Origin of the sequence: Sphingomonas astaxanthinifaciens DSM 22298, assembly GCF_000711715.1 — a bacterium.
Classification (GTDB): domain Bacteria; phylum Pseudomonadota; class Alphaproteobacteria; order Sphingomonadales; family Sphingomonadaceae; genus Sphingomicrobium; species Sphingomicrobium astaxanthinifaciens_A.
Window position 1 is genome coordinate 1658783 of record NZ_JONN01000001.1, and the last position, 220537, is coordinate 1879319.

Here is a 220537-nt window from a genome sequence, read left to right on the forward strand (position 1 = left end):
GCGTGACGCGGGCCGACCAGACCGAAGGTCGCACCTTGGGGATCGAGGCCGATCAGGCTGTATTCGCCGCCCGGGATCTGGTGCGGGCCCCACAGGACCTTGCCCCCGCCCTCGTTCACCGCCGCGATCGCCCGGTCGATGTCGTCGACGCCGATGTAGTAGGTCCAAGCGACCGGCGCCTCGAGCTGCATCCGGGGCGAGATCGCGCCGATCCCCACGCCGCCATGCTGGACGAAGAGATAGTCGCCGGCCGGGCCCATCGGCATCGAGCCTTGCTGGGTCCAGCCGAAGTGGCGCTTGTAGAACTCGGTGGCGCGCGCCGGGTCCGAACTGGTCAGCTCGTTCCAGCGAATGTGCTGGGGCCGGTCGACCGAGAAGACGTCACTGGTGGCGTCTTCCTGCCCTGCCGGTGGCTCGGGCTTCATCAGGTAGACGATGCCGCCGGTCGGATCGGCGATCATCGCCATCCGGCCGACCCCGGGAACCGACCAGGGCGGCATGATGACCTTGGCGCCGTCGACCTTGCCGGCCTCGACCGAAGCATCGACGTCGTCGACGTTGAGATAGCCGAGCCACATCGGACGCGCGCCATTGGCCTGCATCGCGGGATCGAGCCGGAGGACGCCGCCGGCATTGCCGCCAGGGGCGCGGCGGATCATGCGATAGTCGAGCTCGCCCGCGGGTTTCGGCTCGATGTCCCAGCCGACCACCGCGTCATAAAAGGCTTTCGAGCCGTCGGGATCGGGGCTCATCAGCTCATACCAGATGAAGCTGCCCGGGGGATTAGCCATGCTTCTTCTCCAGGACGACGACGGGCTCGAAGCCGCCGAAGATCATGCGCTTGCCGTCGAATGGCATCGGCGTGTTCATCATCTCCTCGTTCTCCATCATCCGCGCGAAGGCGGCGTCGCGGGTGGCCTTGTCGGGCCATTCGATCCACGAGAAGCAGACCGTCTCGCCCTCCTGTCGGTCGACCGAGCGGTAGAAGTCGGTCTGCTTGCCCTCGGAGACGTCATCGGCCCAGCATTCGACGATCCGGAGGGCCCCCTCCTCGATCATGACCGCGTCCATGTGGCGCGCATGGTCGATGAAGGCCTGGCGGTCGGTGAGCTTCACCGGAATGACGAAGCCGTCGACATAGCTCATGGCTCAGGCCTCCACCTTGTGCGCGGCGAGCAAGGCGTCGAGCGCGTCGTGTCCGACCAGGGGATTGAAGCCGCCCCAGAACATGCGCTTGCCGTCGAACGGCATTTCGCCCTGCGGCTGAAGCTCCGGCATGCCCATGATCTTCTCCCAGCCGGCATCGCGGGTCGCCTTGTCGGGCCAGATGACGAAGGAGAAGACGACATTCTCGCCTTCCTCGGCATGGACCGATTGGGGGAAGCTGGTGAGCTTGCCGGGTTCGAGGCCGTCACCGAGCGTCTCGATCGAGATCCCGCCGAGCCGGGCGGCCTCACGCGCGAAGGTTTCGGCCATCGCCTTGTAGGCGTCGTGCTTGTCGGGGTGCAGGGGCAGGACGAATCCATCGATGTAGCTCATGCGGCTTCTCCCTTGGGCTTGTCGGCATAGAGCGCGAGCTGGTCGGCCAGCGCGCGCTGGAAGGCCGGGCGCGCGATGCCGCGGGCACGATAGGCGTCGAGGGTCGGGTGCTCGGCGACCGGACCGCCTTCGTCGCCCGTGATCCGCAGCACGGCGACCATCATCAGGTCGCCGATGGTGAAGCGATCGCCTTCGAGCCACTGGCGGTCGCCGAGCCAGTCGGCCACCCGGTCGAGCCGCTTGGACAGTTCCGCGCGGGCGGAGGGCTTGCGGAGCTTCGCCCATTCCTCATCGGGGTAGAAGGCGCCCAGGGCCGCATAGCCCATGACATAGGGCTCGACGCTGTTGAGCGCGGCATAGGTCCACTGGATGGCGCGGGCGCGGGGCGCAGGGTCGCGCGGCAGCAGCCGCTCGTCCTTCTCGCCGACGTGCTGGACGATCGCCCCGCTCTCGAACAGCTGGAGGTCGCCCTCGCGATAGGCGGGGACCTGGCCGAACGGCTGCTCGCGGAAATATTCGGGCGGGACCGGGCCGACCGTTCTGACGCAATAGTCGGCTCCGATCTCCTCCAGCGCCCAGCGGACGCGGAGGTCGCGGACCTGGCCGCGGGCGAAGGGCGGGACCCATCCGAAGGTGGTGAGCTCGATCGGGGCGGTATCGACGAGGGCCATGGCTCAGGCCCCCGCCGCTTCTTCGACCGGATGCGCGCCCTGTTCGGCGAAGGCGGGGTCCATCCACATCGGCTCCCACTGGTGGCCGTCGGGGTCCTCGAAATCGCGGCCGTACATCGGCCCGCCCGGCTCGGCCTCGCTCTTGGGCGACTGGTCGATCTTGCCGCCATTGGCCGCGACGGTCTCGACGATCCGGTCCACCTCCTCGCGGCTGTCGCAGGAGAAGCAGAGGAGCACCCGGCTTTCCTTGTGCGTGTCGCCGATCGGACGGGTGTGGAAGCTCGAGTAGAAGTCGTGGGTCAGGAGCATGACCGAGATGGTGTCGCTCAGCACCATCATCGCCCCGGATTCGTTGCTGAACTTGGGCTCGTTGCGAAAACCGATGGCCTCGTAAAAGGCCTTGGACCGCTCGAGGTCCTTCACTGGCAGGTTGATGAAGATCATTCGCGCCATGGGCTTCCCTCCTTCCGGCGACTCGGAACGCTTGAAGGCTGCGCCCTTCCGTCATATATTGCAACCGTGCAGTTAGAAAAAGTGACCAGCCGGGCAGGATCCGAGACCAAACGGGTCTATGACGATGCCTGCGGAACCGCCCACGGGCTCGAGCTCGTCGGCGATCGCTGGACGTTGCTGATCATGCGCGAGCTCATCTACGGGCCGCGCCGCTTCTCCGACCTGCGCCGCGATCTTGCCGGGATCAGCGCCAACGTGCTGAGCCAGCGGCTCGAGGAGCTCGAGCGGCGCGGGCTGCTGGCCAAGGTCCGCCTGCCCCCGCCCGCCGCGCGCGACGCCTACCAGGCGACCGACTGGGGCCTCGAGGTCAAGACGGTGATCATGGAGCTCGGCCGCTTCGCCGCGCGCTCGCCCGGTCACGACCCCACGCTGCCGCTCAGCCCGGCCTCGATCATGATGAGCTTCGAGACGATGATCGACGAGAAGAAGGCGCGCGGGTTCGAGGCGAGGGTCGGGTTCGTCCTCAACGGCGAGCCCTTCACCGCCCGCGTCCGCAAGGGGCGGGTCCGGGTTGTCCGCGGCCTGTCGGACGAGCGCGCGGCGCTGGTCACCGCCCCGCCCGAGTCGGTCGCCGCCGTCGTCTATGGCGGGGCACCGGCCGAAATGCTGGGTATCGCGGGAGACGAAGCGGTGGCACGGCGTTTCCTCACCCTGTTCACCTTGCCGCCCAAGGCTGACACGCGCGCCAGTTGAGGCCGCGGGCGGCGCCAGCTAGAGCGCGCGCATGGCCGACCTATCCAACGACACCCCGCTGCCCACCGGCGAAACGCTGCTGAGCACGCCCGACAAGATGGTGAAGGTGCGCGATGCCTTCGGGATCGACAGCGACATGGAGGTCCCGGCCTTCTCCGAGGCCGACGAGCGCGTCCCCGACCTCGACCCCGCTTATGTCTTCGATCCCGACACCACGCTGGCGATCTGCGCCGGCTTCGCCCGCAACCGCCGGGTGATGGTCCAGGGCTATCACGGGACCGGCAAGTCGACCCACATCGAGCAGGTCGCGGCGCGGCTGAAGTGGCCGTGCATCCGGATCAACCTTGACGCGCACATCAGCCGCATCGACCTCATCGGCCGCGACGCCATCGTGCTTCGCAACGGCCAGCAGGTGACCGAATTCCGCGAGGGCCTGCTGCCGTGGGCGCTGCAGCATCCGGTCGCCTTGGTGTTCGACGAATATGATGCCGGCCGTCCCGACGTCATGTTCGTGATCCAGCGCGTGCTCGAGGTCGAGGGCAAGCTGACCCTCCTCGACCAGAACCGCGTGATCCGGCCCAACCCATTCTTCCGGATGTTCGCCACCACCAACACCATTGGCCTCGGCGACACCACCGGGCTCTATCACGGCACGCAGGCGCTCAATCAGGGCCAGCTCGACCGCTGGAACATCGTCACGACGCTGAACTACCTGCCGGCCGCGACCGAGGCGCAGATCGTGCTCGCCAAGTCGGGCGAATATGACAAGCCCGACGGCCGCAAGACGGTCGAGCAGATGGTCAAGGTCGCCGATCTCTCGCGCCAGGCCTTCATCAACGGCGACATCTCGACCGTGATGAGCCCGCGTACGGTCATCAGCTGGGCGCAGAACGCGCTCATCTTCGGCGACGTCGGCTTCGCCTTCCGCGTGTCGTTCCTCAACAAGTGCGACGAAAGCGAACGCTCGCTGATCGCCGAAATGTACCAGCGGGTGTTCGGGAAGGATCTCCCCGAGAGCGTGGCCGGCAAGGCCTGATGGCCGAGACGACGCCGCTCGACCGCTTCCGCCAGGTGCTGGCCGGCACCGCGCGGGCGATCGCGCGCGACCCGGACGTCGAGGTCGCCTTCGCTTCGGAAAGCGGGGCGCAGGGCGGCAAGCTCGCGCGGGTGGTGTCGCCGGGCGCGGGGCTGGCGCCCAGGCTGGTGGCCGAAGCGCGCGGCGCGGCGGATGCGGTGGCGCTCCGGCTGCGTCATCACGATTCGAAGCTGCATCTCGGTCTCGCCCCGGCCGATGCCGAGGCGCGCGCCGTGTTCGACGCGCTCGAAGGCGCACGGGTCGAGGCGCTCGGTGCCCGGACCATGGCGGGCGTGCGCGACAATCTCGCCGAACTGGCCGAGGCGCGGGTGCGCAGCGATGCGATCACCCGGGCGCGCACCGCCGAGGAAGTGCCGCTGGCGACCGCGCTCGGGCTGCTGGCCCGCGAGCGGCTGACCGGCGCCCCGCCCCCCGACGCCGCGGCGCGCGGGCTCGACCTCGTCCGCGAGTGGATCGAAGAGAAGGGCGGCAGCGACCTCGACAGCCTCGCGCTCGCGCTCGACGACCAGCAGGCCTTCGCCGCGCTTGCCCGAAAGCTGCTCGAGGACCTCGACCTCGCCGCCGCCGAGGACCGTCCCGACGACGAGCCCGACGAGGGCGGCGACGACGAGGACGGCGAGGAGCTGGGCGAGGACGAGAGCGAGGACCAGGACCAGGACGCCGGCTCGAGCGGCGGCGACATGGAACAGCGCGCCCAGGAAGAAGAGCAGGACGAAGACGAGCAGGACTTCGACAGCGAGGAGCAGGAGGACGAGCCCGCCGAGGCCGGCGAGCAGGGCGAGACGAGCGCCGCCGCCCGGCCCAATCGCCGGCCCAACGAGCCCGAGCTCAGCGGCGACTATCGCGCCTTCACCACGCGATTCGACGAAGTGGTCGAGGCCTCCGACCTGACCGACGAGGAGGAGCTCAATCGCCTCCGCGCCTATCTCGACACCCAGATGGGCGCCTTGGGCGGGGTCGTGACCCGGCTCGCCAACCGGCTGCAGCGGCGATTGATGGCGCAGCAGGCGCGTTCATGGGACTTCGACCAGGAGGAAGGCCTGCTCGATGCCGCCCGGCTGGCCCGCGTGATCGTCTCGCCGGGCCATTCGCTCAGCTACAAGGTCGAGCGCGAGACCGAGTTCAAGGACACGGTCGTCAGCCTGCTGATCGATAATTCGGGCTCGATGCGCGGGCGACCGATCAGCATCGCCGCCATCTGCGCCGACATCCTTGCCCGCACGCTCGAGCGCTGCGGAGTCGCGACCGAGATTCTCGGTTTCACCACCCGTGCGTGGAAGGGCGGGCAGAGCCGTGAGGCGTGGCTGAGCGAGGGTCGTCCTCCCTCGCCCGGCCGCCTCAACGACCTGCGCCACATTATCTACAAGCGCGCGGACGAGCCTTATCGCCACGCGCGGCGCAACCTCGGGCTGATGATGCGCGAGGGGCTCTTGAAGGAGAATATCGACGGAGAGGCGCTGCTGTGGGCGCATAACCGGCTGGTCGCGCGGCCCGAGGAAAGGCGGATCCTGATGGTGATCAGCGACGGCGCGCCGGTCGACGATTCGACCGCCAGCGCCAATGGCGGCGCCTATCTCGAGAAGCATCTGCGGCAGGTGATCGGCTGGATCGAGAGCAAGTCGCCAGTCGAGCTCGCCGCCATCGGCATCGGCCACGACGTGACCCGCTATTACGAGCGGGCCGTGACGATCATGGATGCGGAGCAACTGGGCGGCGCGCTGGTGGAGCAGCTCGCGGGGCTGTTCGACGTCAACGCCTGATGCGCGAGGGATGGGCCCGGCGACACAACGCGACTGGTCGCCGGGCCCCCCTCAGTACGCGACTGGAGGGAACTGGGCGGACGGGCCGACAGGGGGAAAAAGCCCGTCCGTTGAAAGGCTTATGCGCGATTCGCGCTTGAACGAGGCTGAACGGGTCAAGCAGCCCCTGTTCATGTTCAAGCTATTGATCCTGTTTGTTTTTCTGCTCGGTTTCCTTGCGCTCCTGAGCGGCGACCGGTTCGAGCGCCGACCCGACCGGGAACCGGCGCCCCGACACCCTGCCAGCCTGCGTTTCGAGCCGCTCGCACTCGGCTCATGGCAGGAAGCCGGCTGGCGGCTCGACGGTGCTTGGGTCGTCCGCGCCGATGATTCGCTGATTGCCGGCCTGTCGGCTTTGGTCCTGCCCGGCCGCGACGACCTTCTCGCGCTGACCGATTCGGGGCGGCTCGTCACGCTGCCGCGGCCGGGCTCGGGCGGCCACGCAATGGTCGAGGACCTGCCGGACGGCCCGGGCGATCCGCACTACCGGCGCTATCGCGATTCGGAGGCGCTGCTCCTCCACGGTGGCGAGCGCTGGGTGACCTTCGAGAACCGGCACAGCCTGTGGCGCTACGGTGCCGGAGGTGCGCGGTGGACCGACCTTCCCGACCTTGGATGGAGCATCAACGCCGGGGTCGAGGCGATGGTGATGACGCCGGAAGGGCTGCTCATGCTGCCCGAAGAAAGCGGCATCGCGCTGCTGCTCGGCCCCGACGGCCGCTTCCGGACCGTCGCCGTCGAAGGCCGTTCGGGCGGCCTCGCCGATGCGACCCGGTTGCCCGACGGGCGCGTGCTGGTGGCCGAGCGCGTGCTTGGATGGCGCGGAATCCGCAACCGGCTGGCCTGGCTCGAGCCCGATGGCGCCGGCTATCGCCTGCGGGCCTTCGCCACCCTGCCGCTGGGGCCGTTCGACAATGTCGAGGGACTGGCCGCCGAGCCGCTGGCGGACGGGCGCACGCGCCTCTGGGCGATCACCGACAATGACGGCTGGCGACGGACGCTGCTGCTAGCCCTGACGCTGGACACAGCAAAGCGGCCCGGCGAGCGCCGAGCCGCTTCATCAAATCGCTAGAAGCCCCGGCGGACCGGGGCGCCCGATTCAGGCCGCGGCCTTCGCCTTCTTGGCGAGCTCGCGCTTCAGCTTGCGGGCTTCGGTGCCGAGCTTGTCCTCGCTGGTCTTCGCCAGCCAGTTGTCGAGACCGCCGACATGCTCGACCGAGCGCAGGCCGTGGGTCGAGACGCGCAGCTTGACGCTCTTGCCCAGCGAATCGCTGATCAGGGTCACGTTCTGCAGGTTCGGCAGAAACGTACGCTTGGTCTTGTTGTTCGCGTGGGAAACATTGTTACCCACCTGCCGGCCCTTGCCGGTCAGCTCGCAGACGCGCGCCATTGGTTCTATCCCGTGATTGATCGAGGGTGCACCCGCATTGAGCGCTCCCGGAAAGCGCCGCCCCCTAACCGCTTCGCCTTCAGCCGTCAACCGCAACCCTCCCCCGCGTGGCGCGTTACCGAGGCGAAACGAACAGGAGTATCACGTCGATGCGGGGCCTCATTCTGATCCTCATCCTGCTGGTTGTCGCGGCCATTGCCGCGGTCTCGACCGGTCTCATCAACGTCAACCAGACCCGCTCGGCGCAGCTGCCGGCAGTCGACGCCACGCACAATGGCGTGGTCGCCAAGGGCGGCCAGACGCCGGCCTTCGACGTCAGCACCGGCAAGGTCGAGATCGGCACCGGCGAGCGGACGGTGAAGGTTCCCGAGATCCGCATCGCGCCGAGCGGCAACGCCGCCGCCCCGGCGACTGCGCCGGCGCCGGCCCCGGCCCAGCCGCAGGGCCAGACCACCGACTCGACGCAGCGCTAGGCGACAGGGTAGCGGGGAGCATGGGCTTCCCGCTTCCCCCGCCGATGCGCCGCGCGCTCGACCTTGCCGCCGAGGCGGCCGAGGCGGGTGAAGTGCCGGTGGGCGCGGTGATCACGCGGGCCGGCGCAATCGTCGCCGAGGGCCGCAACGCGATGCGCGCGGGCCACGACCCCACCGCCCATGCCGAGATGGTCGCGCTGCGCGCGGCGGCGGCGGCACTCGGCACCAGCCGGCTCGACGATTGCACCTTGTGGGTCAGCCTCGAGCCCTGCGCCATGTGCGCGGGGGCGATCGCGCTCGCCCGGATCGAAGCGCTGCGCTTCGCAGCCGAAGATGTGAAGGGGGGCGCGGTGGTGAACGGGCCGCGCCTGTTCGGCCAGCCCACCTGTCACCACCGGCCCGATGTGCTCGGCGGAATCGGGGAGGAAGAAGCGGCCGAGCAGCTCCGCCGCTTCTTCCTCGATCGGCGTTAGTTCGCGCGGAACGGAACGACCTTGATCTCGACCCGGCGGTTGGCCGCACGGTCGGCTTCGGTCCGCTCGGGGTTCACCAGCAGCTGGGTCTCGCCGAAGCCGCGGGTGGCCATGCGGGCCCGCGCGACGCCGCGCGCCGAGAGATAGCCGGCGACCGATTCGGCCCGGCGCTCCGACAGCGTCTGGTTATAGGCGTCCGACCCGCTCGAATCGGTGTGCCCGTAGATGTCGATGTAGGTCTGGTTGTACTGCGACAGCGTGTTCGCGACCTCGTTCAGGGTCGACTGGAACTGCGGCTGGATGTCGTAGCGGTTGTACGCAAAGGTGATCCCGCTCGGCATGCGCAGGATGAGATCGTCACCCTGGCGGATGACGTCGACGCCAGTACCGGCCGTCTCGCGGCGAAGCTCGGCTTCCTGCTGGTCCATGTAGCGGCCGACCGCGGCGCCCGCGAGGCCGCCGATGCCGGCGCCGATGATCTGCTCGGTGCGGCTGTTGCGGCCACCGATGATGTCGCCGAGGATATAGCCCGCGCCGGTGCCGAGGATGGCGCCGAGCCCGGTGTTGCTGAGACGGCGGTTGCCGGTCTCGGGGTTGGTGGTGCAGGCCGCGGTGGCCAGCAGCGACGCGGCCATCGCGCCGACGGTCAGCTTCTTGGCAAAGTTCATCTTGTCACTCCATTCGTTGAAATCTTGCAGGCAGGAAACCGGCGGGCCTCATCGATGGTTCCGCGTGCATAACGATCGGCGACTTGCCGCTCCACTCCAATGAAGGCTAGAAGCTGACCCCTCGATGAGCGGCACCCTGCTCCCCTTTCCCTGGCTCGACCTGGTCCTCATTCTGGCGCTGATCGCGCTGAACGGGGTGCTGTCGATGAGCGAACTCGCGATCGTCTCGGCGCGCGAGGCGCGGCTGAAGGCGATGGCCAAGTCGGGCAGCAGCAGCGCCAAGGTCGCGCTGACCCTCGCCGCCGACCCCGGCCGCTTCCTCTCGACCGTGCAGACCGGGATCACGCTGATCGGGATCCTCGCCGGCGCCTTCTCGGGCTCGCGGCTGGGAACCCCGGTGTCGCAGCGGATCGAACTTCTCGGAGTCGACGCCGAGACCGCCACCACCGTCGGCTTCGGCCTCGTCATCGTGCTGACGACCTTCGCCAGCCTCGTCATCGGCGAGCTCGTCCCCAAGCAGTTCGCGCTGCGCAGCCCCGAACCCATTGCCGTGGTGATGGCCCGGCCGATGCTGTGGCTGAGCAAGGCGACCGCGCCCTTCGTCTGGCTGCTCGACAAGACTTCGGGGCTCATCTTCCGCCTGCTGGGCATGAGCCGCGAGAGCCAGAACCAGGTCACCGCCGAGGAACTGCACCTGGTGGTCGCGGAGGCCCAGACCGCGGGCGTCCTCGAGGAATCCGAGCGCGCGATCATCTCGGGCATCGTGCGACTGGCCGACCGGCCGGTGCGCGAGGTGATGACCCCGCGGACCGAGGTCGACTGGATCGACGTCTCCTCGACCACCGAGGAGATCAAGGCGGCGCTGGCCGAGACCCCGCACAGCCGGATCCCGGTCGCCGAGGGTTCGGTGGAGAAGATCGTCGGCGTGGTGAAGACCCGCGACATGCTCGACGCCCTGCTCGACGGGCGCGGGCTCGACCTGCGCGCGCTGGCCCGCAAGGCGCCGGTCATCCCCGACGTGATGGACGCGATGGACGCGCTGACCGTGCTCCGCTCGGCCGAGGTGCCGCTGGCGCTGGTCCATGACGAATATGGCCATCTCGACGGGATCGTGACCCCGGGCTCGATCCTCGCGGCACTGGCGGGGACCTTCGCCAATGACGCCGAGGACGACGATCCACCGCTGGTCGAGCGCGAGGACGGCAGCTGGCTCGTGTCAGGCTCGGCCAATGCCGACCTCCTCGAGGACAAGCTCGGGATCAACCTTGGCGCCGACCGCGACTATTCGACCGTCGCCGGCTTCGCGCTGTCGGTGCTCAAGCACCTGCCCGAGACCGGCGAATGCTTCGACTTCGACAACTGGCGGTTCGAGGTGGTCGACCTCGACGGCCGCAAGATCGACAAGCTGCTCGCCCGCCGCCGTTCGAAGCGCGAGAAAGTCGAAGCCTAGGCGCATCACTGTTGCGCCGCTGCACTTTCCTCCTGTTTCCGGGAAGTTATCGTCCGCTTCACTGATTCGTGGAGGGGACGAGATAATGCGCGTGAAGTCGGTGATGGCAGCGATGCTGCTGGGTGGAGCGGCGGTGTCGCTGGTGGGGACCGGGTCGGCGGCGCTGGCGCAGGCGGCGGCCAAGGCCCCGCTGCCGCAGCAGCCGCTGTCGGTCTTCGCCAAGCTGCCGCAGATCGAGCGGCCGCGCCTCAACCAGGATGCGACCGCGATCGCCGCCAAGATGCGCAAGGGCGACGAGCAGATCCTGACCATCATCCCGCTCGACCAGCCGGGCGCCAAGCCCGAGGTGATCGCCCGCGACGGCGAGTTCGACAAGCTCGACAACGTCCGGGTCAACAACTGGCAGTGGATCGACGCCGACAACCTGCTGATCTGGATCAGCGCGCCGACCGACCTCGACGGGCAGCGGGTCGAGAGCTCGCGCGTGCTCGCCTACAATCGCAAGACCAGGCAGCGGACCCTGCTCGGCTGGGACGGTACCTTCGTCCGCGGCAGCGAGGTCTTGTGGGTTTCGCGCGAGGGTCGCCCGCGGATCCTCCTCGCGCGCCTCGCTGCCGGTCGCGGAACCGAGCGCATCTCCAACCCCGAAGTGGTCGAGATCGACGTCCAGACGGGCGAGCAGAAGGTCATCCTGCGCCCGCAGCGCTCGGTCACCTCGTGGTTCGCCGACGGCGACGGCAATGTCCGCCTTGGCCTGTCGAACGACAATGAAACGGGCAAGATCACCGCGCTCTACCGCCCCGACGGCGAGGGCAATTTCAAGACCATCATCAAGCAGAAGCAGGAACGCTATTCGACCATGCCGATCCCCCGCATCTTCCTGCCGGGGGGCAAGGCGCTGGTGATGAGCCGGCACGAGGGCACCGACGCGGTCTACGAGATGGACCTCAACACGATGGAGTTCGGCCGCAAGGTCTATTCGGATCCCAAATATGACGTGTCGGGAATGGTCGCGAACCGCGAGGGCAACGGCATCGGCCGGATCACCATCACCCGCAATCGCGCCGAGAACATCTGGTTCGATCCAGAGATGAAGGAGATCCAGGCCGTCCTCGACGAGAGCTTCGGCAAGGGCACGGCGGATATCGTCTCGGCCGACAAGAGCCGCAAAAACATCCTGTTCCACGTCGCCCAGCCCAACCAGCAGGGCGGCTATTTCATGTTCAACACCGCGACCGGCGAGACGAAGATGGTCGGCTGGATGAACGAGACGCTCAAGGATGCGTCGATGAATCCGGTCAGGACCATCACCTACAAGGCGCGCGACGGGAAGAGCATCGACGCGGTGCTGACCCTGCCGCGCCTCAAGCCCGCCAAGGCCCTGCCGCTGATCGTGCTTCCCCACGGCGGCCCTTGGGCGCGCGACGAGGAGAGCTGGGACATCTGGGCGCAGCCGCTGGCCGAGCTCGGCTATGCGGTGGTCCAGCCCAACTACCGCGGCTCGTCGGGCTTCGGAAAGGCCTGGGAGGCGATGAGCGACGGCAACTGGGGCATGGCGATGCAGGACGACCTCGACGACAGCGTCGCCTATCTCGCCGCGCAGGGCATCGCCGACGCCAAGCGTGTCTGCGTCATGGGCTGGAGCTACGGCGGCTATGCCGCGGCCCGCGCCGCCCAGCGCAACCCCGAGCTCTACCGCTGCGCGATCGCCGGGGCGGGGGTCTACGACATTCCCAAGATGACCGCCTACGATCGCAACTACCTCGGCGAATATGGCTCGAAATATATCGGCTCGGCGGCCTCGCGGCTGGCCGACGTCTCGCCCGCCCGCAACACCGACAAGAAGTGGGCGCCGATCCTGATCGTCCACGGCGCCAAGGACCAGCGCGTGCCCATCGCGCAGGCCCGCTTCCTGGTCGAGCGGCTCAAGGCCTCGGGCAAGGTCGAGGGCGTCGACTATCGTTATGTCGAGCAGCCCCGCAACACCCACCAGCTTCCGTTCGAGTCCGATCGCCTGCAATGGCTGGAGGAAGCGGCCAAGTGGCTCGCCAAGTATAACCCCGCCTGAGGGGCCCGCCTTTCCTTTTGGTCGCGCTCCCGCTAAGGGCGCGCGACCAAAAGCACGCTTCACGAAGGATTTGCATGGCCAAGGAAGAACTTCTCGAGATGCGCGGGCGGGTGGTCGAACTGCTCCCCAACGCGATGTTTCGCGTCGAGCTCGAGAATGGCCACGAGATCCTGGGACACACGGCGGGCAAGATGCGCAAGAACCGCATCCGCGTGCTCACCGGCGACGAGGTGCTGGTCGAACTGACCCCCTACGACCTCACCAAGGGTCGCATCACCTACCGCTTCATGCCCGGCCGCGGGGGCCCGCCCGGCTACAACGGCTAGGCCGTCCCCATGCGCCTGGTCCTCGCCTCGGCGAGCCCGCGCCGTCTCGACCTGCTCGCCCGGATCGGCGTCACGCCCGACGCGGTGATCCCCGCCGACATCGACGAGGAACCGGCCAGGGGCGAGCTGCCGCGCCCGCACGCGCTTCGGCTGGCGGCGGAAAAGGCCGCCGCGGTCTCCGCCCGCGAGCCCAGCGCACTCGTCCTGTCGGCCGACACCGTGGTCGCGGTCGGACGCCGGATCTTGCCCAAGGTCGAGGACGAAGCGACGCTCCGCCAGTGCATGGCGCTGCTTTCGGGCCGCCGCCACAAGGTGCTGACCGGGGTCGCGCTGGCCGAGCCCGGTGGCCGCGTGCGAACCCGGATCGTCGAGACGGTGATCGCGATGAAGCGGCTCTCCGACGAGGAAATCGACTATTATGCCGGGCACGGCGAGTGGCGCGGCAAGGCCGGCGGCTATGCGCTCCAGGGTTATGGCGAGGTCTATGTCCGGTTCATGGCCGGGAGCTGGTCGAACGTGGTCGGCCTGCCGCTGGCCGAAACCCGCCACCTCCTGAAGAGCGCGGGCTACGCGCTTGCCTGAGTGGGTCCGCGAGCGCGGGATCGGCGAGACCCGGCTGGCCCTCCTCGACGACGAGACGATCCTCGCCGCCCGAATCCTCCCCGACGACATGCTCCTCGCCGGCACGCGGCTGTCCGCCCGTCTGGCCGCCGTGGCGCCGCGCCCGCTTGCCCGGCTCGACGACGGGAGCGAGGTGCTGCTTCGTTCGCGGCCCGCGGGCGTGACCGAGGGCGGCCGCTTCGACCTCGAGATCGTCCGGCCGAAATTTCCCGGGCTCGAACCGTGGAAGCGGGCGCTGGGCAGGCCGGCCACCGACACGAGCCCCACATCGGATGCGCCGGCGGCCCGCGACCTCGTCTTCCCCGGCGGCAGCGACGTGCTGGGCCGGGCGGGATGGGACGAGCTCCTCGAGCAAGCGGCAAGCGGGCGGGTCGCCTTCGACGGCGGTGAATTGCTGATCGCGCTCACCCCGGCGATGACCGTGATCGACGTCGATGGCTGGCTGCCCGGTGCCGAGCTTGCCGTGCGCGCCGCCGCCGCCGCGGGGGCGGCGATAAGGCGGCTCGACCTCCAGGGGAGCATCGGGATCGATTTCCCCTCGACCCCGGGCAAGGAGATCCGCCAGCGGGTCGCCGAGACCCTCGACCACGCGCTTGGGAACGAGGCGTTCGAGCGGACCGCGGTCAACGGCTTCGGCTTCCTCCAGCTGGTCCGACCGCGCCGCCGGGCCTCGCTGATCGAGCTTGCCCACGATCGCGCCGGCTTCGCCGCCCGCGCCGCCCTCCGCCGCGCCGCGCGCGAGGGCCACGGGCCTGCGACCCTCGTGGTCCATCCCCGGGTCGAGGCGCTGCTCGCCGCCCGGCCCGACTGGCTCGAGGCGCTCGCCCGGCAGCGCGGTGGCGCGATTGCCTTGCGGGCGAAGCCGGGCGTCGCCATCTCCGACCTCGATGTCGAACCAGCCTAAGCCCTGCCCCCTGTGCGGCAAACCGCCCGCACCCGACCACGCCCCCTTCTGCAGCCGCGGCTGCAAGGATCGCGACCTCCTTCAATGGCTGGGGGAAGGATATCGGATTCCGGGCCCGCCGGCCGATCCCGGGCTGGACAGCGCATCAGACGACCGTTAGGGGAGCCGCTCGCAAGGCCATTCGGCCTGCCCGCGGACCCGTGGGCCCAGATAGCTCAGTTGGTAGAGCATGCGACTGAAAATCGCAGTGTCGCTGGTTCGATCCCGGCTCTGGGCACCACTCCTTCCCTAGCCGCGCCAATGCTTGCGTAGTCCCGCAAGTTCGGTTGCAAGAAGGGTTTTCATGGACGCGTCACCCGAGCAGGCTTCCGATTACCGGCTGGCCGCATTGCGGTCCTTCAACATCCTCGACACCCCACGCGAACAGGACTTCGACGAAATCGTCGCCCTGGCGGCGCGGCTGTGCGACGTCCCCGTGGCCCTGGTCTCGCTGGTCGACGCAGACCGCCAGTGGTTCAAGGCCGAGGTCGGCCTGGCCTGCAGCGAAACCCCGATCGAGCAGTCGATCTGCGCGCACGTCATCCGCGAGAACAGCTTCGTCGAGATCCCCGACACCCATGCCGACGAGCGCACCCGCGACAATCCGCTCTGCCAGGGCGAGGATGGCCTGCGTTTCTATGCCGGTGCCCTCCTCCGCACCGCTGCCGGCGTCCCGCTCGGCACCTTGTGCGTCCTCGACCGCAGGCCGCGGACGCTCGAGCCGCACCAGCGCGAGGCGCTCGAGGTGCTCGCCCGGCAGGTGATGACCCAGATCGACCTGCGCCAGGCGATCGCGACCGAGCAGGTCATCCGCAACGAGATCGACCACCGGATCAAGAATTCGCTGAGCACCGTCGCGGCGTTCGTCCGGCTCGAGCGACGGACCGCTGCCGACAAGGCGGCGCTCCAGTTGCTCGACCGGGTGGCGCAGCAGATCGACACCGTCTCGCTGCTCCATCGTCATCTCAGCGACGGCGGGCGGCAGCGGCTCGACCTTGCCACCTACCTTGGCGAGGTGGTCGCGCTGATCGACCAGTCGCAGCCGCCCGCGATCCACGTCAGCGGCGAGTTCGCGCCGTTCGACGTCGAAGCGCGCGAGGCCGCCAACCTCGGCACCGTGGTCAACGAACTCGCCGCCAATGCGGTCAAGCATTCGGTCGGCGAGGCGGGCGGGGAAATCCGGTTCCGCGGCGAGGCGCTCACCGGCGGCCGCTACCGCCTGACCAGCGAAGCCACGGGCGCGCGCACCGGTGACGAGACCGAGACCGAAGCCGCGCCGGGGAGCCGCACCGGCCTCGGCCTGCGCCTGATCGCGCATTCGGTTCAGCAGCTCGGCGGGACGATGACGCGCGGGACCGAGAACGGCCGCTACCGTACCGAGATCGTGGTCACTCCCTCACCGGCCTAGGCCACGGCCGCCTCGGGCGCGGCCGGCTGCCCGCCCTCGTCGACATCGGGCTCGGCCTCGGCGCTGACGCCCTGTTCGAGCGCCTTGTCCTGCGCCGCCAGTTCCGCAGCATCCTCGGGATAGATGCCGAAGCGCGCGGCGACGTCGGGCGCGAAACGGAGAAGGTCGGGACGAAGCTTGAGGATCGAGACGTCCTTGGCCTTGCCCTCCATCATCACGTCGAACTCGAGCCCCTCGGCATCGCGCATGAAGGTCGCGAATTCGAACGGGTTGGTGAAGTCGCTGTGGCCAGTCCAGATCGGCGGCAGGAGCACGGTCTTGACCCGGGCGGTGGCCTTGACCGGGGCACGGGTCAGTTCGTTCGACTTCCTCCCCTTGCCGGCCTTCGCGGCCTCGCGCTGCTTCGGGGTCACCTTGCGCTTCACCTCGCGAAGCTCGGTCCGCGGCGAGGAGAAATGGATCTTGGGCCGCACGCCCGCGGGCCAGGTCGCGAGGAATTTCTCGAGCGTGTCGCGCAGGTCGAGCCGTTCGGGATTGAGGCACCAGAAATGCTGGTAGTCGAACACGCACCGCACGCCGCAGCGCTCGTGAATCCAGAGCACGTCGGCAGCCGAGAAGCGGATGTCGTCATTCTCGAGGACCAGGCGGCGGCGCACATGTTCGGGGCATAAAGCATAGCCCTCGAGCCAGCGGGCCCGCGCGGCCTCGCGATCGTCATAGACCCCGCCGACATGGGTCACGAGCACCGCCTCGGGTCCGCAACCCATCCGGTCGAGCATCTCGGCCTGGCTCGACAGGTCCCAGATCGACTTGGCGGTGAGCTCGGGATTGGGGCTGTTGAGGAGCACATATTGCGAGGGGTGGAAGGAAAGGCGGATGTCGAGTTCGCGCGCCTTCTTCCCGAACGCCGCCAGCTCGGCATCGCTCTCGGCGACCATGTTGTGGAACTGCGGCAGGTCGGGGTGGTTCGCATAGGGCGCGATGTCCGAACTCAGCCGGTACATGTCGATCTCGACTTTCTGGAGATAGTCGAGGACCTGGTCGAGCAGCTCGAGGCTGCATTTGAGGTGCGGGTTCTTCTGCCAGCGGCGGCTGTCCCCCGACTTGAGGCCGGGCACGCCCATCACCTTGACCGGAAATCCCAGGCGAAGCGGACGGGGGGCGGCATTGGTCATGCCGGGTGAACGGCCGCCCGCCTCATCCGTTGCAGCTGGGCCAGGACACCCTACCTGTCCCTTGGACCACCAGCGAAGGAGCCCCACCCATGATCACCCGCACCGCCACCGCCCGCTACGAGGGCCTCGGCAAAACCGGCAAGGGCTGGATCTCGACCCAGTCGAAGGTGCTCGACCAGAGCCGCTACGGCTTCAACACGCGCTTCGAGGGCGAGCCCGGGACCAATCCCGAGGAACTGATCGCCGCCGCGCACGCGGGCTGCTTCACCATGGCGCTGAGCTTCGGCCTCGCCAATGCCGGGGCGACCGAGGGCAGCCTCGAGACCGAGGCGCGGGTCAAGCTCGACCAGGATGGCGCGGGCTTCAAGATCAGCCGCTCGGACCTCCGCCTCGTCGCCAGCGTGCCGGGGATCGAGGAAAGCGAGCTTCGCCGGCTGGCCGAGGAGGCCAAGGCCAATTGCCCGATCAGCAAGGCGCTGAACGTCGAAATGACCCTCGAGGTCGAGGTGCGCGCGCCCGCCGACGCCTGACCCGCTTTCGGTTGCATGAGCCAAGGGTGGCGGGCATGTCGTCGGCATGTCCGCCGCCCCCGCCGCCAATCACGACCGGACCGCCGGCCTGCTGCTGATGGCGGCCGCCGCCGCCGCGCTGGTGGTCGCCAACAGCCCGCTTGAGCATGGCTATCATGCGCTGCTCGAGGCGAAGCTCGGGCCGCTGTCGGTCCATTACTGGATCGCCGATGCGCTGATGGCGCTGTTCTTCCTGCTCGTCGGGTTGGAAGTGAAGCGCGAATGGTATGACGGCCAGCTCGCCACGCCCGAGGCCCGGCGGCTGCCGATCGTCGCGGCGGCGGTGGGCATGGCGGTGCCGGCGCTGGTATTCCTCCTCGTCAGCGGCTTCGATCCGGCGCTGAAGCCCGGCTGGGCCATTCCCGCCGCGACCGACATCGCCTTCGCGCTCGGCCTGCTCGCCTTGCTCGGGACCCGGGCGCCGGCGGGGATCAAGCTCCTCCTCGTCACCATCGCGATCATCGACGACATCGGCGCGGTCGCGATCATCGCCTTCTTCTACACCGCCAAGATCAGCATGACCGCGCTCGCACTGGCGGCGCTGACCACCGGCGTTATGGCGCTGCTCAACCTGTTCGGCGTGCGGCGGCTGTGGCCTTACCTGCTGCTGTTCCCGGTGCTGTGGATCGCGGTGTTCCAGTCGGGGGTCCATGCCACCATCGCCGGGGTGGTCGCCGCGCTCACCATCCCGCTCGGCCGCGGCGAGGCGGTCTCGCCCCTGAAGCGGCTCGAGCATCGGCTGCATCCGCTGGTCATGTTCGGGATCGTGCCCCTGTTCGGCTTTGCCAGTGCGGGCGTGACCGTCGGCGGACTCGACGCCGTGCTGGCGCCCCTGCCGCTGGCGATCGCCGCCGGCCTGTTCATCGGCAAGCAGGCGGGCGTGTTCGGCGCGATCTGGCTCTCCGACCGCGTCGGCCTCGCGCGTAAGCCCGAGGGGCTGCGCTGGACCCACGTCTACGGCGCGGCGCTGCTGTGCGGGGTCGGCTTCACCATGAGCCTGTTCATCGGCGAACTGGCCTTCGCCGACCGAATGCTGGTCGACGAGGCGAAGATCGGCACCCTGCTCGGTTCGCTCCTCGCGGGCATCGCCGGCACCGCCCTGCTCCTGCTGACCAAGCCCACCCCCGACCTTCCGCGCGACCGCGAGGAATGCGACGAAATTTTCGGCGAGGATGCCGACGAGGACCCCACCGTATGCAACGATCCCTATTCATCGCCGCCGCTGCGCTGAGCCTCGCGGCCTGCGCCACCGTCTCCACCGGGACCTCCGGCTGGAACGACGTCGCGCGCGACTACGTCGTGCTTCAGCTCGCCATCGGCGAGAAGGAAGACGGCTTTATCGACGCTTATTACGGCGATCCGGCGCTCAAGGCCGAAGGACAGAAGCTGGCTGCCGCGAGCGACCTTCCCGCCCTCGCCGGCCGGGTCTCGGCGCTCAAGGCCCGGGTCGACCAGCTGTCCGCCAGCGAGCCGCGCCGCGCCGCCTTCCTCTCCGCGCAGCTCACTGCCGCCGCGACCCGGCTGCGGATGCTGCAGGGCGAGAAATTGCCGTTCGTCGAGGAAGCGCAGGGCCTGTTCGGCGTTCGCCCCGAGATCAAACCACTGGCGAGCTATGACCCGGTCCTGTCGCGGATCGAGGCCCTCGTCCCCGGGAGCGGCACGCTCGCCGACCGGGTCGAGGCCTATCAGAACCGCTTCACCATCCCGCGCGAGAAGCTCGAACCCGTCTTCCGTCAGGCGATCTCCGCCTGCCGCCAGGCCACGGTCGAGAATATCGCCTTGCCCTCGCGCGAGCGCTTCGACCTCGCCTTCGTCACCGGCAAGAGCTGGTCGGGCTACAATTACTATCTCGGCAACGACCACAGCCGGATCGAGATCAACACCGACTTGCCGATCCGTCTCAGTCGCGCGATCGATCTCGGCTGCCACGAGGGCTATCCCGGCCATCATGTCCTGAACACGCTGCTCGAGGAGGAGCTGGTCAAGGGCAAGGGCTGGACCGAGTTCACCGTCTATCCGCTCTTCTCGCCGCAGTCGCTGCTGGCCGAAGGCTCGGCGAACTACGGCATCGACCTCGCCTTCCCGGCGCCGCGCAAGGCCCAGTATGAAGCCGCGGTGCTGGCCCCGATCGCCGGCCTGCCTGGCAGCGAGGTGGCGCGCTACGATGCGTTGCTCGACGCGATCCGCGACCTCGGGCCGGCGCGCAACACGATCGCCCAGCAACTGCTCGACGGCCAGATCGACGAAGCGGAGGCGGTGCGGCTCACGCAGAAATATCAGCTGGTGGGCGAAGCGCGGGCGAAGCAGTCGATCGCCTTCACCAGGCAATATCGATCCTACGTCATCAACTACAACATCGGCCGCGACATGGTGGCGCAGGACGTCGAGCGCTTCGCCACGCCGAAAGAGCGCTGGGCCCGGATGAAGCAGCTACTGAGCGAGCCCACCCTGCCGAGCGACCTGCGGCGCTGATGCGCGGCTTCTGGCACGAGGGGCAGCGCGCCCACCGCCCCACGCAGGAATTCTTCAACGGCGCGCTCCACCCCGCCGCCGACGTGGTCGAGCGGGTCGACTCGGTGCTCGCGGCGATCGGCCCGTGGGAGGCGCCGGCCGACCGGCCCGAGGCCGCGCTGCTGGCCGCGGCGGCGCTGGCGCATGATGCGGACTATCTCGATCTCCTGCGCAGTGCCTATGCCGAATGGCGGGCCGCGGGACGGAGCGGGGACGTCCTGCCCTATGCCTTTCCGGTCGTGCGGCGGCCTCTCGCGCTGGAGCGGATCGACGCCCGCCTCGGCCAGCATTGCTACGACACCTGCGCGCCGATCGCCGACGGCACCTGGCCGGCGCTGATGGCGGGAATGAAGACGTTGCTCGCCGCGCTGGACGCGGTGCAGGCGGGCGAGCATGCCTTCGCGCTCACGCGGCCGCCGGGGCATCATGCCGGGCCCGGTTACATGGGCGGCTATTCCTATCTCAACTGGGCGGCGATCGCGGCGCTGGCCTCGGGACGGCGCACCGCCATCCTCGACATCGACTACCATCACGGCAACGGGACGCAGGACATCGTCACGGGGCGCGACGGGGTCCGCTTCGCCTCGCTCCACGCCGATCCCAGGACCGACTATCCCTTCTTCTGGGGTCATGCCGAGGAGAGCGGGAGCAACGTCCTCAACCTGCCGCTGCCGCGCGGGACCGCCTTCGCGGCCTATGACGCCGCGCTGGCGCAGGCCTGCGACTGGCTGGCCGAGGACTCGCCCGAGGTGCTGGTGGTGAGCTTCGGCGCCGATACCTTCGAGGGCGATCCCATCAGCCACTTCGCGATCCGCACCGCCGACTACGCCGCGCTCGGTGCGCGCGCGGCGGCGCTGGGGGTGCCGACACTCGTGGTGCTCGAGGGTGGTTATGCGGTCGAGGCGCTCGGCGCCAATGTTGCGGGCTTCCTTTCGGCCTTCTGAGCCGGACTCAGATCTCGTAGCGAATCGTCGTCGTGATGTAGCTCGGTACCTTGGTGCCGTCCTCGAGCTCGGCCGGTTCGAACTCGGCCTTCGACAGGCTTCGGCAAACGACATTGGCGAATTCGGGCGCGCGAAAGGCGGTCAGGCTGGTGCAATTGGTCACCTTGCCGTCCGCGCCGACGTTGAGGCGCGCTTGGAGGATCGCCTGCTTGCCCTGGCTCAGCGCATCGCGGGGATAGTCGGAGGACTTGAGGTAGGTGCCGAGGAACGTCTTCGAGCGCGCCGGGACCACGATCCTGTCCTCGAGGTCGGGATCGACACCCCAATCGGCCAGCTGCTCGCGCGCGCATTGGCGCATCATCGCGAGGCCCTTGTCGAGCGGGCCCGTCGCAAGGACGACGCTGTGCGCTCCGGGTTCGGTGACCTGGATGCCGGTCACCTTTGCGGCATTGGCCGATTCCAGCGCGAGGTCGGCAGCCTTGCGCGCGAGGTCCCGCCGATAACGCTCGCCTTTCTTTGGCGGCCGGGGCGGTTCGGCTCCGTCCATCAGATTGACGCTGGTCCACAAAAGCGCGGTCTTCTTCGTATCGATGGTCTCGGCGACGTCGCCTTCGCGAAAGCGAACCTTGGCGAACGGAAGGAAGACCGCCGTCGCGGACCCGCTTTCCATCTTGGCGCGAAGCGGATCGCCGAACACCATCATGGTGAGTGGCGACGACGGGGTGATCCGCTCGAAGACCAGGGTCGTGGGATTGGCGGGATCGCCGAAGTTGCGCTTCAGTTGGCAGCTGTTCTCGGCATAGTGGAGGTTCCACTTGCCCGCCGGTGCCAGCGGGACCGGGGCGGCCTGAGCGATACCGGACGCGAGGAGGGAGAGGATCAGGGCGACCGCCCGAACGCGCGACATAAGCTTACTCTTCGACCCAGACGATCCGGCCCGGAAGAGGCTAGACGATCGGCCCGACGACGCAAGCGCCGGGCCGATCGTCGGAAATTTACAGCTTTTCGGTCAGCTCGGGGACGAGCTTGAACAGGTCGCCGACCAGGCCGACGTCCGCGATCTGGAAGATCGGGGCTTCCTCGTCCTTGTTGATCGCGACGATGACCTTGGAGTCTTTCATGCCCGCGAGATGCTGGATCGCGCCCGAGATGCCGACCGCGACATAGAGCTCCGGCGCGACGATCTTGCCGGTCTGGCCGACCTGATAGTCGTTCGGCGCATAGCCCGCATCGACCGCCGCGCGGCTCGCACCCACCGCGGCGCCGAGCTTGTCGGCAAGCGGATCGATGAGCGCATGGAACTGCTCCGAGGAGCCGAGCGCACGGCCGCCCGAGACGATGATCTTGGCGCTGGTCAGCTCGGGCCGCTCGCTCTCGCTGGCCTCGGCCGAGACGAAGGAGGTCACGCCGTTGCTGACGCCCGCGTCGACGGTCTCGACCGCGGCCGAACCTGCGCCGCGCTCGGCCTTGGTGAAGGCGGTGCCGCGCACGGTGATGACCTTCTTGGCATCCTTCGAGCGGACGGTCGCAATGGCGTTGCCGGCGTAGATCGGGCGCTGGAAGGTGTCCGGACCCTCGACCGCGATGATGTCGCTGACCTGCGCGACGTCGAGCAAGGCGGCGACGCGCGGCGCGATGTTGCGACCGGTGGTGGTCGAGCTGGCGAGGAGGACGTCATAGCCCTCCATCAGACGGTGAAGCAGCGGGGCGACGCTCTCGGCCAATTCATGGTCGAGGCCGGCGTCGGCAGCGACCAGCACCTTGGCGACGCCGCCAATCGACTTGGCGTCGTCAGCGGCGCCCTGCGCTTCGCTGCCGATCAGCAGAAGGTCGGTGTCGCCGCCGAGCTTGGCCGCGGCACCAAGGGTGGCGAGGGTAGAATCCTTGACCTTGCCGTGGGCATGTTCGCCGAGAACCAGGATCTTCATGCGACAACTCCGAGAGACTTGAGCTTGGCGACCAGTTCGTCGACCGACCCGACCTTGGCGCCGCCCTGGCGCTTGGCGGGCTCGGCGACCTTGAGCGTCTCGAGCCGCGGCGCGGTGTCGACGCCGTAATCGGCCGGCGCCTTGGTGCTGAGCGGCTTCGACTTGGCCTTCATGATGTTGGGCAGCGAGGGATAGCGCGGGTCGTTGAGGCGAAGGTCGGTGGTGACGATCGCCGGCAGCTTGATCGCGACGGTCTCGAGCCCGCCATCGACCTCGCGGGTGACGTGCGCGCTGTCGCCATTGATCTCGACCTTCGAGGCGAAGGTGCCCTGGCCATAGCCGGTCAGCGCGCCGAGCATCTGCCCGACTTGGCTCGAATCGTCGTCGATCGCCTGCTTACCCAGCAGCACGACCTGCGGCTGCTCTTCCTCGACGATCTTCGCCAGGATCTTGGCGACGGCAAGCGGCTCGACCTCGTCGTCGGTCTGCACGAGAATGCCGCGGTCGGCGCCCATGGCAAGCGCGGTGCGGATCGTTTCCTGCGCCTTCTGCGGGCCGACCGACACGACCACGATTTCAGTCGCTCCGGCCTTCTCCTTGAGGCGGATGGCTTCCTCGACGGCGATCTCGTCGAAGGGGTTCATGCTCATCTTGACGTTGGCGAGATCGACGCCGGTGCCGTCCATCTTCACCCGGGGCTTCACGTTATAGTCGATCACGCGCTTGACCGCGACGAGTACCTTCATTTCTTCCCTCCGAACCTCAGCCACGCGGCTCTTGCGGCTAAGCCCGCCCACCCGCCCGTTGCAGCGACCGGAACGATGAAAGCGGCAGCGAGCCACAACGTAAACATCGTCAATGGTCCAACAAACAGGATCAGAATGAGCAACACACTCAACGATCTAAGGCCCCAGCGTTCACCTCCGTAAAGTGCCGGAAGGAAGCCGAAACCCACTCCACCCAACCACAACAGCCAAGGGTCTGGCAGGTAGTTGGTATCAAATAACAACTAAGCCGCCTTCTTCACTTCCGCGACGATCTTGGCCGCCGCATCGCCGAGGTCGTTGGCGGCGACGATCGGCAGGCCCGAATTGGCGAGGATGGCCTTGCCCTCGGCGACGTTGGTGCCCTCGAGGCGAACCACCAGCGGCACCTTGAGGTCGACCTCGCGCGCGGCGGCGACGATGCCCTCGGCGATGATGTCGCACTTCATGATGCCGCCGAAGATGTTGACCAGGATCCCCTTCACCGCCGGATCGGCGAGGATGATCTTGAACGCCGCGGTGACCTTCTCCTTGTTGGCGCCGCCGCCGACGTCGAGGAAGTTGGCCGGGAAGGCGCCGTTCAATTTGATGATGTCCATCGTCGCCATGGCGAGGCCGGCGCCGTTGACCATGCAGCCGATATCGCCATCGAGCTTGATGTAGGCGAGGTCGTACTTCGACGCCTCGACTTCCATCGGATCCTCTTCGGTGAGGTCGCGCAACTCGGCGATGTCCTTGTGGCGGAACATGGCGTTGCCGTCGAAGCCGACCTTGGCGTCGAGGACCATCAGCTGGCCGCCGTCGGTAACCGCGAGCGGGTTGATCTCGATCTGCTCGGCGTCGCTGCCGAGGAAGGCGGCGTAGAGGCCGGCGAGCACCTTGGCGGCCTGCTTGGCAAGGTCGCCGGTGAGGCCGAGCGCGGCGGCCACGGCGCGGCCGTGGTGCGGCATGAGCCCGGTCGCCGGATCGATGGTGATGGTGTGGATCTTCTCGGGCGTGTCATGCGCCACGGTCTCGATGTCCATGCCGCCCTCGGTCGAGGCGACCACCGCTATCCGGCCGGTCTCGCGGTCGACGAGGAGCGCGAGATAATATTCCTTCGCGATGTCGACGCCGTCGGTGATGTAGAGGCGCTGGACCTGCTTGCCATGCTCGCCGGTCTGGATGGTCACCAGGGTCTTGCCAAGCATCTCCTCGGCGTGGGCGCGGACTTCCTCGATCGACTTCGCCAGGCGGACACCGCCCTTGGCGTCGGGGCCGAGCTCCTTGAACTTGCCCTTGCCGCGGCCGCCGGCGTGGATCTGCGCCTTGACGACCCACAGCGGCCCGGGGAGCCGCTTGGCCGCCTCGACCGCTTCCTCGACGCTCATCGCGGCATGGCCGGCGGGCACCGCGACGCCGTACTTCGCGAGCAGTTCCTTGGCCTGATATTCGTGGATGTTCATGAATCTTCCCGGAAGATGAGGTTTGGCGGCCCTAAAGCATGACTCTCCGCCCAAGCCAAGGTAGGGAACGGGGCGTGAACGCGCCGGCCTCGTCTCCGCTCCCCGACCACGCCCCCGAAACGACGCTTGCCGTGCGCAAGATCATCCACGTCGACATGGACGCCTTCTTCGCCAGCGTCGAGCAGCGCGACAATCCCGCGCTGCGCGGGCTTCCGGTCGCGGTGGGCGGTGGCCATCGCGGGGTGGTTGCCGCGGCCAGCTACGAGGCGAGGCAGTTCGGGGTCCGCTCGGCCATGCCCTCGGTCACCGCCAAGCGCCGCTGCCCCGACCTCGTCTTCGTCAAGCCGCGCTTTGACGCCTACAAGGCCGTGTCGGCACAGATCCGGGCGATCTTCGCCGACTATACCGACCTCATCGAACCCTTGAGCCTCGACGAGGCCTATCTCGACGTCAGCGAGGACCGCCACGGCCTTGGCTCGGCAAGGGCGATCGCCGAGGCGATCCGGACCCGTATCCGGGCCGAGACCGGGCTGACCGCCTCGGCCGGGGTCTCCTACTGCAAGTTCGTCGCCAAGCTCGCCAGCGACCAGAACAAGCCCGACGGCCTGTGCGTCATCCGGCCCGAACAGGCGCAGCGCTACATCGCCTCGCTGCCGGTGGGGCGCTTCCACGGGATCGGCCCCAAGACCGCCGAGCGGCTCGAGCGGCTCGGCATTCACACCGGGGCTGACCTCCAGCAGCTCAGCCTCGACGAATTGAAGGGCCGGTTCGGGAGCAGCGGCGACTGGTACTGGCGGATCGCGCGCGGGCTCGACGACCGCCCGGTGCGGAGTAGCCGTCAGGCCAAGTCGGTCAGCGCCGAGCGGACCTTCAACGAGGATTATCACGCGCCCGAGGACCTGCACCGCGAACTCGAGCGAGTCGCCGGCCTCGCCTGGGAGCGGATCAGCCGGGCGCGCGCCGAGGGGCATACGGTGACCCTCAAGGTCAAATATTCGGACTTCCAGCTGATCAGCCGGGCGAAGAGCTTCGTCGATCCGGTCGCCGATCCGGCAACCTTCGCCGCGGCGGGCCACTTTCTCCTTAACCAGCTTCTTCCCGTGCCGCGCGGCGTCCGCCTGCTGGGGCTCGGCCTGTCCAACCTAATCGAGGTTAATGACCCGGTTCCGCGTCAACTGGGGCTGGCGATTTGAATAGGTTTGTGTTAAATACTGGTGACACAGGGGCCGACCTGCATGTTCATGCGGGCGGCCTCATTCGCAACTGGTAACGCAGGTCCGACGTTCTCGGAGGTCCTGGCCGCACAAAGAGAGGCACATGCCGCGGAGCGACTTGGGGGCACCGCAAAAGGGCATGACACGCATCTCGCATCTGGAAAGGTGAAGAATGGCAGCGAAGGCGCTTAGCTTCGACGTTGGCGATTACGTGGTTTACCCCAAGCATGGTGTCGGTCGGGTCGTTGAACTGCAGAGCACGGAGATCGCGGGCACCAGCCTGCAGCTCTACGTCCTGCGCTTCGAGAAGGAGAAGATGACTCTCCGCGTTCCGGTCAACAAGGCCGACTCGGTCGGCATGCGCAAGCTGTCGAGCGACAAGACCATGCTGGCCGCGCTCGAGATCCTGAAGGGCAAGCCCAAGGTCAAGCGCACCATGTGGTCGCGCCGCGCCCAGGAATATGAAGCGAAGATCAACTCGGGCGACCTGTCGTCGATCGCCGAGGTGACCCGCGACCTGTTCCGCCCGGACGATGCGCCCGAGCAGAGCTATTCGGAACGGCAGATCTTCGAGGCCGCCGCCTCGCGCCTCGCGCGCGAACTCGGCGCGATGGAGCAGACCGACGAGAAGTCGGCGCTGGCCAAGATCCACGAGATCCTGAACAAGGCCGCGCTCGTGCATCACAAGACCAAGGAAGTGGTCGAGGACTAAGCTCCCTTCCACCTCCGAACGAGAGAGGCGCTGCCCGCGAGGGTGGCGCCTTTTCATGTCCGCCGCCCGCTTGCCATCCCGCCTCGGTAACTGTATTAGGTATGCAATACAGCAGCAAGGGGAACAGGCATGCGAATTCTTCTGGCGGGCGCGATCGCGTCGATGGCGCTGGCGGGCTGCTCGGCGGGCCGCGCCGAATCCGCTGGTCCCACCGTCAGCCGCTCCTTCCCGGTCGGCGACTTCACCCGGCTCGAGGTCGCCGGGCCGTTCGACGTCCGGGTCGCGACCGGCAAGGCGGCATCGGTGACGGCCTCGGGCCCGCAGGAATTGATCGACCGGATGGAGGTCGCGGTCGAGGACGGCGAACTTCGCGTCCGCCCCCAGAACAAGGGCTGGCTTAACTGGGGCTGGAACAGCGGCAAGGCGGTGGTCACCGTCACCGTGCCCGCGCTCGAGGGGGTCCGGGTAGCGGGCTCGGGCGACATCGACGTCGACCGGGTCGCGGGCGAGCGCTTCAGCAGCGAGATCGCCGGCTCGGGCGACCTCCGGCTCGGCGCGGTGCAGGTGAAGGAGCTGAAGCTCGCGATCGCCGGCTCGGGCTCGGTCAAGGCGGCGGGGCAGGCCGAGCAGGCGAGCTACAAGATCGCCGGGTCGGGCGATCTCGACGCGGGCGGGGTGAAGACCCGGAGGGCCGACGCGTCGATCGCGGGCAGTGGCAGCATCCGCGCTTATGCCTCGGAGACCGCCAGCGCCAAGATCAACGGCTCGGGCGACATCGAGATCGGCGGCGGCGCCCGCTGCGAGACGGCCAAGCACGGAAGCGGCGACATCCGCTGCTCGTGAGGCCGGCTTGAAGGTCCGTTAACCAAGTTGGGCGACAAGTGGCGCCATGACCCGCCACCTCGCCCTCTTCCTGCTCGCCGCCTCGACCCCGCTGAGCGCGGCCGGGCTCCCGCGGACCTTCACCGTGACCAGCTTCGACCGGATCCGGATGGAAGCACCCTATGCGGTGACGCTTACCACCGGCCGCGCGCCCTCGGCCCGCGCCGAAGGCAGCCCGCAGGCGCTCGACGCGATCGACCTTAGGGTCGAGGGCACCACGCTCATCCTGCGCCAGCGCAGCGGGTTCGGGAGCGACGGCAGCGGGTCCCCGGTGCGGATCATGCTCTCGACTCCCAGCCTCCGGACCGCGCTGATGGTCGGTGCCGGAAGCCTTGCCATCGACCGGATGGACGGGCTCTCGGTCGATCTCGCGATGCAGGGGTCGGGGGTGCTGAGCGTCGGCCGGATCGCCGCCGACAAGGTCAATGCCGCCGCGCAGGGCAGCGGCAAGCTGTCGCTCGCGGGCACCGCCAAAATGGCGAGCTACCTCAATCGCGGAACGGCCTCGCTCGCCGCTGATGCGCTCGCGGCCGACGAAGTCGTCCTCTCGGCCGACGGCGCGGGCGATGCCGCCATCCAGGCGCGGCGCGAGGCCAAAATCACCGCCGCGGGGCCGGTCCAGGTCCGCGTCTCGGGCGAGCCGGCCTGCATCGTCAAGGCGATCGGCTCGGCGATGGTCAGCGGCTGCCGGGTGACCCGCTAGAGCAAGGCCAGCGCCGACAGCCGTCCGTAGAGCCCGGGCGGGAGCAGGCTGAGCCCCGTGTCATCATTGTCGCCGGGCTTCGGCGCATCCTCGTGGGCAAGGTAGCGCCAGCCCTGGTGCGCGCGCTTGGGCAGCGGCGGGACCGCCTGCAATTGCTCCGAACAGACGATGTCGAGCCGGCCGTCGGACCGGTCCTCGAAGCGCAGGATCGCCGCGCAGGCGATGATCCGGTGCTTGACGATCCAGTAGAGCGCGCCGCCCTCGAGCAGTTCGGCCATGCGCTTGGGCCGCATCCGGGTGACCACCCGCACCTCGCCCCCGTTCGCACGGGTCGCGAATCGCTTTTCGAGCGACTCGATCGTCCGGCAACCGACCGCGACCTTGGTGAGATGGAGTGGCACGGGACCGCTATGTGGCCATTAGGGCCACCCGATCAAGCGCTTAGCCGTGGAGGCCAACTGCGGCCGCAAGCCCGAGGAACGAGAAGAAGCCCATCACGTCGGTCGCGGTGGTGACGAAGACCGCCGAGGAGACGGCGGGATCGATCCGCAGCCGCTCGAGCGTCACCGGGACCATGATCCCGACGATCCCCGCGACGAGATTGTTGATGATCATCGCCGCCGCGATGACGAGGCCGAGCTGGGTGTTGCCGAACAGGAAGGCGACCCCGGTGCCGATCAGCAGCCCGAGCGAGAGCCCGTTGGCGAGCGCGATCTTGAATTCGCGGGCGAACATCCGGACGGTGTTCGAGCTGGTCAGCTGGTTGGTCGCGAGCGCGCGGACGGTCACCGCCAGCGTCTGGGTGCCGGCATTGCCGCCCATGCCGGAGACGATCGGCATCAGCACCGCGAGCAGCGCGAAGGCGGCGATCTCGGACTGGAAGAAGCCGACCACGCTCGCCGCGAGGATGGCGGTGCCGAGGTTGATCACCAGCCAGGTCAGCCGCCGGCGGATGGTCGGGGCGAGCGGCTCGTTGATGTCGCCCTCGCCCGCGCCGGCCAGCAGCAGCACGTCCTCGCCGGCTTCCTGCTGGATGATGTGGACGATGTCGTCGACCGTGATCATGCCGACCAGCCGGCCACTCGAATCGACTACCGCGGCCGAGACCAGCGCATATTTCTGGAAGCGCAGCGCGACGTCCTCTTGGTCCATGTCGACCGGGATCAGGGTCTGCTCCACCGCCATGATGTCGGCGACGAGGGTCGCGCGCGGCGAGCGCAGGATGGTCGAGAGCTTGCAGGTTCCGACCGGATGGTGCGCGGGCGAGACCACGAACACTTCCCAGAAATCGTCGGCAAGGTCGGGCTCGGAGCGGAGGTAATCGATCACCTGGCCGACATTCCAGTGCGTCGGGACCGCGATCAGGTCCCGCTGCATCAGGCGGCCGGCGGTCTCCTCGCCATAGGTAAGCGCTTCCTCGATCGCGGCCCGGTCGTCGGGCTCCATCGCGCGGAGCACGGCGCGCTGCTCGTCCTCCTCGAGGTCCTCGATGATCGCGACCGCGTCGTCGGTATCGAGCTCCCCGGCGATCTCGGCGACCCGCTCGGGCGCCATTTCGGAGACGAGGATCTCGCGGACGTGCTCGTTCAATTCGGCCAACACGTCGGCGTCGACCAGTTCGGCGAGCGTCGCGACCAGCCCCTCGCGCTCGTCGGCGCGGGCGAGCTCGATGAGATCGGCGACGTCGGCGGGGTGGAGCGGCGCGACCAGCTCGCGCGCGGTCTCGGCGTCGCCGTCGTGAACCGCATCGAGGACCCGTTCGACGAATTCGGGACGGAGCCGGTCCTCGGAGTCCATCACCTCGCGCTCGGGCTCGTCGAGCGCGATCGACGGCGCATCGGCAAGGCGCTCGTGGTCGAGGGTGTCGCGGTCGCTCAAGCTCTCCCCTCCTCCGCTCGCTTCGGGTCCGGGGCCTCCTGTCACGGCTCCCCACCTTTGTCACCCCTTGCGGGGTGGCGCTTGGGACCGGCAACGCCTAAGTCCCCGCCGATCATTTCAAGGAGCGTGACTTCATGGCCGACCAGCCGCAGACCCTGACCCTTACCCTTTCGAGCGGCGGCGACGTCGTGATCCGGCTCCGCCCGGACCTCGCCCCCGGCCATGTCGAGCGCATTGCCGGCCTTGCCGCGGAGGGTTTCTACGACGGGGTCAAGTTCCACCGCGTGATCCCGGGCTTCATGGCCCAGGGCGGCGATCCGACCGGGACCGGCATGGGCGGCAGCGAGCTCCCCGACCTCAAGGCCGAATTCAACGCCGAGCCGCACGTCCGCGGCACCTGCTCGATGGCGCGCACCAACCAGCCGAACAGCGCCAACAGCCAGTTCTTCATCTGCTTCGACGACGCCCGCTTCCTCGATCGCCAGTATACCGTCTGGGGCAATGTCGAGAGCGGCATGGAATATGTCGACGCGCTCCCGGTCGGCGAGCCCCCGCGTGAGCCCGGCACCATCGTCAAGGCGACCGTCGCCTAAGGAGCCGGGCCCATGACCGCACCAGTTGTCCTCATCACCGGCGCTTCGGCGGGCCTGGGCGTCGATTTCGCCCGGCAACTGTCGGCCCAGGGATCGCGGCTGGTGCTGGTCGCGCGGCGCCGCGACCGGCTCGACGCGCTCGCGGCCGAGCTCGGCAATGCCCGCGCGGTCGCGATCGACCTCTCCGAGGCTGGCGCGGCCGAGCGGCTGCTGGCCGACCTCGCCGCCCATGACGAGCACGTCGACTGCCTCGTCAACAATGCGGGCTTCGGGCTTCGCGGCCGGGTCGCCGAGCAGGACGGTCCGCGCCTGCGCCAGATGATCGACCTCAATTGCGGTGTGCTGACCGAGCTCACCCGCGCAGTCCTTCCCGGGATGATCGAGCGCGAGCGCGGCGGGATCCTCAACGTCGCCTCGACCGCCGCCTTCCAGCCGGGCCCCGGCATGGCAGTCTATTTCGCGACCAAGGCCTTTGTCATGAGCTTCACCGAGGCGCTGCACGAGGAGGTGCGCGGCACGGGCGTCCACGTCACCGCGCTCTGCCCGGGCCCGACCGCCACCGAATTCGGCGCGGTCGCCGGGTTCGAGACCAAGCCCGGCGACATGTTCGACAAGATGTCGGCCCAATCCGGGCCGGTGGTCGCCGCCGGCCTCGCCGCGCTGTCGGCCAACCGAGCGATCGAGATTCCCGGCGCGGCCAACAAGATTGGCGCGCAGGGCGCGCGTTTCCTGCCGCGGTCGGTCATCCGGCGCATCGCCGGCGTGCTCAAGTAGGTCCCTCTTTATTTACCCGTCTCCCCGCCCACATTGAACCGACGGGCGTCCCTCGTGTTGGGGCGCGCAAAGGAGCAATGAATGGCCGACGTCGAGACTGAAATCCGCCGCCTACAGGTGGCCAACCTGCCACCGGCGGACAGCGGGCGTGGAATCGCCCGGGTCCCGACGACGATCATGGACCAGCTCGGCCTCCAGGACGGCGACGTGATCGAGATCGTCGGCAAGCGCTCGACCCCGGCGCGCGCGATCCGGCCCTATGGCGACGACGAAGGACTCGACATCATCCGCCTCGACGGCCTCCAGCGCGCCAATGCGGGGGTCGGCTCGGGCGATTTCGTCGAAGTCCGCCGCGCCGCCTCCAAGGCCGCCACCCGCGTGGTCTTCGCCCCCGCCCAGAACAATGTCCGGCTGCAGGGCTCGGCCGAGGCGCTGAAGCGCAGCTTCGCCGGGCGGCCGCTGACCGCGGGCGACACCGTCGCCACCGCCGGTCATCAGCGGGTCAATGCCGACATGCCCGACCATGTCCGCCAGCTTCTGAACGCGCCCGCCTTCGCGCTTCAGGAAGTACGCCTGTCGGTGATCGCCACCACCCCGCGCGGGATCGTCCACATCGACCGCGACACGGTGGTCGAACTGCTACCCGAATATACCGAGCAGCATGGCGAGCGCCGCGCCGACGTTACCTATGACGATCTTGGCGGGATGCGCGACACGATCGACGCGCTGCGCGAGATGGTCGAGCTTCCGCTCCGTCATCCCGAGCTGTTCCAGCGCCTCGGCGTCGATCCGCCCAAGGGCGTGCTGCTGCACGGCCCGCCCGGCACCGGCAAGACCCGGCTGGCGCGCGCGGTCGCCAACGAGAGCGACGCGCAATTCTTCCATATCGCGGGCCCCGAGATCATGGGCTCGGCCTATGGCGAATCCGAAAAGCGCCTGCGCGAGATCTTCGAGGAAGCGAGCCAGGCCGCGCCGTCGATCATCTTCATCGACGAGATCGACTCGATCGCGCCCAAGCGCGACCAGGTCTCGGGCGAGGCCGAGAAGCGCCTCGTCGCGCAGCTGCTGACGCTGATGGACGGCCTCGAGCCGCGCCAGAATCTCGTCGTCATCGCCGCCACCAACCGCCCCGAGGCGATCGACGAGGCGCTTCGCCGACCGGGCCGCTTCGACCGCGAGATCGTGGTCGGCGTGCCCGACGAGACCGGCCGCCGCGAGATCCTCGGCATCCACACCCGCGGCATGCCGCTGGCCGACGGGGTCGACCTCGACGAGCTGGCCAAGCGCACCTACGGCTTCGTCGGTGCCGACCTCGCCGCGCTGACCCGCGAGGCCGCGCTCGAGGCGGTCCGGCGGATCATGCCCGAGATCAACCTCGCCGACGGGACCATCCCGACCGAGATTCTCGACCGCCTGAGCGTGCTCGCTAGCGACTTCGACAATGCGCTAAAGCGGGTCCAGCCCTCGGCGATGCGCGAGGTGATGGTGCAGGTCCCGACCATCGGCTGGGACGATGTCGGCGGGCTCGAACAGGCCGCCGCCAAGCTCAAGGAAGGGGTGGAGCTTCCCCTGAAGCATCCCGACGCCTTCCGCCGGCTCGGCATCCGCCCGGCCAAGGGCTTCCTGCTCTATGGCCCGCCGGGCACCGGCAAGACGCTGCTGGCCAAGGCCGCGGCGCGCGAAAGCCAGGCGAACTTCATCTCGACCAAGAGCTCGGACCTCCTCTCCAAATGGTATGGCGAGAGCGAGCAGCAGATCGCGCGGCTGTTCGCCCGCGCCCGCCAGGTCGCGCCGACCGTCATCTTCATCGACGAACTCGACAGCCTGGTCCCCGCGCGCGGCGGCGGCTTTGGCGAGCCGCAGGTGACCGAGCGGGTGGTGAACACCATCCTTGCCGAGATGGACGGATTGGAGGAACTGCAGGGCGTGGTGCTGATCGGCGCCACCAACCGGCCGAACCTCATCGACCCCGCGCTTCTCCGGCCGGGCCGGCTCGATGAACTCGTCTATGTCGGGCCGCCCGATGTCGCCGGGCGCCGGCGGATCCTCGCGATCCACACAAAGTCGATGCCGCTTGCCGCCGACGTCGATCTCGAGGCGCTGGCGCGGCGGACCGAGCGGTTCACCGGGGCCGACCTCGAGGACCTCACTCGCCGGGCCGGCCTGACCGCGCTTCGCCGCGATCTCGGCAATGCGGAGGTGGGCATGGCCGACTTCGAGGAGGCGCTGAAGGAAACCCGCGCTTCGGTCACGCCCGAGATGCTCGCCGAATATGAGCGGATCCAGGACACGCTGAAGAGCGATGCGGTGCGTCCGGATCGCGGCGGGATCGGCTTCGTCTCCCCGGGGATGCTGCAGCCCAAGGCGGGCGGCAAGTCCTAGGCGAGGCGCCGGCCCCACCAGGCCAGCGCCAGCACGACCGCCACGGCAATGCCGAACGGCAGGTGCGGGTCGAGCGCATAGAGCGCCATGCCGAGCCCCGGCGCGGCGACGTAGGAAATGCCGTTGGCCGAGGTGATCACCCCGGCCACCCCGCCCTGCTCGCCGAGCGGGACGGCGAGGCTGGCGCCGGCGGTGAAGCCCGGACGGGTGAAGCCGAAGCCGATCGAGGCGATTCCGAAGCCGAGCACCAGGCCATAAAGGTCGCTCGCCAGCGCGGTGATTCCGAGCCCGGCGGCGGCGATCACCGAGCCCCAGACGATCAGCGCGCGAGGGCTGAGGTTAAGCTTGGGGATGATCCCCCATTGCGCGGCGAGCGTGCCCCCGGCGCCGGCCATCATCACGATCGCGATCGGCTGCTCGGCGCCGAGCGGCGCAAGCTTCAGCGTATCGATGATGAAGAAACCGAGGCAGGTGAGCGTCGCGGCCTGGGCGTGGCCCGAGGTCACCCCGGCGACGATCCAGCCGCGGATCCGCGGATCGCGCCAGCTCAGCCTCTTCTGCCGTGACGGCGCGGTCGCGGCGCGGACGCTGGCGCCGGTGATCATCGAGGCGAGGCTCGGATAGCTCATTGCCGCGCCGCGCCCCCGGCCGAGGTGCCCGCGATCATCGGGCAGGCCGAGCTGGATCGCGGTGAAGACGACCAGCGCGATGATCGCGAAGGCGAACAGCGGGCCGGGCAATCCGACGAAGGGAAGCACGAACAAGGGCGCGAGCGCGGGCCCGACGATCGTCCCCAGCCCGAAGGACGAGGACAGCGCCGACAGCTGTGCCGTTCGCGCCGAGCGCCGGGTGCGCGAGGCGAGATAGGCCTGGGTCGCGCTCGGGGTCGCGCAGCCGAGCGCGCCGTAGATCGCCCGGAACAGCCCGAACAGGACGAAGGTGAGCAAAGGCCCGATCCAGCCGTGGAGGCCGAAGATCAGCACGATCCCGCACAAGGTCATCGAGACGATGAAGCCCCCGAGGCCAAGCAGGGTCAGCGCCTTGCGGCCGTGATGGTCGCTCCGCTCGGCCCAGTAGGGCGCGAGCCAGACCCACAGCACCGCGCTCCAGGTGTAGGCGATGGCGACCCAGAAATCGGCGACCCCGATCGCGCGCCCGATCGCCGGCATCACCGACTGGAGCGCGGTATTGCCCGCGGCGGCGACCAGCATCGCGGAAAAGAGCAAAAGGAAGTGGGTCGTGGTCAGCGCGGAACCGCCCACCTTGCGTCGCCGTGCCACTCCGTCTGCCATGCGGCACGCTCCTAGCGACCCACCGGAACTTGCCAAGGCGGCGGGCATTTGCTTTCGGTCCAGCGGCAAAAGATTTTTTCCACCACACCGGAGCCTTCATGCAAGCCACCACTGCCCGCGCGCTCAAGGAACGGCGTCGGCTCGCCCGCCGTCAGCGGACCGGGTCGGAACGGCTCGCCTTCCTTCGTGGCTTCATCCGCCATCCGGTGATGGTCGGCTCGATCATCCCTTCCTCGCAGCGGCTGATCGACAAGATGCTAGCCCCGGTGGACTGGGAATCGACTCAGCTGTTCGTCGAATATGGCCCCGGCGTCGGCACCTTCACCCGCGTCATCCTCGAGCGCTTGCCTGAGAACGCCAAGCTGCTGACGATCGACACGAACCCCGAATTTACGGCCTATCTCAAGGCAAGCATCGACGACCCGCGGCTGATCGCGGTCACCGGCAGCGCCGCCGACGTCGAAAAGATCCTGTCCGATCGCGGCCTGCCCGATGCCGACTATATCGTCTCCGGCCTGCCCTTCTCGACGCTCCCGCCGGGTGTCGGCGACACGATTGGCGCCGCGACCGCGCGCGCGATCCGTCCGGGCGGCGCGTTCCTCGTCTATCAGTTCAGCCCCAAGGTCCGCGACTTCATCGCGCCCTTCTTCGATCGGCTCGACCGCGGGTTCGAATGGTTCAACGTGCCGCCCGCGACCCTGTTCTGGGCCTGGCGCGATGAGGCCTAGCGCTCGGCCCCGAAATTGAGGCGGCGGGTGACGGTATAGTCCACTGCCGTCACCAGGAAATTGCTGAGCGCCCATTTGATCCTCTTCCACCAGGTCGCGCGGGCCCGGTGGAGCGCGGGAGTGATCTCCTGGCAGTCGGCCAACTGACGTTCGAAATAGCCGCGCATCGCCTGCGCGAAGCCGGCATCCTCGACCCGCAGCATGATCTCGAGATTGAGATAAAGGCTCCGGAAATCGAAATTGGCCGAGCCGATGTGGACGACGTCGTCGATGATCAGCAGCTTGGTGTGCAGTTTCTCCGGCTGATATTCGAACATCCTCACCCGGTGCCGCAGCAGGCGGCGATAGGTGAAGCGCGCCGCGGCGATGGTGGCGCTATTGTCCGACTTGGCGGCCGTGACGATCCGGACCTCCCCTCGGTCGCCGAGACGCCACAGCCGGCGCAGCATGGCGAAGGGCGGGGCGAAATAGGCCGAGATCATGTCCAGCCGCTGCGCCACGATCAGCTCGCGCGCGACCCCGACCGTCCAGGGATGGAAGCGGCGCACGGGGCCCGAATATTGCCACTGCAGCGGCCCCTTGTGCTGCGAGAAGCGATGGAGCAGCCGGCGCAGTTCGCGCAGCCGCGGCCTCGGCGAAATGGTCCATCGCTGCACGGCATCGAAATAACGCGCCGCCGGCCGGATCGCCGGCCCGTCGACATGGATCCACAGGTCGCGCCAGCGGCTCTCGCTGTGGTCGCTCATATAGTCGACCGTGAGGTTTGCCCCGCCGGTGAGGCCTTCGGAATCGTCGATGACCACCAGCTTCTGGTGATTGCGCAGGAGGTAGCGCGCGCCGATCCGTGGGTGGAACAGGCAGCTCTGGCCTCCGACCTCGTGGAGCGGGTCGAGGAAACCCGACGGAATGTCCGAGCCGAAGCCGTCGAGCAGCAGCCTGACGTCGCAGCCGCGCCGGGCCGCACGGACCAGGGCGTCGCGCACCGCCTCGCCGACCGCGTCGCCATCCATCATGTAGAAGAGGAGGCGGACGCTCCGCTCGGCCCGGTCGATCATGTTGAGCAGCAGCCGCAGCCGGTCGGAGCCATGCTCGATCAGGGTCAGGCGGGTGCCCGCAATCTCGGCCGTGATCGGCGGCGGGGCGTCGGAGGCGATCGCGGGGGTGGGCACCAGGGTTGACTAGCCCGTCTGGCGTCCCGTGCAAGCCGCGCTTTCCTTGACTTTGCGACCCGTCCTCCTTAGGTCGGCCACCTTCTCTTCCAGCGTCAGCTCAACCAAGAAGGCCAAGCCTGATGGCACGCGTCACCGTCGAAGATTGCGTCGACAAGATTCCCAACCGCTTCGATCTCGTCCTGATGGCCGCCCAGCGCGCCCGGCAGATCTCGGGCGGCGCCGACCTCACCATCGATCGCGACCGCGACAAGAACCCGGTCGTCGCCCTGCGCGAGATCGCCGAGGAGACCGTCCGTCCGCGCGACCTCCAGGAAGCCGTGGTCTCGGGCCTCCAGCGCGTCCAGATCGACGAGGAAGATGCGACCGACGAACTGGCGTCGCTGGCCGATTCGGCCGAGGCGCTGCGCCTCACCGCGGCCGCCCCGCCGCGCCCGACCCCGTCGGGCGGCGACTACGAATAAGCCCGGGGCCGCCTGAGCGTCAGGCGGCTTCGAGATCCTCTTCGGCGTGGGACAGGAGCCTGATCTCCTCCCCGTCGCGCCCGAGCCAGACCAGATCCTCGAGCGCCAGCGTGCGGCCGTCGTGTGACGTAACGGCGATCGGCGCAAGCGGACGGCGGTCGCGGCGATCCGCGACCTGGTGGTGGGTTGGCTCGCCCATGCCGTTGTTGCTCGCCCACTGGCGCAAGGCGATGATCACCGGCAGCAAGGTTTCGCCGCGCTCGGTCAGCGTATAGATCACCCGGCGGCGATCGTCCGGATCGGGATTGCGCGCGAGAATCTGCGCATCGACCAGCCGACCGAGCCGGTCGGACAGGATGTTGCGGGCAATCCCCAGGCAGCGCTGGAATTCCTCGAAGTGGCGCAGGCCGAGCATCGCCGCACGGATGATGAGGCAGGTCCAGCGCTCGCCGATCAGCGCCACCGCCTCGGGAATCGGGCACGCCTCCGAGGCGTCGCGAAACGCTTTCACCCACCCGGCATCACGCGCCATTCCCCTGCTCCCCCGCTGACAAGCTAAACCCGAGCAGGCCCAAGTTTAGCGGCCTTCGGGGCGGCGGCAATGACTAACCTCGATCAATGTTGCCGCTCGGCAACGCTACTTCGCACTTGCAACAACCCGCCCCTCGGGCCCACATAGAGCCGGTGCTTCGTCAATATGAGCTGGTCGAGCGGGTTCGCTCCTACGATCCCGATGCGGACGAGGGATTGATCAACCGCGCCTACGTCTTCTCGATGAAGGCCCACGGGTCGCAGACACGGGCTTCGGGCGACCCCTATTTCAGCCATCCGATCGAAGTCGCGGGGATCCTTACCGACCTCAAGCTCGACGACGAGACCATCGTCACCGGAATCCTCCACGACACGATCGAGGACACCGTCGCCACCCCCGAGGAAGTCGAGAAGCTGTTCGGGGCGAGCGTCGCGCGGCTGGTGGACGGCGTCACCAAGCTCAGCAAGATCGAGGCCCAGTCGGAGAACGAGCGGGCGGCCGAGAACCTGCGCAAGTTCCTGCTCGCCCTGTCGGGCGATATCCGCGTCCTGCTGGTGAAGCTGGCCGACCGGCTCCACAACATGCGCACGCTCCACCACATCAAGAATGAGGAGAAGCGCCGCCGGATCGCCCGCGAGACGATGGATATCTATGCCCCGCTCGCCGAGCGGATAGGTATGTACGAGATCATGAACGAGATGCAGACGCTGGCATTTCGGGAGATCGAGCCGGACGCCTACGCCTCGATCACGCGCCGCCTGTCGCAGCTTCATGCCGAGGGCGGCGACCTCGTCAGCCGGATCGGGCTCGGACTCAAGCTCCACCTCGCCGACAACGGACTCGAGGCCGAGGTCACGGGCCGCGAAAAGCATCCCTATTCGATCTGGCGCAAGATGGCCGAGCGCCACATCAGCTTCGAGCAACTGTCCGACGTCATGGCCTTTCGCGTGATCGTCGAGGACGTGGCGGACTGCTATCGCGCGCTCGGCCAGATTCATCGCCGCTGGCCGATGGTCCCGGGCCGCTTCAAGGACTTCATCTCGACGCCCAAGCGCAACGGCTACCGATCGCTGCACACCTCGGTCATCCACGACAGCAAGATGCGGATCGAGGTCCAGATCCGCACCCGCGAGATGCATCTCCAGGCCGAGAAGGGGCTCGCCTCGCACTGGGCCTACAAGGAAGGCAAGCCGGTCGCCGACATCCACATTCCGTGGATCGATGATCTGGTCGAGATCCTCGACCATGCCGAAAGCCCCGAGGAGCTGCTCGAGCACACCCGGATGGCGATGTACCAGGACCGGATCTTCGCCTTCACTCCCAAAGGCGAGCTGATCCAGCTGCCCAAGGGCGCGACCCCGGTCGACTTTGCTTATGCGGTCCATACCCGGCTGGGCGACAAGACCGTCGGGGCCAAGGTCAACGGCCGGGTGGTTCCCCTGCGCACCCTCCTCGACAATGGCGACCAGGTCGAGATCCTGATCAGCGACGCCCAGACCCCGCAGCCCTCGTGGCTGCGGTTCGTCGCGACGGGCAAGGCGCGCTCGGCGATCCGCCGCTTCGTCCGCCACAAGGAGCGCGACGAGACGGTCGAGCTCGGCCGCAAGATCTATGACGAGATCGTCGCCCGGCTGCCCGTTCCGCTGCCCAAGGAAGCGCTGCCGCGGGCGATGAAGAAATTGAAGCTCGACGATGAGGATGCGCTGATGATCGCCATCGCCCGCAAGCGGGTCGGCGACGAGGCGCTGATGGAAGCGCTGATGCCGGGCTCGACCGGTGGCGACGTCGCGCCGCGCCCGGCCGCACAGCGCCGCGCCATCTCGATCCGCGGGCTGACCCCCGGGGTCGCCTATCACCTCGGCCAGTGCTGTCACCCGATTCCCGGCGACCGGATCGTCGGGCTGCGGCGCGAGGACGAGGAGATCGAAGTCCATGCGATCGGCTGCGACCTGCTTGCCAGCGGGATCGATGCCGACTGGCTCGACCTCAGCTGGAGCGACGATTCGGACGGCGCGGCGGCGCGGCTGTGCATCATCCTGCGCGACGTCGCGGGCGCACTCGGCACCATGGCGACCACGCTCGGGCAGAAGGGCGCCAACATCGTCAACCTGGCGCAGGTCCACCGCGACGGCAGCTTCCACACCTTCCACGTCGACGTGGAGGTGCACGACCTCGCGCACCTCCACTCGATCATGGCCGCGCTGCGGGCGACCGACGCCGTGTCGAGCGTCGAGCGGGTCTAGCCCCGCCGCTTCCCGTCGACCGCGCCGGCGGCAAGAACCGCCAGCGTCACGAGATCGCTTGCCCCTGCGGTCATCGGCGCGATCTGCACCGGCAGCTTCATTCCCAGCAGGAACGGCCCGAGCATGTTCTCGCCGCTCAGCGCGCGCAGCAGTTTGGCCGACAGGCTGGCGGACTGGAGCCCCGGCATGATCAGGATGTTGGCGGGTCCGGTCAGCCGGCTGAACGGATAATAGCGCCGCTGCATGTCGTGGTTGAGCGCGACATCGGGCGCCATCTCGCCTTCATATTCGAAGTCGACCGTGCGCGAATCGAGCAGGGCCACCGCCTCGCGCAGCTCGCCGACATAGGCGCCCGGCGGGTTACCGAAGGTCGTGTAGCTGACGAAGGCGACGCGCGGCTCCTGCCCCATGCGGCGCGCGAAGGCGGCCGAGCGGATGGCGATGGTGGCGAGCTGTTCGGCGGTCGGGCGCTCGGTCACCGCGGTGTCGGCGACCAGCACCGTCTGATTCTGTCCGACGATGATGTTGACGCCGAAGGGGTCGCTCTGGTCCTCGTGGTCGATGACCATCTCGATCTGCTTCAGCGACTGGCTGAACGGGCGGGTCACGCCGGTGATCATCGCGTCGGCCTCGCCTAGGGCGAGCATGGCCGCGGCGAAATAATTGCGGTCCTGGTTGACCATCCGCTCGATCTCGCGGCGCAAATAGCCCTTGCGCTGGAGCCGCGCGTAGAGGTGGTCGACCGCGCGCCCGACCAGCGGCGAATTGCGGCTGTTGAGCACCTCGTAGCCCGAGGGATCGTCGATCCCGAGCTCGCGCAGCCGGTCGTGAACGTCGTCGCGCCCGACCAGCACCGGAGTCCCGTAACCGCCTTCCTTGAAGGCGATGGCGGCGCGCAGCACGACATGCTCCTCGCCCTCGGCGAACAGCACGCGCTTGGGGTTGGCCTTCGCCGCCTCGTAGGCGAGGCTGAGCACGCTGACGGTGGGATTGAGCCGCGCGCGCAGCGTCTGCCGGTAGGCGGCGAAATTCTCGATCGGGCGCTGGGCGACGCCCGAGCGCATCGCCGCTTCGGCGACCGCGGCGGGGACGACCTCGAGCAGGCGCGGATCGAAGGGCGCGGGGATGATATAGTCGGCGCCGAAGCGCTGGCTCTTGCCGCCATAGGCCGCGGCGACTTCCTCGGGCACCGCCTCGCGGGCGAGTTCGGCCAGCGCGTTGGCCGCGGCGATCTTCATCTCGTCGTTGATCGCGGTCGCCCGCACGTCGAGCGCGCCGCGGAAGATGAAGGGGAAGCCCAGCACGTTGTTGACCTGGTTGGGATAATCCGAGCGGCCGGTCGCGACGATCGCATCGGGCCGTGCCGCCTTGGCCTCGGGCGGGGTGATCTCGGGATCGGGATTGGCCATGGCGAAGATGATCGGCTGTGGCGCCATCTTCGTCACCCACTCGGGCTTCAAGGCCCTGGCCGCACTGAGACCGAGGAAGACGTCGGCTCCGTCGAGCGCTTCCTCGAGCGTGCGGCGGTCGGTGTCGACCGCATGCGCGCTCTTCCACTGGTCGAGGTCGTCGCGGCCCTTGTGGATGACTCCGCTGCGATCGCACATCATCACATGGTCGCTGCGCACGCCCATCGCCTTGATCAGCTCGGTGCAGGCGATGGCCGCGGCGCCGGCGCCGTTCACCACCACCTTGATGTCCTTGAGCGCACGCCCGGTCAGCAGGCAGGCGTTGATGAGCCCGGCGGCGGTGATGATCGCGGTGCCGTGCTGGTCGTCGTGAAAGACCGGGATGTTCATCCGCTCGCGCAGCGCCTGCTCGATCACGAAGCAGTCGGGCGCGGCAATGTCCTCGAGGTTGATGCCGCCGAAGCTCGGCTCGAGCAGCGCGACCGCGTTGATGAACGCCTCGGCATCGCGGGTGTCGACCTCGAGATCGATCGAATCGACGTCGGCGAAGCGCTTGAACAGCACCGCCTTGCCTTCCATCACCGGCTTCGACGCCAGCGCGCCGAGGTCGCCAAGGCCGAGGATCGCGGTACCGTTGGAGATGACCGCGACGAGATTGCCCTTGGCCGTGTAGTCGTAGGCGGTCGCCGGATCCTCGGCGATCGCGCGGACGGGGACCGCGACTCCGGGCGAATAAGCGAGGCTGAGGTCGCGCTGGGTCGCCATCGGCTTGGAGGCGATGATTTCGATCTTTCCGGGCCGGCCGCGCGAGTGGAAATGCAGCGCCTCGGCTTCGGAGAACTTCACATTGCTTTCGGACATGGGGGAGCCCCTAGCCGATTTGCCTTTGTTTCCCAACGATCGTTCGCCCTGAGCGAAGTCGAAGGGCGTTGGCGCAAGTGTGCTTCGACTTCGCTCAGCACGAACGAAGTAGTTACGTGAGGCGCGATGAGCAGCTAGGACGGTGGCATGGCCCGGGCCGACGCCGACACCCCGATGATGCAGCAATATCACCGCCTCAAGGCCGAGGCCGGTGACGCCTTGCTGTTCTACCGGATGGGCGACTTCTTCGAGCTCTTCTTCGAGGACGCGAGGATCGCCGCGGCCTGTCTCGACATCGCGCTGACCAAGCGCGGCGACGAGGTGCCGATGTGCGGCGTCCCGGTCCACGCGGCCGAATCCTATCTCGCCCGGCTGATCCGCGCCGGCCACCGGGTCGCCATCGCCGAGCAGACCGAGAGTCCAGCCGAAGCCCGCCGGCTGCGCGGCTCGAAGGCGCTGGTCGAACGGGCGATTGTCCGGCTGGTCACCCCCGGCACGCTGACCGAGGAGACCCTTCTCGAAAGCGGCGCCACCAACTGGCTCGCCGCGATCGGCTGCGCGGGCGAGGAATGGGCCATCGCCGCCTGCGACATCTCGACCGGCCGGTTCGAGCTCATCGCCTGCGCGCGGACTGAGATCGCCGCCGAGCTCGCCCGGCTGGGGCCCGCCGAGGTGATCGGCGCCCAGCCCCTCGACGGCATTACCGGGCGCTGGGGCCACGACGGGTTCGACAGCCTCCATGGCGAGCGCCTGCTCAAGCGCCGCTTCGGCCTCGCCGACCTCGACGGACTGGGCGGTCCCGGCCGGGCCGAGCTGGCGGCGGCAGGGGGTCTCCTCGATTATCTCGCCGCGACCCAGCGCGAGGCGACCGCCTTCCTCGCCTTGCCGCGCCGGATCCAGCGCTCGGCCCACATGGCGATCGACGCCGCGACCCGCGCCAGCCTCGAGATCTGCCGCACGCAGGACGGGGCGGTGGCCGGCTCGCTGCTCGGTGAAGTCGATCGCTGCGTCACCGCGGCCGGCCGGCGCCTGCTCGGCCAGGACCTCGCCGCCCCGCTGACCGACCGCGCAGCTATCGAGCAGCGGCTCGACCTCGTCGCCTGGTTCACCGAGGAGCCGATCCGCCGCGAGCGGGTCCGCGGCACCTTGCGCAGCCTGCCCGACCTCGGTCGCGCGCTCGGCCGCCTCGTCGCCGGCCGCGGCAGCCCTCGCGACCTCGCCGCCTTGCGCGACGGGCTCGGCGGCGCCGCGGATCTCGCCGCGAGCCTTGCCGGCCAGGCGCTCCGCCCGGCCCTGCTCGACGCGCTGTTGCCCGATCTTGGCGGCCATGACGCCCTGGTCGACGAGCTCGGCCGCGCGCTGGTCGCCTCGCCGCCGCTCGACGCGGCCAAGGGCGGGTTCATCGCCGAGGGCCATGACCCCGAGCTCGACCGCCTCCGCTCGGCCTCGAGCGACGGCCGCCGCGCCATCGCCGAGCTGGAGGGCCGCTACCGCGAGGCGACCGGGGTGGCGGCGCTCAAGATCCGGCACAATGCGGTGCTCGGCTATCACGTCGAGGTGCCGGCCAAGCACGCCGACAAGCTGCTCGCCCCCGACAGCGGCTTTACCCACCGCCAGACCATGGCCGGCGCGGTCCGCTTCAACAGCCCCGCGCTCCACGAGGAAGCGAGCCGCGTGCTCGAGGCCGGCGGCCACGCCCTCTCCCTCGAACAGGCGCATCTCGCCCGACTGACCGACGCGGCGGTCGCCCGGGCCGGGCCGATCGCCACCACCGCCGACGCGCTCGCCCGGATCGACGTCGCCGCGGGCCTCGCCGAGCGCGCGATCGAGGGCGGCTGGGTCCGACCCGCGCTCGACGAGACACCCTGCCTCGAGATCGAGGGTGGACGCCATCCGGTGGTCGAGCGGGCGCTGGGCCAGGCGGGCGAGCGCTTCGTCGCCAACGACTGCTGCCTCGGCACGGCCGACCGGCTGTGGCTGATCACCGGCCCCAACATGGGCGGCAAGTCGACCTTCCTGCGTCAGGTCGCGTTGATCGCATTGCTCGCCCAGGCCGGCAGCTTCGTCCCCGCCGCCCGCGCCAGGGTCGGCCTCGTCGACCGCCTGTTCAGCCGGGTCGGCGCGTCGGACAACCTCGCCCGTGGCCGCTCCACCTTCATGGTCGAGATGGTCGAGACCGCCGCCATCCTCGCCCAGGCGACGCCGCGCAGCCTCGTCATCCTCGACGAGATCGGGCGGGGCACCTCGACCTACGACGGGCTCGCCATCGCCTGGGCGGTGGTCGAGGCGATGCACGACGAAGCCAAGAGCCGCACCCTCTTCGCGACCCATTATCACGAGCTCACCCGGCTCGCGGGCCGGCTCCCCTGCCTGTCGCTCCACAACGTCCGCGCGCGCGAGTGGAAGGGCGACCTCGTCCTCCTCCACGAAGTCGCCGAGGGCGCCGCCGACCGCAGCTACGGCATCGCCGTCGCCCGCCTTGCCGGCCTTCCGCCGACGGTGGTGGCGCGCGCGAAGTCGGTGCTGGCCAAGCTCGAGGCCGGGCGCGACGCCACCGGGGGCATTGCCGCGGGGCTCGACGACCTGCCGCTCTTCGCCGCCGCTGCCGAGGCGCCGCCCGCGACCGATCCGCTGGCCGACGCGCTCGCCGCCATTGACCCCGATGCCCTCACCCCGCGCGAGGCGCTCGACGCGCTCTACCGGCTGAAGCGGCTGTCGGACGAGCAGGCCGGATGACCGCGCTCGCCGAGCGTCTCGATCAGGCCCGCTCGGCCATCTTCGCCGCGATGGACGACTGTCCATCCGAGGGCCGCCAGCATGCCGCCGCCTTCGCCCGCGCGATCGACGACCTCGTCCGCGCCGCCTTCGCCGACGCGCTTGCCGCTTATCCCAATGCCAATCCCTCGGCCGCTGAGAAGGTCAGCCTGGTCGCGCTCGGCGGCTATGGCCGGGCCGAGATGGCGCCGTTCAGCGACGTCGACCTCATGTTCCTCGTCCCCCAGCCGCGCACGCCCTGGTGCGAGCAGGTGATCGAGGCGACGCTCTACGCTTTGTGGGACGCACGGCTGAAGGTAGGGCAGGCGATCCGCACCCCGGCCGAACTCCTCAACCTGTCGCGCGCCGACCTCACCGTCCGGACCGCCATGCTCGAAAGCCGCTTCGTCGACGGCGACCGCGCGCTGTACGAGGAAACCGCCGAGCGCTTCCGGCGGGAGATTGTCGCGGGGACCGCCGCCGAATTCGTCACCGCCAAGCTCGCCGAGCGCGACGAGCGGCACGAGAAATTCGGCGACAGCCGCTATCTCGTCGAGCCCAACGTCAAGAACGGCAAGGGGGGCCTGCGCGACCTCCACACCCTGCTGTGGGTCGGCCGCTACGTCCACGGCGTCCGCTCGGCCGAGGAGCTGGTCGGGGCCGGCCTGCTGACCCAGGCCGAATATGCCCGTTTCGACCGGGCGATGCGCTTCTTCTGGTCGGTCCGCTGCCTCCTCCACCGCGCCGCCGGCCGCGCCGAGGAACGACTGAGCTTCACCCACCAGCGCGAGCTCGCCGCCGCGCTTCGTTACGCCGACCGGCCAGGCAAGAGCGCGGTCGAACGCTTCATGCACATGTATTTCCTCCAGGCGCGCACTGTCGGCGACCTGACCGGCCAGTTCCTCGCCCAGCTCGACGCGCAACTGGGCGCCAAGGGCCGCCGCTTCGCCCTCCCGACCTTCCTCCGTCGCCCGCGCCGACTGGGCGGCTTTGTGGTCGATCGCGGCCGGCTTGCGCTGCCCCACGACCGCTATCTGCGCGACGACCCCAAGCGCCTGCTCGCCCTCTTCGCCACCGCCGCGCGCGAGAAGATGGAGGTGCATCCGAGCGCGATGCGCGCCGCGACCCGCGACGCGCGGCTGGTCGACCAGGTCCGCGACGACCCCGAGGCCAATGCCCTGTTCCTCGAGGTCCTCACCAGCCGCGACCAGCCCGAGCTCGTCCTGCGCTGGATGAACGAGGCCAATGTCTTCGGCCGCTTCGTCCCCGACTTCCGCCGCGTCGTCGCGCAGATGCAGTTCGACATGTATCATCACTATACGGTCGACGAGCACACCATCCGCGCGGTCGGGCTGCTGGCGGCGATCGAGCGCGGCGAATATGCCGAGGACCATCCGCTGGCGACGGCGCTGTTCCGGCAGATCGGGTCGCGCCGCGTCCTCTATGTCGCGGTGCTGCTCCACGACATCGCCAAGGGGCGCAAGGGCGACCACAGCATTCTCGGCGAGGAAGTCGCGCGCGAGCTCTGCCCCCGGCTCGGGCTCGACGCGGGCGAGACCGATACCGTGGCCTGGCTCGTCCGCCACCACCTGCTGCTCAGCCGGACCGCGTTCAAGCGCGACCTCGCCGACCCCAAGACGATCGACGACTTCACCGCCGAGGTGCAGAGCCCCGAGCGCCTGCGCCTGCTCCTGCTGCTCACCGTGGTCGACATTCGCGCGGTCGGGCCCGGGGTCTGGACCGAGTGGAAGCGGCGCCTGATCCAGTCGCTCTACGACCTCGCCGAGGAGCGCCTGCGGCTTGGCCACAAGCAGCGCGGCCGGGCCGAGGAAGTCGCCGCCCGGCAGGCGACGCTCCGCGCGGCGCTGGGCTGGAGCGACAAGGCCGCCGCTGCCCACGCCCGGCGCTTGCCCGACAGCTACTGGCTGGCCGAGCCTGGCGACTGGATCCTCGACAATGCCCGGCAGATCGCCGAGGCCGAAGCCGCGGACGGCGAGCGTCGGCCCTCGATCCGGATCGAGGGCGAGGATTCGGGTGCGACCCGGGTCAGCATCTTCGCGCCCGACCGTCCCGGCCTCTTCTACCGGATCTGCGCCGGGCTCGCCGCCGCCGGCGCGGGAATCGTCGGCGCGCGGATCCACACCACCCGCGACGGCATGGCGCTCGACAATCTGCTGGTGCAGGACGGCCAAGGCCGACCCTATACCGACCGGCGCCGCCGGGCCCGCCTCGCCAGGGCGCTCACCGCTGCGGTCGGCAGCGAGGCGCTCGCACCGCTCGCCGCCGGTCAGGCGACCAATGTCTTCGGGCTCGCCCCGTCGGTCACCGTCGCCGACGGCGCTTCGCGCCGCTTCACCGTGGTCGAGGTGCGCGCGTCCGACCGGACCGGCCTGCTCGCCGCGCTGGCCCATGCGATCCACGGCATCGGCCAGGTCGTCCATTCGGCGCATATCGCCACCTACGGCGAGAAGGCGGTCGACGTCTTCTACCTGACCAATGCCGAGGGGCAGAAGCTCGATCCCACCGAGGTCGCGGCGCTGCGCGCGGCGCTGCTCGCCGCGGCCTCCGATCCCGACCCGCAGTCGGCCGCCGCCTGACTCTTAACGAGAAAGGGCCCCGCGGTCGCCCGCGAGGCCCCTCCCCCTGTAACGGAGCGCGCCGCTTAGAAGCGGGTGCGGACCGTCATGCCGTAGGTGCGCGGCTCGCCGAGGAAGGCGCCGAACAGCTGGCTCGAGGTCGGCGTGAAGCCGCTGCGAACCGCCCGGTAGGTGCCCGAGCCCTGCAGCGTCGCGTCGAACGCCACCTGCAGGAAGTCCTCGTTGAACAGGTTCTGGGCCCACAGCTCGACGCCCCAGATGCCCTTCGGACCGGTCAGGCCGACGCGGGCATTCACCACCGTGTAGGCGGGCTGCAGCTTCTCGAGGTCGAGGTCCGAACCGGTGTTGTACTGGCTCGAGTGACGGGCATCAACGTAGAACAGCGCGCGGATCCCGCTGTCGGTGATCTGCGGCGTGAACGAGGCCGAGCCGGTCAGCGCCAGCGCGGCGCTGTTCGAGAGGCGACGCTGCGCCAGCTGGAACAGGGCGTTGCTGAGCGCGCGGCCTTCGACGCCGACCAGGTTCTGGCGATACTTGGTCGAGGTCCAGGTGCCGCCGACGTTGATCGAGACGTCGGTGATCGGGCGGGTGAACACCTCGACTTCGACACCGCGGCTGCGGACGCCGGCCCGCAGGTCATCCTTGGCGCAGGTCCCGGTCGCCGAATTGTTGTCGCGGTCCTGGTTGAAGATGTACTTGCTGCAGCTGTTCACGTTCTCGACGAAGAAGTTCAGCCCGTTGAAGGTGTTGAGCTGGAAATCGCGGAACAGCTGGTTGAAGGCCGCCACGTTCACGTCGATCCCGCGGCCGTTGTACTTCATGCCGAGCTCGAGCGCGTCGTTGATCTCGGGCTTGAACTCGAGCTGCTTGAGGCTCGCCGCGGTGGTGACGCCGCCCGGGGCGGTGCCGACCAGCGTGCGCGAGAAGGCCGAACGGTCGAGGTTGTAGCCGCCCGCCTTGTAGCCGCGCGAATAGCTCACGTAGGTGAGGATGTCCGACGAGGGCTTCCAGCTGAGGACCACGGTGCCCGACAGCTTCGACTCGGTCTTCTTGCCGTTCTGGAGCGACAGGCTGCCGCCGGCGACGCTCGGGATAACGCACGGCAGCTGCTGCAGCGCCTGCAGGCCGGCCAGCGGGCTGGCGGTCCCGTTGAGCGAGGTCAGCGCGCGGCACAGCAGGTTGTTGTCGGTGAAGGTGGCGTCGAGGGTCTTGCGCTCGCGGGTGTAGCGGGCGCCGAGCGTCAGCTTCAGGCTGTCGGTGATGTTGAAGATGTTGTGCGTGAAGACCGCGAAATTGCGGCTGTTCTGGTCGTAGACGTCACGCAGGCCGACACCGTTGAAGCTGGTCGTCGGCGACAGGCCGAGGGTCGCGGCGAGCGAGCCGAAGCCCGGACGGCCCGGGACCGAGTTGAGCGCGCCGAGTGTGCCCACCGAGGTCTGGAGCTGCGTGATCGCGGCGACCTGCGCCGGGGTGCGGCTGGCGACCGGAATGGCGAGCAGCGCGCCGAGCTGCGAGCTCAGCGTCGAGATCGCGCCGTTCACGATCGTCTGGTTGACGCAGGTCGGCGAGCTGGTCTGGACCGCGCCCGGAAGCACGCTCGAGAAGAGCAGGCAGTTCGAGTAGCGCTCATAGTCCGCGCCGTAGCTGAGGTTGTCGGCGACGGTCAGCTTCTCGTTCGCGAAATAGCCGCCGACCAGCCAGTTCAGGCGGTCGTTGAGCGTCGTGCCCTGGAGGCGGAGCTCCTGGCTGAAGGTCTTGAACTTGTTGTAGGCGCTGCCGTCGTCACCGCGATAGATGATGTCGAGGTTGTTGAAGTCGGCATCCTGGCCGCGGATGTAGTTGTTGTAGCGATAGGCGGTGATGCTGGTCAGCTCGGCACCGCCGAAGTCGTACACGGCCTCGCCCGACACGCCATAATCCTTGACGTCCTGGCGGAAGCTGCGGCCCGGGGTGATCGAGATGTCGCGGGCAAAGGTGTCGTCATGGATCACGCCGCCCAGCGCCCGCTCGAGGCCGGCGATGGTCGAGGGTGTCTCGATCACGTTGCCGCCCGAGAGCGTGTAGTTGCGGGCGCGCAGGAAGGTCGCCGCGCAGCACTCCTCGTCGCGCTTCGAATAGTCGCCGATCAGGCGGAAGCTGAACTGGTCGTTGGGCTTGTAGAGGCCCTGCAGGCGAACGAGGTAACGGTCGCGATTGTTGACGTCGCGGCCCGAGATGGTGTCGGTCAGGAAGCCGTCGCGCTTCATGTAGATGGCGTCGGCGCGGACCGCGAACTGGTCGCTGAGGCCGCCGGTGGCACCCACTTCGACGCGGCGCAGGTCGTAGTTGCCGAGCGTCAGCTCGGCGTTGACCTGCTGCTTGAAGCTCGGCTTGGCGGTGATGATCGAGATGAGGCCGGCCGAGGCGTTGCGGCCGAACAGCGTGCCCTGCGGACCGCGCAGCACCTCGATGCGGTCGATCTGGCCGAGCTCGGTCAGGCCGACGCCAGTGCGCGAGCGATAGACGCCGTCGATGAACACCGCGACCGAACTTTCGAGGCCGGGGTTGTCGCCGACCGTGCCGATGCCGCGGATACGGGCGGCACCCGCGCCGGCCTCGGACGAGGTCGAGGAGACCAGCAGCGAGGGGCTGACCTGGGTCAGCTGGCGGATGTCGGCGACGCCGCTGTTCTCGAGGGTCTGCGCGGTGATCGCGCTGACCGCGAGCGGCACGTCGGACAGGGCCTCGTTACGGCGGGTCGCGGTGACGACGATGTCGCCCACGTCGGCGGTGTTGGTCTGTTCGGCGGTCTGCGCCTCGACCCCGGTCTTGCTGACCGCACCGGCCTCGGCGGTCGAACCCTCGGTCGGCTGCGCGCCCTGGCCGTCGGTGTCGGTCGACTGGGCGAAGGCCGGCGTCGAGATGGCGAACAGGCCGGCTGAAAGCAGCCAGATGGACTTGCGCATGGAAATTGACCCCTCCGAAAGTAAAACCTTACAGGCGGTGGGGCGTAGAGCAGCCACGCCTTCCTTGGGAAGCGCGGGCGTTCGTCACTTATGGGTAATGTTGCTGCGCTGTGTCAGTGTCGCAACATGCTGCACCGCAGCAACGCACTTGCACCTAACTTAGATAGCGGAAAGTCGCCGGGCCGCGGCGGATGATCGGCTTTTCGGCCACACCTCCGTGCCCGGCGCCAGTGGCGCCCCCTGCGGGCCGCGCTTACTTGGGCGCCAGCACCATCAGCATCTGACGGCCTTCCATGCGCGGGTGCGCCTCGACCTTGGCGATTTCGCCGGTCGCCTCGGCGACGCGCTGGAGCACCGCCATGCCGAGCTGGCCATGCGCCATCTCGCGACCGCGGAAGCGCATGGTGACCTTCACCTTGTCGCCGTCCTCGAGGAACTCGACCACCTTCTTCATCTTGGTCTCGTAGTCGTGGTCGTCGATGTTCGGACGCATCTTGATCTCCTTGATCTCCTGCGTCTTCTGGCGCTTGCGCTGCTCGTTGGCCTTCTTCTGGGCCTCGTACTTGAAGCGGCCGATATCGAGGAACTTCGCGACGGGCGGATCGGCATTGGGGCTGATCTCGACCAGGTCGAGCCCGACCTCGGCGGCCTGCTCGATCGCTTCACGCGTATACATCACGCCAAGGTTCTCGCCATTTTCGTCGATCACCCGAACCTTCTGGCTCTGGATGAACTCATTGTAGCGAGGGCCGGTCATCGGCGGCGGCGCCATCGGGCGGCGCATGCTGGGCGGACGTATAACGCATTCTCCTTGTGCAATTGGCTGAGGGTGCCAGCTAGGCGCTCACGGCCCTGCTGAAAAGGGGCGAACCCCCAATTAGGGGCATTTTCTTGCCGCCCTGTGGCGGACTGGCGTCATTTGCCCCCCTCGTCGCGGCGCAAGGGCGTTCCTACATGCGGGCAGGGAGTGAAACGTACGATGCTCGAAGTCCTTGGCGCGATCCTGCTGGTCTTCTTCCTCATGGCCCTAGCCATGGTCTGGCTGGGCGTCCGCATGGCGCGGCGGATGATGCGCAACCTGCGCTCCTTCGCCGGCGGCTTCACCGGCCAGGGGGCCTGGGGCGGACAATCCTGGGGGAGCGCCATCCCCGATCCGCGCTGGGCGCGGCTGGCCGGCCATCTCGATCGCCGCCAGCGAGAGCAGGCGCGGGTCGCGCGCGAACGGATCCGCGCACTGCTCGCCGAGCGCGGGTCGGCCGCGCTCACTCCCGAGGAAGCGCAGCTCATGATCAGCTGCGAGAAGCGCGTCCCCGAACTCATCGACACCTGCCTCGAGCGCTGCCGGTCGGCCCGCCCCGACGAGCGCTGCGACTATGCCGCACCGACGCTCGAGCGGCTGGTCCGGCTGGGCGAGGAGGCCGAGGCCGCGCGGGCCGCGATCCGGGCCCGCGACGACCAAAGGCTCACCACCATGCACCATTATTTCGACGCGGTCGCCGAGCGGCGCTGACGGCGGCGCCGGCGACTCGGATCAGAGCGCGAGCCAGGCCGCGCGGCCGCAATCCTGACCCCCGGCCGAGCGGCGGGCGCGGGCGGCGGCGACGAGCCGGGCAATGTCCCGGAACAGGGCCAGCTGGTCGCTGGTGAAGCTGCGGCGGGTTCGGCTGGCGAAGGAGAGGGTGCCGAGCAGCCGGTCGTCGGCCAACAGCGGCTGCGAGGCATAGGCATTGACCCCCGCGCTGCGCACCAGGTCCGCGCGCGGATCGAGCGAGCGCTGGATGTCGGTGACGTGCAGCGGCGCGCGCAGGCGGGCCACGAGGCCGCAGATCGCCTGTCCGAAGTCCAGGCGTGCACAGCGCAGGGCCATGGCCTCGTCGAACCCGCGGAGCGTGGCGAGGTGAAGGACCTCGTCGGCCGGGGAGGCGACGAACGCCACCATCCCGTCGATGATTCCGGCGGAATCGAGGTCGTCATAGACCGCTGGAAGCACCGCCCGGTCGGGATCGTCGCCCCGCACCAGGCGCAGGCTGACCTCGGCAAGGAGGGCCGCGCGCCCGCCTGGCAAGGCCGGCTCCACCCGACCGAAACGGGGCACTGCGAGTGTCGGTGCGGCAGTCATGAGTCGTCCCCCGGCTTGCCGCGGGATCTTAACTCAGATCAGCTTTGATCGAAGCGAAGACGTGTTCAATTCGGACGCAAATCGGGCGCCACCGCTTCGGCGCGGAGCAGGGCGACCGCCTCGTCGAGGGTGAGCACCTTCTGATGTTCGTCCGATCCCAGCCGGCGCACGGCGACGGTCCCTTCCTCGGCCTCGCGCTTGCCGACCACCAGCAGCAGCGGGACCTTGGCGAGACTGTGCTCGCGCACCTTGTAGTTGATCTTCTCGTTGCGGGTGTCGGCCTCGACCCGGAAGCCCGCCGCGCCGAGCTTGGCCGCCACCTCATTGGCATAGCCGTCGGCGTCCGAGACGATGGTCGCGACCACCGCCTGCGTCGGCGCGAGCCAGACCGGGAAGCGGCCGGCATAATGCTCGATCAGGATGCCGATGAAGCGCTCGTAGCTGCCGAAGATGGCGCGGTGCAGCATCACCGGGCGATGGCGCTCGCCATCCTCGCCGACGAAGGTCGCGTCGAGCCGCTCGGGAAGTACGCGGTCCGACTGGATGGTGCCGACCTGCCAGGTCCGCCCGATCGCGTCGGTCAGGTGCCATTCGAGCTTGGGCGCGTAGAAGGCCCCCTCGCCCGGAAGCTCTTCCCAGCCATATGCGGGGGTCGCGAGCCCGGCTTCGACCACCGCGTTGCGCAGCTCGCCCTCGGCCTTGTCCCAGTCGGCGTCCGAGCCGAACCTTTTGTCGGGGCGAAGCGCGAGCTTGATCGAATAGGTGAAGCCGAAGTCGCGGTAGATGCCGTCGGCCAGCGCACAGAAGGCCTTCACTTCCTCCACCACCTGGTCCTCGGTGCAGAAGATGTGCGCGTCGTCCTGCGTGAACTGGCGCACGCGCATCAGGCCGTGGAGCGCGCCATGCGGCTCGTTGCGATGGCAGCAGCCATGCTCGAACAGCCGCAGCGGCAGGTCGCGATAGCTCTTGATGCCCTGCCGGAAGACCAGCACGTGCGCCGGGCAGTTCATCGGCTTCAGGGCCATCCAGCGGGCGTCGTCGGAGACCAGCGGCCCGACGTCGTCGACATTGGGCACCTCGTCGGGAATGACGAACATGTTCTCGCGATACTTGCCCCAGTGGCCCGACTGCTCCCACTGGCGCGCGTCCATCACCTGCGGGGTCTTGATCTCGCGATATCCGGCCGCGTCGATCTTGCGGCGCATATAGGCTTCGAGCTCGCGCCAGATCTTGAAGCCGTTGGGATGCCAGAAGATCGACCCGTGCGCTTCTTCCTGGAGGTGGAACAGGTCCATCTCCTTGGCGAGGCGGCGATGGTCGCGCTTGGCCGCTTCCTCGAGCCGGGTCAGATGCTCGGCGAGCTGCTTCTTGTTGAGCCAGGCCGTCCCGTAGATGCGCGAGAGCATCGGGTTCTTGGGGTCGCCGCGCCAGTAAGCCCCCGACACGCGGGTCAGCTTGAAGGCCTGCGGATCGAGCTTGCCGGTCGAGGCGAGGTGCGGACCCCGGCAGAGGTCCATCCAGGCATCGTCGCCGCGCCCAGACCGATACATGGTGATCGTCTGGTCGGCGGGGAGCTCCATCACCCACTGCGCCTTGAAGGTCTCGCCGGTGCGCTCGAAGAAGGCGCGCACGTCCTCGCGGCTCCACACTTCGCGGATCAGCGGCTCGTCGGCCGCGATCACCTTGCGCATCGCCTCCTCGATCGCGGGCAAATCCTCCTCGGTGAAGGGACCGCGGCCGGGCGCCGGCGCGAAGTCATAGTAGAAGCCGTCGTCGGTCGCCGGGCCGAAGGTGATCTGCGTGCCGGGATAGAGCTTCTGCACCGCCTCGGCGAGGACGTGGGCGAAGTCGTGCCGGACCAGTTCGAGCGCGTCCTTCTCGTCGCGCGCGGTGATCAGCGCGAGCTCGGCATCCTCCTCGAAGGGCCGCATGATGTCGCGCACTTCGCCATTGACCCGGGCCGCGAGCGCGGCCTTGGCAAGGCCGGGACCGATCGCCGCGGCGACGTCGGCCGGGGTCGATCCTTCCGGCATCTCCCGAACGGAGCCATCGGGAAGCGAGATTCGGAACATCTTGGACATGGCTCGCCCCTTAGCGGGTGAGCCGCGCCCTGTGCACCCCCGTCGCTATTCGGCCGGCGCCAGCGGTTCGGGCCCCTTGCCGGCGCTGCGCCCGATGCCGGGCACGAGCATCCCCACGCGGGCGCGATAGGCCTCGTAGTCGTGGCCGAACAAGGCGATCAGATCCTTCTCCTCGGCCCGGATCGCCAGCAGCGTCCAGACCGACATGCCCGCCGCGAACAGGAGGTGGCCCGCGGTCATGTGCGGGGTCGCCCAGAAGGCGAGGAAGAAGCCGCTGTAGAGCGGATGGCGGACCAGCTTGTAGAACAATGGCTGGCGCAGTTGCGGCGCGGCGGCGGCCCGCTCGCGGAGCGCAAACCACGCCTGCTGGAGGCCGAACAGTTCGAAGTGGTTGATGAGGAAGGTGCTCAGCAGCACGATTCCCCAACCCGCCGCGAACAGCGCCCACAGGAGGCCGGCGAGCAGCGGATTGGTCACCTCCCAGATCGTCGCGGTCATCGGCCGCCAGCCCCAGAACAGGATCAAGAGCGCGATGCTCGAGGCGAGGACGTAGACGCTGCGCTCGGCGGCAGCCGGGACCAGCCGCGTCCAGGCCCGCTTGAAGCCCTGCCGCGCCATCGCGCTGTGCTGGAGGCCGAACAGGGCGATCAGCCCGAGATTGACGAGGAGCGCGGTCGCCAGCGAGGCGTCCGGGCCCCGGTCGATCGTGACTGGAACCACCGGCAGATTGCCGAGAAAGGCGATGAGATAGAGGAAGGTCGCGAAGAAGATCGCATAGGCGACGAGCGCGAACGCCATCTGGAGCATGCGTGGCATCGGTCAGTTCCCTTCGGTGAACGAGACACGCGCACTCGGGGCGGTTGCCCCGTCCTCACTTGATCAGCGCCGAGCCTCGCGCATCAGCATGGGCGCGGCGCAGCCGTCGACCCGGCGATCGACCGCCATGAAGGTTTGTGCCGGCGGAAGCTCACCGAGCCGCTGCGCCTCAGGCTTCGCGCCCCGCTTGCGGGCCAGGCTCATCGGCGTTTCGGGACAGCCGCGCGCCACGGCGAAAGGATCGTTCTGAGGCATGGGCGCGGCAAGCTGCACTGCGGGTGATGGAGCAGCTCCCGGCAACGCGAATGCGGCGAGAATGACGATGGGGTGCATCGACCTGTCCTCCTGCGCCGAGTGTATCACCCAGGTCCCAACCGCACCATCGAAGATGATGGAAAGCTTCCTTGACATACCCCGCCGTGAAGATGTAAAGCTGCCTTTACTTAATGCAAAGGAAGCTTGCTATGTCCGAAATCGCCGCCACCCCCTCCACGAGTAGCCGCAGGTGGGTCGCCGTTTTCCTCGGCGCGATCTTCGGCACCGGGGCGCTCAAGGTCTCGGGGCTGATCGAGGGCCCAGTCTTCTGGCTGCTACTTCTCGGCTCCTTCCTGCTCATCATTCCGATGGCCCGGGCCCAGCGCCGCTCGATGGCCGCGCGCGGCAACCTGTCGGCGGCGATGGACCGCTATTCGCGCCGCATCTTGGTCGCCAGCCTCGCCTATGTCGCCCTGTTCTTCGCCGCGATCTGGATCGCCCGAACCACCGCCCCGGGCGAGGTGATCCGGGTCATGCTCGCGTTCACCGCCGCGCTCCCGGTCATCTTCATGATCCGGGCGATGGCGCTGCTTCTGCGCGAGGAGGACGACGAGTATCTCCGCAGCCGCTTTGTCGAGCAGTCGCTGATCGCCACCGGCGTCCTGCTCACCGCCGCGACGCTCTACGGTTTCCTCAACGCCTTCGATGTCGCGCCGCGGGTCGACGCCTGGGTGGCCTTCCCGGTGTGGGCGGTCGGGCTTGGCATCGCTCGCCTCGTCCAGGGCGACGCGGCATGCTGAACCAGCTCAAGGTCCTGCGCGCCCAGCGCGACTGGAACCAGCAAGACCTCGCAGACCGGCTCGGCGTCTCGCGCCAGAGCGTCAACGCGATCGAGACCGGCCGCTACGACCCCTCGCTCCCGCTCGCCTTCCGGATCGCCGAAATCTTCGCGTTGCCGATCGAGGCCATCTTCTCGCCCTCGCCCAAGGAGTGATCCGATGAACCGCAACTTCCTCGCCGCCGCGCTGCTGGTCGCCTTGCCCGCCTGGACGAGCGCGGCGGTCATCGGCTTCGCCGGCCGCGGCAGCGCTTCAAGGGAGGCGGCAGTATCGGCGCCCGTCACGGTCTTCGGCACCTTCGGCGCGCCCGCGACGATCCTTGCCGACGGTCTCAGACCGTGAAGCTTTCCCCGCAGCCGCAGCTGCCCTTGGCGTTGGGATTCTCGAACACGAAGCCGGCGGTGAAGTCGTCCTCGCGCCAGTCCATCACCGAGCCGATCAGATAGAGGATCGAGCCGCCGTCGACATAGAAGGTCCCGCCGGGCGTTTCGATCTTCTCGTCGAACTTGTCCTCGCTCGTCACGTAATCGACCGAATAAGCGAGGCCCGAGCAGCCGCGGCGCGGAGTCGACAGCTTGACCCCGATCGCACCCTCGGGCGCCTTGGCCATGAGGTCGGCGACGCGTTGCTCGGCGGCCGGGGTGAGCGTGATCGCGGCGGGGCGCGGCCGAAGCGTCGTAGCCATTAGAGCATTCCCAGTTCGAGCCTGGCCTCGTCGCTCATCTTCGACGGGTCCCACGGCGGATCCCAGACGAGCTTGACCTCGGCGTCGCGGACGCCGGGCACCGACAGGACCCGGATCTCGACCTCGCCCGGCATCGATTCGGCGACCGGGCAATGCGGCGTGGTGAGCGTCATCAGCACCGTCGCATCGCCGTCGTCGGTGACGCTGACGTCGTAGATCAAGCCGAGCTCGTAGATGTCGACCGGGATTTCCGGGTCGTAGATGGTCTTCAGCGTCTCGACGATCGCCGCCTGGAGATCGCCGCCGGCACCGCCCTTGGGCGCCTCGGCCGGAGTCTCGGCGAGGAAGCCTGCGAGATAGTCGCGCTTGCGCTCGAACGTTTCGCCCGCGCTTTCGACACGCGCCTTGGGGGGCGGCGCGACGCTCGCCACTTCCTTGACCTCGATCTTGCGTTCCTCGTTCATCCGAAGATCCGTTTCACCTTGTGCAGGCCCTCGACGAGGGCATCCAGATCGCTTGCGTCGCTATGCGCGGCGAAGCTCGCCCGGCAGGTCGCGGGCACCCCGAGCAGGTCCATCAGCGTCTGGGCGCAATGGTGCCCGGCCCGGATCGCCACCCCGGCATCGTCCAATATGGTGCCGACATCGTGCGGATGCACCCCATCGACCGTGAAACTGACGATCCCGGCGCTTTCCTCGGGGCCGTAGAGCGTCACGAAACCAAGCTCGCGCAGCCGCGCGCGGGTTTCGGCGACCAGCGCCGCTTCATGAGCGTGGATCCGCTCGACCCCGATCTCCTCGACCCAGTCGATCGCGGCCGCGAGCCCGATCCCGCCGACGATGTGCGGCGTTCCCGCCTCGAAGCGCTGCGGCGGGGGCATGAATGTCGTGCGCGCGAACGTCACCCGGTCGATCATCGCCCCGCCGCCCTGGTAGGGCGGCATGGCCTCGAGCAGCGCCTTCCTGCCCCACAGCACGCCGATCCCGGTCGGGCCGTAGAGCTTGTGCCCCGAATAAGTGTAGAAATCGGCGCCGATGCCTTCGACATCGACCGCCAGCCGAGGCGCCGCCTGGCAACCGTCGAGCAGCAGCAGCGCGCCTCTGGAATGGGCGATCTCGGCCGCGCGCCTGGCGTCGAGCACCGAACCCAGCACGTTCGAGACATGGGCGAAGGCGACGACGCGATGGTCCTCGCTGATCATCCGCTCGGCGGCGTCGAGATCGATCCGTCCGTCCGCGGTCAGCGGGACGACGTCGATCTCATAGCCCGCGAGCTGCCATGGCACGATGTTCGAATGATGTTCGAGCGCCGACAGGAGAACGCGGCCCCGGCCCTCCTTGGGCAATACCTGCGCGACGAGATTGATCGCCTCGGTCGCGCCCCGGGTGAAGATCGTCTCCTCCGCCGAGCCGCCGATATATTCGGCCGCCCGCGCCCGCGCCGCCTCATAGGCCAGCGTCATGTCCGCCGAGCGCTGATAGACCCCGCGATGCACGCTCGCATAATCGCGCGCATAGGCATTGGTGATCGCGTCGATCACTTGCCTTGGCTTCTGCGCCGAGACCGCGCTGTCGAGATAATGCCAGCCGACGATCGCCGGGAACTGGTCACGCACGTCAGGCGCGGCGGTCAGGGGCGACTGGACGTTCACCCCGCCACGCTCCGCAGCAGCCGGCGCGTCTCGGCGACCAGTTCCTCGCGCCGGTCCGCGGGTGCCTCGTCCCACAATTGCATGACGAAGCCCTCGAGCAGCAGCGCCTTGGCGCTCGCCGGGTCGAGGCCGCGCGACAAGGCATAGAAGAGCTGATCGGCATCGAGCTCGCCGACGCTCGCGCCATGCGCGCACTTCACGTCATCGGCGTAGATTTCGAGCTCGGGCTTGCAATTGGCCGTCGCGCCGCGGTCGAGGAGCATGGCCTTCACCGACTGCTCGCCATCGACCTTCTGCGCGTGACGCGCGACCGCGACCTTGCCGAGGTAGGAGCCGGTCGCCTTGCCGCCCAGCACGCTGCGCACGGTCTGGTGCGACGTGCCCTCGGGCTCGACATGGCGGACGGTGGTGACGATCTCCTGCGTCGCCGACCCGCCCGCGATGTTCGCCGCATGGAGCGCGAAATGCCCGCCCTCGCGCACGGTCACGTCGACCTCGATCCGGCCGTAGTCGGTGCAGCCGTTGAGCGCGAACAGCGCGAGTGACGCACCGGCCTCGACGGTCACGGTCGCACGGTGGATCTCGACCGGTTCGGCGCCGGCGACCAGCACATGCGCGTGGCGTTCACCCGCCTTGATGACGATCTCGCGCGGCGGCGCGAGCGTCGGCCAGACGCGGTCGAGCGCGGCGAGGTCGGCGTAGCGATAGGCCTCGTCCTTGCGGGTCGGAAGGGTGGCGAGCGCGCTCATGCGACTTCCGCGTAGCCCTCGCGCTCGAGTTCGTGGGCGAGCTCTGGGCCGCCCGAGCGGATGATCCGGCCACCGGCGAGGACGTGGACCATGTCCGGCTGCACGACGTCGAGCAGGCGCTGATAGTGGGTGATCAGCAGCACGCCCTTGTCGGGGGCGCGCATGATCCGGTTGATGCCCGCGCCGACGATCCGGAGCGCATCGATGTCGAGACCGCTGTCGGTCTCGTCGAGGACGGCGAACTTCGGCCGCATGATGCCCATCTGGACCATCTCGGCGCGCTTCTTCTCGCCGCCCGAAAAACCGACGTTGACCGGCCGCTTGAGCATCTCGACGTCCATCCCGAGCTCGGCCGCTTCGGCCTTGGCCAGCCGGATGAACTCGGCGCCGCTGAGCTCCTGCTCGCCGCGCGCCCGGCGCTGGGCGTTCAGGCTCTCGCGGATGAACTGCATCGAGGAGACCCCGGGGATCTCGACCGGATACTGGAAGCCGAGGAACAGGCCCACGGCGGCGCGCTCGTGCGGCTCCATCGCCAGCAGATCCTGCCCATCGAGGCTGACCGACCCGCCGGTCACCTCATAGCCCGGTCGTCCGCCAAGCACATAGGCGAGCGTCGACTTGCCCGCGCCATTGGGACCCATGATCGCATGCACCTCGCCGGCGGGCACGGTGAGCGACAGGCCGTTCAGGATCAGCTTGTCGGCGACGGTCGCGTGAAGGTCGGTAATCTGCAGCATCAATTCTTTCCGGGTGCGCAATTCTGGAGGAAGAGGCGGCGGAGCTGGTCCATCGACTCCTGCCGAAGGTTCTCGAGGAGGCGCTGGTCGTTGAGCGCGCGCTGGCGGTCCTCGATGATCGCCCCCTCGTAATCGAGCACGGCAAGGCCGGGCGCCTGCGCGCCGCCATTGCTGCGCAGTGCGAGGCGGCGCTGGGCGAGGTCGCGGCGGGCGGCAACAATCGCCTCCTGCTCGCGGAAGGTCTGCCGCATGAAGTCGCTGCGGCGACCCACCTCGGCCGAGAAGGTCGCGTTCACCACCGGCCGATCGCACTTCGCCACCGCCGTGCCGAGCGTGTCGATGTCGTCCGAGATGGAGGCAAGGAACGCGAGCGCGATCACCCGACGCTCCCCTCGAGGCTGATCCCCAGCAGCTTCTGCGCCTCCACCGCAAATTCCATCGGCAGCTGCTTGAGCACCTCACGGGCGAAGCCGTTGACGATCAACGCCACCGCCGCTTCCTGGTCGAGCCCGCGCGCCATGGCGTAAAACAGCTGGTCCTCGCTGATCTTCGACGTGGTCGCCTCATGCTCGATGGTCGCGGTCGGGTTCTTGACCTCAATGTAGGGCACGGTGTGCGCGCCGCACTGGTCGCCCAGGAGCAGGCTGTCGCATTGGGTGAAATTGCGGACATTCTCGGCGCCCGGCAGCACCCGCACCAGCCCGCGATAGGTATTGTCGCTGCGGCCGGCGCTGATGCCCTTCGAGACGATGGTCGAGCGGGTGTTCTTGCCGATGTGCACCATCTTGGTGCCGGTGTCGGCCTGCTGGCGGTTGTTGGTCAGCGCTACCGAATAGAATTCGCCGACGCTGCCATCGCCCTTGAGGATGCAGCTCGGATATTTCCAGGTGATCGCCGAGCCCGTCTCGACCTGCGTCCACGAAACCTTCGAACGCGCACCCGAACACATCGCCCGCTTGGTCACGAAATTGTAGATCCCGCCGACACCTTCGGCGTTGCCCGGATACCAGTTCTGGACGGTGGAGTATTTCACCTCCGCATCCTCGTGCGCGAAGATCTCGACCACCGCGGCGTGAAGCTGGTTCTCGTCGCGCATCGGGGCGGTGCAGCCCTCTAGGTAGCTGACGTAACTGCCCTTGTCGGCGACGATGAGCGTCCGCTCGAACTGGCCGGTGTTCTCGGCATTGATGCGGAAATAGGTCGACAGCTCCATCGGGCAGCGCACGCCTTCGGGAATGTAGACGAAGGTCCCGTCGGAGAAGACCGCGCTGTTTAAACAGGCGAAGTAATTGTCGCGCTGCGGGACCACGCTCCCGAGATACTGGCGGACGAGATCGGGGAATTCCTTCACCGCCTCGCTGATCGAGCGGAAGATGACGCCCGCGCGGTCCAGCTCGTCGCGGAAGGTGGTCGCGACCGAGACGCTGTCGAACACCGCGTCAACCGCTACCTTGCGCGCGCCCTCGACGCCCGCGAGCACCTTCTGCTCCTCGATCGGGATGCCGAGCTTCTCGTAGGTGCGGCGGATTTCGGGATCGAGCTCGTCCAGCGACGCGATCGTCGGCCGCTGCTTGGGCTCGGCGTAATAATAGGCGTCCTGGTAGTCGATCGGCGGAATCGTCAGCTTGGCCCAGTCGACCTCCTCCATCTCGAGCCAGGCGCGATAGGCCTTGAGCCGCCACTCGAGCAGCCATTCGGGCTCGCCCTTTTTGGCCGAGATGAAGCGGACCGTGTCCTCGTTGAGGCCCTTGGGCGCCTTTTCCGATTGGATGTCGGTCGAGAAGCCCCACTCATAGGTGGCGAGCTTCTCGGCGGCCTCGTGCGCCTCGCGATTCTTGATGGTGGTTTCTTCGTTCATGCGACTTCCATGCGGTGCTCGCGCGCCAGCTGTTCGAGGGTCACGCCGGCGAGCGCGTCGCGCACGGTCCGGCTGACGATGTTCATGTGCGGCTTCAAGCGGCAGCGCGCATCGAGGGCGCAGTCGCTGGCTTCGTCCGAGCCGCTGCACTGGGTCATCGCGATCGGTCCCTCGACCGCCTCGATGATGTCGGCCAGCGTGATGGTCGGCGGCGCCTTGGCGAAGGCGACACCGCCACCGACCCCGCGACTGCTCTGGAGGAGACCGGCCGCGACGAGCTTGCCGAGCACCTTCTGCGCGGTCGGCAGCGGAACGCCCGTCTGCGCCGACAGCGCGGTCGCGGACCAGCGTTCCTCGCCAGGGCTACTGGCGGCAGCGGTCAGGATCACGACCGCATAGTCGGCAAGATGGGTCAGTCGCATAGTGGAGTGTTCCGGTCGCATTTAGGCGCTTGGCCCGCGTCTGGCAACCGACTAGGCGGAAGGGCCATGTCGCTCTTCCCGCTCGTCCGTCCCCTGGTCTTCCGCCTCGACGCCGAGCGCGCGCACCGGCTCAGCATCGCCGCGCTGAAGGCCCTGCCCGCGGCCAATCCCCCGCGCTTCGATCCCGTCCTGCGGAGGTCCCTCGCGGGGCTCGACTTTCCGACCCCGGTCGGGCTCGCGGCGGGCTACGACAAGGACGCCGAGGTGTTCCGCCAGCTCCTTGGGCTCGGCTGGGGGCACGTCGAGGTCGGCACGCTGACCCCGCGCCCGCAGCCCGGCAATCCGAAGCCGCGCTCGTTCCGGCTCGCCGAGGACCGCGCGGCGATCAATCGCTACGGCTTCAACAGTTGCGGGCAGGCGGCGGCGCTGCCGCGGCTGCGGGGCGCGCGCAAGGGGCTGCTCGGGGTCAATGTCGGGGCGAACAAGGAAAGCCCGGACCGCATCGCCGATTATGCGACCGGCGTGCGGGCGATGGCGGCGGTCGCCGACTATCTCACCATCAACATTAGCTCGCCCAACACCCCGGGCCTGCGCCAGCTGCAGGACGAAGGCGCGCTCCGCGACCTGCTCGCGGCGGTGCGCGAGGCACGCCAGCCCGGCGGCCCGCCTGTCTTCCTCAAGGTCGCCCCCGACCAAGGCGAGGAGGAACCCCGCCAGATCGTCAAAGCGGCGATCGACCACGGGATCGACGCGCTGATCGTCGGCAACACCACCGTCAGCCGCCCGCCCTTGCGCTCGGCCCATGCCGGCGAGACCGGCGGCCTGTCCGGCGCGCCCTTGAAGCCCCTCGCGCTGGCGACGATCAAGCGCTTCCGCGCCGAGACCGGCGGCGCGCTGCCGCTGGTCGGGGTCGGCGGGATCGGCTCGGCCGAGGACGCATGGGAGCGAATCCGCGCCGGGGCGAGCCTCGTCCAGGTCTATACCGCGATGGTCTACGAAGGACCGGGCCTCGGCCGACGCATCGCGCAAGGGCTCGCCGAACGCCTCCGCCGCGAAGGCATGACCAGCATCGCGGAGGCGGTGGGCTAGCGCCGGCGGGCGACCGCCGTCCTTTTGTCGTCGATCAGCACCACACCCTCGCGGCGCGGGTCGAAACCGGCATCGAACCGGCCATCGGGCCGGATCAGCACGGCGTGGATTCCGCTGTCCTCGCCCTGGCCCGGCTTCACCTCGACCCCGCGCGCCTTCAAACCGGCGAGCACCGCGGGCGGGAATTTCGACGCCTCGCCGCTGAAGTTCGCCCCGCGGGCGATGAGGTTCGGCAATTCGATCGCCTGCTGCACCGGCAGCTTCCACAAGACCGCGCCCATCATCGCCTTGCCGACATAGGCGAGGATCGCGCTTCCGCCCGGACTTCCGAAGGCGCCGGCGAAGCTGCGGTCGCCGTTCAGGAGAATGAGCGGGGTCATCGACGAACGCGGCCGCTTGCCCGGCGCGACGGCATTGGCGGTGACCCGGCCATTCTCGTCGGTCGGCGAGAAATTGAAGTCGGTCATCTGGTTGTTGAGGAAGAAGCCGTCGACCATCCTCCCCGAGCCGAAGATGCTCTCGACCGTGGTGGTCATGCTGACGACGTTGCCGTTCGAATCGCCGACGATGAAGTGCGAGGTGCCGGCGGGCTCGTTGGTCCGGTCGCGGCCGGCGGTGACGATCCCGGCGGGGGTGCCCGCGGCGGGCGGCGGACCGGCCGTCGGTGCGATCAACGCCGCGCGCCGCGCGAGATAATCAGGAGCGAGCAGCCCTTCGACCGGCACGTCGGCGAAGGCCGGATCGCCGACATAGCGGTCGCGGTCGGCGTACATCAGGCGCGAGGCCTCGGCGAACAGGTACCAGCCCTGCGGATCGTTCGGCCCGCGGCTGGCGATGTCGGTCCGGTCGAGCAGCCCCAGCAGCTCGAGCGTCCCCACCCCGCTCGACGGCGGCGGGGGCACGCAGGCCTCGTAACCCTGCCAGGCCTTGCACAAAGCCTCGCGCTTGAGCGGCCGGTAGCGGGCGAGGTCGGCGAGGCTCATCGCGCCCGGATTGGTCTCCTCGCGCACCTTGGCGACGATCCGCGCCGCGGTCTCGCCGCGATAGAGGACGTCCGCGCCGCCCCGCGCCAGCCGGCGCAGGAAGGCGGCGTAGGCCGGGTTCTGGAGGAGATCGCCCGCGGTAAGCCTGGTCCCGTCGCGCTTGCTGAAATATTTGACCACGTCGGGCGCGCTCAGCTCGGGATAATTGCCCGCCAGCAGCTTGCCGAGCCGCGGGCTGATCACGAACCCCTGCTCGGCCAGCCGCGCGCTCCCCTCGAACAGGCTGTTCCACGGCAGCGCGCCATGCTCGCGCTGGGCGAGCTCGAGCATCCGGACGGCACCCGGGACGCCGGTCGCGCGCCCGCTCAGCACCGCCACCGGAAAGGGCAGCGGCTTGCCGTCGGGGCCGATGAACATGGTCGGCGTGGCCCCGGCCGGGGCGGTCTCGCGGCCGTCATACACCCGCACCGTCCGGGTACGACCGTCATAATAGGTCATGAAGGCGCCGCCGCCGATCCCGCTCGACTGGGGTTCGACGAGACCCAGCGTCGCCTGCACCGCGACCGCCGCGTCGACCGCGCTCCCGCCGCGCTGGAGCACCTCCATCCCCGCCTTGGCGGCCAGCGGGTTGGCGGCGATGACGAAGCCGGGCCGGGCCGTCGCCGGGACCGCGACCGGCGCGGTTGGCCGCTCCAGCGTGGCGCAGCCCGAGGCGGCGAGGACAAGGAACGGGGCGAAGCGGAGGCGCGGGTTCATGGTCATGGGCTAGAGCCGGAACGCCGCTCCGCCAAGCTGGTGCCGTCGGCCTTTGCGCGGCGAGTCCCGAGCCGCTATCGCTGGGCCGACCCATGGATATCTACCTCCCCATCGCCAACATGAGCGTCAACGCGCTGCTCATCGTGGCGCTGGGCGGGCTGGTCGGCATCCTCTCGGGCCTGTTCGGAGTGGGCGGCGGGTTCCTGACCACCCCGCTGCTGATCTTCTACGGAATCCCGCCGAGCGTCGCGGTCGCCTCGGCCACCACCCAGATCATCGGCGCCAGCGTCTCGGGCGTCATGGCCCATACCAAGCGCGGCGGAGTCGATTTCCGCATGGGCGGGGTGATGATCGTCGGCGGCCTGTTCGGCAGCCTCGCCGGCGCCGGCCTGTTCCGCCTGGCCCAGGCAAGCGGGCAGATCGATGTCCTCATCGGCGTCCTCTACGTCCTCCTCCTCGGCAGCATCGGCGCGCTGATGCTCAAGGACGCGGTGGTGGCATTGGGCTGGATCAAGCCCAAGGCGGCGCCCGAGACCCGCCGCCGCCATTATCGCTTCATCGCCGCCCTGCCGATGCGCTGGCGCTTCTACGCGAGCGGCCTCTATGTCTCGCCGCTGGCGCCGATGCTGCTCGGCTTCGCGGCGGGCATCCTCACCGTCCTCCTCGGCGTCGGCGGCGGCTTCGTGCTGGTCCCGGCGATGATCTATATCCTCGGCATGGCCCCGCGCGTGGTGGTCGGGACCAGCCTCGTCATGATCATCGCGGTCAGCGCGGGCACGACCATGATCCACTCGCTCACCACCCGCTCGGTCGACATCGTGCTCGCCGCTTTGCTCCTCGTCGGCGGCGTGGTCGGCGCGCAATATGGCGCGCGGCTGACCACCCGGCTCAAGCCCGATCTCCTCCGTTTCAGCCTGTCCATCATCATCATCCTCGTCGCGCTGCGCATGGCGCTCGGCCTCACCTACCGGCCCGACGAAATCTTCTCGATCGAGTATTTCTGAGCCATGCGCCGGCGCCTCATCCTCCCCCTGCTGGCGATCACCCCGCTCCTCATGGGGCAGGCCGGCGCGCGGCTGGTGCCCGACATCTCCGCCCGCAATATCGAGATCCGCTACAGCTTCAGCGGCGCGCAGCTGCTGCTGTTCGGCGCGATCCTCTATCCCGGCGGCCGCACCCCCACCCGCCAGCTCGACGTCGCGGTGGTCCTGAAGGGCCCCGTCCAGCCGCTGATCGTGCGCGAGAAGCAGAAGATCGCCGGCATCTGGATGAATGCCGACAGCCACCGCTTCTCCTCCGCCCCCTCCTTCTACGCCGTCGCCTCCAACCGCCCGCTCCGGCAGATCGTCGACGAGCGCACCGCCGCGGTCTACGAGCTCGGGGTCCAGAATCTGCAGCTCTCGCCCGGCGGCGGCGCCCAGCCCGACAAGGAGCGCCGGTTCGAGGCCGGCCTCCTCGACCTGCGCACCCGCCAGGGCCTCTATGCCGAGAACGACCATGGCGTGGAGATCAGCGACGGGGTCCTCTATCGCGCCCGGATCCGCATCCCCAGCCAGGTCCCGGTCGGCACCTACGAGACCGAAACCTATCTCATCGACCGCGGCAAGGTGATCGCCGCCGCGACCAAGGAGGTCGAGGTCCGCAAGGCCGGATTCGAGCGGCTGGTCGCCACCACCGCGCGCCGCCACGGCTTCTTCTACGGGCTCGCCGCGGTCGCGCTCAGCCTGCTGCTGGGCTGGAGCGCCGCCGCCATCATGGGTCGCCGCGCCTAGAAGAAATCTTAACCACGGTCAGCCTATGGCCTTGTCCCGAAGCCAATAGGGACAAGTGCCGGAACCATGGACGAAAACGTCAACCTCAAGCAGCTGATCGACGAACTCTCGAGCGTTGCCGAGGAGGAGACCGGCGGCCGCGTCCCGACCGTCACCGAGAAGCTCGACCCGATCGGGCACGTGATGGACATCGCCGGTTCGGGCAGCCAGGTCCGCTTCGATCCCGCCCGCCTGCTGGCGCTCAGCACGCACCGCGATCCCTCGGTCGCCATGTCGGGTCAGGTCGGCAGCCAGGTGAAGATGGCGGTCGGCAATTCGTGGCTGATCGCCAACGTCCGCACCATGCGCCAGGGCGACGACGGCTCGGTCCTCGCCGCGATCGACTTCCTCGGCGAAGGCACCCGCGAGAAGAGCGGCGGCATGGCCGGCTTCCGCCGCGGCGTCACCCGCTATCCGATCCCGGGCGCCGAGGTGCATGCCGTCACCACCGCCGATCTCCGCCAGGTCTTCGCCGCCAGCGACAGCGCGCACGTCGAGATCGGCACCGTCTACCCGACCGACGACATCCGCGGCGCGCTCTACATCGACCCGATGCTCTCCAAGCATTTCGCGATCCTGGGGAGCACCGGTACCGGCAAGTCGACCTCGGTCGCCCTCATCCTGCACCGCATCTCGCAGTACAGCCCCGAGGGTCACATCGTGATGATCGATCCCCACGGCGAATATTCGGCCGCCTTCAAGGGCTGCGGCGAACTGTTCAACGTCGACAATCTCCAGCTGCCCTACTGGCTCCTCAACTTCGAGGAGCATTGCGAGGTGCTGCTGACCACCGACGGCGCCGAGCGCAACCGCGACGCCGACATCCTCGCCAAATGCCTGCTCGCCGCGCGGACCAAGAACAAATTCTCCGAGCAGTTCGGCAAGGTCACCGTCGACAGCCCGATTCCCTATCTCTTGACCGATCTCAATGCGATCATCGTCGCCGAGATGGGCAAGCTCGACCGCGCCGGCGACACCACGCCCTACCAGCGCCTCAAGACCAAGCTCGACGAATTGAAGGCCGACCCGCGCTACACCTTCATGTTCTCGGGCATGAACATCACCGACAGCATGGGCAGCTTCATCTCCCGCCTGTTCCGCCTGCCCGCCAACGGCAAGCCGATCAGCATCGTCGACGTCTCGGGCGTGCCGTCGGACGTCACCAGCGTCGTCGTCTCGGTGCTCGCCCGGATGGTCTTCGACTATGCCATCTGGAGCCGGACCGAGGCCCAGCGCCCGATCCTCCTCGTCTGCGAGGAGGCGCACCGCTACGTTCCGAAGGACGAGAACAACGGCATCCAGGCCGTCCGCAAGATCCTCGAGCGGATCGCCAAGGAAGGCCGTAAGTATGGCGTCTCCCTCGGCCTCATCACCCAGCGTCCGTCCGACCTCGCCGAAGGCGTGCTGTCGCAGTGCGGCACGATCATCTCGATGCGTTTGAACAACGACCGCGACCAGGCCTGCGTCCGCGCCGCCATGCCCGAAGGCGCGCGCGGCTTCCTCGACGCCATCCCGGCGCTTCGCAACCGCGAGTGCATCGTCTGCGGCGAAGGCGTCGCCATTCCGATCCGCGTCCGCTTCGACGATCTCGAGCCCGAGAAGCGCCCGGCCTCGAGCGACCCGAGCTTCGCCTCGTTGTGGCGCGAGACCGGCGGCGAAGCCGAGATCATCAGCCGCACCGTCAAGCGCTGGCGCGGCCACGGGCGCTAAGTCCGACCTTTCTTCGCGCCCGCCTCACTGGCGCGGGCCCGAATGCCGCGCGGCGTTCGTTGGGTTGTCATGGCCATTGCTTTTGAACGCCGCGGAAGCGGCAAGCCGCTCCTCCTCGTCCACGGTCTGGGCAGCTCGCGCGCGGCCTGGGACCCGGTCGTCGCGGCGCTGGCGAAGGAACGCGAGCTCATCCTCCTCGACCTGCCCGGGCACGGCGCCAGCCCGGCCGAGCAGGATTCGGGCACCTTCGAGGGTCTTGCGCGGAGCCTCGGGGAGTGGATCGCGGCCGAGAAGCTGACCGGCGTGGCGATGGTCGGCAGCTCGCTCGGCGCCCGACTCGTGCTGGAAATGGCGCGGCGCGGTGTTGCGGGGCCGGTCGTCGCGCTCGATCCCGGCGGTTTCTGGCAGGGCTGGGAGCGAACGCTCGTCCGTTCCACCCTCCTCGCCTCGGCCGCGCTGATGCGAACCTTGCGGGGCGCGATTCCCGCCTTGTCCCGCAACTCCGTCAGCCGCAGCCTGCTTTTAGCGCAGCTGTCCGCGCGGCCCTGGGCGCTCGACGGCGCGTTCGTCGCGCATGAGCTGACGAGCCTGGCGGATACGCCGACCGCAGCCAGCCTGGTGCGCGATCTCGCCTCCGGTCCCGTTCAGCAGGGCCCCTCCGCGTCCGGCCCCGTCACCATCGGCTGGGGTCGTCACGACCGCCTCTGCCTGCCCGTCCAGGCCGAGCGCGCGCAACGCGCCTTTCCCGGCTCGCGCCTGGTCTGGTTCGAGCACAGCAGCCATTTTCCGATGTGGGACGAGCCCGCGAAGGCCGCCGCGCTGATCCTCGAAGCGACCTGACGGCGTCAGGCCGCCATCAGCGCTCCGCGCAGCACCCGGTCCTCGAGCGTCCGCCCGGCACCCAGCGCGACGCAGCTCATCGGATCGTCGGCGATGTGCACCGGCAGGCCCGTCGCCTCCTGGAGCAGGGTCGAAATGCCCGCCAGCAGCGAGCCGCCGCCGGTCATGGTGATGCCATGGTCGATGACGTCGGCGGCGATTTCGGGCTGGGTATGCTCGAGCGCCATGCGGACCACCTCGACGATCTGGTTGACCGGCTCGGCCAGCGCCTCGGCGACATGGCCCTGGTTGAGTTCGATCTCGGCCGGAACGCCGCGGCTGACGTCGAGCCCGCGGACGATCGTCGTCCGCCCGATCCCGTCACCCGGGCGCAGCGAGGTGCCGATCTCGAGCTTGACCCGCTCGGCGGTGCCCTCGCCGATCAGCAGGTTGAACTTGCGGCGGACATGGCTGGCGATGGCATCGTCCATCCGGTCGCCCCCGACCCGCGCCGAGCGGCAATAGGCCAGCCCTTGGAGCGAGATGACGCCCACCTCGGTCGTCCCGCCGCCGATGTCGACCACCATCGAGCCGATCGGATCGGTCACCGGCAGCCCCGCCCCGATCGCGGCGGCCATCGGTTCCTCGATCAGCGACACGCTGTCCGCCCCGGCATTGCTGACCGCGTCGCGGATTGCGCGCCGCTCGACCCCGGTCGCGCCCGACGGGATGCAGATCACCACCTCGGGCCCGCGCGAGAAGCGGCTCGGCCCACCGCCGGCGCGGCGGATGAAATGCTTGATCATCTCCTCGGCGGTCTCGAGGTCGGCGATGACGCCGTTGCGAAGCGGGCGGACCGTCCGCACGCCCTGCGGCGTCTTGCCGAGCATCAGCTTGGCGTCATTGCCCACCGCGCGGACCTTCTGGATCCCGTCGACGACCTCGAGCGCGACGACGCTGGGCTCGCTGGTGACGATTCCGACGCCGGCGACATAGACGACGGTATTGGCCGTCCCGAGATCGATCGCGATGTCGCGCGACGACAGGCCGAACAGGCTACGCATGGATTACTGGTCCCCACCCCGGAGAAAAAACGAAGGCAAGTCAGGGTGATGACCGTGTCCCGCGCGCGCGGCTAGTGGTTAACGGCGGTTAGGCACGACGCGTTGGAATCGCGCGCCGAACCGAGGCCTTACGCGCCGCGCAGCGCCTTCACCCGCGCCCGGATCGCGGCGAGCAGGCCCTCGTTGACGATCGGCCGGCTGACGAAGGTCACGCCGAGCGGATTCACCGGCACCCCGTCCTTGAGCACCTCGTAGTGGAGGTGCGGCCCAGTCGACAGGCCGCTCGAGCCGACATAGCCGATCAGTTCGCCCCGCCGGACCACGCCGCCCTCGGGCGCGACGATCCGGCTCATGTGATTGTAGGTGGTGACCAGCCCGCCGATGTGCGCGATCCGGACCTGCCGGCCGTAGCCCCCGGCCCAGCCCGCGCGGATCACCTGCCCGTCGGCGGCGGCGACGATCGGCGCTCCCATCGGCGCGCCGAAGTCGATCCCGTTGTGCATCCGGAAGAAGTGCAGGATCGGGTGCATGCGCGAGCCGAAGCCCGAGGTGATCGGCCCGTCGACCGGGCGCAGCAGTCCGCTCCGCACCGGCTCGGGGCTGGTCGCCTCGTCGAGCCAGGCCAGCCGCCCCTGCACCGGCCAGCGGACCAGCGAGAGGGTCGGGCCGCCGCCGCGCTCGAGCCGGGCATAGAGGAGGGGACCGGGGACCACGTCGCCGCTGGCGCTCCTCGCTTGGGCGACCACCAGCTCGAAGCGGTCGGTCGCCGCGACCTCGCTGCCGACGTCGAGCCGGTCGCCGATCGCCTGGAGATAATCCGCCGCGGCCTGGGGCGAAGCGCCCGACGACCGCAACGCCCAGTAGAGCCCGCCTCCGGCGCTTCCGCGGATGCGCAGCGGGGTGCGGTCGACCGCGAGGGGCTTCTTTTCGGCCTGCAGCCCATTCGCGCCCCGAACGAGGGCGAAAATGAGGTCGAGCCGGGCCCGGTAGCGGAGCAATTCGATGGTTCGCCGGCCCGCCGCATCGGGCGCGCCGAGGCGAAGCGAGAGGGTGGTCCCGGCGGCCGGTACCGCCGCCTCGGCGCGGACGAGGCTCGCCGCCCGGACCGCATCGGCGGCGCTCGCCCCGTTGCGCTGGAGCAGGCTGACGAGGTCGTCGCCCGCCCCGAAGACAATCGCGAGGTCGCGCGACAGACGCGCCGGCGCCGACGCGATCGGCCGGGCGCGCGGGCCTTCGCTCATCACGAGCCCGGTCGCCGAGCCCGCCGACAGCGGCGCCACCGCCAGTGCCTCTTCCTGCCGTGCCTGGTCGGGCCCCTCGGCCTGCGGCATCCCGGCGGGCAGAGGCGCGGTCGAGGGCGCGAGCTGGAGCACGCCCGCGATCATCAGGGTCAGCGTCGCCGCCCCCCGCCACCAGCGCTTGCTGAGCGGGGCCTCGGCGAGATCGACGACGAGGCGGAACGGCGGCCTGGGCGGTGCCAGCACGGCCGCCCGGCCGAAAGCGGGCACGGCCGACGCGGCGACCAGCGGGCGGGGCGACTGGAACATGGCCGCCTTGTCCCCCAACAAGGTTAACGCCGCGCTAAGCGACGAACGGAGAATGAGCCGCCTTGCGCACTGCTGCGTTCCTGCCAACATGAGCATCATGGCCGCGCGTAACGACGGCATCATCCGGGCCGTCCTCGGGCCCACCAATACCGGCAAGACCCACTTGGCGATCGAGCGGATGTGTGCCCATTCGTCGGGCGTCATCGGCTTCCCGCTGCGGCTGCTCGCCCGCGAGGTCTACGACCGGGTGGTCAAGCTCAAGGGCGAAGCGTCGGTCGCGCTGCTGACCGGCGAGGAGCGGATCGTCCCCCCCAAGGCGCGCTACTGGCTCTCGACCGTGGAAAGCATGCCGGTGAGCCAGGAGCATGCCTTCTGTGCGATCGACGAGGCCCAACTCGGCACCGACCCCGAGCGCGGCCACGTCTTCACCGACCGCCTGCTCCGGGCCCGCGGCCGCGAGGAGACGCTGATCTTGGGCTCGGCGACGCTGAAGCCGATGGTCCGCCAGATCATCCCCGAGGCCGAGATCGTCAGCCGCCCGCGTTTCTCGACCTTGCGCTACGCCGGCTCGACCAAGCTGTCGCGGCTCCCTCCGCGCTCCGCCATCGTCGCCTTCTCGGCCGAGCAGGTCTATGCGCTCGCCGAGATGCTGCGCCGCTTCAAGGGCGGCGCAGCGGTGGTCATGGGCGCACTCTCGCCCGCGACCCGCAATGCCCAGGTCGCGATGTTCCAGCGCGGCGAGGTCGACTATCTCGTCGCCACCGACGCGGTCGGCATGGGCCTCAACATGGACGTCGCCCATGTCGCCTTCGCCGGCCTCGAGAAATTCGACGGCCGCCGCGACCGCCGCCTCACCATCCCCGAAATGGCCCAGATCGCGGGCCGCGCGGGGCGCCACCAGCGCGACGGCACCTTCGGAACGCTCGGCCTCGGCGGCGACAACGGCCCGGCCTTCACCGAGGAAGAGATCAATGCGATCGAGGAGCATCGCTTCCGCCCGCTCGACCATATCTACTGGCGCTCGTCGGATCTCGACTTCACCGACGTTACCGCGCTGATCCGCAGCCTCGAGGCGAAGAGCGACGATCCGCTGCTTCGTCCCGCCCCGCTGTCGATCGACCTCGCGGTGCTGAAGCTCATCGCCGAGGACCCCGCCATCGCCGCGCGGCAGGGCATTGTCGCGCGGCGGCTGTGGGCGGCGTGCGGCCTGCCCGACTTCCGCAAGGTCGGACCGATGCACCATGCCCGGATGGTCCGCCGCGTCTTCGGCTATATCGCCGAGGGCGGCCATCTCGCGCAGGACTGGTTCGCCGCCGAGGTTGCGCGCCTCGACAATGTCCAGGGCGACATCGAAGCGCTTGCCGACCGTCTCGCGGGGGTCCGCAGCTGGGCCTATATCGCCCACCGTTCCGACTGGCTCGCCGACCCCGCCAAATGGGCCGAGCGCACCCGGCTTGTCGAGGCGCGCCTGTCCGACGCGCTGCACGAGCGGCTGACCCAGCGTTTCGTCGACCGTCGCACCGCGGTCCTCGTCCGCGACATCGGCGCGCGCGGCGCCGACGCGCTCCCGGTCACCGTCGCCGCCGATGGCGAGGTCAGCGTCGGCCCCGAGCCGATCGGCCACCTCACCGGCTTCGACTTCAAGGTCGATCCCGCCGCCCGCCTCGCCGACAAGCGGCTCCTCCTCGCCGCGGCCGAGCGCCGCCTCGGCGACGAGCTCGACCGCCGCGCCCGTGCGCTCTGCGCCGACGAGGACAAGCGCTTCACCCTGCTCGCGCCGCCCGGCGGCGACATCGGAATCGCCGCCGACGGCCACCTCCTCGCCCGCCTCGCCCCCGGCCGCAGCCTGACCGAGCCCGCGCTACGAACCGCCCGCGCGCTAGACCGACTCTCGGCCCCCGCCCGCGCCGAGCTTCGCGCCCGGATGGAGGCGTGGATCGAGCGCCAGGTCGAACGCCATTGCGGCGACCTCGTCCGCCTGGGCGCGTCGTCGACCGACCGTCATTTCGGCGCGCCGGTCCGCGCGCTCACCGCGATGCTGTTCGACGCCGGCGGAATCCTGCCCCGCCGGGCGCTGGTGGAGCCGATCGGCCAGCTCGACCGCCCGATGCGCGCCGCGCTCCACAAGCTCCGCATCCGCCTCGGCGCGCTCGATGTCTTCGTCCCCTCGCTCCTGAAGCCCGAGAGCCAGCGCTGGCGGGCGGCGCTGCTCGCGGTCCGCACCGGCCGGCCGATGCCCGCGCTGCCCCGACCCGGTGCCGCGACCCTCGCCGCCGACGCCGACCGGATGGCCGCCAGCCTCGCCTATCGCCGCTTCGGCGACACTTGGCTGAGGGTCGACCTCGCCGATCGCCTCGCCGCCTTCGCCCACCGCGCCCGCGCCGCCGAGCGCCCCGCCGGCGAGCCGCTCGAGCCCATCGACCGCGACCTCGTCACCTCGCTCGGCCTGTCGGACATTGCGCTCGCCACGCTCATGGCGGAGGTCGGCTTCCGGCAGTCGGACAGCGCCTGGCACTGGCGCGGCACCCGGCCCCGCACCCGCGCCCGGCCGGCGCCGCCGCGCCCGGGCAATGCCTTCTCCGCGCTGGCCGGGCTCAAGCGCTAGGGGCCATGCGGCTCGACAAATATCTGTTCTGCATCCGCCTCCTTAAGTCGCGGACCCTGGCCCAGGCGCTGATCGAGGAAGGGCGGATCCGGATCGACGGCCGCCGGGTCGAGAAGGTCTCCGAGCCGGTTCGGGTCGGCAGCGTCGTCACCCTGCCGCTGCGCGGCGCGATCCGGGTGATCCGGGTGGTCGCTCTGCCCGTCCGGCGCGGCCCCGCCAGCGAAGCCCGGTGCCAATACGAAGAGCTCGGCGTTGACGGCGGCGACGGCCCGCAATAGCGCTTGCCCCAACAACAGGAGCGAGAAGACCCATGACCTACGTCGTCACCGACGCCTGCATCCGCTGCAAGTATATGGACTGCGTCGAGGTCTGCCCGGTCGACTGCTTCTACGAGGGCGAGAACATGCTCGTCATCAACCCCAACGAATGCATCGACTGCGGCGTCTGCGAGCCCGAGTGCCCGGCCGAGGCGATCCTGCCCGATACCGAGGGCGGGAACGAGAAGTGGCTGGAGCTCAACGCGACCTTCTCGGCGCAATGGCCTAACATCACCCGCAAGAAGGACAGCCCCGCCGACGCCGACGAGCACAAGGGCGAAGAGGGCAAGTACGACAAGTATTTCTCGGCCGAGCCCGGCGAAGGCGATTGAGCCCTAGCGCTTCACCCGGAAGGTGTAGCTGAGCCCCAGGCCCGCGGTCCACTGGTTGCGCGAGCCCAGTTCGCGCACCACCGGTGGCTTGGCGGCATCGCCGACCAGCCGCTCGTAGCGGGCGATTCCGAACAGGCCGAAGGGCCCCTTGCCGAACTGGGTGAGGCCGCCGCCCTGCAGCGCGACCGCGTGAATCCCGCTGCCCGGCCGATATTCGGGCAGCCCCGAGGCGAGCGCGGCCGCCGGGCTGATCCCGAAATAGGCGCGCTGGTAGTTGGAATCCGACCACAGGACGCGGGGCCCGAGCGAGACCAGCCAGCGGTCGCCGTCGCGCCACACCTTGTCGGCACCGACGCTGCCGACCAGCCCGTCATGGCCGTTGACGCCCTTGCGCAATTCGCCGCGGAGCCGGACCGAGCCCATGTCATATTGCGCGAAGCCGCCCAGCTCGATCGTCGTCTTCACCCGCCCGATCGGCCGGTCGAGATCCTTGTTCTTGCGGCCGCTGGCGATGTTGGCCGAGGGCCCGAAGGAGAAGCCCCCGCTCTTGACCACGGGGATGCTGATCCCGTCGTCGGGCGCGCCATAACCGAATTCATTGTCGCCCTTGGCGACATCGATGCTGGGCAGCGGGGCGATCTTGATCTCGTCCGAGCCGAGGAACTTGGGCTTGATCTGCGCGCCCAGCCCGACGCGGACCCGCAGGTCGGGCTTGGCCGTGTCCTCGGCGAAGGCGGCGGCGGGAATCGCGAGGAGCGCGGCGGCAAGGGCGAGATTCTTCATGGCCAGCCGAACCCCCGATGGTGGCGATGGTTGCAGGAGCGTATCGTCCGCGCATCGCGTGCGGCTTGCGCGCCACAAAAAAGCGCCCGCCCCACGAGGGGACGGGCGCTCTTGCCGAAGCAGCTGGACCGCGCGGAGCGGCCCTGCGGCTTATATGCCGTTGGCGAGATTGGTGTCGGGCGCGTTGGTGTTCATGTCCTGCGCCATCATGTTGGCCTCGGTCGCGCCGTTGGTCATCATGTTGGCGTCGGCGCCGCCCATCATGTTCGAGTCCATCGGGGCCGCCATGTTGGCGTCCATCGACATGTTGTCGGCCGTCATCAGGTTGGCGTCGGCATTGTCGACTTCGGTCTTGCTGCCGCAGGCGGCCAGCGAAAGGGCCGCACCGGCGACCAGGATCAGAGCACGCACGTCATTTCTCCCATTATTGCAGCGGCATGAACGCAAGGCCGCGGGGATGGGTCCCTTGCCCCAAGGTCCAGCTTATCCGCCGGCGGCAATCCGGCGCTCGACCTCGGCGATCAGCCCCTCGACGTTCGCAGGCGGCCCAGCCACGGCCGGATCGGCGTGGCGCGCGATCTGGGCCTTGGTGAATCGGGCTTTGGGCGCCCGGTCTCCGAAGCGGGGATTGGCGCGGAACAGCCGCTTCATCACTTCCTTGTAGACCTGGTCCTTGTCCCCGTCGCCGAGGATGCGCAGCCACGGCTGCGGGCGCACCCATGCACTGACTTCGCTTGCGATCTGGAGGCTGTCGGGCTGCTCTTCCGGGCTGAAGTCGGTCTCGAGATGCGCGGCGAGGTCGTTCCGACCGATCAGCTCCAGTCCCCTGCGTACCGAACCGACCTCCGCCGCGCTCGCTTCCTCGCGCCATTCGCTGTTCGACCGGCTGTCGAGTTCACCCGACCAGCGATAGGCCGAGAAGACCGCGACGGCGTCGGGAACCAGTTCGGCCGGCTCGAACAGCGCATCTTCGACGGCATGGTCGACGAACATCGCCAGCGCCTCCGCCAGCGACCAGTCCTGCTTGCTCTCAACCGCACCGCGCGGGACGAGCACCACCGCTAGGCCAGCCGGCAAGTCGGGCACCTCAGCGGCCTTCTTCCGCCCGAATATCGGCCTCAGCATCTTTTCCCCCTCCGTGTCGCCCCGTCACTCGCGCCGCAGGAGCAGCGCGACAATGGCTTCGGCCGCATCCTCGGCGCTCATGGTCGTGGTGTCGATCCTGAGGTCGGGGCTTTCGGGGGCTTCATAGGGGCTGTCGATCCCGGTGAAGTTCTTGAGCTCGCCCGCGCGCGCCTTGGCGTAGAGGCCCTTGACGTCGCGCGCCTCGGCCTCGGCCAAGGGAGCGTCGACGAACACCTCGAGGAACTCGCCCGGCGGGAGCATTCGCCGAACCATCGCCCGCTCGGCACGGAAGGGCGAGATGAAGGCGGTGATCACGATCAGCCCGGCATCGGCCATCAGCCGCGCGACCTCGCCCACCCGGCGGATATTCTCGATCCGGTCGGCCTCGGTGAAGCCGAGGTCGCGGCTCAGCCCGTGGCGCACATTGTCGCCGTCGAGGAGGAAGCTGTGCCGGCCGAGCGCATGCAGCTTCTTCTCGACCAGATTGGCGATGGTCGACTTGCCCGCGCCGCTAAGGCCGGTCAGCCAGACCACGCACGGCTTCTGCCCCTTCTGCCGGGCATGCGCCTCGCGGCTGACCTCGATCGCCTGCCAATGGATGTTGCTCGCGCGGCGAAGCGCGAAATGGATCATCCCGCAGGCGACGGTGGCGTTGGTGAGCTTGTCGATCAGGATGAAGCCGCCGAGCGTTCGGCTCGCCGCATAGGGCTCGAACACGAGCGGCCGGTCGGTCGCGAACTCGACCACCCCGATCGCGTTCAAACCCAGCGTCTTCGCCGCCAGATGCTCGCCGCTGTCGATGCCGAGCTCATATTTGGGCGGTTGCACGGTGGCGGTGACGCTCTGCGAGGCGAGCTGGAGCCAGTAGCCGCGACCCGGCAGCAATTCCTCTTCGGCTAGCCAGACGAGGCTCGCCTCGAACTGGTCGGCGACCTCGGGCGGGTGGGCAGCGCCGACGATCACCGAGCCGCGCCCGCACTCGACCTCGTCGGTCAGGGTGACCGTGACCGACGTCCCCGGCTCGGCGCGCTCGACCTCGCGCTCGCCGACCAGCACCCGGGCGACCCGGCTGGTCCGGCCCGAGGGCAGCACGCGCACGTCCTGCCCGCGCATCACCTCGCCTGCCGCGACTTGCCCGGAAAAGCCGCGAAAATCCTGGTTGGGCCGATTGACCCACTGCACCGGCAGGCGAAGCGGCCCGCCGTCCTCGACATCGGCCGGGGCCAGCGCGTCGAGCGCGGCCATCAGGGTCGGCCCTTCGAACCAGGCGAGGTCCGCCGAGGCTTCGAACACATTCGCCCCCGTCAGCCCCGAGACCGGCAGGGCCTGCTCGATCCCCAGTCCCTCGGCCTCCGCCGCAATTTCGAGGAACCGGCCTTCGTCGAACCCAATGAGGTCCATCTTGTTGACCGCGAGGAGGAGGTGGCGGACCCCCATCAGCTTGCAGATCGCGGCATGGCGCCGGGTCTGGGTCAGCACGCCCTTGCGCGCGTCGACCAGCAGCACCGCGGCGTCGGCGGTCGAGGCGCCGGTCGCCATGTTGCGCGTATATTGCTCGTGCCCCGGGCAGTCGGCGACGATGTAGCGCCGCGTCGCGCTCGAGAAGAAGCGATAGGCGACGTCGATGGTGATGCCCTGCTCGCGCTCGGCGGCGAGGCCGTCGACCAGCAGGGCGAAGTCGATTGCCTGCCCCTGCGTTCCCACCCTTTTGCTGTCGCTCTCGAGCGCTGCAAGCTGGTCCTCCATCAGCTGCGCGCTGTCGTGGAGCAGGCGGCCGATCAGGGTCGACTTGCCGTCGTCGACGCTGCCGCAGGTGATGAAGCGCAGGAGGTCCATCAGAAATAGCCCTCGCGCTTCTTCACTTCCATCGAGGCACTTTCGTCGCGGTCGATCACCCGGCCCTGCCGCTCGCTGGTGCGGAGCGCCGCCATCTCGGCCAGCACCTTGTCGAGGCTGTCCGCCTCGCTCTCCATCGCGCCGGTCAGCGGCCAGCAACCCATGGTCCGGAAGCGCACCCGCCGGGTCACCACTTCCTCGCGCTCGATTCCCGGGAAGCGCGCGGGATCGTCGACCATCAGCAGGGTCCCGTCGCGCATCACCGTCGGCCGCTCGGCCGCGAGATAGAGCGGCACGATCGGCACCGCCTCGCGGGCGATATAGTCCCAGATGTCGCGCTCGGTCCAATTGCTGAGCGGGAAGACGCGGATGCTCTCCCCGGCATGGACCCGCGCATTATAATTGTTCCACAATTCGGGCCGCTGGAGCTTGGGGTCCCAGCCGCCGCCCTGCCCGCGGAACGAGAAGATCCGCTCCTTCGCCCGCGCCTTCTCCTCGTCGCGCCGCCCGCCCCCGAACGCCGCGTCATAGCCGCCCGCCTTGAGCGCCTCGCGCAGCGCCTCGGTCAGCATCACCCGCGTATAGGTCGGCGTCGGCGTGTCGAACGGGCTCAGCCCCGCCGCCGCATTGTGCCAGACCTTGAGATCGAGGCCGTAGCGTGAGGCCATGGCGTCACGATGCGCGAGCATCGCCTGGAAGTCCCAGCCGCTCGCGATGTGCAGGAAGGGAAAGGGCGGCGGCGCCGGCGCGAAGGCCTTGAGCGCCAGGTGGAGCATGACGCTCGAATCCTTGCCGATCGAATAGAGGAACACCGGCCGCCGGCAGGTCGCCACCACCTCGCGCAGGATGTGGATGCTCTCGGCTTCGAGCCGGTCGAGATGGGTCAGCGCCATGGGCCTTGCCTGATGGCGCGACAGACACGCTGGCGCAATGGCACGGGCAGGCCTATGCGTGGCCGATCCCCGGGGAGCTCGCCTGAGCTGAGAGGGAGGCCTTGCAACCTCCGACCCGAGAACCTGATCCGGCTGACCCCGGCGGAGGAAGAGGAACACGACTATGGCCGACATCAACGCGCGCACCGAACTCAAGGTCACCACCGGGCCCATCCGCGGCTCGAAGAAGATTTACGTCGAGGGCCGCGACGGCATCCGCGTCGCGATGCGTGTCGTCGAGCTCGAGCCGACCAGTCTCGAGCCCCCCGTCACGCTCTACGACACTTCCGGCCCCTACACCGACGACGCGCACCGCGTGGACATCATGGCCGGCCTCCCTGAGCTCCGCCGCGACTGGATCCGCGCCCGCGGCGACGTCGAGGAAGTGACCCAGCGCGAGGTCCGCCCCGAGGACAATGGCCAATTGGGCCCCGACCGCTCGGGCGGCGTCCCGCCCTTCCCCAATGTCCGCAAGAAGGTGCTGCGCGCCAAGGCCGGCCACAACGTCACCCAGATGCACTATGCCCGCAAGGGCATCATCACCCCCGAGATGGAATATGTCGCGATCCGCGAGAATCTCGGCCGGCGCCAGGCCAAGGAAGCCCTGACCCGCGACGGCGAATCGTTCGGCGCCGCCATCCCCGACTATGTCACCCCCGAATTCGTCCGCGACGAGGTCGCCCGCGGCCGCGCGATCATCCCGAACAACATCAACCACCCCGAAACCGAGCCGATGGCGATCGGCCGCAACTTCCTGGTCAAGATCAACGCCAACATCGGCAATTCGGCCGTCGCCTCCGACGTCGCATCCGAAGTCGACAAGATGGTCTGGGCGATCCGCTGGGGCGCCGACACGGTCATGGACCTCTCCACCGGCCGCAACATCCACGACACGCGCGAGTGGATCCTGCGCAACTCGCCCGTCCCCATCGGCACCGTCCCCATCTACCAGGCGCTCGAGAAGGTCGGCGGCATCGCCGAGGATCTGAACTGGGAGATCTTCCGCGACACGCTGATCGAGCAGGCCGAGCAGGGCGTCGACTATTTCACCATCCACGCCGGCGTCCGCCTGCCCTACGTGCCCCTGACCGCCAAGCGCGTCACCGGCATCGTCAGCCGTGGCGGCTCGATCATGGCCAAATGGTGCCTCGCCCATCACCGCGAAAGCTTCCTTTACGAACGCTTCGACGAGATCTGCGAGATCATGAAGGCCTATGACGTCGCCTTCTCCCTCGGCGATGGCCTGCGCCCCGGCTCGATCGCCGACGCCAATGACGAAGCCCAGTTCGCCGAGCTCTACACGCTAGGCGAGCTGACCAAGAAGGCGTGGGAGCACGACTGCCAGGTGATGATCGAGGGCCCCGGCCACGTGCCGATGCACAAGATCAAGGAGAATATGGACAAGCAGCTCGAAAGCTGCGGCGAGGCGCCCTTCTATACGCTCGGGCCGCTCACCACCGACATTGCGCCGGGCTACGACCATATCACGTCAGGGATCGGCGCGGCGATGATCGGCTGGTTCGGCACGGCGATGCTCTGCTACGTGACGCCCAAGGAGCATCTGGGCCTCCCCGACCGCGATGACGTCAAGGTCGGCGTCGTCACCTACAAGCTCGCCGCTCACGCCGCCGACCTCGCCAAGGGCCACCCCGCCGCCAAGGTCCGCGACGATGCGCTAAGCCGCGCCCGCTTCGAGTTCCGCTGGCGCGACCAGTTCCACCTGTCGCTCGATCCCGACACCGCCGAGCGCTACCACGACCAGACGCTCCCGGCCGAAGGCGCCAAGACCGCCCACTTCTGCTCGATGTGCGGGCCGAAGTTCTGCTCGATGAAGATCACGCAGGAGGTGCGCGACTTCGCGGCGAAGCAGGAAAGCGGCCTCCTCAACTCCACCCCGCTCGTCCCGAGCGACGTCGAGGGACAGGAGGCCGAAGCCGGCATGGCCGAGATGAGCCGCGTCTACAACGAGGGCGGCCGCGAGCTCTACATCGGCGCGGGCGACCGCGAGCACGACTGATGACCGGCCGGCCCGGCGCCACGGTCCGGTAGCGCAGGCTTGCACGAGCTGCTGATCTTCGTCGGGCTGGTGCTGGGCGCGAACCTGCTGCCGGCCTTCGGTCCGCCGACCTGGTCGCTGATCGTGCTGACCATGCTCAACACCGATGCGCCCGCGCCGCTGCTGATCGTGCTCGGCGCGATCGCGGCGGCGAGCGGCCGGCTGCTCCTTGCCCTCGCCACCCGCGCTCTCGGGGACCGCTTCCTGTCGAAACGCAGCCGCGCCAACCTCGCCGCCGCCCGCCAGGCGCTCGAGGCGAAGAAGCGCAACGGCATCCTCGCGCTCGGCCTGTTCGCCCTGTCGCCGCTCCCTTCGGCGCAACTGTTCGAAGCCGCCGGCCTCGCCCGGGTCCGCCTGCTCCCCTTCACCTTCGCCTTCTTCGCCGGGCGGCTGGTCAGCTATTCGCTCTATGCGCTGGCCGCCGATGGCCTGCGCGCGACCAGCCTCGGCGAGACCTTCAAGCGCGAACTCACCAGCCCGCTCGGAATCGCCCTCCAGCTTGGCATGCTCCTCGGAATCGTCCTGCTGATGCGGGTCGATTGGGCAAAGCGCCTCAAGCGCTCGGAACCGTCTCGCGACTGACCCGCAAGGGCGAACCGGGAGCCGCATCGAAACCGCCTTCCGCCGCGACCGCAAAAGGCTATGGTTCTTGCTCCAGATTAAGGTCGAGTCGCGTCAGGCCGGACACGCGCATCCTTCTCGAAAGGAGCCATCATGTCGTTCCGCGCAGCCTTCGCCTTCCTCCTTATCTTCGTCACCGCTCCGGCGCTCGCCGCGGTCCCGCCCTATCCCGCCGGCTTCAAGACGCAGGAGATCACCACCAACGGCGTGACGATCCACGTCCGCGTCGGCGGCCAGGGTCCGGCGGTGGTCCTGATCCATGGTTATGGCGAGACCGGCGACATGTGGGCACCGCTCGCCGCCGACCTCGCCCGCGACCACCGCGTCATCGTCCCCGACCTGCGCGGCCTCGGCCTCTCGTCCAAGCCGGCGAGCGGCTACGACAAGAAGACGCAGGCGAGCGACATCACCGGCGTGATGGACGCGCTCAAGGTCGAGCGCGCCGACCTCGTCACTCATGACATCGGCAACATGGTCGGCTTCGCGGTCGCCATGCAGAACCCTGAGCGGGTCGGCCGCTTCGTCCTGATCGACGCGCCTGTCCCCGGCGTCGGCCCGTGGGAGGAGATCCTCAAGAACCCGCTCCTCTGGCACTTCCGCTTCGGCGGCCCCGACATGGAGCGGCTGGTGAAGGGCCGCGAGCGCATCTACCTCGATCGCTTCTGGAACGAATTCTCCGCCGACCCGCGCAAGTTCGACGAGGCGAGCCGCACCCATTACGCCCGGCTCTACGCTCTCCCCGGCGCGATGCACGCGGGCTTCGAGCAGTTCCATGCCTTCGACCAAGACGCCATCGACAACCGCGCCTGGCTTGCCGCCAAGGGCAAGCTGGCCATGCCGGTGCTGGCGCTCGGCGGCGAAAAGAGCTTCGGCACGCAAATGGCCGACGTCATGCGCGCCGCCGCCACCGACGTCACCGGCGGGATCGTGCCCGCGTCGGGGCACTGGATCATGGAGGAGAATCCGGTGGCGACGACCAGGTTGGTGCGGGCTTATCTGGATCGGCCTTGAGAAATCTCATCCCGACAAGCTTGCGGTCCGCGGCCTCCCGACACAGGCCGTCACTCGGCATCCGTCCTCCGGCACTCCCATCCGGCTCGCCGGCGGGTAGGCGGCGGCCCGGCGGCCGTCGGCCTTGGCCGCCTCGATCTCCTTGAAGACGTTCGGTCAAGGCTCGCCCGCCGCCAGAAGCGGCGAGGGGAAGGTCAGCTTGTGTGGCGCCGCCAACCATCACAGCTTCTCGGGCCCATTCCCCCCGCCCACCGGTTACCCTCCTGCACACGCCCCGCCCATCACCCGGACCCAGCCCATGACCCCTCGCTCCGCCGCGCAGTTTACCCGCCTCTGGCTCGACAGCGCGCTGCTGATGGGCGAGGCGGCCGCCGTCGTCTCGCTCCGCACCTTCGCGATGATGCAGGGCGGCCCCAAGGCCAAGCGCGAGGCCGACCGGATGGTGACGGAGAAGGTCGCGGCAGGGGTCGAGCTCGCGACCACCCTCGCCTCGGGCCGCGTCCGCACCCCGCAGGGGGCCGCGCGCGCCGCGGTGCGAGTCGCGGGGAAGAGGGTCCGGGCCAACCGCAAGCGGCTCGGCTGACCAAGCCCCTTCACTAGTAGGATTTCGCATGATCTAAGCTGGTGGATGCGCGACTCGTTCACTTCTCCATCCGGCCCGCGAACCGCACCCATCGGCTGGACGCCCGAGCGCCAGTGCCTCTTCCTTTCGACCCTCGACCGGACCCGCAGCGCCACGCTGGCCGCCAGGGCCGCGGGGCTCAGCCGGGAGAGCGCCTATCGCTGCCGCAAGCGCGATCCGGGCGGGCTGTTCGCCTTGATGTGGGACGAGATCATGGCCCGCACGGCGGTCAACGGGGTCACGGTGCGTGACCTTCGGCGTGACCCGCCTATGGCCAGCTTTTCCCTTCGCCGGGCGGTGGAAAGCGGGTCACTCGGCGCCGCGCGGACCCGGTGACCTTCGTGATTGCTGAGACCGCGTCTGAACTGGCCTGTCCCGGCCCGTTCCTGACCCGCCGACAACGGCGCGTTTCACTGGCGTTCACAAGCGACGAACCGAGTGCGCAGGGGCGTCGGTTCAGGCAACGGACCGATACCGCCGACCATTGTTCCTTCACCCAATCGAAGGAGTATGCGTCATGACCCATCGCCTGATCCTCGGCCTTGCCGGCGCCGCCGCGGCGCTCGTCGCCGTGACCCCGGCCGCCGCCCAGCAGTGGCGCTGGAACGAGGGCAACTGGCGCACCGTCGGCACCGCCCGCGTCGATGGCCGCGACACCGACACGATTGCGCTTCCGGGCTTCACCCGCCAGCGCGAGGTGCGGGTCTGCGCGCTGAACGCGCCGCTGCGTCTGCGCGCCTTCGACATCCGCTTCGCCAATGGCGGTCGCCAGGACGTGAATACGCGTGCCGTGCTCAACGCGGGCACCTGTACGCGGGCGGTGAACCTGCGCGGCAATCGCCGCGACATCGCCAGCGTCCGCCTGCGCTACGAGCCCGTCGCCTATCGCGCCAACCGCCCGGTGGTCCGAGTCCAGGTCCGCTAGGGCATCGCTTCCATGGGTCCCCGCCGGCTCGCCGGTGGGGTCTCAGTCCCGAACCTCGACGCCCTTCCAGAAGGCGACCCGGCCGGCGATCTCCTTGGCGGCGGGCTTGGGGTCGGGATAATACCAGGCGGCGTCGCGGTTCTCCGCCCCGTTCGCCGCAATGGTGAAGTAATGCGCAGTGCCCTTCCACGGGCAGATGGAGGTGGTGCTGCTGTCGCGAAGCACCGCATCGTCGATCGCGGCGCGGGGGAAATAGGCATTGCCCTCCACCCGCACGATATCGTCGCTTTTCGCGATCAGCGTGTCGTTCCACCAGGCTTCGGCCATCTCATCCTCCCTGTCTCGCGGGCGGCCGCTGTCTCGTCAGCTGCCGAGCCGCATGAACAATGCGACGACATAGATGGTGATCACCGCCGCCATTCCCAGCGCCATCGCTTCGTGGACCCGGCGCCGGGCGGTGACGAGGCCGGTCAGCCCGAACAGGATGAACACCCCGTGGAAGGCGAAATTCTCGGGCAGCGGAAGGCGGCCCTCGAGCTGCCACTCGCGCAGGATGCTCGAGGCGACGGTGACGGTGAACAGGCCGAACAGCGCCCGCCGCTCGCGCCAGTAATGGGAGTCGAGGTCGAGCTCTGCGTCGGGCGGCACGTCGGGGAGGACGATCGCCGCGCTCATGTAGATGAGCCCGCTGGTCACCAGCGTCACCAGGAAGTCGGGAAAGGTCCAGTCGTCGTGGCGGGCGAGGCCAAAGCTCGCCCACCAGTGCTGCGCGACCATCAGCAGGATCAGCACCGACCACAGGATCGGCACCCAGTAGAAGCGGACCCGTCCCCGCGACAGGATCAGCGCGCGATAGCCCTGCAGCACCTGCTGGACGGCAAGCCCGAGGATGATCGACAGCAGGACCGAGAGATAGGCGAAGGCGTCCATCAGGCCTGAGCCCCGAGCATCTTGGCGGCGAGGATCCAGCCCCAGACCAGCGCGGTCAGCACGCCGCCGGCGATGCTCGCCTGGACCGCGCGGCGAAGCAACCAGGTCTGGGCGTCGATCGAGCGGACGAAGGCCGCCATCAGCCGCCGCCGGAGCATGTCCGGCTGGTCGTCCTCGCAGCCCTCGGGATCGAAATCCTCGCCGATCAGCAGTCCGCGCAGGACAAAGGCGCTGGACAGGACGAAGGGGATGACCCCGACCAGGCTGGCGAGGGTCATCGCCGGCTGCGCGGCGGCATCGAGGCTGAGCGGGGCGCCGGGCGAGGCCGAGACCGGATGCGTCCCGATGGTGATGAGCAGCGCGTTGAAGGCCAGCATCCCGCCCATCCGCACCGACAGGTCGAGATCGCGGTTCTCGAGATATTCGAGGTCGGCGACGAAGCCCGGATCGGGCACGTCGCCGTGCATCCGCTGGAAGGCGCGCAAGCGGGTGCGGAACGACGGCTGCTGCTTCATGGTGCGGAATAAAAGAGCCGTGCACCGCCCTGTCCACCGCAAAAAGCGATGGCCGATACGGCTAGCCGCGCATCCGCGCCTCGAGCGCCTCCGAGCGCCGGGCGAGGTCGGTGACGTCGCGCGGATCGAGCTCGGCTGCGAAGGCGAGCCCGGCCTGCCGCCCGTCGCGCCAGCGCACCGTCGCCGGGGCGCCCGCTCCGCCCCAGTTGAGCGTCACCGGCGCCCCCGCGGCGACCAGCGCCGTGCCGCAGTCCACCCGGGCCCCGCCGGCCGAGAGGTCGACGATCTGCACCGGATAGCGCCGTCCGCCGAGGATCAGGAATGCCGGCAACGCGACCGTCACCCGCGGGTGCAGGCGGCGATCGGCGTAGGGATCGGGCTGCGGAGAGGCGGTCGAGGCGGGAGTCATCGGCGGACCATGCCACCGGTCCTAGCCCGCAACCTGCTGCCAACAGGTAAAGGGCCAATGGTCCATGGTGAAGGCAATTTCTTCCGAAATGAACTCGTCCTTGCTGGAATGACCCACGATCGCAGGAGAAAAGATCCGCGTCGGACCGAGCGTCCGCGGATGGGTCTGGTCAAGCTCCGGAGAGACGCTGCCCGATCAGGGGCAGGGCAGCGCCAACCATCCGTGTCGATCGAAACCGAGCCGGTCGGCACCCCGCCCTGCTGCCGACGCTTGGTCCGACAGATGGCGGTGTCAGGCGCCCGTCGACGGACGGGCTCGCCGCCTATTTGACGAAACGCTTCTTGAGGTCGGCCTTGATGCTGGCACCGGCGAGATGGGCGTCGACATTGGCATAGCCTTCATGTCGGAGCGCCTTGCGGATCTCGTCGATGTTGCGCGATTCGGTCGCGAGCTGGAAGGCGCGCTCGATGATGTTCTGGGTTCGCATGGGGCCTCGACTGTTGCGCACCCGACATGAACCCCCCGGCGGCCTAGTCGTTCCATCTGCGCAACCGAAACGCTGGCCGCGCGGAAAAGCGCTTTCGTCGAACGGGGCGGGCCAGCGCCAGACGATCGTGCGACGGGTGAGCGATGCGCCATCCATTTCTTTCCGCCCTGTTGCTGGCGACGTTCGCCGCGCCCGCCGCCGGCCAGACCGCACCCTCGGCTCCTGTCCCGGCCGATGAGGAGACGACGATCACCGTCACCGGCAACCGCGACGTGAAGAAGACCGTGCAGGACTTCGTCGCCGCACTGGCGCCGGGCCGGACCGCCCGGCCGCTCAGCCGGTTCGAGCGCGAGGTCTGCCCGCTGGTCCTTGGCATGTCGCCGCAGCAAGGCGAGATGGTGGCGGCACGGCTTCGCCGGGTGGCCGGTCAAGTCGGCATGAAGGTCGGCCAGAAGGGCTGCGGCCCCAATTTGTTCGTGATGGTCACCGCCGACAAGAAGAAGCTTCTCGACGGGTTGAAGCGGGTCAATGACGAGGCCTTTGGAAGCCTGTCGGGCGACAAGATCCGGGCGCTCTATCGCCAGCCCGGTGCGGCGGTGGTCTGGCACAGCGAAGGCCCGCCGATCGCCCGCGACGGCAAGGAAGCGACCTTCGACGAGGCCAAGGGCTATTACATCAACCAGACGACCGAGGCGGCGAGCCGGCTGAATTCGGGCGGCTCGCGCCAGTTCGCCAGTGCGACCGTGGTGGTCGAGCGGCGCGCGCTCGACGGGCTGTCGGTGACCCAGCTCGCCGATTATGTCGCGCTGCGCGCCTTCACCGGTGCCGACCCGGTCCGGCTGAAGAGCGACAAGGTGCCGACCATCCTCACCGTGCTCGACGCCGCGAGCGATGCCGAGGTGCCGGCCTCGATGACCGATTGGGATCTCGCGTTCCTCAGCGGTTTTTACGGCATGCGCCGGGGCGACAATATCGCGTCGCAGCGCTCGTCGATCGCACGCGAGGTCGAGAAACGGGTGACCAAGCAGCCCTAGGCGTTGCCGCAGTTCGGCGTTTGGGGCACATTCGGCCGGGCGTGCCGAACGCCGTTCCCAGGAGTCGCCCCCATGCGCTCGATCCTGTTTGCCGCCGCCTTCGTGACCATTGCCGCTCCGGCTCTCGCGCAGGACATCCGCCCGCCAGCCGATGACGACATCGCGATCGTCGTCACCGGCAACCGCGACATCAAGAAGACCATCCGCCAGTTCGTCGACACGCTGACGCGCTCGCCCGGCTCCCGCCAGCTCGCGCGATTCGAGCAGCGCATCTGCCCCAAGGTCTTCGGCCTGCGCGAGCCCGCGGCGGCCAAGGTGACGACCCGGATGCGGCTGGTCTCGGCGGCGGTGACCCGCGACGTCGCGCCCGCCAAATGCGTCCCGAACGTGATGCTGGTCGTGACTCGCGACAAGGCGGCCTTCATGCGCGAGGTGGCGCGCGGCCGGGACAACCTCTTCGACGGTCTATCGGGCAGCAAGGTCCGGACGCTGGTGCGCGATCCCGCGCCGGTCACGGCCTGGCAGGTGCTCGGCGGAAGTCTCGCCGCCGACGGCCGCGCGATCACCGAAGAAGGGACGACGGGAATTCAGACCAACCGCACGACCGAGGCCTCGACCCGGATCAGGCCGGCGGTCCGCCAGCAGTTCGACTTCGCAGTGGTCGTGGTCGACGCGAAGGTGATCGACGGGCTGAACACGACCCAGCTCGCCGATTATGCGACGATGCGCGCGCTCGCCAGTCTCGACCCCTCGTCGCTGGCGGCCGACGCGCCCTCGATCCTGCGCGCGATCGATGCCCCGGCCGACGCCGAGGTGCCGCTGTCGATGACCGCCTGGGACTATGGTTTCCTGCGCGGGCTCTACAAGACGCAGACCAATCTCTACGACACCCAGCAGCGCACCGAGATCGCGCGCGAGGTCGAGAAGAAGGTGGTTGCGGCGCGCTGACCCTAGCGCTGGGCCTTCAGGGCCTGCACCGCCGCAAGCGTCTTGGCGACATGCTCCTTCCAGCTCAGCTCGGAGTGGACGAAGACGATCTTGCCGTTGGGGGCGATGACATAGCTGGTGCGGTTGCTGATCGGTGCGATCGGCAGCTTCACGTCATAGGCCTTGATCAGCGCAGGCGAGGCGGTGGCGACCGGGAACTGGCCGCGGCAGGCCTCGACGCTGAATTTCTTGAGGCTCTCGATGCCGTCGGCACTCATTCCCACGACGCGCGCGCCGGCGGCGCGGAACTGGGGCATGGCGTCGCTGAACGCCTTGGCCTCGAGCGTGCAGCCCTCGGTGAAGGCCTTGGGGTAGAAGTAGAGGACCAAGGGCCCGTTCCGGAGCTGATCCTTGAGGTGAAGCGTGAACGGCTTGCCCGCGAGCGCGCCCTGGGTGGTGAAATCGGGCGCCTTGGCCCCGACCGGAAGCGCCGCGCCGGCCGGCGAGCAGCTGGTGAGGACGAGGAGAGCGGCGAGTAAGCGGCGCATGGCAGGCTCCTTGGGACTAGGCTTGGGATGAGGTCTAGGCTGCTCCTGCCCGACCGTCCATGCCGGTGCCATCCGGGAAAAGGACCTTGTCGGGAAAGCGCGGGACCAGGGTGCGGAAGAAGGCGAAGGCCGGGGCGAGGTCGCGATCGGGATCGCCGGTGGGGATGATGGGCTCGCCGAAGATCGCCACCTTGCGATCGTAATCGGGGCCGCCGGGGACGATCGGAACGCCGGCCGCGAGCGCGATCCGGTAGAAGCCCATGCGCCAGTCGGTGGTCGGGTCGCGGGTACCTTCGGGCGCGATCACCAGCAGCATGCGGTCGGCGGCGCGGAATTGCGCGGTCACCTGGGCGACGAGGTCGTTGCGGGTCGAGCGGTCGACGGGAATGCCGCCGACCCCGCGCATGAAGCGCGCCATCGGGCCCCAGCGGAACAGGCTCGACTTGCCGATGTAGCGGGCGTCGACCCGAAGCGTCTCCATCGCGCCGAGGAAGATCAGGAAATCATAATTGCTGGTGTGCGGCGCGCCCATGATCACCGCCTTGGGCGGCAGCGGCAGCGCACCCTCGACCGTCCAGCCATTGCGGGTGAACCAGCGCAGCAGCTGGCGCTTCACGAAAATGGCGGGGCGGGACAGGCTTGGGCTCGCGGCGTCGGTCACCTCTCGGTTCCGACCATGTCGGGCGACGCCTGGCAAGCCCCGGGTCCGGCGCGCCTGTGACACGCGGACAAAAGAAAGGGAGGGCACGGTCGACCCGCGCCCTCCCCGGTCAGGCTTAGTTGTTGCTGTTGCCCGAGACGGTGTCGTCGGCGCTGTTGCCGTCGAGGTCGGCGCTCGAGCGGGTCGCGTCGGCCTTTTCCTCGCCCTTCTCGCGGACCTTGTCGGCCTGGTTCTCGAGGGCGTCTTCCTTGGCCTCGGTGGTCGCGTTGTCGGCGGCTTCCTCGAGGTTGTCCGCGGTCATCTCGGCATTGGCCTCGATGTTGTCGGCGGCCTGCTCCTGCGGCGTGTTGTTGTTGCAGGCGGCAAGAGCGGCGATGCCGGCGGCAACCATAGTGATCTTGAGCTTGTTCATGAGATGATTCCCCGTTGTGGTGAGAAAAGCACCGCGGCCCGAAGACCGCGGTGCGCAGGATGCGTGCTCATCCCTGACGCCCAAGCGCATGGCGAAAGTTTTCGTTCCAGCGCTGCAATGAGAAGATTTTCGAAGCCTCAGCCGGCGAGAAGCTGGAGCGTCCGCTTGTCGCGCTCGCCCTCGTAAAAGGCGTCGATCGCCCGGGCGAAGAGCGGTTCGCTGCCTGCCGCCTCGAACAAGGTCAGGCAGGAAAGAAGCTTGATCCCGTCGACCACGCCCATGATCTCGCCCGCGCTGCGCTGGCCGGCATGGGTCAGCAGCGCCGCGACGCATTCGCGCAGGCGCGCGCCGAGCAACGGATGGGCGAGATAGGCACGCGCTTCGCCGAGACCCTCGAGCCCGTAGCGATCGGCCATGATGCTGAAGCCGAGCCCGCGCAGCTGCGGCAGGACGAACCACATCCAGTGGGTCCGCTTCTCGCCTGCGCGAAGCTCGGCAAGGGCCAGGTCGTAGACGCCGCCCTGGGCGGCGACGAACCGGGCGAGGCTCAGCCGATAAGCGCTGGGAAGATCCAGACCGCGGACATCGCCACGACGATCAGCAGGAGCGAGATTCCCAATACCCACCGTACCACCCCTTCCTGGCGTGCTCCGGTCACCTGCTCGGCGCTGTAGTGACGCTCTTCCGCACTCATGTCGGTCTCCCTTCGCAGTGACGAAGAAAAATCCATCATATCCTAAACCTCGGGACGTGGCGAGCGATCCGGCGGATGGACCAAAGAACACCCCGGGCGCGACGGGCGTTCGGCCCTCGCCACCCTTCGACAGCAAGGAACGACCGACCAATGCCTACCCTTCTCGTCACCGGCGCCAACCGCGGCCTCGGGCTCGAATTCGTCCGGCAATATCGCGCCGCCGGCTGGGACGTCATCGCCACCGTGCGCGAGTCGGGCGAGGAAGTGGCCGCGCTCGGCGCGGTGGTGCGCCGGCTCGACATGGCCGATGCCGCGGCGGTGAGCGGCTTCCGGGCAGGCCGTCCGCTCGACCTCCTGATCGCCAATGCCGGCACCTACGGCCCGCGCGACGCGACCGACGCAGCCGGTGCCGCGGAATGGCTCGACACCTTCGCGGTCAACACGGTCGCGCCCTATCTCCTCGCCCGGGCGGTCGCCGACGAGGTGCGCGAGGCTGGCGGCAAGCTGGTCGCGGTCAGCACCCGGATGGGCTCGATCGCCGACAACGACAGCGGCGGCTTCCTCGCCTACCGGTCGAGCAAGACCGCGCTGAACATGGCGTGGCGGACGCTCACCCTCGCCAATCGCGACCTCGTCTGCGCGGTGCTCCACCCGGGCTGGGTCCAGACCCGGATGGGCGGCGCCAACGCGCCGGTCACGCCCGAAGACAGCATCGCGGGCATGCGGAAGGTCATCGAGGGCCTGTCGCAGGCCGACAGCGGCGAATTCTTCGACTATCAGGGCGGCCGCGTTCCCTGGTGATCCTTGCCAAGCGCGCGACTCCCCGCTAGGGGGCCACGCTTTCCAGATCGTTGGAAAAACCACCGGGCCGGCCAGTCAGGGCTGCCGCGTCAGGTGAGAAACGTCGCCCCTCAGGGGGCTACAAGGAGACGAAAATGCCCAAGCTCAAGACGAAGAGCGGCGTCAAGAAGCGCTTCAAGCTCACCGCCACTGGCAAGGTGAAGCATGGAGTCGCCGGCAAGCGCCACCGGCTGATCAGCCACAACGCCAAGTACATCCGCCAGAACCGCGGCACCGAAGTTCTCGCCGACGCCGATACGGCGCGCGTGAAGCTCTGGGCCCCCTACGGTCTCAAGTAAGGAGTTCTGACAGATGGCACGCGTCAAGAGGGGTGTAACCACCCGCGCCAAGCACAAGCGCATCCTTGAACAGGCGAAGGGCTATTACGGCCGCCGCAAGAACACCATCCGCATCGCCCGCCAAGCGGTCGAGAAGGCCGGGCAGTACGCCTACCGCGACCGCAAGGTGAAGAAGCGGAGCTTCCGCGCCCTGTGGATCCAGCGCATCAACGCCGCGGTCCGCGCCGAGGGACTGACCTACGGCCAGTTCATGCACGCGCTCAAGCTCACCGGGATCGACCTCGACCGCAAGGTCCTGGCCGACATGGCGATGCACGAGGGCGCCGCTTTCTCGGCGCTGATCGCGTCGGCCAAGAAGGCGCTTCCGAACGACGGCGACCGCTCGGTCCAGGCCGCAGCCTAAGCCTTCGCTTCGGCGGAAAGAATTGGGGCGCTCCGGGAGACCGGGGCGCCCTTTTTCGTGTCGGTCGCCTTTCGGTGCTAGGACCGCGCCATGGATCTGTTCGCGCGTTTCCGGGCCCGTCCGCCGGTGATCGAGCATCAGGACGTCGACGCGGCCCTCGCCGCGCACCGCCCCTCCCTCTTCCTCGTCGCGGGCGGCCATCGCGGACTGTCGGACCCCCACTCGATCTTCGCATGGGGCTTCGCAGACGACTGGACGACACCGCTGACGAGGCCGGTCGAGCAGCCGGCGGAGCTGATGGCGAAGGGCTGGATCAGCGCGGACTCGCTCCGGCTGGCCTACGTCTCCACCCTCCGCCCCGCCGCCAGGGCCAGCCTGTCCGAAGCCCCCATTTACGACGCCTATCTGCGCAGCGCGCTCCAATGGACGGGCTTCGAACTCGCCCTGACGCTCCATGAACGCGTCCGCGCGATCCTCGACGGTCTTGAGCGTCCGGACGAGCGACTGTGCGTCCATCGTCAGCAGCTGCTGATCCGCCTACCGACCGAGCCGTTCGACTTTCCGCAGCCGCGCGGCAATGCCGACCCTTGGAGCGGGCGTCCCGAGGACCTCGCCCCGCTGCGGACCATTGCCCGCTTCGACTGCAACGACATGGCGCTGGCGGTGGTGGGGCTGAGCGAGGGGTCCGGCCCAAGCCTCGCCGAGCGCTACGGGCGCAAGGTCGAAGCGGTCATCCGGGTGCGCGCCGGCTGACGGTCGGTCGCGGTCAGGGGGCGACCGGGTCGCGCTCCAGGGTGGGCCGGTCCCATCCCGCGAGGTCGGCGGCGGCGGCGTAGGTCGACTGAAGGAATTCGAGCAGTATCGTCGCCGGGTCCGCGGCCTGCCGCACCTCGTCGTAGCCGAGCACGAATTCGCCGAGCGCCTGGTCGAACCGGCCGGCCGTCACCGACGCCTCGGCGAAGCCCGCCGGCGAGGGATAGGCGTAGCTGTAGAAGATGGGGTCGGCCCCGAACGCCCCGCCCGGCCAGAAGCCCGCGCTCGACACTTCGTGACTATAGGCCTCGCGGGTGATCCGGTCGGGCAGGCCGGGGACCCCGCCGGGATGCTCGGGCGCGGGGCGCCCCGAAAAACGGGTCACCGCGAGGTCGAAACTGCCCCACCAGAAATGGACCGGGCTGACCTTGCCCGCGAAGCCGGCGCGGAATTGCTCGAACACGGGGACGATTGCGGCCAGCGCGTCGCGCAGCCGCTCGGCGCTTTCCGGGCGATAATCGACCGGGCGGCGGTCCTCGGCGAAGGGGATGGCGTCGGGAAGCTCGTTGGGGGCGCCGTGGAAGCGGCTCGGCAGTCCGTGGCGCTCGAGCATCGCGACGAGCCCGGCGTGAAGCTCGGCGATGCTCGGCTGGGCGAGGGGAATGGAGTCGCTGCGCCCGTCGCTGAGCGCCAGCCGGAGCTGGTGGTCGCACAGGTCGAGCGACAGCGCGAAGCGGCCGCCGGGCACGGCGATGGGGGCCATCGACAGGCCGTTCACCGCCGGCTGCAGCGCGACATGCCAGCCGTGATTGACCCAGGCGGCATGCGCGACCCGAAGCTTGCCCAGCATCTGCGCGGCGAGGTGGAGCAGAGTCCAGGTCCCCGTGTCGCGGGCGGGGTCGAGCTCAGGCCAGGCGCTCACCGCGCCTTGGCCTGCTGGCGGAAGCGGTGCAGCAGGGGCTCGGTATAGCCATTGGGCTGCTCCAGCCCCTCGAACACCAGCGCGCGCGCCGCCTGGAAGGCGAGGCTCGCTTCGGGGTCGCGAGCCATGGGACGATAGAGTGGGTCGCCTTCATTCTGCGCGTCGACCTTGGCCGCCATCCGCCGAAGCGAGTGCTCGACCTCGTCGCGCGTGCAGACCCCGTGGTGCAGCCAGTTGGCGAGATGCTGCGAGCTGATCCGCAGCGTCGCCCGGTCCTCCATCAGCCCGATGTCGTGGATGTCGGGCACCTTCGAGCAGCCGACGCCCTGATCAATCCAGCGCACGACATAGCCGAGGATGCCCTGGCAATTGTTGTCGAGTTCCTCGGCGATCTCCTGCGGCGACCAGTTGGTGCCGTTGGCGAGCGGAATGGCGAGGAGGTCGCCGAGCGGCGGCAGGGGCCGGCCCGCCAGATCGTCCTGCCGGGCGAAGACGTCGACCTGGTGGTAATGGAGCGCGTGGAGCGTGGCGGCGGTGGGGCTCGGCACCCAGGCGGTGTTGGCGCCGGCCTCCGGATGGCCGACCTTTTGCGCCATCATGTCCGCCATGCGGTCGGGCGCGGCCCACATGCCCTTGCCGATCTGCGCCTTGCCGGAGAAACCGCAGGCAAGCCCGATGGCGACGTTGCGCGCCTCATAGGCCTTGATCCAGGCGCTCTCCTTCATGCCCGCCTTGCGGACCATCGGCCCGGCCAGCATCGAGGTGTGGATCTCGTCGCCGGTGCGATCGAGAAAGCCGGTGTTGATGAAGAAGATCCGGTCGCGCACGGCGTGGATCGTCGCGGCGAGATTGGCCGAGGTGCGGCGCTCCTCGTCCATCACCCCGACCTTGATCGTGTGGCGGGGAAGGTCGAGCAGGTCCTCGACCGCAATGAACAGATCGTTGGTGAAGGCCGCTTCCTCGGGCCCGTGCATCTTGGGTTTGACGATGTAGATCGAGCCCGCGCGGCTGTTGCGATGCGCGCCGAGGCCGCGCAGGTCGTAAAGCGCGATGAGGCTCGTCAGAATCGCGTCGAGGATGCCTTCCGGCGCTTCGCTCCCATCGGCGAGGCGGACCGCGGGATTGGTCATCAGGTGGCCGACGTTGCGGACGAGGAGCAGGCTGCGCCCCGGCAGCGTCACCGTGCCCCACTGCCGGTCGGGGTCCATGCGCCGGGTAAGCGTCTGGCCGCCCTTGTCGAACCTGGCCTCGAGGTCGCCACGCATCAGGCCGAGCCAGTTGCGATAGGCCGCGACCTTGTCCTCGGCATCGACCGCGGCGACGCTGTCCTCGAGGTCGCAGATAGTGCTGAGCGCGCTTTCGAGGATGACGTCGGCGATGCCGTCGGGGTCGTCGCCGCCGATCGGCGAGGCGCGGTCGATGACCAGCTCGATATGCAGCCCGTGGTGGGTGAAGAGATAGCCGCGGTCCGAGCGGGCGACGAGGAAGGGACTGTCGCCGCCGTCGAGCACCACGCGCCAGCCGGGAATGGCCTTGTCGAGGAAGGCACGCGCGAAGGCGACGACCTCGGCGCCGCGGGCCTGGTCGTAGCCGCCGCCGGGCGGCAGAGACCCAAGCGCGTCGGTCCCGTAGAGCGCGTCGTAGAGGCTGCCCCAGCGGGCATTGGCCGCGTTGAGCAGGAAGCGGGCGTTGAGGATGGGCACGACCAGCTGGGGTCCGGCAAGCGTCGCAATCTCGGGATCGAGGTCGCGGGTGCCGATGGCAAAGGGGGCGGGCTCGGGGACGAGATAGCCGATGTCGCGCAGGAAGCTTTCATAGGCCGCGGGATCGATCGGAGCGCCGCGGCGCTGGCGATGCCAGTCGTCGATCCGGGCCTGGATCTCGTCGCGCCGGGCGAGGAGGGCGGCATTGACCGGGGCGAAGCGGCGGAAGATCGCCTCGGCCCCATCCCAGAAGGCCTCGGGGTCGAGGTCGAGGCCAGGCAGCACCTCCTCCTCGACGAAGCGGGCGAGGACGGGATCGACGCTGATCCCGAGGCGGGTGGAGGTGGTGGAAGCCATGGACGCCTGTTCTTCCCTGACGCAAGTGACGACAAGAGACGGCCCGAGCCTAGCCCGGACCGTCTCGCTGGGGAACCGTCAGCAGCGGCTCAAGCCGCGAACTGGTTCATCGTGTTGTGAATGCCGCCGGCCTTGAGCGCGGCCTCGCCGGCGAAATATTCCTTGTGGTCGTCGCCGATGTCGGAGCCCGACATGTTCTGATGTTTCACGCAGGCGATGCCCTGGCGGATCTCCTCGCGCTGCACGTTCTTGACGTAGCCGAGCATGCCCGCGTCGCCGAAATATTCGCGGGCGAGATTGTCGGTCGACAGCGCGGCGGTGTGATAGGTCGGCAGCGTGATCAGGTGATGGAAGATGCCGGCGCGGGCCGCCGCGTCGCGCTGGAAGGTGCGGATCCGCTCGTCGGCCTCGCGGCCAAGCTCGGTGCCGTCATAATCGACGCTCATCAACTTCGCCCGGTCGTAGGCCGACAGGTCGCGTCCTTCCTTCTCCCAGGCATCGAACACCTGCTGGCGGAAGTTGAGCGTCCAGTTGAACGACGGTGAATTATTGTAGGCGAGCTTGGCGTTGGGAATGACCTCGCGGATGCGGTCGACCATGCCCGCGATCTGGGCGATGTGCGGCTTCTCGGTCTCGATCCAGATGAGGTCGGCGCCGTTCTGGAGCGAGGTGATGCAGTCGAGCACGCAGCGGTCCTCGCCGGTGCCGGCACGGAACTGGTAGAGTCCCGAAGGCAGGCGCTTGGGCCGCAGCAGCTTGCCGTCGCAGTTGATCAGCACGTCGCCATTGGCCTGGGCGATGTCGTCCAAATCCTCGCAGTCGAGGAAGGCATTATACTGGTCGCCGAGGTCGCCCGGCTCCTTGCTCACCGCGAACTGCTTGGTCAGGCCCGCGCCGAGGCTGTCGGTGCGCGCGACGATGATCCCGTCGTCGACCCCGAGCTCGAGGAAGGCGTAGCGGACCGCGCGCAGCTTGGCGATGAAGTCCTCGTGGGGCACGGTGACCTTGCCGTCCTGGTGGCCGCACTGCTTCTCGTCCGAGACCTGGTTCTCGATCTGGATCGCGCAGGCGCCCGCCTCGATCATCTTCTTGGCGAGGAGATAGGTCGCCTCGGCATTGCCGAAGCCGGCGTCGATGTCGGCGATGATCGGGACGACATGCGTCTCGAAATTGTCGATCGCGTTGAGGAGGCGCTTCTCCTCCACCTCGTTGCCCGTCTCGCGCGCCTTGTCGAGGTCGCGGAAAAGGAGGCCGAGCTCGCGGGCGTCGGCCTGGCGGAGGAAGGTGTAGATCTCCTCGATCAGCGCGGGGACTGAGGTCTTTTCGTGCATCGACTGGTCCGGCAACGGCCCGAACTGGCTGCGCAGCGCGGCGATCATCCAGCCCGACAGATAGAGGTAACGGCCCTTGGTGGTGCCGAAATGTTTCTTCACCGCGATCATCTTCTGCTGCGCGATGAAGCCGTGCCAGCAGCCGAGCGACTGGGTGTAGGCGGCCGGATCGGCGTCATAGGCCGCCATGTCGCGACGCATGATGCCCGCAGTGTAGCGGGCGATGTCGATACCATGCTGGAAGCGGTTCTGAAGCCGCATTCGCGCGACCGCTTCGGCGTCGATCCCCGACCACGGGCTTCCGTTGCCGCCGATCAGCTGGGCAGCGGCATTGATTTCGGACTGGTAGGTCAAGCAGGCTTCCTTTGACTGGCACCGCCCGTCGACGGTGCGGACGAGAAAATCGGTGTCAGGCGCGGCCCATCCGGGGCTCGATCGCGATGGTGTAGCGCTCGGTGGCGGCGCAATTGTCGCGGAAGGTCAGGCGCTGCCATTCCATCCGCGCCTTGAGTTCGTCTCCGAAGGGGCCGCTGACCCGCTCGGTCCCGGGTTCGATCTCGTTGAAGGCGCAATCGCGATATTCGCCGCCGATGACCCAATAACGCTGACCCATGATATTCTCCGTTTTGGTTGGCGCCGGGGGAGGAAACCGGCGCCGTTGTCGTCCGTCACGGCGATGAAACATCAGGCGGAGGAAAAGGCAGCGACGAAAAAGGCTGACCTGTCAAAGCGCGACTTGTCGGTTTGTGAAGTTCGTGACAAAACACAGGGATGGCGAAGAAGCTTTTCCTCGGTGCGCGATTGAAAAGGTTGCGCCGTGAGCGCGGGCTTCAGCAAAGCGCCATGGCCGCCGAGCTCGGCATTTCTCCCAGCTATCTCAACCACCTCGAGCGCAACCAGCGGCCGGTGACCGCGGGTATCCTGCTGCGCCTCGCCGAGGCCTTCGAGGTCGATATCCGCCAGTTCGCCAGCGAAAGCGGCGAGCAGGGTTCGGCCGAGCAACTGGCCGAGGTCTTCGCCGATCCGATGTTCGCCGACCTCCAGATCGGGCGGCAGGAAATCCTCGAGCTCAGCGACAACAGCCCCGCGATCGCCGAGGGGGTGAGCCGGCTTTACACCGCGCTGCGCGAGCGGCGGCTGGCCCCGCTCGAGGCGGGGGCCGATGGCGACGAGCGCGCGCTGATCACGCCGGAGACCTGGGTCCGCGACTTCATCCAGGCGCGCTTCAATCACTTCCCGGAACTCGAGGAAGGCGCCGAGACGCTCGGCGGCGCGCTCGGCGATCCCCTGTCGGTGGCCGAGCCGCTGCGCCGCCGCCTCAAGGAGGCCTATGGCGTCGAGGTCCGCGTCGTCAGCCCCGAGGAGCTCCAGGGCGCGAGCCAGGCCTTCGACCCGCAGCGCCGGCTGCTGATGCTGTCTTCGCTGCTCAGGCCCGAGAACAAGACCTTCGGAATCGCCTACCAGCTGTCGCTGCTCGAATTTCACCCGATCATCGCCCGGCTGCTCGATGCCGCGCGGCCGCCCGACAACGGGACCCGGCACCTCCTCCACATGAGCTTCGCCAATTACGCGGCGGGCGCGATCATGATGCCCTATGGCAAGTTCCTCGCCGCGGCCGAGCTTTATCATTATTCGATCGACCGGCTGTGCGCGGAGTTCGGCGCCAACGTCGAGCAGGTCGCGCACCGCTTCACCACCTTGGGCCGTCAGGGCGCGCGCGGGATCCCCTTCTTCATGCTCAGGATCGATCCCGCCGGAAATGTCTCCAAGCGCTATGCCGGCGAGCGCTTCCCTTTTTCGCGTTTCGGTGGGACGTGTCCGCGCTGGAACCTCCATGCCGCCTTCCAGGCCGCGGGACAGGTCGTCACCCAGTTGATCGAGACGCCGGACGGACATCGCTATTTCACCGTCGCGCGGACGATCGAGCGGCCGATCAAGACCGAGCTGTCGGGCGGGCTGCTCGCCATCGGCCTGGGGTGCAGCATCGAGTATGCTCACAAGCTCCATTGCGCGCAGGGCATCGACCTCGAGCATGCGCCGGTGACCCCGGTCGGGCCCGCCTGCCAGATCTGCCCGCGGCTCGACTGCGCCTATCGCGCGACCCCGCCGGCCGGCGCGAAGCTCGCCGTCCACGAGCATCGCAAGACCATCTCGCCCTATCCCTTCGTCGCCTGACCTTTGCACCGTGGAGGGCAGCCGCTACACGCGCCCGACCATGGCCGACCTCGATACGACCCTCTCCCGCATCAACGCGGCGCCCGACCTTGCCACCCTCGACGCCGAACGCGTGGCGGCGCTCGGCAAGAATGGCTGGGTGACCGCGCTCCTCAAGACCCTCGGGCAGATGAGCCCCGAGGAACGGCTGACGCAGGGTCCGGCGATCCAGGGCCAGCGCAGCGCGGTCGCCGAGGCGATCGAGGCGCGCAAGGCGGCGCTCGAGGCCGCCGAACTCGCCGCCAGGCTCGCGACCGAGCGGGTCGACCTCTCGCTGCCCGCGGCCGAGACTCCGACCGGCTCGATCCATCCCGTCAGCCAGGTGATGGACGAGCTTGCCGAGATCTTCGCCGACCTCGGCTTCGCGGTCGCGGAAGGCCCCGAGATCGAGAGCGACTGGTATAATTTCACCGCGCTCAACATGCCCGAGACGCATCCGGCGCGGGCGATGCACGACACCTTCTATCTCGAGCCCGACGGGAGCGGCGAGACGCGCGTGCTGCGGACCCACACCTCGCCGGTGCAGATCCGCGCGATGCAGGGGCTGGGCGCGCCGCTGCGGGTGATCGCACCGGGCCGGGTCTATCGCTCGGACAGCGACGCCACCCACACGCCCATGTTCCACCAGGTCGAAGGCATCGTCATCGACCGCAACATCACCATGGGGCACCTCAAGTGGACATTGGAGACCTTCCTCAAGGCCTTCTTCGAGCGTGACGACATCGCCATCCGCCTGCGTCCCAGCTACTTCCCCTTTACCGAGCCTTCGGCCGAGGTCGATGTCGGCTGGTCGACCGAGAATGGCCGGCGGGTCGTCGGCGGGCAGGAAGGCTGGATGGAAGTGCTGGGCAGCGGCATGGTCCACCCCAAGGTGATCGCCGCCGCCGGGCTCGACCCCGACGAATGGCAGGGCTTCGCCTTCGGCACCGGGATCGATCGGCTGGCGATGCTCAAATACGGGATGAGCGACCTTCGCCAATTCTTCGACGGCGACCTCCGCTGGCTCCGCCATTACGGGTTCAGCGCGCTCGCCGTACCCACTCTCTCCGCGGGAGTGGGCGCATGAAGTTCACGTTGTCCTGGCTCAAGGATCACCTCGACACCGACGCCTCGGTGCAGGAGATCGCCGACAAGCTGACCAGCGTCGGCCTCGAAGTCGAAGGAGTCGAGAACCCGGCCGAGAAGCTGGCGCCCTTCGTGGTCGCCGAGGTGCTCAGCGCCGAGCGCCACCCGCAGGCCGACAAGCTGCAGGTGCTCCAGGTCGATGCCGGCAACGGCCCGCTCCAGGTCGTCTGCGGGGCCCCCAACGCCCGCGCGGGCATGAAGGGCGTGTTCGGCCCCCCAGGTGCCTATGTGCCGGGCAGTGACTTCACGCTGAAGGTTGCCGCCATCCGGGGCGTCGAGTCCAACGGCATGATGTGCTCGGAGCGTGAGCTGGAACTCGGCCAAGGCCATGACGGGATCATCGAACTGCCGGCCGACGCACCGGTCGGCCAGAGCTTCGCCGCCTACGCCGGCTTGGAAGACCCGGTGTTCGACATCGCAGTCACCCCCAACCGGCCCGACTGCTTCGGCGTCCGTGGCATCGCCCGCGACCTCGCCGCCGCCGGGCTCGGCACGCTGCGCGACTGGTCGGTCCTCCCGTTCGAGGGCAAGTTCGCCAACCCGGTCGCAATCCGGGTCGAGGAAGGCAGCGGCTGCGAGGCCTTTGCCGGCCGCCTGATCCGCGGCGTCCGCAACGGGCCGAGCCCGGAATGGCTGCAACGCCGCCTGGTCGCGGTCGGCCTCCGCCCGATCTCGGCCCTGGTCGACATCACCAACTTCTTCAGCCTCGCGGCAGCCCGTCCTCTCCACGTCTATGACGCGGCGAAGCTTCAGGGCGGGATCACCGCCCGCCGCGGCCGGGCCGGCGAGCAGTTCCTCGCGCTCAACGACAAGGACTATGCCGTCTCGGCCGAGGACTGCGTGATCGCCGATGAAGGCCATGTGCTCGGCCTTGGCGGGGTGATCGGCGGGGACAGCACCGGCGTGTCCGAGGGCACGACCGACGTGCTGCTCGAATGCGCTTGGTTCGATCCCGTCGGCATCGCCCGCACCGGGCAGCGCCACCAGGTCAACACCGACGCCCGCGCCCGGTTCGAACGCGGGGTCGACCCCGAGACCCTGCTCGAGATGACCGACGCCGCGACGGCGATGATCCTCAAGCTGTGCGGCGGCGAGGCGAGCGAGGTCACCCTTGCCACCACCGCCCGCTGGGCCGAGGTCGTCGCGCCGCGCGCGGTGCCCCTCCGCCCCGAGCGGGTGGCGAGCCTTGCCGGGCTCGACCTTCCGGCATCGGAGCAGGAGGCGATCCTGACCGCGCTCGGTTTCGAACAGGCCGATGGCGGCTGGCGCGTTCCTGGCTGGCGGCCCGACATCGACGGCGAGGCCGACCTCGTCGAGGAAATCGCGCGCCTCGCCGGGCTCGACCGGATTCCCTCGACCCCGCTGCCGCGCCTGCCGGGTGTCGCCAAGGCGATCGCGCTCCCGGGCCAGCGGCTCGAGCGGCGGGTCCGCCGCGCGGCGGCCGCGCGCGGGCTGCACGAGGCGGTGACTTGGAGCTTCATCTCCGAGGCCGATGCCGCGGCGTTCGGCGGCGCCCCCCACCGGCTCGCCAATCCGATCAGCGAGGACATGAAGGTGATGCGCGGGTCGCTCCTGCCTGGGCTCGCCCGGGCCGCGGGCCGCAACCTCGCGCGCGGCGCGACCAGCGTCCGCTTGTTCGAGCTTGGCCGCCGCTATCTGCAGGACGGCGAACGCCCGACGCTGGGTATCATCCTCGCCGGCGAGGCGAGCGGCCGCGACTGGCAAAGCGGCAAGGCGCGCGGTTTCACCCCGTTTGACGTCAAGGCGGCAGTCGTGGCGCTTTTGGGCGAGGCCGGAGCCCCGGTCTCGAATCTCCAGCTGGCCGCGGGGGCTGGCGAGAGCTTCCACCCGGGCCGGTCGGCGACGCTCCGGCTCGGCAAGGCCGAACTGGCGCGCTTCGGCGAGCTTCATCCGACGCTGGCCAAGGACTATGATCTCCCGGTCGGGACGCAGGTCGCCGAACTGGCGCTCGATGCGATTCCCGCGGCACGCGACAAGGGCCGGGCGCGCGCGGCCTTCACCCCCCCGCTGCTGCAGCCGGTGACGCGCGACTTCGCCTTTCTCGTGCCCGAGGGGCTGGCCGCGGGCGATCTCGTCCGTGCCGTCCGCGGGGCCGACAAGGCGCTGATCAGCGACGTCCGCCTGTTCGACCGCTACCAGCCGCAGGAGGGCGAGCTGAGCCTCGCGCTCGAGGTGACGCTACAGCCGACCGAACGGACGCTGACCGAGGCCGACCTCAATGCCTTGTCGGACAAGGTGGTGGCCGCCGCGAATAAGCTGGGGGCGCGGCTCCGGGCCTAGAGCCGGAGGTCGTTGATCGCGGCGTGGACGCGGGTCTCGATCGCGTCGCGCTTGAGCCCGGCGGGAATGACCTCGCCGATCCGGACGTTGATCACGCCCGGCCGCTTGATGAAGCCCTTGGGCCAGAGCCGCCCGCTGTCGTGCGCGACCGGCACGACCGGGAGGCCGAGCGCGCGGTAGAGGCCCGCGAAGCCCGGCCGCAATTCGGGCGCCTCGCCGACGGGGACGCGCGTGCCTTCGGGAAAGATCACCACCGGGCGGCCGTCGGCGATGGCCTGCTTGCCGCGTTGCATCATCTCGCGCAGCGCGCTCGCCCCGGCCTCGCGATCGACCCCGATGACGCCATAGCGCCGCATCACCGGACCCAGCAGTGGGGTCTTCACATATTGCTGCTTCATCACGACGACAGGCGTGTCGACGAGGCGCAGCACCTCGATCGTCTCGACCATCGCCTGGTGCTTGACCGCGACCAGATAGGGCCCCGCCGGCATCTCGCCCTCGATCACGAAGCGGATCCGGAGCAGGCGGGTCACCAGCCAGTGGTGGAAATCGGCCCAGCCGTGGACCACCCGCTGGACCGGGCCGCTGCCGAAGGGGGCGACGGCAAGCGTTGCCACGCAATAGACCACCGTACCGGGGTAGAATAGCAGGAAATAAAGCGCCGAGCGCAAGGCGAGCACGGGATGGTTCCTCAGATGTCGAGCCACAGCGCGGCGCGCCGGAGCAGATATTTGTTATATTCGGCGAACAGCGTGAAGAGGCTGGGGTGGGTTTCCACGGCGTCGATCACGATCCGCGCGTCGGGCAGGTCCTGGTGGAATTCATAAGCCGCGCGCCGCATGTGCCAGTCGCTCGTCACCAGCCGCAGGGACGTGTAGCCACGCCGCCGCATCCAGCGCCGCGCTTCCTCGGCATTGCTGCGGGTGTCCACCGATTCCGAGCCGAGGTCGACGCAGCAGCGCAACGTGCTGAGCGTGCCCGGCCCGAGGCGGCGGGCGAGGTCGGCGCGGGTGACGCTGGGGTCGGCGCCAGCCACCAGCAACCGCTTGGCGCGGCCCTGCTTGAGGACGGCCATGCCGCGCTCGAGCCGGCCCTTGCCACCGGTCAGCACGACGATGGCGTCGGTCCGCTCGGCCCCCGCGGGCTTGTCGAGCGAGACGCCGAACAGCACGAAGCCGAGCGCATAGAGCAGCAGCAGGAGCGCCGAGAGACGGATCGTCATGGCACTTCGGCCAGGGCATGCTGGAGCGCGCGCCGGGCGACCAGTGTCGCAAGCAGCGCCTGGGCCAGCGGGAGCAGGACCAGCAGCACCAGTTCGCCGAGCCCGAGCGGCGCCGAAGCCTGCCAACCCGGGAGCAGCCCCCGCGCCGGGAGCAGGGCCAGCGCCACCACGACCACCGCTGCGAGCGCGCCGGCGACGCTGCCCATGAGCGCGTCGAGCGCGATCCGGCGCTGGACGAGGCCGAGCAATTGCCGGTCGGTCGCGCCGATCCCGTGCAGCACGTCGAGGGTGGCGCGATTGGCGTCAAGCGTCGCCCGCGCGGCCAGCGTCACCGCGGCGGCAAGCGCGATGGCGAGCACGACCAGCAAGCCAATGGCCAAGATCGCAAGGCTCCCGAGCGTGGCGAGCAGCGGCTTGAGTTCGGCGGCATAGGGGGTGAGGCGGGCGCTTGCGACCTGCCGCTCGAGGCGCGCCGCCAGTGCCGCGCCATCTGCCCCGGGCCGAAGCGTCACGTCGGCGAGCGCCGGAAGCGGGAGGTCGAGGGTGTCGGCGGCGGGCCCGAGCCATTGGCGCAAGGTCTGGCGGAGCTCCTTGTCAGGCACCCGCTCGACGGCCGAGACCTGGGACGCGGCGCGAAGCAGCTGCTCGGCGCGCGCGGCCTCGGCCGAGGTTCCGGTGACCTGCAGCGACCAGCGCCCGGCAGCTTCGTCGCGCAGCTCGACCACCGCCCCGAGCACGCTCGCCCCGGCCGCGCCGACCACCAGGCTGACGAACGTCATCAGCCCGACGATCCACGGCGCCGGTCGCCGCCGCTGGTCGGGCAGCAGCCGGCGCATCGCCGGCGGAGGGAGAAGCCAAGCCATCATCGGCCGGCCTCGGCGGCAAGATTGGTCGGAGGGTGCCGCAGCTCGCCCGTGGGATCGGCGAGCTGCCCGTTCTCGAGCCGCATCAGCCGCGCTCCCGGAACCCGCGCGATCAGCGACAGGTCGTGGGTCGCGACAACCACGGTGGTGCCGAGGCGGTTCAGGGCCTCGAACAGGTGGATGAGCCGGTCGGCCATCGCCGCGTCGACATTGCCGGTCGGCTCGTCGGCAACGAGCAGCTCGGGCCGGGCGATGACGGCACGGGCGATGGCGACGCGTTGCTGCTCGCCGCCCGAGAGCGTCGGCGGACGCGCGCTGGCACGGTCGGCGAGCCCGACCCAGGCCAGCATCTCGCGCACCGGTCCCTCGATCTCGCGGTCGCTCTGCCCGGCGATCCGCAGCGGCAGCGCGACATTGTCGAAGGCCGAAAGATGTCGGACCAGCCGGAAATCCTGGAAGACGACCCCGATCCGGCGCCGGAATTCGGGCAGGGCCGAGCGCGGCGCCTCGCTGAGGTCCTCGCCGAACAGGCGCAGCCGGCCGCGCGTCGGCCGCTGGGCGAGGTAGAGCAGCTTCAACAGTGACGTCTTGCCGGCGCCCGACGGCCCGGTCAGGAAGTAGAAACTCCCCGGCGCGAGACGAAAATCGAGGCCGGCCAGCACTTCCGCACCGGTGCCGTAGCGCAGCCCCACCCCGTCGAACTCGGCCAGCGCCGCCAGTCTCGCCCCCTCTAAACGCGTTTCGCGTCTGCTCTAGCTTGCCAATGGATTCACGAAAAGGTTACGCACACTCTTTGTTGACGGTTCAAAGGGAAAGCGGCCGACCATGATCCTGACCTGCCCGTCATGCGGGACGCGTTATGTGGTGAAGGACGGGGCCATTCCGCCCGCCGGCCGCACCGTCCGCTGCGCCCAGTGCAAGCATAGCTGGCACCAGGATCCCGACGAGGCTGCCGGGGAGGCGGTCGGCGACGCGATCATCGCCGAGCCCGCGCAGACCATCCCCGAACAGGGCCACGACGACCTCCAGCCGCGCGAAGCCGCGGTGGACGAAATGGCCGACGCGCCGGTGGAGCAGTCCGTGGCCGAGGAAGCCGTCGTCCATGACGACGTCGCCGAGCCCCAGGATCCGGTCGCGCCGCTCGCGGACCATTCCCAGCCGGTGCTGGAGGAGCCCGTCCCCGACGCGGCCGAGGCCGTGCCGGCCGATGCCGCCGCGGCGGTCGAACCCTATCCCGAGGAAGTCGTCCCGGCCGAAGTGCCCGACGCCACGACCGAGCGCTCGTCGCACCCGCTGCGCGCCGCGCGGAACGAGAGCGAGGACCTCTACAGCCCCTTCGCCGATCGTGACGACGACGCCCACGAGGGCAAGCGTCGCTGGCCGATGGTGGCCGCGGGGCTGCTGGTGCTCATCGCGCTCGTCGCGGCGGCGGTCTGGTTCCTCGCCCCGACCGAATTCAAGAATCGCCTCGGCCTCGCCCAGGCGAGCGGCGACACGCCGCTCCTGGTCCAGGTCAAGCAGCACAGCCGTCAGGAGCTGGCCAGCGGCAACCAGCTGCTCGAGGTCAGCGGAATGGTGATCAATCCGACCGACGAGACGCAGGTCGTCCCGCCGCTCAATGCCCAGCTGCGCAGTGTCGGCCAGCAGGTGGTCTACAAGTGGACCATCCCGCCGCCCGCGACCAAGCTGGCACCGGGCGGAAGCGCGAGCTTCAACAGCGCCAACCTCAACATCCCGCCTGCGGCAGCCTGCCTCGAGGTCTTCTTCGGTCAGCAGCAGCGTCCGCCGCTGTGTCGCGACAGCGCTGCGGTGGGCGCCTAACCTACTCGAAATCCAAGATAATTCTTCGCTCGCCGGTTTCGTCTCTGACGACCCGGCGGCGATGCGGCGTGCTCGTCCGGCCGTCGCAGATTTCGGCGGCGCGCACGATCCGGACGCTGGCGACAGTGGTTGCCCGCGCCTCGGCGGGCGCCGATTTCGCGGCCACGCCGGCCGCGATCTGCAGGAGCAAGAGTCCAAGCATTGTCAGCAGCATACGTTTGACGACGCAAAAGGTGAATGCGCCGGTAACTCTTGATCCGAATTGGAACGTTCCAAGCCCGGTTGCGCTGCCCGAAACCCGCTGCTAGAGGCACGCGCCTTGCCACGGCACTTCATCTTCCGAAGTGCCAATCTCATGCGGTCGTGGCGGAATTGGTAGACGCGCAGCGTTGAGGTCGCTGTGGCCGAAAGGCCGTGGAAGTTCGAGTCTTCTCGACCGCACCACTTCAGGACGAAGTGATTGAATGGAAAGCCTCGGTCAGTTGGCCGAGGCCAAGTCGCCTGAGACGACTTCGTGGTTAACGGCGAGCTTCGGCGCCGCCTTCACCACCAGGGACCCCAAACGCAGGATCGCCTGCTCGGGCCTGAGCTCGAGATCGGCCTTGATCAGTCCGGTGATGGCATGGGCCGCGCTCTGGCTCATCGCATTGAGCCGAAGCTGGTAGGTCCCCGGCGGTACCCGCTCGAACAGGAAATAACCGTCATAGTCGCTGCGGGCCGTCCCCACGACCGCGCCCTTGGCGTCGACCAGTTCGAGATCGAGGCCCTCGAACGAGCCGCCGCCATCCTTGAGCAGCACCCCCTCGATCGCGCCGCCCCCCGTCAGCGGGATCAGCAACTCGGCCGACACGCCCGGGCGCGGCACGATCACCTGCGCGGCCTTGGTCGGGACGAGATTGGGATCGCTGAGCGAGCTCGCGTCGACGCCGATCGCCACCGGGCGATAATTGTCGAGCCCGCCGACCGATGCCCAGCCGTCCTTTCCGGTGGGCTTGTCCGCGGGGCGCAGCCCCGCCGTCAGCAGGGCGCCCTCCTCGACCTTCTCGTCACCGTCGCGCAAGCCGTTGCCGTTGGTGTCGCGGAAGACCTGGGCGCGCACGCTACCCGTGCCGGCGAGCGACTGACGACTGAAGCGCCACCCACCGGGACCGCGGTCGAGCGAGAAGGTGAGGTTGAGCCCGGCGGCGACCGAACCGTCGCTGGCGGCCTCGAGGGTTCCGGCGATCGCCAGCTGGTCGAAGCGGCGGACATGGGTCAATCGCGCCCGCAGGCGGTGGTCGCGCTGCTCGTAGGCGAGCGCGCCTTCCCAGTCGGCATTGCCGCCCGGACTCCAGTAGCCCGAGATTTCGGCGCGCCGCAGCCGCTTGTTCGGCGAAATTTCGAATTCGGTGGTGCCACGCAGGCGGACGGGGCCGATCCGCCCGCTGGCGATCAGGCCCGCCTCGGCTTCCTGCCACGATTTCTGCCCGCCGCCCGGACGTTCCTCGCGCCAGCGGACGAGCGTGGCGAGGTTGAAGCGGCTAAGCATGATGCTGGTGCGCCCGCTCGCCTCGATCGTGCTGCTGCCATCGCGGCGCTCGGACAGGCGGACATCGCCGTGCAGCGGCAAGGTGAAGCGCGGGCTCAGCTTGAGCGCGGTGTCGGCGCTCAGGCGATGCTCGGCGGTCGCCCCGAGCCCGTCGGGGCGGGCCGCGAAGTCGCGACTGATGAAGCTGCTCCAGGCGAGGCTGGTGCCGCCGACCCGGGCCAGCGCCTGGCCGCGGAAGGCCATTCCGCCCTGGTCGTCACGGGCGGCGGCGAGCTCGACCACCGCCGGTCCGATCGAGCGGCGAACCGCGCCCTCGACATAGGTAACGCGCTGGTCGTTGACACTCAGCGTCTGGACGAGCGCCGCGACCGACGTGCGCTGGTCGAGGCCATGTTCCAATGAGGCGGCGGCGCGCCAGCCGCTTTCGCTGCTGGGCGGGGCGCGGCTGTGGCGGAAATCGAACAGGTCTCGGCCGGGATCGACGACCCCGGCCCAATAATAGGTTTGTCCGGGCGGCACCGCGTCCTGGCCGACCGCGACCGTTTCGATCCGGCTCTTCACCTGCCCCTGCGGGCCGTAAGTGATGATCTCGAAGCGATTGTCGCCATAGCTCAAGGCGACGTCGTCGAAGCGGTAGCGGCCGTCGGAGCCCGCCGAGGCGAAAGCGACGAGCTCGCCGTTGCGATAGAGTTCGGCGTCCCAGCCCGGCGGGAGCTCGCCGCTGAACTGCGTGCGGTCGAAGGCCACCGACTTGAACAGGGGCCGGTTGGTGACCACCGCGCCGCGCCCGGCACCGGCTGCGGCGGCGATCGGCGAGCCAAGTCCCTCGACGTCGCCCACCGCGACATGCGTCGCCTTGAGCGGGCCGAGCAGGCCGCCATCGGGGTCGGAGCGATAGGCGCGGAACCGAAGATTGGTGGGAAGGCCCTTGCGATCGGTGCCGACCCGCGCCTCGTAGCTCATCTGCAGCGCTTCGCCCGCCGCAAGGATGCTGGCGCGGTGATCGATCCGGGTCCCGCTCGCTGCGGAATAAGTGAGGCCGGCGTCCATCATGACGTCGACGCTGGGGGTGCGCCACATCCGGTAGGGCAGGCGCACGCGTGGCAGCTTGGCGATGTCGAAGCTGGCCTTGCTGAGATGCGCCGCACGGTCGCGGCGCTCGGCCGCGAGCTCGACCGGAAGCTTGGTCTTGCTCTCGAGCAGCAGGAGCGAGGCGTCGGTGCGGGGCTGGACGGTGAGGCCGAGCCAGCGCGACAGCGCCGCGGTCTCGACGCACCAGCCCTCGGGCGCGTCCTGAATGGCGCCGGCGGGGATCGCCTCCGTGCCAGTGCCGAAGCTGACGCGACCGGCGACGCGGTCGATGGTGAGACGATTCTTCTCGGTAAAGGCCCAGCCCGAGGCGCGCCGCGCGGCGAGGTCGATCCTGATCGGCAGGTCGAGCGCGGTGACGAGGTCGCCGAGGATGACGCAGGTGCCGCCCGCGACGGGATAGGCACGGACGCCGTCCCCGATCGCACGCTGGCGGACCTGGAGGTCGAGCAGATACTGGCTGTCGGGATCGGCGGTCCACGCCGGCGCGGAATCGGGCTGGCTCGCCGGCGCGGCGATGCCGAGCCCGGCCGCCGCCACCAGGCTGAGAGGCAGTCGAAACCAGCGCCGAAGCATCGCTTTGTCGCCCGGGCCCCGCCCCGTTCCTAGCGCAGGACCGCGCTGGTCTCGGCGAGCGTGGTCACCACGCCGTCGACATTCTCGACATATTGCACGGTCACCGGGCCAGTGGCCTCGGCGGCGAGCTTTTCGTCGACCGGGACGGTGACTTCGCGGCGGTTGAGCTCGGTGTAGACGGCGATGCCCCGCTGGAGGGCGATCGGCTCCTTGACGCCTGCCTTGATGACCCGGATTTCGCCGAAGGTGGAGCGCGAGCCGGTGCGGGTCAGCTCCATCGCGATCGCGGGCTTGCCCCCGACCTGCACCTTGCCGACCTTGGCGATCCCGGCGGTGGCCGAGAGGTTGCCGAGGCGGACGATGACGGGGATGGTGACGCCGTAGACCGGGGTCAGCGCGAAGCCGATGCCCTTGAAGTCGGCCGGGGTCTGGACCGGCGGCTGGGCCGGCGGGACCGCCCGGAACAGCATGTGGACGCGATATTCGCCGTCGGGCAGCCCGGCCGGCGCGCGGGCGGCGATGCGGATGGTCTGCGGCTGCTTGGGCGGCAGGGTGACCCGGCGCGGCGCATAGATGATCATGTCGCGCGCGGCCGCCTCTCCGGCGTTGGGCGTAGTGACCTCCTCGAAGCTGCCATCCTCCTTCATGCGCTTCAGTTCGACCGAGATGCGGTAGATGGCGGTGTCGTCACCGATGTTGTTGAGGATGATCTCGGTGCCCTTGCCGCCGTTGAGGATGATCCGGGTCGGTGCGACCAGCAGATCCCCGACCCCGGCCTGCGCCGCCGGTGCGAGTGCGAGCAGCGGGGCAAGGAGGGCGGTGCGCAGGGCGAAACGGGCGGTCAGGTTCATGGTCTCAACGGCTCCCCACGGCGGCCCGATTGCCGCCATTTCGGAGCTTTCTCGCAGCCAATGGTTGACGAAGCGCTAACCATGGGCGCCACCGTCGCCGGTAAAGAAAAGGGGCGATCCGTCGCCGGGCCGCCCCTCGCCTCTGGTCGAGACCAAGCTGCGATGGCTTATTGGTAGGCCACCTGGATGTCGATCTGGCCCGAATAGACGCCATCGGGCGTGGTGCTGGTGATGACCACCGAACCGCCGACGTCGAAGCTGTTCCCCGGAGCGCCCGAATTGCCGAGCACGAGCGAAGCCGGGAAGCTGGGCACGAGGTTGAGAGTGCCGCCGTTGCTGCCCGACAGCGGGAAGCTGGCCGCGGCCGACGAGATCAGGACCGTCTGGCCCTGCGTGCCGGTGACCTTGTAATTGGCCGAGGTCGGCGAGCCCGTGCAGGTCAGATTGACGCCGCCGCCGCAGGTCACGACGCCGGCGCCGTTGATGCTGACGGTCTCGTTGGCGGTGAGTGTGCCGAGCACGATCGTGCCGAAATTGAGGTCGCGCACCGCGGTCAGGGTGAGCGGCTTGATCAGGCGCGCATTGGCGTTCGCCTTGGGATTGGCGCCGGTCGCCGACTGGGCCGCAGCCGGGGTGGCCACGGCGATGGCGGCCATGGCGGCCGTAGCAACAAGGATCTTCTTCATAGTTGTTCAGTCCCCACACCGAGCGATCGGAAGCAGGAGGCCCCGATCGCGGTAAGGACGGCATTAACCCTCAGCCCTTGCCGCTTTGCTGGCGACTTTGGTTAACGCGGCATTGGGGATTTGGCGGCGGCGTGGCCAAGGTTGGTGGAATTTCCCAACATCGCTTTCCGGATGCTCGGCCCGTCGCCGGTGCTCGGGATCCAAGCCATTGAAAAGGCGACACCTTCGGAAACTGGCACGGGCGATGCATCAAGCCTCGCATCGGCATCCCGCCGGTCGAACAGGAGAATGACCATGACCCGAACCCAGGACTTCCGCCACGTCGCCGTCTCGATGGCCGGCGCCTTCATCACCGCCTTGCTGTTCGTCAGCGCCGCCGTCGGCCCGCTGCCGGTCGCCTGATCACCTACGAGAGGGTCTCAACCATGGAACGCCGTTTCGTCCTCAACAAGCAGGATGCCAAGCTGATGGGTGTCGCCGCTGGACTTGCCGATTATACCGGCACCGATCCGCTGCTGGTCCGCCTCGCGATCATTCTCGCCGTGCTCGTCACCGGACCGATCGCAATCCTGCTTTACTTCGCCGCGGGCCTGCTGGCCGCGAATCCCTGAGGTCCGCGACTCGCGGCCTGCCGGAAATCGCAGATTTCCAAGGACTACCGCCAAAAGACGGTACAGCCGGATTAACCTTCGTCAGTAACGCAATAGTTGCAATACTCAGTTCGTCGCATCCGGGAAACATTTCGACGATTGTTCTCTCGCTGCCGTTAACCACGCTCTTCTCACGTCGGAACAGCCATGACCTCCTTCCGTTCGCCTTCGGGCTCGGACGGAACAGGAGCGTGGATGCGATACCTGAAAGTGATGCGGTTACTTGCCGGCTCGGCTGCAGCGACGCTGCTCGCGCTGGCGCCCGCCGCTGCCGCCGACCCGGCCGACGAGGATGTGGTGGTGACTGCGCCCACCCGTCCCAATCTCTTCGGCACCGTCGCCATCCCCGGACCACAGGGCCGCTGGGCCGACAAGTGGCACAAGGTGATGAACGACACCCGCTCGAACGGCGCGCTTGCCGCGCTGATCGGGCCGGCACGGGGTCTCGATGCCCTCGGGCAGCTCCGCTATCTCCAGTCCACGGTCGACCATCGCGTGGGCTGGCGTTCGGATGCCACCCAATATGGTGCGCGCACCTACTGGGCGAGCGCGGCGGAGACGCTTTCGTCGGGTGTCGGTGACGATGACGACCGCGCGATCCTCAAATTCCAGGCGCTGCGTGAGCTCGGCTATCCGCGCAACGACTTCTACCTGATGATGGGCCGCGACAAGGTGCGCGGCGACTATGTCATGCTGGTGGCCAAGGCGCGCGGGCGCTGGTGGTTGCTCGAGGAGCAGGGCGATACGCCCGTCCCGGCCGACCAGCGCACGGGCTTCGAGCCCGCGGCGAGTTTCGGTGCCGGCCGGGCCTGGGTGCATGGCCGGCATCGAACTTATGGGGTCGCGGCCAATAGCGCCCCGCGGGTCCGTACCGCCGCGGTCGCCACCGCGACGCCCTAGACCTCAGTCGAACAGGCTCGAGACGCTCGATTCGTCGGCGATCCGGCGGATCGCTTCGGCGAGCAGCGGCGCGATGGTCAGGCGCCGGATCTTGGTCCCCGGAAGGTCGACCTCGCCCGCATAGATGCTGTCGGTGACGACGAGCTCGGTGAGCTCGCTTGCCGCCACCCGCGCCGCCGCCCCGCCCGAGAGCACGCCATGGGTGACATAGGCGACCACCCCGATCGCCCCTTGCGCCTTGAGCGCCGCCGCGGCGTTGCAGAGGGTCCCGGCCGAATCGACGATGTCGTCGATGAGGATGCAGAAGCGCCCCTCGACGTCGCCGATGATGTTCATCACTTCCGATTCGCCCGCCTTCTCGCGGCGCTTGTCGACGATCGCCAGCGGGGCATTGGCGAGGCGCTTGGCAAGGCTGCGGGCGCGCACCACGCCGCCAACGTCGGGCGAGACCACGGTGATCGGATGATCGCCGAAGCGCGCCTGGATGTCCGCGCTCATCACCGGGGCACCGAACAGATTGTCGGTGGGAATGTCGAAGAAGCCCTGGATCTGCCCGGCGTGAAGGTCGACCGACAGGACGCGGTTGGCGCCGGCGGTTGTAATGAGGTTGGCCACCAGCTTGGCCGAAATGGGGGTGCGCGGCCCGGGCTTCCGGTCCTGCCGGGCATAACCGAAATAGGGGATGACGGCGGTGATGCGCTTGGCCGAGGCGCGGCGCAGCGCATCGACGCAGATCAGCAGCTCCATCAAATTATCGTTGGCGGGATAGCTGGTCGACTGGATCAGGAAGACGTCCTCGCCGCGGACATTCTCGTGGATTTCGACGAAGATCTCCTCGTCGGCGAAGCGACGGACGCTGGCCTCGGTCAGCGGAAGCTCGAGATAGTCGCTGATCGCCCTGGCGAGCGGCGCGTTGGAATTGCCGGCCAGAAGTTTCATCGTGTCGCCTGTCCCCGGGAGATGATGAGCCCTCCCTAGCGAGCGCATGCGTTGGACGAAAGCCCGTCTGCCGCTAGGACACCGCGATCATGACGGATCGTCTCACCATTGCCCTTGCCCAGATGAACCAGCGGGTCGGCGACCTTGCCGGCAATGCCGAGGCGATCCTAATCGTTCGCCGCCGGGCGAGCGGGGCGGACCTGCTGCTGGTCCCCGAGCTGCAGCTCACCGGCTACCCGCCCGAGGACCTCGTGCTGAAGCCCGCCTTCCTGCGCGAGACCGAGGCGGCCGCAGGCCGACTGGTCGCCGCGACCAGCGAACCCGGACCGGCCCTGGCCTTCGGCTCGATCCGGGTGGTCGAGGGCAAGGCCTATAATGTCGTCATCCTCGCCGACGAAGGCCGCGAACTGTTCGTCACGCGAAAGCGCGAGCTCCCCAATTACGGGACCTTCGACGAGAAGCGCATCTTCGCGTCGGGCCCGCTGCCCGAGGTCTTCACCTTCAAGGGGGTGAAGATCGGCTTCCCGATCTGCGAGGATTTGTGGCTCGACGACGTGCCGATGCACCTGGCCCATGAAGGCGCGGAGATCCTGCTCAGTCCAAATGGCAGCCCGTTCGAGATCGACAAGGACGAGCTGCGTCAGAAACTGTTCGGCGGCCGCGCCACCCAGACCGGCCTCCCGCTCGCCTATCTCAACCGCGTCGGCGGCCAGGACGAGCTCGCCTTCGACGGCAGTTCGATGGTCTTCAACGGGGACGGTGAGCTGGTCGTGCAGATGCGCGACTGGGACGAGCAGCTGCTGCTGACCGAGTGGGCGCGCGGCGCCGACGGGCGCTGGCGCTGCGAGACGCGCGAACGGGCGACCCTCGCGCCGCATCCCGAGGACATCTATCGCGCAATGGTCGTCGCGCTTCGTGATTATGTGCAGCGCAACGGTTTCCCGGGCGTGCTTCTGGGCCTGTCGGGCGGGATCGATTCGGCGTTGTCGGCAGCGGTCGCGGTGGATGCGCTCGGGCCCGACAAGGTGTGGGGGGTGATGATGCCCTCGGTCTTCACCGCCGACACCAGCAAAAGCGATGCCGCCGAGAGCGCGCGGCTGCTCGGCATCCGTCATGACGTCATTCCGATCAAGCCGGCGGTCTCCGCGCTCGACGACATGCTTCGCGACGCCTTCGCGGGCCGCAAGCCCGACCTCGCCGAGGAGAATATTCAGGCGCGGCTGCGGATGGTGACGCTCATGGCCCTGTCGAACAAGTTCGGGCACATGGTGCTCACCACCGGCAACAAGAGCGAGATGAGCGTCGGCTACGCCACGCTCTACGGCGACATGGCGGGCGGCTATTCGGTGCTCAAGGACGCCTACAAGACCACCGTCTTCGCGCTCTCGCGCTGGCGCAACGAGAACCGGCCCGAGGGGCTGCTCGGCCCGGCTGGCAAGGTCATGCCCGACGCGGTCATCACCAAGCCGCCCTCGGCCGAGCTGCGCGCCGAACAGAAGGACGAGGACAGCCTGCCGCCCTACGACCGGCTCGACCCCATCCTCCACGGGCTGGTCGATCGCGAGCTGTCGGTCAGCGAGGTCTGCGCCGAGACCGGGGAACCGCGCGCGCTCGTCGCCGAGATGGAAAAGCTGCTGCTGCGCGCCGAATACAAGCGGCGCCAGGCGCCCCCGGGGGTCAAGCTCGGGGGCCGCAACTTCGGCCGCGACCGCCGCTACCCGATCACCAACGCCTTCCGGACCGGCGCATGACCGTCGTCACCCGCTTTGCCCCGTCCCCGACTGGCCGGCTCCATGTCGGCAATATCCGCACGGCGCTGCACAATTTCCTGTTCGCGCGGCAGCATGGCGGGCGTTTCCTGCTGCGGGTCGACGATACCGACCGCGAGCGCTCGACCGCTGAGGCCGAGGCGCAGATCCATGCCGACCTCGCCTGGCTGGGGCTCGAGCCCGACGCGGCGGTCCGCCAGTCCGACCGCTTCGCCCTTTACGAGCGCGAATTCGAGCGGCTGCGGGCGGCGGGCCGGGTTTATGCCTGCTACGAGACGCCCGAAGAACTCGACCTGCGCCGCAAGATCCTGCTCGGGCGGGGCCTGCCGCCGATCTACGAGCGGCCCGAAGGCGAGAATGCGCCGGTCGAGGGGCGCGCGCCGCACTGGCGCTTCCGGCTCGACCACGACGAGCCGATCGCCTGGACCGACCTCATTCGCGGCGAGCAGAAGTTCGATCCCAGGCTCCTGTCCGACCCCGTCATCCGCCGCGCCGACGGAAGCTGGCTCTACCTGCTGCCGAGCGTGATCGACGACATCGACCTTGGCATCACCCACATCGTGCGCGGTGAGGACCATGTGTCGAACAGCGCGGTGCAGCTTCAGATGTTCGCGGCGCTCGGCGCGGGAACACCGGCGCTGGCCCACGAGGCCCTGCTGGTCGCCGCCGAGGGCAAGCTCTCCAAGCGGCTCGGCGCGGTCGGCGTGGGCGCGATGCAGGAAGAGGGGCTCGAGCCGATGGCCTTGCTGTCGCTGCTCGCGCGGCTGGGGACGAGCCAGCCGGTCGAGCCGGTCGCATCGCTCGATACGCTGGCAGCGACCTTCGACTTCGCCCATTTCGGCCGGGCCCCGGCCCATTTCGACATGGCCGAGGTCGCGCAGCTCAACGCCCGCCTGCTTCACGCCATGAGCTTCGCCGAGGCGCGTACGCACTTGCCCGCCTGGGTGGACGAGCCGCGCTGGCTGGCCCTGCGTACGGCCTTGTCGCGGATGGCGGAGATCGAGGCGTGGCGCACGGTGGTCGAGGATGGACTGGGGGCACCATTGGCCGCCGACGAGGACCGTGATTTTCTCGCCGCCGCCGCTGCCGCCGCGGCCGAGATCGACTGGCACGGCGAGCCGTGGAAGGCGCTGACGACCACGCTCAAGGAGCGATCGGGGCGCAAGGGCAAGGCGCTGTTCCATCCATTGCGCCTTGCGCTCACGGCACGGGACAGCGGACCCGAAATGGCGCCGCTGGTCGCGCTGCTCGGCAAGGAGCGCGTGATCGCGCGCCTCGCCGCCGCCGCAGGGGCCTGATCACCCTCCCCCAAACCGCATCCGACTACGACTCTTGCGCCGACCATGTGATGATGTAACATCATCTCCTCGACTCGGAACAGAGGAGGTGCGTTCATGCTTGCCTACGCCACCCACCGCCGGACTCCGCGCCAGCTCAGCCCCTCGACCCTACTTGTCATCGTGGGTGTCCACGCCGTCGCTTTGGCGATGGTCGCCGCGGCCAAGATGGACATCGACATCGTTCCGCGCGGCGGACCGACCAAGATCATCGACATCCCGCTGCCGCCGCCCCCAACTCCGCCCAAGCCGGTCGAGCAACGATCGCAGGAACAGCAGCCCGCGCATCAGTCCAGCATCGACCGCTTTCCGCCGATCACGCCGCTTCCGATCCCGGGACCGGAGTTCGCCGCCGGACCGACCACTCTCGATCCGCCCGATCTCGGCCCGATCCTCGATAAGCCGATCGGTCCGCCCGCGCAGCCCGATCCGCCCCCGGTGATGCCGGTCAAGGTCGCGGCGCGGGCGATCACCCCGGCCGACCTCGTGCGCCCACCCTATCCCGATTCGAAGCGGCGGTCGGAAGAGGAGGCCGCGCTTCGCCTGCGCCTGTCGATCGACGAGCGCGGCCGGGTGACCGCCGTGGAGCCGATCGGGGCGGCCGATCCCGACTTCCTCGCCGCCGCCCGCAGCCACCTGCTCCGCTTCTGGCGCTACCGGCCCGCGACCGAGGATGGCCGCGCGGTCGCGACCAGCATGGTGATCACGCTTCGCTTCCAGCTCGAGGAGTAAGGCGCGAGGGGCCGGGCGTTTGCCGTTCGGCCCCCGCCATCCTACATGCGGCGCATGCCCGTGCTTCCCCCCATGCACAGTCCCAAGGCGGCGTATCGCGACTTCAAGGCCTTCGTGTCGCGTCGCGGACGGGAACATGGGCTCGCGGTCGCGCTCAGCCTCGGCTTCACCGCCTTCATCCTCGTCATCTTCTTTCTCGACGCGCGAGTGAATACGGCGCCCCCGCCGACCATCACCTATGTCGAGAGCTATTCGGCCGATCGCACCGACACCGACATCAAGGCCGACCAGATCAAGGACCAGAAGAAGCGCGAGGAGCGAGCGAAGGCCCGCCAGGAGCAGTTCCAGGAGATCGCCAATAAGCTCGGCATCGAGAACTGAGGCCGGGTGGATGGCCGAGGCGGTCCGCCTCGGCTCGGCGGCGCAGGGCACCACCGCGCCCAATCCCAATGTCGGCTGCGTGATCGTCGGGGCCGATGGCGCGATCATCGCGCGCGGCGCCACCGCGCCTGGGGGGCGCCCCCATGCCGAGGCGATAGCCCTGGCCGAAGCCGGCGAGCGCGCGCGGGGCGCGACCCTCGTCACCACGCTCGAGCCCTGCAACCACCGGAGCCAGCGCGGCCCGGCCTGCACCGACCTGATCCTCGAGTCGGGCATAGCGCGGGTGATCGCCGCGCTCGAAGATCCCGATCCCCGCACCCATGGCGAGGGCCTGGCCCGGCTGCGCGCGGCGGGAGTCGCGGTCGAGCTCGGCACCGGCGCCGAAGAGTCCCGCGAAAGCATGGCCGGTTGGCTGCTTCGCCAGAAGCTCGGCCGGCCGCGGATCACGTTAAAGCTCGCGCTGTCGATCGACGGCAAGATTGCGCTGCCCTCGGGCGAATCGAAGTGGATCACCGGCGAGGATGCCCGCGCCCACGTTCATCTCGAGCGCGCGCATCACGACATGATCCTGGTCGGTCGCGGGACGCTCCAGGCCGATTCGCCGCGCCTCGACGTCCGACTTCCCGGACTCGAGGAACGCTCCCCCCGACGGGCCCTGCTCAGCCGCGGCGAGGCTGTCGCGGGCTGGGAGATGCTGCGCGCACCAGAGGACGTCTTCCGACTTCATGACGTCAACGACCTGCTCGTGGAGGGCGGCTCGGCGACCGCCACCGCCTTCCTCGCCGCCGACCTCGTCGATCGGATCCTCCTCTATCGCGCGCCCATCATCATCGGCGAAGGCCGGCAGAGCGTCGGCTATATCGGGCTCGACGCGATCGGCGACGCGCATGGGCGCTGGGTGGCGCGCGACGGCCGCTCGCTTGGCATCGACCGTCTCGAAGTCTACGAGCGCGTCCGGGAAGGCTGAACCATGTTCACGGGCATCATCACCGACATCGGCACCGTCCGCACCGCCGAACAGCGCGGCGACCTGCGCCTCGTCATCGGCTGCGGCTACGACATGGGCGGAGTCGCGCTCGGTGCGTCGATCGCCTGCTCGGGGGCCTGCCTGACCGTGGTCGACAAGGGGTCCGACTGGTTCGCGGTCGACCTCAGTGCCGAGACGGTGGCGCGCACCGCGCCGGGTCTGTGGGTCGAGGGCGGCAAGCTCAATCTCGAGCGCGCGCTTCGCCTCGGCGACGAGCTTGGCGGGCACCTCGTCACCGGTCATGTCGACGGCCTTGCCGACGTCATCGGCCTCTGCCCCGAGGGCGATTCGACCAAGGTCGGCCTGGCCGTCCCGCGCGAGCTCGGGCCGATGCTCGCACCCAAGGGCTCGGTGACGCTCGACGGCGTTTCGCTGACGGTCAACGAAGTGGTCGACCATGCCGACGCGACCCATTTCAGCGTCAACATCATTCCGCACACCTGGCAGCATACGACGTTCGATACGCTGGCGGTCGGACGGCGGCTAAATGTCGAGATCGATGTGCTGGCGCGCTACCTTAAGCGGATGACCGCTTCGGCCTGATCACATTACAGGGCCATCTCTTGGGCTGGATCGTCACATCGTGATGTGATAGGCGGCAATCATGTCGACCACCCTCATGGATCGCCTCAACGCGATCATCGAAACCGGCGAGATCAGCCGGTCCGGCCTGGCCCGCGCGGCGGGGCTACATCCCAACTCCTTGCGCAAGCTCGGCTCGCCAGACTGGAACCCGACCGCCGACACGCTGCTCCGGCTCGAGAAACTTCTCCAGCGCGGCACCACCGAGGTGCTCGTCGGCCCCGAGGCGATCATCGACGAAGCCCGCAACGGGCGGATGTTCATCCTCGTCGACGACGACGACCGCGAGAATGAGGGCGATCTCGTCATCCCGGCGCAGATGGCGACCCCCGACGCGATCAACTTCATGGCCCGCCACGGGCGCGGGCTCATCTGCCTCGCGCTGACCAAGGAGCGCGTCGACCAGCTCGGCCTGCCGCCGATGAGCCGCACCAACGGCACCCGCCACGAAACCGCCTTCACCGTGTCGATCGAGGCGCGCACGGGCGTTTCGACCGGAATCAGCGCCGCCGACCGGGCCCGCACCATCGCGGTCGCCATCGATGCCGCCAACGGCGCCGAAGACATCGTCTCGCCCGGCCACGTCTTCCCGCTGGTCGCGCGCCCGGGCGGCGTGCTGGTCCGCGCCGGCCACACCGAGGCCGCGGTCGACGTCTCGCGCCTCGCCGGACTCAACCCTTCCGGCGTCATCTGCGAGATCATGCGCGAGGACGGGACCATGGCGCGGCTCGACGACCTCGTCGATTTCGCGCGCAGCCATGGCCTCAAGATCGGTACGATCCGCGACCTCATCGCCTACCGCCTGCGCCGCGACCACCTGGTCGAGCGGGTGGCCGCCTCGCCCTTCACCAGCCCCTCGGGCGTCGAGTGGCAGGCCCAGGTGTTCCGCGACAAGGCGACCGGCTCCGAGCAGCTCGCGCTGGTGCTCGGGCCGCTCGACCCGGAACAGCCGGTGATGGTCCGGATGCACAGTCTCGACCTCTTCGCCGATGTGCTTGGCGAGCCGGGCGAGCGGACCGGCCTGCTTGCCGGCGCGATGCGGATGATCGAGGCGCAAGGGTCGGGCGTCGTCGTCGCGCTCCATGCCGCGAGCCCCGGTTCGCTCTCGCGCTCGGCCGACCGCCGCTCTGGCAAGGAGGTCGAGGAAGGCGAGACGCTGCGCAGCTACGGGATCGGCGCGCAGATCCTCGCCGCGCTTGGCGTTCACGACATGATATTGTTGTCGAATACGCGCCATTCGCCCGTCGGGCTCAGCGGTTACGGCCTCGCGATCGTCGAGGAACGCTGCATCGGGCAGGAGGGCTGAACCGATGGCGCATGTCCTGATCGTCGAGGCCCGCTTCTACGCGCACCTCAATGACCTGCTCCTCGCGGGCGCCCGCGCCGCCATCGAGAAGGCGGGCCACACGCACGAGACACTCACCGTGCCCGGCGCGCTGGAAATCCCCGGCGCGATCGCCGCGGCGGCCGAGAGTGAGGCATTCCACGCCTATGTAGCGCTTGGCGTCATCATCCGCGGGGAGACCTATCATTTCGAGGTGGTCTCGAACGAGAGCGCGCGCGGGATCATGGACCTGACCCTCGCCGGTCTGGCCGTCGGCAACGGCATCCTCACCGTCGAGAATGAGGCGCAGGCCCTGGTCCGTGCCGACCCCGCCGAGCTCGACAAGGGCGGCGCCGCGGCCGAGGCCGCGCTCGCCCTGCTGGCGCTCGCCGAGCGCTTCGGCAGCTGAATGGCGGGGAACCGGGAAGTTCAGAGGGCATTCAAGGCGCAAGGCCTAGGCAATCTGCCAAACATCATCACAGGAGCAACCATGTCCCTCCTCCGTTTCCCGGCGCACCTGCTCGCGCCCGTCGCCATCGTCGCCCTCGCCGCCCCGGCCGCGATCGCCCAGCCCGCCGACCCGCTCCGCCAGGTCGAGCAGAGCCTGTCGGCGACCTCGTCGATGACCGCGCGCTTCACCCAGACCGACGGTCGGGGTCGCAGCCAGTCGGGCATGCTGAGCCTCAAGCGGCCGGGCAAGATCCGCTTCCAATATGGCGCGGGTGCCAACATGCTGCTGGTCGGCGACGGCCGGAACCTCACCTTCCTCGACTATGAGGTCGGCCAGAAGTCGTCCTGGCCGATCGCCAAGTCGCCGCTTGCGGTGCTGCTGTCGCCGCAGCCCAACCTGTCGCGCATCGCGCGGGTCGAGAAGCAGGCCAATCCGGGCATCGTTCTGGTCCGTGCCCGCGACGCCCGCCGGCCCGAGTTCGGGACCCTGCTCCTCGCCTTCTCGCGCAATGCCTCGGCGCCCGGCGGGCTGATGCTCGAAGGCTGGACCGCGATCGACGCGCAGAACAAGAAGACCACCGTCAAGCTCGACGGGCAGCGCTACAATGTCGCGCTGGCGGACTCGACCTTCACCTACGCCGAGCCCAAGAAGCGCAAGTGATTGGTATCAAAGTCGCAACTGTTCATGCGGGCTTCAGGCAGCATGAGATAGTAGCGCATCTGACCGTCGTGCCGGCTTGGGTTTCCCCCTGTTACCGGGTCGCCGACTGGTCCCTCGCGTGACGAACGCTTGGTCGGCCCTCGCTCCATGCCCCCGGAGCGGGGGCCTTTGCCTATGGGGCGTGGCCCGCGCTAGGGAAGCCTTGTGACCCGTCTCAAGATCGCCAGCTGGAACATCAACTCGGTCCGCGCGCGCGTGCCGATCGTCGGCCGCTTCCTCGACGAGGAACAGCCCGACGTTCTGTGCCTCCAGGAGACCAAGGCCGAGGACAAGGATTTCCCGGCCGCGCTCTTCGCCGATCGCGGCTATGTCCACCAGGCGCTCAACGGGCAGCGGATGCACCACGGCGTCGCCATCCTCAGCCGGATCCCGCTCGAGGCGCACGGCCGCCACGACTGGCAGGACAATGGCGAGGCGCGCCATGTCGGTGTCCAGCTGCCGCAGGGGCTCCGGCTGGAAAACGTCTACGTTCCCGCCGGCGGCGACATTCCCGATCGCAACCTCAATCCCAAGTTCGGGCAGAAGCTCGACTTCATCGAGCGCATGACCCGCTGGTCCGAGGATCTGAAGGAGCCGACGCTGATCGTCGGCGACTTCAATGTCGCGCCGCTCGAATGCGACGTGTGGAGCCACAAGGCGCTGCTCGATGTCGTCAGCCACACGCCGATCGAGGTCGAGGCACTCGGCCGGCTGCAGCAGGCGCATGGCTGGGTCGACCTCGGCCGCACGTTCGTGCCCGCGCCCGAGCGCAACTACACCTGGTGGAGCTATCGCTCGCCCGACTGGACCAAGAACGACCGCGGCCGGCGGCTCGATCATATGTGGGCCAGCCCGAGCGTCGCGGCGCAGGCCACCGCGCACAAGGTCCACGAGCCCTGTCGCGCCTGGGAGCGCCCCTCGGACCACGTGCCCCTGGTGGTCGAGCTCGAGCTTTGAGCAAGGCTGCCGCGGCCATCGCGGCCCTCAGGGCCGGCCGGCCGGTGACGGTCGGGAGCCTGACCGTGGTCCCGGTCGAGACCGCGACCGACGCCTTGCTGGCCGAGCTCGATCCCGATTCCCGTTCGCCCCTTCTCCTGAGCGGTGCGCGCGCGGCCGCAATCGGGCTTGGCAACCAGCGCGAGGCCGCCTCGACGCTCGCCCCGGTGCTGGTCGAGCGCAGCGACTGGCTGACCACCGGGAAGATCCGCGAACTGGTCGATCCGGCGTGGGATTTCGCGCGTTTCGTCGAGGGGCCGCTGCGGTCGCTCCCCGTCGCCGATCCCGAGGCCGCGCTCGGCGCGCTGACCCTGAGCCGGCTGGCGGGGCTGGTCCCGGCCTTCTGGCTGCTCGATACGCCTGCCGCCCTGGCCCTCAAGTCGTCCGAGGCGACATCGGCCGCGCGCCCGCGGACCGTCGCGATCGCCGCCCGCGCGATTCTTCCGGTCGAGGGCCTCGAGGTGCCCACCCAGATCGTCGCGATGCGGGCCGAGGAAGATGGCAGCGAGCATGTCGCGCTGGTGATCGGCGCGCCGGGCGGCAAGCCTCCGCTGGTGCGCCTGCACAGCGAATGCCTGACCGGGGATGTCTTCGGCAGCCTCAAATGCGACTGCGGGCCCCAGCTCAATGCCGCGCTCCGGCTGATGGAAGCCGAGGGCAGCGGCATCCTGCTCTACCTGCGCCAGGAAGGGCGCGGGATTGGCCTTGCCAACAAGATCCGCGCCTATGCGCTGCAGGATCGCGGGCTCGACACGGTGGAAGCCAACCGCCGCCTCGGCTTCGGCGACGATGAGCGTGATTTCGCGCTGGCCGCGGCGATGCTGCGGGCGCTGGGCGTCGAGGCGGTGCGGCTGCTGACCAACAATCCGGCCAAGATCGAGGGACTCGCCGCGGCGGGGATCGCGGTCACCCGGGTTCCCCATCACCTGCCCGCCAATCCGCACAATGCCGATTATCTGGCGACCAAGAAGGCCAAGAGCGGCCACCTCGATTAATCTTCGAACAGCGCAGTCCCGACCCGGACGACGGTCGCGCCGAGCATCACGGCGCTGCGAAGGTCGCCGCTCATGCCCATCGACAGGCGAGTGACGTCATGCCGCCGCGCGAGCTTGGCAAGGAGCGCGAAATAGGGGCTGGCCTCGACCCCGGCAGGCGGAATGCCCATCAGCCCGGCGAAGGCGAGCGGGGTGTCGCGCAGCGCGGCGAGGAAGGCCGGAAGCTCTGCCAGCGGGACCCCGCCCTTCTGCTCCTCCTCGCCGATGTTCACCTGCACATAGGTCGGCCCAGACCAGCCCGCTTCGACCAGCGCATCGCGCAAGCTCGCCCGGTCGAGCGAGTGGATGACGTCAAACAGGCCGGCGGCTTCCTTGGCCTTGTTCGACTGGAGGCGGCCGATCATGTGCAGGCGGATGTCGGGATGACGGTCCCGAAGATCGGGCCACTTGGCCATGGCTTCCTGCACCCGGCTCTCGCCGAAGTCGCGCTGGCCCGCCGCGATCAGCTCCTCGATCGCTTCGGCAGGGCGATTCTTGCTGACCGCTACCAGCGTCACGTCCTCCGGCTTCCGGCCCGCGACATGCGCGGCCTGGTCGATCGTGGCGCGGACGGCGGCGAGGCGGGTGGCTGCATCGGACATCGCCGCCTGCTAGGAGCCTGACCCATGAGAAGGCAAGGCTGGCCGACCTCCTGGCTGCTTACCGACGAGCGGATGGGCAAGGATCTCGCGACAGCGATCGCGCGGGCGGCCGAGGCCGGTGCCGGGATCATCGTGCGCCATCACACCAGCGGTCGCGACGAGCGCCGGCGCATCGCCCAGGCGGTGCGGGAAAGCGGTGCGGTTCTCGGCATCGCGCGCGACGTCGCGCTCGCGGCCGAACTGCGTGCCGACCTCGTCCACAATCCGGACGGGGGCACCGACCTCCCCTTCAGCCTGTCGGTGCATGACCATGGCGAGGCCGAAGCGGCGGCGCAGCGGCCGGCAGCGATGGTGTTCGTCTCACCCGTCTTTTCGACGCGATCGCACCCTGGGGCCAAGGTGCTGGGCGAGGCGCAAGCGCTCGCGCTCGCCAGGGCCGCCTGTCATCCGGCCATCGCGCTCGGCGGCATGGACGCGGAGCGCGGCGCCACACTGATGGCGCGCGGCTTCCACGGCTGGGCGGGAATCGACTGCTGGCTTAGAACTTGAAGGCCGTGCCGATGTAGACGGCCTGGCTGTCGCGGCGCTGGTCGCGGAAGGTGGCCACCCGCTCGCGCTCGATCTTGTACTTCACGCCGCCGGTCAGCGCGATGTTGCGGCTGATGTTGTAGGCGCCGCCCACGTCGAGCGCATAAGCGGTCGGATCGGCGATCGCGCTTGCCCGCTCGCCGGTCGCGCGGTCGGCGCTGGCGGCAACCCGGCCGGTGAACTTCTTGACGCTGTAGCTCACGCCCACTTCGGCGCCTTCGCGCGGGCTGAACGCCGGGGTGGCGCCCTGCGCACGGCTGACGTCGGCCGAGACCGCGAAGCGCTTCCAGCCAACGGCCGCGCCGAGATTGTAGGACGCCGGGGTGAGCGGCATGCCGCCCGCCATCGGTGCCGCCGCAATCGCGCGGTTGGTGAGCGCGGCCTGCGACGGCGTGCTCGCCCGGGCGCGCACCGCGATCCGGATCTGCGAGGGACGCTGGCGGCTGGCGGCCGGGGTGAAGCGAAGGTCCGACGCCATGGTCGGGCGGCTGGCGAGCGCCGCGGCAAGCCGCGGATCGGCCTGCGCGGGCGTAAATCCGCCGTCGAAGGAGAGCGAAACCGCGGGCGGGCGCTTGGCCTCGTCCTTGGGTGCCGCGATCACGACCGAGGCAGGCAGCACGAGGCTCGCGGCGGCGATCGCCACGGCCCACTTGCCCCGAATGTCGCGCGTGCGACTCACCACTGCCCCGATCCTTTCGGGCGATACATAGGATGGCGGAGATGAATGTTCCACGACCGTCTTGGAATCGCCCCATGATGTGACATTGAATCCACAATGCCGCGCTGGTCGGGAACGGGTTGCGAGGGGTGGCCCATCTCCTATAACGCGCTCAACGACATCTTCGTCTTCTAGGAATTGCACCATGCGTCGACCGCTTGCCGTTGTTCTCCTGTCAGCCGTGGCGCTGACGGCCGCCGGCTGCAGCCGCAACCGCAACATCCCGGTCGAGCTGGCCCCGTCGCGGACCACCGCGATCGGCGTGAACACCTATCTGTGGCGCGCCGCGATCGACACGCTGAGCTTTGCGCCGCTGGTCACCGCCGACAGCAACGGCGGCGTGATCGTGACCGATTGGTACGCCAACCCCAATTCGCCGGGCGAGCGGGTCAAGCTGACCGTCTCGATCCTCGACCAGGACTTGCGCGCGGACGCGCTGCGCGTCGCGGCCTCGCGCCAGGTCAGCCAGAACGGCACCTGGGTCGACGCCCCGGTGACCGCCGCCACGGTGCAGAAGCTCGAGGACATCATCCTTACCCGCGCCCGTGACATCCGCCGCGCCTCGGTCGGCGGCTGAGGACCTTCAACCGACAGGAGCAAGCATGACCACCGACCGTTTCGATCCGGCGGCGAGCGACTCCCGCTGGCAGGAGCGGTGGGAGGAGCAACGCTGCTTCCGCGCCGACAGCGCGAGCGCCAAGCCCAAGGCCTATGTCCTCGAGATGTTCCCCTATCCCTCGGGGCGCATCCACATGGGGCATGTCCGCAACTACACCATGGGCGATGTCCTCGCCCGGTTCCGCCGCGCGCAGGGGCATGAAGTGCTCCATCCGATGGGCTGGGACGCCTTCGGCATGCCGGCCGAGAATGCGGCGATGGAAAATAAGGTCCATCCCGGCAGCTGGACCCGCTCGAACATCGCGACGATGCGCGGGCAGCTGAAGCGGCTTGGCTTCGCCCTCGACTGGAGCCGCGAACTCGCGACCTGCGAGCCCGATTATTACGGCCACGAGCAGGCGCTGTTCCTCGACCTGTTCGCCGCCGGCCTCGTCTTCCGCCGCGAATCCGAGGTCAACTGGGACCCCGTCGACATGACCGTGCTCGCCAACGAGCAGGTGATCGACGGACGCGGCTGGCGTTCGGGCGCGCTGGTCGAGCGTCGCAAGCTCAACCAGTGGTTCCTGCGGATCACCGACTTCGCCGAGGAGCTGCTCGAGGGCCTCGACACCCTCGACCATTGGCCCGACAAGGTCCGGCTGATGCAGGAGAACTGGATCGGCAAGAGCCGCGGCCTGCAATTCCGCTTCCAGCGGCCCGAGGGCGGCGAGGTCGAGGTCTTCACCACCCGTCCCGACACCATCTTCGGCGCGAGCTTCGTCGCCATCTCGCCCGGCCACCCGATCGCCGAGGCGCTCGCCGCCGAGCGCCCTGACGTCGCCGACTTCATCGCGCTGGCCAAGCAGGGCGGGACCACCGCGGCCGAGATCGAGACTGCCGAGAAGCTCGGCTTCGACACCGGGCTGACAGTCACCCACCCGCTCGATCCCGACTGGCAGCTGCCGGTCTGGATCGCGAACTTCGTGCTGATGGACTATGGCACGGGCGCGCTGTTCGGCGTTCCCGGCCACGACGTCCGCGACTTCGAATTCGCGACCAAATACGACCTGCCGATCAAGCGCGTGGTCGCCGCTTCCGCCGACGATGCCGAGGCGCCGTTGACCGAGGCCGAAACCATTTCGGGCGTCGCGGTCAACAGCCGCTTCCTCGATGGCCTGACCACCGACGAGGCCAAGGCCGAGGTCATCCGCCGCGCCGAGGCCGACGGCTGGGGCAAGGGCACCACCCAGTATCGCCTGCGCGACTGGGGCGTCAGCCGCCAGCGCTACTGGGGGACGCCGATCCCGATCATCCATTGCGATGACTGCGGCGCGGTCCCGGTGCCCAAGGATCAGCTGCCCGTCGTGCTGCCCGAGGACGTCACCTTCGACATTCCCGGCAACCCGCTCGACCGGCATCCGACCTGGAGCAAGGTCGATTGCCCCACCTGCGGCAAGCCGGCCCGGCGGGAAACCGACACGCTCGACACCTTTGTCGATTCCTCCTGGTATTTCATCCGCTTTGCCTCGCAGCCCGAGGACAAGCCGTTCGACGCAGCCGAGGCGCAGGCCTGGCTTCCGGTCGGCCAGTATATCGGCGGGGTCGAGCATGCGATCCTGCACCTGCTCTACGCCCGCTTCTGGACCCGCGCGCTCGAGCGGATCGGCCGCCTGTCGTTGAAGGAGCCGTTCAAGGGCCTCTTCACGCAGGGCATGGTCACCCACGAGACCTACAAGGCCGGCGACGGCAGCTGGCTCAGCCCCGGCGAGGTCACCCGGAGCGGCGACGACTGGATCCACATCGAGAGCGGCCAACCGGTCACCAGCGGCCGGGTCGAGAAGATGTCCAAGTCGAAGAAGAATGTCGTCGATCCCGACGCCATCATCGACCGCTACGGCGCCGACGCGGTGCGCTGGTTCATGCTGTCGGATTCGCCGCCTGAGCGCGACCTCGAATGGTCGATCGGCGGGATCGAGGGCGCGGCGCGCTTCGTCCAGCGCGTCTGGCGGCTGGCGACTTCCCCGGTCGAGCCCTCGGGCGAGGACAAGGCCGTCACCCGCAAGCTCCATCGCACGATCGCCGCGGTCGGCGCGGCGATCGAGGGCCTCCAATTCAACAAGGCCATCGCCGCGGTCTACGAACTGGTGAGCACGCTCGAAAAGGCGGCCCCGTCGGCCGCCAGGAGCGAGGCCATTCGCACCCTCGTGATCCTCGTCGCCCCCATGGCCCCGCACCTCGCCGAGGAGGCATGGGCGGCGCTCGGCGGCGATGGGATGGTCGTCGACCAGCCGTGGCCGGCGCATGACCCTGCGCTGCTGGTCGACGACGAGGTCACCATCGCGGTCCAGGTCAATGGCAAGCTCCGCCACACGCTGACCGCGCCGCGCGGAATGGACCGCGAGGCGCTGCAGGCGATGGCGCTGTCGGCCGACAAGATCAGTGCCCTCATGGAGGGCGCCGAGCCACGCAAGGTCATCGTCGTGCCCGACCGCCTCGTGAATATCGTCCTGTGAGGAGGCTGCTCCTCGCCGCCGGCCTGATGGTCGCGCTTTCGGGCTGCGGCCTGCGGCCGGTCTATGGCGGCGGCGCGTCGGGCCCGACCGCGACCTTCCTCGACCAGGTGTCGGTCCAGCCCATCGCCGGCGGCCGCACGGGCTGGCTGCTCCGCGCCGCGCTCGCCGACCGCCTCGGCGAGCCCAAGGGGGACGAACGCTACCGCCTCGATGTCGAGGTCGACGACGACGTCACCGGCTTCGGTATCCGCGGCGACACCGCGGTCACGCGCGAGCGCCGCACCATTCGCGCGCGCTACCGCCTGATCGACAATGCCACCGGCCAGATCGTGCTCGACGCCACTGCGGGCTCCGACGCCGGGATCGACGTGGTCAGCTCCGACGTCGCCACGGTCGCGGCCGAGCAGACCGCCGCCGAGCGGCTGGCGCAGGTCGTCGCCGATCAGATCGTCGGCCGCCTCGGGCTCTACGCGAACGCGCAGCGCAAGCGGTGAAGCTCGCCTCGGATCGCGCCGGGCCGCTGCTCGATCGTCCCGATCCAGCTATCCGCCTGTTCCTCCTGTCCGGCGCCGACAATTCGACCAGCCGGCTCCACGCCCAGCGGCTGCTCGCCGCACTCGGCGCCGAGAAGCTCACCACCAGCGGTGCACAGCTGAAGGGCGATCCCGGCTGGCTCGCCGACGAGGCCGCAAGCCTGCCGATGTTCGGCGGCAAGCGCCTGTTGTGGATCGAGCCGGCAGCCGAGGACAGCGTCGCTGCCATCACCGCCATGCTCGAGCTCCCGGCCGTCGAGGCGCCCGTCGTCGCCATCGCAGGCGTGCTGCGCAAGGACAGTGGTCTGGCCAGGCTCGCCGACGGGCACAAGCTCGCCATCCATGTCGCTAGCGAGCCGCAGACCGCGCGCCAGCAGGTCGGCGCGATCCTCGAGCTCGGCCGCGCCGAGGGCCTGAGGATCGCCCCCGAGCTCGCCGAGCGGATCGCCGAGGAGGCGGCCGGCGATCTCATCCTCGTGCGGCTCGAGCTGCAGAAATTCGCGCTGTACCTCGATGCCGCGCCCGACCGGCCGCAAGATCTCGACGACGACACGGTCGCGGCGCTTGGGATCGACCAGTCGGAAACCGATTTTGCGCGGCCCGGCGATGTCGCCCTGATGGGTGACGTCCGCGGCTTGGGTGGCGAGCTTGCCTTGCTCGACAGCAGCGGCATCGACCCCATCCCGGTGGTTCGCGCCCTTCAGCGTCGACTGCTGATGCTCGCGCCGCTGCGAGCCCGGCTCGACGGCGGCCAACGCGGCGATGCCGTGCTCAAAAGCGTCTGGGCCCGGGACAAGGACGTCGTGCGCCGGATCCTGCCGCGCTGGACCTCGCCCTTGCTCTCCGAGGCGTTTGTCCGCGTGCAACGACTGGAGCGGGAACTGCTGCTCCGCCCGGTTCCTTCGAGCGCGGCCTTGGGAGAAACGCTGATTCAGCTCGCCCGGATGGCGCGGCGCTAGATCGGTTCGCCGCTCAGTCGCTGACAGATGAGATCGAGCTGGTCGAGGCTCGAGAAATGCACCGCGACCTGGCCTGCGCCCGCCGCATGCTGGATGCTGACCTTGAGCCCGAGGAGGTCGCCAAGCTGGCGCTCGAGCGCGACGAGGTCGGCGTCACGCGCCGCTGCGGCCAGCCGCGCACTGCCCCGCGCAATGTCGCTCCCTGCCCCCGGCTTTGCGCGACGCGCCAGCGCTTCGGCCTGGCGGACCGACAAGCCGCGCTTGACGATCTCCTCGGCGAGAAGCTCGGGGTCGGGTGCCGAAGCAATGGCGCGAGCATGACCCATGGACAAGGTGCCGGCGTCGAGATGCGTTCGCACGCTCTCCGGAAGATCGCGCAATCTCAATAGGTTAGCGATGTGGCTGCGGCTCTTGCCAACGAGCTTGCCGACGTCCTCCGGCTTGTGCCCGAAGCGTTCGACCAGCGCGGCATAGGCGTCGGCTTCCTCGAGTGGACCGAGGTCGGCGCGCTGGACATTCTCGATCAGCGCGACCTCGGCGGTCCCGGCCTCGTCGAAGCTGCGGACGATCGCGGGGATTCGGTGAAGCTGGGCTCGCTGGGCCGCGCGCCAGCGCCGCTCGCCGGCGACGATCTCATACTGCCCCGCCTCTGCACTCGGACGGACCAGAATGGGTTGCAGCACCCCGCGCGCGCCGATCGACTCGGCCAGTTCGGCGAGCGAATCCTCGGAGAAGATGCGGCGCGGCTGGAGTGGGTTGGGCTTGATCGCGGCAACATCGATCTCGCGCACGCCCTCGGCGCTGCCCGCAGCGACCGCGGGCGCATCGCCAAGCAATGCCGACAGGCCGCGTCCCAATCCTCGTGCCTGCTGGTTCATGCGGCTTCCTTGAGCGCCGGAAGGCGCGACAATAGTTCGCGCGCCAGGCCGACATAAGCGGTCGAGCCCGAGCAGCGCAGATCATAGATGAGCGCCGGAAGGCCGTGGCTCGGCGCTTCCGACAGGCGGACGTTGCGGGGCACGACAGTCTCGAACACCGCATTGCCGAGGCAAGCGCGGACATCCTCGGCCACTTGCGCCGACAGACGATTGCGGCGGTCGAACATGGTCAGCGCGACGCCCAGGATCGACAGCTCCGGATTGAAGCGGGTGCGAATCCGCTCGACGGTCTGGAGGAGCTGGCTCAGCCCCTCGAGGGCGAAGAACTCGCACTGCAGCGGCACGAGCAGGTGACGCGCGGCAACCAGCGCATTGACCGTCAGCAGTCCGAGCGAGGGCGGACAGTCGACCAAGCAGATGTCCCATCGCTGTGACGCCGCGTCGAGCGCGTCGGCCAGCCGGTGGGTGCGCCGGTCGAGCCCGACCAGCTCCACTTCGGCGCCCGACAGGTCCTGCGTCGCGGGAAGAAGGTCGAGCCGCGGGACCCGGGTCGACAACACGCTGTCGTCGAGACGCTCGGTCCCGATCAGCACTTCGTAGGACGACCGCTCGCGCGCCTGCGGCCCCACCCCGAGACCGGTGGACGCATTGCCCTGCGGATCGAGGTCGATCAGCAGGACGCGCCACCCCATGGCGGCAAGACCCGTCGCGAGATTGATGGCGGTCGTGGTCTTGCCGACCCCGCCCTTCTGATTGGCAATCGCGACCTTGATCATCCCCGCCCCATCCTCTTCCGGACCTTCTCGGCAACCAGGATCCGTGCCTCGGGATCGGTCGCACTGGCTTCCAGACGAAACTCACCTTGCCACGTGGAACGGGCTTCGGCCAGTTCCATTGCGGCGCTTCGCCCCTTTGGCAGCACCCACCGGCTTCCGCCATGCGACCGTGGGACGGACAAGGCGAAAAGCTTGTCGAGCGACGCGACCGCCCGGGCCGTGATGACGTCGAAGCTGCCGGTCACCTGCTCGACCTTTCCCGTGACGATGGCGACGTTCTTGAGGGCAAGCGCATCGCTTACACGTTCGAGAAAGTCGGTTCGCAGGCGTCGCGGCTCGACCATGGTGACGTGCTTCACGCCGAGGATTGCGAGAACCAGACCGGGCAGACCCGGACCGCTCCCGATATCGAGCCATTCGGCGTTCACCGGCGCGAAACGAATCAGCTGGGCACTGTCCGCAATGTGGCGGGTCCACAAGGCGTCGAGACTGGCCTTGCTCACCAGGTTTTGCCGTTCATTCTCTTGCCGCAACATGTCCGCGAATGAGGCCAGTCTTTCCTTTGTTTCACGTGAAACAGGGGTTCCGAGAACCGCGGCCAAAGAAGTTTCCGTCACGCAGCCGCCCTCTTGGTCACGGCAAGATGCAGCGCGGTGAGCGCGGCGGGGGTGATCCCCGGCACGCGACTGGCCTGGTCGAGATTCTCCGGACGAGCCCCTTCGAGTCGTTCCGACATCTCCGCCGACAACCCCGGCACGCGCGAGAAGTCGAGCGATGACGGCAGCGTCACCGCGGCGTTGCGCGTGACCTCCTGCCACTCACGGACTTGGCGCTCCACATAAGGCGCGTACAAGGTATCAGCTTGGCCCTCGTCGGTCATGGCAAAGGCCGGTTGTCGCCTTTGCTCGAGATGGGTGATGATCGACGCCGCCCGCTGCTCCGAGAGCGCATTCGTCTCAAGCGCAATGGCCCCAAGCCGGGTGACGGAATTGTCCGCACGAAGCGACAGGCGATATTCGGAGCGCGCGGTCATCATGCGATAGGGTTCGGTCACGCCCTGAAGGGTCAGGTCGTCGAGCATCACCCCGATGTAACTCGACCGGCGGTCGAAACGGATTTCCTCGCGGCCAGTCGCCGAGGCGGCGGCATTGAGCCCGGCGACCAGTCCTTGCGCTGCCGCTTCCTCATATCCCGTGGTGCCATTGATCTGGCCCGCGAGGAACAGGCCGGGAAGATCACGCACCTCGAGCGTCGCGCCGAGCCGCCGCGGATCGACATGCTCATATTCGACCGCATAGCCGGGCCGGACGATCTCGGCGCGCTCTAGGCCCGGGATGGTGCGGACGAAGGCCGCCTGGACGTCGAGGGGCATCGAGGTCGAAATGCCATTGGGATAAACCAGCCTGTCGTCCAGTCCCTCGGGTTCCAGAAAGACCTGATGACCCTCGCGATCGCCGAACCGACGGATCTTGTCCTCGATCGACGGGCAATAGCGCGGCCCCCTCCCCTCGATCACGCCGGCATAGAGCGGGGAGCGATCGGCGAAGGCGCGGATGACGTCGTGCGTGGCCTGACTGGTGCGCGTGATCGCGCAGCACAGCTGCGGGAGCGTCTGAACTTCTTCAGGCAGCGCAGAGAAACGCCATGCATCGACGTCGCTCGCCTGCTCATCAAGTCTCGCCCAATCGATGCTGCGACCGTCGATGCGTGGCGGGGTCCCGGTCTTGAGGCGACGCGCGGCAAGCCCGATCTCGCGCACCTGCTCGGCCAAGGGAATGCTCGCCGCCTCGCCGTGCCGGCCCGCCCGCCGCTGCTCCTCGCCGATGTGGATGACGGCGTCGAGGAAGGTGCCGGTGGCAATGACCACCGCCCGCGCGGCGATCTCGCTTCCATCGGCGAGCGCGACGCCAGAGACCCTGCCTTCCTCGATCAGGAGCCGAACGGCCTCCCCGGTGAGGCGCCGAATCGGCGTGACAGCAAGCAAGGTCTCGATGGCCGCACGATAGCGTTTGCGGTCGGCCTGGACGCGCGGACCCCAGACGGCAGGTCCCTTGCTGCGGTTGAGCATCCGCCGGTGGATGACCGCCCGGTCGGCCGCGCGTGCCATGAGCCCGTCAAAGACGTCGAGCTCACGGACGAGATGCCCCTTCCCCACCCCGCCGATCGACGGGTTGCAGCTCATCTGACCGGCGTCCTCGGTACGGAAACTGAGCAGCGCTACCGACGCACCGGAACGCGCCGCCGCACTCGCGGCTTCCGTACCCGCGTGACCCGCGCCGATGACCAGGACGTCGAACATGGAGGGCCATTAACGCGTCGGCACGACCGAAGCGAGTTGTTCCACGTGAAACAGCCTATTTGCCGAGGCAGAAGCGAGAAAATAACGTGTCGAGCATGTCTTCGGTGCTTTGCCGACCCGTCATCCGATCGAGCGCGTGAAGCGCCTGCCGGACCGCTTCCGCGGTCAGAAGCGCATCGTCCGCCCTGGCGAGTTCGAGTGCGTCTGCGGCGGCGGAAAGGACTTGCGCCTGGCGTAGGTTGAGGGTGGCCCGGTCGGGCGGCGGAAGGAGTGTGCGGGCTATTTCCGCGACTTCGCGGCGCAGCCTGTCGATCCCCTCACCGGTCCGCGCCGAGACGGCGATGCTGCCGGGATGCGGTTCTTCGAGCGATCGCGCGTCGGCACGTGCGATCAGAAGGAGGCGGTGCGGATGCGCCGGCGCGTCGTTCGGATCGCCCAGCCAGAGAAGGATGTCGGCAGTCGCCTGCGCCCGCGCCGCCCGGCTCACGCCGATCCGCTCCACCTCGTCGTCACTGTCACGCAAACCCGCCGTATCGACCAGGGTCAGCGGCAGCCCCTCGACATCCAGCCGCGCCTCGATCAGGTCGCGCGTGGTTCCCGGGATGGCGGTGACAATTGCTTTGTCGTCACCAATCAACGCATTGAATAGACTTGACTTTCCGGCGTTCGGTGGACCTGCGAGGACTACCGACAAGCCCTCGCTCAGGGTTTCCGAGCGCGGGGCTCGCAGCCATTCCCGCCATTGCGAGGCAAGGCCCGACGCCCGCCGAGCGAGCGCGGACAGGTCGAGTTCGGTTTCTTCCTCGTCGACATAGTCGATGGCGGCCTCAGCCTCGGCAGCGAGCAGGAGCAGCGCCGAGCGCCACTCCTCGATCTGCCGGCTGAGCGCACCCCCGGCCGCCTGTGCCGCCGCGCGGCGCTGCCATTCGGTCTCGGCGGCGAGGAGATCGCCCAGTCCTTCGGCTTCGGTGAGATCTAGTCGGCCGTTGACGAGCGCGCGGCGCGTGAATTCGCCGGGTTCCGCCGGCCGAAGACCCGGAATCCGGCCAAGCTCATCGAGCAACCGCGCGACGACCGCGCGGCCGCCGTGGAGGTGAAATTCGAGGAGATCTTCCCCGGTTGCCGTCGACGGGCCCGGGAATTGCACCACAAGCGCGCGATCGATCAGCGCGCCGTCGGCGGCAATTAGAGCCCTGAGGCCGAGCTGGCGCGGCGGCGGCAGGCTACCGGCGAGCTGGTGGCCTGCGGCGATCGCCCGCGGACCGCTGCAGCGCACGATCGCGACCGCCGCTGGCAGGGCCCCGCTCGACAGGGCGAAGATGGTGTCGCCCATCCCCGCTCCCGGCCTCGATTCAGAAGAAGAGGCGTCCGACACCGACCTGCGGATCGACCCAGCCGTCGTGGATCATCTTGACCGCCACCCACAGGATGACCGCCAGGCCGACATAGGCGATCCAGCGATAGCGCTCGATGTAGCGGGCGATGACGTTGGCCGCGAGGCCCATCAGCGCGACCGCGAAGATCAGGCCGACGATCAGGATTCCCGGATGCTCGCGCGCCGCGCCGGCCACCGCGAGCACGTTGTCGAGGCTCATGCTGACGTCGGCGATGGCGACCGCCCAGGCGGCGCTGGCGAAACTCTTGGCCGAGGCGAGGCCGCTATGCTCGTCGCCCTCGATCTCGGGCGAACCCGCGCTTCCGCCCTGACGCAGCTCGCGCCACATCTTCCATGCCACCCAGAGAAGAAGAAGGCCGCCGGCGAGGATCAGCCCAACGACCTGGAGCAATTGGGTCACGATCAGCGCGAAGCCGATCCGCAGCACCAGTGCGGCGAGCACACCGATGAGGATGACCTTGCGCCGCTGCTCGGCCGGAAGTCCCGCCGCCAGCGCGCCGACCACGATCGCATTGTCGCCCGCGAGGACGAGGTCGATCATCAGCACCTGCAGGAAGGCCGCCAGGGCCCCCGGCTGGCCGATGTTGGCGAAGTCGGTGAGGATGTCCTGCCAGATGGCGCCGAACGAGCTGACGTCCCCGGAAACGGCGCTGGCAAGGAGGATTGAAATCAAGGTCGGTTCCTGCAGTTCGGGATCGCGTTCCCAACCCCTATGCCGAGGATGGGTTGCGGTTGTCGAGGTGCCCGGTCAGGCGGTGCCGAGCATCGGCCAGACCTCGAGGGCGCCGTGCCAGATCATGTTGAGCGCGACGTAGAGGATCATCGCCAGGCCGATCCAGGCAATCCAGTGGAAGCGCTGGATCAGCCGCGCCACGTAATTGGCAGCAAGACCCATCAGCGACACCGAGAAGATCAGGCCGAAGGCGAGAACCGCGGGATGCTCGCGCGCCACGCCGGCGACGGCGATGACGTTGTCGAGGCTCATGCTGAGATCGGCGAGCGTGACCTGAAGCGCCGCGGCGAGGAAAGTCTTGCTCTGCGGCGGACCTTCGATCTCGGGAGTCTCGGGATCGTCGGCGATCACGACCCTGGCGGGGCGCAGCTCGCGATAGAGATTGTAGCAGACCCACAGAAGCAGGAGCCCGCCGGCGAGCAGCAGGCCGGTGATGTGGAGCAGCCAGGTCGCGACCAGCGCGAAGCCGATCAGGCAGACCAGGGCCACGCCGACGCCGAGCGCGATGACCTTGCGCCGATCGCGGTCGGGCAGTCCCGAAGCGATCGTGCCCATGATGATGACGTTGTCGCCGGCCAGCGTCAGGTCGATGAGGATGACCTCGGCCAGCGTGATCAGGCCGGCCGAGGTGAAGAGGTCGTGGAGGTCGAACCCGGTCACGGAGACGGGACGCTCGCCCGGCCTACTGGTTCATCGAGGCGAAGAAATCCTCGTTCGACTTGGCATCGCGCATCTTGTCGAGGAGGAACTGCATCGCGTCCACGGTGCCCATCTGCATGAGGATCCGGCGCAGCACCCACATCTTGGTGAGGGTATTCTGCGGGACCAGCAGCTCTTCCTTGCGGGTGCCGCTCTTGCCGACGTCGAGCGCCGGGAAGATGCGCTTGTCGGCGACCTTGCGGTCGAGCACGATTTCGCTGTTACCCGTGCCCTTGAACTCTTCGAAGATGACCTCGTCCATCTTGGAGCCGGTGTCGATCAGCGCGGTGGCGATGATCGAGAGCGAACCGCCCTCCTCGATGTTGCGGGCCGCGCCGAAGAAGCGCTTCGGACGCTGGAGCGCATTGGCGTCGACACCGCCGGTCAGGACCTTGCCCGAGCTCGGCACGACGGTGTTGTAGGCGCGGCCAAGACGCGTGATCGAGTCGAGCAGGATGACGACATCCTTCTTGTGCTCGACCAGGCGCTTGGCCTTCTCGATCACCATCTCGGCGACCTGGACGTGGCGCTGCGCCGGTTCGTCGAAGGTCGAGGAGACGACCTCGCCCTTCACGCTGCGCTGCATGTCGGTGACTTCCTCGGGCCGCTCGTCGATCAGCAGGACGATCAGGAAGACTTCGGGATTGTTGTCGGTGATCGCACGGGCGATATTCTGCAGCAGCACGGTCTTGCCGGTGCGCGGCGGCGCGACGATCAGCGCGCGCTGGCCCTTGCCGAGCGGCGAGACGATGTCGATCACCCGCGCCGACTTGTCCTTGATCGTCGGGTCGAGCGTGTCGAGCTTGAGCTTCGAATCGGGATAGAGCGGCGTCAGATTGTCGAAATTGACGCGGTGGCGGACGGCATCGGGCTCGTCGAAATTGATCGAGGTGATGCGATTGAGCGCAAAATAGCGCTCGCCGTCCTTGGGGGCGCGAATCTCGCCCTCGACGGTGTCGCCGGTGCGCAGGCCGAAGCGGCGGACCAGCTGCGGGGTGACGTAGATGTCGTCAGGCCCAGCGAGATAATTGGCCTCGGGGCTGCGCAGGAAGCCGAAGCCGTCGTTGAGCACTTCGATGGTGCCCGAGCCCATGATCTCGGCGCCGCTGTCGGCCCGGACCTTGAGGATGGAGAACAGCAGATCCTGCTTGCGCAGGGTGGAAGCCCCTTCGATGCCCATTTCCTCGGCCTGAGCGACCAGCTGGGCGGGAGTCTTCTGCTTGAGATCCTTGAGATGCATGTCTGAAGTCTTTGTCTGGAAAGTTTGGCAGTCGGATGACTGAAAGGCCGCGTCGAGAACCGAGCGGACACACCGGCATCAAGGAGGAATACGGGCCGGTGCGGCCGTATCTCATAGCGGCCTATGGCGCGCCGCCGGTGAAGTCAACATGGGGACCCACGCTGCCCCCTGCAAGGTCAGAAGGGTTTGACGATCACCAGCACGACGATGATGGCGGTCATGATGCCGGGCACCTCGTTCATGATCCGGAGCGTGCGATTCTCGAGCGGACGATCGCCACGGCCGAGCTTGCGGCCATAGGCGCCGAGCCAGCCCTGGTAGCCCGAGAGCAGGATCACGAAGAGCAGCTTGGCGTGGAACCAGCCCATGGTCCACGCGCCGAGGTGAACGGCGAGGGCTAGACCGAGCACCCACACGATCACCAGCGCGGGTGTGAGGATGATCGAGCGGGTCCGGCGCTCGCGCTCGATCCACGCGCGGTCCTCGGCCGAGCCGGGCGCAGTCGCATGATGGTAGACATAGAAGCGCGGCAGCAGGAACAGGCCGGCGACCCAGAAGATGACGAAAGTGACATGCGCCGCCTTGACCCACGGATAGGCGTTGCCGAGCCAGCCGATATAGGCGTCGAGCATCAGAGGGCCTTTCCGAGTAGGCGCAGGAGCTGCTCGACGTGCGCGATCGGGGTGGTCTGCTGGATCCCGTGGCCGAGATTGAAGACGTGCGGCCGTTCCTCGAGCGCGGAAAGGATCCGCCCGACCGCCTTTTCGAGCGCAGCCCCGCCGGCGATCAGCGCCAACGGGTCGAGATTGCCCTGGACCGGCATGCCGGCGGGAAGGCTGGCATGCGCCCAGACCGGATCGACCGTCTCGTCGAGGCCGACCGCGTCGATTCCCGTCTCGCGCGCGTAAGCAGGGAGCTTGCCCCCGGCGCCCTTGGGAAAACCGATGATGGTGAGGTTCGGGCGAAGCGCGCGCAGGCGCTCGACGATGCGCGCGGTCGGTGCGATCACCCAGCGCTCGAATTCGGCCGGTGCGAGGCTGCCCGACCAGCTATCGAACAATTGCACCGCGTCGACCCCGGCATCGGCCTGGCCGACGAGATAGCCGACCGTGGCCTCCTCGATCGCGGCGATGATCGCGCCGAACTTGCCCGGGTCGAGATAGGCGAGGCTTCGCGCCTCGGCCTGTTCGCGACTGCCCTCGCCCGCGACCATGTAGGTGGCGACGGTCCAGGGCGATCCTGCGAAGCCGAGGAAAGTCGTCTGGGGCGACAGCTCGGCCTTCACCCGGCGGACGGTCTCGTAAATGGCCTCGAACCGTTCGGGCGCGGGCACGAAGGCGCTCATCTCGGCCCCCGACAAGGGCGGCGCGAGGCGCGGACCTTCGCCGGCGACGAAGCTCAGCTCCTGCCCGAGCGCGTGCGGCACGATCAGGATGTCGGAAAAGAGGATCGCCGCATCGAGCGGGAATCGGCGCAGCGGCTGGAGCGTGATCTCGGCCGCGGCGGCCGGATCATAGACCATGTCGAGGAAACCGCCCTTCTCGGCGCGGAGGGCGCGATATTCGGGGAGGTAACGCCCGGCCTGGCGCATCATCCAGACGGGCGGGGGGTCGCGACGCTCTCCCTTCAGCACGGCCAGGAGGGGCTTGTCGGTCGTCACAGTCGCAGGCTGATCCGCCACCCTTATCTCTTTCTCTCTTAGATTCTTAAAAGGTAGTTGGAGTCTGTTGGTCGCCCCATGAGGGGGATTAAGGGGACCTCCCACGGTTGCCAACAGGTGGCCGGAAACCGTCCTTCTCGCAAGACCGCCGAGTCGCGGTGCACGACTCCCGTAATCCACAGCCTTGTGGATGGCTTCATCCACCGTGGATAAACGAGTCGGGGAATCGATGGCGAGCGGCGCGGGCGCGCCCCGATTGGTCCATCCCCCGATCCGCGCTAGGGGCTGAGGAGCATTTCTCCACAGGAACGAACATGGAACTGGCGGCGTGACCCTGATTCTGGCCTCGACCTCGCCCATTCGCGGCACGATGCTCGCCAATGCCGGGGTCGCGTTCGAGGCCGAGGCGCCCGGCGTCGACGAGTCCGCGATCAAGGCCGGGTTCGACGGCGACGATGCGGCACTGACTGTCGCACTGGCCGAAGCGAAGGCGGCCGCGGTCTCCTCGCGGAAGCCGGACGCAATGGTGATCGGCAGCGACAGCCTCGTCAGCGTCGCGGGTCGGCGGTTCGACAAGCCGGCTGACCGCGGGGGCGCGGCGGATCATCTGCGCTTTTTCTCGGGCAAGACGATGGTGCTCACGAGTGCGGTCGCGCTGGTCAAGGATGGCAAGACCGTCTGGAGCCACGCCGACCGGGCCGATCTCAAGGTCCGGACGCTGAGCGAGCCCTTCATAAAGGACTATCTCGACGCCGACTGGCCCGAGGTTTCCTATTGCGTGGGGGTATTCCGGCTCGAGGGGCCGGGGGTACAATTGTTCGATAACATCGAGGGCGACCATTTCACCATCCTCGGCATGCCGCTCCTCCCGCTGCTGGGGGCGCTTCGGGCAGAGGGCATGCTGCCGTCATGACGTCATCGCGGCCCTATGCGGAAGTGATCGGTGACCCGATCGCCCATTCGAAGTCGCCGCTGATCCACCGCCACTGGCTGGGCAAGCTCGGACTCGATGCCGATTATCGCGCATGGCGCGTCGCGCCCGGCGAGCTCGCCGATTATCTGGCCGCGCGCCGCGATGATCCCGACTGGCGCGGCTGCAATGTCACCATGCCGCACAAGCAGGCGATCCTGGCGCTGCTCGACAGCGTCGACCCCTCGGCCGCCGCCATCGGCGCGGTCAATACCGTCGGGCGCAACGCCGATGGGCGGCTGCACGGACAAAACACCGACCTCCACGGTATCCATCGGTCGTTGGAGGGGGTGCGTCTCGAGGACGCGGAAGTGGTGCTCGTCGGCGCGGGCGGGGCGGCGCGGCCAGCCGCTTACGCCCTTCGCCGGGCAGGCGTGCGCCGCCTCACCATCCTCACCCGCGACCCCGCCAAAGGCCGGCGCCTCGCCGACCAATTGTTTCCCGGCGCCGAAATCGGCGCTCTCGCGAGCGAGCCGGCTGGCGATCTCCTCGTCAATGCGACCCCACTCGGCATGGCCGGCCAGCCTTGGCCCCGCCTTCCCCTCGGCGGGCTCGCGCCCGGCGCGATGGTGTTCGACATGGTCTACGCGCCCGCACGGACCGAGCTCCTGGTCGACGCGCACGCGCGCGGTTTCAGGACCGTGGGCGGCGCGACCATGCTCCTGTTCCAGGCGGCCCAAGCCTTTGCCACTTTCTTCGGGAAACCTGCCCCGATTGACCTTGGCGACGGGCTGGTGGAGCAATTGACCGCATGAAGACGCTGGCGCTCACCGGGTCGATCGGCATGGGAAAATCGACCGTCGCGGCGATGTTCGCGGCGCGGGGGATTCCCGTGTTCGACGCTGACGCGACCGTGCGGGCGCTCCAGGGACCAGGCGGCAAGCTGGTGCCGATCATCGAGCAGCGCTTTCCGGGCACCACGCGCGACGGCGCGGTCGATCGCGAAGCGCTGGCGGCGGCGGTGCTCGGCAAGCCCGACGAACTCGCCGCGCTCGAGGCGATCGTCCATCCGGCGGTCCACCACGAACGCACCCGCTTCATTGTCGAAAACGGCGACGCGCCGGCGCTGCTCTTCGACATCCCGCTGCTGTTCGAGACCGGCGGCGACGCGGTGTTCGACCAGGTGATCGTGGTCTCGGCGCCCGAGGCGGTGCAGCGTGAGCGGGTCCTCGCCCGGCCGGGCATGACGCCCGCCAAGCTCGACCATATCCTCGCCCGCCAGCTGCCCGATGCCGAGAAGCGCGCCCGTGCCGATCACGTGATCGACACCTCGGTGAGCCTTGCCGAAACCGAGCGCCAGGTCGATGCGATCCTTGCTGGACTGGGTCTCGCCAAGGGCGCATAGATTTCCGCATGCGGGAAATCGTATTCGATACCGAGACGACTGGGGTCAATCCGGCCACCGGCGACCGGATGGTCGAGATCGGCTGCGTCGAGCTCGTCAATCGCTGCCCCACGGGCAGCGAATATCATGCCTATTTCAATCCCGAACGGGCGATGCCGAGCGAGGCGGAGGCGGTCCATGGGCTGTCGTCGATCTTCCTCAGCGACAAGCCTCTGTTCTCGGACAAATGCGCGGAGCTGCTCGACTTCATCGGCGATGCGCCGCTGATCGCGCACAACGCCGCGTTCGACTTCGGCTTCCTCAATGCCGAGCTCCAGCGCTGCGAGCGCGATCCCGTCTGCCTCAGCCGGATGATCTGCACGCTCGTCCTGGCGCGCTCCAAGCATCCCGGGGCCAAGCACAGCCTCGACGCGCTCTGCACCCGCTTCGGGGTCGATCGCTCGGCGCGCGTCAAGCATGGCGCGCTGCTCGACGCGCAATTGCTCGCCCAGGTCTATGTCGAGCTGACCGGCGGACGGCAGATCGGCCTTTCGCTGATGGCGGACGAGATCCGCGCCGATACCGCCACCCAAGAGGTCGCGGTCTCGCTCCATCCGGCGCAGCGGCCGGTTCGTGCGCCGCGCACGTTCGCGCCGTCGCTTGACGAGCTTGCCGCCCATGCCCAGTTCATCGGGACAATGAAGGAGCCGCTCTGGGCGACCATTCCTGCCGCTTGAGGAATGGCGTCGGGGCGGCCACGAGAAGGAGCCGTCATGGAAATCAGGGTCGCCGGGCATCAGGTCGAAACGGGCGCCGCCCTTCGGACCCGGGTCACCGATCGGCTCCAGTCGGTGATCGAGCGTTATTTCAGCCGAGCCTCGGCCGCGAGCGTGACCTTCGGCAAGGGTCCGCATGACAATGGCTTCACCTGCGACATCGTCGCGCCGGTGGTCCGCGGCGTGGTGCTCAAGGCCAGCAATCGCGCGCAGGAGGCGCACCTCGCCTTTGACGGTGCGGCCGACAAGATCGAGAAGCAGCTGCGCCGCTACAAGTCGCGGCTGCAGGAACGGAAGGGCGAGGCGGCGGCCGCGGCCTCGGCCGACGAGCAGGAAGCAGCTTACACCGTCTTCGCCCCGCCCGCGCGCGAGGACGAGCCGGCGCCGGCCCATCCGCCGGTGGTCGCCGAGACCCGGGTCGACATCCCCGCCGCCAGTGTATCCGACGCGGTGATGATGCTCGATCTTCGCAACACGACGGCGCTGATGTTCCGCAACAGCGCGACCGGCAGCTATAACATGGTGTATCGCCGGGACGACGGAACGATCGGCTGGGTCGAACCCGCGGATCGCTAGACCGGGCCCGAGTGTTGAGGCATCAGCCCTGCCCGGCACACCGCCCGGCATCTGAGTAATCCGTAATGCAGCTTTCGACCTTCCTCGATTTCGACGCCAATCGTCCCGCTTTGGCCGCGGCCAACAAGCGCGCCCTGTTCCAGAGCCTCGGCCAGATCGCCGGCCAGCGGCTCGGAATCGAGCCCGGCGAGCTGGTCGCCGCGCTCGCGGAGCGCGAGCGGTTGGGGTCGACGGGCTTCGGCGGCGGGGTCGCGATCCCGCACGGCAAGGTCATGGGGCTGAAGCGCATCTACGGGCTGGTCGCGCGTCTCGCCGAGCCGATCGACTACAAGGCGATCGACAATGATCCGGTCGACCTCGTCTTCCTGCTGCTTTCGCCGCCCGACGCGGGCGCCGATCACCTGAAGGCGCTGGCGGCGATCAGCCGGGTCGTTCGGCACGCGCCGACGCTCGAGAAACTGCGCGGAGCACGCTCGCGCGATGCGCTGGCGGCGGTGCTGATGGGGGTCGATGAGCCGCACGCCGCCTGAGCCGTCGGCTTCGGTGAGCGGGGCGGACGCGCATTATCGCGCGCTCGAATCGCTCTACGATTCGGCGCCGATCAACCAGCTGTTCCGGTCCGCGCTGAGCATCAGGGCGCCGGGCGAGGCGCGGATCGACTTCACCGTCGAACCGCAAAGCTTCCACGCGGCCGGGGCGGCGCATGGCACGCTCTACTTTAAGATGCTCGACGACGCGTCCTTCTACGCGGCGAACAGCCTCGTCAGCGACCGCTTCCTGCTGACCACCGCCTTCAATCTCCATTTCACCCGCCCCTTGCGCGAAGGACCCGCCTTCGCCGAGGGCCGCTGGATCTCGGGCAAGCGCCGGGTATTCGTCGCCGACGCGCGGATCGTCGATTCAAGCGGCGAGGAATGCGCGCGCGGCACGGGGACGTTCCTGCGCTCGCACATCGCGCTTGCTGGCCTGCCCGGCTATCGCCCACGGTGAGCGAGGCCCGCCTCGCCCCGTCGATCGAGGTGTCCGCCTTGTTGGCGAAGGCTCGGGCCGAGGGCGGGTTCGGGACCGTCCTGGCCCGCGGCGACCCTGATCGGGGGGCAATCATGGTCGTGCTGGCCGAGCGCGGAGAGGCCAAGCGGCTGGTCGAGCGCCGGCTCCAGACCGGCGGCACTTACGAATGGGAGGGGCGGGAATCGGGCGATTCGGCCAATCTCCAACAACATCTTGCGCGTGCCCGTGATTCCGACCCCGATCTGTGGGTGATCGAACTGGACATCCCGTCGACGGAACGATTCGTCGCGGGAATGATCTCGGGCGATTGATCTTCCAAACAAATGCGACGAACCGAGGAACAGCTTTTGAGCGGAGTGCTCGCCGGGCCGGTCTGACCGTCCTCGCGAGACGCGCGAGACGGGGGATTTGCCCAGGTTTGATCGGACCGGCCACGTTGATGGCCGTTTCTCATGCCGAGTGGCGGTTCACCGCAGGTTGTTAGGTTGTAAGTGGTTCGTCGTTTCGTCTTGATGGTTGCCGCCGCTGCGCTTGGCGCAGGTTCCGTTGCCCCCGCCCAGGTTGTCCGGGCGCCCGCCACCGAACAGGTCGTTGCTGCCGTTTCTGCCGATCTCAAGAACGAACCGCTCGTCACCACCCCCCTTTCGCGCGATCCGCTCGCCCCGGCCACTGTTGCCGGGAACGAGGAGCCTGCCGCTCCTTCCGATCAGACCGACGACCAGCCGGTCGCGATCGCGCCGGGCGCCAGCCTGGCGGAGACCGTCGCCAGCCTCCGTCGCAGCGACGCCGGCAGCCGCGAGCTCGAGTGTCTCGCCGTCGGCATCTATTTCGAGAGCAAGAGCGAGCCGCTGGCCGGTCAGCTCGCTGTTGGTCAGGTCATCGAGAATCGGGCCGAGAGCCGTGGTCGTTTCCCCGGTTCCTATTGCGGCGTCCTGACCCAGCGCGGTCAGTTCAGCTTCGTTCGTGGCGGTCGCTGGCCGGCGATCAACAAGAGCGGCATGCAGTGGAAGAATGCGGTCGCGATCGCCCGTATCGTCGACGGCGATATTCGTGAGAGCAACGTCGGCAAGGCGCTGTTCTTCCACGCTCGCCGGGTCAGCCCGGGGTGGCGCATGACCCGCGTCGCCACCGTCGGCAATCACATCTTCTATCGCTAGACGCTGGCGACCGTTCACGAGATGTTCTAAGCGGAAGCGTGTCCAGCGCTCCCGAGTCCCCGCAGCCCGATCATTGTTTCCAGGATCTGCCGCCCGTCGCCCTCGAGGTGGCGCGCGGGGTCACGCGGCTGTTCTGCCGACGCGATCTCTTTGCGATGTGCGAGGTGCCGCTGCCGAACGGGCGGCGCGCCGACTTGATGGGGATCGGCCCCAAGGGCGAGCTCATCATCGTCGAGATCAAGGTCAGCAAGGCCGACCTCACCGGCGACGGCAAGTGGACCGACTATCTCGAATATTGCGACCGCTTCTTCTGGGCGGTGCCGAGCCATCTTGCCGATCTGCTCGACGAGCATCGCTTCCTGCCGGACACGGCCGGCGTGATCGTCGCCGACCGCTACGACGCGGCGGTGCTTCGTGAGGCTCCGGTTCGGCCACTGGCGGCGGCCCGGCGCAAGGCGGAGCTGCTGCGCTTCGCCCGCCGCGCCGCGCGGCGCCTCAGCGCCCAGATCGATCCGACCCTGGGCTTCGATCAGTAGGAACTAGAGGCCTGGGCCTGCGACGGCCTTGGGCTTCACCGCCTTGGCCGAATCCATGATCCGGATCATCTCGGCACCGCGGGCATCGCGCTTCGCGTAATCGCGCGCGCTCCGGCCCGAGGCGTTGTCGGTCTTGTCGGGATTGGCGCCCTTCTCGACCAGCAACTTGATGACGGGAAGCTGGCGCTGCTGGACGGCGATGATCAGCGCGGTCTCGCCGAGCCGGTTTGGACGATCGACCTGCGCGCCCGCCTTGAGGAGCGAATCGACCCCTTCGTCGAAGCCGATCCGGCTGGCGATGATGAGCGCGGTGTCGCCCGTCTTGTTGCCAAGGTTGGGATCGGCGCCCTCGGCGAGGAGATAGCGCAGGTAGGTGAGGTCGCGGCGGGCGGCGACGATGTGCAGCGCGGCATCGCCACTGTCGTCGCGATAGTTGACGACGGTCGAGCCCGGGACGTTGAGCATCTCGGTGACCTTGTTGCCGTCCCGGTCCTTGATCGCCTGGATGAAATTATAGCCTTGGCTCTGGAACTGAGCCGCGGCCGGCACCGCGATCGCGCCCAGTGCCAGTGCCGCCAGAACGATGGTCCGTTTCGCCATTGCTGCCCCGCCTGCCCGGATAAATGCTTGAAGTGGCGGCCCTAGCAGACCAAGTCTGCCCTTCCAATGAACAAGCCGACCTCCTCGAACGACCGCTGGTGGGACCAGCCGCTCGACACGCTCGACGCGGGCCAGTGGGAAGCCTTGTGCGACGGTTGCGGGCGGTGCTGCCTCCACAAGCTCGAGGATGCCGACACGGGCGAGCTTTATCCGACCAACGTCGCGTGCAAGCTGCTCGACCGCAAGAACGGCCGCTGCACCGATTATCCCAACCGCAAGAAGTGGGTCGCCGACTGCGTCCAGCTGTCGAAGGACCGGCTCGAGGAACTCGAGTGGCTCCCGGGCACCTGCGCCTATCGCCTGCGCGCCTTCGGCGAGCCACTGCCCGACTGGCATTACCTTGAGAGCGGGAGCCGCGAGAGCGTCCACGAGGCGGGGATGTCGACCCGGGGCTGGACGATCAGCGAGGTCGATGCGGGCGAGCTCGAATTCCACCTGACCGACCGTGATCTCTGACGATCCGCGGCTCCCTTACCCACTCCAGCTGACCCGCCTGCGGCGGTCGCGCCGGCTGCGGCTTCGGATCGACCATGAGCGGCGACTGCTGCGACTGACCATGCCTTGGCGCGGATCGACCCAGCGCGCGATCGACTGGGTCGCCGGACAGCGCGCCTGGATCGACCGCCAGCTGGGCGCGGCGCCTCCGTCATCTCCTTATGCCGACGGAGCGTTGATTCCATTCGAGGGTCGCCCGCTGACCATCCGCCATGTCCCGACCAGGCGCCGCGGTGTCATGCTGGACGGCGATGCGCTGATTGTCGGCGGGCCCGCCGAGAGCCTTGGCGGCGCGGTCGAGCGCTGGCTGAAGGCGCAGGCCCGCGACCGCCTCAGCGCCGAGACCGCGCGGATCGCGGCCACGGCCGGGGTGAGCGTCCGCTCGGTCAGCATCGGTGACGCGGCGAGCCGCTGGGGCAGCTGCTCCTCGTCGGGCGCGATCCGCTACAGCTGGCGACTGGTGCTCGCGCCGCCCGAGGTGCTGCGCTTCGTCGTCGCACACGAGGTCGCGCACCGGCTCCACATGGATCATTCGCCGGCGTTCAAGGCGGCCGAACAGCGGCTGTTCGGCGGGCCGGTCATGGCCGCGCGACTAGAATTGCGACGGCTGGGTCCGTCGCTGCGTGCCGTCGGGAGGAACTGAGGCGGGGGCAGGAGCGACGGGTCGGTCGCGCTGCGGAGCGGGCGCTGGCTGCGGCCGCTCGGGTGGCGGAAGCTGGCCACCGAAGATCTTGTCGATTTCGGTTTCGTCGCCCGGTGGCGCGGGCTCGCCCTGCGGCGCGGCGGGCTGCGCCGCAAGCGGATCGCTGTCGTTGCCGAGGAACGGATTGCCGTCCGCATCGACCTGCGGCTGGAACGGCAGCTCCTCGTTGCCGAGGTAACTTTCCTCGCCCGGCTCGAGCTGCCAGTCGGGCATCGGCACCTCGGTCTGGAACTGCTCGACCGGACGGTTGGCGACCGCCTTGACCATGAAGTCGTGGAAGGCGCGGGCCGGGGCGGTACCGCCCTGAAGCCCGGCGATCGCCTTGGCGTCGTCGCGGCCCATCCACACCCCGGCGGTGATCCCGCTCGAAAAGCCGATGAACCAGCCGTCGCGATTGGTCTGGGTCGTGCCGGTCTTGCCGGCCACGGGGCGACCGATCTGCGCGGCGCGGCCGGTGCCGCTCATCACCGCGGTCTGGAGGAGGTCGGTCATGCCGGCGGCGACCCACGGCGCGACGAGGGTGCGCTGCTCCTCGGCCGCGTGGCGATAGAGGAGGCGACCGTCGCCGCTGGTCACCCGGGTGATCGCATAGGGGCTCACCGACACGCCCTGGGCGGCGACCGAGGCGAAGGCGCGGGTCATGTCGAGCAGGCGTACGTCCGAGGTCCCGAGCACCATCGAGGGGTAGGTCGAGATGGACGACGTGATGCCGAACCGCCGGGCCATGTCGGCGATCGTCCCGAAGCCCAGTTCGGCGCCGATCTTGGCACTGATCGTGTTGATCGAGCGCGCGAAGGCCTCGCGCAGGGTCACCGGGCCGAGATAGGTGCGGGTGCTGTTGCGCGGCCGCCAGCCCTCGATGTCGATCGGCTCGTCGACGAGGGTGGTGGTGGGCTTCATCCCGCTTTCGAGCGCGGCGAGATAGACGAACAGCTTGAACGCCGAGCCCGGCTGGCGCTGCGCCTGGGTCGCCCGGTTGTAGATGCTGCTGACATAGTCGCGGCCGCCGATCATCGCACGGACGGCACCGTCGCGGTCGAGCGCGACCAGCGCGCCTTGCGCGCCCTTGGGCGAATTGGCGTTGATCGCCGCGTCGGCGGCGGCCTGCATGTTGGTGTCGAGCGTGGTCCAGACCTCGATCGGCTCGGACGATTCGTCGATCAGCGTGTCGAGCTGGGGCAGCGCCCAGTCGGTGAAATAGCGGATGCTGTTCTGCTTGGCGCCCTGCTGGACGACGATCCGCGCGGGATCGACATTGGCGGCGGCATCGGCGGACACGAAGCCGTTCTCGACCATCGACTTGAGGACGACCCCGGCGCGGCTACGCGCGGCCTCGACGTCGGCGGTCGGCGAATAATTGCTCGGCGCCTTGACCAGCCCGGCGATGATCGTCGCTTCGCCGAGGCTCAGACGTTCGGCGGAATGACCGAAGAAGGTCCGGCTCGCGGCATCGATGCCATAGGCGCCGCCACCGAAATAGACGCGGTTGAGGTAGAGCTCGAGGATCTGGTTCTTGCTGAACTTGGCCTCGAGCGCGAGCGCCAGCACCGCTTCCTTGAACTTGCGCCCGAAATTCCGGCTGTTGTTGAGAAAGATGTTGCGCGCCAGCTGCTGGGTGATGGTCGAGCCGCCCTGGCTGAAGCGACCGGTCTGCAGGCGGACCTTGATCGAGCGCGCCATGCCGATCGGGTCGACGCCGGGATGACTGCGGAAGCGTTTGTCCTCGACCGCGATCATCGCCGCGCGCATCGTCGCCGGGATCCGGTCGTAGGGGATCCACTGCCCAAGATTCGGGCCGAGCTGGACCAGCAGCTTTCCGTCGGCCGAGCGGACCCGGATGTTCTGCCCGAGGTCGGTGCGGTTCGACAGCGACTGGTAGGAGGGAAGCTGGGTGTAGGCGACGCTGACCGCCACACCGAGTGCGATCAGCCCGAGGATGGCGAGGACAATGCCCCACTTGATCACGCGCATCAGCAAGCCGCCCGCGCTCGAGGATGCTGGTGCCGGCGCGGGGCGGGGACGAACGGGCTGCCTGGCCATGAGCGGGGAGGCTTAAGGGGTCTGCGGGTGAGCGGCAAGAGTCCGCTCACCCGGCATGTGCTCATTCCTCCGGCTTGAAGTCGAGGCTCGCCGAATTAATGCAGTAGCGCAGCCCCTCAGGGCCGGGGCCGTCGGGGAAGACGTGGCCGAGATGGCCGGCGCATTTGGCGCAGCGCACCTCGACGCGTTCCATTCCGTGGCTGTGATCGACGATCTCGCTGACCGCGCCCTTGTCGACCGGATTGGTGAAGCTCGGCCAGCCGCTGCCGCTCTCGTACTTGGTGTCGCTTTCGAACAGGGGCGCGCCGCAGCCGCCGCACACATATTCGCCCTGCTGCTTGTTGCCGAGCAGCGGGCCGCTCCACGGGGCTTCGGTCCCGGCCTCGCGCAGGATCCGGTAGCGATCGGGACCGAGCTTCTCGCGCCATTCGGCCTCGGTCGCCGGCATCCGGTCGGTCTGGTCGTGTTCGCTCATGAGATCTCCTTTCCCGCAATGTGGGAAGTTCGCCCCCGCCCGCAATGGTTAGCGACCACTTTACCAGGCTTACACCATTTTGGATGTAGTTCGGCGGGCATGCGGCTCGCTTTGCCCATCCTGCTTCTCCTTTTGGTCCCAAACGCGGCCATGGCCGCGCCATGCCGGCTGTGCGGCGAAGGGGACACGCTGACCGCGCCGGACGAGAAGGCTGGGCCAGTCGCGCTCGAGGTCCAGACCAGTCTCGATTTCGATCGCGTCATCCTGACCGGGACCGCAGGCGGGACCGCGCATGTCGGTCCCGACGGCAGTCGCAGCACCAGCGGGGCGCTGGCGCCGATGACCGGGCGCGCGATGAACGGCGACGTGGTCATTCGTGGCGAGCCCAACCGCCAGGTGCGGGTCGAGCTCCCGCGGCGGATCGAGCTTTACGGCTTTTCCGGCGGGATGCTCACCATCACCGCCATCACCAGCGATCTTCCCGCTTTCCCCCGGCTCGACGCCGAGGGACGGCTCCGAATCCGCTTCGGCGGCGAGCTGTACGTGTCGGGGGATGCGGAAGGCACCTACCGCGGCGACGTGCCGATCACGGTCGATTATCTGTGACGACCGGAAAGCGTCACCGCGCTGTTAACCATGTCCCGGAACGGGGCGGTAGCCTGTCGCGGTTAACACGGCAGTTACTTCAACCATCGACTGTGGGGGTCGAACCAATGACCAAGAATATCATCAAGGGCCTCGCGGCCCTGTGCGCCTTCGCGACACCGGCCGCCGCCCAGCAGGTCGGCGTCACCGGTGCCAAGCCGACCGCCAGCGTCAACGTCCAGAAGCCGATCCAGCTCGCGGGCGTGCGCAACCTCGTGTTCGGGACGGTGCTCCTTGGCACCTTCACCGGGACCGATACCGTCAGCGTCACGCCCAGCGGCCGCACCTGCGGGACCACCGGCGGCCTGACCTGCTCGGGCACCTTCAGCACCGCGCAATATCGCGTCACCGGCTCCAACAACCAGGTCGCGCTGATCAGCTCGGTCACGCCGACGGTCACCATGACCAACGGCGCCGGCGGCACTTTGGTGCTGACCCCGTCCTTCCCGTCGAGCACGACGATCGACAACAGCGGCAACCCGGGCAAGATCTTCGAGGTCGGCGGCAGCCTGGCCTTTACCGCGGGCCAGGCCGACGGCGTCTACACCGGGACGCTCGACATCCAGGTCGCCTATCAGTGAGCCTCTAACTGGACGTGGTGTTGCCCCCGTCGGGGTGGAGCACCTGTCCGGTCATGTAGCTTGAATCCTCGCAGGCGAGGAACAGGAAGGCCGGGGCGACCTCATTGGGTTGGCCCGGCCTTTTCATCGGCGTGTCCTTGCCGAAGTCGGGCATCTTCTCGGGCGGCTGGCCGCCAAACGGGTTGAGCGGGGTCCAGATCGGGCCCGGCGCGACGCCGTTCACCCGAATGCCCTTGTCGACCAGGTTCTTCGCCAGGCTGCGGGTAAAGGCCGTGATCGCGCCCTTGGTCGACGAATAGTCGAGCAGGATGGGCGCGCCCTTGTACATCGTCTCCGAGGTGCAGTTAACGATCGCCGCACCCTCCTTGAGGTGCGGCATGGACGCTTGGACCATGAAGAACATCGAGAAGATGTTGGTCTGGAAGGTCCGGCGGAGCTGCTCTTCGGTGATGTCGACGATATCCTCGTCGGGATGCTGCTCGCCGGCATTGTTGATGAGGACGTCGAGCTTGCCGAAGGTGTCGACTACCTGCTGGACCGCCTTGAAGCAGAAGTCGCGGCTGCCGAGGTCGCCCGGGATGCAGATCGCGCGCCGGCCCTCGGCCTCGACAAACTTCTTGGTGTCGGCGGCGTCGTCATGCTCGTCGAGGTAGAGGATGGCGACGTCCGCGCCTTCGCGCGCGAACAGCACCGCCACCGCGCGGCCGATGCCGCTGTCGGCACCGGTGATGATCGCGACCTTGTCCTTCAGGCGCCCGGAACCCGGGTAGCGCGGCTGCCATTCGGGCTTGGGATCGAGGTCGCGCTCGTGGCCGGGAAGTTGCGGCTCTTCGTGAGTCGGCGGGTCGAGGACCTCGGCCATGCTCAGCCTTCCTTGACCGGAGTGTCACGCCGCACGGGCTGGCGCTCGGCGGCGGCTGGGTTCTTGGCCGACTGGCAGCGCGCGAGGAGGGTCGGGAAGTCGAAATCGGTGCTGGCGGCGAGGACGCCCGCGGTTGCCGCCTCGCAGGCGGCGGCGCTTTCGTAGCGCGTCGGCGCCTGCGCGACCTGCTGGCACGACGCGCCGCCGTCGGCGCAGCCCAGAATGGCAATGACGAAGGAAACCGGACCCATGATGCTTAACCCCGCAAGGTGACTTGGAGGTAAGAACGGAAGAATAATCGCGTTGTTCCAGTCGTTTCGCGGCCGCATTTGCATGGCTTCGGGGGCGTCCCTACCTTGAGGGCTCGATGCCCCCAGAAAAAACCAGCCTGACCAATCGCGAGCGCAGCGGCTTCAAGGTGCTGCTGCGGTTCCTGCCCTATCTGTGGCCGGCGGGGCAGACCGGCCTCAAGCTGCGGGTGGTCGCCTCTTTCCTCATGGTGGTGGCGTCGATCACGGTCACCACCATCATCCTGCCCAAGGCGTTCGGCGGCGCGGTGGACCGGATGACGGCCGGACAGGACGGCGCGGTGTCGGTCGCGCTGGCGCTGGTCGTCGCCTTTGCCGTGGCGAGGTTCGGCGGGGTCCTCCTCGACAATCTGCGCAACGCCATCTTCGAAACGGTCGGGCAGGAGGCGACCCGCGTGCTGTCCGAGCGCACCTTCTCGCATCTCCATGGGCTGAGCCTGCGCTTCCACCTCGAGCGGCGGACCGGGGCGGTGACCAAGATCATCGAGCGCGGGTCGAAGAGCATCGATATGATGCTCTATTTCCTGCTGTTCAATCTCGCCCCGACCATCCTCCAGCTGGGCATCGTGGCGGTGCTGTTCTGGACCGGCTTCGGCCCCGGTTTGGTCGCGGCGACCGCGGCGGCGGTGGTCGCCTATATCTGGTTCACCAAGGCGGTCACCGACTGGCGCGTGCGCCTGCGCGAACAATGGACCGAGCACGACACCGCCACCACCGCGCGCGCGGTGGACAGCCTCTTGAACTTCGAGACGGTCAAATATTTCAACGCCGAGGAGCGCGAGCGGAAGCTCTACGGGCGCGCGGTCGCGAACCTCGCCCGGTCGACGGTCAAGATCGAGACCAGCCTCGCGGCGATGAACATCGGGCAGAGCCTGATTACCAACCTGCTGATGGGCGGGGCGATGGCCTATACCGTGTGGGGCTGGAGCCAAGGTCGCTTCACCCCCGGCGACCTCGTGGTCGTCAACGCGCTGCTGACGCAGCTCTTCCGGCCGCTCGACATGCTCGGCACGGTCTACCGGACCATCCGTCAGGGCCTCACCGACATGGACGAGATGTTCCGGCTGCTCGACACCCCCGCCGAGGTGACCGATGTCGACAATGCGCTGCCGCTCCACGTGGAACGTGGCCATGTCCGGTTCGAGGACGTGCGTTTCGGCTATGAGGACGGGCGCGAGATCCTGAAGGGGCTGACGCTCGACGTGCCCGCCGGGCAGACGGTCGCGGTGGTGGGGCCGAGCGGGGCGGGCAAGTCGACCCTCGCCCGGCTCCTGTTCCGCTTCTACGACCCGCAGGCCGGGCGGATCACCATCGACGGGCAGGACATCGCGCAGGTCAGCCAGGCAAGCTTGCGCGCTGCGATCGGGATCGTGCCGCAGGACACGGTGCTGTTCAACGACACGCTCGGCTACAACATCGCCTACGGCCGCGACGAGGCCAGCCAGGCCGAGGTCGAGGCCGCCGCGCGCGGGGCGTCGCTCGACCGATTCGTGGCGGCCCTTCCCGAAGGGTATGACGCACGGGTCGGCGAGCGCGGGTTGAAGCTGTCGGGCGGGGAAAAGCAGCGGGTCGCGATCGCCCGGACGCTGGTGAAGAATCCGCCGATCCTGATTCTCGACGAGGCCACCAGCGCGCTCGACAGCCGCACCGAGGAAGCGATCCTCGACACGCTACGCGGCGTATCGACCGGGCGCACGACCATCACCATCGCGCACCGGCTGTCGACCGTGGTCGATGCCGACCGGATCGTGGTGCTCGATGGAGGGCGGGTCGCGGAAGAGGGCAGCCATGCCGAGCTTCTTCGCCGCAATGGCCTTTACGCCGACATGTGGGCGCGCCAGCAGGCCGAACGGGCGATCGCCGAAGCTGCCGAATAGGCGCAAGGAACCTCCCCGCCGGGCGAGACGGGGAGGTTCGCTGGCCGACCGCGCCTAATGCGCGATCACCATGCTGATCTGAAGGGCCGGACCGACCGGCAAGCCTGCCATCTGGCGATAGGCGCGGTCGATTGCCTGGGCGACCTGATCATCGGTGCTGTGCACGGCGAGCAAGGTGCAGTCCGCGCTTTCCGACCCATTCATGTAGAAGCACAGGCTGTTGGCGGTCCGGTAGATGCGGCGGTCGAGCTGATGGCGGTCGCTCGCCTGGGTCAGGTTGAGATCGCCATAGCGGACGATCCGCTGGCTCTCCGGATCGAATTTGCGGCCTTTCACGACCACATCGCCGGCTTGCGGCGCGGCGAAGGCCTGGGTGGCGCTGGCGGTGAGTGCGATGCCGATAAATCCCGCCGCAATGAGGCAGGGAATTGTGCGCTGTTGCATCTTGAGCCTCCCAAATGCGGGACCGCGGTGGTCCCGCCCGAGGTCAATGCCAGCGAGGGGCTGCCTGACTCACGCGGGATTCGGTGAAGTCACGCAAGAAAGATGGTGAGTTCGTCCTCTTTCGATGGATCGTGACGGGGGATCGACGACTCGTGGCTGGTGGCGTGGAGAACATGGTGGACGTTGCTCTGGGCGACGCGAACCTCCGTTCCGTCGCTCAAGCGGGCCCGCCATCGGCGACCCTCGTGGATCAGGCGGTCGATGAAATCGACTCGGACCAAGCACGACCGGTTGAGCTTCAGGAAATCGGGCTCGGTCAGCTGCTCCGCCATGTGCGCGAGAGTCTGGTGAACGAGGCAGTTCCACGGACCGACGTGCACCCGCATATAGTCCCCCTCGGCGCAGACCTTGTCGATGCGGTGGATTTCGATCCTTCGCCGCCCGTCGGAACAGGGGAGCCAGAGGCCCGTATCCCGCTGTTCATGCCGACGCTCCATCTTGCGGCTGACGAAGCTGCTCTCGACCCGGGTCGCATAGGTCGCGAACATCGGGCGGAGCCGCTCCATCTCCTCCATATACTGGGGCAGGGATTCGCAATGCGCCTCGACGATAAGGTCGAAGGTGCCCGACACCTCGGTCGCGCTCTTCACCTGCTGGCAGCGGGCGATGCAGGCCTTGAAGGAAGCGAGGCCATCAGCGGGTGCGCGATGGTCGAATGCAAGGCAGACGACGACGTCCAGTTCCGGCATGGCAGCTTCCCCCCTGGAAGCTTGACGTCGTTTACTCCTTGCGAGCCAATTGAACAACAATTCGCAGTAAATGGCGAAGCGCGTCAGGCCGCCGCGGTGCTCCACCCGAGGCGGGGAATCGCAATGCTGCGCTTGCCGCTGAGGTCGGTGCGGGTGACGATGAGGTCGCGGCTTTCGATGTAGCTCAGGAGGCGGCGGGCGCGGCCGAGGCTGGCGGTGCCGTAACTCGCCGCGATCGCCTCGTCGCTCGGGGTCGGCTGGCTATCGCGCGCGGCGCGGGCGAGGAGGAGGAAGGGGCCGAGCATGTCCTCGGGCAGGCCTTCGGCCGCCTCGAGCGCGGGGTGCCAGTCGGGGTCCTCGGTGAAAATGCCCGCGCGGGCCATGGCGAGGCGGCGGGTGAACGCCGGGAGGTCGAGCGGGCTCGGGGAGACGCCGGCCATGCGCAGGCGGACGGTGAAGTCCTGGAACAGCACCGCGCCCGAACGCCCCCTTGATTCATGGTCGGCGACCATGGCCTCGAGGACGGCTGCGACCGCAGCGGATTGCTCCTCATCCGACTTGCTCGGGAGCGCCGGCGCCGGTTCGGAACGCTGACCGGCGAGCATTTCCATCAGGCTCTCGGAGCGAAGCGGCCTAGGGTCGGGCTTCGGGGCAGGGGCAGGTTCGAAGTCGAAGCCGGGCTGGAACAGCAGTTCCTGCAGGTCCTCGCTCGCGGTTGCCGTGGGCAGGGGGACCAGCTTGGGGCTCATCGACCGTGCCCGGGTCTCGACCTCCCCGATTGCGACCGACAAGGGGCGGCGGCTGATCGCGGGGCCCAAAGCGAGGAAGGTGCCGCGCGGCAGGTCGCGGATCGCCTCGGCTTGCCTCCGCTCCATGCCGAGGAGGTCGGCGGCGCGGGCCATGTCGATGTCGAGGAAGGTCCGGCCCATCAGGAAGTTCGACGCCTCGGCCGCGACATTCTTGGCGAGCTTGGCGAGGCGCTGGGTGGCGATGATCCCGGCCAGCCCGCGCTTGCGGCCGCGGCACATGAGGTTGGTCATGGCCGAGAGCGAGGCGCGGCGGACTTCCTCGGCCACCTCGCCGCCGCCAGCGGGCGCGAACAGCTGGGCCTCGTCGACGACCACCAGCGCGGGATACCAATGGTCGCGCGGCGCCTCGAACAGGGCCGAGAGGAAGGCCGCGGCACAGCGCATTTGCCCCTCGGCTTCGAGGCCTTCGAGGCTGAGCACGACCGACGCGCGATGCTCGCGGATGCGGGCGGCGGCGCGGGCGATCTCCTTCTCGTCGTGGTCGGCGGCCTCGATCGCGAGGTGGCCGTAGGGGCCGGCAAGCGTGACGAAATCGCCCTCGGGGTCGATCACGATCTGCTGGACCTGGCCGGCGCTCTTCTCGAGCAGGCGGCGCAGCAGGTGCGACTTGCCGCTCCCCGAATTGCCCTGGACGAGCAGGCGGGTGGCGAGAAGCTCCTCGAGATCGATGGTGACGGGCTGGCCTTGCGGCGACAGGCCCATGTCGACGGCGACGGTCATGCGGCGGCGGTGCGAGCCTCCGCGGCAACCGCCGCCGGGCCGATCGGGCGCATGGCGAGGAGCGAATAGACATAGGCCGCGACCACCACCGCGCAGATCGCGCTGGCGGTGAAGGGCGCGGGGACGAAGCCGTAGGCGAGATAGCAGCCGAGCGCGCGGGCGACGGCGTGGGTGATCCCGCTTCGGTCATCGGCGGCCCAGGCGAAGGGAATCCAGACGATTCCCGCGAGGATCGCCATGCCGAGCAGGATCAGCAGCGCCTGTCCGCCCTTGGTCCCGATCACCGCGAGCGGGACGGTCAGCCCGACCATCAGGATCCCGAGCAGGAACAGGCGGACCAGCGGGTTATCGCCCCCGCCGAACAGGTTGCGGCCGCGCAGCCGGTCGATGAGGAAGGCCAGCGGCAGGATCGCCGCCATGATGTAGAGCGAGGCATTGGCGACCGTGCGCTCGGGCAGGACGAGCGCAGCAGTCCCGAGTGCGGCCCAGGTGACGAGCCCCGCGATCGGCATGGCGTTGGTGCTGGTCGCACGAAAATCGGCGTGGAGCTGCTCGAGGCTCCGCCCGGACATGGTCATTTCACTTCTTCCCCTACCCTCGATCGTCCGTTTGGACGGCTGCGCGGGCCAAGACAAGGTTGCGCAGGAGCCCCTAGCGCGGCCAAAGGCGAAGCGTGACCGACCCGCATCAGCTTCTTCGCCAAGTCTTTGGATTCGACCATTTCCGCGGGGTGCAGGAAGAAGTGGTCGGGCGCGTGCTGGCGGGCCGGCCGACGCTGGCGATCATGCCGACCGGGGCGGGCAAGAGCCTGTGCTACCAGCTGCCCGCGCTGGCGCTCGCGGGGACCGCGCTGGTGATCAGCCCGCTGATCGCGCTGATGCACGACCAGATACGCTCGGCCGAGGCGCTCGGGATCAAGGCCGCCTCGCTGACCAGCGCCGACGACCGCGACACCGTGGTCCGGCGTTTCCTGAACGGCGAGCTCGATCTTCTCTACGTCGCCCCCGAACGAGCGACGACCGACGGCTTCCGCCGCCTGGCCGACCGGGTGCCGCTGAGCCTGATCGCGATCGACGAGGCACATTGCGTCAGCGAATGGGGGCATGACTTCCGTCCCGACTACCGGCTGCTGACGAAATTGCTCGGCGATCACCAGGAAGTGCCGCGGCTGGCGCTGACCGCGACCGCCGACCCGCGCACCCGCGCCGACATTCTCGTCCAGCTCGGGATTCCCGAGGACGGGCTGATCGTCAGCGGCTTCGACCGGCCCAACATCCGCTATCACATCCGTCCGCGTGACCAGGCGGGCCGGCAGGTGCTGGGCTTGCTCGCCGAGCGGCCGGGCCCGGCGATCGTCTATGTTTCGAGCCGCAAGGATGCCGACAGTATGGCGGCGACCATTGCGGCGAGCGGGCGGGCGGCGCTGCCTTATCATGCCGGGCTCGATTCCCAGGTCCGCGCGGCGAACCAGGCCGCGTTCGTCGCCTCGGAGGAAATGGTGATGGCGGCGACCATCGCCTTCGGCATGGGGATCGACAAGCCCGACGTCCGAACCGTCATCCACGCGGGCACCCCCAAGTCGATCGAGGCCTATTATCAGGAGACCGGGCGCGCGGGCCGCGACGGCGATCCGGCCGAAGCGCACATGCTATGGAGCGCGGGCGACTTCGCGCTCGCGCGCCAGCGGATCGAGCGCGAGGCCGCGCCCGAGCGGCAGGCCGACGAACGGGCCCGGCTGCAGAGCCTCGCTGCGCTGGTCGAGACGACCGAGTGCCGCCGCGCGGTGCTGCTTCGTCACTTCGGGGAAACGCCGCCGCCGACCTGCGGCAATTGCGACAATTGCCTCGAGCCGCCGCATACGGTCGAGGTGACCGAAGTGGCGCGCAAGCTCCTGTCGGCCGCCTTCCGTACCGAGATGCGCTTCGGGGTCGGGCATCTCGCCGACGTGCTGGCGGGCAAGGAGACCGACAAGGTCCATGCCAATGGCCACCATCGCCTGAGCGTGTTCGGGATCTGCAATGCCGAGGAGCTGGCGCTGATCCAGCCGGTTGCCCGCGCCCTTATCGCCCGGGACGCGCTTCGCGCCGACGCCTATGGGGGCCTCAGCTTCGGGCCCGGCGCGCGCGGGATCCTCAAGGGCGGCGAGGAAGTGCGGATCGCGCTCCCGCCGCCGCGCAAGCGCCGCGCCCGGCGCGGGAGCGCTGGCGGGGACGATCATCCGCACGATCCGCTATTCGAGGCGCTGCGCGAGGCGCGCCGTTCGCTCGCCAAGGAAGCGAACGTGCCGCCTTACGTGATCTTCCACGATTCGACGCTGCGCGAGATCGCCGCCGCGAAGCCGCAGACGTTGCACGAGCTTGGGCAGGTCCAGGGCGTCGGTACCGCCAAGCTCGAGCGTTACGGTGCGGCGATGCTGGAGACGGTCGCGGCTTTCGCCTAGGGTGCGGCCATGACCCTGCCCGATCCGGTCATCTGGGCGATCCCCTTCTTCCTCGTCACGCTGGCGCTGGAAGCCTGGTGGCTGAAGCGACGGCGGGGACGCGGGCCGGACCCCAGGGACAGCGCGACCTCGATCACGCTCGGCCTCGGCAGCCTGGCGGCGGGCGCGCTGACCGCCGGCCTCGTTTTCTCGCTCGGCGCCTGGCTGCACCAGTTCCGGCTGGTCGACATTCCGCTGGCCTGGTGGAGCTTCGCGCTATGCTTCGTCGCCGACGACTTCGCATATTATCTGTTTCACCGCTCGGCCCACCGGGTGCGCTGGTTCTGGGCGAGCCATGTCGTCCATCACTCGAGCGAGGCGTACAACCTGTCGACCGCGCTCCGGCAGACGTGGACCGGCTTCGTCAGCCTCAACTTCCTTTTCCGCCTGCCGCTGTTCGTGATCGGCTTTCCGCCGGAACTGGTGTTCTTTTGCGCGGGGCTGAACCTCGTCTACCAATATTGGATTCACACCGAGGCGATCCGGCGAATGCCGCGCTGGTTCGAGGCGGTCATGAACACGCCGTCGCACCACCGGGTCCACCATGCGGTGAACCCGCGCTACCTCGATCGCAATTACGCCGGGGTCTTCATCATCTGGGACCGGCTCCTCGGCACCTTCGAGCCCGAACGCGACGACGACCGCCCGCGTTATGGAATCGTCAAGCCCCTGGGCTCGTTCAACCCGCTCCGCGCCGCGCTTCACGAGTGGATCGGCATCGCCCACGACGTCCTTGCTGCGCCGGGCCTTGCGAAATGGCATTATCTCTGGCGCGAACCGGGCTGGAGTCACGATGGAAGCCGCGACACCAGCGAGACGATTCGCGCGCGCTGGCGTGCGCAAGAGGGAAGGATAGAGGATGACCGCGTTCAAGCCGCTTGACGAGAAGACGCTGGTGGCCGGCCAGATCCACCCCGAGGACCTCGAGGAAGCGCGGCGTCATGGCGTCACCATGGTCGTCAACAACCGGCCGGACGGCGAGGACGATGGCCAGCCCTGCAGTGACGACATCGAGGCGGCGGCGAAGGCGGCCGGGCTCGAATATCGCCACATCCCGATCGCCCGCGGCCTCGGCCCGACGGTGATCGAACAGATGCGCGATGCCATGGTCGATGTCGGCGACGGCAAGCTGCTCGCTTATTGCCGGTCGGGAATGCGCTCCACCCTCGCCTGGGCCGTCGCCTGCCGCGAGAATGGCGTGCCGCGCGAGAAGCTGGACAAGGCGGCCGAAGCGGCCGGCTACAATCTCAGCGCGGTCGACCACCTCCTCTAGGGGAGGCGCGACAGCTCAGGCGGTTCCGCCGACCGTCAGGCCCTCGATCAGCAAGGTGGGCTGGCCGACACCCGCCGGCACGCTCTGCCCGCCCTTGCCGCAAATGCCGACGCCCTCGTCGAGCGCGAGGTCGTTGCCAATGCCCTTGACCCGGGTCAGCACGGTCGGGCCGTCGCCGATCAGCGTCGCGCCCTTCAGGGGCTCGGCCAGCTTCCCGTCGCGGATCCGATAGGCCTCGGTGCAGCCGAACACGAACTTGCCGCTGGTGATGTCGACCTGTCCGCCGCCGAAGCTCTTGGCGTAGATGCCGTCCTTGACCCGCTCGACCAGCGCGCCGGGGTCATTCTTGCCGCCGAGCATGAAGGTGTTGGTCATCCGCGGCATGGGCGCATGGGCGAAGCTCTCGCGGCGGCCGTTGCCGGTCGGGGCGACGCCCATCAGGCGGGCGTTCAGCCGATCCTGGAGATAGCCGACGAGGATTCCGTCCTCGATCAGGGTCGTGCGCCCGGTCGGCGTGCCCTCGTCGTCGATGGTCAGGCTGCCGCGGCGTTCGTGGAGCGAGCCATCGTCGACCACCGTCACGCCAGGCGCCGCGACGCGCTCGCCGAGCCTACCCGAAAAGGCGCTCGTCCCCTTGCGGTTGAAGTCGCCCTCGAGCGTGTGGCCGACCGCCTCGTGCAGGAGCACGCCGGGCCAGCCGGGCCCGCAGACGACGGTCATCTCGCCGGCCGGGGCGGCCACGCTGTCGAGATTCACCAGCGCCTGGTCGAGCGCGATGTCGATCGCGCGGTTCCAGCTCCCCTCGTCGAACAGGCGGGCCATGTCGTAGCGCCCGCCGAGGCCATGGAAGCCCATCTCGCGGCGGCCATTGCGCTCGGCGACGATGGAGACATTGAGCCGGACCAGCGGCCGGACGTCGGTCGCGACGAAGCCGTCGGCGCGGACGATCTCGACAACGCTCCAGCTCGCCTGAAGGCCGACGCTGACCTGCACCACCTTGGGATCGCGGGCGCGGGCGGCGGCGTCGATCTTCTGGCACAGCGCGACCTTGTCGGCGAAGGGCAGGGCCCCGAGCGGGTCCTCGCTGCCATATTGGGCCTGGTTGGTGCGGAAGGGGGCGGGCGCGGGCTTGCCCCCTGGAGCAAGTAGTCGAAGCGTTTCGGCCGCGCGGTCGATCGCGGCGGCACTGAGCTCATTGGCATGGGCGAAGGCGGTCGCCTCGCCGCTCACGCCGCGCAGGCCGAAGCCCTGGCCGACATGATAGTCGGCGGTCTTCAGGCGGCCGTCGTCGAACCCGAAGGCCTCGCTACGGCGATATTGAAGGTAGAGCTCGCCATCGTCATGCGCCGACAGGTGGCGGGCGGCGAGGCGGCGCGCCTCGTCGGGGTCGAGCGCCGCATTGTAAAGGAAGCGGCGGGGGTCTTCGGCCCCCACCTCAGGCCGCCTGCCCGGTGCCGCTCTCGCTGTCGGCGGGTCCGCCGATCAGGACGAAGCGCCGGTCGCAATAGCCGCATTCGACGAAACCCTTTTCGTCGATGCGGAGGAAGACGCGCGGATGGCCAAGCGCGGGGCTCACTTCGCCGCTGCCATCGCAGTGGACGGCGTTGGAAGTGACGCGGACGGTTTCAGGGGGCGGTTGCATCCCTCACGAGATAGCTACCGCCCCCCACCGCTGCAATAAGTGTGGGGTCTTATTGATAGTCAGCGGTGACCGTGAACTGGGCGCTGTAGACGCCCGGAGCCTGGTTGGCGCCCACGTCGATGGTGGCGCCGACGCCCACGCGGAAGCTGCCCGTCACGCCGATGACGCGGGTGTTCGCGCCGTCGAGGGTGAAGTTGCGGAAGACCACCGCCTGGGTCGAGTCCGACTGGTTCACCAGCATGGCAGGCACGCTGGAGCTGATCTGCACGGCCTGGCCGGCGAAGCCCAGGCCTTCGAACAGGCCGCGGCCGCCGACGTCGCTCGGCGCACCGGTGACGCCGCCCGAGGTCGAGCGGGCGCCCGTGGCGGGGTCGATGGTGACGCTGCCGGCGAGGTTGCTGGCGACGATGGTGCCAAAGTTGAGGCGATTGAGATTGACGAAGCTCAGCGGCTGGATGATCAGACCGCGAGCTTCGGCGGTGGCGCTGACCGGCACGGTCTGGGCGGCGGCCGGAGCGGCGAAAGCGGTAGTGGCGGCGAGCGCCGCGAGTGCAAGAGTGTAACGCATTGGTCGATGTCCCCACATTGGTTGAACGCCAATGGTTGTGGGGGACGCCGTCTCAACAGCCGTTCACCAAGGCTCCTCAAGAACCTCTTAACCCTGAAGCTTGACGCTTCGCCTCACGGATATTGGACGGTAACGTCGAATTCGCCGGTGTAGACGCCCTCGGCCTGGTTGGCGTTCACCACCAGCGTCGCGCCGACGTTGAACTCGAACGCTTCCATCCGGGCGAGGGTGCGCTTGTCCTGTCCCTGCAGGGTGAAATTCTGGACCGTCATGGTCTCGGTCCCGCCGACCCTGCGGATGGTGATCGGCGACTTGGGCACGCGGATGATCACCACCGAGGCGCTCCTGGCGGCGCCGAGGAAGGTCGCCGGTTGCGGCCGTCCGCCGAGCGCGAGCACCCCGCCGGTCACGCTGCGGACACTGGTGTTGGGGTTGACCACCACCGTCCCGGCGCCGTTGACCGCGATATAGCCGAAGTCGAGGTTGTTCTTGGTGACCACGGTCAGCGGATAGATGAACGCGCCGCCGGCCTTGGCGCGCGGGATCGCGGAAAAGCGCGTCTGCGCCTCGGCGGTGCCGGCAGCCAGGAGGCCGGACAGGAACAGGCAGAGCGCGCGCCGCATGGCCATCGTCTAGGACGGTTAACGTCAAATCCACTTTGCCAAGTAAGGTAAATGGTGAATTTACCTTCGCCGCTTCCGCCCCCGGCCCGCCGCCGCTAAGCGCTTTGGCCATGAGCAGCGACGCGACGGCGATCCGAATCGAGGGACTCGGCAAGACCTATGACGGGGGCAAGCGCGCGCTCGACGGCGTCTCGCTCGAGGTCCGGCAAGGCGAATTCTTCGGCCTTCTCGGCCCCAATGGCGCGGGCAAGTCGACCCTCATCAACATCCTCGCGGGCCTCGTCACCAAGAGCGAGGGCAAGGTCGAAATCTGGGGCTTCGACATCGATGAGCATCCGCGCAACGCGAAGCTGTCGATCGGGATCGTGCCGCAGGAGATCCTGTTCGACCCTTTCTTCACCCCGCGCGAGGCGCTCGAGATACAGGCCGGGCTTTACGGTGTCCCGGCGGCCGAGCGGCGCAGCGACGAACTGCTCGCCGCCATGCGCCTCACCGACAAGGCCCATGCCTATAGCCGGACGCTGTCGGGGGGCATGAAGCGGCGGCTGCTGGTCGCCAAGGCGATGGTCCATTCGCCGCCCATCCTCGTCCTCGACGAGCCCACCGCCGGGGTCGACATCGAGCTCCGCCAGCAGCTGTGGGAATATGTCCGCGAGCTCCACTCCCAGGGCGCCACGGTGATCCTCACCACGCATTATCTCGAGGAAGCCGAGGAATTGTGCGAGCGGATCGCGATCATCAACCACGGCAAGGTGGTCGCCAACGAACCCACCAAGCAGCTCCTCGCCCGCGCGCAGGAGAAGAATGTGGTGGTGACGGTCGACCGCGACCTTGCCGCGGTTCCCGAGAACATCTGCTTCGACAAGGTCGTGCTGCAGGGTGAGCGCAGCCTCGCCATCACCTACCGGAAGGACAAGGTGAATGCGGGCGAGGTCCTCGCCGCGCTTCAGGCCGACGGACTCGGGATCGTCGACGTGGTGACCAAGGAGCCCGACCTCGAGGACGTGTTCCTGAGCCTGGTCCGGAGCGCATGAGCAAGGCCTTCGACGTCCTCGTCATCGGCTCGGGGGCGGCCGGGCTGACCGCGGCGCTCAACCTTGCTGCACATCGCAAGGTCGCGGTGATCGCCAAGGGCGCGCTCGGGGAGGGCGCGACCGGCTGGGCACAGGGTGGAATCGCCGCGGTGCTCGAGGAAGGCGACAGCTTCGAAAGCCACGTCGAGGACACGATGATCGCCGGCGCCGGGCTCAACGATCGCAAGGTCGTCGAGCATGTGGTCGGCGCCGCCCCGGCGGCGATCCAGCGGCTGATCGAATTGGGCGTGCCCTTCGCCGAGGAGGATGGCGCGCTCCACCTCACCCGCGAGGGCGGTCACAGCCATCGGCGGATCGTCCACGTCGCCGACGCGACCGGCTGGGCTGTGCAGCAGGCGCTCGAAAAGGCGGCCTTCGCGAATCCCAACATCACGCTGCTGCCCGACATGGTCGCGATCGACCTGGTAACCGGGCGGCACGAAGACCGCTTCTCGACCAGCGGCGCGGTCCACGGCCTCTATGCCTTCAATCGCGCGACGAAAAAGGTGGAGACGCTGGTCGCCCGCGCCACGGTGCTCGCGACCGGCGGCGCCGGCCGGGTCTATCTTTATTCGACCGCGCCGCGCGGGGCGACGGGCGACGGCATCGCCATGGCCTGGCGCGCGGGCTGCCGCGTCTCCAACATGGAGATGATGCAGTTCCACCCGACCTGCCTCTACAACCTGTCGGTCAAGAACTTCCTGATCACCGAGGCGGTGCGCGGCGAGGGCGGGATTCTCAAGCATCCGCTGACCGGCCACCGGTTCATGCCCGACTATGACGAGCGCGCCGAGCTCGCGCCGCGTGATGTCGTCGCGCGGGCAATCGACAACGAGATCAAGCGCGACGGCCTCGACTTCGTCCACCTCGACATCAGCCACCGCGATCCCGAGTTCGTGAAGGGCCACTTCCCCAACATCTACGAAAAGCTGATCGGGCTCGGCATCGACATGACCAGGGAGCCGATCCCCGTGGTGCCGGCGCAGCATTATACGTGCGGCGGCGTGGTGGTGGACCTCGCCGGCCGCACCGATGCGCCGGGCCTTTATGCCGCGGGCGAGGTGACCGAGAGCGGGCTCCACGGCGCCAACCGCCTCGCCTCCAACAGCCTGCTCGAATGCCTCGTGTTCGGTGAGGCGGCGGCGAAGGATATTCTCGCGCGGTGGGAGGAATTGCCTGCGCTGCCGAAAATCCGGGAGTGGGACGAGAGCCGGGTCACCAACAGCGACGAGGAAGTCGTCATCGCCCAGACCTGGGGCGAGATCCGCCGGTTCATGTGGAACTATGTCGGCATCGTCCGGACGACCAAGCGGCTCGAGCGCGCCAAGCGCCGGATCGACATGCTCCGCGGCGAAGTGACGGACTATTACTCGAACTTCCGCGTGACCCCCGACCTCATCGAGCTTCGCAACCTGGTCGAGGTCGCCGACCTCATCGTCCGCTCCGCCCTCCACCGCCACGAAAGCCGCGGGCTTCACTTCACCACCGATTATCCGCGCACGCTGGCGCAGGCGAAGGACACGGTGCTGGCCCCCTGAGGGCTAGCGCATCTTCGCGATCTTGATCTTGAGCACCTTGGCCTGCGCCTGCGTGCTCTCTTCCGAGCGCGTCAGCGCCTTGGCGATGGCCTTGAGGCCCATGCCCTTGCCCGCCAGCGTGTGAAGCTTGGTGTTCTCATCGGCGGTCCAGGGCTGCCGGTGGCGCTCGAAACGTTCTCCCATGACCGTTTCATCGGCGCGCGCGGGGGCGGTGGCAATACCCCGGCGCCTTGCGCTACCTTCGAGGCATGAGCTCGAGCCCGCTTGCCTGCGCCACCTGCCCGGTCCGCGATCGCGCGGCCTGCGCGGCGCTCGACGGTGCCGAGCGGGCCGACCTCGCACGCTTCGGCCGGCATCGGCTGCTCTCGCCCGGCGAGACGCTGTTCGCGGCGGGCGAGGATAATGACCGCTGCGCGACCCTGGTTCGCGGTGCGCTCAAGATCAGCGCGTCCGACGCCGACGGGACCGAGCGGATCTTGAGCCTCGTCCATCCCGCGGGCTTCGTTGGCGAACTGTTCGCCCCACTCGCGCGCTTCGACGTGGTGGCGCTCACCCACAGCGAGGTGTGCCTCTTCTCGCGCCGCGAATATGAGGCGGCGGTCGAGCGCTATCCGGCGCTCGCCCGCGCCCTCCTCCGCCGGTCGAGCGAGGATTTGTTCGGCGCCCGTTCGCTAATGGCGATGGTCGGTCGTCACTCGGCGCGCGAGCGGGTCGGCGCCTTTTTGCTGGCGATGGCAGAGGCGGCGAGCGATTCGCCCTGCCACCCGGCGGCGCGCTTCGACCTGCCCTTGAGCCGGGCCGAGATGGCGGGCCTCCTCGGCCTCACCATCGAGACCGTCAGCCGGCAGGTCTCGGCCCTGGAGAAAAGCGGCGCGATCCGCCGCAGGGGTCTGCGCGGCATCGAACTGGTCGATGCCGCGCAGCTGGGGAATTAGGCCTGCCGCAAGCAAGCCGGGGTGGTCAGACCAGTGCCGCGATGGTGGTCGTGGCAATCCCCCAGAACAGGATGCAGGCCGGCAGCAGCAGCACGAGCGTGATCGCCTCGCTCGCCGGGGTCTGCCCGGTGGCGGTGTCGATCCCCGTCGCCCGGAAGTGCGCCCAGTCGAGCGCCTTGGCCCTGTGCTCGGGCTTCATCGTCGCCCACTTGGCGGGCACGAAGGCGAAGGCCGCGACGAACACGAAATTCACCACCATCGGTAGAATGAGCCCATCGGCCGCGAAGCCCACCCACATTACCGCCAGATAGGCGACGAAGAAGGCGAAGGCGCCGAGCAGCAGCGCCGGCGGAAGCCCGAAATTGCGGTCGCGGCAGTAAGGCCGCTCGTCCATTTCGGGCGCCGCGACGATCTCGCCGCGAGCGGCCAGAATCTCCTGCGTGAAGCGATCGGTCATCGAATTTCTCCCTGGCTTGCGAAGCGAGGGATATGCCCGGGCGGAGGCGGCCGCCTTGACGCTTGTCAAACGGGCCGGAGCCTTGTCGGCCATGGTGGATTACGGCGGCGATGTTGCTAAACCCGCCCGCTCATGTCTGACGCCCAGCCCCATCTCTATCTCGTCGACGGATCGAGCTACATCTTCCGCGCCTACCATCGGTTGCCGCCGCTGACCAACCGGCACGGCATGAACACCGGTGCGGTCTACGGCTACACCGCGATGCTGTGGAAGCTCGCCGACGGTCTCAGCAAGGCCGACGGACCGACCCACATGGCGGTGATCCTCGACAAGGGGTCGTCCTCCTTTCGCAACGCCATGTACGACCAGTACAAGGCGCATCGTCCGCCCGCGCCCGAGGATTTGAAGCCGCAGCTGCCGCTGATCCGCGTCGCCACCCGCGCTTTCTCCATCCCCTGCATCGAGGAAGAAGGCCTCGAAGCCGACGACATCATCGCCTGCTACACCGCCGCCGCACGCCAGGCGGGCTGGAAGGTCACCATCGTCAGCTCCGACAAGGACCTGATGCAGCTGATCGAGGACGATGGCTCGGTCGACATGCTCGACACGATGAACGACCGCCGCATCGACCGTGACTATGTGGTCGAGAAGTTCGGCGTTCCCCCGCAGCAATTGGGCGACGTGCTCGCGCTGATGGGTGACAGCGTCGACAATGTGCCGGGCGTCCCCGGAATCGGCCCCAAGACCGCGAGCCAGCTGATCCAGGAGCATGGCAGCCTCGAAGCGGTGCTCGCCGCCGCGCCCGAGATCAAGAAGCCCAAGCTGCGCGAGAACCTCATCGCCCATGCCGACAATGCGCGGCTCAGCCGCGAGCTGGTCCGGCTGGTGTGCGAGATGAACCTGCCCGAGCCGCTCGAGGCACTGGCGCTCCAGAACATTCCCGAGGCGCCGCTTCGCGAGTTCCTCGAGGAGCAGGGCTGGAAATCGCTGCTCAACCGCATGGTCGGGCAGGGCGCGCGGCCGTCGAACGGGGAACGCCCGCCGGCGCCCGTGCGCGAGGCCGGCCCCGGTGCGCCCGAGGCGATCAGCGTCGACCGCTCGACCTATGCGACCATCTCCGACGCCGCGACGCTCGGGCAATGGATCGCCGAGGCTCGCGCGCAGGGGCGGGTCGCGATCGATCTGCAGGGCGATGGCGGCCACGGGCTCGCCGAGGGGCTTGCCGGGGTCAGCCTCGCGATCGGGCCCGGCAAGGCGGCCTATGTCCCGCTCGGCCACGGCACGCCCGACCTCTTGAACGAAGGCCCCGCGCAACTCGGGCTCAAGGAGGGCTTGGGACTGCTTCGGCCGCTGCTCGAGGACGAGAGCGTCCTCAAGCTCGGCCATAATCTCAAGGACCAGCTCAAGCTGCTCGCCGAGCAGGGCATCGTGGTGAGCCCGGTCGAGGACGTCATGCTGGCGAGCTTCGCGCTCGACGGCGGGCGCTATGGCCATGCGCTCGACGAACTGGTCAAGCGCCACTTCGAGCATGAGTGCCTGCCCCTGAAGGCCGTCTGCGGCACCGGGCAGAAGGCGATCCGCTTCGGCGATGCGCCGATCGCCGCGGCGACCGAATATGCTGCCGAGAACGCCGACATGGTTTGGCGGCTGTGGCAGCGGCTCGAGCATCGCCTCGCCGCCGAGCATGCGACCCGTGTCTATCGGCTGGTCGACCTGCCGCTCGTTCCCGTGGTCGGCGCGATGGAGCGCGACGGGGTCAAGGTCGACCGCGCCTATCTGGCCGAGCTGTCGGGCACCTTCGCGGCCGAGACCGCCAGCCTCGAGGAGCGGATCTTCGCGGCAGCGGGCGGGCCCTTCACCATCGGCTCGCCACAGCAGCTCGGCCAGGTGCTCTACGACCGGCTTGGCCTCAAGGGCGGGCGCAAGGGCAAGAGCGGCAATTATTCGACCGACCAGGCCGAGCTTGAGCGTCTCGAGGCCGATGGAGTCGAGGTCGCCCGGCTGGTGCTCGACTGGCGGCTCCTGACCAAGCTCCGGCAGACCTACACCGACGCGCTCCAGGCGCAGATCGACCCCAAGAGCGGCCGGGTCCACACCCGCTACGCGCTGGCCGCGGCGCAGACGGGGCGCCTGTCCTCGACCGATCCCAATCTCCAGAACATCCCGATCCGGACCGAGCTCGGCGCCAAGATCCGCAACGCCTTCATCGCCGAGGAGGGCTTCAGCCTGCTGTCGGCCGATTATGGCCAGATCGAGCTTCGGCTCGCCGCGCACATCGCCGACGTGCCGCAACTGAAGGAAGCCTTCGCCAAGGGCGAGGACATCCACACCATGACCGCGATGGAATTGTTCGGCGACGCCGGCAAGGACAGTCGCGGCAAGGCCAAGACCATCAACTTCGCCATCCTCTACGGTATTTCGAGCTGGGGGCTTGCCGGCCGGCTGGGAATCAGCCGCGACGAGGGCAAGGCGATGATCGACCGCTATTTCGAGCGGTTTCCCGGCATCAAGGACTATATCTCGACGACGCTCGAGAAGGTCCGCGAGCGCGGCTATTCCGAGACCCTGTTCGGGCGCAAGACGCACTTCCCCAACATTCGCTCGAGCATCATGAGCCTCCGCCAGGGCGCCGAGCGCGCGGCGATCAATGCGCCCATCCAGGGCACCAGCGCCGACATCATCAAGCGGGCGATGGTCCGGATGCCCGGCGCGCTCGCCGATGCCGGCCTGTCCGACGCGCGGATGCTGCTGCAGGTCCATGACGAACTGGTCTTTGAGGTTCCGCAGGGCCGCGAGGAGCAGGCTGCCGAGGTCATTCGCGACGTCATGGCGAACGCCGCCGCGCCGGTGGTGACGCTCGACGTGCCGCTTAGCGTCGAGGTGGGCTGGGGCGCCAATTGGGGCGTCGCGCATTGACCGACACCGCCGCACCCGAGGCACCGCGCCAGGACCTCGCCGCCCTTGCGCGCGGGGGCCGGATCAATTTCTTCGGCTTCCTGCTGCGGCTCGCCGCGCGCCTGCCCTTCCTGTTCATCGCCGGCCGCCTCTACGGGGCCGAGGCGCTCGGGCGCTTCGCTTATGCCGTTCTGGTGGTCGAGTTCGTTGCGCAGCTGGCGACCCTCGGCCTCAAGCGCGGGCTTGCCGAGCAATTGAGCAAGACCGACAAGCCGCACGTCTGCATCACCTGGGACGCGTTGCTCGTCGCCTTCACCGCCAGCGTGATCGGCATGGCGATCCTGTTCGCCTTCCCGCAGGCGATGTTCCCGAACAGCGAGATCTATGGCCATGAATGGCTGCTGCCGGTGGCGGTGCTCGCGCTGGCGTGGAGCGACGTCATGCTCGCCGCGCTCGCCTATCGCCACGACGTCGGCGCCACCGTCCGTGCCCGCGCCATCGTCGAGCCGTGGACGATCAGCATCGCGGCGCTGATCTTCGCCTTCATCTCCAAGCGTGACGGCCTGATCTTCGCCTACGCGCTGTCGATGATCGGCGCGCTGGTCGCCTCGGCCATTCCGTTCCTGCGCACCTATGGCTGGGCGCATGGCTGGCGGCCGCAGCCGGCGGAGAGCTGGCGGCTGGCCCGGCGCTACATACCGGTCGCGGCCGCCGATACGGTCGAATGGGGCAGCCGCCGCATCGACCTTGCCATCCTCGGCCTGTTCGCCGCACCCAAGCTCGTTGGCATCTATTATGTCGCGCAGAATGTCGCTTCGCTGCCGAGCAAATTGAAGACCAGCTTCGACCCGATCCTCGGTCCCGTGATCAGCCGCAGCCTCGAGGAGGGCGACCGGGTCGGGGTCGCGCGGCAGATCCGCCAGGTCGGCTTCTGGGTGATCGCCGCGCAGGCCGCGGTGGCGCTGGCGCTTGGCATTCCCGGCGAGGGCGTGATGGGGCTCGTCGGACCGGCCTTCGTCGCGGGAACCGCCGCGCTCGTCTTCCTGCTCGCGGCCGAGGTGATCGCCGCCACGGCGACCACCAGCGAGGCCGCGCTCATCTATATCGCACGCCACCGCAACATGATGCTGAGCCTCGCCATGCTCGCGCTCCAGGCGGTGCTGACGGTCGCGCTGATCCTCCTGTTCCGCCGCCTCGGCTGGCCCGACGCATGGCAGGCGACCGCGCCGGCCGTCGCCCTGTGCCTCGCGCTCGCCTTTGCCGCGGTGACCAAGGCGAGGCTTGCGTCGCGGCTGCTCGGGGCGCCGGTCAGCGGCTGGCGCTGGCCGCTGATCTGGGCTGCCGCGGCTGGCATGGTCGTCGGCCAGCTAGCGATCCTGATGCCCGAGTGGCTCGAGCTCAGTCTCGGCATTCCCGCCATCCTCGCGGCCTTCGGCTTCGTCGTCTGGCGGCGCGGCTTCGGGCCCGAGGACCGAGAGCTGTTCCGGATGCGCAAGAAGGACATCGAGGTCGATCTTCCCGCCCCCGGCACCAGCGGAGACGCTCCCCGCTGAGCCCTTAGTGGCGGAAGTGGCGCATTCCGGTGAAGATCATCGCGAGGCCCGCTTCATCGGCGGCCGCGATCACCTCGTCGTCGCGGATCGAGCCGCCCGGCTGGATCACCGCCGTCGCGCCCGCTTCGACGGCGGCAAGCAGTCCGTCGGCGAAGGGGAAGAAGGCGTCGCTGGCGACCGCAGAACCGACGGTGCGCGGCTCGGGCCAGCCGAAGGTCTCGGCCGCCTCGCGTGCCTTGGCCGCGGCGATCCGCGCCGAATCGCGGCGGTTCATCTGGCCCGCGCCAATACCGGCCGTCGCGCCGTCCCTGGCATAGACGATGGCGTTGGACTTGACGTGCTTGGCGACGGTCCACGCAAAGCGGCAGTCGGCGAGTTCGGCCTCGGTCGGCTGGCGCCTGGTGACGACCCGCAAATCGGCCGGAAGGACGATGCCATTGTCGCGGCTCTGCACCAGCATGCCCCCGGCGATGCTCTTGAGCATGAGACCCGGACGGCGCGGATCGGGAAGGTCGCCGGTCAGGAGCAGGCGCAGATTCTTCTTGGCGGCGAAAACGGTCAGCGCGTCCTCGTCGGCGTCGGGCGCGATCACCACCTCGGTGAAGATGTCGGTGATCGCCTGGGCGGTGACGCCGTCGAGCGGCCGGTTGACCGCGACGATCCCGCCAAAGGCCGAGACCGAGTCGCAGCGGAACGCCGCCGCATATGCTTCGGCGATGGTGGCCGCCTCGGCGACGCCGCAGGGGTTGGCGTGCTTGACGATGACGCAGGCCGGGCGCCCGTCGCGGAATTCGCTCACCAGTTCCAGCGCGGCGTCGGCATCGTTGAGGTTGTTGTAGCTCAGCTCCTTGCCCTGGACCTGACGCGCCCCGGCGACCCCGGCCACGCCGCTCGCCTGCGGCAGGTAGAGCGCCGCCGACTGGTGCGGGTTCTCGCCGTAGCGGAGCTCGGACGCCTTGGTCAGCGCCACCGGCAGGGTCTCGGGCATGGTCTCGCCCTGGTCGGCGAAGGCGAACCAGCTGGCGATCGCGCTGTCATAAGCGGCCGTGCGGGCAAAGGCCCTCGCGGCGAGGCGCTTGCGCAGCGCGAGTGACGTCATGCCATCATTGGCGTCCAGTTCGTCGAGTACGGCCCGATAGTCCTCGGGGTCGGTGACGATCGCGACATAACGGTGGTTCTTGGCCGCCGAGCGCACCATCGAGGGCCCGCCGATGTCGATATTCTCGATCACCGTGTCGCGGTCCGCGCCGCCGGCGACGGTCCTCTCGAAGGGATAGAGATTGACCACTACGAGATCGATGAAGCCGATCCCGTGCTCGGCGGCGGCGGCGGCATGCTCGGCCTCGTCGCGAACCGCGAGCAGCCCGCCATGGACCTTGGGGTGCAGAGTCTTCACCCGGCCGTCCATCATCTCGGGAAAGCCCGTCAGCTCGCTGACGTCGCGCACCTCGTGGCCGAGTTCGCGCAATTTCGCCGCGGTCCCGCCGGTCGAGACCAGCTCGACCCCGCGCGCCGCCAGTCCCTCGGCCAGCGTGGCAAGTCCATGTTTGTCGGACACCGACAGGAGCGCGCGGCGAACGGGAACGAGGTCGGTCATGGGAGCGTGAAAGTCCTAGCTGGAGCGGCGGAATTGCCAGCCGATCTCGGCGCCGAGGTGCGAGACCTCGCCGACGAGCACGAGCTGGAGGGTGGAGCGAAGTGCGCCTTGGCCGTCGACCACCACGCTCTCCTCGAGGTCGAGTTGGGCGCCGCGGCAGCGGAAATTCCATGGCGGCGCGCCGGGCGAACGGATGAGGGCGCCGAGCCCGTCGGCGGTCGGAACCGCTTCGACTCCCGGTGCGAGGTGGAAGCGGACCGCAAAGGGCACGTCCTCCCGAATCTTCCGTCGGCCGCGCGGGGTCAGGCGGTCCAACCCGCGCACTTCCTTGCCGTCGTTGCCGAGGCTGAGCGCGCGCTGGTGGACGAGGCCGAAGCCGCGGACATAGCCGTCGTGAGCGGATTCGAGCCGGCTCGCGTCATTGTCCTCGGTGCGGCTGACGCTGACGTCCTCGGCTCCGCGGCCGAGCGATCCGTCGGGCAGGATCGCGGTCGAATTGGTGTCGGCGAGCGTCAGGGTCGAGTGGGCGGCGGTGGTCCGAAGCGCCGGGGCGAGGCCTTCCGGAAGCGTGCCGGTCAGGTCCCCGGGCCCACCGCAGTTGACAACGAGCTTCTGCTGACCGTCGCTGAGTTCGATCGCGAGGGTCGAGGCCGAACCGATCCGAGCCAGCTTTCGCGGGGGAGGCGGCGCGGCATCGATCACGAGGATGGTGCCGAGCGCGCTCAGCCGGTGATAGCCCCAGCCACGCGGCTGGCGCAGCGGCCGCGCGCGAAAGCCGCAGCCTTCGACCAGGGCGGCGAGTGCGGCGCGGCTGCCCTCGTTGCCGCCCTGCCAGCTCGACAGCGTCCCGTCGCCCATGGTGACGCCATGAAGCGCCGCCAGCGCGGCCGCGCCCGAATCCTCGAACCCCTGCGGAAAATCCTGCCGGGCCGCGGCATAAGCCGCGCGGAGCAGGCCGAGCCGGTCGACCAGCCTCGCCTGCTCGGCGGGCGAGCGGCTCATCAGGCCGCCATCGTCGAATTGGGCGCTGGCAAGCGCGCGCGACAGGCCGCCCTCGGCCTTGGCGAGGCGGCTCGTCCCCGAGGACAGCAACAGGCAGGCGGCGGTGAGGCCCGCCCAGGCGGTGATTCGTGCCAGCCCGGGTGGGGCATTGTCGGCTTCGGCGGCGAGATGGCGCGCCCCGCGGGCCATGGTGTTGAGCAGGGCCGAGCGATAGTCGGCATCGCGCCGCGACAGGATGTACGGCGCAAAGGCCAGCCAGAAAAGCAAGCGCTCGCCCCACAGCCCGGGCGCCCAGGCGGGATCGACTTTGCTCCCATGCGCGACCAGCCAGCGGCCGACCAGTCCTTCGGCGAGCGCCGCGCCGCGCTCCCGGGTTGCGGCCGCGGCGACATCGCGAAGCCAGGAGAAGCCGTGGAGCTCCGCGCCGAGCGAGGTCGACGGGTCGATCGCGGCCCAGTCGAGGTCGTCAAGTGCGACCGCCTCGCCGCCGACGAAGAAGCGACCCGCCAGCAATTGCTCGCCCCGCGCCTTGCTGCCGATGACATGATCGCGGGCGACGCCCAGCAGGCGCAGCGGCGGCTTGCCGCGCGACGCCAGCCGCTGCAGCAGCGGCACGGTCGCCAGCCGCTGGAGCGCGCCGCGATCGCTCATCCCTCGCCCTTGAGCGCGGCGATGTTGGCGGCATAAGCGTCGGCGCCGCCGCGGAAGGCCGCGGTCCCGGCCACCAGCGCGGTCGCGCCGGCATCGACGCACTGCCGCGCCGTTTTCGCGTCGACCCCGCCATCGACCTCCAGGACAGTGTCGAGGCCCTGCTTGGCGATCTGCTTGGCGATCGCCTCGATCTTGCGGAGCTGCGAGCTGATGAACTTCTGCCCGCCGAAGCCCGGATTGACGCTCATCACCAGCACGAGGTCGAGCTCTTCGAGCACATAATCGAGCATCTTGGCGGGAGTCGCCGGGTTCAAGGACGCGCCGGCCTTCTTGCCCAGCCCCTTCACGCGCTGGATGGTGCGGTGAAGGTGCGGTCCGGCCTCGGGATGGACGGTGATGATGTCGGCGCCCGCCTCGGCAAAGGCGTCGAGCATCGGGTCTACCGGGCTGATCATCAGATGGACGTCGAACGGCTTGGCGCTGTGCGGGCGAAGCGCCTTCACTACCATGGGCCCGATCGTCAGATTGGGGACGAAATGCCCGTCCATCACGTCGATATGGATCCAGTCGGCGCCCGCGGCATCGATTGCCCGGACTTCCTCACCAAGGCGCGCGAAGTCGGCGGAGAGGATCGAGGGGGCGATGATCGGTGCGGCCATGGGGCCGATTAGACGGTCTTAGCCGGTCCGGACAAGGCGCGCCGTGAAGAAGCCGTCCATTCCGCCCTCCTCCTCGCGTTCACCGGGGACGACCCGGCGCTGCTCGGCGAGCGCGAAAGCCGGGTTTGCGGCCAGGAAGGCGGCGATCCGCTCCTCGCCCTCGGCCGGCTCGAGGCTGCAGACCGCATAGACGAGGCTCCCGCCGGGCTTCACCCACGCTGCCGCCTTGTCGAGCATCCGGCCCTGGAGTTCGGCGCTCTCGGCGATGATCCGCTCGCTCGCGCGATAGAGGACCTCGGGATGGCGGCGGAAGGTGCCGGTCGCCGAGCAGGGGGCGTCGAGCAGGACCGCGTCGAACGGGACGTCCGGGGTATAGCCCAGCACGTCCTCGACCACGATCTTGGCCGACAGGCCCGTGCGATGGAGATTGGCCCGAAGTCGCGCCAGACGACTCTCCGACCGGTCGAGCGCGGTGACCTGGTGGCCGGCTGCCGCCAGCTGGAGCGTCTTGCCGCCGGGCGCCGCGCAGGCGTCGAGCACGGTGACGGCCTCGGCCGGGACCAAGCCCGCGGGCAGGGTCGAGGACAGGTCCTGCACCCACCAGCGGCCTTCCTCGAAGCCGGGGAGGGTGGTGACCCCGCGCTGGTCGGACAGCCGGACCTGCCGGTCGGCGAGGCGCAGCCCTTGCTCGGTGGCGGCAAAGGCCTCGGCGTCTGCCGCCTCCCGGAAGCTGAGGTCGAGCGGCGGCCGGCGGACGATGGCGCGGCGGGCGACGGCGACCGCCTCCTCGCCCCATGCTGCGGTCCAGCGCTGCTCGACGGCGGCCGGGAGCGGCGCCTCGTCGGCGGTGGGCAGCGTCCCCCGCAGCAGCGTGCCGATCACGCCGTGGACGAGCCGGCGGGGTCCGCCCTCGACCAGCGGCAGGGCGGTCGCGACGAGGGCATGGTCGGGCACCTGCATCGCGATCCGCTGGGCGAGCGCGAGGCGAAGCACCATGCGCGCCTTGCTATCGTCGGGCAGCGGCTGGCGGGTGGCGCTGTCGATCAGCGTGTCGAGCAGGGGCAGACGGCGGAGTGTCTCGCCGGCGATGGCGAGCGCCAGCGCCTGGTCGCCGGGGTTGAGCTTCGGTCCGCCTTGCGCGGCCGATTCCATGGTCTGGCCGCCGCGCAAGGTCCGGTCGAGAATGCGCAGCGCGGCACGGCGCGGATCGACCCCGGCTTCGGTCCCTCTTGGCCGCGGCGGCCTCAACGCCCATCTCCTTGTCCATGCCGCGCCCCAAGGACCTCAAGCCGCCCGCCTATCTCAGCAAGTCGCCGCCGGTGCCCGAGCCCGAGGAGGCCGCGCCCGCGCCGCCGCCGAGCGGGGACAAGCCGCGCCCCGATCCCACCCGCTACGGCGACTGGGAGAAGAAGGGCATCGCCTGGGATTTCTAGGGCGCTCATGCGCGTTCGGGCCGGTGGGGACGGCTGAGGAGGCGTTCGAGCACCTCGTCGACCCGCGCACGGCCGGCCAGCATGTCGTCGACCGCCGCGACGATCGGCATGTCGATCCCCTCCTCTTCCGCCAGCCGGCGCAGCACCGGGGCAGTGAACGCCCCTTCCGCCACCGTCCGGCGGTCGGCCATCAGTTCGGCGGCCGGACGGCCCTGGCCAAGGCCCTTTCCGAGCGAATAATTGCGCGAGCTGGTCGAGGAGCATGTGAGGACGAGGTCGCCGAGCCCTGACAGCCCCGCCAGCGTTTCGGGTCGGGCGCCGCGGGCGAGGCCGAAGCGGGTCATTTCGGCGAAACCGCGCGCGATCAGCGCCGCTCGGGCATTCTGACCGAGGCCGCGGCCTTCGACCACGCCGCAGGCGATGGCGAGGACATTCTTGACCGCCCCGCCGACCTCGGCCCCGGCGACGTCGTCAGAAAGATAGATGCGAAACTCGGGCCGGGCGAGGCGGGCGCGGACGGGCTCGGCATCCTCCTCGTCGTCGGCCGCGAGGGTGAGCGCGGTCGGCAGGCCCGCCGCCACCTCGTGGGCAAAGGTAGGCCCCGACAGCACCATGACCTCGGCCTCGGCGCAGGCTTGGCGCGCGACCGCGTGAAGCAGCAAGCCGCTCCTTTCCTCGATCCCCTTGGAGCAGAGGACCAGAGCGGCGGCGCAAGGCGGGGCCGCCTCGAGCACGGCCCGCATGTGCTGGGCAGGGGTCACCAGCAGCCACAGGTCGCATTGGGCGAGGTCGGCAAGGTCGGTGGTCGGGCGGATCCGTTCGGACAGTGGCACGCCGGGCAGGAACAGGCGGTTCTCGTGGGTGGCCGCGATGCTTTCGGCAACCTCGGGCTCGCGCGACCAGAGGAGGGTCTCGCCGCCCTGCGCCGCGACCTGCGCCAGCGCCGTGCCCCACGCGCCGCCTCCGACCACTCCGACCTTCATGCCTTCACTCCTGCGCCCCTGACCGCCTCGGCCGACTGATCGAGCGGCCAGCGCGCACGGGCGGGCGCGTCGAGCCCGTCGACCATCCCCGCCGCATAGCGTTCCGCCCCTGCCCAGGCGATCATGGCGGCGTTGTCGGTGCAGAGCCATCCCGGCGGAACCGAGAAGCGCCGGCCTTCGGCCTCGGCGAGCGCCTGCAGCGCGGCGCGTACCGAACTATTGGCGGCGACCCCGCCGGCCACCACGAGTGCGGGGGCGTCGCTCCGGCCAAGCGCCAGCCGGGTGCGGTCGACGAAGCAGTCGACCACGGCCTGCTGGAAACTGGCGGCGATGTCCTCGGGCCGGTGCGTCCCCGCCGCGACCGCGCGTTGCACCGCGCTCTTGAGGCCGGCGAAGGAGAAATGTGGTTCGCCGCTGCCGACCAGCGGGCGCGGCAGGGGCACGGCCCTGGGATCGCCTGTCCGGGCCAGTTGCTCGATCGCCGGGCCGCCCGGATAGGGCAGGCCGAGCAGCTTGGCGGCCTTGTCGAACGCCTCGCCCGCGGCATCGTCGATGGTCGTCGCCAGCCGCCGGTAGTCGCCGACCCCGCGGACCTCGAGCAACTGGCAATGGCCGCCGCTGGCGAGCAGCAGGAGGTAGGGAAAGCCGAGGTCCGGATCGACCAGCCGCGGCGACAAGGCGTGACCCTCGAGATGATTGACTGCCAGCAGCGGCTTGCCGCTTGCCAGCGCGAGACCCTTGGCGGTGAGCAGGCCGACGAGAACGCCGCCGATAAGTCCCGGACCCGCGGTGGCGGCAATGGCGTCGACGTCGCCGAGCGCGACACCCGCCTCGGCCAGCACCTCGCCGACGAGACCCGGCAGCACTTCGACATGGGCGCGGGCAGCGATCTCGGGCACCACCCCGCCGAACGGGGCATGCGCCTGGTTCTGCCCGACCACGCGCTGCGCGACGATCCGCCGGTCGCTGGTGACCAGCGCGACCGCGCTGTCGTCGCAGGAGGATTCGAGGCCGAGGAGAAGCGCCATGCGGTGCGGGCCTTTGCCTTCCCCGGCGGCTCTGGCAAGAGGGCGCACGATGACAGCGCCTCTCACGCTCGGCACCCGCGCCTCCCCGCTCGCGCTTGCGCAGGCCCATGCGACCGCCGCCGCGCTCGAGGAAGCGCATGGCTGGGACCGCGGTACCGTGTCGATCTTCGAGGTCCGCACGACCGGTGACCGGGTGCAGGATCGCGCCCTGGCCGAGATCGGCGGCAAGGCGCTGTGGACCAAGGAACTCGACGTGGCTTTGCTGGGCGGGGCGACGCAATTGTCGGTCCACAGCTGCAAGGACGTCGAAAGCGAGCGTCCGCCTGAATTGGTGATCGCCGCTTTCCTGCCCCGCGCCGACGTTCGCGACCGGCTGATCGGGTCGCCGTCGATCGAGGCGCTGGCGCAGGGCGCGAGGGTGGGAACCTCGTCGCCGCGCCGCACCGCGCAACTGCTGCGCCAGCGGCCCGACCTCCAGGTCTCGATCATGCGCGGCAATGTCGCGACCCGCCTCCTGAAGATCGCCGAGGGGAGCTATGACGCGACCTTTCTCGCCGCCGCCGGGCTGGACCGGCTCGGGATCGACGAGGGCTGCGCGGTGGAGACCGACGCCTTCCTGCCCGCCCCCGGGCAAGCCGCGATCGCGATCGAGTGCCGGGCCGACGACGGCGAAACCCGCGCGCTGCTCGCGGCGATCGATCATCGCGACACGCACCGGGCGGTGCTGGCCGAACGGGCACTCGCGCGCGGCGTCGGCGGGTCGTGTCATTCGCCGGTCGCGGCGCTGGCGGTGATCGAGGGCGATGGCGGCCTGTGGCTCCGCGCCGAGCTCCTCAGCAGCGACGGGGCCCAGCAGGTGCAGGGTGAGATCCGCGCGGGCGAAGGGGACGAGGAAGCGGCCGGGCTGGCCCTTGCGGCCGAACTGCTCGACCGCGCGCCGCCGGAAGTCCGGATGCTGTTCGCCGCCGCGTGAGGCCGCTCGTCATCCTCCGGCCCGAACCCGGCGCCTCGGCCACCGCCGGGCGTGCCGCGGCGCTGGGGCTCGAGGTGCGCCTGCATCCGCTGTTTCGCACCGTTGCAGTGCCGTGGACGATGCCAACGGGCGAGTTCTATGGCCTGCTCCTGACCAGCGCCAATGCCGTCCGCCATGCCGGCGCGCTGCCAGTCTTGCCGGTCTATGCGGTGGGCGAGGCCACCGCCGTGGTCGCGCGGAAAGCCGGCGCGACGGTCGCCGCGACCGGCACCGGCGGCGTGGACGCGCTTCTGGCGAGCCTTCCGGAGGGATTGCGACTGTTGCATCTCGCGGGCGCCGAGCGGATCGCGCCCGTCGATCCGGCGCAGGTCATCAGCGTCGTCACCGTCTATCGGACCGAGCCCTTGCCGCCGCCGATCCCGGACAGCCTCGCGGGCACGGTACTGCTCGTCCATTCGCCGGCGGCGGGGCGCCGTGTCGCCGATTTGTCGCTCGAGCGGGCGCAGGTCCGCATCGCCGCGATCAGCGAAGCGGCGGCGCGCGCCTGCGGCGTGGGGTGGGCCGCCTGCGAAGCCGCGCCCCGGCCCTCCGACGACGCCTTGCTTCCCCTCGCCGCCAAGCTGTGCAAGGACTGAGGCCATGAGCAATGCGCCGGCCCGGGGGATGAGCCTCAGTGCGATCCTGCTGACTGCCCTGCTGCTGCTGCTCGTCGGGGCCGGCGCGGCCGTGTGGGCGCTCGGGCGCTATCCGCAGGCCGCGCAGTTCGTGGGGGTCGCCAAGCCCGCCGATGCGGTGCCCGTGACCGCACCCAGAGCAATCACGCCTCCCGCCGCCGCACCCGGAGCCTCGGTGGTTTCCGCGCTGCCAGCAACCGAAGCGCGGGTCGCGACCCTCGAGGAGCGACTTGCCCGGGTCGAGAATGCCACCGCCCGCGCCGAAGGGTCGGCGGGCCGGGCCGACGCCCTTCTGGTCGCCTTCGCCGCGCGCCGCGCGATCGACCGCGGGGTGGCCCTCGGCTATCTCGAGCCCCTGCTGAGCGAGCGCTTCGGCGCGACCAATCCTAAGGCGGTGGCGACGATCGTCACCGCCTCGCGCCGGCCCGTCCGGCTCGACCAGCTGACCGCCGACTTCGCGGTGCTCGCGCCGCGGCTCAAGGCGGCGCCCGAAAGCGCCAGCCTGTGGCAGAACCTCCGCCGCGAGATGGGCAATCTCGTCTCGATCCGCCGCGCCGACCAGCCGAGCCAGCGGCCGGTGGCGACCTACGAGCGCGCCTCGGCGCGATTGACGGCGGGGCAGGTCGACCAGGCGCTCGCCGAAGCGATGCGCCTGCCTGGCATTGGCGCCGCGCCCAGATGGGTCGCGGACGCCCGCAGCTACATCGCCGCGCACCGCGCGCTGGACGAGATCGAAAGCGCGGCCCTGCTCTCGCGCTAAAGGCTTGCGATCGCGACTGGCCTTTGCGATTCAGGGGCTTGGCGATGCTGGCGAGGGAGGAGACGGCATGACGTCAGCGATGATCCGACTGGTGATGGCGACGCTGTGGAGCCTTGTCGCAGCCGCCCCACCAGCGATGGCGCAGGACCGCCCCGCCGCGCTCGCCCCGGCCGAATTGACCCGGCGTATCGGCACGCTCGGCGCCTCGTTCGACGGCAAGGTCGGGATCGCCGTCCAGGCGGTCGAACAGGGCTGGCAGACCGGCTGGAAGGACAAGGAGCTCTACCCGCAACAGAGCGTCAGCAAGTTCTTCGTTGCGCTGACCGCAATGGACGCGGTCGATCGCGGCCGGCTGACCCTCGACGGCCCGGTCACCCTGACCCGCGACGACCTGACAGTGTTCAATCAGCCGATCGCCCAGCGGGTGCTGTCTGGCGGGACCTATCAGACCACGGTCGAGGCGCTGCTGATCGACGCGATCACAAAATCCGACAACACCGCCAACGACAAGCTGATGCGGGTTGCCGGCGGCCCCGCGGCGGTGCGCCGCTTCATCGCCGACCGGAAGCTCGGCGCGATCCGGTTCTACGAAGGCGAGCGCGCGCTCCAGTCGCGAATCGCCGGGCTGACCTGGAGCCAGAGCTATTCGATCGGCGACGCCTTCTACAAGGCGCGCGACGCCTTGCCGATGGCGGTCCGAAAGAGCCTGTTCGAGCGTTACATCTCCGACCCCTATGACGGCGCGGCGCCGGCGGCGATCGTCGGCACCTTGGCGAGGCTCAAGCGCGGCGAGCTCCTTTCACCGGCCTCGACCGCGCGGCTGCTGACCATCATGAGCGATACCCGGACCGGCAAGAATCGCCTCCGCGGCGGGCTCAAGCCTGGCTGGACCCTCGCCCACAAGACCGGGACCGGGCAGATCCTGAACGGGGTGCAGGCGGGCTATAACGACATCGGCGTGCTGACCGCGCCCGATGGCCGCAGCTATGCGGTGGCGGTGATGATCAAGCGCACCGCGACACCGCTCATCGTCCGCATGAACCTGATGAACGAGGTGGTGCGCGCCGTGATCGCGGCGCACGAGGCACGGCAGGGCGGCCTTGCCCTTCAGTGAGGTGGCCGAGCGGCTGCGCAGCCGCGACGGGGTGCAGCGGGTCCCCAATCCGGCGCTCGAACTGTTCATGGTCCGCGACTTCCTCAATGCGGGAGAGCGGGCCGAGCTTATCGCCATGATCGAGGCCCAGCGCCGGCCCTCGACGCTGGCCGACGATTTCGGCGAAGCGGCATTCCGAACCAGCGAGACCTGCGACCTCTCCGCGCGCGATCCGCTGGTCGCCGCGGTCAACGGGCGAATCAGTGCGCTGCTCGGGCTCGACGACCGGCTGGGCGAGCCGATCCAGGGCCAGCGTTACGCCCCGGGGCAGGAATTCAAGGCGCATACCGACACGTTCGAGCCCGCCGGAGCGGACTTTTACACGCACACGGCGGTGAGCGGCCAGCGGACCTGGACCGCGATGATCTATCTCAATGATGTCGAGGACGGCGGCGCGACCCGCTTCAAGACCATCGGCAAGACCATCCAGCCCGAGGCGGGAAAGCTGGTCGCCTGGAACAATCTGCTGGGCGACGGCCGCCCCAATCCGGCGACCCTGCACCAGGGCATGAAGGTCCGGCGCGGCGTGAAATATATCCTGACCCGCTGGTACCGCGAGCATCCGTTCCCGGGCTGAGGAAGGATCGCTGGAGCGGGCGAAGGGATTCGAACCGCCAGCGACACCCGAGGTGTCGCGCGATGAAACTCGAGGGTTCAGGGGACCGGAGGGTCGCTGGAGCGGGCGAAGGGATTCGAACCCTCGACCCCAACCTTGGCAAGGTTGTGCTCTACCCCTGAGCTACGCCCGCTCTGGCGTTGTTGACGGCGCTTGGGGCCGTCGGGGTCGCGGGCCATTAGCAACGCCTCTCGGGGCTGGCAACCCTTCCCGCGCGGCAAGTGTTGCAACCCTTGGCGAGGGACCCCCCTTGGCCCATATGGCCGGCACGCCAATCAGAAGGATAGACAAGCGACGTGGCCACCCTCGGACTGAGCGCAGACGAACGGGAGGCGATTCGCAGCTTCCAGGAGCGGGTGCTTCAGCCCTCGCTCGACAATCTCGTCATTCTCGATTTCTGGGCCGAGTGGTGCGGACCGTGCAAACAGCTCGGCCCCGTGCTCGAGAAGGTTGCCGCCGATTTCGCCGATCGCGGTGTCCAGCTGGTGAAGATCGACGTCGACGAGGAAAAGGTCATCGCGGCGCAGTTCCGCATCCAGTCGATCCCGACCGTCTATGCGATCTTCGGTGGCCAGCCGGTCGCCGACCTCACGCAATATCGCACCGAGGGCCAGCTCTCCCGCGTGATCGAGCAGTTGCTCGGCCAGCTCCCGGTCAAGGGCGCGGCGCAGGCGCTGGAGGCCGAGATCGAGCCCTTGCTCGCCGCCGGGGAGGCGGCGCTGGCCGACGGGAACGCGCAGGACGCGGTCGGGATTTTCGAGCAGGCGCTCGACCAGGCCGGGGATCATCCGGTCGCGCTGGCGGGGCTGAGCCGCGCCTTCCTCGCGCTCGGCCGGGCCGAGGACGCGAAAGCTGTCCTCGATTCCGTCCCGGCCGGCAAGGAGGGCGACCCGGCAGTCGTCCGGGCGCGTGCCGCGCTCGAGATCGGGACCGCAGCGCCGACCGTCGACACCGCCGAGCAGGAGCGGCGGCTTGACGCCAATCCCGACGATCATGAGGCGCGGCTCGAACTCGCGACCGCGCTGATGGCCGGCGGGCGCCGCGACGAGGCGGCCGACGCGCTGCTCGAGATCATCCGGCGCGACCGCAACTGGAACGAGGGGGCCGCACGCGCCCAGTTCCTCAAGCTGATCGAAGCGGTCGGGCTCGAGGATCCGTGGGCCAAGGCCCAGCGTCGCCGCCTCTCGGCCCTGCTGTTCACGTGAGCGACGCGCCGCTTCGTCTTCCGCTCTTCCCGCTCGGCGGCGCGATCCTTTTTCCGCGCAGCCATCTCCCGCTTCACATCTTCGAGCCGCGCTACCGGCAGATGGTCGAGGATGCGGTCGCCGGCGGCGGACTCATCGGCATGATCCAGCCCAAGGCCGCGCCCGACGATGGCCTGGGTGAGCCCGAGCTCTACCGGATCGGCTGCATCGGCGAGATCGTCGGTCTCGAGGAGTTGGGCGACGGGCGCTACAACATCGTGTTGCAGGGGACGACGCGCTTCCGGCTGATCGCCGAGGCCGATGTCGGGACCCCCTATCGGCAGGCGGATGTCGTGCCCGGCGAAGATTCCGGGAACGAGCCCGACGCGCTTCCCTCGGTCCTTCGCGCCGCGGTCGAGCAGGAGGCGCGGCTGCTCGGCGACGCCATGGGGCTGACGGTCGACTGGGCTGCGGTCGAGCGGCTTGACGATGAGATGCTGGTCAACGCCATTTCGCAGGTCGCGCCCTTCGATCCCGGCGCCAAGCAGGCGCTGCTCGAGGAGGAGCGGCTCCCGAACCGTGCCGAGCTTCTGATCCAGTTGATGCAATTCCTGCGGGTCGCGCAGGGCGGTGGCGACCTCAGTCCCCGCCTGCAATAGGAATCAGAGCGCCTCGCCGACCAGCAGTCGCGGCAATTCGCCGCTGTTGCCGCGCGCGGCCGCGTTGAGGCGCTGCTTGAGCGGCCCCAGCCGATCGACCATTGCCATGCCGAGCCGCCGTACCGCCGAGGCGGTCTTGCCCGGGACGCCATAGAGACGGGTCAGCCCATCGGTCGCGAGCGCCACGCTGAACGCGTCGAGCGCGCGCCAGCGCTGGTAGCGCGCGAGGAGCTGGGCATCGCCGAGATCGAGTCCGAGCCGCGCGCCATCGACCAGCACCTCGGCCAAGGCGGCGGCGTCGCGGAAGCCGAGGTTCACGCCCTGGCCCGCGATCGGGTGGACGGCATGGGCGGCGTCGCCGACCAGCGCGAGCCTCTGGTCAGTGATCCGCACCGCATGGTGGAAGCCGAGCGGATAGGAAGAGCGCGGGGTCAGCAACCGAATCCTCCCGAGGAACCCGCCCATCGCCGCTTCCGCTTCCGCGGCGAAGGCCGTGTCGTCGAGGGCGAGCAGGCCTGCGGCCTGGGCATTGCTGATCGACCAAACGATCGCCGAACGGTGGGTGCCATCCTCGAGGTCGTTCATCGGCAGGAGCGCGAAGGGCCCCGCGGGATAGAAGATCTCGTAGGCGATCTGTTCGTGCGGCCGATCATGGGCGAGGGTCGAGACGATCGCCTGATGATCGTAGGACCAGCGCGCCATGCGGATCCCGGCCGCCTCCCGGGTCGGCGAGCGGCGTCCCTCGGCCGCGATCAGGAGCGGGGCGGTGATTTCGCTCCCGTCCGCCAGCCGCACCCATGCCTTGTGGTCGTCTCGCACGACTTCCTGGGGGGTGGCCTGCCAGCGCAGCGTGATGTTGGCGCCTGCTTCGGCCCGCGCGAGCAAGGCGGCGCGCAGGTGGCGGTTCTCGTGCATCACGCCCAGGGGCTCGCCATCCTCGCCGGGCTCGAAGGTAAGGCTGCCGGGCTTGAGGCCATCGGCGACGCGGATCGCCTGGATCGCGCAGCCCTCGGCGGGGAGGTGGTCGAGGACGCCGGTGGTGCGCAACATCCGCATGCTCGAGGAGGAGACCGCCGTGGTCCGGCCGTCGAAGCTGGCGTCGCGGCGGTCGTCGGGATTGGCAGGATCGACGATCGTGCAGCGCAGGCCGGCGCTGTCGAGCGCGGCGGCGAGGGCGAGGCCGACAAGGCCTCCGCCAAGGATGATCGCGTCGGTGGTGGCGGGCTCGGACCGTGTCATGGAAGACGCATGTAGAGGCTCGTCGTCATGCCGTCATCCTTGACCATGGACTCCCTCGACAGGCACAATAGGTGAACAGCGCCAGGAGGGCGGGGAAAGAGGATCATGGCGACCGCAGCAGCACGTACCCGCGCCGACCGGCGCGAGCTCGAACCCGACTGGCGCGACCGGCTGGGCGAGGCCGCGCGCGCCTTCGCGGTGCGGGTCGCGGGTACGCTGATCCTCGCGGCGACCGCAGCGCTGGCCATCTCGCTCATCACGCACGAGCGGACCGACCCGAGCTGGAGCACGGCGGCCGGCGGCCCCGCCGCCAACTGGCTCGGGCTGCCGGGCGCCTATGCGAGCGACCTGCTGCTGCTGCTGCTTGGACCGGGCGGGATCGTGCTCCTTCCGGTGCTCGCGCTCGGCGGACTGCGGCTGCTTGCCGGCCGGCCGGCCGGACGCCTCGGCCGCGCGCTTCTGGTCGCGGCGCTTGGCGCTTTCCTGATCGGAATGGCGCTTGGGCTGACCCTCAATTCGGGCGCGGGTGCGTCCGGCTTGCCCGCGGGCTGGGGCGGCGTGCTCGGCCTCGCCGGAGCGGCGGGCTGGAATGCGCTCCTCGGCCTCATTACTCAGCCCGCCATCGCCGGGCCGACCCGCATCGCGCTGATCCTTCTGCTCGGCCTCGGCGGGCTTCTGCTCGCTTTCCTCGCCCTCGCGCTGCGCGACGAGGAAAAGGCCTTCGTCACCGAGAAGCTCAAGCGCTCGGCCGAGCGGGTACCCGCCCCGCGCCGGACCGCGGTCGAAGCGGCCGAGCCGCGCGCGCCCGCCCCGCCCAAGTCGCGCCCGCAGGTCGCCGTCACCGAACCGACGCGCGGGATCGCGCCCGCGATCATGGAGAAGGCCCGTGGCCGCAAGGGCAATGCCGCCGCGCAGCAGCAGAGCCTGGCGCTTGGCGACAGCTACGCCCTGCCCTCGATCGATCTCCTGACCCCGCCGTCGGAGACCGGCCGCAACACCGTCGACCGCGCCGGGCTCGAGCGCAACGCGCGCCTGCTCGAAAGTGTGCTCGAGGATTTCCACGTCCGCGGCGACATCGTCGAGGTCCGCCCGGGCCCGGTCGTCACCATGTACGAACTCGAGCCTGCCAGCGGGATCAAGGCGAGCCGGGTGATCCAGCTCGCCGACGACATCGCCCGCAACATGTCGGCGCTCAGCGCCCGCGTCGCGACCATCCCCGGCCGCAGCGTGATCGGCATCGAGCTGCCCAATCCCAAGCGCGAAAGCGTGGCGCTGCGCGAGCTGATCGGAAGCCAGGCCTTCGCCGATCAGGGGATGAGCCTGCCGCTGATCCTCGGCAAGAACATCGCCGGCGATCCGGTCATCGCCGACCTCGCGCCGATGCCGCATTTGCTGGTCGCGGGCACCACCGGCTCGGGCAAGTCGGTTGGCCTCAACTGCATGATCCTGTCGCTGCTGTACCGGATGGGTCCGGACCAGTGCCGGATGATCATGATCGATCCCAAGATGCTCGAGCTGAGCATCTATGACGGCATTCCGCATCTCCTCGCCCCCGTGGTGACCGAGCCGCCCAAGGCGATCCGCGCCCTGAAGTGGGCGGTCGAGCAGATGGAGGAGCGCTACCGGATGATGGCGAGCCTTGGGGTCCGGGCGCTCAAGAGCTTCAACGACAAGGTCCTGGAAGCCAAGGCGCGCGGGACCAAGCTCGGGCGCAAGGTCCAGACGGGCTATGACGCCGACAGCGGGCAGCCGGTCTACGAGACCGAGGAGCTCGAATATGAGGTGTTGCCCCAGATCGTGGTGGTGGTCGACGAGCTTGCCGACCTGATGATGACCGCCGGCAAGGAAGTCGAATTCCTGATCCAGCGTCTCGCCCAGAAGGCGCGTGCGGCCGGCATCCACCTGATCATGGCGACCCAGCGTCCCTCGGTCGACGTCATCACCGGCGTCATCAAGGCCAATCTCCCGACCCGCATCTCCTTCCAGGTGACGAGCAAGATCGACAGCCGCACCATCCTCGGCGAGCAGGGGGCCGAGCAGCTACTGGGCAAGGGCGACATGCTCTACATGCCCGGCGGCAAGCAGATCCTGCGCGTCCACGGGCCGTTCGTCAGCGACGAGGAAGTGCGCCTGATCGCCGACCATTGGCGCAAGCAGGGGACACCCGACTATATCAGCGCGGTCACCGAGGAGCCCGAGGACGGCGGTTTCGCCCTGGACGGTGCCCCCGACGGCGACGACGATCCAGAATCGCAGCTCTATCGCAAGGCGATCCAGATCGTGGCCGAAAGCCAGAAGGCCTCGACCTCCTACCTCCAGCGCCAGCTGCGCGTCGGCTACAACAGCGCCGCCCGGCTGATCGAGCGGATGGAGAAGGACGGCAAGGTCGGCCAGCCCGACCATGTCGGCCGGCGCGAGGTGCTGATGGATACCGACGGCCACCCGCTCTGAGCGGGGGCTGCCGGAAAGGCCGGAGTCAGGCCAGCGCCAGCAGCACTTCGTTGCGGCGGAGCGGCGGCGGGATCATCGGCGAATTGTAGAACGCGAATTCGGGGTCGCTGGGAACCGCCTGTTCGCCGTGCCGCTCGAGCCATCCGCGGAGACGATCCTCGGCCGCTTCGAGCCGGTCGTCATGGGCGGTTCCGTGGAAAGTCGCCGCGCCGACCCGGCGCGCGGGAAGGTCGACGATGGTCACGCCCTCGGGCGGAGCGGGCGGATCGGTGAGGTCGGCCGGAAGCACGAAGCGCACCCGCCAGCCGCCCTCGACCTCGTCGTCGAACATCGGCGGATCGCTCGCCATCGGATTGCCCGAATCCTGCAGGACCGGCGCGGTCATCGCGATCTTCTCGCCCTCGCGCGACTTGGCGAAGATATAATCGGCGAGGATCTGGAAGCCCTTGCCGAGCGCCTCCTTGCGCGGGCCAGCGACGATGGTCTCGGCGACCTTGATCGCGGGATAGGCCCGGATCTGGAGGTCGCCCTCACTGACCAGCACGCGATAATCGGGCTGCGGGGTCGCCTTCTCGCGCAGCACGTAGGCGATTCCGAGACCTACCAGGGCGCTTGCCGCGACGGCCCCCGTCGCCTTCCAGTTCACTTTCATCGTCGTCGTCTCCATCCCCCTCACAAAGGTTCAGGCCGCCGCCTGTTCCCGCGCCTTCGGATAGTCGGTGTAGCCCTCGGGACCCGCCGTGTAGAAAGTGGCGACATCGGGCGTGGCGAGCGGAAGGCCGTAGCGCAGCCGATCGACGAGGTCGGGATTGGCGATGAACGGCCGCCCGAAGCTGATCGCGTCGGCGACGCCCTCAGCGAGGCGGGCTTCGGCGCTCGGCCCGTCATAGTCGCTGTTGAGGATGATCCCGCCCTTGAAGAAGGGGCGAATGTCGGGGCTCACCGGATCGGCGTCGGAGGCCGCAAAGGTCGACTGCGGACCCGGTTCGCGCAGCTCGAGCGCGGCAATGCCGAGCTCTCCGAGCATCTTGCCCGCCGCGACGAACAGCTGATGCGGTTCGCTGTCGTCGCAGCCCTGGACCAGCCCGAGCGGGCTGAGACGCACCAAGGTGCGGCCGGCGCCGGCCTCCGAGATCAGGGCTTCGGTCGCCTCGCGAAGGAAGCGGAGGCGGTTTTCGATCGACCCGCCATAGTCGTCGTCGCGCAGGTTGGTCCCGTCGCGCAGGAATTGGTCGACCAGATAGCCGTTGGCGCCGTGGAGCTGGACCCCGTCGAAGCCGGCGCGCAGTGCATTGCGGGTGGCGGTCGCATAATCGCCCATGATCCGCGCGATGTCGTCGGCGGTGAGGGCGCGGGCCTCCTCGTACGGCTTCTTGCCGTCATAGGTATGCGCCTTGTGCGGCGCGGTGGTCGCGCTCGCCGAGACGGGCTGGAGACCGGTCACGCTCGAATGGACCAGCCGGCCCATGTGCCACAGCTGGGCGATGATCTTGCCGCCGGCCTCGTGCACCGCCTCGGTCACCGGCTTCCAGCCCTCGACCTGCTCCTCGGTCCACAGGCCGGGCGCATTGGGCCATCCGAGGCCCTCCCGGCTGATTCCGGTGCCCTCGGAAATGATCAGTCCCGCGGCGGCGCGCTGGCGATAATATTCCTTCACGGTCGCGGTCGGAATGCCCCGGGGGCCCGAGCGGCCACGGGTCAGCGGCGCCATGACGATGCGGTTGGCGAGCTGGATGTCGCCGAAGGTGACGGGGTCGAAGAGCTTGGTCATCAATGGTCCTTGGCCGGATGCGGGAGCACGGGTCGCGATGTAGGTGCGCGATGGCGCCTCGCCAACAAGAAGCGCGGGACCGGCCATAAGCCTGGCTGATGAGGGACCTGAATCGCAACGGGTGGACGATTCTCCTCCTCTCGCTACGGAAGGCAGGGTGAAGAGCTATCCCGCCCGCGCGTTCGTCGCCTTGCTCGTCGGCAATGTCGCACTGGCGTTCGGCCCGTGGCTGGTCCGGCTGAGCGAGGTCGGTCCCTCGGCGGCGGGCTTCTGGCGGCTGGCGCTCGCCCTCCCCTTCCTGGTCGTGCTGGCCAGGGCGATGGGGCAGCCTGCGGCCTGGCCCGGGCGCGCCGCTGCGCTGGTGATCGGGGTCGCGGCTTTCTTCTTCGCCGCCGACCTCGCCGCCTGGCATGCCGGGATCCACCTCACCAAGCTCGGCAATGCGACCCTGTTCGGCAATGTCGCGAGCTTCGCTTTCGCCGGCTGGGGCCTGTGGCTGGCGCGCTCCTGGCCGACCGGGCGGCAGGGCCTGGCGCTGCTCCTGGCCGCGATGGGCTCGGCGGCGCTGATGGCGAGCAGCGCCGAACTCAGTCCGCGCTTTCTCCACGGTGACCTCCTCGCGCTCCTCGCGGGGCTGCTCTACGCGGGCTATTTGATCGCGATCGAGCGGGTCAGGGGCACGCTCCAGCCGCTGCCGGTCCTGATCCTCGCCAGCGCGTTCGGCGCGGCGATGCTGCTTCCCTTCGCGGCGGCGACCGGGGAGACGATCATTCCCGCCCAATGGACCCCGCTGGTCCTGCTCGCGCTTGGCAGCCAGGTGATCGGGCAGGGCTGTCTCGTCTACGCGCTGGGGCAGGTCCCGCCGCTGGTCGTGGGCCTCGCGCTGCTGACCCAACCGGCCGTATCGGCAGCGATCGGTTGGCTGGTCTATGGCGAAGTCATGACGCCACTCGATTTCACTGGCGCGGCCGCCATCGCCCTCGCGCTTGTGCTGGTGCGCTTGCAGGAGCGGCCCGCGCCCCCCAAGTCGGTGACCGCATGAGCGAGATGATCGAATCACCCGTCGCCGCCGCGCGGCTGAAGCTGGCCCTGGCGATCGGCGAGAATGCCGCCTTCGACGGCTGGACCGCCGCTGCGGTCGAAGCTGCGGCTCTGGCCGAGGGCGTCGACCCTGCGGTCGCGGCGCTGGCGGTTCCGACCGACCCGGTCGGCCTGATCCAGCTCTACGGCGAGGGCGTCGATGCGGCGCTGGCCGAGCGGCTCCCGCCCGATCGCCTTGGCGCGATGAAGATCCGCGAACGGATTCGCAGCCTCGTCTGGGAACGGTTGCAGATCCAGGAGCCGGCGAAGGAAGCCATCCGCCGCGCGCTCGCGATTCTCGCCATGCCGCAGAATCTGGCGTCCGCCGCGCGTTTTTCGTGGCGCAGCGCCGACGTCATGTGGCGCATGGCCGGCGATACGGCGACCGACTACAATCACTACACCAAGCGGACCATCCTCTCCGCGGTCTACGGCTCGACCCTGCTCGCCTGGCTGCAGGACGAGAGCGAGGGTTCGGCCGACACCGCGGCCTTCCTCGACCGCCGGATCGACGAGGTGATGCGCTTCGAGAAATGGAAGGCCGGGATCGGCAAGCGCGAGATGCCGAGCCTGACGCGCTTTCTCGGACGGCTGCGCTACCCGCCCCGCTAGGACGATTTGTCCACTGGACGTGCGCAGCTGTTATTGATAATCAATCGCAGCAATGACCGCTCAGCCCACCCCCGCTGACTTTGCCCTCGCCCTCGACGAGCTTGCGCTCGGTCGCTCAGGGCGAATCGCGACGGTCGACTGGTCGCTGCTCGGGGTCAGCGAGGCTGCCCGGCTCCGTCATTTCGGATTCGACTGCGACGTCACCGTGGAGCCGCTTCATACCGGTCCGCTCGGGCGCGACCCGCTGGCGGTTCGGGTCGGGCGCATGACGGTGGCGATTCGCCGGGCCCATGCGCGGGCAATTCGCGTCATTCCCGCCGCCTGAGCGGACGGTGGCCTGACATCAGCCAGAACGCCCGCCCGTGACCCTGCCCGTTCCTCTGGTCGCCGTCGTCGGCAATCCCAATGCCGGCAAGAGCGCGCTCTTCAACGCCTTGACCGGCGCGCGGCAGAAGGTCGGCAATTATCCCGGGGTCACGGTCGAGCGGAAGAGCGGCAAGCTGCTGCTCGGCGATGGCCGCCCGGTCGAACTGGTCGATCTCCCCGGCGCCTATGGGCTCGATCCCTCCAGCCCCGATGAGGCGGTCACCCGCGATGTCCTGACCGGGGCGCAGCTCGGCGAGCGAAAGCCCGACGCGCTCATCGTCGTGCTCGACGCCTCCAATCTCGACAATCACCTTCGCTTCACGCTCGAGTTGCGCAGCCTCGACCTGCCGATGGTCGTCGCGCTCAACATGGTCGACATGGCCGCGCGCGACGGGCTGGTGATCGATCCCGCGGCGCTGTCGGCCGAGCTCGGCGTGCCCGTGATCGAGACCGTCGCGGTCCGCCGGCGCGGTATCGAGGCGCTGCGCGAGGCGCTCGGCGCCCGGCTCGGCACCACCGCGACCCCGGTTCCCCAACCCGAATCGCTGGCCCGCGAGGCGCGCCGCATCGCCGCTGCCGCGGTGCTGAGCGAGGCGCCGGTCCGTCGCTGGACCCACCGTCTCGACCGCTGGCTGCTGCATCCCTTGGTGGGACCGCTGATCCTCGCCTTGGTGATGTTCACCATGTTCCAGGCGGTCTTCGCCTGGTCGGAAACGCCCGTCGGCTGGCTCGAGAGCGGGATCGGGGCACTGGGCGCAGCGATCACCGAGCGCCTTCCCGACGGCGTGCTTCGCTCGCTGCTGGTCGACGGCATCATCGGCGGCGTCGGCGCGGTGATCGTGTTCCTGCCGCAGATACTGATCCTGTTCCTGTTCATCCTCGCGCTCGAGGGCACGGGCTATATGGTCCGCGCCGCCTTCCTCATGGACCGGCTGATGAGCCGAGCGGGGCTGTCGGGGCGGTCGTTCATCCCGCTCCTGTCGAGTTTCGCCTGCGCGGTCCCGGGAATCATGGCGACCCGCACCATCGACAATGAGAAGGACCGGCTGACCACCATCCTTGTCGCGCCGCTGATGACCTGCTCGGCCCGGCTCCCGGTCTACACGCTCGTCATCGCCGCCTTCATCCCCAACCGGCAGGTCGTGCCTGGCGTGGGTCTCCAGGGGCTGGTGATGTTCGCGCTCTATCTCGCGGGAATCGTCGGGGCGCTCGGCGCCGCGCTGATGCTGCGCCGCACGGTGGCGCGCGGGGCCTCGTCCTTCTTCATGATGGAATTGCCCAAGTATCAGCTGCCCGCGCTCAAGGACGTGGCGCTGGGGCTGTGGCAGCGGGCGGTGATCTTCCTCAAGCGCGCCGGCGGCATCATCCTCGTCACAACCGTCGTCCTGTGGGCGCTGGCGAGTTTCCCCAAGGCGGGACCCGGCGAGCAGCAGAGCGAGGTTTCCATCGCCGGCAGGATCGCCAGCGGAATCGAGGTCGTCGTCCGCCCGATCGGCTTCAACCACGACATCGCGCTGGCGCTGCTGCCCTCGATGGCCGCGCGCGAGGTGGCGGTCAGCGCCATTGCCACCGTCTATGCGATCGACCAGGCCGACGAGGCACAGGCCCAGCAGAGCCTCGCCGAGCGGCTGGGCAAGAACTGGCCCCTGCCGACCGCGCTCGCTTTCCTCGCCTGGTTCGTCTTCGCTCCCCAATGCGTCTCGACGATTGCGGTGACTCGGCGCGAGACCAACGGCTGGAAATGGCCCGCCTTCATGGTCGGCTATCTGTTCGCCCTGGCCTATATCGCGGCGGGCGCAACCTACTGGACGGCGGTCGCGCTCGGCCTATAGCTGCTCCTCGAGAAAGAGGAGTTCGAAGAGCATGGCGGGCAGCGTCAACAAGGTCATCCTGATCGGCAACCTGGGCAAGGACCCCGAAGCGCGCAGCTTCCAGAACGGCGGCGAGGTCGTGAACCTGACCGTCGCCACGTCGGAGAACTGGAAGGACCGCGACGGCAACCGCCAGGAAAAGACCCAGTGGCACAATGTCGCGATCTTCGCCGAAGGGCTCGGCAAGGTCGCCAAGAATTACCTGAAGAAGGGCAGCAAGGTCTATCTCGAGGGCCAGCTGGAGACCCGCAAGTGGCAGGACCAGAACGGCCAGGACCGCTACACTACCGAGGTCGTGCTGCGGCAGTTCAATTCGACGCTCGTCCTCCTCGACCGCGCCGAAGGCGGCGGTGGTGGTGGTGGCGGCTTTGGCGGCAGCCGTGGCGGCGGGTCGAGCTACGACGACGGCGGCTTCGGCGGCGGTCGCGGCGGTTCCTCGCCATCCTTGAACCGCCCCGCCCCGGCCGCGTTCGACGACCTCGACGACGACGTTCCCTTCTAGGGTTCGTTGCGTCCCTTGAGCGCTGCCAAGGCGGCGAAGGGGCCGGCTTCGGCCTCGCTCAGCACGCCGGCTTCGCGCAGGGCATCCTCGGCGCCGGCGCTGCGCGGATAGGGGTCGAGGCTGAGCGCCAGTTCGTCGGCCAGCGCCTGGCCGAGGTCGATCTCGCGGCCGTCGTGGAAGATGACGTCGCAATCTTCCTCGCTGAGCTCGATCTCCTCGTCGGGATCGACACTCGGCTCGGGCCGGAACAGCAAGGCGAAGGCGGTGTCCACCTGCCCCGCGACCGGGTCGCCCGAGGCGACGCAGGCCTGGGTCACGCTGGCGCGCAGCCGGCCTTCGGCGCGGACCTCATCGCCGTTGCGGGTCAGCGTCGCCTTGGCCTCGAATCGATCGAGCCCAAGGAGATTAAGCCGCTCGGCGATAGCGGCGCGCTCGGCCTCGTCGGTGCTGAGCTCGAGCCGCTGGCCGTCGCGCAACGTGGCGAGGGCGAGATGATGGGCGAAGTCGGCGGCGGGGCTCATGGGAGAATTCCTTCGATCAACGCCTCGTCGCTGCGGCCCTCGAGCCCTCGCCAATAATGCCTGAGTTCGGTGACGCTGTGCGCCAGCGCGTCGTCCGAAGGGATCTTCTCGCGATAGAGCGAGCGGCCGGCCACCGCTTCCCAGCTCTCCGCCCCGTCGATCGCGCGGCGCCACGCTCCGACCCGGCCGCCCAGCGCGCCGACGAGACTCCCGACCTTCTTGCCCATGACCGGATCGCCGACGCCGTCCTGGCGCAGCTGCGAATCCATGTCCTCGACGAAACATTCGGTCAGCGCGACGCTCGCCTTGCGCGACGCGTCGCCGCCGCGCTCGAGCCGGAGGTCGGTCAGCGCAAGCAGGGTCGCAAGCACCGAGAATCGCCCCTCCATCGTGTCGGGCGCCTGGCCCGCCAGGTACCAGTGGGGCTGGCGCGCCTTGGCGACCACCTGCTCATAGAGCGGTCGAGCCACATTGGGCTCGCTGCGGAACAGCCGCATCAGCGACTTCATCTGTCATCCTCCGTTCAGCCGATCGACCGCACTTGGCGTTGTCGCGCACAGCCGATATTGAGCGCGGCGAGAACCGGCGCAAGGGCGGCGGCACCCGGAGCATATGTCAGTGACCAGCATTCGTCTTGCCTCTCTCGCCGCGATCGTCGCGATCGGCCTCACCGCGGGCGGCTGCGCCGGCTATCGCGAGAGCCGCGGCTACATCCTCGACGAGCAGCTCGCCTCGGCGGTCCAGGTCGGCACCGACAACAAGACCAGCGTCGAGAAGACGCTCGGCCGGCCGACCTTTACCGGCCAGTTCAACGACAATGAGTGGTATTACGTCAGCCGGAACACCTCGACCTTCGCGTTCCGCAATCCGAGGGTGACCCAGCAGACCGTGCTCCGCATCCGCTTCGATGCCGCGGGCAATGTCGCCGCGGTCGAGCGCACCGGCAAGGAGCAGATCGCCTCGATCGATCCTTACGGCAAGACCACGCCGACGCTCGGCCGCCGCAAGAGCTTCTTCGAGGAATTCTTCGGCAACATCGGGACCGTCGGCGGGGTCGGTACCGCCGGCCAGGGCGGACGCGGCCAGTAAGTTTCTGCCGGGCCGGCGCCGGCCCGGTTGGTGTTCGCGCCAGTCTGTCCTAGAGCCGCGGCATGACCGCGCACCCGGCCGGCATGACCTATGCCGATTACCTCCAGCTCCCGGCCCTGTTGTCGGCGCAGCAACCCTTGTCCGACCTGCATGACGAGATGCTGTTCATCGTCATCCATCAGACCAAGGAGCTGTGGCTCAAGCAGATGCTCCACGAGGTCGACCTCGCGGTCCGGCTGATCGAGAGCGACGAATTTGCGCCGGCCTACAAGGCGCTCGCCCGGGTCAGCCGGATCCAGTCGGTGATGACCCTGTCGTGGGACGTGCTCGCGACCATGACCCCGGTCGATTATTCGCGCTTCCGCCACGTGCTCGGCACCTCGTCGGGCTTCCAGTCGGCGCAATTCCGCGAGCTCGAATATCGCTTCGGGATCAAGGATCCGCGCTACCTCGACTATCAGGAAGGCGGCAGCGAAGGCCGCGCCCGGCTCCAGGCCGCGCTCGACGCGCCGAGCCTGTGGGACGCCGCCGACGCCGCCCGCGCCCGCGCCGGGGCGGCGAGCTGGCTCGAGGTCTATCGCGATTCGGACCGCTGGTTCGCACTCTATCAACTGGCCGAGAAGATGGTCGACATCGACGACGCGCTCGCCGGCTGGCGCCACACGCATTTGCTGACGGTCGAGCGGATCATCGGCGACAAGATGGGGACGGGCGGCTCGGCCGGCGCCAAATATCTCGCCTCGACCCTGACCAAGCGCGCCTTTCCCGAACTGTGGTCGCTGAGGACCGAGCTGTGAGCTTCAAGCCGCTGTTCGCCAAAAGCCTCGGCGCAGCGCCCGGGCGGCTGCACATGGCGGCGCACAGCCACCATCTCTGGCCCGATGCGAGCTTCGCCGGACAGGTCGAATGCTGGGACGACGCCGCCCGGCTGGCCGACCGCAAGTGGGACCGGATCATGGGCGAGCTGTGGCCCGCAGCGCAGCGCGAAGTCGCCGACGAGCTCGGCACCGGCGACCCCTCCGCGATCGTCTTCGCCGGCAATACGCACGACTTCCTCGTCCGCCTGTGGTCGGCGGCACCGCGTCGCGCGGGCGGTCCGCTGCGCATTCTCACCACCGACGGCGAATTCCACAGCGCGCGGCGGCAATTCGCGCGCTGGGTCGAGAGCGGCGACATCGTGCTGACCGCGCTCCCTGCCGATCCGGTCGACACGCTGGCCGAGCGGCTGGCGGCGGGCGCCGGCGAGGCCGACCTCATCCTCGTCAGCCAGGTCCTGTTCGGCAGCGGCCGGGCGGTGACCGGGCTTGAGCGGCTGGCAGCCTTGTCCCGGCCCGAGGGACCATGGGTCGTCATCGACGGCTATCACAGCTTCATGGCGGCCGAGCGGCCGCTGGGCTCGCTCGGCGAGACCTGCTTCTTCCTCGCTGGCGGCTACAAATATGCGATGTCGGGCGAGGGCCTTGGCCTGATGCACTGCCCGCCCGGCTTCGGCCCGCGTCCGCCGATCACCGGCTGGTATGCCGAGTTCGAGGACCTGTCGCTGTCCCCGGGCCAGGTCGGCTATGCCGCCGACGCGATGCGGTTCATGGGCGCGACTTTCGACGCCTCGGCCATTTACCGCTTTCTTCACGTCCGCGCGATGCTGGCCGAGCAGGGGCTTACCACCGCCCGGATCAGCGCTCGGGTCGCCGAGCTCAAGGCCCTGCTGCTCCCCATGCTTGCCGACACGGTCTTTGGCGAAGCCGAGCTCCTCAATCCGCCCGGCACCGTGATGGACGCGCGCTTTCTCGCCTTTCGTCATTCCCGAGCGGCCGAGTGGCAGCGGCGCCTCGTCGAGGCCGACTGCATCACCGACGTGCGCGGGGACGTGCTGCGGGTTGGCCTTGGCCTCTACCATGACGAGGACGACCTCGAACGCTTCGCCGCGCTGGCGAAGGCGCTCGCCTAGCGCGGCTTCAGGCCCTCGCCGAGCAGGCGGTTGGCCGCCTCGGCGACCACGGCGCTGTCCTCGCGGCCCCAGACTCCGAAGCGAAGGCCGAGGAAGACGTTCATCCCCATGATCGCCCAGGCGCGGACCTCGGCTTCGAGGGGATCGCGCGGCGCGCTCATGGCACCGGTCGCGCTGCCCTCTTCGAGCCGCTCGGCGATGCGGGCGGCGGTCGATTCATAGTGACTTCGAAATCCCGCCGGGTCGACGAACTCGGCCTCGTCGATGATCCGATAGACCTGCTGGTGCTCGCCGACGAAGGCGAGGAAGGCGGCGAGCGCCTTTTCCTCGCTCTGAAGCGTGCCCCGGCCATCGGCGAATGCCGGCGCCACCGCGACCCGGACCTGCTCGGACATGTCCCGCACCAGCGCGCGGAACACTTCCTCCTTGCTGTCGAAATAGGTGTAGAAGGTGCCAAGCGCGACCTTGGCGCGGCGGGTGATGTCGCCGATCCCGGTGTCGGAGAAGCCGCGATTGCCGAACTCGGTACGGGCGGCGTCGAGGATCTTGCGCCGGGTCCGCTCGCCACGCTGGGTGCGGGGCGACTTGGCGCTGCCGGCAAGCGGCGCTGCATCGGTCATCCGCTCGGCCAGCGCATCGCTCGCCACCATCGCGACGTCGCCATCAGGTCGCCCGCTCGTCATCCTGCTGCCCACCCCGACGGCCTGCTCCGTAGCACCCCTGCCACGGTCCCGCACCTGCGTCCGCGCCGATCTTACGTCGACTTGAAAGGTGATTCAACTTTCAGTATCCGACTCGTCATGAGCGGCGCTGCCGGCAAGTAGGTCCGGCCGGTCTCGCCGCACGAGGGGGAGTCCTGATCATCATGCGCGCATCCATCATCCGTTCGGCCCTGTTCGCCTCGGCCGCCCTGTTCGTCGCCATGCCGGCCGCGGCGCAGAGCGCCGAGCAGACCAACCAGGAAGCAGCCAAGCAGCCGCCCGCGCCCGAAGCGACCGGCGCCGCCGACAACGAGGGCAAGGATTCGGGCGAGGGCGACATCGTCGTCACCGCCCGCCGCGTCGAAGAAAATCTCCAGCGCGTCCCCGCCTCGGTCTCGGCCTTCAACGAGCGCGCGCTCGACCGGCTGCAGGCGACCGACACCACCGGCCTCCAGGGCGCGGTCCCCAACCTCAACATCGTCCAGGGCCGCGGCTCGTCCAACGCGACCAACATCTTCATCCGCGGCATCGGCCAGCCCGACGCACTCCAGACCTTCGATCCCGCGGTCGGCGTCTATGTCGACGACGTCTATCTCTCGCGGATCCGCGGCAACCAGCTCGACCTCCTCGACGTCGAGCGGGTCGAGGTGCTGCGCGGGCCGCAGGGCACGCTCTACGGCAAGAACACCATCGGCGGCGCGATCAAGTTCGTCTCCCGTCGTCCGGGCCAGCAGGCCCGCGCCAACATCCAGGCGACCATCGGCAGCTATGGCGAGGTGACCCTGCGGGGGGCCGCCTCGGGTCCGATCACTTCGACCCTCGCGGCCGGAATTGCGGTCCAGCAGGGCTCCACCGATGGTTTCGTCAAGGACCGCGTCCTCGACCGTCGCTACAACAATCGCGACGGCAGGGGCGTCCGCGGCACCCTCGCCTTCACGCCGAGCGAGAAGGTCCGGATCGACCTGACGGGCGACTACAGCAAGGACGACGCGCGTCTCAACGTCGGCCGGCCGCTCAACAATCTCGTCAGCGCCTTCGGCGTGGTGCTTCCGGTCAGCGGGATCACCGGCTCCTATGACTGGACCGCGCGGACGACGGCGACCACGCCCAACTCGACCCGCCTCAAGCATCGCGGCCTCGCCGGCACGGTCGCGGTCGATCTCACCGACGCCCTGACCTTCAAGTCGATCACCGCCCAGCGCTGGCTCGACACCAAGGACTTCATCGATATCGACGCGACCGAATGGCAGGTCGGCGACGTCTATGTCGGGGTCGACCAGAAGCAGTTCAGCCAGGAATTCCAGCTCGCCTACAATGGCGGCCGGTTCAGCGGCGTCGCGGGCCTCTATTATCTGAAGGAGGACGTGGCCTCGCACCAGGAAGCCTATGCCAACGACTTCCTCCGCTTCAGCCTGCTGCTGCCGCCGATCACCTTCCTGCGCACGATCGACGACGACCTCACCACCAAGAGCTACGCCGCCTACGCCAACGGCAGCTACGAGATCGTCGACAATCTCCGCCTCTCGGCCGGCATCCGCTTCACCCGCGAGAGCAAGGATTATTACCGGCAGACCTCGACCTTCTCGTCGAGCCCGCTGTTCACCAGCCTGACCCCGTTCGTGTTCGACGTCTACGGCAAGTGGCACGACACCTCGCCAATGGTCAGCCTCGACTGGCAGGCCTCGCCCGCGACGCTCGTCTATGTCCGCGCCGCCAAGGGCTTCAAGTCGGGCGGCTTCAACGGCCGCGCCAACTCGGCCGCCGAGCGCACCGCCTACGACCCCGAGAAGGTCTGGTCCTACGAGGGCGGGGTGAAGACCCGCATCGGCAGCCAGCTGCGCTTCAATGCCGCGGTCTTCTGGAACGACTATAAGGACTTCCAGGCGCGCGTGACCGGGGTCGACGAGGACGCCTCCTTCCCGGGCCTGCCCGCGCCGCGCCTGTCGGTGCTCAACGCCGGCAAGCTCCGGATCAAGGGCGCCGAACTCGAAGCGACCTGGACTCCGGTCGAGCGGCTGCTGATCGACGCCCAGCTCGGCATCCTCGACGCCGACTACAAGAAATTCACCGACCTCCGTTTCCCGGGCGGCAGCCGCGCCTTCCAGGAGCCGGCCTTCGCGCCCAAGCGGACCTTCCGGATCGGCGCGCAATATGGCTTCGACTTGGGCTCGGCCGGCAGCATCACGCTCGGCGGCCAGTCGCGCTACCGCAGCCGGACCGCGCTGGCGGTCGACAGCACCTATGTCGTGGGCAATGTCGGGACCACCAACATCGTCCCCGGGCTCTTCCAGAAGGCCTATTGGCTCTACGACGCCCGCGTCGTTTGGGACGACCCGTCCAAGCGCTTCTCGGTCGGGGTCTATGGCAACAACCTGACCGACAAGGCCTACAAGACCGACGCGCAGGAATTCTCGAGCGTCGGCCAGATCCGCACCGTCTATTACGGCGCGCCGCGGACCTGGCAGCTCAAGCTCACCGCCCGTTACTAGTCGCATCGGCGGCACGGGACGCTTGGAACAGCGAGCGTCCCGTGCCACCACCTCCACCATGACCGCCGCAGCCCGCGCCGCCCCGCGCTCTCCGAACCTCGTCCTGTTCTTCCTGCTGCTGGCCTACATCCTCAATTTCCTCGACCGGCAGATCCTCGGCATCCTCGCCGCGCCGATCCAGGCCGACCTCAAGCTCACCGACAGCGAATTCGGCACCATCGCGGGGATCGCCTTCGCCATCCTCTATTCGGTGCTCGGCGTGCCGCTCGCGCTTCTGGCCGACCGGACCAGCCGCAGCTGGGTCGTCACCGCCAGCCTCACCGTGTGGAGCGGGTTCACCGCGCTCTGCGGCACCGCGACGGGCTTCTGGCAGCTGTTCCTCTACCGCCTCGGCGTCGGGATCGGCGAAGCGGGCGGCGTCGCCCCCTCCTACGCCATCATCAGCGACTATTTCCCGCCCGAACGCCGTGCCCGCGCGCTCGGCATCTATTCGCTCGGCGTTCCGCTGGGCCTAGGCGGTGGCACCATCATCGGTGCCTATCTCGCCGCCAATTTCAACTGGCAGACCGCCTTCTTCGTCATGGGCATGATCGGCCTCGTCCTCGCGCCGATCCTCAAATGGGTCGTGCGCGACCTGCCCAAGCCGGTCACGGCCACGCCCGCCGAACGCCCCCGCGCCGGCACCGTCTTCAAGACGCTCGCCGCCAAGCCGACCTTCTGGCTGCTCGCCTTTGCCGCCTCGATGAGCTCGCTGGTCGGCTACGGCCTCGCGCTCTGGACCCCGTCGATCCTCATCCGCAGCTTTGACCTCAGCCTGATCCAGTCGGGCCAGTTCATGAGCTCGCTCCTGCTCATCGGCGGGACCGCGGGCGTGTTCGCGGGCGGTGTCCTCGCCGACAGGCTCGGTCACCTCGACCGCAAATGGTATGCGCTGCTGCCCGCGATCGCCTGGCTGGTCACCGCACCCTTCTTCCTGTTCGGCTTTCTCAGCCCGAATCTCGCGGTCGCCTGGCCGCTGCTGCTGATCCCCAATGCGCTCAATATCCTCTGGCTCGGCCCCATCACGACCGCGGTCCAGCATCTCGTCGCGCCGGCCCAGCGCGCCACGGCGGCGGGCTTCTTCCTCCTGATCAACAATCTCATCGGACTGGGCGTGGGCCCCAAGCTGATCGGCGCCATCTCGACCCATCTGAAGACCAGCTACGGCGCCGAATCGCTGCGCTACGCCGCCATGGGCGTGCTCGGCTTCTACCTCGTCGCCGCGCTTCTCGCTTGGATCGCAAGCCGGCGGATGGATCGTGACTGGATCGAGGAAGATCGTTCCGCCTGAGCGCGGAAATCTGCCATTCACCTTCGGGCGACGAAGCGACTGTAACGCTTGGTGAATTCAGGAACGAACCGCGTCGGCGGGCCGTTCAACGCTCCCGAAAGGAGCTCTCCGATGAGAAAGAGCATGATTCTGGCTGGCGCCGCGGCGCTGGCAATCACTGGTCCCGCCATGGCGCAGGGCAAGGGCCACGGCGGCCCGCACGGCGGCGGCGGCGGTGGTCCCGCCAAGATGGAGCGCGGTGGCGGCGGTGGCGGCCCCAAGATGCAGCGCGGCGGTGGCAACGGCGGCGGAATGGCGATGCGCGGCGGCGGTGGTTCGCAGCGCGCCGAACGCCAGGCGATGCGCGGTCCCGAGCGCGCGCCCAGGATGGAGCGCGGTTCAAAAATGGAGCGCGGTCCCAGGATGGAGCGCGGCCCGGTCCGCGAGGTCCGTCGCGACGCCATGCGTGGTCCCGAGCGCAAGCTCGAGCGCGGCAACGGCCGCCCGGTCGAACTTCGCCAGGCCGGACGCGAGCTTGAGCTACGCGGGTCCGACCGGCGGATTGCCGAGGTCGTCCGGGGCTCGCGTTTCTTTAGCAATCCGACCGTTTTCCAGTCGGTCCGCCAGACGGGCCTCGTCGACGGCTGCCCGCCGGGCCTCGCGGCCAAGAACAACGGCTGCCTGCCCCCGGGCCAGGCCCGCAAGCTGGTCGGCGCGGTCGCGCCGGTCGCACTCGGCTCGGCGCTGCTGCCGCCGCTCTACCGCAGCTGGTACCCGGACAATGACGATTATTACTACCGGACCGGGGACAATTACGTGTACCGGATCGACCGCGATCGTAATTATGTCGACGGCTACTGGCCGCTCTACAACGATTACACCGGCGCTTATTACGTCGGCGCGGCCTATCCGCAGGACTATCTCGGCTATTACAACGTGCCGACCCAGTACCAGCCCTGGTATGCCGACAATAGCGATTACTATTATCGCTACGGCGACGGCTCGATCTACCAGGTCGGTCGCAACGACGGCGTGATCGATGGGATCGTGTCGCTGCTGGCCGGCGGGTTCGGGATCGGCCAGCCGATGCCGGCGGGCTACGACGTCTATAACGTGCCCTACGCCTATCGCGATCGCTATGCGGACACGCCGGACGCCTGGTATCGCTACAACGACGGCTACATCTATCAGGTCGATCCGACCACGCGCCTCGTCCAGGCGATCGTGGAGACCCTCGTCTGATGCGCGGCGTCGTTCCCCTCGCAAGCCTCGCCCTGCTGCTCGCCGCCTGCGGGCAGCAGGGGGGCAACGGCAATGCCGCTCCCGCTGGCTCGACCGAAAGCAATCTCTCGACCGCGACCGCGGTGCCCAAGGATGACCTCGGGGCCCTGCTCGGATCGCAGCCGCGGCTGGCCGGGCTGATCAAGGCGGCCGGGATGGAGCCGATCCTCTCGGGCAAGGAGCCTTACACGCTCCTCGCGCCGACGGACCAGGCCCTCGACGCGCTTCCCGCCGGGACGCTCGAGCGGCTGCAGTCTCCTGCCGGCAAGGCCGAGCTCACCGGGCTGCTGCGCCATCATATCCTGCCGGGCACGATCCTCGTCGCCGACCTCGCGCGAGCGGTGGAGAGCGGCGGCGGCAAGGCCACCCTCGCGACCATGGCCGGCGACCCGCTCACCGTCACCAAGGAAGGCAATGTCTTCCGAATTGGTGACAGCGGCTCGGGCGGGGCGCGCTTCGTCGGCGACGAGCGTCCGGCCCGCAACGGCGTCATTCACCCGATCGACGCGGTGCTCCCGCTGCCCGCGGCGAAGTAACGTATCCAATTCGGAGGAGGCCGCGAAGACAACTTCGCGACCCTCCTCCGATGCGGACGTTTCACCGCTGGAACGAACGCAGCGGATCGGAAACCCTCCGGCAGCCGGATTGCTGGAGTGAACCGACATGTTTCGCGCCCTGCGCGCCGCCGCGACAACCGGCCTGCCCCTTCTCCTCGCTTCCGTCCTCACCCTTGCCCTGGCGCTGTCCGGGATCCTGCTGACCGCAGAGGGCGGACGGATCGCCATGCTGTGGCTCGCCAATGCCGCGCTCATTGCCCTGCTGCTGATGCGCCCCCGCCGCGAATGGGCGGGACTGATGACGGCGGGGGGCCTCGGCTACGTCGCGGCCAATCTCCTGTCGGGCGACGGCCTTCCGCTCGCCATCGGTCTTGCAGGCTGCAATCTCGTCGAGATCGCGATCGTCGCCTGGTCGTTCGTTCACTGGCACCGCGAGCCCGTGCCGATCGTGTCGGTCGCCCAGCTCGAAACCCTCGCGCTGCTGGCGATCAGCGCGCCCTTGGTGTCGACCGCGCTCGCCGGGCTCGTGCTTGCGCTGGCCGGGGCGGGCGCGAGCATCGCCGCGCTGTCGCACTGGTACGTCGCCGACATGCTGGGCATCATGATGCTGCTGCCGGTCGCGCTGTCCGTGGTCGCCCGCCAATCGCTTCCCGGCCCCGTCTCCGCGCGCGGCCGCGCCGGGCGGATCGAATTCGCCCTCCTGCTCGCCCTGATCGCGGTTACCGGGGCCTGGGTCTTCACGGCCAATGCCGAATTGCTGTTCCTGACGACTCCGGGGCTGGTCCTCGCGGGCCTTCGCTTACGTCTCCACCAGGCCACGCTCGCGGTCGCGCTCGCCTGCGCGATCGCGGGTGCCGCGACGCTTCTTGGCCATGGCCCGCTGAGCGCCTTGTCCGTGAGCGAGAGCTCGCGGATGTTCCTGTTGCAGGCCTATATGGCGACGGCGGTCATCCTCGTGCTCCCGATCGCGACCCTGAACGAGCAGCGTGGACGCACGGCCGCCACCCTGCGCCAGCGTGAGGAACATTACCGCCTGCTCGCCGACCAGAGCAGTGACCTCATCCTCCGCCTCGATGCGAGCGGTCACGCCCTGTTTGTCTCGGGCGCCTCGCGGCGCCTGCTCGGCCTCGAAGAGCAGGCCTTGCGCGGTCCCCTGCTGCTCGAACGGCTGTTTCCCGATGATCGCCAGCGCCTCCTCGCCGCCATCGGCCGGACAGTTCGTTACGGCCATGCGGTCGCCTGCGTCCGACTGCGCAACGCGCGTGGCGGCTATCGCTGGATGGAGGCGCACACCCGTTCGGGCTCTCTTCACCATGAGGAAAAGGCCGAGGCGCCGCTCCCGACCGGAGAGCCCGGTGTCCTGTCCCGCGACGAGCCGGCAATCATCGTCGCCACGCTGCGCGACATCCACGAGCGGCACAATGCCGAGCGGCAGGCGACCGCGAGCGCGGCGCGTATCCGGGAGGCCAATCACCTCCTGAGAATGGCCGAGGAACTCGCCTCGCTGGGCCATTGGGTGTTCGATGCCGACCGCCGCGAACTGCTCTTCTCCGAGGAAGCGGCGACCCTGCTCGGCTTCGCCCAGCTCACTGCCGATCCGGCCGAGGCCCTCGCCCAGGTGGCGCAAACCGACCGCCGGCTGCTCCTGCGCGCCCTCGCCAAGGCCCGGCGCCGCCTGACCCCAATCGAATGCGTCGTCCGCATGCGCTCCGAGGGCGCGCCGCGCACCTTCCAGCTGCGGATCCAGCGCAAGGACGAGGATGGCGACGGCAGCGGCCTGTTCGGGGTGGTCAGCGAAATCACCGACAAGCTTCGCGCCGAGCAGCAGCTGGTCGCCGCGTTGCACGAAGCCCGCTCGGCCGCCGCGTTCCGAAGCCAGTTCCTCGCGACGATGAGCCACGAGATCCGCACCCCCATGACGGGGGTGCTCGGCATGATCGAGCTTCTGGCGGGCGATCCCACGCCGAGCGAACGCGATCTCTACCTCGAGACGCTGCACCAATCGGCCGACCTGATGATGGCGGTGCTCAACGACATTCTGGACTTCAGCAAGGTCGATGCGGGACGCCTGACGATCGCCGAGGAGCCCTTCGAGATTGGTGCCACCTTGCTCACCACGATGCGCCTGTTCGACCACACCGCCTCGACCCGCGGCCTGTCTCTGCACTTCGAGGGGTTGCCTACGGAGGAGCTGTGGCTGCGCGGGGATGCGCTCCGGCTCCGGCAGGTGCTCAGCAACCTCCTCTCGAACGCGATCAAGTTCAGCAGCGAGGGCACGATTCGCCTGCGCTGCGCGATCGAGGAGCGCGGCCCGGCGAAGCGGGCACTTCGACTGTCGGTCAGCGACCAAGGCATCGGCATCCCGCCAGACCTTCTCGAGCGCCTGTTCGAGCCCTTCGTGCAGGGCGAGACCCCGGCCGCCGAGACCGGCACCGGCCTCGGTCTCGCGATCAGCGGCCGGCTGGTCGCCGCCATGGGCGGGACCATCACGATCGAGAGCCGTGAAGGCCAGGGCTCGACCTTCACCGTGGCCGTGACCTTGCCGCTCGCGGCGCCGTCCCTCCCGGCGCAAACCCAAGAGACCCGTGATTCGGCCCGCTCGCTCGACATCCTTCTCGCCGAGGACAATCCGGTGAACCAGCTGCTCGTGACCGCGCTGTGCAAGCGTCTGGGGCATCGGCTGACCGCGGCCGGGGACGGCGAGATGGCGGTGGCAACCGCGGCGACCCGCTGCTTCGACCTCATCCTGATGGACATGCAGATGCCGCGCTGCGACGGCCTCACCGCCGCCGAGCGCATCCGTCAGGGCGGCGGCCCCTCGGCGCAAACCCCGATCATCGCGCTGACCGCCGATGCGGGGGCGGTGAGCAGACCCAATTTCGCCCACGCCGGGATCGACTCGGTGCTGACCAAGCCGGTCGACAGCCGTCTCCTCGGAGCAACGCTGGCGGACGTCGCCAGCGGACGCGTCAGGCGTGGTGTCCCACCTCGAAAACTCTCCGTTCCGACCAGCCTCGACGGCCGTGCGCTCGAGGAAATGCGGACCTTGCTGGGTGATGCGCGGCTGGACGAACTGCTGTCCCTTCTCGCGGGCGAGCTCGAGCAACGCCCCCGCATGGTTCGTGAGGCGCTTGCCGACCGGGACTTCGAGCGGGCCGCCGCCGAGGCCCATAGCCTCAAGGGCGCCGCCGCCAATCTGGGCGCAGGGCAGGTCGCCGAAGCCGCGCGGCTGCTCGAAATCGCGATTGCCGCTGCCGCTTCCGGCGAGGCACGAGGGGTCACTCCCGCCCTTCGTCGCCTCGCCGGCGCCGTCAGCAAGACCCAGCAGGCGCTTGCGGCGGTGCCACGCTCCGCGAACGTCCTCGCCGTCGAGGCCTGAACCCGCCGCAATCCCCCTTCCCCGGGCCCCACTCGCCGCTATAACGAGCCGACACATTTGCCGGGCGGACCCCTTCGAGGGCGGCCGCCGGGCGCCGGGGCAAAGGACTGAGCAGCTGCGATGAAGGCGACGATCGAACGAGCCACCCTCCTCAAGAGCCTCAGCCACGTGCAATCCGTCGTCGAACGGCGGAACACCATTCCGATCCTGTCGAACGTCCTGCTCGATGCGCGCGAGGACGGCTCGCTGCGGCTGATGGCGACCGATCTCGACCTGCAGGTCGACGAGACCGTGCCCGCCAATGTCACGACCGCCGGCGCGACGACGGTGTCGGCCCACACCTTCTTCGACATCGTCCGCAAGCTGCCCGAGGGCAGCCAGGTCGAACTGAGCGCCGCCGACGGCAAGATGCAGGTCGTCGCCGGCCGCGCCCGCTTCAATCTCTCGACCTTGCCGCGCGACGATTTTCCGGTCATCGCCGAGGGCGAGCTGCCCAGCAGGTTCGAGCTTCCGGCCGCGACGCTGCGCCAGATCATCGACAAGACCAAGTTCGCGATCAGCTCGGAAGAGACCCGTTATTATCTGATGGGCATCTTCCTCCACGTCGCCGACGACATGCTCAAGGCCGCGGCCACCGACGGCCACCGGCTCGCGCGGGTCACCGTGCCCAAGCCCGAGGGCGCCGACGGCATGCCCGATGTGATCGTGCCCAAGAAGTGCGTGCTCGAGCTTCGCAAGCTCCTCGACGAGGTCGAGGGCACAGTCGAGGTCTCGCTCTCGGCGACCAAGATCCGCTTCGTGCTCGGCCATGCGGTGCTGACCAGCAAGCTGATCGACGGCAGCTTCCCCGACTACAACCGGGTGATCCCGACCGCGAATGACAAGCTCCTCAAGCTCGACCCCGCGAGCTTCAAGGCCGGCGTCGACCGCGTTGCGACCATCGCCAGCGAAAAGACCCGCGCGGTCAAGATCAGCCTCGACCGCGACCGCGTCACCCTGTCGGTGACCTCGCCCGAGAACGGCCTCGCCACCGAGGAACTGGCCGCCGACTACAGCGCCGACGGGCTCGAGATCGGGTTCAACGCGCGCTATCTTCTCGACATCCTGTCGGAGATCGATGGCGATACGGTGGAGGTCCACCTCGCCGATGCCGCCGCGCCGACCCTGCTGCGCGAAAACGACAAGTCGAGCGCGCTCTACGTCCTGATGCCGATGCGGGTCTGATGGTTGTCGCTCCCCTTCGCGAATGCGTCGGGGAGCGAACCGTCGATCGATGGCGGGAGGGTCAGTCGACCCGAACGAAGCGGGTGCTCTCCATCTTCGCTGCGTCGGCGCCTGGCCAGACGATCGTCTCGGTCATGCTGCGCCCGTCCTTGGCGACGGTATAGACGCGGGTCGATACCGGCTGGCCTGCCAGCCGGAGCGTCATCACGAGCGAGTTGGCCGCCGGCTGGCGAAGGGCGACGCTGTCCGCAAAGCCGAGATTGCCGCTGATCGGCACGGGAACGCCGTCGGGCGCGGCGATCGACCTCCCCTGCTTGGTGCTCCCGTCGGGCGCGACGATCTCGACCGCGGTCGACCAGCGGCGATCTTGTCCCTGGAAGAAGGCGATGACGACCCGCTGGGGCCGTTCCTCGGCGGGGATCCCGGCGACGTCGAGCATCCAGTGACCGGCGATGCTCGGGCCTTGTGCGGCGGACGCAGCGGCGGGGTGGAAAAGTGCCTGCCGTTCGGCAGCGGGGGGGGCGAGGACCAGGCCCAATCCGGCGAGTGAGGTGACGATCAGCATGGCGGCAATTCCTTTCGATGCTGGACGCCCGGACGATCCGGGTTGGCCAGGATCGTTCGCCGAGACGGCCGCGACCGGAAGATCGATATTCCTGTCCCAATTTTCCTGGTCGCGAAGGCGGCGCGCGAGCTCGCGGCTGCTGCCCACGCCCGTCTTGCGCCGGGCTTCGCGCAGGCGTTCGTGGATCGAAGCTTCCGAGCGGCCGAGCTCGACGGCGATCGTCTTGACGGTATGGCCGGCGGCGAGCAGCCGGAGAACCTCGAGTTCCCGGTCGTTGAGCTCGGCGGGCGGGCGCACGGCGTGACCGTTGGCAAGCATATGACGAGGCTCAACATAAGCCCGTCGGCCGGTCCATCACAATTTCTCTGGGAAGGGGCTGCACGGGCCCGCGCGGCGCCGCTTCGGCCGCAGGTCAGCCGCGAACGGTGATCTCGCCGTAGAGGAGCGCCCGGGCGACGGCCTGCGGGGTCGTCGCGGCGCGCAGTTTCCGGCGGCAGTTGCTGAGGTGCAAGGCGACCGTCGGCTCGCTGATGCCCATCTGGTCGGCGATTCGGCTCACGCGCAGGCCGTCGGCCAGAAGCTCGATCACCATCCGCTCGCGCGGCGAGAGGATCCTTGCCTTGGCGCCGGCCGGCTCGCACGGCCCTGGCGACCGGTGGAAGCCGGGCGCGAGGGGAAAGGGCAAGGGGACGCCGCGGCCATCGCTCCCCGCGCCGGTGCCCGGGTCGAACTCAACGATCATGCTGTCGCGATCATACGCCAACTTACCGCTCCGCGCTCGCTGATGTCGCGCAAATGCTGGCGGCGATGGCAGCGCCAATCTTTCCCGCAATCCTGAAAATTCCTGAAAACGCGCTCATTCTCGCAGATCGAGGCATTCAGCCCCCGACCCGGCCGAGGACCTTTTCGCGCACCTCGCTCGGGGTGAGGGCAAGGTCCGAGGCGCCCGCTTCGGCGATCATCCGGCGCTGCGCGGCCTGACGCTCGGGGGCGGAAGGGCGGATGGTGTAGATGATGATCGGGACCTCGGCGCCGCGTTCGCGCAGCGCCTGGGTCAGCTTGAGGCCCGCCAGGCGATCCTCGCCGCGCCCGAGGTCGCTGATCACCAGTCGATAGTCGTTCATCGCGACGAGCCGCATCGCATCCTCGCTGGTCTCGGCGAGATGGACGGCGATGCGGCGCTGGCGGAAGAGCGCGACCTCCGCGCGATTGTTCGCGGGATGGTCGTCGACCCACAGGATGGTCGCGATCGCACCGGGGGGATCGTGGGTGGCCGGCGGCGTCGTCCGCAGCGCCGTGGCCGAGGGCAAGCGCAAAACGAGGGTCGCGGCAAGGACGAGGGAGAGGATCGCGATTGCGGCCCACAGGGGCCAGCGGCTCGCCCTGTCACCCGCAGATGCCGCGGCTCCGGCGATCGGGTTCGCTTCGGGCGAAGGGGCCGCACGCAGGCAATAGCCGACCCCGTAGATCGGCGCGATTTCGAGGCCCGAGCCGGCGAGCGCGCGGCGCAGCTTGCTGATCGCCTTGGCCAGCGAATTTTCGTGAACCACCTGGTTGGGCCAGGCCGCCGACAGGAGTTCGTCCTTGCCGACCCGCTCCCCCGCGCGGGCCTGCAGCAAGGCGAAGATCGCCGCCGCGCGGCTGTCGAGCAGGGTCGTCCGGTCGCCGACGCTGATTGCGGGGATCGCCGGGTCGAAGTGAAAGCGGTCGGCGCTGCTACTGGTCGTGACGCTACCCATCCTGTCCAGATCTGACGAGCGACCGACGCCGGTCCGCGCCATGCTAGGCAAGCCACAATGTCTGCGCCAGCATAGGCTTTGTGCCTGCCACTCACTGTGGCCGATCCGATACACTATGGAAAACGCCAGCTTCCGTTAGACGCGGCAACGGCCGATTTTCGTGGCTGGCCGGATCGCTATGGTCCGCCTGCGGCCTCGGTCATCACCTTACCCTCGACCGATGCCCGGGGAGGCGCTTCCGGAGGGGAACGGACGCGCCTCCTCGAACCCTCGGGCGTCTGGCGCTCCTCCTCGTCCCTGCGTATCGACGGGCGATGGATCCGACCGGCACTCATTCCCCTGCCACGACGGGCAAGCCTCTGTGGGTCTACAAGCGGCGCTTCGCGCTCGGCGTGATCCACGAATGCTGGGTGCTGGTGGAAAGCCGGATGAGCGGCCTCGCCAGCCGGCTGATCGTCGACGGCGACGAGGTCGCGCACGACCGGACCCCGGCCTCGGGACCGGATGCGGTCCGCAACCACCGCCTGGCCCATCGCCTGCCCGACGGCCGCGCGCTCGAGGTCGAGGCCGGCTACATCAACTGGTACAACATCGGCATCGCCGTGCGGGTCGATGGCGCGCTCGTCCACGAAAGCCATCCGGGCAAGGCCATCGCCTTTCCCGCGCGGCTCGCCCGGACGATGACGCAGCAGCGCGGCGACGGCCAGCCCGCCTATGACCCCGACAAGCTGAAGCGCAACAAGGTTCCGATCGCGGTCGACATCGCCACCGGGATCCTGTTCTTCCTCGTCGCCAAGTTCACCGATCTCAAGACGGCAGCCCTCGTCGGCGCCGCGGTGGGGATCGCGCTGCTGGTGGTCCAGCGCTTCGTGAAGGTCGACCTCGTCGGCGGGATGGCGCTGTTCGGAATCGTCATGCTGCTGGTCAGCGCAGGGTTCGCCATCGCCTTCGAGGACGAGGCTGTGATCAAGCAGCGCTCGACCATCGTCGGGCTGATCGGAGCGGCCTGTTTCCTGTTCGACGGGCTCGTGCTCAAGGGCCGCAAGCTCGGCGCCGGGCTCAATCGCTACATGGCCTTCGCCGACATCGACGAGCGCCGTCTCGCGATCGGCATGGGGCTGGTCGGGCTGGTCATGGCCGGGGGCAACAGCCTCGTCGCCTGGGCCTTCAGCACCGATTTCTGGCTGGTCTACACGACCTTCCTCGACATCCCGGTCAGCATGGTGCTGGTGCTGTGGGCGATCGGCTGGTCGCGGGCCCCGGCGCGGGTTGCCGCAGCTCGCTGATGCTCGACCGGCTGACGCTCAGCGACTTTCGCAACCATGCGGCGCTGACCCTTGTGCCGGCGCCCGGCTTCGTTTGCCTCTTCGGCGAGAATGGCGCGGGCAAGACCAATATCCTCGAGGCCGTGTCGATGCTTGCGCCCGGGCGCGGCCTGCGCGGGGCGGCGCTGTCGGAGATGGCGCGCGGCGACGGCCCGGGCGGCTGGGCGGTCTCGGCCGAGCTCGGCGAAACGCGGCTCGGCACTGGAACCCTCGCCGCCGCGCCCGAGCGCCGGCAGGTCCGGGTCAACGGGGCGACGGCGTCGGTCAACAGCCTCGCCGAGTGGCTGTCCGTTCTGTGGCTGACTCCTGCGATGGACCGCCTGTTCAGCGGCTCGGCCGGTGATCGCCGCCGCTTTCTCGACCGGCTCGTCCTCGCGCTCGAGCCGGGCCACGCCCACCACGCCTCGCGCTATGAAGCGGCGATGCGGGCCCGCAACAAGCTTCTCGCCGAGCCCGAGGGCGCCGATCCCGAATGGCTGTCGGCCCTCGAGGCCGGCATGGCCGAGCATGGCGCGGCGCTGGCCGAGGCGCGGGCGCGCACGGTCGCCGGCCTGTCCGAAGCGCTGGCGGCGGTGCCCGACGACCTCTTTGCCCGGCCGGCAATCGCGCTCGACCGGCCGGTGCCGACCGACCTTGCCGCCCTCCTGCGCGTCAACCGGGGACGCGACGCTGCGGCGGGACGCGCCACCGAGGGGCCGCACCGGCAGGACCTGCTCGTCACCCATGTCGCCAAGCGCCAGCCGGCCGAGCGCTGCTCGACGGGCGAGCAGAAGGCGCTGCTGCTGGGCCTCGTCCTCGCCCATGCCGAGCTGGTCGCCGCCCGGCGGGGCGCGCCGCCGATCCTGCTGCTCGACGAGGTCGCGGCGCATCTCGACCCCGGCCGCCGCGCCGCCCTGTTCGAGCGGCTCGCCGGCCGCGGACAGGTGTGGATGACCGCCACCGAGGCCGCCTTGTTCGATGGAATCGGCGACGCCACGATGGTCGCGGTCGGCGGCTGATTGGACTTTTCCGCGGCCCGCCCCTATATGGCCGGCAGCGAGACGCCACAAAGCGGCGTGATCGGCAGCCTCATGGGCGCCGGCCCGCGTCTCGGTTCCGTTTCAAGTTCCCACATCACGCGGGGCACTTATCTCACCCCGCCCGGCCCGTGGTCTCCACTGGCCGGCGTGTCATGTTGGAATTTTTGAATGACCACGACGTTTGAACAGCTCGGGCTCTCGACGCCCCTCCTGAAGGCGCTTGCCGCCAAGAATTACACCCAGCCCTCGCCGATCCAGGCGCAGGCCATCCCGCACGTCCTCGAGGGCCGCGACCTGCTCGGCATCGCCCAGACCGGCACCGGCAAGACCGCGGCCTTCATGGCCCCGTCGCTGCAGCGCCTCGCGGCCAATCGCCCGGCCTTCCTCAAGCCCGGCCAGATCCGCATGCTGGTGCTCGCGCCGACGCGTGAGCTCGCCAGCCAGATCGCGGCCAGTGCCGAAGCCTATGGCGCGGGTCTCAAGACCACTGTCGGCGTGATCTTCGGCGGCGTCGCCAATGCCAAGAGCATCCGTACCGTCAGCCGCGGGCTGGATGTGCTGGTCGCGACCCCGGGCCGCCTGCTCGACCTCGTCGACCAGCGCGCGCTGAGCCTCGCCAATCTCGAGATCCTGGTCCTCGATGAGGCCGACCAGATGCTCGACCTCGGCTTCATCCATGCGCTGAAGCGGATCGTGAAGCTGATCCCGGCCAAGCGCCAGACCCTGTTCTTCTCGGCGACCATGCCGAAGACCATCAAGAGCCTCGCCGACGAGTATCTCAAGAATCCGGCAGAAGTCGCGGTGACCCCGGTCGCCACGACCGCCGAGCGGGTCGAGCAGTTCGTCACCTTCGTCAACCAGGCCGAGAAGACCGCGCTCCTCACCCTGTTCTTCCAGAACGGCAAGGACATCGAGCGGACGCTCGTCTTCAGCCGGACCAAGCATGGCGCCGACAAGATCGTGCGGATGCTGGCGGCGGCGGGGATCGCGGCCAATGCGATCCACGGCAACAAGAGCCAGCCCCAGCGCGAACGCGCGCTCGACGCCTTCCGCGACGGCAGCGTGCCGATCCTGGTGGCGACCGACATCGCTGCGCGCGGGATCGACATTCCGGGCGTCAGCCACGTCGTGAATTACGACCTGCCCAACGTCCCCGAGCAATATGTTCACCGGATCGGCCGCACCGCGCGCGCCGGCGCCGACGGCATCGCCATCGCTTATTGCGACCGCGAGGAGCGCCCGTTCCTCAAGGATATCGAAAAGCTTACCCGGCAGAAGCTGACCGAGGTCGCGCTGCCGCAGGGCTTCATGCAGGCGGTCGAGGCGATGAAGCGCCTCAAGCCTGAACCCAAGCGCGCGCCGCAGCAGAACCAGCGCAACCGTCGCAACGAAAGCGGTGCGCGCGGCCATGCCCGCGATCCGCAGCGCCACGGCCTGCCGCGCAACGATCCGCGGGCCGACATGCCCGAGGATCGCAATGGCCCCCGCGAGGGCGGCCGTTCGATGCGCGGCGTGCCCGGTGCGGTGCGCGGGCCGGTCGGCAATCCCGTCCGCCCGGGCGGGCAGGGACAGCAGCAGCAGGGTCAGCGGCACGGCGGTCAGCGCCCGGCCGGCCAGCCCGGCGGCGGTCGCCCCGGCGGCGGCCAGCGTCGTCGTGGTCCGAGCGGTGGCGGTCAGCGCCGCGCGGGCTGATCATTCCCAAGGTGGTGAAAGGCGCGCTCACGGGCGCGCCTGACCCGCGCGCGGTCGGCCTCGATCATGGTCGAGGCGTCGACCTGCGCCATCGCATAATCCTACAGCCCGCGCATGGCTGGCGCCAACACGTCGGCACGAAGCGCGATGCTGCCGAGGAGGCGCTGCAGCCGGATCTGGACCTCGGCCAAGGTGGCGCCATCGCGTGCGATCGGCCTTAGAAGGTCCTCCAGCAACTCGTCGATCGATATCGGCCAGTCCACGCGCTCGCTCGAGCCTTGCGCGGCGGCGGCGGCTTTCTCAGCAGGCAGTGGGCAAGCCGGTGGCCGGCGGCGAGGGTCACCATCGCGGTCATCGAGAAGGTCGTCACCGCGAGCATCGAGGAAGCGAGAATCGTCAGGATGTCGTCGACC

At 68.8% G+C, this 220537-nt stretch carries 230 protein-coding genes and 3 tRNA genes (2 of these 233 cut by a window edge); 126 read left to right on the forward strand and 107 right to left on the reverse strand.

Going from position 1 to position 220537, the window contains the following annotated elements:
* The 5 genes in view from BS69_RS0108590 to BS69_RS0108610 are tightly spaced (at most 3 nt apart) and all read right to left on the reverse strand, a layout consistent with a single transcriptional unit that may run on beyond the window.
* Positions 1 to 791 carry the 5' portion of a VOC family protein gene (locus tag BS69_RS0108590; RefSeq protein WP_029941540.1) on the reverse strand. The gene continues 4 nt to the left of window position 1, outside the view, so 791 of the gene's 795 nt are visible here — the first part of the coding sequence; its start codon is at positions 789 to 791; its stop codon lies beyond the left edge, outside the window.
* On the reverse strand, positions 784 to 1146 hold the full coding sequence (locus tag BS69_RS0108595; RefSeq protein ID WP_029941541.1) for a DUF1428 domain-containing protein: 363 nt from the start codon (positions 1144 to 1146) through the stop codon (positions 784 to 786). The genes BS69_RS0108590 and BS69_RS0108595 overlap by 8 nt, the downstream gene beginning before the upstream one ends.
* A 3-nt stretch (positions 1147 to 1149) precedes the next feature.
* On the reverse strand, positions 1150 to 1539 hold the full coding sequence (locus tag BS69_RS0108600) for a DUF1428 domain-containing protein (RefSeq protein WP_051676649.1): 390 nt from the start codon (positions 1537 to 1539) through the stop codon (positions 1150 to 1152).
* On the reverse strand, positions 1536 to 2210 hold the full coding sequence (locus BS69_RS0108605) for a glutathione S-transferase family protein (RefSeq protein WP_029941543.1): 675 nt from the start codon (positions 2208 to 2210) through the stop codon (positions 1536 to 1538). Before BS69_RS0108605 ends, BS69_RS0108600 begins: the two co-directional genes overlap by 4 nt.
* Positions 2211 to 2213: 3 nt before the next feature.
* On the reverse strand, positions 2214 to 2663 hold the full coding sequence (locus BS69_RS0108610; protein ID WP_029941544.1) for a VOC family protein: 450 nt from the start codon (positions 2661 to 2663) through the stop codon (positions 2214 to 2216).
* A gap of 81 nt (positions 2664 to 2744) precedes the next feature.
* Between BS69_RS0108610 and BS69_RS0108615 the strand changes: the two genes are divergently transcribed.
* The 4 genes from BS69_RS0108615 to BS69_RS0108630 all read left to right on the forward strand — a co-directional run bounded on the left by BS69_RS0108615 (position 2745) and on the right by BS69_RS0108630 (position 7383).
* Positions 2745 to 3416, forward strand: coding sequence for a winged helix-turn-helix transcriptional regulator (locus tag BS69_RS0108615; RefSeq protein WP_245605130.1), 672 nt, complete (start codon positions 2745 to 2747; stop codon positions 3414 to 3416).
* Positions 3417 to 3447: 31 nt separating this feature from the next.
* On the forward strand, positions 3448 to 4452 hold the full coding sequence (gene cobS, locus BS69_RS0108620; protein ID WP_029941546.1) for a cobaltochelatase subunit CobS: 1005 nt from the start codon (positions 3448 to 3450) through the stop codon (positions 4450 to 4452).
* The gene (gene cobT, locus BS69_RS0108625; protein ID WP_029941547.1) at positions 4452 to 6272 is read left to right on the forward strand and encodes a cobaltochelatase subunit CobT; all 1821 of its coding nucleotides are present in this window, start codon (positions 4452 to 4454) and stop codon (positions 6270 to 6272) included. Before cobS ends, cobT begins: the two co-directional genes overlap by 1 nt.
* Positions 6273 to 6444: 172 nt before the next feature.
* Positions 6445 to 7383 (forward strand): esterase-like activity of phytase family protein, encoded by a 939-nt coding sequence (locus BS69_RS0108630; protein WP_169738078.1) that lies wholly within the window; start codon positions 6445 to 6447, stop codon positions 7381 to 7383.
* A gap of 27 nt (positions 7384 to 7410) precedes the next feature.
* Here BS69_RS0108630 and rpmB read toward each other — a convergent pair whose 3' ends face one another.
* On the reverse strand, positions 7411 to 7701 hold the full coding sequence (gene rpmB, locus BS69_RS0108635; RefSeq protein ID WP_029941549.1) for a 50S ribosomal protein L28: 291 nt from the start codon (positions 7699 to 7701) through the stop codon (positions 7411 to 7413).
* Positions 7702 to 7850: 149 nt separating this feature from the next.
* Here rpmB and BS69_RS14475 point away from each other — a divergent pair, with 149 nt between their 5' ends.
* Positions 7851 to 8174 carry a hypothetical protein gene (locus BS69_RS14475; RefSeq protein ID WP_051676650.1) on the forward strand — a complete coding sequence of 108 codons (324 nt, stop codon included), beginning with the start codon at positions 7851 to 7853 and terminating at the stop codon, positions 8172 to 8174.
* A 20-nt stretch (positions 8175 to 8194) separates the two neighbouring features.
* Entirely contained in the window at positions 8195 to 8647 is a 453-nt protein-coding gene (locus tag BS69_RS0108645; protein WP_029941551.1) for a nucleoside deaminase, read from the forward strand.
* On the opposite strand, the gene BS69_RS0108650 is transcribed toward BS69_RS0108645, so the two are convergent.
* Positions 8644 to 9315 (reverse strand): YiaD family glycine zipper/OmpA-like lipoprotein, encoded by a 672-nt coding sequence (locus tag BS69_RS0108650; RefSeq protein ID WP_029941552.1) that lies wholly within the window; start codon positions 9313 to 9315, stop codon positions 8644 to 8646. The two genes, BS69_RS0108645 and BS69_RS0108650, sit on opposite strands and share 4 nt — an antisense overlap.
* Positions 9316 to 9439: 124 nt before the next feature.
* Between BS69_RS0108650 and BS69_RS0108655 the strand changes: the two genes are divergently transcribed.
* From BS69_RS0108655 to BS69_RS0108685, 8 genes are all read left to right on the forward strand, one after another.
* Positions 9440 to 10765, forward strand: a complete 1326-nt coding sequence (locus BS69_RS0108655; protein WP_037504445.1) for a hemolysin family protein — start codon at positions 9440 to 9442, stop codon at positions 10763 to 10765.
* 85 nt (positions 10766 to 10850) lie between these two features.
* Positions 10851 to 12833, forward strand: a complete 1983-nt coding sequence (locus BS69_RS0108660) for an alpha/beta hydrolase family protein (protein WP_029941554.1) — start codon at positions 10851 to 10853, stop codon at positions 12831 to 12833.
* A 74-nt stretch (positions 12834 to 12907) separates the two neighbouring features.
* On the forward strand, positions 12908 to 13159 hold the full coding sequence (gene infA / locus BS69_RS0108665) for a translation initiation factor IF-1 (RefSeq protein WP_029941555.1): 252 nt from the start codon (positions 12908 to 12910) through the stop codon (positions 13157 to 13159).
* Positions 13160 to 13168: 9 nt separating this feature from the next.
* Complete coding sequence (locus tag BS69_RS0108670; protein WP_029941556.1) at positions 13169 to 13741, forward strand: Maf family protein; 573 nt, start codon at positions 13169 to 13171, stop codon at positions 13739 to 13741.
* Positions 13734 to 14684, forward strand: coding sequence for a ribonuclease E/G (locus BS69_RS0108675; protein WP_029941557.1), 951 nt, complete (start codon positions 13734 to 13736; stop codon positions 14682 to 14684). Before BS69_RS0108670 ends, BS69_RS0108675 begins: the two co-directional genes overlap by 8 nt.
* On the forward strand, positions 14668 to 14844 hold the full coding sequence (locus tag BS69_RS13990; RefSeq protein ID WP_084184401.1) for a DNA gyrase inhibitor YacG: 177 nt from the start codon (positions 14668 to 14670) through the stop codon (positions 14842 to 14844). The genes BS69_RS0108675 and BS69_RS13990 overlap by 17 nt, the downstream gene beginning before the upstream one ends.
* A 44-nt stretch (positions 14845 to 14888) precedes the next feature.
* A tRNA-Phe gene (locus BS69_RS0108680) sits at positions 14889 to 14964 on the forward strand.
* A gap of 63 nt (positions 14965 to 15027) precedes the next feature.
* Positions 15028 to 16131, forward strand: coding sequence for a GAF domain-containing protein (locus BS69_RS0108685; protein ID WP_037504446.1), 1104 nt, complete (start codon positions 15028 to 15030; stop codon positions 16129 to 16131).
* Here the strand turns inward: BS69_RS0108685 and uvsE are convergent.
* Entirely contained in the window at positions 16128 to 17306 is a 1179-nt protein-coding gene (gene uvsE / locus BS69_RS0108690) for a UV DNA damage repair endonuclease UvsE (RefSeq protein ID WP_029941559.1), read from the reverse strand. The genes BS69_RS0108685 and uvsE overlap by 4 nt on opposite strands.
* Positions 17307 to 17395: 89 nt before the next feature.
* Here uvsE and BS69_RS0108695 point away from each other — a divergent pair, with 89 nt between their 5' ends.
* The 4 genes from BS69_RS0108695 to BS69_RS0108710 are packed head-to-tail and all read left to right on the forward strand — an operon-like array spanning position 17396 to position 21330.
* A complete protein-coding gene (locus tag BS69_RS0108695) occupies positions 17396 to 17836 on the forward strand; it encodes an OsmC family protein (protein ID WP_029941560.1) in 441 nt (146 codons plus the stop codon).
* Between the two features lie 46 nt (positions 17837 to 17882).
* Positions 17883 to 19106 (forward strand): Na+/H+ antiporter NhaA, encoded by a 1224-nt coding sequence (nhaA, locus tag BS69_RS0108700; protein WP_084184403.1) that lies wholly within the window; start codon positions 17883 to 17885, stop codon positions 19104 to 19106.
* Positions 19070 to 20347, forward strand: coding sequence for a hypothetical protein (locus tag BS69_RS0108705; protein WP_029941562.1), 1278 nt, complete (start codon positions 19070 to 19072; stop codon positions 20345 to 20347). Before nhaA ends, BS69_RS0108705 begins: the two co-directional genes overlap by 37 nt.
* Entirely contained in the window at positions 20347 to 21330 is a 984-nt protein-coding gene (locus BS69_RS0108710) for an arginase family protein (RefSeq protein WP_029941563.1), read from the forward strand. Before BS69_RS0108705 ends, BS69_RS0108710 begins: the two co-directional genes overlap by 1 nt.
* Positions 21331 to 21337: 7 nt before the next feature.
* On the opposite strand, the gene BS69_RS13720 is transcribed toward BS69_RS0108710, so the two are convergent.
* The 4 genes from BS69_RS13720 to sucC all read right to left on the reverse strand — a co-directional run bounded on the left by BS69_RS13720 (position 21338) and on the right by sucC (position 25467).
* Positions 21338 to 22237 carry an energy transducer TonB gene (locus tag BS69_RS13720; RefSeq protein ID WP_029941564.1) on the reverse strand — a complete coding sequence of 300 codons (900 nt, stop codon included), beginning with the start codon at positions 22235 to 22237 and terminating at the stop codon, positions 21338 to 21340.
* A gap of 88 nt (positions 22238 to 22325) precedes the next feature.
* On the reverse strand, positions 22326 to 23258 hold the full coding sequence (locus tag BS69_RS0108720; protein WP_029941565.1) for an electron transfer flavoprotein subunit alpha/FixB family protein: 933 nt from the start codon (positions 23256 to 23258) through the stop codon (positions 22326 to 22328).
* Positions 23255 to 24004, reverse strand: coding sequence for an electron transfer flavoprotein subunit beta/FixA family protein (locus BS69_RS0108725; protein ID WP_029941566.1), 750 nt, complete (start codon positions 24002 to 24004; stop codon positions 23255 to 23257). Before BS69_RS0108725 ends, BS69_RS0108720 begins: the two co-directional genes overlap by 4 nt.
* Positions 24005 to 24267: 263 nt before the next feature.
* Positions 24268 to 25467: an ADP-forming succinate--CoA ligase subunit beta gene (gene sucC / locus BS69_RS0108730; RefSeq protein ID WP_029941567.1), complete on the reverse strand. Its 1200-nt coding sequence runs from the start codon at positions 25465 to 25467 to the stop codon at positions 24268 to 24270.
* Positions 25468 to 25541: 74 nt separating this feature from the next.
* On the opposite strand from sucC, the gene dinB reads away from it, so the two are divergent.
* The 4 genes from dinB to BS69_RS0108750 all read left to right on the forward strand — a co-directional run bounded on the left by dinB (position 25542) and on the right by BS69_RS0108750 (position 28978).
* The gene (dinB, locus tag BS69_RS0108735; protein WP_029941568.1) at positions 25542 to 26660 is read left to right on the forward strand and encodes a DNA polymerase IV; all 1119 of its coding nucleotides are present in this window, start codon (positions 25542 to 25544) and stop codon (positions 26658 to 26660) included.
* A gap of 193 nt (positions 26661 to 26853) precedes the next feature.
* Positions 26854 to 27393 carry a CarD family transcriptional regulator gene (locus BS69_RS0108740; protein ID WP_029941569.1) on the forward strand — a complete coding sequence of 180 codons (540 nt, stop codon included), beginning with the start codon at positions 26854 to 26856 and terminating at the stop codon, positions 27391 to 27393.
* 129 nt (positions 27394 to 27522) lie between these two features.
* Positions 27523 to 28236: a head GIN domain-containing protein gene (locus tag BS69_RS0108745; protein ID WP_029941570.1), complete on the forward strand. Its 714-nt coding sequence runs from the start codon at positions 27523 to 27525 to the stop codon at positions 28234 to 28236.
* A 46-nt stretch (positions 28237 to 28282) separates the two neighbouring features.
* Complete coding sequence (locus BS69_RS0108750; RefSeq protein ID WP_029941571.1) at positions 28283 to 28978, forward strand: GIN domain-containing protein; 696 nt, start codon at positions 28283 to 28285, stop codon at positions 28976 to 28978.
* Here BS69_RS0108750 and BS69_RS0108755 read toward each other — a convergent pair.
* Together BS69_RS0108755 and mgtE are read right to left on the reverse strand one after the other, a co-directional pair.
* Positions 28975 to 29379 carry a DUF1489 family protein gene (locus tag BS69_RS0108755; protein ID WP_029941572.1) on the reverse strand — a complete coding sequence of 135 codons (405 nt, stop codon included), beginning with the start codon at positions 29377 to 29379 and terminating at the stop codon, positions 28975 to 28977. The two genes, BS69_RS0108750 and BS69_RS0108755, sit on opposite strands and share 4 nt — an antisense overlap.
* Positions 29380 to 29419: 40 nt before the next feature.
* Positions 29420 to 30775 (reverse strand): magnesium transporter, encoded by a 1356-nt coding sequence (gene mgtE / locus BS69_RS0108760; RefSeq protein WP_051676755.1) that lies wholly within the window; start codon positions 30773 to 30775, stop codon positions 29420 to 29422.
* Positions 30776 to 30990: 215 nt separating this feature from the next.
* On the opposite strand from mgtE, the gene BS69_RS0108765 reads away from it, so the two are divergent.
* From BS69_RS0108765 to BS69_RS0108775, 3 genes are all read left to right on the forward strand, one after another.
* Positions 30991 to 31449 (forward strand): peptidylprolyl isomerase, encoded by a 459-nt coding sequence (locus BS69_RS0108765; RefSeq protein WP_029941574.1) that lies wholly within the window; start codon positions 30991 to 30993, stop codon positions 31447 to 31449.
* 12 nt (positions 31450 to 31461) lie between these two features.
* Positions 31462 to 32223, forward strand: coding sequence for an SDR family NAD(P)-dependent oxidoreductase (locus BS69_RS0108770; protein ID WP_029941575.1), 762 nt, complete (start codon positions 31462 to 31464; stop codon positions 32221 to 32223).
* An 81-nt stretch (positions 32224 to 32304) separates the two neighbouring features.
* A complete protein-coding gene (locus BS69_RS0108775; RefSeq protein WP_029941576.1) occupies positions 32305 to 34605 on the forward strand; it encodes a CDC48 family AAA ATPase in 2301 nt (766 codons plus the stop codon).
* Here BS69_RS0108775 and BS69_RS0108780 read toward each other — a convergent pair.
* Positions 34602 to 35897, reverse strand: coding sequence for an MFS transporter (locus BS69_RS0108780; RefSeq protein WP_051676651.1), 1296 nt, complete (start codon positions 35895 to 35897; stop codon positions 34602 to 34604). The two genes, BS69_RS0108775 and BS69_RS0108780, sit on opposite strands and share 4 nt — an antisense overlap.
* A 98-nt stretch (positions 35898 to 35995) precedes the next feature.
* Here BS69_RS0108780 and BS69_RS0108785 point away from each other — a divergent pair, with 98 nt between their 5' ends.
* Complete coding sequence (locus BS69_RS0108785; RefSeq protein WP_029941578.1) at positions 35996 to 36625, forward strand: class I SAM-dependent methyltransferase; 630 nt, start codon at positions 35996 to 35998, stop codon at positions 36623 to 36625.
* Here BS69_RS0108785 and BS69_RS0108790 read toward each other — a convergent pair.
* Positions 36622 to 37794 (reverse strand): phospholipase D-like domain-containing protein, encoded by a 1173-nt coding sequence (locus tag BS69_RS0108790; protein ID WP_029941579.1) that lies wholly within the window; start codon positions 37792 to 37794, stop codon positions 36622 to 36624. The genes BS69_RS0108785 and BS69_RS0108790 overlap by 4 nt on opposite strands.
* 122 nt (positions 37795 to 37916) lie before the next feature.
* On the opposite strand from BS69_RS0108790, the gene rpoZ reads away from it, so the two are divergent.
* Positions 37917 to 38258: a DNA-directed RNA polymerase subunit omega gene (gene rpoZ, locus BS69_RS0108795; RefSeq protein ID WP_029941580.1), complete on the forward strand. Its 342-nt coding sequence runs from the start codon at positions 37917 to 37919 to the stop codon at positions 38256 to 38258.
* A 19-nt stretch (positions 38259 to 38277) separates the two neighbouring features.
* Here rpoZ and BS69_RS0108800 read toward each other — a convergent pair whose 3' ends face one another.
* The gene (locus tag BS69_RS0108800; RefSeq protein ID WP_051676652.1) at positions 38278 to 38790 is read right to left on the reverse strand and encodes a winged helix-turn-helix transcriptional regulator; all 513 of its coding nucleotides are present in this window, start codon (positions 38788 to 38790) and stop codon (positions 38278 to 38280) included.
* A gap of 152 nt (positions 38791 to 38942) precedes the next feature.
* On the opposite strand from BS69_RS0108800, the gene BS69_RS0108805 reads away from it, so the two are divergent.
* Positions 38943 to 41033, forward strand: a complete 2091-nt coding sequence (locus tag BS69_RS0108805; RefSeq protein ID WP_029941582.1) for a RelA/SpoT family protein — start codon at positions 38943 to 38945, stop codon at positions 41031 to 41033.
* On the opposite strand, the gene BS69_RS0108810 is transcribed toward BS69_RS0108805, so the two are convergent.
* Entirely contained in the window at positions 41030 to 43303 is a 2274-nt protein-coding gene (locus BS69_RS0108810; protein WP_029941583.1) for an NADP-dependent malic enzyme, read from the reverse strand. The genes BS69_RS0108805 and BS69_RS0108810 overlap by 4 nt on opposite strands.
* Positions 43304 to 43450: 147 nt before the next feature.
* Between BS69_RS0108810 and mutS the strand changes: the two genes are divergently transcribed.
* Positions 43451 to 46039: a DNA mismatch repair protein MutS gene (mutS, locus tag BS69_RS0108815; protein WP_029941584.1), complete on the forward strand. Its 2589-nt coding sequence runs from the start codon at positions 43451 to 43453 to the stop codon at positions 46037 to 46039.
* A complete protein-coding gene (locus tag BS69_RS0108820) occupies positions 46036 to 48654 on the forward strand; it encodes a [protein-PII] uridylyltransferase (RefSeq protein ID WP_051676653.1) in 2619 nt (872 codons plus the stop codon). The genes mutS and BS69_RS0108820 overlap by 4 nt, the downstream gene beginning before the upstream one ends.
* Positions 48655 to 48719: 65 nt before the next feature.
* Here the strand turns inward: BS69_RS0108820 and BS69_RS0108825 are convergent, their stop codons facing one another.
* Both BS69_RS0108825 and infC read right to left on the reverse strand, forming a co-directional pair.
* On the reverse strand, positions 48720 to 51599 hold the full coding sequence (locus BS69_RS0108825; protein WP_029941586.1) for a TonB-dependent receptor: 2880 nt from the start codon (positions 51597 to 51599) through the stop codon (positions 48720 to 48722).
* Positions 51600 to 51852: 253 nt separating this feature from the next.
* Positions 51853 to 52383, reverse strand: coding sequence for a translation initiation factor IF-3 (infC, locus tag BS69_RS0108830; protein WP_029941587.1), 531 nt, complete (start codon positions 52381 to 52383; stop codon positions 51853 to 51855).
* A 195-nt stretch (positions 52384 to 52578) separates the two neighbouring features.
* On the opposite strand from infC, the gene BS69_RS0108835 reads away from it, so the two are divergent.
* Positions 52579 to 53109 carry a hypothetical protein gene (locus BS69_RS0108835; protein WP_029941588.1) on the forward strand — a complete coding sequence of 177 codons (531 nt, stop codon included), beginning with the start codon at positions 52579 to 52581 and terminating at the stop codon, positions 53107 to 53109.
* 21 nt (positions 53110 to 53130) lie between these two features.
* Here the strand turns inward: BS69_RS0108835 and BS69_RS0108840 are convergent, their stop codons facing one another.
* From BS69_RS0108840 to BS69_RS0108855, 4 genes are all read right to left on the reverse strand, one after another.
* The gene (locus tag BS69_RS0108840) at positions 53131 to 53664 is read right to left on the reverse strand and encodes a GAF domain-containing protein (protein WP_169738079.1); all 534 of its coding nucleotides are present in this window, start codon (positions 53662 to 53664) and stop codon (positions 53131 to 53133) included.
* A gap of 119 nt (positions 53665 to 53783) precedes the next feature.
* On the reverse strand, positions 53784 to 55799 hold the full coding sequence (thrS, locus tag BS69_RS0108845; protein WP_029941590.1) for a threonine--tRNA ligase: 2016 nt from the start codon (positions 55797 to 55799) through the stop codon (positions 53784 to 53786).
* Between the two features lie 45 nt (positions 55800 to 55844).
* Entirely contained in the window at positions 55845 to 56615 is a 771-nt protein-coding gene (gene mddA / locus BS69_RS0108850) for a methanethiol S-methyltransferase (protein ID WP_051676654.1), read from the reverse strand.
* A 63-nt stretch (positions 56616 to 56678) separates the two neighbouring features.
* Positions 56679 to 56948, reverse strand: coding sequence for a hypothetical protein (locus BS69_RS0108855; protein WP_156956978.1), 270 nt, complete (start codon positions 56946 to 56948; stop codon positions 56679 to 56681).
* A 131-nt stretch (positions 56949 to 57079) separates the two neighbouring features.
* Here BS69_RS0108855 and BS69_RS0108860 point away from each other — a divergent pair, with 131 nt between their 5' ends.
* The 3 genes from BS69_RS0108860 to BS69_RS0108870 are packed head-to-tail and all read left to right on the forward strand — an operon-like array spanning position 57080 to position 58051.
* Positions 57080 to 57670, forward strand: coding sequence for a hypothetical protein (locus BS69_RS0108860; protein ID WP_051676655.1), 591 nt, complete (start codon positions 57080 to 57082; stop codon positions 57668 to 57670).
* Positions 57664 to 57864: a helix-turn-helix transcriptional regulator gene (locus tag BS69_RS0108865; RefSeq protein ID WP_029941594.1), complete on the forward strand. Its 201-nt coding sequence runs from the start codon at positions 57664 to 57666 to the stop codon at positions 57862 to 57864. The genes BS69_RS0108860 and BS69_RS0108865 overlap by 7 nt, the downstream gene beginning before the upstream one ends.
* Before the next feature lie 4 nt (positions 57865 to 57868).
* On the forward strand, positions 57869 to 58051 hold the full coding sequence (locus tag BS69_RS0108870; protein WP_029941595.1) for a hypothetical protein: 183 nt from the start codon (positions 57869 to 57871) through the stop codon (positions 58049 to 58051).
* Here the strand turns inward: BS69_RS0108870 and BS69_RS0108875 are convergent.
* Genes BS69_RS0108875 through BS69_RS0108910 form a run of 8 tightly spaced genes read right to left on the reverse strand, consistent with a single transcriptional unit; the run spans position 58041 to position 63811 of the window.
* The gene (locus tag BS69_RS0108875) at positions 58041 to 58394 is read right to left on the reverse strand and encodes a HesB/IscA family protein (RefSeq protein WP_029941596.1); all 354 of its coding nucleotides are present in this window, start codon (positions 58392 to 58394) and stop codon (positions 58041 to 58043) included. The two genes, BS69_RS0108870 and BS69_RS0108875, sit on opposite strands and share 11 nt — an antisense overlap.
* Complete coding sequence (locus BS69_RS0108880; protein WP_029941597.1) at positions 58394 to 58858, reverse strand: SUF system Fe-S cluster assembly protein; 465 nt, start codon at positions 58856 to 58858, stop codon at positions 58394 to 58396. The genes BS69_RS0108875 and BS69_RS0108880 overlap by 1 nt, the downstream gene beginning before the upstream one ends.
* Positions 58855 to 60045 carry an aminotransferase class V-fold PLP-dependent enzyme gene (locus BS69_RS0108885; protein WP_245605131.1) on the reverse strand — a complete coding sequence of 397 codons (1191 nt, stop codon included), beginning with the start codon at positions 60043 to 60045 and terminating at the stop codon, positions 58855 to 58857. The genes BS69_RS0108880 and BS69_RS0108885 overlap by 4 nt, the downstream gene beginning before the upstream one ends.
* Complete coding sequence (locus BS69_RS0108890; RefSeq protein WP_037504448.1) at positions 60042 to 60794, reverse strand: SufD family Fe-S cluster assembly protein; 753 nt, start codon at positions 60792 to 60794, stop codon at positions 60042 to 60044. Before BS69_RS0108890 ends, BS69_RS0108885 begins: the two co-directional genes overlap by 4 nt.
* A complete protein-coding gene (gene sufC, locus BS69_RS0108895; protein ID WP_029941600.1) occupies positions 60791 to 61531 on the reverse strand; it encodes a Fe-S cluster assembly ATPase SufC in 741 nt (246 codons plus the stop codon). Before sufC ends, BS69_RS0108890 begins: the two co-directional genes overlap by 4 nt.
* On the reverse strand, positions 61531 to 61911 hold the full coding sequence (locus BS69_RS0108900; protein WP_029941601.1) for a hypothetical protein: 381 nt from the start codon (positions 61909 to 61911) through the stop codon (positions 61531 to 61533). The genes sufC and BS69_RS0108900 overlap by 1 nt, the downstream gene beginning before the upstream one ends.
* On the reverse strand, positions 61908 to 63389 hold the full coding sequence (gene sufB, locus BS69_RS0108905; RefSeq protein ID WP_029941602.1) for a Fe-S cluster assembly protein SufB: 1482 nt from the start codon (positions 63387 to 63389) through the stop codon (positions 61908 to 61910). Before sufB ends, BS69_RS0108900 begins: the two co-directional genes overlap by 4 nt.
* On the reverse strand, positions 63386 to 63811 hold the full coding sequence (locus tag BS69_RS0108910) for an SUF system Fe-S cluster assembly regulator (protein ID WP_029941603.1): 426 nt from the start codon (positions 63809 to 63811) through the stop codon (positions 63386 to 63388). The genes sufB and BS69_RS0108910 overlap by 4 nt, the downstream gene beginning before the upstream one ends.
* Positions 63812 to 63877: 66 nt before the next feature.
* Here BS69_RS0108910 and BS69_RS0108915 point away from each other — a divergent pair, with 66 nt between their 5' ends.
* Positions 63878 to 64900 carry a quinone-dependent dihydroorotate dehydrogenase gene (locus BS69_RS0108915; RefSeq protein ID WP_029941604.1) on the forward strand — a complete coding sequence of 341 codons (1023 nt, stop codon included), beginning with the start codon at positions 63878 to 63880 and terminating at the stop codon, positions 64898 to 64900.
* Here BS69_RS0108915 and ggt read toward each other — a convergent pair.
* Positions 64897 to 66639 (reverse strand): gamma-glutamyltransferase, encoded by a 1743-nt coding sequence (ggt, locus tag BS69_RS0108920; RefSeq protein ID WP_245605132.1) that lies wholly within the window; start codon positions 66637 to 66639, stop codon positions 64897 to 64899. The genes BS69_RS0108915 and ggt overlap by 4 nt on opposite strands.
* A gap of 92 nt (positions 66640 to 66731) precedes the next feature.
* On the opposite strand from ggt, the gene BS69_RS0108925 reads away from it, so the two are divergent.
* The 4 genes from BS69_RS0108925 (at position 66732) to BS69_RS0108940 (ending at position 71000) form a co-directional block, all read left to right on the forward strand.
* A complete protein-coding gene (locus tag BS69_RS0108925; protein ID WP_029941606.1) occupies positions 66732 to 67643 on the forward strand; it encodes a sulfite exporter TauE/SafE family protein in 912 nt (303 codons plus the stop codon).
* 3 nt (positions 67644 to 67646) lie between these two features.
* Positions 67647 to 68411: a TIGR02186 family protein gene (locus tag BS69_RS0108930; protein WP_029941607.1), complete on the forward strand. Its 765-nt coding sequence runs from the start codon at positions 67647 to 67649 to the stop codon at positions 68409 to 68411.
* A gap of 66 nt (positions 68412 to 68477) precedes the next feature.
* Positions 68478 to 70160 (forward strand): ATP-binding protein, encoded by a 1683-nt coding sequence (locus tag BS69_RS0108935; RefSeq protein WP_084184409.1) that lies wholly within the window; start codon positions 68478 to 68480, stop codon positions 70158 to 70160.
* Between the two features lie 69 nt (positions 70161 to 70229).
* Entirely contained in the window at positions 70230 to 71000 is a 771-nt protein-coding gene (locus BS69_RS0108940; protein ID WP_029941609.1) for an alpha/beta fold hydrolase, read from the forward strand.
* 5 nt (positions 71001 to 71005) lie between these two features.
* On the opposite strand, the gene BS69_RS0108945 is transcribed toward BS69_RS0108940, so the two are convergent.
* Both BS69_RS0108945 and BS69_RS0108950 read right to left on the reverse strand, forming a co-directional pair.
* Entirely contained in the window at positions 71006 to 72043 is a 1038-nt protein-coding gene (locus BS69_RS0108945) for a rod shape-determining protein (protein WP_029941610.1), read from the reverse strand.
* A gap of 128 nt (positions 72044 to 72171) precedes the next feature.
* Complete coding sequence (locus tag BS69_RS0108950) at positions 72172 to 73590, reverse strand: M23 family metallopeptidase (protein WP_156956979.1); 1419 nt, start codon at positions 73588 to 73590, stop codon at positions 72172 to 72174.
* Positions 73591 to 73687: 97 nt separating this feature from the next.
* On the opposite strand from BS69_RS0108950, the gene BS69_RS0108955 reads away from it, so the two are divergent.
* Genes BS69_RS0108955 through fdxA form a run of 3 tightly spaced genes read left to right on the forward strand, consistent with a single transcriptional unit; the run spans position 73688 to position 76844 of the window.
* The gene (locus tag BS69_RS0108955; RefSeq protein WP_029941612.1) at positions 73688 to 76195 is read left to right on the forward strand and encodes a helicase-related protein; all 2508 of its coding nucleotides are present in this window, start codon (positions 73688 to 73690) and stop codon (positions 76193 to 76195) included.
* Positions 76196 to 76200: 5 nt separating this feature from the next.
* Positions 76201 to 76473, forward strand: coding sequence for an RNA-binding S4 domain-containing protein (locus BS69_RS0108960; RefSeq protein WP_029941613.1), 273 nt, complete (start codon positions 76201 to 76203; stop codon positions 76471 to 76473).
* A 32-nt stretch (positions 76474 to 76505) separates the two neighbouring features.
* On the forward strand, positions 76506 to 76844 hold the full coding sequence (fdxA, locus tag BS69_RS0108965; protein WP_029941614.1) for a ferredoxin FdxA: 339 nt from the start codon (positions 76506 to 76508) through the stop codon (positions 76842 to 76844).
* Between the two features lie 3 nt (positions 76845 to 76847).
* On the opposite strand, the gene BS69_RS0108970 is transcribed toward fdxA, so the two are convergent.
* The 5 genes from BS69_RS0108970 to cysD form a co-directional block, all read right to left on the reverse strand.
* Positions 76848 to 77627, reverse strand: coding sequence for a MipA/OmpV family protein (locus BS69_RS0108970; RefSeq protein ID WP_029941615.1), 780 nt, complete (start codon positions 77625 to 77627; stop codon positions 76848 to 76850).
* Positions 77628 to 77777: 150 nt separating this feature from the next.
* Positions 77778 to 78038, reverse strand: a complete 261-nt coding sequence (locus BS69_RS0108975) for a putative periplasmic lipoprotein (protein WP_029941616.1) — start codon at positions 78036 to 78038, stop codon at positions 77778 to 77780.
* Between the two features lie 72 nt (positions 78039 to 78110).
* The gene (locus tag BS69_RS0108980; RefSeq protein WP_156956980.1) at positions 78111 to 78752 is read right to left on the reverse strand and encodes a hypothetical protein; all 642 of its coding nucleotides are present in this window, start codon (positions 78750 to 78752) and stop codon (positions 78111 to 78113) included.
* 24 nt (positions 78753 to 78776) lie between these two features.
* Positions 78777 to 80588, reverse strand: coding sequence for an adenylyl-sulfate kinase (gene cysC / locus BS69_RS0108985; RefSeq protein ID WP_084184411.1), 1812 nt, complete (start codon positions 80586 to 80588; stop codon positions 78777 to 78779).
* A complete protein-coding gene (cysD, locus tag BS69_RS0108990; RefSeq protein WP_281169709.1) occupies positions 80588 to 81505 on the reverse strand; it encodes a sulfate adenylyltransferase subunit CysD in 918 nt (305 codons plus the stop codon). The genes cysC and cysD overlap by 1 nt, the downstream gene beginning before the upstream one ends.
* Positions 81506 to 81644: 139 nt before the next feature.
* Here cysD and thiC point away from each other — a divergent pair, with 139 nt between their 5' ends.
* The 6 genes from thiC to BS69_RS0109020 all read left to right on the forward strand — a co-directional run bounded on the left by thiC (position 81645) and on the right by BS69_RS0109020 (position 86755).
* Positions 81645 to 83537 (forward strand): phosphomethylpyrimidine synthase ThiC, encoded by a 1893-nt coding sequence (gene thiC / locus BS69_RS0108995; RefSeq protein WP_029941620.1) that lies wholly within the window; start codon positions 81645 to 81647, stop codon positions 83535 to 83537.
* A gap of 39 nt (positions 83538 to 83576) precedes the next feature.
* The gene (locus tag BS69_RS0109000; protein WP_029941621.1) at positions 83577 to 84158 is read left to right on the forward strand and encodes a hypothetical protein; all 582 of its coding nucleotides are present in this window, start codon (positions 83577 to 83579) and stop codon (positions 84156 to 84158) included.
* Between the two features lie 132 nt (positions 84159 to 84290).
* Positions 84291 to 85208 (forward strand): alpha/beta fold hydrolase, encoded by a 918-nt coding sequence (locus BS69_RS0109005; RefSeq protein WP_029941622.1) that lies wholly within the window; start codon positions 84291 to 84293, stop codon positions 85206 to 85208.
* A gap of 298 nt (positions 85209 to 85506) precedes the next feature.
* Complete coding sequence (locus BS69_RS0109010; RefSeq protein WP_029941623.1) at positions 85507 to 85791, forward strand: hypothetical protein; 285 nt, start codon at positions 85507 to 85509, stop codon at positions 85789 to 85791.
* A gap of 45 nt (positions 85792 to 85836) precedes the next feature.
* Positions 85837 to 86166: a hypothetical protein gene (locus tag BS69_RS13725; protein WP_051676658.1), complete on the forward strand. Its 330-nt coding sequence runs from the start codon at positions 85837 to 85839 to the stop codon at positions 86164 to 86166.
* 181 nt (positions 86167 to 86347) lie between these two features.
* The gene (locus tag BS69_RS0109020; RefSeq protein WP_029941625.1) at positions 86348 to 86755 is read left to right on the forward strand and encodes a hypothetical protein; all 408 of its coding nucleotides are present in this window, start codon (positions 86348 to 86350) and stop codon (positions 86753 to 86755) included.
* 42 nt (positions 86756 to 86797) lie between these two features.
* Here the strand turns inward: BS69_RS0109020 and BS69_RS0109025 are convergent, their stop codons facing one another.
* The 5 genes from BS69_RS0109025 to BS69_RS14285 all read right to left on the reverse strand — a co-directional run bounded on the left by BS69_RS0109025 (position 86798) and on the right by BS69_RS14285 (position 89096).
* Positions 86798 to 87082 (reverse strand): DUF427 domain-containing protein, encoded by a 285-nt coding sequence (locus BS69_RS0109025; protein ID WP_029941626.1) that lies wholly within the window; start codon positions 87080 to 87082, stop codon positions 86798 to 86800.
* 36 nt (positions 87083 to 87118) lie between these two features.
* Positions 87119 to 87685 carry a hypothetical protein gene (locus BS69_RS13730; RefSeq protein ID WP_051676659.1) on the reverse strand — a complete coding sequence of 189 codons (567 nt, stop codon included), beginning with the start codon at positions 87683 to 87685 and terminating at the stop codon, positions 87119 to 87121.
* Complete coding sequence (locus BS69_RS0109035) at positions 87685 to 88200, reverse strand: hypothetical protein (protein WP_029941628.1); 516 nt, start codon at positions 88198 to 88200, stop codon at positions 87685 to 87687. The genes BS69_RS13730 and BS69_RS0109035 overlap by 1 nt, the downstream gene beginning before the upstream one ends.
* Positions 88201 to 88261: 61 nt before the next feature.
* Entirely contained in the window at positions 88262 to 88609 is a 348-nt protein-coding gene (locus BS69_RS0109040) for a PilZ domain-containing protein (protein WP_029941629.1), read from the reverse strand.
* 322 nt (positions 88610 to 88931) lie between these two features.
* The gene (locus BS69_RS14285) at positions 88932 to 89096 is read right to left on the reverse strand and encodes a hypothetical protein (protein WP_156956981.1); all 165 of its coding nucleotides are present in this window, start codon (positions 89094 to 89096) and stop codon (positions 88932 to 88934) included.
* 143 nt (positions 89097 to 89239) lie between these two features.
* Here BS69_RS14285 and BS69_RS0109050 point away from each other — a divergent pair, with 143 nt between their 5' ends.
* Positions 89240 to 90130, forward strand: a complete 891-nt coding sequence (locus BS69_RS0109050; protein ID WP_156956982.1) for a hypothetical protein — start codon at positions 89240 to 89242, stop codon at positions 90128 to 90130.
* Between the two features lie 72 nt (positions 90131 to 90202).
* Positions 90203 to 91078 carry a hypothetical protein gene (locus BS69_RS0109055; RefSeq protein WP_029941631.1) on the forward strand — a complete coding sequence of 292 codons (876 nt, stop codon included), beginning with the start codon at positions 90203 to 90205 and terminating at the stop codon, positions 91076 to 91078.
* 2 nt (positions 91079 to 91080) lie between these two features.
* On the opposite strand, the gene BS69_RS0109060 is transcribed toward BS69_RS0109055, so the two are convergent.
* From BS69_RS0109060 to BS69_RS0109075, 4 genes are all read right to left on the reverse strand, one after another.
* Positions 91081 to 91605: a peroxiredoxin gene (locus tag BS69_RS0109060; protein WP_029941632.1), complete on the reverse strand. Its 525-nt coding sequence runs from the start codon at positions 91603 to 91605 to the stop codon at positions 91081 to 91083.
* A 34-nt stretch (positions 91606 to 91639) separates the two neighbouring features.
* Positions 91640 to 92266 carry a 1-acyl-sn-glycerol-3-phosphate acyltransferase gene (locus BS69_RS0109065; RefSeq protein ID WP_051676660.1) on the reverse strand — a complete coding sequence of 209 codons (627 nt, stop codon included), beginning with the start codon at positions 92264 to 92266 and terminating at the stop codon, positions 91640 to 91642.
* Between the two features lie 115 nt (positions 92267 to 92381).
* Positions 92382 to 92678 carry a hypothetical protein gene (locus BS69_RS0109070; RefSeq protein ID WP_029941634.1) on the reverse strand — a complete coding sequence of 99 codons (297 nt, stop codon included), beginning with the start codon at positions 92676 to 92678 and terminating at the stop codon, positions 92382 to 92384.
* Between the two features lie 137 nt (positions 92679 to 92815).
* Entirely contained in the window at positions 92816 to 93304 is a 489-nt protein-coding gene (locus BS69_RS0109075) for a DUF1810 domain-containing protein (protein ID WP_342665811.1), read from the reverse strand.
* Between the two features lie 218 nt (positions 93305 to 93522).
* On the opposite strand from BS69_RS0109075, the gene BS69_RS0109085 reads away from it, so the two are divergent.
* The 4 genes from BS69_RS0109085 (at position 93523) to BS69_RS0109100 (ending at position 95667) form a co-directional block, all read left to right on the forward strand.
* Positions 93523 to 94173 carry an SDR family oxidoreductase gene (locus BS69_RS0109085; protein ID WP_029941636.1) on the forward strand — a complete coding sequence of 217 codons (651 nt, stop codon included), beginning with the start codon at positions 93523 to 93525 and terminating at the stop codon, positions 94171 to 94173.
* A 134-nt stretch (positions 94174 to 94307) separates the two neighbouring features.
* Positions 94308 to 94511: a 50S ribosomal protein L35 gene (gene rpmI, locus BS69_RS0109090; RefSeq protein WP_029941637.1), complete on the forward strand. Its 204-nt coding sequence runs from the start codon at positions 94308 to 94310 to the stop codon at positions 94509 to 94511.
* A 13-nt stretch (positions 94512 to 94524) separates the two neighbouring features.
* A complete protein-coding gene (rplT, locus tag BS69_RS0109095) occupies positions 94525 to 94914 on the forward strand; it encodes a 50S ribosomal protein L20 (protein WP_029941638.1) in 390 nt (129 codons plus the stop codon).
* Between the two features lie 90 nt (positions 94915 to 95004).
* Positions 95005 to 95667: a hypothetical protein gene (locus BS69_RS0109100; RefSeq protein ID WP_029941639.1), complete on the forward strand. Its 663-nt coding sequence runs from the start codon at positions 95005 to 95007 to the stop codon at positions 95665 to 95667.
* A gap of 13 nt (positions 95668 to 95680) precedes the next feature.
* Here BS69_RS0109100 and BS69_RS0109105 read toward each other — a convergent pair whose 3' ends face one another.
* From BS69_RS0109105 to BS69_RS0109120, 4 genes are all read right to left on the reverse strand, one after another.
* Entirely contained in the window at positions 95681 to 96589 is a 909-nt protein-coding gene (locus tag BS69_RS0109105) for a DUF5996 family protein (RefSeq protein WP_029941640.1), read from the reverse strand.
* A complete protein-coding gene (locus BS69_RS0109110; RefSeq protein WP_029941641.1) occupies positions 96586 to 98649 on the reverse strand; it encodes a malate synthase G in 2064 nt (687 codons plus the stop codon). Before BS69_RS0109110 ends, BS69_RS0109105 begins: the two co-directional genes overlap by 4 nt.
* 89 nt (positions 98650 to 98738) lie before the next feature.
* Positions 98739 to 100334, reverse strand: a complete 1596-nt coding sequence (locus tag BS69_RS0109115) for an isocitrate lyase (protein ID WP_029941642.1) — start codon at positions 100332 to 100334, stop codon at positions 98739 to 98741.
* A 55-nt stretch (positions 100335 to 100389) separates the two neighbouring features.
* Entirely contained in the window at positions 100390 to 100593 is a 204-nt protein-coding gene (locus BS69_RS0109120) for a DUF4170 domain-containing protein (RefSeq protein ID WP_051676661.1), read from the reverse strand.
* Positions 100594 to 100751: 158 nt separating this feature from the next.
* Between BS69_RS0109120 and BS69_RS0109125 the strand changes: the two genes are divergently transcribed.
* Genes BS69_RS0109125 through pheT form a run of 3 tightly spaced genes read left to right on the forward strand, consistent with a single transcriptional unit; the run spans position 100752 to position 105620 of the window.
* Positions 100752 to 102155, forward strand: a complete 1404-nt coding sequence (locus BS69_RS0109125) for a helix-turn-helix domain-containing protein (protein ID WP_029941644.1) — start codon at positions 100752 to 100754, stop codon at positions 102153 to 102155.
* A gap of 40 nt (positions 102156 to 102195) precedes the next feature.
* Complete coding sequence (pheS, locus tag BS69_RS0109130) at positions 102196 to 103260, forward strand: phenylalanine--tRNA ligase subunit alpha (RefSeq protein ID WP_029941645.1); 1065 nt, start codon at positions 102196 to 102198, stop codon at positions 103258 to 103260.
* Positions 103257 to 105620 carry a phenylalanine--tRNA ligase subunit beta gene (gene pheT, locus BS69_RS0109135; protein WP_029941646.1) on the forward strand — a complete coding sequence of 788 codons (2364 nt, stop codon included), beginning with the start codon at positions 103257 to 103259 and terminating at the stop codon, positions 105618 to 105620. The genes pheS and pheT overlap by 4 nt, the downstream gene beginning before the upstream one ends.
* On the opposite strand, the gene BS69_RS0109140 is transcribed toward pheT, so the two are convergent.
* The 4 genes from BS69_RS0109140 to ftsE are packed head-to-tail and all read right to left on the reverse strand — an operon-like array spanning position 105617 to position 108424.
* Positions 105617 to 106300 (reverse strand): lysophospholipid acyltransferase family protein, encoded by a 684-nt coding sequence (locus BS69_RS0109140; RefSeq protein ID WP_029941647.1) that lies wholly within the window; start codon positions 106298 to 106300, stop codon positions 105617 to 105619. The genes pheT and BS69_RS0109140 overlap by 4 nt on opposite strands.
* 11 nt (positions 106301 to 106311) lie before the next feature.
* Positions 106312 to 106842 (reverse strand): YdcF family protein, encoded by a 531-nt coding sequence (locus BS69_RS0109145; protein WP_029941648.1) that lies wholly within the window; start codon positions 106840 to 106842, stop codon positions 106312 to 106314.
* Positions 106839 to 107705: a cell division FtsX domain-containing protein gene (locus BS69_RS0109150; RefSeq protein ID WP_029941649.1), complete on the reverse strand. Its 867-nt coding sequence runs from the start codon at positions 107703 to 107705 to the stop codon at positions 106839 to 106841. The genes BS69_RS0109145 and BS69_RS0109150 overlap by 4 nt, the downstream gene beginning before the upstream one ends.
* Entirely contained in the window at positions 107705 to 108424 is a 720-nt protein-coding gene (gene ftsE, locus BS69_RS0109155; RefSeq protein ID WP_029941650.1) for a cell division ATP-binding protein FtsE, read from the reverse strand. Before ftsE ends, BS69_RS0109150 begins: the two co-directional genes overlap by 1 nt.
* Positions 108425 to 108530: 106 nt before the next feature.
* On the opposite strand from ftsE, the gene BS69_RS14480 reads away from it, so the two are divergent.
* Positions 108531 to 109526, forward strand: a complete 996-nt coding sequence (locus BS69_RS14480; protein ID WP_037504452.1) for a zinc-ribbon domain-containing protein — start codon at positions 108531 to 108533, stop codon at positions 109524 to 109526.
* A 1-nt stretch (position 109527) separates the two neighbouring features.
* Here BS69_RS14480 and BS69_RS0109165 read toward each other — a convergent pair whose 3' ends face one another.
* Positions 109528 to 109740: a hypothetical protein gene (locus tag BS69_RS0109165; protein WP_029941651.1), complete on the reverse strand. Its 213-nt coding sequence runs from the start codon at positions 109738 to 109740 to the stop codon at positions 109528 to 109530.
* A 143-nt stretch (positions 109741 to 109883) separates the two neighbouring features.
* On the opposite strand from BS69_RS0109165, the gene BS69_RS0109170 reads away from it, so the two are divergent.
* Positions 109884 to 109970, forward strand: a tRNA-Leu gene (locus tag BS69_RS0109170).
* Positions 109971 to 110004: 34 nt separating this feature from the next.
* Here the strand turns inward: BS69_RS0109170 and BS69_RS0109175 are convergent.
* The 4 genes from BS69_RS0109175 to BS69_RS14295 all read right to left on the reverse strand — a co-directional run bounded on the left by BS69_RS0109175 (position 110005) and on the right by BS69_RS14295 (position 114552).
* Entirely contained in the window at positions 110005 to 112719 is a 2715-nt protein-coding gene (locus BS69_RS0109175; RefSeq protein WP_156956983.1) for an MSCRAMM family protein, read from the reverse strand.
* A 29-nt stretch (positions 112720 to 112748) separates the two neighbouring features.
* Positions 112749 to 113570 (reverse strand): fimbrial biogenesis chaperone, encoded by an 822-nt coding sequence (locus BS69_RS0109180; protein WP_029941653.1) that lies wholly within the window; start codon positions 113568 to 113570, stop codon positions 112749 to 112751.
* Positions 113571 to 113737: 167 nt separating this feature from the next.
* Positions 113738 to 114256, reverse strand: coding sequence for a DUF4402 domain-containing protein (locus BS69_RS0109185; RefSeq protein WP_029941654.1), 519 nt, complete (start codon positions 114254 to 114256; stop codon positions 113738 to 113740).
* A 101-nt stretch (positions 114257 to 114357) separates the two neighbouring features.
* Entirely contained in the window at positions 114358 to 114552 is a 195-nt protein-coding gene (locus BS69_RS14295; RefSeq protein WP_156956984.1) for a hypothetical protein, read from the reverse strand.
* A 129-nt stretch (positions 114553 to 114681) separates the two neighbouring features.
* On the opposite strand from BS69_RS14295, the gene BS69_RS0109195 reads away from it, so the two are divergent.
* Both BS69_RS0109195 and BS69_RS0109200 read left to right on the forward strand, forming a co-directional pair.
* A complete protein-coding gene (locus tag BS69_RS0109195; RefSeq protein WP_029941655.1) occupies positions 114682 to 114867 on the forward strand; it encodes a PspC domain-containing protein in 186 nt (61 codons plus the stop codon).
* 234 nt (positions 114868 to 115101) lie between these two features.
* A complete protein-coding gene (locus BS69_RS0109200; protein WP_029941656.1) occupies positions 115102 to 115806 on the forward strand; it encodes a transglutaminase-like domain-containing protein in 705 nt (234 codons plus the stop codon).
* A gap of 3 nt (positions 115807 to 115809) precedes the next feature.
* On the opposite strand, the gene BS69_RS0109205 is transcribed toward BS69_RS0109200, so the two are convergent.
* Positions 115810 to 116745 (reverse strand): ribose-phosphate pyrophosphokinase, encoded by a 936-nt coding sequence (locus BS69_RS0109205; RefSeq protein WP_029941657.1) that lies wholly within the window; start codon positions 116743 to 116745, stop codon positions 115810 to 115812.
* Positions 116746 to 116834: 89 nt separating this feature from the next.
* On the opposite strand from BS69_RS0109205, the gene BS69_RS0109210 reads away from it, so the two are divergent.
* The 11 genes from BS69_RS0109210 to ribA all read left to right on the forward strand — a co-directional run bounded on the left by BS69_RS0109210 (position 116835) and on the right by ribA (position 127038).
* Entirely contained in the window at positions 116835 to 118496 is a 1662-nt protein-coding gene (locus BS69_RS0109210) for an NAD+ synthase (protein ID WP_029941658.1), read from the forward strand.
* Positions 118493 to 119812: a glutamate--tRNA ligase gene (gene gltX, locus BS69_RS0109215; RefSeq protein ID WP_029941659.1), complete on the forward strand. Its 1320-nt coding sequence runs from the start codon at positions 118493 to 118495 to the stop codon at positions 119810 to 119812. The genes BS69_RS0109210 and gltX overlap by 4 nt, the downstream gene beginning before the upstream one ends.
* Positions 119813 to 119908: 96 nt before the next feature.
* Positions 119909 to 120583 (forward strand): energy transducer TonB, encoded by a 675-nt coding sequence (locus BS69_RS0109220; RefSeq protein WP_029941660.1) that lies wholly within the window; start codon positions 119909 to 119911, stop codon positions 120581 to 120583.
* Between the two features lie 54 nt (positions 120584 to 120637).
* Entirely contained in the window at positions 120638 to 120964 is a 327-nt protein-coding gene (locus BS69_RS0109225) for a hypothetical protein (RefSeq protein ID WP_029941661.1), read from the forward strand.
* Positions 120965 to 120974: 10 nt separating this feature from the next.
* Positions 120975 to 121931 (forward strand): bifunctional diaminohydroxyphosphoribosylaminopyrimidine deaminase/5-amino-6-(5-phosphoribosylamino)uracil reductase RibD, encoded by a 957-nt coding sequence (gene ribD, locus BS69_RS0109230; protein WP_029941662.1) that lies wholly within the window; start codon positions 120975 to 120977, stop codon positions 121929 to 121931.
* A 3-nt stretch (positions 121932 to 121934) separates the two neighbouring features.
* Positions 121935 to 122534 (forward strand): riboflavin synthase, encoded by a 600-nt coding sequence (locus BS69_RS0109235; protein ID WP_029941663.1) that lies wholly within the window; start codon positions 121935 to 121937, stop codon positions 122532 to 122534.
* Positions 122535 to 122595: 61 nt separating this feature from the next.
* Positions 122596 to 123879 carry a 3,4-dihydroxy-2-butanone-4-phosphate synthase gene (gene ribB, locus BS69_RS0109240; RefSeq protein WP_029941664.1) on the forward strand — a complete coding sequence of 428 codons (1284 nt, stop codon included), beginning with the start codon at positions 122596 to 122598 and terminating at the stop codon, positions 123877 to 123879.
* 4 nt (positions 123880 to 123883) lie between these two features.
* Positions 123884 to 124306: a 6,7-dimethyl-8-ribityllumazine synthase gene (gene ribH / locus BS69_RS0109245; RefSeq protein ID WP_029941665.1), complete on the forward strand. Its 423-nt coding sequence runs from the start codon at positions 123884 to 123886 to the stop codon at positions 124304 to 124306.
* Positions 124307 to 124387: 81 nt separating this feature from the next.
* Positions 124388 to 125008, forward strand: a complete 621-nt coding sequence (locus BS69_RS0109250) for a LolA family protein (protein WP_029941666.1) — start codon at positions 124388 to 124390, stop codon at positions 125006 to 125008.
* Between the two features lie 204 nt (positions 125009 to 125212).
* Complete coding sequence (locus BS69_RS14565; RefSeq protein WP_029941667.1) at positions 125213 to 126004, forward strand: exodeoxyribonuclease III; 792 nt, start codon at positions 125213 to 125215, stop codon at positions 126002 to 126004.
* Positions 126001 to 127038, forward strand: coding sequence for a GTP cyclohydrolase II (ribA, locus tag BS69_RS0109260; protein ID WP_029941668.1), 1038 nt, complete (start codon positions 126001 to 126003; stop codon positions 127036 to 127038). Before BS69_RS14565 ends, ribA begins: the two co-directional genes overlap by 4 nt.
* Here the strand turns inward: ribA and BS69_RS0109265 are convergent.
* Positions 127035 to 127679, reverse strand: a complete 645-nt coding sequence (locus BS69_RS0109265) for a YggS family pyridoxal phosphate-dependent enzyme (protein ID WP_029941669.1) — start codon at positions 127677 to 127679, stop codon at positions 127035 to 127037. The genes ribA and BS69_RS0109265 overlap by 4 nt on opposite strands.
* A 24-nt stretch (positions 127680 to 127703) precedes the next feature.
* Here BS69_RS0109265 and BS69_RS0109270 point away from each other — a divergent pair, with 24 nt between their 5' ends.
* Positions 127704 to 128228 (forward strand): thiamine phosphate synthase, encoded by a 525-nt coding sequence (locus BS69_RS0109270; protein WP_037504454.1) that lies wholly within the window; start codon positions 127704 to 127706, stop codon positions 128226 to 128228.
* Here the strand turns inward: BS69_RS0109270 and BS69_RS0109275 are convergent.
* Complete coding sequence (locus tag BS69_RS0109275) at positions 128218 to 128949, reverse strand: porin (RefSeq protein ID WP_051676664.1); 732 nt, start codon at positions 128947 to 128949, stop codon at positions 128218 to 128220. The two genes, BS69_RS0109270 and BS69_RS0109275, sit on opposite strands and share 11 nt — an antisense overlap.
* A 217-nt stretch (positions 128950 to 129166) precedes the next feature.
* Between BS69_RS0109275 and BS69_RS0109280 the strand changes: the two genes are divergently transcribed.
* From BS69_RS0109280 to BS69_RS0109295, 4 genes are read left to right on the forward strand one after another with little or no spacing between them, the layout of a single operon-like run.
* Positions 129167 to 129562: a DUF3576 domain-containing protein gene (locus BS69_RS0109280; RefSeq protein WP_342665812.1), complete on the forward strand. Its 396-nt coding sequence runs from the start codon at positions 129167 to 129169 to the stop codon at positions 129560 to 129562.
* Positions 129563 to 129587: 25 nt separating this feature from the next.
* A complete protein-coding gene (gene leuS / locus BS69_RS0109285) occupies positions 129588 to 132095 on the forward strand; it encodes a leucine--tRNA ligase (RefSeq protein ID WP_029941673.1) in 2508 nt (835 codons plus the stop codon).
* Complete coding sequence (gene lptE, locus BS69_RS0109290; protein WP_029941674.1) at positions 132092 to 132589, forward strand: LPS assembly lipoprotein LptE; 498 nt, start codon at positions 132092 to 132094, stop codon at positions 132587 to 132589. Before leuS ends, lptE begins: the two co-directional genes overlap by 4 nt.
* A complete protein-coding gene (locus BS69_RS0109295; protein ID WP_029941675.1) occupies positions 132586 to 133587 on the forward strand; it encodes a DNA polymerase III subunit delta in 1002 nt (333 codons plus the stop codon). The genes lptE and BS69_RS0109295 overlap by 4 nt, the downstream gene beginning before the upstream one ends.
* On the opposite strand, the gene BS69_RS0109300 is transcribed toward BS69_RS0109295, so the two are convergent.
* The 10 genes from BS69_RS0109300 to hemE all read right to left on the reverse strand — a co-directional run bounded on the left by BS69_RS0109300 (position 133584) and on the right by hemE (position 143268).
* Positions 133584 to 134465, reverse strand: a complete 882-nt coding sequence (locus BS69_RS0109300; protein ID WP_029941676.1) for a ParB/RepB/Spo0J family partition protein — start codon at positions 134463 to 134465, stop codon at positions 133584 to 133586. The two genes, BS69_RS0109295 and BS69_RS0109300, sit on opposite strands and share 4 nt — an antisense overlap.
* Positions 134462 to 135241, reverse strand: a complete 780-nt coding sequence (locus BS69_RS0109305) for a ParA family protein (protein WP_029941677.1) — start codon at positions 135239 to 135241, stop codon at positions 134462 to 134464. Before BS69_RS0109305 ends, BS69_RS0109300 begins: the two co-directional genes overlap by 4 nt.
* The gene (rsmG, locus tag BS69_RS0109310; protein WP_029941678.1) at positions 135238 to 135843 is read right to left on the reverse strand and encodes a 16S rRNA (guanine(527)-N(7))-methyltransferase RsmG; all 606 of its coding nucleotides are present in this window, start codon (positions 135841 to 135843) and stop codon (positions 135238 to 135240) included. The genes BS69_RS0109305 and rsmG overlap by 4 nt, the downstream gene beginning before the upstream one ends.
* 11 nt (positions 135844 to 135854) lie before the next feature.
* Positions 135855 to 137540, reverse strand: a complete 1686-nt coding sequence (mnmG, locus tag BS69_RS0109315; protein WP_029941679.1) for a tRNA uridine-5-carboxymethylaminomethyl(34) synthesis enzyme MnmG — start codon at positions 137538 to 137540, stop codon at positions 135855 to 135857.
* Positions 137541 to 137595: 55 nt separating this feature from the next.
* On the reverse strand, positions 137596 to 138873 hold the full coding sequence (gene mnmE, locus BS69_RS0109320) for a tRNA uridine-5-carboxymethylaminomethyl(34) synthesis GTPase MnmE (protein ID WP_029941680.1): 1278 nt from the start codon (positions 138871 to 138873) through the stop codon (positions 137596 to 137598).
* 19 nt (positions 138874 to 138892) lie between these two features.
* Positions 138893 to 139600: a YjbE family putative metal transport protein gene (locus BS69_RS0109325; RefSeq protein ID WP_245605153.1), complete on the reverse strand. Its 708-nt coding sequence runs from the start codon at positions 139598 to 139600 to the stop codon at positions 138893 to 138895.
* 84 nt (positions 139601 to 139684) lie between these two features.
* Positions 139685 to 140329: a YjbE family putative metal transport protein gene (locus tag BS69_RS0109330; RefSeq protein WP_029941682.1), complete on the reverse strand. Its 645-nt coding sequence runs from the start codon at positions 140327 to 140329 to the stop codon at positions 139685 to 139687.
* A gap of 22 nt (positions 140330 to 140351) precedes the next feature.
* Entirely contained in the window at positions 140352 to 141608 is a 1257-nt protein-coding gene (gene rho, locus BS69_RS0109335) for a transcription termination factor Rho (RefSeq protein WP_029941683.1), read from the reverse strand.
* 176 nt (positions 141609 to 141784) lie between these two features.
* The gene (locus tag BS69_RS0109340) at positions 141785 to 142225 is read right to left on the reverse strand and encodes a CopD family protein (protein ID WP_029941684.1); all 441 of its coding nucleotides are present in this window, start codon (positions 142223 to 142225) and stop codon (positions 141785 to 141787) included.
* A gap of 14 nt (positions 142226 to 142239) precedes the next feature.
* On the reverse strand, positions 142240 to 143268 hold the full coding sequence (hemE, locus tag BS69_RS0109345) for a uroporphyrinogen decarboxylase (RefSeq protein WP_245605154.1): 1029 nt from the start codon (positions 143266 to 143268) through the stop codon (positions 142240 to 142242).
* A gap of 328 nt (positions 143269 to 143596) precedes the next feature.
* Between hemE and BS69_RS0109350 the strand changes: the two genes are divergently transcribed.
* From BS69_RS0109350 to BS69_RS0109395, 10 genes are all read left to right on the forward strand, one after another.
* Complete coding sequence (locus BS69_RS0109350) at positions 143597 to 144181, forward strand: Maf family nucleotide pyrophosphatase (protein WP_029941686.1); 585 nt, start codon at positions 143597 to 143599, stop codon at positions 144179 to 144181.
* Complete coding sequence (locus BS69_RS0109355; RefSeq protein ID WP_029941687.1) at positions 144178 to 144993, forward strand: shikimate dehydrogenase family protein; 816 nt, start codon at positions 144178 to 144180, stop codon at positions 144991 to 144993. The genes BS69_RS0109350 and BS69_RS0109355 overlap by 4 nt, the downstream gene beginning before the upstream one ends.
* Positions 144990 to 145583: a dephospho-CoA kinase gene (gene coaE / locus BS69_RS0109360; protein ID WP_029941688.1), complete on the forward strand. Its 594-nt coding sequence runs from the start codon at positions 144990 to 144992 to the stop codon at positions 145581 to 145583. The genes BS69_RS0109355 and coaE overlap by 4 nt, the downstream gene beginning before the upstream one ends.
* A gap of 8 nt (positions 145584 to 145591) precedes the next feature.
* Positions 145592 to 146299: a DNA polymerase III subunit epsilon gene (gene dnaQ / locus BS69_RS0109365; RefSeq protein WP_029941689.1), complete on the forward strand. Its 708-nt coding sequence runs from the start codon at positions 145592 to 145594 to the stop codon at positions 146297 to 146299.
* A gap of 36 nt (positions 146300 to 146335) precedes the next feature.
* Positions 146336 to 146914: a ribosome hibernation-promoting factor, HPF/YfiA family gene (hpf, locus tag BS69_RS0109370; protein WP_029941690.1), complete on the forward strand. Its 579-nt coding sequence runs from the start codon at positions 146336 to 146338 to the stop codon at positions 146912 to 146914.
* Between the two features lie 65 nt (positions 146915 to 146979).
* Complete coding sequence (locus BS69_RS0109375; RefSeq protein WP_029941691.1) at positions 146980 to 147444, forward strand: PTS sugar transporter subunit IIA; 465 nt, start codon at positions 146980 to 146982, stop codon at positions 147442 to 147444.
* A complete protein-coding gene (locus tag BS69_RS0109380; RefSeq protein WP_029941692.1) occupies positions 147425 to 147904 on the forward strand; it encodes a PaaI family thioesterase in 480 nt (159 codons plus the stop codon). Before BS69_RS0109375 ends, BS69_RS0109380 begins: the two co-directional genes overlap by 20 nt.
* Positions 147901 to 148236, forward strand: a complete 336-nt coding sequence (locus BS69_RS0109385; RefSeq protein ID WP_029941693.1) for a DUF1491 family protein — start codon at positions 147901 to 147903, stop codon at positions 148234 to 148236. Before BS69_RS0109380 ends, BS69_RS0109385 begins: the two co-directional genes overlap by 4 nt.
* A 201-nt stretch (positions 148237 to 148437) precedes the next feature.
* Positions 148438 to 149082, forward strand: coding sequence for a cell wall hydrolase (locus BS69_RS0109390; protein WP_051676666.1), 645 nt, complete (start codon positions 148438 to 148440; stop codon positions 149080 to 149082).
* A 38-nt stretch (positions 149083 to 149120) separates the two neighbouring features.
* Positions 149121 to 149618 (forward strand): MmcB family DNA repair protein, encoded by a 498-nt coding sequence (locus BS69_RS0109395; RefSeq protein WP_029941695.1) that lies wholly within the window; start codon positions 149121 to 149123, stop codon positions 149616 to 149618.
* A 3-nt stretch (positions 149619 to 149621) separates the two neighbouring features.
* Here BS69_RS0109395 and BS69_RS0109400 read toward each other — a convergent pair whose 3' ends face one another.
* The gene (locus BS69_RS0109400; protein ID WP_029941696.1) at positions 149622 to 150218 is read right to left on the reverse strand and encodes an ankyrin repeat domain-containing protein; all 597 of its coding nucleotides are present in this window, start codon (positions 150216 to 150218) and stop codon (positions 149622 to 149624) included.
* A 66-nt stretch (positions 150219 to 150284) separates the two neighbouring features.
* On the opposite strand from BS69_RS0109400, the gene BS69_RS0109405 reads away from it, so the two are divergent.
* Both BS69_RS0109405 and BS69_RS0109410 read left to right on the forward strand, forming a co-directional pair.
* Positions 150285 to 150734 (forward strand): YcgN family cysteine cluster protein, encoded by a 450-nt coding sequence (locus BS69_RS0109405; protein ID WP_029941697.1) that lies wholly within the window; start codon positions 150285 to 150287, stop codon positions 150732 to 150734.
* Positions 150724 to 151416, forward strand: coding sequence for a M48 family metallopeptidase (locus BS69_RS0109410; RefSeq protein ID WP_029941698.1), 693 nt, complete (start codon positions 150724 to 150726; stop codon positions 151414 to 151416). The genes BS69_RS0109405 and BS69_RS0109410 overlap by 11 nt, the downstream gene beginning before the upstream one ends.
* On the opposite strand, the gene BS69_RS0109415 is transcribed toward BS69_RS0109410, so the two are convergent.
* A complete protein-coding gene (locus BS69_RS0109415; protein ID WP_084184423.1) occupies positions 151366 to 153516 on the reverse strand; it encodes a transglycosylase domain-containing protein in 2151 nt (716 codons plus the stop codon). The genes BS69_RS0109410 and BS69_RS0109415 overlap by 51 nt on opposite strands.
* A gap of 61 nt (positions 153517 to 153577) precedes the next feature.
* Positions 153578 to 153991: a peptide-methionine (R)-S-oxide reductase MsrB gene (gene msrB / locus BS69_RS0109420; protein ID WP_029941700.1), complete on the reverse strand. Its 414-nt coding sequence runs from the start codon at positions 153989 to 153991 to the stop codon at positions 153578 to 153580.
* Between the two features lie 150 nt (positions 153992 to 154141).
* On the opposite strand from msrB, the gene BS69_RS0109425 reads away from it, so the two are divergent.
* On the forward strand, positions 154142 to 154597 hold the full coding sequence (locus tag BS69_RS0109425; protein ID WP_169738080.1) for a DUF4402 domain-containing protein: 456 nt from the start codon (positions 154142 to 154144) through the stop codon (positions 154595 to 154597).
* Positions 154598 to 154704: 107 nt separating this feature from the next.
* Positions 154705 to 155217 (forward strand): DUF4402 domain-containing protein, encoded by a 513-nt coding sequence (locus tag BS69_RS0109430; protein WP_029941702.1) that lies wholly within the window; start codon positions 154705 to 154707, stop codon positions 155215 to 155217.
* Between the two features lie 4 nt (positions 155218 to 155221).
* Here the strand turns inward: BS69_RS0109430 and BS69_RS0109435 are convergent, their stop codons facing one another.
* A complete protein-coding gene (locus tag BS69_RS0109435; protein WP_029941703.1) occupies positions 155222 to 156079 on the reverse strand; it encodes an SDR family oxidoreductase in 858 nt (285 codons plus the stop codon).
* 2 nt (positions 156080 to 156081) lie between these two features.
* Positions 156082 to 156330 (reverse strand): hypothetical protein, encoded by a 249-nt coding sequence (locus BS69_RS0109440; protein WP_029941704.1) that lies wholly within the window; start codon positions 156328 to 156330, stop codon positions 156082 to 156084.
* 116 nt (positions 156331 to 156446) lie between these two features.
* Here BS69_RS0109440 and BS69_RS0109445 point away from each other — a divergent pair, with 116 nt between their 5' ends.
* Complete coding sequence (locus BS69_RS0109445; protein ID WP_029941705.1) at positions 156447 to 158264, forward strand: ABCB family ABC transporter ATP-binding protein/permease; 1818 nt, start codon at positions 156447 to 156449, stop codon at positions 158262 to 158264.
* Positions 158265 to 158318: 54 nt separating this feature from the next.
* Here BS69_RS0109445 and BS69_RS0109450 read toward each other — a convergent pair whose 3' ends face one another.
* The 4 genes from BS69_RS0109450 to BS69_RS0109465 form a co-directional block, all read right to left on the reverse strand.
* Positions 158319 to 158708: a UrcA family protein gene (locus BS69_RS0109450; protein WP_029941706.1), complete on the reverse strand. Its 390-nt coding sequence runs from the start codon at positions 158706 to 158708 to the stop codon at positions 158319 to 158321.
* 89 nt (positions 158709 to 158797) lie between these two features.
* A complete protein-coding gene (locus BS69_RS13735) occupies positions 158798 to 159457 on the reverse strand; it encodes a LytTR family transcriptional regulator DNA-binding domain-containing protein (protein ID WP_156956986.1) in 660 nt (219 codons plus the stop codon).
* An 83-nt stretch (positions 159458 to 159540) separates the two neighbouring features.
* Positions 159541 to 160986 carry an ATP-binding protein gene (locus BS69_RS0109460; RefSeq protein WP_029941708.1) on the reverse strand — a complete coding sequence of 482 codons (1446 nt, stop codon included), beginning with the start codon at positions 160984 to 160986 and terminating at the stop codon, positions 159541 to 159543.
* Complete coding sequence (locus tag BS69_RS0109465; protein WP_029941709.1) at positions 160983 to 161564, reverse strand: DUF7010 family protein; 582 nt, start codon at positions 161562 to 161564, stop codon at positions 160983 to 160985. Before BS69_RS0109465 ends, BS69_RS0109460 begins: the two co-directional genes overlap by 4 nt.
* 95 nt (positions 161565 to 161659) lie before the next feature.
* Here BS69_RS0109465 and recQ point away from each other — a divergent pair, with 95 nt between their 5' ends.
* The 3 genes from recQ to BS69_RS0109480 are packed head-to-tail and all read left to right on the forward strand — an operon-like array spanning position 161660 to position 164738.
* Complete coding sequence (gene recQ, locus BS69_RS0109470; RefSeq protein ID WP_029941710.1) at positions 161660 to 163426, forward strand: DNA helicase RecQ; 1767 nt, start codon at positions 161660 to 161662, stop codon at positions 163424 to 163426.
* 9 nt (positions 163427 to 163435) lie between these two features.
* On the forward strand, positions 163436 to 164347 hold the full coding sequence (locus BS69_RS0109475; RefSeq protein ID WP_029941711.1) for a sterol desaturase family protein: 912 nt from the start codon (positions 163436 to 163438) through the stop codon (positions 164345 to 164347).
* A complete protein-coding gene (locus BS69_RS0109480; RefSeq protein ID WP_029941712.1) occupies positions 164325 to 164738 on the forward strand; it encodes a protein tyrosine phosphatase family protein in 414 nt (137 codons plus the stop codon). Before BS69_RS0109475 ends, BS69_RS0109480 begins: the two co-directional genes overlap by 23 nt.
* Positions 164739 to 164753: 15 nt before the next feature.
* Here the strand turns inward: BS69_RS0109480 and tldD are convergent, their stop codons facing one another.
* The 4 genes from tldD to BS69_RS0109500 all read right to left on the reverse strand — a co-directional run bounded on the left by tldD (position 164754) and on the right by BS69_RS0109500 (position 167577).
* A complete protein-coding gene (tldD, locus tag BS69_RS0109485; RefSeq protein WP_029941713.1) occupies positions 164754 to 166172 on the reverse strand; it encodes a metalloprotease TldD in 1419 nt (472 codons plus the stop codon).
* 1 nt (position 166173) lies between these two features.
* Positions 166174 to 166380, reverse strand: coding sequence for a zinc-finger domain-containing protein (locus BS69_RS0109490; RefSeq protein ID WP_029941714.1), 207 nt, complete (start codon positions 166378 to 166380; stop codon positions 166174 to 166176).
* A gap of 49 nt (positions 166381 to 166429) precedes the next feature.
* Entirely contained in the window at positions 166430 to 166948 is a 519-nt protein-coding gene (locus BS69_RS0109495) for a DUF4402 domain-containing protein (protein ID WP_029941715.1), read from the reverse strand.
* A gap of 113 nt (positions 166949 to 167061) precedes the next feature.
* Positions 167062 to 167577 carry a DUF4402 domain-containing protein gene (locus BS69_RS0109500; protein ID WP_029941716.1) on the reverse strand — a complete coding sequence of 172 codons (516 nt, stop codon included), beginning with the start codon at positions 167575 to 167577 and terminating at the stop codon, positions 167062 to 167064.
* Between the two features lie 104 nt (positions 167578 to 167681).
* Here BS69_RS0109500 and BS69_RS0109505 point away from each other — a divergent pair, with 104 nt between their 5' ends.
* Complete coding sequence (locus BS69_RS0109505) at positions 167682 to 168605, forward strand: ABC transporter ATP-binding protein (protein ID WP_029941717.1); 924 nt, start codon at positions 167682 to 167684, stop codon at positions 168603 to 168605.
* Positions 168602 to 170182 (forward strand): L-aspartate oxidase, encoded by a 1581-nt coding sequence (gene nadB, locus BS69_RS0109510; protein ID WP_029941718.1) that lies wholly within the window; start codon positions 168602 to 168604, stop codon positions 170180 to 170182. The genes BS69_RS0109505 and nadB overlap by 4 nt, the downstream gene beginning before the upstream one ends.
* Positions 170183 to 170185: 3 nt before the next feature.
* On the opposite strand, the gene BS69_RS0109515 is transcribed toward nadB, so the two are convergent.
* A complete protein-coding gene (locus BS69_RS0109515; protein WP_029941719.1) occupies positions 170186 to 170365 on the reverse strand; it encodes a hypothetical protein in 180 nt (59 codons plus the stop codon).
* 65 nt (positions 170366 to 170430) lie between these two features.
* Between BS69_RS0109515 and BS69_RS0109520 the strand changes: the two genes are divergently transcribed.
* Positions 170431 to 171117, forward strand: a complete 687-nt coding sequence (locus BS69_RS0109520; RefSeq protein ID WP_029941720.1) for a Crp/Fnr family transcriptional regulator — start codon at positions 170431 to 170433, stop codon at positions 171115 to 171117.
* Between the two features lie 25 nt (positions 171118 to 171142).
* Here the strand turns inward: BS69_RS0109520 and BS69_RS0109525 are convergent, their stop codons facing one another.
* Positions 171143 to 171574 (reverse strand): hypothetical protein, encoded by a 432-nt coding sequence (locus BS69_RS0109525; RefSeq protein ID WP_029941721.1) that lies wholly within the window; start codon positions 171572 to 171574, stop codon positions 171143 to 171145.
* Between the two features lie 132 nt (positions 171575 to 171706).
* On the opposite strand from BS69_RS0109525, the gene polA reads away from it, so the two are divergent.
* Together polA and BS69_RS0109535 are read left to right on the forward strand one after the other, a co-directional pair.
* Entirely contained in the window at positions 171707 to 174490 is a 2784-nt protein-coding gene (polA, locus tag BS69_RS0109530) for a DNA polymerase I (protein ID WP_029941722.1), read from the forward strand.
* The gene (locus BS69_RS0109535) at positions 174487 to 176022 is read left to right on the forward strand and encodes a lipopolysaccharide biosynthesis protein (protein ID WP_051676668.1); all 1536 of its coding nucleotides are present in this window, start codon (positions 174487 to 174489) and stop codon (positions 176020 to 176022) included. Before polA ends, BS69_RS0109535 begins: the two co-directional genes overlap by 4 nt.
* A gap of 4 nt (positions 176023 to 176026) precedes the next feature.
* Here the strand turns inward: BS69_RS0109535 and purH are convergent, their stop codons facing one another.
* From purH to BS69_RS0109555, 4 genes are read right to left on the reverse strand one after another with little or no spacing between them, the layout of a single operon-like run.
* Positions 176027 to 177619: a bifunctional phosphoribosylaminoimidazolecarboxamide formyltransferase/IMP cyclohydrolase gene (purH, locus tag BS69_RS0109540; RefSeq protein ID WP_029941724.1), complete on the reverse strand. Its 1593-nt coding sequence runs from the start codon at positions 177617 to 177619 to the stop codon at positions 176027 to 176029.
* 15 nt (positions 177620 to 177634) lie between these two features.
* Positions 177635 to 179272: a heparinase II/III family protein gene (locus BS69_RS0109545; protein WP_084184426.1), complete on the reverse strand. Its 1638-nt coding sequence runs from the start codon at positions 179270 to 179272 to the stop codon at positions 177635 to 177637.
* Positions 179269 to 179931: a ribulose-phosphate 3-epimerase gene (gene rpe / locus BS69_RS0109550; protein WP_029941726.1), complete on the reverse strand. Its 663-nt coding sequence runs from the start codon at positions 179929 to 179931 to the stop codon at positions 179269 to 179271. Before rpe ends, BS69_RS0109545 begins: the two co-directional genes overlap by 4 nt.
* A gap of 18 nt (positions 179932 to 179949) precedes the next feature.
* A complete protein-coding gene (locus BS69_RS0109555) occupies positions 179950 to 181179 on the reverse strand; it encodes an RsmB/NOP family class I SAM-dependent RNA methyltransferase (RefSeq protein WP_029941727.1) in 1230 nt (409 codons plus the stop codon).
* A gap of 17 nt (positions 181180 to 181196) precedes the next feature.
* On the opposite strand from BS69_RS0109555, the gene BS69_RS13995 reads away from it, so the two are divergent.
* Positions 181197 to 181364 carry a DUF1674 domain-containing protein gene (locus BS69_RS13995; protein ID WP_084184428.1) on the forward strand — a complete coding sequence of 56 codons (168 nt, stop codon included), beginning with the start codon at positions 181197 to 181199 and terminating at the stop codon, positions 181362 to 181364.
* Between the two features lie 5 nt (positions 181365 to 181369).
* On the opposite strand, the gene BS69_RS0109565 is transcribed toward BS69_RS13995, so the two are convergent.
* Positions 181370 to 182347 (reverse strand): NAD(P)H-dependent glycerol-3-phosphate dehydrogenase, encoded by a 978-nt coding sequence (locus BS69_RS0109565; protein WP_029941728.1) that lies wholly within the window; start codon positions 182345 to 182347, stop codon positions 181370 to 181372.
* Entirely contained in the window at positions 182344 to 183375 is a 1032-nt protein-coding gene (tsaD, locus tag BS69_RS0109570) for a tRNA (adenosine(37)-N6)-threonylcarbamoyltransferase complex transferase subunit TsaD (RefSeq protein ID WP_029941729.1), read from the reverse strand. The genes BS69_RS0109565 and tsaD overlap by 4 nt, the downstream gene beginning before the upstream one ends.
* A 49-nt stretch (positions 183376 to 183424) precedes the next feature.
* Between tsaD and hemC the strand changes: the two genes are divergently transcribed.
* The 5 genes from hemC (at position 183425) to BS69_RS0109595 (ending at position 187512) form a co-directional block, all read left to right on the forward strand.
* A complete protein-coding gene (hemC, locus tag BS69_RS0109575) occupies positions 183425 to 184348 on the forward strand; it encodes a hydroxymethylbilane synthase (RefSeq protein WP_029941730.1) in 924 nt (307 codons plus the stop codon).
* On the forward strand, positions 184345 to 184983 hold the full coding sequence (locus tag BS69_RS0109580; protein ID WP_029941731.1) for a uroporphyrinogen-III synthase: 639 nt from the start codon (positions 184345 to 184347) through the stop codon (positions 184981 to 184983). Before hemC ends, BS69_RS0109580 begins: the two co-directional genes overlap by 4 nt.
* A 4-nt stretch (positions 184984 to 184987) precedes the next feature.
* Positions 184988 to 185782 (forward strand): hypothetical protein, encoded by a 795-nt coding sequence (locus BS69_RS0109585; RefSeq protein WP_051676669.1) that lies wholly within the window; start codon positions 184988 to 184990, stop codon positions 185780 to 185782.
* A gap of 67 nt (positions 185783 to 185849) precedes the next feature.
* A complete protein-coding gene (bla, locus tag BS69_RS0109590; RefSeq protein WP_084184430.1) occupies positions 185850 to 186896 on the forward strand; it encodes a class A beta-lactamase in 1047 nt (348 codons plus the stop codon).
* Positions 186883 to 187512 carry a prolyl hydroxylase family protein gene (locus tag BS69_RS0109595; protein ID WP_037504462.1) on the forward strand — a complete coding sequence of 210 codons (630 nt, stop codon included), beginning with the start codon at positions 186883 to 186885 and terminating at the stop codon, positions 187510 to 187512. The genes bla and BS69_RS0109595 overlap by 14 nt, the downstream gene beginning before the upstream one ends.
* Positions 187513 to 187609: 97 nt before the next feature.
* Here the strand turns inward: BS69_RS0109595 and BS69_RS0109600 are convergent.
* A tRNA-Gly gene (locus BS69_RS0109600) sits at positions 187610 to 187684 on the reverse strand.
* A 163-nt stretch (positions 187685 to 187847) separates the two neighbouring features.
* Here BS69_RS0109600 and BS69_RS0109605 point away from each other — a divergent pair.
* Positions 187848 to 188756, forward strand: coding sequence for a tetratricopeptide repeat protein (locus tag BS69_RS0109605; protein ID WP_029941735.1), 909 nt, complete (start codon positions 187848 to 187850; stop codon positions 188754 to 188756).
* The gene (locus tag BS69_RS0109610; RefSeq protein WP_029941736.1) at positions 188753 to 189394 is read left to right on the forward strand and encodes an LON peptidase substrate-binding domain-containing protein; all 642 of its coding nucleotides are present in this window, start codon (positions 188753 to 188755) and stop codon (positions 189392 to 189394) included. The genes BS69_RS0109605 and BS69_RS0109610 overlap by 4 nt, the downstream gene beginning before the upstream one ends.
* A 3-nt stretch (positions 189395 to 189397) precedes the next feature.
* Here BS69_RS0109610 and BS69_RS0109615 read toward each other — a convergent pair whose 3' ends face one another.
* Positions 189398 to 190633, reverse strand: a complete 1236-nt coding sequence (locus tag BS69_RS0109615) for an FAD-dependent monooxygenase (protein WP_029941737.1) — start codon at positions 190631 to 190633, stop codon at positions 189398 to 189400.
* A 105-nt stretch (positions 190634 to 190738) separates the two neighbouring features.
* Between BS69_RS0109615 and BS69_RS0109620 the strand changes: the two genes are divergently transcribed.
* Positions 190739 to 193084 (forward strand): DNA translocase FtsK, encoded by a 2346-nt coding sequence (locus BS69_RS0109620; protein WP_084184432.1) that lies wholly within the window; start codon positions 190739 to 190741, stop codon positions 193082 to 193084.
* A gap of 25 nt (positions 193085 to 193109) precedes the next feature.
* Here the strand turns inward: BS69_RS0109620 and BS69_RS0109625 are convergent, their stop codons facing one another.
* Positions 193110 to 193736 (reverse strand): SOUL family heme-binding protein, encoded by a 627-nt coding sequence (locus tag BS69_RS0109625; protein ID WP_029941739.1) that lies wholly within the window; start codon positions 193734 to 193736, stop codon positions 193110 to 193112.
* Positions 193737 to 193766: 30 nt separating this feature from the next.
* Positions 193767 to 194855 (reverse strand): alkene reductase, encoded by a 1089-nt coding sequence (locus tag BS69_RS0109630; RefSeq protein WP_029941740.1) that lies wholly within the window; start codon positions 194853 to 194855, stop codon positions 193767 to 193769.
* Between the two features lie 157 nt (positions 194856 to 195012).
* On the opposite strand from BS69_RS0109630, the gene BS69_RS0109635 reads away from it, so the two are divergent.
* From BS69_RS0109635 to ssb, 5 genes are read left to right on the forward strand one after another with little or no spacing between them, the layout of a single operon-like run.
* Positions 195013 to 195897 carry a DMT family transporter gene (locus BS69_RS0109635; RefSeq protein ID WP_029941741.1) on the forward strand — a complete coding sequence of 295 codons (885 nt, stop codon included), beginning with the start codon at positions 195013 to 195015 and terminating at the stop codon, positions 195895 to 195897.
* Positions 195894 to 196547, forward strand: a complete 654-nt coding sequence (locus tag BS69_RS0109640) for a COQ9 family protein (RefSeq protein WP_156956987.1) — start codon at positions 195894 to 195896, stop codon at positions 196545 to 196547. The genes BS69_RS0109635 and BS69_RS0109640 overlap by 4 nt, the downstream gene beginning before the upstream one ends.
* Positions 196548 to 196599: 52 nt before the next feature.
* A complete protein-coding gene (locus BS69_RS0109645) occupies positions 196600 to 196872 on the forward strand; it encodes a FeoA family protein (RefSeq protein WP_029941743.1) in 273 nt (90 codons plus the stop codon).
* A 37-nt stretch (positions 196873 to 196909) separates the two neighbouring features.
* A complete protein-coding gene (gene feoB, locus BS69_RS0109650) occupies positions 196910 to 198745 on the forward strand; it encodes a ferrous iron transporter B (RefSeq protein WP_245605134.1) in 1836 nt (611 codons plus the stop codon).
* A gap of 31 nt (positions 198746 to 198776) precedes the next feature.
* A complete protein-coding gene (gene ssb / locus BS69_RS0109655; protein ID WP_029941745.1) occupies positions 198777 to 199286 on the forward strand; it encodes a single-stranded DNA-binding protein in 510 nt (169 codons plus the stop codon).
* Here the strand turns inward: ssb and BS69_RS0109660 are convergent.
* Positions 199283 to 199807, reverse strand: coding sequence for a YceD family protein (locus tag BS69_RS0109660; RefSeq protein WP_029941746.1), 525 nt, complete (start codon positions 199805 to 199807; stop codon positions 199283 to 199285). The genes ssb and BS69_RS0109660 overlap by 4 nt on opposite strands.
* Positions 199804 to 200316 carry a ubiquinol-cytochrome C chaperone family protein gene (locus tag BS69_RS0109665; protein WP_029941747.1) on the reverse strand — a complete coding sequence of 171 codons (513 nt, stop codon included), beginning with the start codon at positions 200314 to 200316 and terminating at the stop codon, positions 199804 to 199806. The genes BS69_RS0109660 and BS69_RS0109665 overlap by 4 nt, the downstream gene beginning before the upstream one ends.
* 103 nt (positions 200317 to 200419) lie before the next feature.
* Between BS69_RS0109665 and BS69_RS0109670 the strand changes: the two genes are divergently transcribed.
* The 3 genes from BS69_RS0109670 (at position 200420) to BS69_RS0109680 (ending at position 202844) form a co-directional block, all read left to right on the forward strand.
* Positions 200420 to 200896: an outer membrane protein assembly factor BamE gene (locus BS69_RS0109670; protein WP_029941748.1), complete on the forward strand. Its 477-nt coding sequence runs from the start codon at positions 200420 to 200422 to the stop codon at positions 200894 to 200896.
* A 62-nt stretch (positions 200897 to 200958) separates the two neighbouring features.
* Positions 200959 to 201693 carry a tryptophan 2,3-dioxygenase gene (locus BS69_RS0109675; RefSeq protein ID WP_029941749.1) on the forward strand — a complete coding sequence of 245 codons (735 nt, stop codon included), beginning with the start codon at positions 200959 to 200961 and terminating at the stop codon, positions 201691 to 201693.
* Entirely contained in the window at positions 201690 to 202844 is a 1155-nt protein-coding gene (locus BS69_RS0109680; RefSeq protein ID WP_029941750.1) for an aminotransferase class V-fold PLP-dependent enzyme, read from the forward strand. The genes BS69_RS0109675 and BS69_RS0109680 overlap by 4 nt, the downstream gene beginning before the upstream one ends.
* Here BS69_RS0109680 and BS69_RS0109685 read toward each other — a convergent pair.
* Positions 202841 to 203527, reverse strand: a complete 687-nt coding sequence (locus tag BS69_RS0109685; RefSeq protein WP_342665813.1) for a TetR/AcrR family transcriptional regulator — start codon at positions 203525 to 203527, stop codon at positions 202841 to 202843. The genes BS69_RS0109680 and BS69_RS0109685 overlap by 4 nt on opposite strands.
* A 182-nt stretch (positions 203528 to 203709) precedes the next feature.
* On the opposite strand from BS69_RS0109685, the gene BS69_RS0109690 reads away from it, so the two are divergent.
* The 6 genes from BS69_RS0109690 (at position 203710) to dnaN (ending at position 213784) form a co-directional block, all read left to right on the forward strand.
* Entirely contained in the window at positions 203710 to 206034 is a 2325-nt protein-coding gene (locus tag BS69_RS0109690) for a TonB-dependent receptor (protein WP_029941752.1), read from the forward strand.
* Positions 206035 to 206092: 58 nt separating this feature from the next.
* Positions 206093 to 207364 (forward strand): spinster family MFS transporter, encoded by a 1272-nt coding sequence (locus tag BS69_RS0109695; protein WP_029941753.1) that lies wholly within the window; start codon positions 206093 to 206095, stop codon positions 207362 to 207364.
* A gap of 111 nt (positions 207365 to 207475) precedes the next feature.
* Positions 207476 to 208585: a hypothetical protein gene (locus tag BS69_RS13740; protein WP_156956988.1), complete on the forward strand. Its 1110-nt coding sequence runs from the start codon at positions 207476 to 207478 to the stop codon at positions 208583 to 208585.
* Entirely contained in the window at positions 208585 to 209160 is a 576-nt protein-coding gene (locus BS69_RS0109705) for a fasciclin domain-containing protein (protein WP_051676673.1), read from the forward strand. The genes BS69_RS13740 and BS69_RS0109705 overlap by 1 nt, the downstream gene beginning before the upstream one ends.
* A 127-nt stretch (positions 209161 to 209287) precedes the next feature.
* A complete protein-coding gene (locus tag BS69_RS13745; protein ID WP_051676674.1) occupies positions 209288 to 212560 on the forward strand; it encodes an ATP-binding protein in 3273 nt (1090 codons plus the stop codon).
* 120 nt (positions 212561 to 212680) lie between these two features.
* A complete protein-coding gene (gene dnaN / locus BS69_RS0109715; RefSeq protein WP_029941757.1) occupies positions 212681 to 213784 on the forward strand; it encodes a DNA polymerase III subunit beta in 1104 nt (367 codons plus the stop codon).
* 61 nt (positions 213785 to 213845) lie between these two features.
* On the opposite strand, the gene BS69_RS0109720 is transcribed toward dnaN, so the two are convergent.
* The 3 genes from BS69_RS0109720 to BS69_RS0109730 all read right to left on the reverse strand — a co-directional run bounded on the left by BS69_RS0109720 (position 213846) and on the right by BS69_RS0109730 (position 216088).
* Entirely contained in the window at positions 213846 to 214646 is an 801-nt protein-coding gene (locus BS69_RS0109720; protein ID WP_245605135.1) for a helix-turn-helix domain-containing protein, read from the reverse strand.
* 115 nt (positions 214647 to 214761) lie between these two features.
* Positions 214762 to 215091 carry a response regulator transcription factor gene (locus BS69_RS0109725; protein WP_156956989.1) on the reverse strand — a complete coding sequence of 110 codons (330 nt, stop codon included), beginning with the start codon at positions 215089 to 215091 and terminating at the stop codon, positions 214762 to 214764.
* Between the two features lie 136 nt (positions 215092 to 215227).
* Positions 215228 to 216088: a response regulator gene (locus tag BS69_RS0109730; RefSeq protein ID WP_029941760.1), complete on the reverse strand. Its 861-nt coding sequence runs from the start codon at positions 216086 to 216088 to the stop codon at positions 215228 to 215230.
* A 314-nt stretch (positions 216089 to 216402) separates the two neighbouring features.
* On the opposite strand from BS69_RS0109730, the gene BS69_RS0109735 reads away from it, so the two are divergent.
* The 3 genes from BS69_RS0109735 to BS69_RS0109745 all read left to right on the forward strand — a co-directional run bounded on the left by BS69_RS0109735 (position 216403) and on the right by BS69_RS0109745 (position 220124).
* The gene (locus BS69_RS0109735; RefSeq protein ID WP_029941761.1) at positions 216403 to 217374 is read left to right on the forward strand and encodes a septation protein IspZ; all 972 of its coding nucleotides are present in this window, start codon (positions 216403 to 216405) and stop codon (positions 217372 to 217374) included.
* Positions 217374 to 218411, forward strand: coding sequence for a DNA replication/repair protein RecF (gene recF / locus BS69_RS0109740; protein WP_029941762.1), 1038 nt, complete (start codon positions 217374 to 217376; stop codon positions 218409 to 218411). Before BS69_RS0109735 ends, recF begins: the two co-directional genes overlap by 1 nt.
* A gap of 189 nt (positions 218412 to 218600) precedes the next feature.
* Complete coding sequence (locus BS69_RS0109745) at positions 218601 to 220124, forward strand: DEAD/DEAH box helicase (protein WP_029941763.1); 1524 nt, start codon at positions 218601 to 218603, stop codon at positions 220122 to 220124.
* A gap of 217 nt (positions 220125 to 220341) precedes the next feature.
* On the opposite strand, the gene BS69_RS0109760 is transcribed toward BS69_RS0109745, so the two are convergent.
* Positions 220342 to 220537, reverse strand: partial view of a DUF2254 family protein gene (locus BS69_RS0109760; RefSeq protein ID WP_051676675.1) — the 3' portion only. The gene runs 155 nt beyond the window's last position; only the last 196 of its 351 coding nucleotides appear in the window; its start codon lies beyond the right edge, outside the window; the stop codon is at positions 220342 to 220344.

Bases quoted from the DNA above. Each gene is read 5' to 3' on its own strand.
- BS69_RS0108870 (WP_029941595.1), top strand. From the start codon at position 57,869: ATGAACCGCAACTTCCTCGCCGCCGCGCTGCTGGTCGCCTTGCCCGCC.
- BS69_RS0108600 (WP_051676649.1), bottom strand. From the start codon at position 1,539: ATGAGCTACATCGATGGATTCGTCCTGCCCCTGCACCCCGACAAGCAC.
- BS69_RS0109640 (WP_156956987.1), top strand. From the start codon at position 195,894: ATGAGCGAGATGATCGAATCACCCGTCGCCGCCGCGCGGCTGAAGCTG.
- BS69_RS0108650 (WP_029941552.1), bottom strand. From the start codon at position 9,315: ATGAACTTTGCCAAGAAGCTGACCGTCGGCGCGATGGCCGCGTCGCTG.
- BS69_RS0108630 (WP_169738078.1), top strand. From the start codon at position 6,445: ATGTTCAAGCTATTGATCCTGTTTGTTTTTCTGCTCGGTTTCCTTGCG.
- BS69_RS0109250 (WP_029941666.1), top strand. From the start codon at position 124,388: ATGTCCCTCCTCCGTTTCCCGGCGCACCTGCTCGCGCCCGTCGCCATC.
- BS69_RS0108655 (WP_037504445.1), top strand. From the start codon at position 9,440: ATGAGCGGCACCCTGCTCCCCTTTCCCTGGCTCGACCTGGTCCTCATT.
- BS69_RS0109305 (WP_029941677.1), bottom strand. From the start codon at position 135,241: ATGATCAAGGTCGCGATTGCCAATCAGAAGGGCGGGGTCGGCAAGACC.
- BS69_RS0109270 (WP_037504454.1), top strand. From the start codon at position 127,704: ATGAGAAGGCAAGGCTGGCCGACCTCCTGGCTGCTTACCGACGAGCGG.
- BS69_RS0109195 (WP_029941655.1), top strand. From the start codon at position 114,682: ATGGAACGCCGTTTCGTCCTCAACAAGCAGGATGCCAAGCTGATGGGT.
- BS69_RS0109565 (WP_029941728.1), bottom strand. From the start codon at position 182,347: ATGAAGGTCGGAGTGGTCGGAGGCGGCGCGTGGGGCACGGCGCTGGCG.
- BS69_RS0108925 (WP_029941606.1), top strand. From the start codon at position 66,732: ATGGATATCTACCTCCCCATCGCCAACATGAGCGTCAACGCGCTGCTC.
- BS69_RS0108835 (WP_029941588.1), top strand. From the start codon at position 52,579: ATGCTCGAAGTCCTTGGCGCGATCCTGCTGGTCTTCTTCCTCATGGCC.
- BS69_RS0109645 (WP_029941743.1), top strand. From the start codon at position 196,600: ATGACCGCTCAGCCCACCCCCGCTGACTTTGCCCTCGCCCTCGACGAG.
- thiC (WP_029941620.1), top strand. From the start codon at position 81,645: ATGGCCGACATCAACGCGCGCACCGAACTCAAGGTCACCACCGGGCCC.
- BS69_RS0109545 (WP_084184426.1), bottom strand. From the start codon at position 179,272: ATGAGCGATCGCGGCGCGCTCCAGCGGCTGGCGACCGTGCCGCTGCTG.
- BS69_RS0109070 (WP_029941634.1), bottom strand. From the start codon at position 92,678: ATGAACAAGCTCAAGATCACTATGGTTGCCGCCGGCATCGCCGCTCTT.
- mgtE (WP_051676755.1), bottom strand. From the start codon at position 30,775: ATGGACTCCGAGGACCGGCTCCGTCCCGAATTCGTCGAACGGGTCCTC.
- BS69_RS0109400 (WP_029941696.1), bottom strand. From the start codon at position 150,218: ATGGCGAAACGGACCATCGTTCTGGCGGCACTGGCACTGGGCGCGATC.
- rpe (WP_029941726.1), bottom strand. From the start codon at position 179,931: ATGGCCGCACCGATCATCGCCCCCTCGATCCTCTCCGCCGACTTCGCG.
- ribB (WP_029941664.1), top strand. From the start codon at position 122,596: ATGTCGACCACCCTCATGGATCGCCTCAACGCGATCATCGAAACCGGC.
- dnaN (WP_029941757.1), top strand. From the start codon at position 212,681: ATGAAGGCGACGATCGAACGAGCCACCCTCCTCAAGAGCCTCAGCCAC.
- BS69_RS0109615 (WP_029941737.1), bottom strand. From the start codon at position 190,633: ATGACACGGTCCGAGCCCGCCACCACCGACGCGATCATCCTTGGCGGA.
- BS69_RS0109265 (WP_029941669.1), bottom strand. From the start codon at position 127,679: ATGTCCGATGCAGCCACCCGCCTCGCCGCCGTCCGCGCCACGATCGAC.
- BS69_RS0109145 (WP_029941648.1), bottom strand. From the start codon at position 106,842: ATGACGATCCGTCTCTCGGCGCTCCTGCTGCTGCTCTATGCGCTCGGC.
- BS69_RS0108595 (WP_029941541.1), bottom strand. From the start codon at position 1,146: ATGAGCTATGTCGACGGCTTCGTCATTCCGGTGAAGCTCACCGACCGC.
- ssb (WP_029941745.1), top strand. From the start codon at position 198,777: ATGGCGGGCAGCGTCAACAAGGTCATCCTGATCGGCAACCTGGGCAAG.
- hpf (WP_029941690.1), top strand. From the start codon at position 146,336: ATGGAAATCAGGGTCGCCGGGCATCAGGTCGAAACGGGCGCCGCCCTT.
- BS69_RS0109690 (WP_029941752.1), top strand. From the start codon at position 203,710: ATGCGCGCATCCATCATCCGTTCGGCCCTGTTCGCCTCGGCCGCCCTG.
- BS69_RS0109025 (WP_029941626.1), bottom strand. From the start codon at position 87,082: ATGGCCGAAGCCTGGTGGAACGACACGCTGATCGCGAAAAGCGACGAT.
- BS69_RS0108930 (WP_029941607.1), top strand. From the start codon at position 67,647: ATGCGCCGGCGCCTCATCCTCCCCCTGCTGGCGATCACCCCGCTCCTC.
- BS69_RS0109695 (WP_029941753.1), top strand. From the start codon at position 206,093: ATGACCGCCGCAGCCCGCGCCGCCCCGCGCTCTCCGAACCTCGTCCTG.
- BS69_RS0109475 (WP_029941711.1), top strand. From the start codon at position 163,436: ATGACCCTGCCCGATCCGGTCATCTGGGCGATCCCCTTCTTCCTCGTC.
- BS69_RS0109390 (WP_051676666.1), top strand. From the start codon at position 148,438: ATGGTTGCCGCCGCTGCGCTTGGCGCAGGTTCCGTTGCCCCCGCCCAG.
- BS69_RS0109415 (WP_084184423.1), bottom strand. From the start codon at position 153,516: ATGGCCAGGCAGCCCGTTCGTCCCCGCCCCGCGCCGGCACCAGCATCC.
- BS69_RS13735 (WP_156956986.1), bottom strand. From the start codon at position 159,457: ATGCCGGAACTGGACGTCGTCGTCTGCCTTGCATTCGACCATCGCGCA.
- infA (WP_029941555.1), top strand. From the start codon at position 12,908: ATGGCCAAGGAAGAACTTCTCGAGATGCGCGGGCGGGTGGTCGAACTG.
- fdxA (WP_029941614.1), top strand. From the start codon at position 76,506: ATGACCTACGTCGTCACCGACGCCTGCATCCGCTGCAAGTATATGGAC.
- BS69_RS0108915 (WP_029941604.1), top strand. From the start codon at position 63,878: ATGTCGCTCTTCCCGCTCGTCCGTCCCCTGGTCTTCCGCCTCGACGCC.
- BS69_RS0109745 (WP_029941763.1), top strand. From the start codon at position 218,601: ATGACCACGACGTTTGAACAGCTCGGGCTCTCGACGCCCCTCCTGAAG.
- BS69_RS0108875 (WP_029941596.1), bottom strand. From the start codon at position 58,394: ATGGCTACGACGCTTCGGCCGCGCCCCGCCGCGATCACGCTCACCCCG.
- BS69_RS0108705 (WP_029941562.1), top strand. From the start codon at position 19,070: ATGCAACGATCCCTATTCATCGCCGCCGCTGCGCTGAGCCTCGCGGCC.
- BS69_RS0109425 (WP_169738080.1), top strand. From the start codon at position 154,142: ATGGCCGCGCCATGCCGGCTGTGCGGCGAAGGGGACACGCTGACCGCG.
- purH (WP_029941724.1), bottom strand. From the start codon at position 177,619: ATGACCGACCTCGTTCCCGTTCGCCGCGCGCTCCTGTCGGTGTCCGAC.
- rpoZ (WP_029941580.1), top strand. From the start codon at position 37,917: ATGGCACGCGTCACCGTCGAAGATTGCGTCGACAAGATTCCCAACCGC.
- BS69_RS0108935 (WP_084184409.1), top strand. From the start codon at position 68,478: ATGGACGAAAACGTCAACCTCAAGCAGCTGATCGACGAACTCTCGAGC.
- BS69_RS0109010 (WP_029941623.1), top strand. From the start codon at position 85,507: ATGACCCCTCGCTCCGCCGCGCAGTTTACCCGCCTCTGGCTCGACAGC.
- BS69_RS13990 (WP_084184401.1), top strand. From the start codon at position 14,668: ATGTCGAACCAGCCTAAGCCCTGCCCCCTGTGCGGCAAACCGCCCGCA.
- uvsE (WP_029941559.1), bottom strand. From the start codon at position 17,306: ATGACCAATGCCGCCCCCCGTCCGCTTCGCCTGGGATTTCCGGTCAAG.
- BS69_RS0108950 (WP_156956979.1), bottom strand. From the start codon at position 73,590: ATGTTCCAGTCGCCCCGCCCGCTGGTCGCCGCGTCGGCCGTGCCCGCT.
- BS69_RS14480 (WP_037504452.1), top strand. From the start codon at position 108,531: ATGATCCTGACCTGCCCGTCATGCGGGACGCGTTATGTGGTGAAGGAC.
- BS69_RS0108910 (WP_029941603.1), bottom strand. From the start codon at position 63,811: ATGCGACTGACCCATCTTGCCGACTATGCGGTCGTGATCCTGACCGCT.
- BS69_RS0109525 (WP_029941721.1), bottom strand. From the start codon at position 171,574: ATGACCGATCGCTTCACGCAGGAGATTCTGGCCGCTCGCGGCGAGATC.
- BS69_RS0109060 (WP_029941632.1), bottom strand. From the start codon at position 91,605: ATGCGCCGCTTACTCGCCGCTCTCCTCGTCCTCACCAGCTGCTCGCCG.
- BS69_RS0108970 (WP_029941615.1), bottom strand. From the start codon at position 77,627: ATGAAGAATCTCGCCCTTGCCGCCGCGCTCCTCGCGATTCCCGCCGCC.
- BS69_RS0109660 (WP_029941746.1), bottom strand. From the start codon at position 199,807: ATGAGCCCCGCCGCCGACTTCGCCCATCATCTCGCCCTCGCCACGTTG.
- BS69_RS0109225 (WP_029941661.1), top strand. From the start codon at position 120,638: ATGCCCGTGCTTCCCCCCATGCACAGTCCCAAGGCGGCGTATCGCGAC.
- nadB (WP_029941718.1), top strand. From the start codon at position 168,602: ATGAGCAAGGCCTTCGACGTCCTCGTCATCGGCTCGGGGGCGGCCGGG.
- BS69_RS0108750 (WP_029941571.1), top strand. From the start codon at position 28,283: ATGACCCGCCACCTCGCCCTCTTCCTGCTCGCCGCCTCGACCCCGCTG.
- BS69_RS13725 (WP_051676658.1), top strand. From the start codon at position 85,837: ATGCGCGACTCGTTCACTTCTCCATCCGGCCCGCGAACCGCACCCATC.
- BS69_RS0109110 (WP_029941641.1), bottom strand. From the start codon at position 98,649: ATGGCTTCCACCACCTCCACCCGCCTCGGGATCAGCGTCGATCCCGTC.
- BS69_RS13740 (WP_156956988.1), top strand. From the start codon at position 207,476: ATGAGAAAGAGCATGATTCTGGCTGGCGCCGCGGCGCTGGCAATCACT.
- BS69_RS0108610 (WP_029941544.1), bottom strand. From the start codon at position 2,663: ATGGCGCGAATGATCTTCATCAACCTGCCAGTGAAGGACCTCGAGCGG.
- BS69_RS0109430 (WP_029941702.1), top strand. From the start codon at position 154,705: ATGACCAAGAATATCATCAAGGGCCTCGCGGCCCTGTGCGCCTTCGCG.
- BS69_RS0108685 (WP_037504446.1), top strand. From the start codon at position 15,028: ATGGACGCGTCACCCGAGCAGGCTTCCGATTACCGGCTGGCCGCATTG.
- BS69_RS0109620 (WP_084184432.1), top strand. From the start codon at position 190,739: ATGGCGACCGCAGCAGCACGTACCCGCGCCGACCGGCGCGAGCTCGAA.
- BS69_RS0109435 (WP_029941703.1), bottom strand. From the start codon at position 156,079: ATGGCCGAGGTCCTCGACCCGCCGACTCACGAAGAGCCGCAACTTCCC.
- BS69_RS0109040 (WP_029941629.1), bottom strand. From the start codon at position 88,609: ATGACTCCCGCCTCGACCGCCTCTCCGCAGCCCGATCCCTACGCCGAT.
- cysC (WP_084184411.1), bottom strand. From the start codon at position 80,588: ATGGACCTCCTGCGCTTCATCACCTGCGGCAGCGTCGACGACGGCAAG.
- mddA (WP_051676654.1), bottom strand. From the start codon at position 56,615: ATGCCACGCATGCTCCAGATGGCGTTCGCGCTCGTCGCCTATGCGATC.
- BS69_RS0109675 (WP_029941749.1), top strand. From the start codon at position 200,959: ATGACCGCGCACCCGGCCGGCATGACCTATGCCGATTACCTCCAGCTC.
- BS69_RS0109725 (WP_156956989.1), bottom strand. From the start codon at position 215,091: ATGATCGTTGAGTTCGACCCGGGCACCGGCGCGGGGAGCGATGGCCGC.
- BS69_RS0108860 (WP_051676655.1), top strand. From the start codon at position 57,080: ATGTCCGAAATCGCCGCCACCCCCTCCACGAGTAGCCGCAGGTGGGTC.
- pheT (WP_029941646.1), top strand. From the start codon at position 103,257: ATGAAGTTCACGTTGTCCTGGCTCAAGGATCACCTCGACACCGACGCC.
- rplT (WP_029941638.1), top strand. From the start codon at position 94,525: ATGGCACGCGTCAAGAGGGGTGTAACCACCCGCGCCAAGCACAAGCGC.
- BS69_RS0109150 (WP_029941649.1), bottom strand. From the start codon at position 107,705: ATGGCTTGGCTTCTCCCTCCGCCGGCGATGCGCCGGCTGCTGCCCGAC.
- BS69_RS0108855 (WP_156956978.1), bottom strand. From the start codon at position 56,948: ATGCACCCCATCGTCATTCTCGCCGCATTCGCGTTGCCGGGAGCTGCT.
- BS69_RS0109465 (WP_029941709.1), bottom strand. From the start codon at position 161,564: ATGACCATGTCCGGGCGGAGCCTCGAGCAGCTCCACGCCGATTTTCGT.
- BS69_RS0109200 (WP_029941656.1), top strand. From the start codon at position 115,102: ATGCGATACCTGAAAGTGATGCGGTTACTTGCCGGCTCGGCTGCAGCG.
- BS69_RS0108880 (WP_029941597.1), bottom strand. From the start codon at position 58,858: ATGAACGAGGAACGCAAGATCGAGGTCAAGGAAGTGGCGAGCGTCGCG.
- BS69_RS14285 (WP_156956981.1), bottom strand. From the start codon at position 89,096: ATGCGAACCCAGAACATCATCGAGCGCGCCTTCCAGCTCGCGACCGAA.
- dnaQ (WP_029941689.1), top strand. From the start codon at position 145,592: ATGCGGGAAATCGTATTCGATACCGAGACGACTGGGGTCAATCCGGCC.
- BS69_RS0108720 (WP_029941565.1), bottom strand. From the start codon at position 23,258: ATGAAGATCCTGGTTCTCGGCGAACATGCCCACGGCAAGGTCAAGGAT.
- hemC (WP_029941730.1), top strand. From the start codon at position 183,425: ATGACAGCGCCTCTCACGCTCGGCACCCGCGCCTCCCCGCTCGCGCTT.
- msrB (WP_029941700.1), bottom strand. From the start codon at position 153,991: ATGAGCGAACACGACCAGACCGACCGGATGCCGGCGACCGAGGCCGAA.
- BS69_RS13720 (WP_029941564.1), bottom strand. From the start codon at position 22,237: ATGTCGCGCGTTCGGGCGGTCGCCCTGATCCTCTCCCTCCTCGCGTCC.
- BS69_RS0109300 (WP_029941676.1), bottom strand. From the start codon at position 134,465: ATGAACCAGCAGGCACGAGGATTGGGACGCGGCCTGTCGGCATTGCTT.
- BS69_RS0109035 (WP_029941628.1), bottom strand. From the start codon at position 88,200: ATGAAGCAGCAGCCGTCGTTCCGCACCCGCTTGCGCGCCTTCCAGCGG.
- pheS (WP_029941645.1), top strand. From the start codon at position 102,196: ATGGCCGACCTCGATACGACCCTCTCCCGCATCAACGCGGCGCCCGAC.
- ggt (WP_245605132.1), bottom strand. From the start codon at position 66,639: ATGAACCCGCGCCTCCGCTTCGCCCCGTTCCTTGTCCTCGCCGCCTCG.
- sufB (WP_029941602.1), bottom strand. From the start codon at position 63,389: ATGAACGAAGAAACCACCATCAAGAATCGCGAGGCGCACGAGGCCGCC.
- BS69_RS0108940 (WP_029941609.1), top strand. From the start codon at position 70,230: ATGGCCATTGCTTTTGAACGCCGCGGAAGCGGCAAGCCGCTCCTCCTC.
- BS69_RS0108825 (WP_029941586.1), bottom strand. From the start codon at position 51,599: ATGCGCAAGTCCATCTGGCTGCTTTCAGCCGGCCTGTTCGCCATCTCG.
- nhaA (WP_084184403.1), top strand. From the start codon at position 17,883: ATGTCCGCCGCCCCCGCCGCCAATCACGACCGGACCGCCGGCCTGCTG.
- thrS (WP_029941590.1), bottom strand. From the start codon at position 55,799: ATGTCCAAGATGTTCCGAATCTCGCTTCCCGATGGCTCCGTTCGGGAG.
- BS69_RS0109185 (WP_029941654.1), bottom strand. From the start codon at position 114,256: ATGAAGAAGATCCTTGTTGCTACGGCCGCCATGGCCGCCATCGCCGTG.
- BS69_RS0108660 (WP_029941554.1), top strand. From the start codon at position 10,851: ATGCGCGTGAAGTCGGTGATGGCAGCGATGCTGCTGGGTGGAGCGGCG.
- BS69_RS0109375 (WP_029941691.1), top strand. From the start codon at position 146,980: ATGCAGCTTTCGACCTTCCTCGATTTCGACGCCAATCGTCCCGCTTTG.
- BS69_RS0108645 (WP_029941551.1), top strand. From the start codon at position 8,195: ATGGGCTTCCCGCTTCCCCCGCCGATGCGCCGCGCGCTCGACCTTGCC.
- polA (WP_029941722.1), top strand. From the start codon at position 171,707: ATGTCTGACGCCCAGCCCCATCTCTATCTCGTCGACGGATCGAGCTAC.
- BS69_RS0109705 (WP_051676673.1), top strand. From the start codon at position 208,585: ATGCGCGGCGTCGTTCCCCTCGCAAGCCTCGCCCTGCTGCTCGCCGCC.
- BS69_RS0108890 (WP_037504448.1), bottom strand. From the start codon at position 60,794: ATGAGCGCGCTCGCCACCCTTCCGACCCGCAAGGACGAGGCCTATCGC.
- BS69_RS0108770 (WP_029941575.1), top strand. From the start codon at position 31,462: ATGACCGCACCAGTTGTCCTCATCACCGGCGCTTCGGCGGGCCTGGGC.
- BS69_RS0108775 (WP_029941576.1), top strand. From the start codon at position 32,305: ATGGCCGACGTCGAGACTGAAATCCGCCGCCTACAGGTGGCCAACCTG.
- BS69_RS13995 (WP_084184428.1), top strand. From the start codon at position 181,197: ATGCCGCGCCCCAAGGACCTCAAGCCGCCCGCCTATCTCAGCAAGTCG.
- gltX (WP_029941659.1), top strand. From the start codon at position 118,493: ATGACCGTCGTCACCCGCTTTGCCCCGTCCCCGACTGGCCGGCTCCAT.
- BS69_RS0108820 (WP_051676653.1), top strand. From the start codon at position 46,036: ATGACCGCGCTCGCCGAGCGTCTCGATCAGGCCCGCTCGGCCATCTTC.
- BS69_RS0108745 (WP_029941570.1), top strand. From the start codon at position 27,523: ATGCGAATTCTTCTGGCGGGCGCGATCGCGTCGATGGCGCTGGCGGGC.
- mnmG (WP_029941679.1), bottom strand. From the start codon at position 137,540: ATGTTCGACGTCCTGGTCATCGGCGCGGGTCACGCGGGTACGGAAGCC.
- sufC (WP_029941600.1), bottom strand. From the start codon at position 61,531: ATGCTGCAGATTACCGACCTTCACGCGACCGTCGCCGACAAGCTGATC.
- BS69_RS0108740 (WP_029941569.1), top strand. From the start codon at position 26,854: ATGGCAGCGAAGGCGCTTAGCTTCGACGTTGGCGATTACGTGGTTTAC.
- BS69_RS0109440 (WP_029941704.1), bottom strand. From the start codon at position 156,330: ATGGGTCCGGTTTCCTTCGTCATTGCCATTCTGGGCTGCGCCGACGGC.
- cobT (WP_029941547.1), top strand. From the start codon at position 4,452: ATGGCCGAGACGACGCCGCTCGACCGCTTCCGCCAGGTGCTGGCCGGC.
- BS69_RS0108725 (WP_029941566.1), bottom strand. From the start codon at position 24,004: ATGAAGGTACTCGTCGCGGTCAAGCGCGTGATCGACTATAACGTGAAG.
- ribD (WP_029941662.1), top strand. From the start codon at position 120,975: ATGGCCGAGGCGGTCCGCCTCGGCTCGGCGGCGCAGGGCACCACCGCG.
- BS69_RS0108945 (WP_029941610.1), bottom strand. From the start codon at position 72,043: ATGCGTAGCCTGTTCGGCCTGTCGTCGCGCGACATCGCGATCGATCTC.
- bla (WP_084184430.1), top strand. From the start codon at position 185,850: ATGACGTCAGCGATGATCCGACTGGTGATGGCGACGCTGTGGAGCCTT.
- BS69_RS0108670 (WP_029941556.1), top strand. From the start codon at position 13,169: ATGCGCCTGGTCCTCGCCTCGGCGAGCCCGCGCCGTCTCGACCTGCTC.
- BS69_RS0108785 (WP_029941578.1), top strand. From the start codon at position 35,996: ATGCAAGCCACCACTGCCCGCGCGCTCAAGGAACGGCGTCGGCTCGCC.
- BS69_RS0109735 (WP_029941761.1), top strand. From the start codon at position 216,403: ATGGATCCGACCGGCACTCATTCCCCTGCCACGACGGGCAAGCCTCTG.
- leuS (WP_029941673.1), top strand. From the start codon at position 129,588: ATGACCACCGACCGTTTCGATCCGGCGGCGAGCGACTCCCGCTGGCAG.
- BS69_RS0109100 (WP_029941639.1), top strand. From the start codon at position 95,005: ATGGATCTGTTCGCGCGTTTCCGGGCCCGTCCGCCGGTGATCGAGCAT.
- rho (WP_029941683.1), bottom strand. From the start codon at position 141,608: ATGCATCTCAAGGATCTCAAGCAGAAGACTCCCGCCCAGCTGGTCGCT.
- BS69_RS0109520 (WP_029941720.1), top strand. From the start codon at position 170,431: ATGAGCTCGAGCCCGCTTGCCTGCGCCACCTGCCCGGTCCGCGATCGC.
- BS69_RS0108605 (WP_029941543.1), bottom strand. From the start codon at position 2,210: ATGGCCCTCGTCGATACCGCCCCGATCGAGCTCACCACCTTCGGATGG.
- BS69_RS0109585 (WP_051676669.1), top strand. From the start codon at position 184,988: ATGAGCAATGCGCCGGCCCGGGGGATGAGCCTCAGTGCGATCCTGCTG.
- BS69_RS0109500 (WP_029941716.1), bottom strand. From the start codon at position 167,577: ATGGCCATGCGGCGCGCGCTCTGCCTGTTCCTGTCCGGCCTCCTGGCT.
- infC (WP_029941587.1), bottom strand. From the start codon at position 52,383: ATGCGCCGCCCGATGGCGCCGCCGCCGATGACCGGCCCTCGCTACAAT.
- rpmB (WP_029941549.1), bottom strand. From the start codon at position 7,701: ATGGCGCGCGTCTGCGAGCTGACCGGCAAGGGCCGGCAGGTGGGTAAC.
- BS69_RS0109205 (WP_029941657.1), bottom strand. From the start codon at position 116,745: ATGAAACTTCTGGCCGGCAATTCCAACGCGCCGCTCGCCAGGGCGATC.
- BS69_RS0109180 (WP_029941653.1), bottom strand. From the start codon at position 113,570: ATGAACCTGACCGCCCGTTTCGCCCTGCGCACCGCCCTCCTTGCCCCG.
- mutS (WP_029941584.1), top strand. From the start codon at position 43,451: ATGGCCCGGGCCGACGCCGACACCCCGATGATGCAGCAATATCACCGC.
- BS69_RS0109670 (WP_029941748.1), top strand. From the start codon at position 200,420: ATGTCAGTGACCAGCATTCGTCTTGCCTCTCTCGCCGCGATCGTCGCG.
- rpmI (WP_029941637.1), top strand. From the start codon at position 94,308: ATGCCCAAGCTCAAGACGAAGAGCGGCGTCAAGAAGCGCTTCAAGCTC.
- BS69_RS0109490 (WP_029941714.1), bottom strand. From the start codon at position 166,380: ATGCAACCGCCCCCTGAAACCGTCCGCGTCACTTCCAACGCCGTCCAC.
- BS69_RS0109630 (WP_029941740.1), bottom strand. From the start codon at position 194,855: ATGACCAAGCTCTTCGACCCCGTCACCTTCGGCGACATCCAGCTCGCC.
- recF (WP_029941762.1), top strand. From the start codon at position 217,374: ATGCTCGACCGGCTGACGCTCAGCGACTTTCGCAACCATGCGGCGCTG.
- BS69_RS0109625 (WP_029941739.1), bottom strand. From the start codon at position 193,736: ATGAAAGTGAACTGGAAGGCGACGGGGGCCGTCGCGGCAAGCGCCCTG.
- BS69_RS0109380 (WP_029941692.1), top strand. From the start codon at position 147,425: ATGAGCCGCACGCCGCCTGAGCCGTCGGCTTCGGTGAGCGGGGCGGAC.
- BS69_RS0109665 (WP_029941747.1), bottom strand. From the start codon at position 200,316: ATGAAGTCGCTGATGCGGCTGTTCCGCAGCGAGCCCAATGTGGCTCGA.
- BS69_RS0109220 (WP_029941660.1), top strand. From the start codon at position 119,909: ATGCTTGCCTACGCCACCCACCGCCGGACTCCGCGCCAGCTCAGCCCC.
- BS69_RS14475 (WP_051676650.1), top strand. From the start codon at position 7,851: ATGCGGGGCCTCATTCTGATCCTCATCCTGCTGGTTGTCGCGGCCATT.
- BS69_RS0108800 (WP_051676652.1), bottom strand. From the start codon at position 38,790: ATGGCGCGTGATGCCGGGTGGGTGAAAGCGTTTCGCGACGCCTCGGAG.
- BS69_RS0109175 (WP_156956983.1), bottom strand. From the start codon at position 112,719: ATGCTTCGGCGCTGGTTTCGACTGCCTCTCAGCCTGGTGGCGGCGGCC.
- BS69_RS0109515 (WP_029941719.1), bottom strand. From the start codon at position 170,365: ATGGGAGAACGTTTCGAGCGCCACCGGCAGCCCTGGACCGCCGATGAG.
- sucC (WP_029941567.1), bottom strand. From the start codon at position 25,467: ATGAACATCCACGAATATCAGGCCAAGGAACTGCTCGCGAAGTACGGC.
- BS69_RS0108765 (WP_029941574.1), top strand. From the start codon at position 30,991: ATGGCCGACCAGCCGCAGACCCTGACCCTTACCCTTTCGAGCGGCGGC.
- BS69_RS0109235 (WP_029941663.1), top strand. From the start codon at position 121,935: ATGTTCACGGGCATCATCACCGACATCGGCACCGTCCGCACCGCCGAA.
- BS69_RS0108710 (WP_029941563.1), top strand. From the start codon at position 20,347: ATGCGCGGCTTCTGGCACGAGGGGCAGCGCGCCCACCGCCCCACGCAG.
- BS69_RS0108980 (WP_156956980.1), bottom strand. From the start codon at position 78,752: ATGCTGAGGCCGATATTCGGGCGGAAGAAGGCCGCTGAGGTGCCCGAC.
- BS69_RS0109460 (WP_029941708.1), bottom strand. From the start codon at position 160,986: ATGACCGTCGCCGTCGACATGGGCCTGTCGCCGCAAGGCCAGCCCGTC.
- BS69_RS0109405 (WP_029941697.1), top strand. From the start codon at position 150,285: ATGAACAAGCCGACCTCCTCGAACGACCGCTGGTGGGACCAGCCGCTC.
- BS69_RS0109685 (WP_342665813.1), bottom strand. From the start codon at position 203,527: ATGACGAGCGGGCGACCTGATGGCGACGTCGCGATGGTGGCGAGCGAT.
- coaE (WP_029941688.1), top strand. From the start codon at position 144,990: ATGAAGACGCTGGCGCTCACCGGGTCGATCGGCATGGGAAAATCGACC.
- tsaD (WP_029941729.1), bottom strand. From the start codon at position 183,375: ATGGCGCTTCTCCTCGGCCTCGAATCCTCCTGCGACGACAGCGCGGTC.
- BS69_RS0109120 (WP_051676661.1), bottom strand. From the start codon at position 100,593: ATGGGTCAGCGTTATTGGGTCATCGGCGGCGAATATCGCGATTGCGCC.
- BS69_RS0109050 (WP_156956982.1), top strand. From the start codon at position 89,240: ATGCGCCATCCATTTCTTTCCGCCCTGTTGCTGGCGACGTTCGCCGCG.
- BS69_RS0109125 (WP_029941644.1), top strand. From the start codon at position 100,752: ATGGCGAAGAAGCTTTTCCTCGGTGCGCGATTGAAAAGGTTGCGCCGT.
- BS69_RS0109450 (WP_029941706.1), bottom strand. From the start codon at position 158,708: ATGCAACAGCGCACAATTCCCTGCCTCATTGCGGCGGGATTTATCGGC.
- BS69_RS0109730 (WP_029941760.1), bottom strand. From the start codon at position 216,088: ATGGGTAGCGTCACGACCAGTAGCAGCGCCGACCGCTTTCACTTCGAC.
- mnmE (WP_029941680.1), bottom strand. From the start codon at position 138,873: ATGGGCGACACCATCTTCGCCCTGTCGAGCGGGGCCCTGCCAGCGGCG.
- BS69_RS0109210 (WP_029941658.1), top strand. From the start codon at position 116,835: ATGACGGATCGTCTCACCATTGCCCTTGCCCAGATGAACCAGCGGGTC.
- BS69_RS14295 (WP_156956984.1), bottom strand. From the start codon at position 114,552: ATGGTCATTCTCCTGTTCGACCGGCGGGATGCCGATGCGAGGCTTGAT.
- BS69_RS0108695 (WP_029941560.1), top strand. From the start codon at position 17,396: ATGATCACCCGCACCGCCACCGCCCGCTACGAGGGCCTCGGCAAAACC.
- BS69_RS0109085 (WP_029941636.1), top strand. From the start codon at position 93,523: ATGCCTACCCTTCTCGTCACCGGCGCCAACCGCGGCCTCGGGCTCGAA.
- BS69_RS0108865 (WP_029941594.1), top strand. From the start codon at position 57,664: ATGCTGAACCAGCTCAAGGTCCTGCGCGCCCAGCGCGACTGGAACCAG.
- BS69_RS0109165 (WP_029941651.1), bottom strand. From the start codon at position 109,740: ATGCTGCTGACAATGCTTGGACTCTTGCTCCTGCAGATCGCGGCCGGC.
- BS69_RS0109020 (WP_029941625.1), top strand. From the start codon at position 86,348: ATGACCCATCGCCTGATCCTCGGCCTTGCCGGCGCCGCCGCGGCGCTC.
- BS69_RS0108780 (WP_051676651.1), bottom strand. From the start codon at position 35,897: ATGGCAGACGGAGTGGCACGGCGACGCAAGGTGGGCGGTTCCGCGCTG.
- BS69_RS0109445 (WP_029941705.1), top strand. From the start codon at position 156,447: ATGCCCCCAGAAAAAACCAGCCTGACCAATCGCGAGCGCAGCGGCTTC.
- BS69_RS0109480 (WP_029941712.1), top strand. From the start codon at position 164,325: ATGACCGCGTTCAAGCCGCTTGACGAGAAGACGCTGGTGGCCGGCCAG.
- BS69_RS0108810 (WP_029941583.1), bottom strand. From the start codon at position 43,303: ATGTCCGAAAGCAATGTGAAGTTCTCCGAAGCCGAGGCGCTGCATTTC.
- BS69_RS0109495 (WP_029941715.1), bottom strand. From the start codon at position 166,948: ATGCGTTACACTCTTGCACTCGCGGCGCTCGCCGCCACTACCGCTTTC.
- BS69_RS13730 (WP_051676659.1), bottom strand. From the start codon at position 87,685: ATGGACGCCTTCGCCTATCTCTCGGTCCTGCTGTCGATCATCCTCGGG.
- BS69_RS0108960 (WP_029941613.1), top strand. From the start codon at position 76,201: ATGCGGCTCGACAAATATCTGTTCTGCATCCGCCTCCTTAAGTCGCGG.
- BS69_RS0109005 (WP_029941622.1), top strand. From the start codon at position 84,291: ATGTCGTTCCGCGCAGCCTTCGCCTTCCTCCTTATCTTCGTCACCGCT.
- BS69_RS0108955 (WP_029941612.1), top strand. From the start codon at position 73,688: ATGGCCGCGCGTAACGACGGCATCATCCGGGCCGTCCTCGGGCCCACC.
- cobS (WP_029941546.1), top strand. From the start codon at position 3,448: ATGGCCGACCTATCCAACGACACCCCGCTGCCCACCGGCGAAACGCTG.
- BS69_RS13745 (WP_051676674.1), top strand. From the start codon at position 209,288: ATGTTTCGCGCCCTGCGCGCCGCCGCGACAACCGGCCTGCCCCTTCTC.
- BS69_RS0109055 (WP_029941631.1), top strand. From the start codon at position 90,203: ATGCGCTCGATCCTGTTTGCCGCCGCCTTCGTGACCATTGCCGCTCCG.
- BS69_RS0109505 (WP_029941717.1), top strand. From the start codon at position 167,682: ATGAGCAGCGACGCGACGGCGATCCGAATCGAGGGACTCGGCAAGACC.
- ribH (WP_029941665.1), top strand. From the start codon at position 123,884: ATGGCGCATGTCCTGATCGTCGAGGCCCGCTTCTACGCGCACCTCAAT.
- BS69_RS0109355 (WP_029941687.1), top strand. From the start codon at position 144,178: ATGACGTCATCGCGGCCCTATGCGGAAGTGATCGGTGACCCGATCGCC.